This is a genomic window from Stenotrophomonas sp. NPDC077420 (assembly GCF_044543385.1).
In the GTDB taxonomy this organism is placed as follows: domain Bacteria; phylum Pseudomonadota; class Gammaproteobacteria; order Xanthomonadales; family Xanthomonadaceae; genus Stenotrophomonas.
Genome location: NZ_JBITVZ010000009.1, coordinates 1 through 162,362, shown reverse-complemented (window position 1 = coordinate 162,362; position 162,362 = coordinate 1). Strand labels below are relative to the sequence as shown.

Annotated in this window: 159 protein-coding genes, 13 tRNA genes, 1 other RNA gene and 1 pseudogene; 74 read left to right on the top strand and 100 right to left on the bottom strand. The window is 66.7% G+C overall.

Features of this window, described 5'->3' with window-relative positions:
• Positions 1-303 precede the first annotated feature (303 nt).
• The 8 genes from ACIGII_RS11195 to ACIGII_RS11160 all read right to left on the bottom strand — a co-directional run bounded on the left by ACIGII_RS11195 (position 304) and on the right by ACIGII_RS11160 (position 12,703).
• A complete protein-coding gene (locus ACIGII_RS11195; RefSeq protein ID WP_399638127.1) occupies positions 304-702 on the bottom strand; it encodes a hypothetical protein in 399 nt (132 codons plus the stop codon).
• A 1,106-nt stretch (positions 703-1,808) separates the two neighbouring features.
• A complete protein-coding gene (locus tag ACIGII_RS11190) occupies positions 1,809-2,684 on the bottom strand; it encodes an RHS repeat domain-containing protein (protein WP_399638125.1) in 876 nt (291 codons plus the stop codon).
• A gap of 949 nt (positions 2,685-3,633) precedes the next feature.
• A complete protein-coding gene (locus tag ACIGII_RS11185) occupies positions 3,634-4,107 on the bottom strand; it encodes a DUF4265 domain-containing protein (RefSeq protein ID WP_399638123.1) in 474 nt (157 codons plus the stop codon).
• Between the two features lie 16 nt (positions 4,108-4,123).
• The gene (locus tag ACIGII_RS11180) at positions 4,124-4,426 is read right to left on the bottom strand and encodes a hypothetical protein (protein WP_399638121.1); all 303 of its coding nucleotides are present in this window, start codon (positions 4,424-4,426) and stop codon (positions 4,124-4,126) included.
• Positions 4,426-4,836: a hypothetical protein gene (locus ACIGII_RS11175; RefSeq protein ID WP_399638119.1), complete on the bottom strand. Its 411-nt coding sequence runs from the start codon at positions 4,834-4,836 to the stop codon at positions 4,426-4,428. The genes ACIGII_RS11180 and ACIGII_RS11175 overlap by 1 nt, the downstream gene beginning before the upstream one ends.
• A gap of 1,103 nt (positions 4,837-5,939) precedes the next feature.
• Positions 5,940-6,881, bottom strand: a complete 942-nt coding sequence (locus ACIGII_RS11170) for an RHS repeat domain-containing protein (protein ID WP_399638117.1) — start codon at positions 6,879-6,881, stop codon at positions 5,940-5,942.
• A complete protein-coding gene (locus tag ACIGII_RS11165; protein ID WP_399638116.1) occupies positions 6,881-7,144 on the bottom strand; it encodes a hypothetical protein in 264 nt (87 codons plus the stop codon). Before ACIGII_RS11165 ends, ACIGII_RS11170 begins: the two co-directional genes overlap by 1 nt.
• Positions 7,145-7,372: 228 nt before the next feature.
• Positions 7,373-12,703 (bottom strand): wall-associated protein, encoded by a 5,331-nt coding sequence (locus tag ACIGII_RS11160; protein WP_399638114.1) that lies wholly within the window; start codon positions 12,701-12,703, stop codon positions 7,373-7,375.
• A 387-nt stretch (positions 12,704-13,090) separates the two neighbouring features.
• Between ACIGII_RS11160 and ACIGII_RS11155 the strand changes: the two genes are divergently transcribed.
• The 12 genes from ACIGII_RS11155 (at position 13,091) to ACIGII_RS11100 (ending at position 26,058) form a co-directional block, all read left to right on the top strand.
• Positions 13,091-13,627, top strand: a complete 537-nt coding sequence (locus tag ACIGII_RS11155) for a GNAT family N-acetyltransferase (RefSeq protein WP_399638112.1) — start codon at positions 13,091-13,093, stop codon at positions 13,625-13,627.
• Positions 13,624-13,956, top strand: coding sequence for a non-heme iron oxygenase ferredoxin subunit (locus ACIGII_RS11150; RefSeq protein WP_399638110.1), 333 nt, complete (start codon positions 13,624-13,626; stop codon positions 13,954-13,956). Before ACIGII_RS11155 ends, ACIGII_RS11150 begins: the two co-directional genes overlap by 4 nt.
• 137 nt (positions 13,957-14,093) lie before the next feature.
• Positions 14,094-14,480: a hypothetical protein gene (locus ACIGII_RS11145; RefSeq protein WP_399638108.1), complete on the top strand. Its 387-nt coding sequence runs from the start codon at positions 14,094-14,096 to the stop codon at positions 14,478-14,480.
• Between the two features lie 152 nt (positions 14,481-14,632).
• Positions 14,633-16,954, top strand: coding sequence for a catecholate siderophore receptor Fiu (locus ACIGII_RS11140; protein WP_399638106.1), 2,322 nt, complete (start codon positions 14,633-14,635; stop codon positions 16,952-16,954).
• Between the two features lie 18 nt (positions 16,955-16,972).
• On the top strand, positions 16,973-17,659 hold the full coding sequence (locus ACIGII_RS11135; protein ID WP_399638103.1) for a Fe2+-dependent dioxygenase: 687 nt from the start codon (positions 16,973-16,975) through the stop codon (positions 17,657-17,659).
• A 148-nt stretch (positions 17,660-17,807) separates the two neighbouring features.
• The gene (locus tag ACIGII_RS11130; protein WP_399638102.1) at positions 17,808-18,236 is read left to right on the top strand and encodes a hypothetical protein; all 429 of its coding nucleotides are present in this window, start codon (positions 17,808-17,810) and stop codon (positions 18,234-18,236) included.
• A 149-nt stretch (positions 18,237-18,385) separates the two neighbouring features.
• The gene (locus ACIGII_RS11125; RefSeq protein WP_399638100.1) at positions 18,386-20,812 is read left to right on the top strand and encodes a TonB-dependent receptor domain-containing protein; all 2,427 of its coding nucleotides are present in this window, start codon (positions 18,386-18,388) and stop codon (positions 20,810-20,812) included.
• A gap of 610 nt (positions 20,813-21,422) precedes the next feature.
• The gene (locus ACIGII_RS11120; RefSeq protein WP_399638141.1) at positions 21,423-22,037 is read left to right on the top strand and encodes a PepSY-associated TM helix domain-containing protein; all 615 of its coding nucleotides are present in this window, start codon (positions 21,423-21,425) and stop codon (positions 22,035-22,037) included.
• Between the two features lie 35 nt (positions 22,038-22,072).
• Positions 22,073-22,591 (top strand): DUF2271 domain-containing protein, encoded by a 519-nt coding sequence (locus ACIGII_RS11115; protein WP_399638098.1) that lies wholly within the window; start codon positions 22,073-22,075, stop codon positions 22,589-22,591.
• 54 nt (positions 22,592-22,645) lie between these two features.
• Positions 22,646-23,452, top strand: coding sequence for a DUF4198 domain-containing protein (locus ACIGII_RS11110; RefSeq protein ID WP_399638096.1), 807 nt, complete (start codon positions 22,646-22,648; stop codon positions 23,450-23,452).
• Positions 23,453-23,476: 24 nt separating this feature from the next.
• A complete protein-coding gene (locus tag ACIGII_RS11105) occupies positions 23,477-24,451 on the top strand; it encodes an FAD:protein FMN transferase (RefSeq protein WP_399638095.1) in 975 nt (324 codons plus the stop codon).
• Complete coding sequence (locus ACIGII_RS11100; RefSeq protein ID WP_399638093.1) at positions 24,448-26,058, top strand: sulfite reductase subunit alpha; 1,611 nt, start codon at positions 24,448-24,450, stop codon at positions 26,056-26,058. The genes ACIGII_RS11105 and ACIGII_RS11100 overlap by 4 nt, the downstream gene beginning before the upstream one ends.
• Before the next feature lie 77 nt (positions 26,059-26,135).
• On the opposite strand, the gene ACIGII_RS11095 is transcribed toward ACIGII_RS11100, so the two are convergent.
• From ACIGII_RS11095 to ACIGII_RS11080, 4 genes are all read right to left on the bottom strand, one after another.
• Complete coding sequence (locus tag ACIGII_RS11095) at positions 26,136-26,738, bottom strand: HutD family protein (protein WP_399638091.1); 603 nt, start codon at positions 26,736-26,738, stop codon at positions 26,136-26,138.
• 14 nt (positions 26,739-26,752) lie between these two features.
• A complete protein-coding gene (locus tag ACIGII_RS11090; RefSeq protein WP_399638140.1) occupies positions 26,753-27,475 on the bottom strand; it encodes a murein L,D-transpeptidase catalytic domain family protein in 723 nt (240 codons plus the stop codon).
• A 32-nt stretch (positions 27,476-27,507) separates the two neighbouring features.
• Positions 27,508-28,539: a L,D-transpeptidase gene (locus tag ACIGII_RS11085; RefSeq protein ID WP_399638089.1), complete on the bottom strand. Its 1,032-nt coding sequence runs from the start codon at positions 28,537-28,539 to the stop codon at positions 27,508-27,510.
• 500 nt (positions 28,540-29,039) lie between these two features.
• Entirely contained in the window at positions 29,040-29,324 is a 285-nt protein-coding gene (locus ACIGII_RS11080) for a ComEA family DNA-binding protein (RefSeq protein ID WP_399638086.1), read from the bottom strand.
• Positions 29,325-29,569: 245 nt separating this feature from the next.
• Here ACIGII_RS11080 and ACIGII_RS11075 point away from each other — a divergent pair, with 245 nt between their 5' ends.
• The 4 genes from ACIGII_RS11075 to murU all read left to right on the top strand — a co-directional run bounded on the left by ACIGII_RS11075 (position 29,570) and on the right by murU (position 33,205).
• Positions 29,570-31,063, top strand: coding sequence for a M20 family metallopeptidase (locus tag ACIGII_RS11075; RefSeq protein ID WP_399638083.1), 1,494 nt, complete (start codon positions 29,570-29,572; stop codon positions 31,061-31,063).
• 92 nt (positions 31,064-31,155) lie between these two features.
• On the top strand, positions 31,156-31,425 hold the full coding sequence (locus tag ACIGII_RS11070) for a GlsB/YeaQ/YmgE family stress response membrane protein (RefSeq protein ID WP_399638080.1): 270 nt from the start codon (positions 31,156-31,158) through the stop codon (positions 31,423-31,425).
• A 56-nt stretch (positions 31,426-31,481) separates the two neighbouring features.
• The gene (locus ACIGII_RS11065; protein WP_399638078.1) at positions 31,482-32,507 is read left to right on the top strand and encodes an aminoglycoside phosphotransferase family protein; all 1,026 of its coding nucleotides are present in this window, start codon (positions 31,482-31,484) and stop codon (positions 32,505-32,507) included.
• The gene (murU, locus tag ACIGII_RS11060; protein WP_399638075.1) at positions 32,504-33,205 is read left to right on the top strand and encodes an N-acetylmuramate alpha-1-phosphate uridylyltransferase MurU; all 702 of its coding nucleotides are present in this window, start codon (positions 32,504-32,506) and stop codon (positions 33,203-33,205) included. Before ACIGII_RS11065 ends, murU begins: the two co-directional genes overlap by 4 nt.
• Before the next feature lie 67 nt (positions 33,206-33,272).
• On the opposite strand, the gene hda is transcribed toward murU, so the two are convergent.
• From hda to ACIGII_RS11045, 3 genes are read right to left on the bottom strand one after another with little or no spacing between them, the layout of a single operon-like run.
• Positions 33,273-33,983: a DnaA regulatory inactivator Hda gene (gene hda / locus ACIGII_RS11055; protein ID WP_399638073.1), complete on the bottom strand. Its 711-nt coding sequence runs from the start codon at positions 33,981-33,983 to the stop codon at positions 33,273-33,275.
• Complete coding sequence (locus ACIGII_RS11050; RefSeq protein WP_399638071.1) at positions 33,980-35,149, bottom strand: AI-2E family transporter; 1,170 nt, start codon at positions 35,147-35,149, stop codon at positions 33,980-33,982. The genes hda and ACIGII_RS11050 overlap by 4 nt, the downstream gene beginning before the upstream one ends.
• Entirely contained in the window at positions 35,146-36,270 is a 1,125-nt protein-coding gene (locus ACIGII_RS11045) for a DUF2066 domain-containing protein (protein ID WP_399638069.1), read from the bottom strand. The genes ACIGII_RS11050 and ACIGII_RS11045 overlap by 4 nt, the downstream gene beginning before the upstream one ends.
• 138 nt (positions 36,271-36,408) lie before the next feature.
• On the opposite strand from ACIGII_RS11045, the gene purM reads away from it, so the two are divergent.
• From purM to ACIGII_RS11015, 6 genes are all read left to right on the top strand, one after another.
• Complete coding sequence (gene purM, locus ACIGII_RS11040) at positions 36,409-37,434, top strand: phosphoribosylformylglycinamidine cyclo-ligase (protein WP_399638139.1); 1,026 nt, start codon at positions 36,409-36,411, stop codon at positions 37,432-37,434.
• A gap of 18 nt (positions 37,435-37,452) precedes the next feature.
• On the top strand, positions 37,453-37,911 hold the full coding sequence (locus ACIGII_RS11035; RefSeq protein WP_399638067.1) for a hypothetical protein: 459 nt from the start codon (positions 37,453-37,455) through the stop codon (positions 37,909-37,911).
• 9 nt (positions 37,912-37,920) lie between these two features.
• A complete protein-coding gene (locus ACIGII_RS11030) occupies positions 37,921-38,358 on the top strand; it encodes a hypothetical protein (protein ID WP_399638066.1) in 438 nt (145 codons plus the stop codon).
• Entirely contained in the window at positions 38,355-39,047 is a 693-nt protein-coding gene (gene purN / locus ACIGII_RS11025) for a phosphoribosylglycinamide formyltransferase (RefSeq protein ID WP_399638063.1), read from the top strand. Before ACIGII_RS11030 ends, purN begins: the two co-directional genes overlap by 4 nt.
• 65 nt (positions 39,048-39,112) lie before the next feature.
• Positions 39,113-39,913 carry a DUF3108 domain-containing protein gene (locus tag ACIGII_RS11020; RefSeq protein ID WP_399638060.1) on the top strand — a complete coding sequence of 267 codons (801 nt, stop codon included), beginning with the start codon at positions 39,113-39,115 and terminating at the stop codon, positions 39,911-39,913.
• 2 nt (positions 39,914-39,915) lie between these two features.
• Positions 39,916-40,599 (top strand): DUF3108 domain-containing protein, encoded by a 684-nt coding sequence (locus ACIGII_RS11015; RefSeq protein ID WP_399638058.1) that lies wholly within the window; start codon positions 39,916-39,918, stop codon positions 40,597-40,599.
• 93 nt (positions 40,600-40,692) lie between these two features.
• On the opposite strand, the gene ACIGII_RS11010 is transcribed toward ACIGII_RS11015, so the two are convergent.
• From ACIGII_RS11010 to ACIGII_RS11000, 3 genes are all read right to left on the bottom strand, one after another.
• The gene (locus ACIGII_RS11010) at positions 40,693-41,004 is read right to left on the bottom strand and encodes an EF-hand domain-containing protein (protein ID WP_399638055.1); all 312 of its coding nucleotides are present in this window, start codon (positions 41,002-41,004) and stop codon (positions 40,693-40,695) included.
• The gene (murA, locus tag ACIGII_RS11005; protein WP_399638053.1) at positions 41,001-42,272 is read right to left on the bottom strand and encodes a UDP-N-acetylglucosamine 1-carboxyvinyltransferase; all 1,272 of its coding nucleotides are present in this window, start codon (positions 42,270-42,272) and stop codon (positions 41,001-41,003) included. The genes ACIGII_RS11010 and murA overlap by 4 nt, the downstream gene beginning before the upstream one ends.
• Before the next feature lie 73 nt (positions 42,273-42,345).
• On the bottom strand, positions 42,346-42,579 hold the full coding sequence (locus ACIGII_RS11000; RefSeq protein ID WP_399638050.1) for a BolA family protein: 234 nt from the start codon (positions 42,577-42,579) through the stop codon (positions 42,346-42,348).
• Positions 42,580-42,632: 53 nt separating this feature from the next.
• Here ACIGII_RS11000 and ACIGII_RS10995 point away from each other — a divergent pair, with 53 nt between their 5' ends.
• The 17 genes from ACIGII_RS10995 to ACIGII_RS10915 all read left to right on the top strand — a co-directional run bounded on the left by ACIGII_RS10995 (position 42,633) and on the right by ACIGII_RS10915 (position 56,528).
• Positions 42,633-43,634 carry a KpsF/GutQ family sugar-phosphate isomerase gene (locus ACIGII_RS10995; protein ID WP_399638049.1) on the top strand — a complete coding sequence of 334 codons (1,002 nt, stop codon included), beginning with the start codon at positions 42,633-42,635 and terminating at the stop codon, positions 43,632-43,634.
• 42 nt (positions 43,635-43,676) lie between these two features.
• Positions 43,677-44,225, top strand: coding sequence for a KdsC family phosphatase (locus tag ACIGII_RS10990; RefSeq protein WP_399638046.1), 549 nt, complete (start codon positions 43,677-43,679; stop codon positions 44,223-44,225).
• Entirely contained in the window at positions 44,222-44,782 is a 561-nt protein-coding gene (gene lptC / locus ACIGII_RS10985) for an LPS export ABC transporter periplasmic protein LptC (RefSeq protein WP_399638044.1), read from the top strand. The genes ACIGII_RS10990 and lptC overlap by 4 nt, the downstream gene beginning before the upstream one ends.
• A 65-nt stretch (positions 44,783-44,847) precedes the next feature.
• Complete coding sequence (gene lptA, locus ACIGII_RS10980) at positions 44,848-45,405, top strand: lipopolysaccharide transport periplasmic protein LptA (RefSeq protein ID WP_399638138.1); 558 nt, start codon at positions 44,848-44,850, stop codon at positions 45,403-45,405.
• On the top strand, positions 45,405-46,124 hold the full coding sequence (gene lptB / locus ACIGII_RS10975; protein WP_399638041.1) for an LPS export ABC transporter ATP-binding protein: 720 nt from the start codon (positions 45,405-45,407) through the stop codon (positions 46,122-46,124). Before lptA ends, lptB begins: the two co-directional genes overlap by 1 nt.
• A 42-nt stretch (positions 46,125-46,166) precedes the next feature.
• The gene (locus ACIGII_RS10970; RefSeq protein ID WP_399638039.1) at positions 46,167-47,606 is read left to right on the top strand and encodes an RNA polymerase factor sigma-54; all 1,440 of its coding nucleotides are present in this window, start codon (positions 46,167-46,169) and stop codon (positions 47,604-47,606) included.
• A 57-nt stretch (positions 47,607-47,663) separates the two neighbouring features.
• Positions 47,664-47,987: a ribosome hibernation-promoting factor, HPF/YfiA family gene (gene hpf / locus ACIGII_RS10965; RefSeq protein ID WP_399638037.1), complete on the top strand. Its 324-nt coding sequence runs from the start codon at positions 47,664-47,666 to the stop codon at positions 47,985-47,987.
• 21 nt (positions 47,988-48,008) lie between these two features.
• Complete coding sequence (locus ACIGII_RS10960) at positions 48,009-48,461, top strand: PTS sugar transporter subunit IIA (protein WP_399638034.1); 453 nt, start codon at positions 48,009-48,011, stop codon at positions 48,459-48,461.
• On the top strand, positions 48,458-49,408 hold the full coding sequence (gene hprK, locus ACIGII_RS10955; protein ID WP_068849794.1) for an HPr(Ser) kinase/phosphatase: 951 nt from the start codon (positions 48,458-48,460) through the stop codon (positions 49,406-49,408). The genes ACIGII_RS10960 and hprK overlap by 4 nt, the downstream gene beginning before the upstream one ends.
• Positions 49,405-50,277 carry an RNase adapter RapZ gene (gene rapZ / locus ACIGII_RS10950; protein WP_145478393.1) on the top strand — a complete coding sequence of 291 codons (873 nt, stop codon included), beginning with the start codon at positions 49,405-49,407 and terminating at the stop codon, positions 50,275-50,277. The genes hprK and rapZ overlap by 4 nt, the downstream gene beginning before the upstream one ends.
• A gap of 64 nt (positions 50,278-50,341) precedes the next feature.
• Positions 50,342-50,734 (top strand): PTS sugar transporter subunit IIA, encoded by a 393-nt coding sequence (locus tag ACIGII_RS10945; RefSeq protein WP_399638030.1) that lies wholly within the window; start codon positions 50,342-50,344, stop codon positions 50,732-50,734.
• Entirely contained in the window at positions 50,727-50,996 is a 270-nt protein-coding gene (locus ACIGII_RS10940; protein ID WP_399638027.1) for an HPr family phosphocarrier protein, read from the top strand. Before ACIGII_RS10945 ends, ACIGII_RS10940 begins: the two co-directional genes overlap by 8 nt.
• Positions 50,997-50,998: 2 nt before the next feature.
• Positions 50,999-52,780, top strand: a complete 1,782-nt coding sequence (gene ptsP / locus ACIGII_RS10935; RefSeq protein ID WP_399638026.1) for a phosphoenolpyruvate--protein phosphotransferase — start codon at positions 50,999-51,001, stop codon at positions 52,778-52,780.
• Between the two features lie 476 nt (positions 52,781-53,256).
• Positions 53,257-54,618: a magnesium transporter gene (mgtE, locus tag ACIGII_RS10930; RefSeq protein WP_399638023.1), complete on the top strand. Its 1,362-nt coding sequence runs from the start codon at positions 53,257-53,259 to the stop codon at positions 54,616-54,618.
• 15 nt (positions 54,619-54,633) lie between these two features.
• Positions 54,634-54,900, top strand: a complete 267-nt coding sequence (locus ACIGII_RS10925) for a hypothetical protein (protein ID WP_399638021.1) — start codon at positions 54,634-54,636, stop codon at positions 54,898-54,900.
• A 67-nt stretch (positions 54,901-54,967) separates the two neighbouring features.
• Positions 54,968-55,768, top strand: coding sequence for a prolyl oligopeptidase family serine peptidase (locus ACIGII_RS10920; RefSeq protein WP_399638019.1), 801 nt, complete (start codon positions 54,968-54,970; stop codon positions 55,766-55,768).
• Positions 55,769-56,063: 295 nt separating this feature from the next.
• On the top strand, positions 56,064-56,528 hold the full coding sequence (locus ACIGII_RS10915) for an REP-associated tyrosine transposase (protein WP_399638017.1): 465 nt from the start codon (positions 56,064-56,066) through the stop codon (positions 56,526-56,528).
• Positions 56,529-56,900: 372 nt separating this feature from the next.
• Here ACIGII_RS10915 and ACIGII_RS10910 read toward each other — a convergent pair whose 3' ends face one another.
• The 3 genes from ACIGII_RS10910 to ACIGII_RS10900 are packed head-to-tail and all read right to left on the bottom strand — an operon-like array spanning position 56,901 to position 58,894.
• Positions 56,901-57,851, bottom strand: coding sequence for an aspartate carbamoyltransferase catalytic subunit (locus tag ACIGII_RS10910; protein ID WP_399638014.1), 951 nt, complete (start codon positions 57,849-57,851; stop codon positions 56,901-56,903).
• Between the two features lie 16 nt (positions 57,852-57,867).
• A complete protein-coding gene (ruvX, locus tag ACIGII_RS10905) occupies positions 57,868-58,335 on the bottom strand; it encodes a Holliday junction resolvase RuvX (RefSeq protein ID WP_210131814.1) in 468 nt (155 codons plus the stop codon).
• On the bottom strand, positions 58,328-58,894 hold the full coding sequence (locus ACIGII_RS10900) for a YqgE/AlgH family protein (protein WP_399638012.1): 567 nt from the start codon (positions 58,892-58,894) through the stop codon (positions 58,328-58,330). The genes ruvX and ACIGII_RS10900 overlap by 8 nt, the downstream gene beginning before the upstream one ends.
• A 78-nt stretch (positions 58,895-58,972) precedes the next feature.
• Between ACIGII_RS10900 and ACIGII_RS10895 the strand changes: the two genes are divergently transcribed.
• Positions 58,973-60,763 (top strand): DUF4153 domain-containing protein, encoded by a 1,791-nt coding sequence (locus ACIGII_RS10895; RefSeq protein ID WP_399638009.1) that lies wholly within the window; start codon positions 58,973-58,975, stop codon positions 60,761-60,763.
• Positions 60,760-61,302 (top strand): DNA-3-methyladenine glycosylase I, encoded by a 543-nt coding sequence (locus ACIGII_RS10890; RefSeq protein WP_399638008.1) that lies wholly within the window; start codon positions 60,760-60,762, stop codon positions 61,300-61,302. Before ACIGII_RS10895 ends, ACIGII_RS10890 begins: the two co-directional genes overlap by 4 nt.
• An 81-nt stretch (positions 61,303-61,383) precedes the next feature.
• Here the strand turns inward: ACIGII_RS10890 and ACIGII_RS10885 are convergent, their stop codons facing one another.
• The 5 genes from ACIGII_RS10885 to ACIGII_RS10865 all read right to left on the bottom strand — a co-directional run bounded on the left by ACIGII_RS10885 (position 61,384) and on the right by ACIGII_RS10865 (position 65,597).
• Complete coding sequence (locus tag ACIGII_RS10885) at positions 61,384-62,091, bottom strand: YitT family protein (protein ID WP_399638005.1); 708 nt, start codon at positions 62,089-62,091, stop codon at positions 61,384-61,386.
• A gap of 228 nt (positions 62,092-62,319) precedes the next feature.
• Complete coding sequence (locus tag ACIGII_RS10880; RefSeq protein WP_399638003.1) at positions 62,320-62,529, bottom strand: DUF4287 domain-containing protein; 210 nt, start codon at positions 62,527-62,529, stop codon at positions 62,320-62,322.
• 94 nt (positions 62,530-62,623) lie between these two features.
• Positions 62,624-63,217, bottom strand: coding sequence for a hypothetical protein (locus ACIGII_RS10875; protein WP_399638000.1), 594 nt, complete (start codon positions 63,215-63,217; stop codon positions 62,624-62,626).
• A gap of 113 nt (positions 63,218-63,330) precedes the next feature.
• Positions 63,331-64,473, bottom strand: coding sequence for a PilT/PilU family type 4a pilus ATPase (locus ACIGII_RS10870; RefSeq protein WP_102944162.1), 1,143 nt, complete (start codon positions 64,471-64,473; stop codon positions 63,331-63,333).
• 86 nt (positions 64,474-64,559) lie between these two features.
• On the bottom strand, positions 64,560-65,597 hold the full coding sequence (locus ACIGII_RS10865; RefSeq protein WP_070208322.1) for a type IV pilus twitching motility protein PilT: 1,038 nt from the start codon (positions 65,595-65,597) through the stop codon (positions 64,560-64,562).
• 106 nt (positions 65,598-65,703) lie between these two features.
• Between ACIGII_RS10865 and ACIGII_RS10860 the strand changes: the two genes are divergently transcribed.
• Both ACIGII_RS10860 and proC read left to right on the top strand, forming a co-directional pair.
• A complete protein-coding gene (locus tag ACIGII_RS10860) occupies positions 65,704-66,375 on the top strand; it encodes a YggS family pyridoxal phosphate-dependent enzyme (protein ID WP_399637997.1) in 672 nt (223 codons plus the stop codon).
• A gap of 33 nt (positions 66,376-66,408) precedes the next feature.
• A complete protein-coding gene (proC, locus tag ACIGII_RS10855; RefSeq protein WP_399637996.1) occupies positions 66,409-67,227 on the top strand; it encodes a pyrroline-5-carboxylate reductase in 819 nt (272 codons plus the stop codon).
• Positions 67,228-67,233: 6 nt separating this feature from the next.
• Here the strand turns inward: proC and soxR are convergent, their stop codons facing one another.
• Positions 67,234-67,668, bottom strand: a complete 435-nt coding sequence (soxR, locus tag ACIGII_RS10850; protein ID WP_399637994.1) for a redox-sensitive transcriptional activator SoxR — start codon at positions 67,666-67,668, stop codon at positions 67,234-67,236.
• 89 nt (positions 67,669-67,757) lie between these two features.
• Between soxR and ACIGII_RS10845 the strand changes: the two genes are divergently transcribed.
• Positions 67,758-69,116, top strand: a complete 1,359-nt coding sequence (locus ACIGII_RS10845) for an MFS transporter (RefSeq protein WP_399637992.1) — start codon at positions 67,758-67,760, stop codon at positions 69,114-69,116.
• A 26-nt stretch (positions 69,117-69,142) separates the two neighbouring features.
• Here ACIGII_RS10845 and ACIGII_RS10840 read toward each other — a convergent pair whose 3' ends face one another.
• The 3 genes from ACIGII_RS10840 to ACIGII_RS10830 form a co-directional block, all read right to left on the bottom strand.
• Complete coding sequence (locus ACIGII_RS10840) at positions 69,143-71,074, bottom strand: esterase/lipase family protein (protein ID WP_399637990.1); 1,932 nt, start codon at positions 71,072-71,074, stop codon at positions 69,143-69,145.
• Positions 71,071-72,048 (bottom strand): DUF4105 domain-containing protein, encoded by a 978-nt coding sequence (locus ACIGII_RS10835; RefSeq protein ID WP_399638137.1) that lies wholly within the window; start codon positions 72,046-72,048, stop codon positions 71,071-71,073. Before ACIGII_RS10835 ends, ACIGII_RS10840 begins: the two co-directional genes overlap by 4 nt.
• 115 nt (positions 72,049-72,163) lie before the next feature.
• A complete protein-coding gene (locus tag ACIGII_RS10830) occupies positions 72,164-72,382 on the bottom strand; it encodes a hypothetical protein (protein WP_399637987.1) in 219 nt (72 codons plus the stop codon).
• Between the two features lie 180 nt (positions 72,383-72,562).
• Between ACIGII_RS10830 and ACIGII_RS10825 the strand changes: the two genes are divergently transcribed.
• The 3 genes from ACIGII_RS10825 to ACIGII_RS10815 all read left to right on the top strand — a co-directional run bounded on the left by ACIGII_RS10825 (position 72,563) and on the right by ACIGII_RS10815 (position 76,035).
• Complete coding sequence (locus ACIGII_RS10825; protein WP_399637984.1) at positions 72,563-74,653, top strand: TonB-dependent siderophore receptor; 2,091 nt, start codon at positions 72,563-72,565, stop codon at positions 74,651-74,653.
• 66 nt (positions 74,654-74,719) lie between these two features.
• Positions 74,720-75,856: a PepSY-associated TM helix domain-containing protein gene (locus ACIGII_RS10820; RefSeq protein ID WP_399637981.1), complete on the top strand. Its 1,137-nt coding sequence runs from the start codon at positions 74,720-74,722 to the stop codon at positions 75,854-75,856.
• Positions 75,853-76,035, top strand: a complete 183-nt coding sequence (locus ACIGII_RS10815) for a hypothetical protein (protein ID WP_399637979.1) — start codon at positions 75,853-75,855, stop codon at positions 76,033-76,035. The genes ACIGII_RS10820 and ACIGII_RS10815 overlap by 4 nt, the downstream gene beginning before the upstream one ends.
• Before the next feature lie 40 nt (positions 76,036-76,075).
• On the opposite strand, the gene ACIGII_RS10810 is transcribed toward ACIGII_RS10815, so the two are convergent.
• From ACIGII_RS10810 to ACIGII_RS10785, 6 genes are all read right to left on the bottom strand, one after another.
• Positions 76,076-76,978 carry a LysR family transcriptional regulator gene (locus ACIGII_RS10810; RefSeq protein WP_399637976.1) on the bottom strand — a complete coding sequence of 301 codons (903 nt, stop codon included), beginning with the start codon at positions 76,976-76,978 and terminating at the stop codon, positions 76,076-76,078.
• 46 nt (positions 76,979-77,024) lie between these two features.
• Complete coding sequence (locus ACIGII_RS10805) at positions 77,025-77,906, bottom strand: SDR family NAD(P)-dependent oxidoreductase (protein ID WP_399637975.1); 882 nt, start codon at positions 77,904-77,906, stop codon at positions 77,025-77,027.
• Between the two features lie 367 nt (positions 77,907-78,273).
• Positions 78,274-79,116 carry an alpha/beta fold hydrolase gene (locus tag ACIGII_RS10800; protein ID WP_399638135.1) on the bottom strand — a complete coding sequence of 281 codons (843 nt, stop codon included), beginning with the start codon at positions 79,114-79,116 and terminating at the stop codon, positions 78,274-78,276.
• 212 nt (positions 79,117-79,328) lie between these two features.
• Positions 79,329-82,352 (bottom strand): two-component regulator propeller domain-containing protein, encoded by a 3,024-nt coding sequence (locus ACIGII_RS10795; RefSeq protein ID WP_399637973.1) that lies wholly within the window; start codon positions 82,350-82,352, stop codon positions 79,329-79,331.
• Positions 82,353-82,431: 79 nt separating this feature from the next.
• A complete protein-coding gene (locus ACIGII_RS10790; RefSeq protein WP_399637971.1) occupies positions 82,432-82,770 on the bottom strand; it encodes a helix-turn-helix domain-containing protein in 339 nt (112 codons plus the stop codon).
• Between the two features lie 156 nt (positions 82,771-82,926).
• Positions 82,927-83,319 carry a hypothetical protein gene (locus tag ACIGII_RS10785; RefSeq protein ID WP_399637969.1) on the bottom strand — a complete coding sequence of 131 codons (393 nt, stop codon included), beginning with the start codon at positions 83,317-83,319 and terminating at the stop codon, positions 82,927-82,929.
• A gap of 149 nt (positions 83,320-83,468) precedes the next feature.
• On the opposite strand from ACIGII_RS10785, the gene ACIGII_RS10780 reads away from it, so the two are divergent.
• The 4 genes from ACIGII_RS10780 to ACIGII_RS10765 all read left to right on the top strand — a co-directional run bounded on the left by ACIGII_RS10780 (position 83,469) and on the right by ACIGII_RS10765 (position 86,438).
• Entirely contained in the window at positions 83,469-83,831 is a 363-nt protein-coding gene (locus ACIGII_RS10780; protein WP_399637967.1) for an H-NS family nucleoid-associated regulatory protein, read from the top strand.
• A gap of 8 nt (positions 83,832-83,839) precedes the next feature.
• Entirely contained in the window at positions 83,840-84,754 is a 915-nt protein-coding gene (locus ACIGII_RS10775) for a hypothetical protein (protein WP_399637964.1), read from the top strand.
• Positions 84,755-84,771: 17 nt separating this feature from the next.
• Entirely contained in the window at positions 84,772-86,001 is a 1,230-nt protein-coding gene (locus ACIGII_RS10770) for an FG-GAP repeat domain-containing protein (RefSeq protein WP_399637961.1), read from the top strand.
• A gap of 89 nt (positions 86,002-86,090) precedes the next feature.
• On the top strand, positions 86,091-86,438 hold the full coding sequence (locus ACIGII_RS10765; protein ID WP_399637959.1) for an RcnB family protein: 348 nt from the start codon (positions 86,091-86,093) through the stop codon (positions 86,436-86,438).
• An 81-nt stretch (positions 86,439-86,519) separates the two neighbouring features.
• Here the strand turns inward: ACIGII_RS10765 and ACIGII_RS10760 are convergent, their stop codons facing one another.
• Positions 86,520-88,205 (bottom strand): DUF4041 domain-containing protein, encoded by a 1,686-nt coding sequence (locus ACIGII_RS10760; RefSeq protein WP_399637957.1) that lies wholly within the window; start codon positions 88,203-88,205, stop codon positions 86,520-86,522.
• Positions 88,206-88,402: 197 nt separating this feature from the next.
• Between ACIGII_RS10760 and ACIGII_RS10755 the strand changes: the two are divergent.
• Positions 88,403-88,561 (top strand): annotated as a pseudogene (locus ACIGII_RS10755) (RcnB family protein); the annotation flags it as partial.
• 24 nt (positions 88,562-88,585) lie between these two features.
• On the opposite strand, the gene ACIGII_RS10750 reads toward ACIGII_RS10755, so the two are convergent.
• The 5 genes from ACIGII_RS10750 to ACIGII_RS10730 all read right to left on the bottom strand — a co-directional run bounded on the left by ACIGII_RS10750 (position 88,586) and on the right by ACIGII_RS10730 (position 91,487).
• Complete coding sequence (locus ACIGII_RS10750) at positions 88,586-88,981, bottom strand: hypothetical protein (RefSeq protein WP_399637954.1); 396 nt, start codon at positions 88,979-88,981, stop codon at positions 88,586-88,588.
• A complete protein-coding gene (locus tag ACIGII_RS10745) occupies positions 88,971-89,351 on the bottom strand; it encodes a tautomerase family protein (protein ID WP_399637951.1) in 381 nt (126 codons plus the stop codon). Before ACIGII_RS10745 ends, ACIGII_RS10750 begins: the two co-directional genes overlap by 11 nt.
• Positions 89,352-89,435: 84 nt before the next feature.
• Positions 89,436-89,705: a hypothetical protein gene (locus ACIGII_RS10740; RefSeq protein WP_399657517.1), complete on the bottom strand. Its 270-nt coding sequence runs from the start codon at positions 89,703-89,705 to the stop codon at positions 89,436-89,438.
• A 26-nt stretch (positions 89,706-89,731) separates the two neighbouring features.
• The gene (locus ACIGII_RS10735) at positions 89,732-90,055 is read right to left on the bottom strand and encodes a SymE family type I addiction module toxin (protein WP_399637946.1); all 324 of its coding nucleotides are present in this window, start codon (positions 90,053-90,055) and stop codon (positions 89,732-89,734) included.
• A 343-nt stretch (positions 90,056-90,398) separates the two neighbouring features.
• Entirely contained in the window at positions 90,399-91,487 is a 1,089-nt protein-coding gene (locus tag ACIGII_RS10730) for a DUF5694 domain-containing protein (RefSeq protein WP_399637944.1), read from the bottom strand.
• Positions 91,488-91,924: 437 nt separating this feature from the next.
• Here ACIGII_RS10730 and ACIGII_RS10725 point away from each other — a divergent pair, with 437 nt between their 5' ends.
• Complete coding sequence (locus ACIGII_RS10725) at positions 91,925-92,167, top strand: hypothetical protein (RefSeq protein ID WP_399637941.1); 243 nt, start codon at positions 91,925-91,927, stop codon at positions 92,165-92,167.
• A gap of 81 nt (positions 92,168-92,248) precedes the next feature.
• Here the strand turns inward: ACIGII_RS10725 and ACIGII_RS10720 are convergent.
• From ACIGII_RS10720 to ACIGII_RS10655, 14 genes are all read right to left on the bottom strand, one after another.
• Positions 92,249-92,323 (bottom strand) — tRNA-Val (locus tag ACIGII_RS10720).
• A 65-nt stretch (positions 92,324-92,388) separates the two neighbouring features.
• Positions 92,389-92,742 carry a PilZ domain-containing protein gene (locus tag ACIGII_RS10715; protein ID WP_068849648.1) on the bottom strand — a complete coding sequence of 118 codons (354 nt, stop codon included), beginning with the start codon at positions 92,740-92,742 and terminating at the stop codon, positions 92,389-92,391.
• The gene (locus ACIGII_RS10710; protein WP_399637938.1) at positions 92,739-93,698 is read right to left on the bottom strand and encodes a DNA polymerase III subunit delta'; all 960 of its coding nucleotides are present in this window, start codon (positions 93,696-93,698) and stop codon (positions 92,739-92,741) included. The genes ACIGII_RS10715 and ACIGII_RS10710 overlap by 4 nt, the downstream gene beginning before the upstream one ends.
• Entirely contained in the window at positions 93,691-94,359 is a 669-nt protein-coding gene (tmk, locus tag ACIGII_RS10705) for a dTMP kinase (RefSeq protein ID WP_399637935.1), read from the bottom strand. The genes ACIGII_RS10710 and tmk overlap by 8 nt, the downstream gene beginning before the upstream one ends.
• Positions 94,356-95,414, bottom strand: coding sequence for an endolytic transglycosylase MltG (mltG, locus tag ACIGII_RS10700; protein ID WP_399637933.1), 1,059 nt, complete (start codon positions 95,412-95,414; stop codon positions 94,356-94,358). Before mltG ends, tmk begins: the two co-directional genes overlap by 4 nt.
• 122 nt (positions 95,415-95,536) lie before the next feature.
• Positions 95,537-96,928 (bottom strand): aminodeoxychorismate synthase component I, encoded by a 1,392-nt coding sequence (locus tag ACIGII_RS10695; protein ID WP_399637930.1) that lies wholly within the window; start codon positions 96,926-96,928, stop codon positions 95,537-95,539.
• A 148-nt stretch (positions 96,929-97,076) separates the two neighbouring features.
• Positions 97,077-98,339, bottom strand: coding sequence for a beta-ketoacyl-ACP synthase II (gene fabF, locus ACIGII_RS10690; RefSeq protein ID WP_399637927.1), 1,263 nt, complete (start codon positions 98,337-98,339; stop codon positions 97,077-97,079).
• Between the two features lie 80 nt (positions 98,340-98,419).
• A complete protein-coding gene (gene acpP / locus ACIGII_RS10685) occupies positions 98,420-98,659 on the bottom strand; it encodes an acyl carrier protein (RefSeq protein WP_399637925.1) in 240 nt (79 codons plus the stop codon).
• A gap of 154 nt (positions 98,660-98,813) precedes the next feature.
• On the bottom strand, positions 98,814-99,557 hold the full coding sequence (gene fabG / locus ACIGII_RS10680; protein WP_399637923.1) for a 3-oxoacyl-ACP reductase FabG: 744 nt from the start codon (positions 99,555-99,557) through the stop codon (positions 98,814-98,816).
• Positions 99,558-99,633: 76 nt separating this feature from the next.
• Positions 99,634-100,578: an ACP S-malonyltransferase gene (fabD, locus tag ACIGII_RS10675; protein ID WP_399637921.1), complete on the bottom strand. Its 945-nt coding sequence runs from the start codon at positions 100,576-100,578 to the stop codon at positions 99,634-99,636.
• A 117-nt stretch (positions 100,579-100,695) separates the two neighbouring features.
• On the bottom strand, positions 100,696-101,478 hold the full coding sequence (locus ACIGII_RS10670) for a serine/threonine protein phosphatase (protein WP_399637918.1): 783 nt from the start codon (positions 101,476-101,478) through the stop codon (positions 100,696-100,698).
• A 63-nt stretch (positions 101,479-101,541) separates the two neighbouring features.
• The gene (locus ACIGII_RS10665) at positions 101,542-102,519 is read right to left on the bottom strand and encodes a beta-ketoacyl-ACP synthase III (RefSeq protein ID WP_399637917.1); all 978 of its coding nucleotides are present in this window, start codon (positions 102,517-102,519) and stop codon (positions 101,542-101,544) included.
• A gap of 55 nt (positions 102,520-102,574) precedes the next feature.
• The gene (gene rpmF, locus ACIGII_RS10660) at positions 102,575-102,772 is read right to left on the bottom strand and encodes a 50S ribosomal protein L32 (protein ID WP_070207941.1); all 198 of its coding nucleotides are present in this window, start codon (positions 102,770-102,772) and stop codon (positions 102,575-102,577) included.
• Between the two features lie 108 nt (positions 102,773-102,880).
• Positions 102,881-103,390: a YceD family protein gene (locus ACIGII_RS10655; RefSeq protein WP_399637914.1), complete on the bottom strand. Its 510-nt coding sequence runs from the start codon at positions 103,388-103,390 to the stop codon at positions 102,881-102,883.
• 109 nt (positions 103,391-103,499) lie between these two features.
• Between ACIGII_RS10655 and ACIGII_RS10650 the strand changes: the two genes are divergently transcribed.
• On the top strand, positions 103,500-104,072 hold the full coding sequence (locus ACIGII_RS10650) for a Maf family protein (RefSeq protein WP_399637911.1): 573 nt from the start codon (positions 103,500-103,502) through the stop codon (positions 104,070-104,072).
• 18 nt (positions 104,073-104,090) lie between these two features.
• Here ACIGII_RS10650 and ACIGII_RS10645 read toward each other — a convergent pair whose 3' ends face one another.
• Positions 104,091-105,932 carry a glycosyltransferase family 39 protein gene (locus ACIGII_RS10645; RefSeq protein WP_399637909.1) on the bottom strand — a complete coding sequence of 614 codons (1,842 nt, stop codon included), beginning with the start codon at positions 105,930-105,932 and terminating at the stop codon, positions 104,091-104,093.
• Between the two features lie 40 nt (positions 105,933-105,972).
• On the opposite strand from ACIGII_RS10645, the gene ACIGII_RS10640 reads away from it, so the two are divergent.
• The 4 genes from ACIGII_RS10640 to ACIGII_RS10625 are packed head-to-tail and all read left to right on the top strand — an operon-like array spanning position 105,973 to position 110,358.
• Entirely contained in the window at positions 105,973-106,926 is a 954-nt protein-coding gene (locus tag ACIGII_RS10640) for an AAA family ATPase (protein ID WP_399637907.1), read from the top strand.
• Between the two features lie 24 nt (positions 106,927-106,950).
• Positions 106,951-107,898 (top strand): DUF58 domain-containing protein, encoded by a 948-nt coding sequence (locus ACIGII_RS10635; protein WP_399638134.1) that lies wholly within the window; start codon positions 106,951-106,953, stop codon positions 107,896-107,898.
• Positions 107,891-109,837, top strand: a complete 1,947-nt coding sequence (locus ACIGII_RS10630) for a DUF3488 and DUF4129 domain-containing transglutaminase family protein (RefSeq protein ID WP_399637905.1) — start codon at positions 107,891-107,893, stop codon at positions 109,835-109,837. Before ACIGII_RS10635 ends, ACIGII_RS10630 begins: the two co-directional genes overlap by 8 nt.
• Entirely contained in the window at positions 109,834-110,358 is a 525-nt protein-coding gene (locus ACIGII_RS10625; protein ID WP_399637902.1) for a Slp family lipoprotein, read from the top strand. Before ACIGII_RS10630 ends, ACIGII_RS10625 begins: the two co-directional genes overlap by 4 nt.
• Before the next feature lie 82 nt (positions 110,359-110,440).
• On the opposite strand, the gene ACIGII_RS10620 is transcribed toward ACIGII_RS10625, so the two are convergent.
• The 4 genes from ACIGII_RS10620 to dnaX are packed head-to-tail and all read right to left on the bottom strand — an operon-like array spanning position 110,441 to position 113,678.
• Entirely contained in the window at positions 110,441-110,791 is a 351-nt protein-coding gene (locus tag ACIGII_RS10620) for a histidine triad nucleotide-binding protein (RefSeq protein ID WP_399637900.1), read from the bottom strand.
• Positions 110,792-110,838: 47 nt separating this feature from the next.
• Positions 110,839-111,435 carry a recombination mediator RecR gene (gene recR, locus ACIGII_RS10615; protein ID WP_399637899.1) on the bottom strand — a complete coding sequence of 199 codons (597 nt, stop codon included), beginning with the start codon at positions 111,433-111,435 and terminating at the stop codon, positions 110,839-110,841.
• A gap of 2 nt (positions 111,436-111,437) precedes the next feature.
• Positions 111,438-111,758 (bottom strand): YbaB/EbfC family nucleoid-associated protein, encoded by a 321-nt coding sequence (locus tag ACIGII_RS10610; RefSeq protein WP_145478448.1) that lies wholly within the window; start codon positions 111,756-111,758, stop codon positions 111,438-111,440.
• Between the two features lie 6 nt (positions 111,759-111,764).
• A complete protein-coding gene (gene dnaX, locus ACIGII_RS10605; RefSeq protein ID WP_399637896.1) occupies positions 111,765-113,678 on the bottom strand; it encodes a DNA polymerase III subunit gamma/tau in 1,914 nt (637 codons plus the stop codon).
• 133 nt (positions 113,679-113,811) lie between these two features.
• Here dnaX and ACIGII_RS10600 point away from each other — a divergent pair.
• Positions 113,812-113,904: transfer RNA gene (locus ACIGII_RS10600), tRNA-Ser, on the top strand.
• A gap of 143 nt (positions 113,905-114,047) precedes the next feature.
• Here the strand turns inward: ACIGII_RS10600 and ACIGII_RS10595 are convergent.
• The 6 genes from ACIGII_RS10595 to ACIGII_RS10570 form a co-directional block, all read right to left on the bottom strand.
• Positions 114,048-114,476: a hypothetical protein gene (locus ACIGII_RS10595; RefSeq protein ID WP_399637893.1), complete on the bottom strand. Its 429-nt coding sequence runs from the start codon at positions 114,474-114,476 to the stop codon at positions 114,048-114,050.
• Between the two features lie 1,851 nt (positions 114,477-116,327).
• Positions 116,328-116,747 carry a helix-turn-helix domain-containing protein gene (locus ACIGII_RS10590; RefSeq protein WP_399638133.1) on the bottom strand — a complete coding sequence of 140 codons (420 nt, stop codon included), beginning with the start codon at positions 116,745-116,747 and terminating at the stop codon, positions 116,328-116,330.
• Between the two features lie 68 nt (positions 116,748-116,815).
• Positions 116,816-116,992 carry a helix-turn-helix transcriptional regulator gene (locus ACIGII_RS10585; protein WP_399638132.1) on the bottom strand — a complete coding sequence of 59 codons (177 nt, stop codon included), beginning with the start codon at positions 116,990-116,992 and terminating at the stop codon, positions 116,816-116,818.
• Positions 116,993-117,928: 936 nt separating this feature from the next.
• A complete protein-coding gene (locus tag ACIGII_RS10580; protein WP_399657514.1) occupies positions 117,929-118,468 on the bottom strand; it encodes a tyrosine-type recombinase/integrase in 540 nt (179 codons plus the stop codon).
• Complete coding sequence (locus ACIGII_RS10575) at positions 118,441-119,169, bottom strand: tyrosine-type recombinase/integrase (protein ID WP_399657511.1); 729 nt, start codon at positions 119,167-119,169, stop codon at positions 118,441-118,443. The genes ACIGII_RS10580 and ACIGII_RS10575 overlap by 28 nt, the downstream gene beginning before the upstream one ends.
• A gap of 432 nt (positions 119,170-119,601) precedes the next feature.
• On the bottom strand, positions 119,602-119,919 hold the full coding sequence (locus ACIGII_RS10570; protein WP_399637887.1) for a DMT family transporter: 318 nt from the start codon (positions 119,917-119,919) through the stop codon (positions 119,602-119,604).
• A gap of 350 nt (positions 119,920-120,269) precedes the next feature.
• Here ACIGII_RS10570 and ffs point away from each other — a divergent pair.
• Positions 120,270-120,366, top strand: an RNA gene (gene ffs, locus ACIGII_RS10565) — signal recognition particle sRNA small type.
• 65 nt (positions 120,367-120,431) lie between these two features.
• Here the strand turns inward: ffs and ACIGII_RS10560 are convergent.
• Both ACIGII_RS10560 and ACIGII_RS10555 read right to left on the bottom strand, forming a co-directional pair.
• On the bottom strand, positions 120,432-121,181 hold the full coding sequence (locus ACIGII_RS10560) for an MBL fold metallo-hydrolase (RefSeq protein WP_399637884.1): 750 nt from the start codon (positions 121,179-121,181) through the stop codon (positions 120,432-120,434).
• Positions 121,181-121,930: a 3-deoxy-D-manno-octulosonic acid kinase gene (locus ACIGII_RS10555; protein WP_399637882.1), complete on the bottom strand. Its 750-nt coding sequence runs from the start codon at positions 121,928-121,930 to the stop codon at positions 121,181-121,183. The genes ACIGII_RS10560 and ACIGII_RS10555 overlap by 1 nt, the downstream gene beginning before the upstream one ends.
• A gap of 21 nt (positions 121,931-121,951) precedes the next feature.
• On the opposite strand from ACIGII_RS10555, the gene ACIGII_RS10550 reads away from it, so the two are divergent.
• Positions 121,952-122,995, top strand: a complete 1,044-nt coding sequence (locus tag ACIGII_RS10550) for a glycosyltransferase family 9 protein (RefSeq protein WP_399637879.1) — start codon at positions 121,952-121,954, stop codon at positions 122,993-122,995.
• 123 nt (positions 122,996-123,118) lie between these two features.
• Here the strand turns inward: ACIGII_RS10550 and ACIGII_RS10545 are convergent, their stop codons facing one another.
• Entirely contained in the window at positions 123,119-123,523 is a 405-nt protein-coding gene (locus ACIGII_RS10545) for a DUF6165 family protein (protein ID WP_399637877.1), read from the bottom strand.
• Between the two features lie 331 nt (positions 123,524-123,854).
• A tRNA-Ser gene (locus ACIGII_RS10540) sits at positions 123,855-123,945 on the bottom strand.
• Positions 123,946-124,116: 171 nt separating this feature from the next.
• On the opposite strand from ACIGII_RS10540, the gene ACIGII_RS10535 reads away from it, so the two are divergent.
• Positions 124,117-124,821 carry a PP2C family protein-serine/threonine phosphatase gene (locus ACIGII_RS10535; RefSeq protein WP_399638131.1) on the top strand — a complete coding sequence of 235 codons (705 nt, stop codon included), beginning with the start codon at positions 124,117-124,119 and terminating at the stop codon, positions 124,819-124,821.
• Positions 124,822-124,944: 123 nt separating this feature from the next.
• Here ACIGII_RS10535 and dnaQ read toward each other — a convergent pair whose 3' ends face one another.
• Genes dnaQ through ACIGII_RS10520 form a run of 3 tightly spaced genes read right to left on the bottom strand, consistent with a single transcriptional unit; the run spans position 124,945 to position 126,784 of the window.
• Positions 124,945-125,670: a DNA polymerase III subunit epsilon gene (dnaQ, locus tag ACIGII_RS10530; protein WP_399637875.1), complete on the bottom strand. Its 726-nt coding sequence runs from the start codon at positions 125,668-125,670 to the stop codon at positions 124,945-124,947.
• Positions 125,671-125,674: 4 nt separating this feature from the next.
• Positions 125,675-126,127: a ribonuclease HI gene (rnhA, locus tag ACIGII_RS10525; RefSeq protein WP_399637872.1), complete on the bottom strand. Its 453-nt coding sequence runs from the start codon at positions 126,125-126,127 to the stop codon at positions 125,675-125,677.
• Positions 126,128-126,139: 12 nt separating this feature from the next.
• The gene (locus ACIGII_RS10520; RefSeq protein ID WP_399637870.1) at positions 126,140-126,784 is read right to left on the bottom strand and encodes a methyltransferase domain-containing protein; all 645 of its coding nucleotides are present in this window, start codon (positions 126,782-126,784) and stop codon (positions 126,140-126,142) included.
• 11 nt (positions 126,785-126,795) lie between these two features.
• On the opposite strand from ACIGII_RS10520, the gene gloB reads away from it, so the two are divergent.
• Complete coding sequence (gloB, locus tag ACIGII_RS10515; protein ID WP_399637867.1) at positions 126,796-127,563, top strand: hydroxyacylglutathione hydrolase; 768 nt, start codon at positions 126,796-126,798, stop codon at positions 127,561-127,563.
• A complete protein-coding gene (locus ACIGII_RS10510; RefSeq protein ID WP_399637866.1) occupies positions 127,560-128,759 on the top strand; it encodes a transglycosylase SLT domain-containing protein in 1,200 nt (399 codons plus the stop codon). Before gloB ends, ACIGII_RS10510 begins: the two co-directional genes overlap by 4 nt.
• Positions 128,760-128,866: 107 nt before the next feature.
• Here the strand turns inward: ACIGII_RS10510 and ACIGII_RS10505 are convergent, their stop codons facing one another.
• From ACIGII_RS10505 to ACIGII_RS10430, 16 genes are all read right to left on the bottom strand, one after another.
• Positions 128,867-130,840, bottom strand: a complete 1,974-nt coding sequence (locus tag ACIGII_RS10505; protein WP_399637863.1) for a peptidyl-prolyl cis-trans isomerase — start codon at positions 130,838-130,840, stop codon at positions 128,867-128,869.
• Between the two features lie 121 nt (positions 130,841-130,961).
• Positions 130,962-131,038: transfer RNA gene (locus ACIGII_RS10500), tRNA-Asp, on the bottom strand.
• Between the two features lie 89 nt (positions 131,039-131,127).
• Positions 131,128-131,204 (bottom strand) — tRNA-Asp (locus tag ACIGII_RS10495).
• Positions 131,205-131,318: 114 nt separating this feature from the next.
• Positions 131,319-131,395: transfer RNA gene (locus ACIGII_RS10490), tRNA-Asp, on the bottom strand.
• A 27-nt stretch (positions 131,396-131,422) separates the two neighbouring features.
• A tRNA-Val gene (locus tag ACIGII_RS10485) sits at positions 131,423-131,497 on the bottom strand.
• 11 nt (positions 131,498-131,508) lie between these two features.
• Positions 131,509-131,781, bottom strand: coding sequence for an HU family DNA-binding protein (locus ACIGII_RS10480; RefSeq protein WP_399637860.1), 273 nt, complete (start codon positions 131,779-131,781; stop codon positions 131,509-131,511).
• A gap of 205 nt (positions 131,782-131,986) precedes the next feature.
• Positions 131,987-134,452 (bottom strand): endopeptidase La, encoded by a 2,466-nt coding sequence (lon, locus tag ACIGII_RS10475; protein ID WP_399637858.1) that lies wholly within the window; start codon positions 134,450-134,452, stop codon positions 131,987-131,989.
• Positions 134,453-134,593: 141 nt separating this feature from the next.
• Complete coding sequence (clpX, locus tag ACIGII_RS10470; protein WP_145478462.1) at positions 134,594-135,883, bottom strand: ATP-dependent Clp protease ATP-binding subunit ClpX; 1,290 nt, start codon at positions 135,881-135,883, stop codon at positions 134,594-134,596.
• A 126-nt stretch (positions 135,884-136,009) separates the two neighbouring features.
• Positions 136,010-136,636, bottom strand: coding sequence for an ATP-dependent Clp endopeptidase proteolytic subunit ClpP (gene clpP / locus ACIGII_RS10465; protein ID WP_102944205.1), 627 nt, complete (start codon positions 136,634-136,636; stop codon positions 136,010-136,012).
• A gap of 66 nt (positions 136,637-136,702) precedes the next feature.
• A complete protein-coding gene (tig, locus tag ACIGII_RS10460; RefSeq protein WP_399637855.1) occupies positions 136,703-137,998 on the bottom strand; it encodes a trigger factor in 1,296 nt (431 codons plus the stop codon).
• Positions 137,999-138,202: 204 nt separating this feature from the next.
• Positions 138,203-138,287 (bottom strand) — tRNA-Leu (locus ACIGII_RS10455).
• 245 nt (positions 138,288-138,532) lie between these two features.
• Positions 138,533-138,608: transfer RNA gene (locus tag ACIGII_RS10450), tRNA-Lys, on the bottom strand.
• Positions 138,609-138,777: 169 nt separating this feature from the next.
• Positions 138,778-138,853: transfer RNA gene (locus tag ACIGII_RS10445), tRNA-Lys, on the bottom strand.
• Between the two features lie 84 nt (positions 138,854-138,937).
• Positions 138,938-139,014: transfer RNA gene (locus ACIGII_RS10440), tRNA-His, on the bottom strand.
• Positions 139,015-139,060: 46 nt separating this feature from the next.
• Positions 139,061-139,137: transfer RNA gene (locus ACIGII_RS10435), tRNA-Arg, on the bottom strand.
• A gap of 46 nt (positions 139,138-139,183) precedes the next feature.
• Positions 139,184-139,260 (bottom strand) — tRNA-Pro (locus tag ACIGII_RS10430).
• Positions 139,261-139,413: 153 nt separating this feature from the next.
• Between ACIGII_RS10430 and ACIGII_RS10425 the strand changes: the two genes are divergently transcribed.
• A complete protein-coding gene (locus tag ACIGII_RS10425) occupies positions 139,414-140,172 on the top strand; it encodes a Bax inhibitor-1/YccA family protein (protein WP_399637852.1) in 759 nt (252 codons plus the stop codon).
• 134 nt (positions 140,173-140,306) lie between these two features.
• Here the strand turns inward: ACIGII_RS10425 and ACIGII_RS10420 are convergent, their stop codons facing one another.
• The 3 genes from ACIGII_RS10420 to grxC all read right to left on the bottom strand — a co-directional run bounded on the left by ACIGII_RS10420 (position 140,307) and on the right by grxC (position 142,275).
• A complete protein-coding gene (locus tag ACIGII_RS10420; protein ID WP_399637849.1) occupies positions 140,307-141,314 on the bottom strand; it encodes an isocitrate dehydrogenase in 1,008 nt (335 codons plus the stop codon).
• Positions 141,315-141,589: 275 nt separating this feature from the next.
• Positions 141,590-141,982, bottom strand: coding sequence for a carboxymuconolactone decarboxylase family protein (locus ACIGII_RS10415; RefSeq protein WP_019185812.1), 393 nt, complete (start codon positions 141,980-141,982; stop codon positions 141,590-141,592).
• Positions 141,979-142,275, bottom strand: a complete 297-nt coding sequence (gene grxC, locus ACIGII_RS10410; RefSeq protein WP_399637847.1) for a glutaredoxin 3 — start codon at positions 142,273-142,275, stop codon at positions 141,979-141,981. Before grxC ends, ACIGII_RS10415 begins: the two co-directional genes overlap by 4 nt.
• A 107-nt stretch (positions 142,276-142,382) precedes the next feature.
• On the opposite strand from grxC, the gene ACIGII_RS10405 reads away from it, so the two are divergent.
• From ACIGII_RS10405 to lpxH, 8 genes are all read left to right on the top strand, one after another.
• On the top strand, positions 142,383-144,023 hold the full coding sequence (locus tag ACIGII_RS10405) for a M48 family metalloprotease (RefSeq protein WP_399637845.1): 1,641 nt from the start codon (positions 142,383-142,385) through the stop codon (positions 144,021-144,023).
• A gap of 172 nt (positions 144,024-144,195) precedes the next feature.
• Positions 144,196-144,885, top strand: a complete 690-nt coding sequence (gene phoB, locus ACIGII_RS10400) for a phosphate regulon transcriptional regulator PhoB (protein ID WP_399637844.1) — start codon at positions 144,196-144,198, stop codon at positions 144,883-144,885.
• Positions 144,886-144,906: 21 nt separating this feature from the next.
• Entirely contained in the window at positions 144,907-146,247 is a 1,341-nt protein-coding gene (phoR, locus tag ACIGII_RS10395) for a phosphate regulon sensor histidine kinase PhoR (RefSeq protein ID WP_399637841.1), read from the top strand.
• Complete coding sequence (gene ppk1 / locus ACIGII_RS10390; RefSeq protein WP_399637839.1) at positions 146,244-148,325, top strand: polyphosphate kinase 1; 2,082 nt, start codon at positions 146,244-146,246, stop codon at positions 148,323-148,325. The genes phoR and ppk1 overlap by 4 nt, the downstream gene beginning before the upstream one ends.
• A gap of 127 nt (positions 148,326-148,452) precedes the next feature.
• Positions 148,453-149,979: an exopolyphosphatase gene (gene ppx / locus ACIGII_RS10385; protein ID WP_399637836.1), complete on the top strand. Its 1,527-nt coding sequence runs from the start codon at positions 148,453-148,455 to the stop codon at positions 149,977-149,979.
• 123 nt (positions 149,980-150,102) lie between these two features.
• The gene (locus tag ACIGII_RS10380; protein WP_399637834.1) at positions 150,103-151,239 is read left to right on the top strand and encodes a glycosyltransferase family 4 protein; all 1,137 of its coding nucleotides are present in this window, start codon (positions 150,103-150,105) and stop codon (positions 151,237-151,239) included.
• Entirely contained in the window at positions 151,220-151,759 is a 540-nt protein-coding gene (locus tag ACIGII_RS10375; protein ID WP_399637832.1) for a phosphatase PAP2 family protein, read from the top strand. Before ACIGII_RS10380 ends, ACIGII_RS10375 begins: the two co-directional genes overlap by 20 nt.
• Positions 151,760-151,828: 69 nt before the next feature.
• The gene (lpxH, locus tag ACIGII_RS10370; RefSeq protein WP_399637830.1) at positions 151,829-152,569 is read left to right on the top strand and encodes a UDP-2,3-diacylglucosamine diphosphatase; all 741 of its coding nucleotides are present in this window, start codon (positions 151,829-151,831) and stop codon (positions 152,567-152,569) included.
• Between the two features lie 203 nt (positions 152,570-152,772).
• Here the strand turns inward: lpxH and ACIGII_RS10365 are convergent, their stop codons facing one another.
• Positions 152,773-154,029 (bottom strand): M12 family metallo-peptidase, encoded by a 1,257-nt coding sequence (locus ACIGII_RS10365; RefSeq protein WP_399637828.1) that lies wholly within the window; start codon positions 154,027-154,029, stop codon positions 152,773-152,775.
• A 215-nt stretch (positions 154,030-154,244) separates the two neighbouring features.
• Between ACIGII_RS10365 and ACIGII_RS10360 the strand changes: the two genes are divergently transcribed.
• Positions 154,245-155,732, top strand: a complete 1,488-nt coding sequence (locus ACIGII_RS10360) for a phospholipase effector Tle1 domain-containing protein (protein ID WP_399637826.1) — start codon at positions 154,245-154,247, stop codon at positions 155,730-155,732.
• 46 nt (positions 155,733-155,778) lie between these two features.
• On the opposite strand, the gene ACIGII_RS10355 is transcribed toward ACIGII_RS10360, so the two are convergent.
• The 6 genes from ACIGII_RS10355 to ACIGII_RS10330 form a co-directional block, all read right to left on the bottom strand.
• Positions 155,779-156,567 carry a ferritin-like domain-containing protein gene (locus ACIGII_RS10355; protein ID WP_399638129.1) on the bottom strand — a complete coding sequence of 263 codons (789 nt, stop codon included), beginning with the start codon at positions 156,565-156,567 and terminating at the stop codon, positions 155,779-155,781.
• A 72-nt stretch (positions 156,568-156,639) separates the two neighbouring features.
• Complete coding sequence (purF, locus tag ACIGII_RS10350; RefSeq protein WP_399637824.1) at positions 156,640-158,106, bottom strand: amidophosphoribosyltransferase; 1,467 nt, start codon at positions 158,104-158,106, stop codon at positions 156,640-156,642.
• 29 nt (positions 158,107-158,135) lie between these two features.
• Positions 158,136-158,933: a CvpA family protein gene (locus ACIGII_RS10345; protein WP_399637822.1), complete on the bottom strand. Its 798-nt coding sequence runs from the start codon at positions 158,931-158,933 to the stop codon at positions 158,136-158,138.
• A 55-nt stretch (positions 158,934-158,988) separates the two neighbouring features.
• Positions 158,989-160,011 carry an SPOR domain-containing protein gene (locus ACIGII_RS10340; protein ID WP_399637819.1) on the bottom strand — a complete coding sequence of 341 codons (1,023 nt, stop codon included), beginning with the start codon at positions 160,009-160,011 and terminating at the stop codon, positions 158,989-158,991.
• A gap of 101 nt (positions 160,012-160,112) precedes the next feature.
• Positions 160,113-161,387, bottom strand: a complete 1,275-nt coding sequence (gene folC / locus ACIGII_RS10335; RefSeq protein ID WP_399637817.1) for a bifunctional tetrahydrofolate synthase/dihydrofolate synthase — start codon at positions 161,385-161,387, stop codon at positions 160,113-160,115.
• 59 nt (positions 161,388-161,446) lie between these two features.
• A complete protein-coding gene (locus ACIGII_RS10330) occupies positions 161,447-162,091 on the bottom strand; it encodes a histidine phosphatase family protein (protein ID WP_399637814.1) in 645 nt (214 codons plus the stop codon).
• Positions 162,092-162,362 lie beyond the last annotated feature (271 nt).

Here is a 162,362-nt window from a genome sequence, read left to right as displayed (position 1 = left end):
GCTGGGATATCTATCACCCAACGAATATGCCAAACGATTGAAAGCCGCCGGCTGACCACGTGTTTCTTGGCGTCCGATCTCAAGGGGCAGGTTCATCCATCGGGCAGATCCTTCGGTGAGAACCGGTCACCGCCCACAGGCCTCCCCGGATACACGACCAGGGAGCTGGCGGAATCCCTGAGCCTCAGCGCTTGCTAGAGTGAACAGCTTTCTGATATCAGCCAGCACACGACGCCTCGATCCCTATTCAAAGCCTGGAAGATTGAGCAGAGGAAAGGCTACTGCCCTTTGTAGTGAAACCGATCAGCACTGAATCCCCATGTCGGAACCAGGGGACAGCATGAGCGATGCGTATGGCGGAAGCTTCGGAAGCACCGTATAGACCTCCAGGCAAGAGAGACGGCCACCCCGCACGAACAGAATGAACTCTACTTCATCGCCCCCTGACCCCGTCGCCGATAGCCCCGCGATCTCAAAGTCCTGCTCGCCGACAGGCAACGGTACCTCCCCGTCGAGATCAAAATCGACATACACGCCCACGCTACTTTCCGATCGCAAGACAGTGCGGACGCTTTCAATCTGAGCCCTCAGCTCTTCCGGTACGCCGCCAGCCTCAATCAGACACTTGATCGCCTGCTGTTCCAGGTTGGGAATCTCCGAGAGCCTCATCAACCTTGTCCTCAGTTGCAGCGAAATTTTCATGGGCCTTGACGCTCGCGCACCGGACCATTCATTGAAGTCCGAATACACGCATCATGGCGAAGAGTGCGTAAGTAGCGAACAGCGCGCGCAATGCCCAGCGCTGCGGGGCGTCAGTCCGGCTCCACCCGAGATGAGTTCCAGCCTGGCGAATCTCCGGTAGCGCCGCAGCCCGAATTCAACCCGCCCTATCCCAACCGCCTGCAGCAGATCAGGACGATCCCGTTCGAGCACCCTCGCGGTGCGCCAGACCCAGATCGTACTGATGATCGCCATCAGGCAGACGATGGCGAAACACCTTGTGCGATTCCACGAACGCTTGATTCATTCACCCCTCCTGGGGCTGCAGCCCGCCCTCCCTTGAAACTCCCTGGCACAGGAAGTCCGCCGATGCCAGCATCACGAACCGCTTGTCGGGGGTGACTACGGCGACCTCGACAGTGCTCGGCCCGTCTAGTGCAAATGATAATCCGCTATCGTCATCCCACCCCCGCGCGTGATGCTTCCGGGACTGCCGGGGGGTCACACATCTCCAGTGCCGACCGGCCAACGCTGCCCAGGCAGGGTCCCACGAGCGGGTGCGGGATGCAGGTCCCGGCACCCAGCATCTTCTCCTGCGCGCCTGTCACTACATGGTAGATCTCATAGCTGGACGGCTGGCCTACCGTGGCGTCCCTCTGGACGAAATCGACCAGATGTATCCGGCACGCGCGTCCGTGCAGGCGGGGAATCACCTCTGTGGCGAACGTTCGCTCAAACGCCTGTGCATAGCCTTGCGCGATCGCGCGGCTTGGCTGATGGTTGGTGACGTACGGGCGCTTCGAGCGATCGCCAACGCATCCTCCCAGCAGCAACAGGCACAGAAGACCAGCCCAGCAGCGAATCCTAGCTCCTACTGCCTCGCCTCCAATTGCGCTTCGTGCACGTCAGCAGCCTGGCCATCTTCATACTCGATGGTGTATATCACGCCATCTGGAAAATCGGCAAAGTATGAGCCGCTAGGGCGCTTTTCAAATATTCCAACCACCCATGCGTCACTCCCTGGTCTCAAGTGAGCGTCAGCACTCTCAATCACACGTACTCGGTCGTCGTACTTATAGAGTGACATATCAGAAGCCTTCAAGCTTTGGTTTCGGTTCGTTCAGCGGAAGATGCGGATTTCCAACCTCATCCGTGACTCCGGGCCGATGGCCGTGAGGACCTTGAGCCTTGGGATCAGACTGCCCCTTGTGCCCTCCTTTGTCCAACCTAGTTCCTGTTGGATTGCCCTCCCGATCACGTACCTGCTGATAACGTCCATCCGGTGACGCTTTGATCTCTTCACCAGCTTGAACAGGAATAGCGTTCCCGTCGCCATCTACCACAGTTACGGGCTCGCTTACCGGTCCGTCATAGGGATTATTGTTCTCTGATTTCTGAACAAGCGCCCGCGCTCCTTCCGCGACCTTCTTTGCCACGACCCCCACCGCCGCGCGACTAATCCGACCAATTTCTGCTCGCTGCTCAGGTGTCGTCGAGGCATAGACCGCAGTCAACCCAATCATTAGCGGTATTCCTACCTCGAGCAGCATTGCATTCCGACCGTCGGGATCCGTGAACTTGTATGGATTGCCATTACCGTATCGATAGCGATTGAAACTGATCTCTGGTTGGCCATAAGCCACCACAGGATCTACCGATAGGAACAACCCGAGCTGAGGATCCATGTAGCGCTGCTGCATGTAACTGAGTCCGGTGGAAGAGTCGGTCACGTGTCCCGTGTAGCCCGGACGATCATTTGGTGGCCGATTGGCAAGTGAGCCATACGGCTCGTAGGTTGACCTCTCAATCACGTCCCCGCGTTCGTTGGTGCTCGCCACCGGTGAGCCGAGAGCATCGGTGTGAATGTACTCGACCGCCTCGATCGCAACAGCCTGCTGGCTCACCATCAGTGTTGCGAGTACGGCCAGGACACTTGCCCGGCATGCCTTTTTAAGTGCGTCCATGATTGTCATCCTCAGTCGTCGCTCAGCACGCCACGGGTCAGCAGATACGCGCCAGACCACCCCGAGCAGCCACCAGCGTTGCACGAGTGAGCGCGATAGCTGTTCTTGCAGTAGGTTACTCGATGAGATGTAGGTGTGCGCACCGTTGTAGAAAACAGCGGTTCCGTCCCCCGAATCCAGCTCATACCGTGCGGCATCGGCACACCTGCCCAGCCAACATCACATTGAATCCGGATGGGAGCCTTCTTTGTCGAGAGCTAGGTTGCCGTGTGGAATGCCGGTGTAGCGGGTGGCATGCCTGCACCCTGTACGCATAACTGCCGTTGCCTCGATTGGCGCCAAACGTGTTGCTCCCGCCGCCCTGGACCGTAGTCCAACCAGCGCCGTTGGCGCTTTCCTGAAGCACGAAGCTCTCTGTGTTGGCCGGCACGCTCCAGCTGATGCTGTACGTAGATACGTTCACCAGCCCTGGGGCTCTGATCACAGGTTCCAGGGAGGGCGCCGCAATGACGGGCACACTTGTCGTGCCAGACCAACCGCCACAACCGGCGCCGTTGCACGCAGCAACACGGTATGCGTAGGTGCCTACCCCGCGTGCGGAGGTAGCGTATGACGTAGAATTGCCGTCCAGCAGCGTGACCCACCCGGCACCATTGGCGCTTTCCTGCAGCGTGTAGCGGTCTGCCCCGCCGATGCCATTGCAGCCAATACCAATGCTGCCCGGCCCGAGCTGGCATTCAAGGTGAGGCCCGGCGCGGCGCCGGGCGAAACACCTACCGAATCGCTACAACTTCAGATTCAGCCAACGATGGTTCTCGGGCCTGAAGATGAGGCCCTAACAGCAATGAACAAACTCGTCGCGCAGACCCACTACCGGGAGGCCGATGTCGGGCCGTTAAGCAAATTGTGAAGCCGCAGCACTCTTATCGCCCCCCAAAATGCTGGGCAGTCACTCAACATCTACAGCCAAGACGTCCCCATTGTCATGCTGGATGGATGCCTCTTCATAGTCTAAGACGCCCTGCCCAGCAAAGCGCTCCAGGAAATTCACCACGTCAGACAAGTTGACGTCCGGCGGAACGTCGACGGAAAAGAAGGACGGAACATTACTCAGCTCCGTTGCACAACCCAAGCCAGACAGCTTGCTTCTAAGCTCAGCTACCCGATCAACCTCGTATACGATCACTCGGACTGTAGAGTGTCCGCCTGCGGCCAGAAATTTTTGGAATGTCAACTGTCCGTCCACATGCAACGCAGCAACAACATCACCCGAACTAATCAGCTTTACATAGAACGGAACGCTATCCACAAGATAGCTCCCATCACTGAGAGGGATTGCCCACAGACTCTCCCAATCCACCGGAGGATACCCGTCATCCCCACGGGGCAACTTGAATGCGATTTTCACGTACGGAGTAGGCATCGGAGGGTCGCCTCGACTACAACTGATCCATGCGCGAGAGCAGCTCATTGATCCTCTCACCACTTGGAATTCCGTTGATCTCAGGCGAAGACAGCTCAAACAAAACCTTTGAAATATCCTCGAACTCCAACTCAACATCCTCGTTTACGTCAAAGAATTCTGCCCACTGAGTTGCAGCATCCAGACTGATCCGACCGTCACGCAGCCCCCTCAGCACGCCAACCACGTGCAACCTCGTGAGTACATAGAGCTTTCCTGCGAGCTTGGCTTGTTCGACCTTAACCTCTAGGCTCTCAATATCCGGCAACATATCAACCATCACATCTTGTCCTTTATGTGAATGACTTTTCCAGCAGGATCGAGTGTTGTTTTCTGGGCAGAGAGTGTCCTTCCACTAGGATCGACAGAATTTTCATACACAGCCTTCGACCCAGGCACCCTACCTGGGACGTCGTTTTTGAAGTTAGCTGTACCGTTCTTCTGAAGACTCACTTCCACGTTCCTGTTGTCGCGGGAGAATTTCTTCTCAAACCTTGCCAAACTGCTCTTCTGGCCATTGGTTAGCTTGGGCGGCGCCCTTACCTTTGCTACCGCCAGCTTCACCAGTGCGGGAACGACTGCGACTGCAGCCCGACCGATGGCGACTATGGCAACCCCAGTGATTGCGCCTCCTGCGCGCGCTTGCGAGCGATCAAAGAACTTATCTTTTGACATATCGCCACGATTCATTGCGGCGACGTCTCTATCTATGGCGCAGGTCGATGGACCGTCGCAGCGTCCATCGGGATCAGTGTTGGAATATGGATTCCCCGAAACATACCGGTATCTTCCGAAGTTTATCCCGTCAACGGGACTGACACCAACAGGGTCTACGCTTAAAAATTGCCCCGCACTAGAGTCGTATTAGCGCTGCTGCATGTAGTTTAGGTCAGTTTTCGAGTCCTCCACGTGCCGGGTGAATCCAGGCCCAGATGGCCTGGACCAGAGCGGCGCCGTGGTGTAACCGCAGATGCGCACGCCCCTCCTCATCGGCCAGCAACAGTCTCCGCTTACGCACCTCATCCCAGCTTCTGCTCTCCACGCGTGGTGTCCTCGAATCAAGCTGTTGTCACATCAACGACATGGCATACACCGCCGCCGATCTCTACCTCAACACGGACGCAGATCGAGGACGACTCAGCTATCCGGATTCGCTGCCTTGATGATGGAATGACTGTGACCTGTAATAGTGACGTTTACTAGGACATTCACCGCATCAGGCCCAGCCGGATCCACGTAACCGCATAGATCTCGGTCTGCGTATGAATAGCGACGAGCACACAGACGGCATTTTCCAGGGCGCTCAACTGGGTCACGGAGAGGACCTGAGCTCTCTTCAGGTCATAGCGACGCTGCTCGATGTAGCTCGCGACCTGCACGCTAGTACAGGTCGATTCATTCGGCCCTTCAGAGATCCCCTTCTGGCTGAATGAGCAACCATCGCCGCCTGGAAAAGAAATATATCCTTCGTGCTGCCAAATATAGAGTATCCATTATGCCAATCCGAAAGAAGGTAAATCCAGAAGGTCTTCGGCCTTCATTATACAAATCCTCGGAAATCTCCCAGACATCGTGAATCCAGTAGTATGGGCAAAATAGAAGCCCACCAGCGCCACGAACGTCATGACTCGACATGCGCTCTTCGAGCAACCTTCCGAGCTTTCCTGCACCATCTCGCGTACTAAACGCAGTTAATCGGAACGTAGTGTGGAATCCCAACCGTTCCCTGCTCGCCCCTTGCCTGACGAACACACCCTCAATCATGAACTGATAGTACTTCACGTCCAACGCCCCTACTTTATGTCAAGTTCTTTAGTAAGGCGTTTTGCGTCAAGACGCCCATCAACCCTGAAGTAGCCTTTGAATTCACCGTTCACCCCCATACGCACCCCAGGGGTGGGCAGGCCAGTCATCTCGCTTATTTTTCCCATCACGTTGTTGTACCGAGAGATATCAGCCTGGGTCGCAAGCCTTGGCATTGGATCGGGCACATACTCCGAGGCTTCGGCCACTTGATCCATCGCGCCTGACGCGGCGGCTGCGGCAACACTCAGCTTACCCCAGAAGGTGTGCCCCCGCTTGCCCTCCGTTTGATAGTGGGGCAAGCCCTTTGAACCGTCTTCAAGGTCATGGGATTTGTGTTTCAGCTGTTCTGCACGCCCCCCTGTTGAAGCCGTTTCGATCTGACTTCCTACCTGACGGCGGTCAGCGACAATGTTCTGTTCTGCCCTCCTTGCGTTGATGGCTTGCTCTTTCGTTAGTCTCGATAGCTTCCGCATCCCATTTGAGGTCAGTTTGACGAGCCAAGCCACCTTACCCTCGTTGCCATCTGGGTCTAAGTACTTGTATGGATTATTGTTTCCATACCTATATCTCCCAAATGCCCCTACGGGCTGGCTATACGCAGATACTGCGTCAACCGAGATAAAGGTAGCAGTGTAGGGGTCCATGTAGCGCTGCTGCATGTAGCTGAGCCCAGTAGCTGAGTCGGCCACGTGCCCGGAGTAGCCGGGACCATCTTTGGCTGCACCATTGACTACCGCGCCGTATGGCTCATAAGCAGTTCGCTCGACCACAGTACCGCTAGTATCTGTCACCGCAACCGGTGACCCAAGTCCATCGGTATGAACGTATTCAACCGTCTCCTGGGCGGCAGCGGCGTGAAGCATCCCGGTCGCAAGCAACAACGTCAGCAAACCGCGCGTCACCACGTTCGTCATCTTGATCGTGTTCATCATTCAGTCTCGTACACGCCGCGCGCGGGGGTGAACAAAGGCGACCACGCGGAACACACGCCCGCGTTGAAGGCACGCACCCGGATCGGTGATCCGCAATACGCATTGCCTGCTGCGCTCACGTATGTCTTCGGCCCGGTGTACAGGTGTTTGCCACCGATATTCGTCTCCAACTGGTATTCGGTGGCAGTCGCCACCGGGGTCCAGTCGGCATCGCACCAGATACGGTAGAGAGCCGTCGTCGTGGAGAGCCAATTGGCCATGGTTATAGTGGGCATCGGCGGTGGCAGCGAGACCGTGACCGTGGCGATGCCAGACCAAGGCCCGCAGCCAACAAAGTTGCAGGGCTGCACCGGTAGGCGCATCGGCCGTTGCAGCGACGGGACTCCAGCGATGTTCGACCATCTGGCACGACGCTAGTCCCGCCCAGGCGGGCCACGCTGATCGCGGGCTTGAAGTTCGGTGAGCCGATAGTTGACACATTGGCGGCGTCATTCATAGCTCAGCACTCCATGCGTCACTGGATAGTCCGGCGTCCACGCCGAGCACCCACCGGCATTGCACGCGCGGACGCGATAGTCGTGCGCGCAATAGGCTCCGCCTGGAGAGGCTACGTAGCCTTTCGGACCGCTGTACAGGCGGATACCGCCGCCGCCAGTTTCGAGTTGATACTCGGTTGCCCCGGGAACCTCATGCCAGCCCACTTCGCATTCAACCTGATATGGCGGCCTCTTCGTGGTCAACCAACTGGCGATATAGAAAGACGTTGATGGCGGCGGCAGGACAACCGTGACTGTGGCAATGCCCGAAAACGGGCTGCAACCGACGAAATTGCACGCCTGCACCCGGTATGCGTAGCTGCCGTTGCCTCGAACAGCCCCAAAGTTGTTGGACCCGCCGCCCTGCACGGTGGTCCATCCGCCGCCGTTGGCACTCTCCTGTAGTACGAAGCTCTCCGTATTGACCGGCGCGCTCCAACTGATGCTGTAGCTGTTCACGTTGACCAGTCCCGGCGCACTGATCACTGGCTCGCCCCCGGGCGGCCCGATCACGCCAACGCTTGCCGCAGCGGACCAGCCCCCACAACCTGCGCCATTGCAGGCCGCCACCCTGTACGCATAGTTGCCCACGCCCCGCGCTGTAGTGGCATACGACGTGGCGTTCGCGTCCAACAGCGTGATCCAGCCCGCCCCATTCGCACTTTCCTGCAACATGTAGCGATCAGCGCCCCCGATGGCATTCCAACCGATGCCAATGCTGCCTGGCCCGGAGCGGCTGGGCACGCTGAGACCTGGAACTCCCGAAGGCGGATACACCACCGTTACCGATGCAGTGGTGCTGTAACCCGTGCACCCGACGGGGTTGCAAGCGCGCACCCGATAACCGTGTGTGCCTGCGGGCCTGCCAACAATATTGAGCGAGCGCAGTGCTGAATTATGAACAAGTGCCCAAGCGGCACCGTTCATGCTTTCCTGAAGCTCATAGGTGGTGGCACCGGCAGACACTGACCAGCCCACCGAATAGCTTCCGTTGTACGCAGCACCGGGCACGGTCAGGACCGGCGCGGAGGACGGCGGCAGATCCACCGCGACACTGGCGAGGTTGCTCCAGTCACCGCAGACCGTGCGACATCCCCTGACACGGTACTGGTAGGTGCCGGTCTGCAGGCCGGCAGCGGCGTATGCCTGCGCCCCCCCGCTGTAGAGCGTGGTCCAGCTCGCACTCGTTGCCTGCTGCAACTCGTAACGATTCGCACCGCCGGCCAGCGTCCAAGTCAATGTCACGCTACCTTGGGTGATGTAGCCCGGCGCGGTGAGCACAGGAACACGCGGTGCGGCGTCGCCACTCACCTGGGCAACCAGGCTGCCGGACAGATACAGATAATCCGTCTGTTTGCCGGTCCGCTCGTTGCGCTGGAACCGGAGCACTCCTGCATTGTCGTAGAACGAGTAGATGGCACCGCTAGACGTGGAAAGCGACCTCACGCGACGACCGTGAGCATCGTATTCATAGCTTTCCGCACCCGCCACGCTCCGCAGGCGATTTCCGTAGTCGAAGGAAAATGCCTGGCCATTGCGGACAGCAAGGTTGCCCTGCACGTCGTACCCCATGCCGGTAACCGTGGCGCCAGTAACAGTTTCCATGACGTTGGCCAGCCGATTCGCAGGATCGAAGTAGTGCGTACGGTCGCGGGCACCCACCCTCGCCCTGCGCAGATTGTCCAGCGCATCGTACTCGTACACGGCGTTGCCGAAGCTCGGCGCGGTGACGGTCCGCAGGCGATCCAGGCCGTCGTAGGCCATGTCGCGGTTGCCAGGCGCGCCCGGCAACCCGTCAGAGATGGCGACCACGTTACCGACGGCATCGTAATCATAGCTGTCATCGTGGACGGCGCCTGCCGCGTTGGCGTCTCGGCTGCGTTCGGGAAGTCCGCGGGCGTTCTGGACCATGGTGTGGGCAATGCCATTGCCGTAGATGAATCCAGCCAACGCACCATTGGCGTGATAGTTGGCCTGCTGCGCATAGGTACCGACCATGGTGGTACGGCCCAAGCCGTCGGGCGCATAGTCGATCCTGCGCCCGTTCGGATAGATCTGCCATGCAAGATTGCCGTTGGCGTCGTACCCGTTGTGGAGGGTCATTGTTCCCAGGCTGAAATGCTGCGCACTCTCCGCGACCAGCAGGCGCCTAAGGTTGTAATAGTACCGATTGATCACCGGTTGCTCGGCGGGATCGTTCCTGGTGTAAACCTCAACAGGGAGGCCGTCGGGTGAGTAATACCAGTTCTGGTTGCCACGGCCGTCAGGGAAAGTCAGGTCGGAAAGACGGTTGACGGCGTCGTAGCCTCGGGCTACTGCGCGTCCGCTGGCCAGCGCTTCGGCCCGATTGCAGTCAGCAGCACTGGTCAAACCGGTGCCCGCGGCGGACCACGCGAGATTGCCGGCGGCATCGTAGTCCTGCACGGTTGCCCCCGTCTCTGGCTCGATGGTCTTGCACAGCTGCTGGTAGCCGTCATAGACGTATCGACGGGTCAGGGTCTGGCTCCCATCCGCGTTACGCCGCGTGATCGCGAGTGGCTTGCCCAGCGAGTCACGCTGGATCTCTGTGACCACGCCTTCCGGATGCTGGATGGTCAGCGGCATCTCATAGGTCGGCTGGTCGTATGCCAGATGGCGGGTTACGGTGGCCACACCACGAGGGTTCGTGGCTTGCACCGAGAGATTTCCGATATGGTGGGTCGTGCTGACCAGGTCGCCGAGCTCAGATGACTGGCGAACCGTCTGCGGGCGCCCCAAGGCATCATATCCGGTGGTGCTGCCTGCCAGCGTTTGGCCGATGCCCGAGAACTGCCGGATGGGGTAGGAGGTAAACACAGCGCGGCCGCTGCTGTCGTATCGCGTGACCACCGCGCTGTCCAGGATGTTGTTTACATTCTGCGTCACCAGCACCGGACGGAACATTGCGTCCAAGTAGGTATCCGTTCGCTGCGCGCCCAGAGTTCTGGAGTGCTTCCACGCACCTGCGGGGACACCCAACTCTGCGGTCCCGAGTCGCTGCAGAGCCAAGCCAACCGCATTCCATGCCACGGTGTCGGCGGCGGGGTACTGCTGCGAAAGAAGTCGCCCCATACTGTCGTAGCCATAGCGCGTAGTGCTGCCAGCCTCGTTCGTGAGTGCGGTGATCCAGCCATTGTCATCCACCTCCACCGTCCTGGTCGCGCCGCTGGTCGCCTCCTGGGTAGGAGGAAAACGGAGGGATTGGGGCACGCCGCGTTTCCAGTTCGACAGGTGACTGACGTTGCCCCGGCCGTCGGCGACTGTGGCTACAGTGCCGTCTGCCGCGTAGCTGACGGTCTGCGCCAGACGACCAAAGGCGAAGGCACGAAGCGGCAGCCCGGTAGCACCGTCGAACTCGGTGCGTGACTGTTCAATGCCATTCAAGAGCGTGCGGGCGGACTGGCCCCGCAGCCATAGCTGCGGATTGTCGTAGTACTGTGTTGTGCTGCTGCGGCTGAATCCGGCGGAGTTGGATTCGGTCACGTCCACCTCACGTACCGATGAATCGAAGGTCTGCACCTGGCGTGTGAATTCCACGCCGTCCTGATGGATCGAGGTACTCTGGACCGGACGGTTCAAGTGTTCGCCCAGCTCTGTGGCGCCATACTTCAGGTTGCGGCCGGACTCGCGCGGGAATGGCGCCGACGCCAGCAAGGCATCGGGGTAATAGTTGTTGCGATCGATACGTACCACGCTCCCGCCACTGCTGGTGGTGGTGGCGAGCAGCAGACCGTCGTTGTAGGCGACTTCCTTTCCGAATTCGTAAGTGCGAGTGACACCATCCGGGTTTGTTTCGATCGTTATCTTGGGCTCGGACTGCCCCACCGGGTACATCGGCCAACCCGCTGCGTGTACATTGCGGTCGTACTGCCCAGCCAGATTGGTGTACTGGTACGTCCACTGCGCCGTCGGCATGCCGGGCCCGCTGATCGTCTTGCTGACCAACGACATGGCATCTCGGTAGATCGGCGTAAGGTTCCAGCCATCGGCGAGCAGTTGCTCATCCCCGGACGTCTGACAGTTGAATGGCACGTTCTTGCGCCCATGCCGGAATGGTCGGAACGCGAACGTCCCCACGGCGCCGGATGGATGGCTGATGGTCGCCACGGTCTCGGTCTGTACGATCTTGTTGGTTTTGGCGCACATGGCGGGGTTGTCCATGTACTGCGCTGGGTCCTGGCCCGTGTACTCAGAGTATTTCTTGGTCACATAGACCGGCGGCAAGTTGTAGCCCCAACTGGTTCCATCGGGCAGGACCACCGACTGCAGCGGCCCGGCAGGCGAGTACGTATAGGTCCAGGTCCGGTTGTTGGTACTGGCGGTGCTGATCCGTCCCTGGCCGTCGTACGCCAGAGTGATCATTCGTCCATCGTTGGCCGTGATCCGGTCCAACCGTCCTCCGGTCCACTCATACCGCACCCAGTTGCCAAAGCGGTCCACTACCTGCGAAGGGTAGAGGAACACCTTCTTCCGCTTCAGGGTGGCGTGGGTGATGGTGTCGTAGGGCTGAAGCGTGGCGGACTCGTTGTGGCGTGCAACCATCCAATCGAAGTAGTACTTCGTGCCATCCGGTGCGTGCCCCAGAAAACCCTCGCCGGGCTGGCCACTCTTGAGCGCAGGAAGGCAGGAAAAGAACCAGCCGCCTTTCGTGTTCCAGGGCGTGGAAGAACCCAGCTGGGGGGTAGGTTGGCGCGGGTCGCCACTACCGGCCAGCACGGTCTCCCCTTGTCCTCCGGGCAGGGTCAGACGTACGCCATCCCAATAGGTGTGCGGGTCGAAGTTGATGATCTGCGTCTGCTTGTAGTTCCAGACCTCCAACGTGGGCGGCGCGGTAACCGTCGAGCACCGGGCGCTGGGGGTCCAGTAACCGCCCACTTCGGTTTCAGGCTGATCGCCATACGTTCCAGAAAGAGAAGGCACATCCAGCGACCAGTTGCCGAACTCGTTGTCGTTCGAATTTCCGGCAAGATCACCGTAACTGCGGCTGATGCCGACTACCAGGCCGCTGTTGCCCGGCAGCGAGATATCCGTTGCGCTGAGGCTCATCGACCCGTCGTACAGGTTGACCTTTTCACCAAAGACCTCACCCTTGAGCGGTTCAACGAGATCACCATACTTGAGGCGCTTTTCGTATTCCTCTCTCCAGGTGGGCACGATCTGCGCGTGTCCCGCAAGCGGCACCAGCATGGCGACCGCAATGATCAGATGGGCCAGACGGCCAATGGGCCCACACGGGCAAGAATGGTCGTTCGCAGTCAATTGCATTCCCCGGTCCTAGTGTCGATACGCTGCCGCGCGACGCTGGTGAAGCTTGGGCAAAACTCAGGCATTCACTTCCGGCCCGCCCACTGGGGCAGGAAGCAATCTGGTTCCCGGAGTGTCTGCTCTTGAATCCCCGAAGCGTCGACTCGCCTTACCGGTCGAGTTTATGGGCGGCGCTGGAGACTTAGTCAAGAGGACACGCTCCGTTTTCGCGCACAGCTGATCCGATTCGGGCCGCATTTGCGTGACCATAATCACATTGAGGATTTCCCCTACAGATGTGCGGACCGCTCACGCCCACGATTCTTCCGTGGATACCATCTTCGACTAGCCAGACTAGCGCAGCCCCCATCGCTACCCGCCGCCGCCGCCGAGCCCTAGAATGGCGCCATGAGCACCCTGACCTACCGTGCGGCCACGCTGGCCGACATCCCCGCCCTGATCACCCTGGTCACCTCGGCCTACCGTGGCGACGCCAGCCGTGCCGGCTGGACCACCGAAGCGGACATCCTGGACGGCGCGCGCATTGACGCGATCGGCCTGAAAGCCGACATCGAGCGCGAGCGCAGCACCGTCCTGCTGGCCGAACGTGACGGCACGCTGGTCGCCTGCGCCCATGTGGCCGACGACCACGGCAAGGGCTACTTCGGCATGTTCTCGGTGGACCCGGTGCAGCAGGGTGGCGGCATCGGCAAGCAGGTGATGGAGGCGGCCGAAGCCCATGCCGCGCGCGAATGGGGCGTGCCGGTGATGCAGATGACGGTGATCGACGTCCGCGATGAACTGATTGCCTTCTACGAGCGTCGCGGCTACCAACGCACCGGCATCAAGAAGCCGTTCCCCTACGGCGATGAACGGTTCGGTATTCCCAAGCGCGACGATCTGCGCTTCGAGGTCCTCGAGAAGCCGCTGGCGGCGCAGGCATGAGCGAGACCTGGACCTTCGTCTGCGCCACCGCCGAGCTGCTGCCCGGCGAGATGAAGAGCACCTTCGACGAGGTCACCGGCACCCCTATTGTCGTGTTCAATCTCGATGGCGATCTGTACGCCCTCGAAGATCAGTGCACGCATGAAGAGTTCGAGCTGTCCTCGGGGACGTTCGATACCACAGAGGGCAGCATCGAATGCGTGCTGCACAGCGCGCGCTTCGACGTGCGCGACGGCCGCGCCCTGTGCGCGCCAGCGTACTCGCCGGTGCCGAAATTCCCGGTAAAGCTGGAACACGGCGGGGTCTGGACCCGCGACGATCGCGAGTGATCCGGGCAACGCGATAGGAAACCTGAATTGGGTAGCAGCAACTTCTGTGATGCCTGCCACAGGACGGTGGATACGAATCATTATCGTTTCTGTTAATTTAGCGTCATTCGCCGTCCCGGCCTGACCGACCCCGCCTCATGGCTTCCGCCCGCGTCGCCCATCCCGCCCGCTGGACCCCGCTGCTGCTGACCGCCGCCGCCATGATGTGCCTGCTTGTCGCCCTGCTGGGCGGCAAGGCTTCGGTGAACGCGGGCACGGCCCAGACGATACGCGCCGCGGTAGCCGGGTCCAGCCAATGCGGGGACCCGGCACCCAGCCGCCCCGAACCGGGCTTCCACGCCTGCGCGGCGACCGAAAAAGAAGCCGAACATGCCAGACCCGGCACGCCCGCGGCACCGGGCTGGCGCCAGACCCTGCTGTCGTCAAGAGGCAGCGTAGTAGCGACTGACGTCCCACTGCGGTCCAGCATTCCGACGCGGCCGCTGCGCTCGCACCTGTCCCAGGCGCCTCCCGTCCGCGCCTGACCACGCCGCGCTGGCCGACCGCTGCGCGCGCCGCTGACTGCTGTCCGCCCTACCCCGTTTCCGTATCGATCGCCCGTCCGTGCTCCTGCGTGCGCGACTCACCTGTGCGCGTGCGCGGTCCTTCCCTTTCCGTTTCCAGGTCTTCACCTCTCATGATCAAGAGCCGCAAACACTCCTTCCCGTCGCGCAGCGCTGCCAGCCTGGCCACCGCCAGCCTGGTCACCGGGCTGAGCCTTGCCGCGCTGCCGCTGGCCGCACAGGCCGAGTCCAGCGACAGCAACGCCCGCACGCTCGACCAGGTGCACGTGCTGGCCACGCGCGGGTTCAAGGTCGACAAGGTCGCCTCGCCGAAGTTCACCCAGTCGCTGCAGGACACCCCGCAGACCATCCAGGTGATCACCCGCGACCTGTTCACCCAGCAGGGCGCCACCACCCTCACCGATGCGCTGCGCAACAGCCCGGGCGTGGGCACCTTCTATGTCGGCGAGAATGGCAACACCAATACCGGCGACAGCATTTTCATGCGGGGTTTCGACACCTCGAGCAGCATCTTCGTGGACGGCGTGCGCGATGTCGGGTCGATCTCGCGCGATGTGTTCAACACCGAACAGGTGGAAGTTTCCAAGGGACCGGCCGGCACCGACAACGGCCGCTCGGCGCCGACCGGTTCGATCAACATGGTCAGCAAGCAGGCGCACCTGCATGACGAGGTCAGCGGTACCCTTGCAGCGGGCAGCGACAGCCAGCTGCGCGGCACCGCCGACTGGAACCAGGCCCTCGGGGCCACCAGCGCCCTGCGCCTCAACGCCATGTGGCAGGACAACGACCAGCCGGGCCGCGACCACGTGAACAATTCGCGCTGGGGCATCGCGCCGTCGCTCGCGTTCGGCCTGGGCACCAACACCCGCTACATCCTCAACCTGCTGTACGTGGACCAGGACAACGTGCCCGATGGCGGCGTGCCGACGCTGGGCCTGCCCGGCTGGACCCCGCAGCCGACGCTGGAGCAGCTGGCCGGGCATCCGGTGAACCCGGAAAACTTCTACGGCACCCGCGCCGACCATGACGATGTCACCGCGAAGATGGCGACCTTCCGCATCGAGCACGACTTCAACGACAGCGTGCGCCTGACCAATACCGCACGCTGGGGCCGCACCGAGCAGGACTACCTGCTGACCGCCTTCATGGGCACCGGCGCCCGTGCCGCCAACGGCGCGCCGACCGGCAACATCCGCTATACCGACCGCAACAACCTGGACACCTACACCATCGCGCGCAGCCTGCCGACCTTCAAAGACCAGCAGAACACCATCCTCACCGACCAGCTCAACCTGCGTGCCGACTTCGCCACCGGCGCGATCGAGCATAACCTGAGCACCGGGCTGGAGTTCACCCGCGAGGAGCTGCGGAGCTTCGGCCAGGCTGCGACCAACGGCACCACCTGGTCGCCCGCCAACCTGTACACCCCCGACTGGAACGCTACCGGCCTGACCTGGGCGCACAACGGCGCCGACAGCCGCGGCAAGACCACCACCTCGTCGGTGTACCTGTTCGACACCCTGCACTTCACCGACAGCTTCCTGGTCACCGCCGGCCTGCGTGCCGACCACTACACCACCGACTACGACAGCGCCGTGGTCTGCGGCGGGCGCGGCCCGGCCTGCGGCAGCAACCCGGTGGGCACGGTGATCGCCAATCCCTCGCTGTCCCATTCCGACACCCTGTTCAACTGGAAGCTGGGCGCGGTGTACAAGGTGGCTGACATCGTCAGCCTGTACGGCAACTACGCGCTGTCGCAGCAGCCGCCGGGCGGCAGCAACTTCCAGCTGAGCAGCTCGGTGAGCAGCGCCGACAACCCCAGCCTGGACCCGCAGAAGGCCAAGACCCTGGAAGTGGGCACCAAGTGGGCGTTCCTGGATGACGCGCTGGCGTTCAACGTGGCGCTGTTCAAGACAGAGGTCAGCAACGAGATCAACACCCAGGTGCTCGACGACGCCGGCAACCCCACCCAGACCGGCAAGAAGTCGGTGCAGGGCATCGAGGTGTCCACCGTGGGCCGCATCACCGAGAACTGGTCGGTGTCGGCCGGCTACAGCCATCTGGATACGGAAGTGGAGGAAGGCGCCAACGTGGCGGCCGACGGAACCCGCAACCTCACCTACACCCCGGGCGCGACCTTCACCAGCTGGACCAGCTACACCTTCCCGTTCGGCCTGACCGTGGGTGGCGGCGTGCGCTACGCCGGCCAGATGCACCGTGGCACCGACGGTGCGGTAGGCACGCCGGCGTTCACCAAGTCCTACACCGTCTACGACGCGGTGGCCTCGTATGCGATCAACGAGCACCTGGTGCTGCGCTTGAACGCCTACAACCTGTTCGACAAGGACTATGTGGCCGCGATCAACAAGAGCGGCTACCGTTACACCCCGGGCGCCCCGCGCAGCGTGCTGTTCAGCGCGGACTTCCGCTTCTGATCCACCAAGGACCCTGCCATGCTCCTGCACGTTCCCGATGTCCTCACCGCCGACGAACTGGCCCACCTGCAGCGCGCGCTTGCCGCGGCAGACTGGGCCGACGGCCGCGAGACCGTGGGCGTGCAGGGCGCGCAGGTCAAGCGCAACCAGCAGTTGCCTGACGCCTCACCGCTGAAGGCCGAGCTGGGCAGGATCGTGCTGGCGGCGCTGGAACGGCACCCGCTGTTCTTCGCCGCCGCACTGCCGCTGCGGATCCTGCCGCCGCGCTTCAACCGCTACCAGGGCGGTGGCGAATACGGGTTCCATGTGGATGGCGCGGTGATGATCACTACCGCCGACGGCCAGCGCAGCCACCTGCGTTCGGACGTGTCGTGCACGTTGTTCCTCAATGCACCGGAAGATTACGAGGGCGGTGAGCTGGTGATCAGCGACACCTACGGCGAGCATGAGGTGAAGCTGCCCGCAGGCGATCTGGTGCTGTATCCGTCCAGCAGCCTGCACAAGGTGAACCCGGTCACCGCCGGTACGCGGGTGGCCTCGTTCTTCTGGGTGCAGAGCATGGTGCGGGATGACGGCGCGCGGCGGATGCTGCTGGAAATGGACGGGGCGATCGAGAAACTGCGGGTGACCGGGGCCGATCCGGGCGCGGTGCTGCAGCTGACTGGCGTGTACCACAACCTCCTGCGGCGCTTCAGCGAGACCTGACCAATCGCGTAGACCCTGCGTGGTTGAACGAAGCCAGCGCCTATTCCTTCAGGACGATCTGTAAATCATTCCTATTTGCGTTTGACACAAACGCTATCTACAATTCCCGCCGCGCCGGACCCCCGGCGCATTCGACAGGGACTCCGTCTTGCGCCACCCCCATCGCCACCGCAGCTTTGCCCCCGCCATGCGCGGGCAGCGCCCTGCGTTGGGCACGGTGCTGGCGTGGCTGGCCCTGCTGTCGATGCTGCTGGGCAGCCTGCCGCTGGCGGAAACCCACCTGCCCGGCACCGCCGCGCTGGTGCTGCAGCTGCCCGCCGAAGAACGCCCCGCCGGTGAGCACCGGCTGCAGGAAGAATCGCCGGCCACGCCACGCCGCATGGGCAGCGCCCGCCCGGCTGCCGAACCGCTCCGCGAGCGGCCGGTAGTGCGGGTCGAATCGATTGACGCCTTCCTGGCCACGTTGGCCGACCTCCCGCCACAGACCGCACCGGCCGTGGATTCGGCGCCGGCCACGCCGCTACCTGCGGCCCCCGGCCTGCGCGTCCAGCGCGGCCAGGCCCCGCCACAGGGTTGATTGCGTCAGCGCCTGCGGCTTGATCGCGCATGGCCACCGCTGACCGCACTGCCCCAACCCGCGCTGCGGGTACCCCACGCATTTTCTGATCCTGCTGCGGCCCCGGCCACGGCATTTCCGCTTTCGCATCCATGTCGAGGAAACCCACCATGGCCCAGCGCCATCGTCGTTGCACGTCCCTGTCCCGCCGCACCCTCAGCATCGCCCTGCTCACCGCATTGAGCGCCCCCGTCTTGGCCGCAGGCGAGGCCGCCGGCGACCCCAGGACCCTGGACCAGGTGGTGGTCACCGCCTCCGGCTTCGAGCAGAAGATCACCGACGCCCCGGCCAGCATCAGCGTGGTCAGCCGCGAAGAACTCAGCAAGCGCCCCTATACCAGCCTGGTGGACGCGCTGCGCGACGTGGAAGGCATCGACGTGGGCATGGAAACCACCGACAAGAACGGCCGCGCCACCATTTCCATGCGCGGCATGCCGTCCGAGTACACCCTGGTGCTGATCGATGGACGTCGCCAGAGCAACGTGGGCCAGCTGTACCCGAACAACTTCGGCGGCGGCCAGTTCGCCTACCTGCCGCCGCTGGATGCCATCGAGCGCATCGAAGTGGTGCGCGGCCCGATGTCCACGCTGTACGGTTCGGATGCCATGGGCGGGGTGATCAACATCATCACCCGGCGCAACCAGGACAGCTGGCACGGCTCGGTGACCCAAGGCTTCACCGTGCAGCAGGACGACCAGTTTGGCGATGCGCGCACCACCGACGTGTACCTGACCGGCCCGCTGGTGAAGGAACGGTTGGACGTGGCCGTGCGCGGGAGTTATTACGATGCCAAGGCCTCCAACCCGGAATGGGAAGCACTGACCCTGCCCGACGGCACGCTGTGGGAACGCAGCATCGGCTTCGGCGGTGGTGGCAAGGCGGTGGCCAACACCAACTGGAACACCGGCGTGCGCCTGAGCTGGTCGATCAACGACGACCACGACCTGTCGCTGGACTACGACGTCTCGCGCCAGAAGTACGACAACAGCGAAGGCCAGACCGGCACCCTGGACAGCTTGGCCAGCCTGTGGCGAGTCGGCAATGCCACCATCCCCAACCCGAACGGCAACGGCACGGTCACCCGCCGCGTGGTGCAACCCCGCGTGGGCTATACCGCCTACCAGCGCTATGAGCGCGACCAGCTGGCGCTGACCCACCAGGGCCGTTACGCCTTCGGCACCTGGCAGACCACCTTGACCCAGACCAAAAGCAACAACCTGGGGCGCTCGCTGCCGTTGACCCTGGACGAACGCGCCAACCTGCAGACGCTGTGGAACGACGTGTGCCGCCGCACCGGCGCGGCCAACAACTGCGCGGCCGGCAGCCGCAACGGGCTGTCGGCGTTGAACCCGACCGAGCTTGCGCGGCTGCAAGCCTTCCTGCCGCGACCGCTCCGTACCATGGAGCTGGAAGGCTACGTGCTGGACACGATGCTGGACATGAGCTTCGACGCGCACAAGCTGACCTTGGGCGGCCAGTACACCGACACCGACATGATCGACGGCGTCTTCGGCATGGACGGCGCCGGCTACCGCGACAACGTGAAGCAGAAGCACCGCATGTGGTCGGTGTTCGCCGAGGACAACTGGGCACTCACCGACGCGCTCACCGCCACCTTGGGCGTGCGTTATGACGACCACAACATCTTCGGCAGCCACGTCAGTCCGCGCGCCTACCTGGTGTGGAACGCCAGCGATGCCTGGACCTTCAAGGGTGGCGTGAGCACCGGCTACAAGACCCCGCGCCCGGACCAGCTGTTCCCCGGCGTCACCGGGTTCGGTGGCCAGGGCGTGCTGCCGCTGGTGGGTTCGCCCAACCTGCAGCCGGAAACCAGCACCAACTATGAAATCGCGTCGTACTACGAGGGCGAGCGCTGGGGCATCAGCGTCACCGGTTTCCTCAACACGTTCGACGACAAGATCGCCAGCGGCGGCACCTTCCCGAACTGCGAAGTGGCACCGGTCGGCGGCGGCTACTGCGTGGACGTGGGCCCGGGCTGGGCGGCGCTGGGCTACAGCACCTTCAGCCAGAGCGTGAACATCGATACGGCTGAAACGCGGGGCATTGAAGCGGCGGCGCACGTGGACCTGCTGCAGAACCTGCAGCTGCGCGGCAACTACACGTATACGAAGTCCGAGCAGACCAGTGGCGCCGCGAACGGCCAACCGATCGCCGGCAATCCCGCCAAGCACATGGCCAATGCCAGCCTGAACTGGCAGGTCAGTGAGGCGGTGAGCCTGTCGTTGATCGGCGAAGGCCGCTACGACCGCTACCGCGACACGCTGGTGAGCAACGTGGGCGGGGTGAGTTCGTCGCAGGTGCGGTATTACGACGATTACACCATCTTCCACCTGGGCGGCAGCTGGGACATCAACGAGTGGCTGACGGTGAACGCGCGGGTCAACAACCTGTTCGACAAGGACTTCGTTTCGCAGTCGTGCATGCTGATCAGCGACAGCGAATTCAACTGCGTGGATGATTACGCGACGAAGGACCAGCGACGGAGTTACTGGATTTCGTTGAACGCGGCGTTCTGACGTCCCGGCGCTGCGCGCCGCCGCCCGACCAACGGTCGGGCGCTACCGGCTCCCACGCCCCCCGGTAGGTGCCGACCGTTGGTCGGCACACGCCACACCTCGACGGCATCGACCGTTGTTGACCGGCGCGCCACACCCCGGTAGGTGCCGACCGTTGGTCGGCACACCCACACCCCGGAACGTGCCCACCGTTGGTCGAACACGCCACACCCCGGCACGTGCCGATCGTTGGTCGGCACACGCCACACCTCGACGCCATCGACCGTTGTTGACCGGCGCGCCACACCCCGGTAGGTGCCGACCGTTGGTCGGCACACCCACACCCCGTAACGTGACCACCATTGGTCGAACGCGCCACACCCCGACATGTGCCGACCGTTGGTCGGCACACCCACACCCCGACGGCGGCGACCGTTGTTGACCGGCGCGCCACACCCGGATGGCACCAACCGTTTGGCCTGCGTACCCCCCGGTAGGTGCCGACCGTTGGTCGGCACACGCCGCAGACCGGCATCGCGCGACCAACAATTGCGAACCATTCTCATCAATGGTGTAATTGGCTATTCGTCTTCCTGCCGTGACCGTGGCCACCAGCGCTCCCCCTTCCGCCATGCAGCAACAACAGAACCGCGGCTTCTGGCTGCGTACCCTGCACCAGTGGCATTGGATCAGCTCGGCCGTCTGCCTGATCGGCATGCTGCTGTTCGCGGCCACCGGGATCACGCTCAACCACGCCACGAAAATCGAGGCCACCCCGCAGGTGGTCAACCGCCAGCTCGAACTGCCGGCCGACGTGCTCGGCCAGCTCGGCGACCGCGCCGACGGCCACGCCCCGGTGCCGCGCGCCGCGGCCCGCTGGCTGGACCGCGAACTGGGCATTGCCATCGGCCGCCGCCCCGCCGAGTGGTCGCCCGAAGAAATCTACCTGTCCATGCCCAGCCCCGGCGGCGATGCGTGGCTGAGCATCGACCGCGAAACCGGCGCGGTGGAATACGAGGCCACCTCGCGCGGCTGGGTGTCCTACTTCAACGACCTGCATAAAGGCCGCAACGCCGGCCCGGCCTGGGGCTGGTTCCTGGATGTGTTCGCCGTGGCCTGCCTGGTGTTCTGCATCACCGGCCTGTTCCTGCTGCACCTGCACGCCCGCCAGCGCCGCATGACCTGGCCGCTGGTCGGCCTGGGCCTGATGGTGCCGCTGCTGATCGCCCTGATCCTGATCCACTGACATCCCTCGCCCTTCCCTTTCCCGGAGCCGCACCCATGCGCGTCACCCTCACCATTGCCCTGAGCGGCCTGCTGGCCACCTCGCCGGCCTATGCCACCACCCTGGACATCAATGTCGAGGTGCCCAAGCTCAACGTGGCCGAGTACCACCGCCCGTACGTGGCGGTGTGGCTGGAAGGGGCAGACCAGAAGGTCGCCGCCAACCTGGCGGTCTGGTACCAGCAGACCGGCAACAGCGAGGGCCACGGCACCAAGTGGCTGCCCGACCTGCGCCAGTGGTGGCGCAAGAGCGGCCGCGAGCTGAAGGTGCCGGTGGACGGCGTGACCGGGCCGACCAAGCCGGCCGGTACCCACGCGCTGTCGTTCACCGACAGGCAGCCTGCACTGAAGACCCTCGCCCCGGGCAACTACACCCTGGTGGTGGAAGCCGCGCGCGAAGTCGGCGGCCGCGAGCTGCTCAAGATTCCCTTCACCTGGCCGGCCACCGCGCCGCAGACCGGCAAGGCCCAAGGCAGCACCGAACTGGGCCTGGTCACGCTGTCGGCCAAGCCCTGAGTTTTCCCGCCCTCCGCCCGGAGGGCGCCCCATTGCCCGCACCTGGAGTTGTTGATGAAGCGCTCGCTCGTCCTCGCCGCCGCCCTGGCCGCCGCACTTCCGTTCTCCGCCCTTGCCCACAAGGCGTGGCTGCAGCCGTCGCAGACCGTGATTGCCGGCGACAAGCCGTGGATCACCGTCGATGCCGCTGTGTCCAATGACCTGTTCTACTTCAACCACGTGCCGCTGCGCCTGGAGAGCCTGGTCATCACCGCACCGGACGGCAGCACCGTGCAGCCGCAGAACGCGGCCACCGGCAAGTTCCGCAGCGTGTTCGATGTAGAGCTGACCCAGCAGGGCACCTACCGCCTGGCCTCGGTCAACAACGGCCTGTCGGCCAGCTGGGAAGAAGACGGCAAGCCGAGGCGCTGGCGCGGCAACGCGGCCACCTTCGCCACCGAAGTGCCGAAGAAGGCCAAGAAGCTGCAGGTAAGCCAGTCGGTCAACCGCATCGAAACCTTCGTCACCAACGGTACCCCGAATGCCACCGCACTGGCGCCGACCGGCAGTGGCATCGAGCTGGTCGCGCTGGGCCACCCCAATGACCTGTTCGCCGGTGAAGCGGCCACGTTCCGCGTGCTGGTGGACGGCAAGCCGCGCGCCGGGCTGGTCTTCGAAATCACCCGCGGCGGCACCCGCTATCGCAACGCGCAGGACGAGATCAAGCTCACCAGCGACAAGAAGGGCGAGATCACCGTCACCTGGCCCGAAGCCGGCATGTACTGGCTGGAAACCAGCAGCGAAGACAGGAAGACCTCGATCAAGCAGGCCAAGACGCGCCGCCTGAACTACGTGGCCACGCTGGAAGTGCTGCCGCAGTAACGCAACGATTCCGCATTCGACCGCATGACCTCTCTGCTCGACATTGCCAGTCTCGGTGGCCACACCATGGGCACCACCTGGCAGGTGAAACTGGCTGTCGCCGCCGGGCGCGACCTGCACCCGCTGCATGCCGGCATCCAGGCAAAGCTGGATGCCGTCGTGGCGCAGATGAGCACCTGGGAAGCGGACAGCGCTATTTCGCGATTCAACCGCGCCGCTGCCGGCAGCGCGCTGCCGCTGCCGGCGTTGTTTGCCGAGGTGATGGACGGCGCACTCGACATCGCCCGGCGCAGCGACGGCGCGTTCGACCCTACCGTGGGTCCGCTGGTGGCACTGTGGGGCTTCGGTGCGCACGCACATGCACGGCGCGTACCCGACGCGGCCCTGCTTGCCGCCACCCGGACGCGCTGCGGATGGCAGCGGCTGCAGTGGCAGCACGGCACCCTGCTGCAACCGGGCGCGCTGGAACTGGATCTGTCGGCCATCGCCAAGGGCTTCGCGGTGGATCTGGTCAGCCGCTGGCTGCGTGCCGGAATGATCAGTGCCGCGCTGGTGGAAGTGGGCGGCGAACTGCACGGGTACGGCCGCAAACCCGACGGGCAGCCGTGGCGGGTGCTGGTGGAAGCCGGCCCGGAAGAAGAAGTCGCGCTGACAAACCCGCCGCGTGTGCTCGCGCTGGACGATCTGGCCGTGGCCACGTCCGGTGACCGCTTCCATCGGTTCGTCCAGGACGGCACGCAGTACAGCCACACCCTCGACCCGCGCGTGGGCACGCCGGTCACCCGCAGCGCCGCCGCGGTCACGGTGGTCGCTGCCGACGCCCTCCAAGCCGATGGCTGGGCCACCGCGCTCACGGTGATGGGGCGGGACGATGGGCTGGCATTCGCCAACGCGCATGGCCTGGCCGCACGGTTCATCACCCGCACTGCGCATGGCATCGACGAACATCTGAGCACGGCATTTGCCGCACTGCTGGCCGAACAGGAGGCCGCGACATGAAGCGCGGCCCCTCGCGCGCAACGCTGGGCACCCTCGCCATGTTGGCCCTGCTGGCCCTGCTGGCGGGGCTGCTGCTGCGTCTGCACCTGCAGGAAGACTGGTGGCCGGGTGCGCCGCTGGCGTCGCACTGGCGCTGGGCGACGGCCAGCCTGGCGGCCTACGCCGCGCTGTGTACGCTGCTGTGGTGGCGCGGTCGCCCGCGCGACGACGTCGCCCGCGAAGACGAACAGGCGCCGCTGCTGCTGGTCTGGGCCAGCCAGACCGGCTTTGCCCAACAGCTGTGCGAACGCAGCGCCGAGGTGCTGCGCGCGGCCGGGGTCAACGTGCGCGTGCGCGGCCTGCACCAGGTCGACGCCGCGCTGCTGCAGCAGACCACGCGCATGCTGCTGATCGCCAGCACCACCGGCGAAGGCGACGCACCGGACCATGCGCTGCCGTTCCTGCGCCGGGTGATGCCGCAGGCACTGGCGTTGCCGCACCTGCACTACGGCGTGCTGGCGCTGGGCGATCGCAGCTACGGCCACTTCTGCGCCTTCGGCCACCAGCTCGACGCCTGGCTGCGCCGGCACGGCGCGCATCCGCTGTTCGACACGGTGGACGTGGACAACGCCGACCCGGCCGCACTGCGCCACTGGCAGCAGCTGCTGGGCCAGCTGGGCGGCAACGTCACCGAGCTGCCCGACTGGACCCCGGCGCACTACCAGCCCTGGCGGCTGCAGTCGCGCCGCCAGGTCAACACCGGCAGCCCCGGTGCGGCCACCTGGACGGTGGCCCTGGCGCCGGCCGACGGTGTGCTTCCAGGGTGGCAGGCCGGCGATGTGGTGGAGATCGGACCGCAGCACAATCCCGACGAGGTCGATGCATGGCTGGCCCGGCACGCCCGCGACGGCTACGCGCAGGTCGAAGGGCGGTCGCTGCGCGACTGGCTGGCGCGTTCGCACCTGCCGGTGCTGACCGATTCGGTCCCCGCCGGGGACGCCGCGCTGGTCGCTGCGCTCAAGCCACTGCCGCACCGCGAATACTCCATCGCCAGCACGCCGGCCGAAGGCCAGGTGCTGCTTCTGCTGCGCCGCCTGCTGCGCCCCGACGGCACGCCGGGGCTGGGCAGCGGTTGGCTGTGCGACCACGCCGCGCTGGGCGGACGCATCGACCTGCGTTTCCGCAGCAATCCGAATTTCCATGCGCCAGCGCCCGAGGTGCCGTTGATCCTGATTGGCAACGGCACCGGCATTGCCGGGCTGCGCGCGCACCTGCGTGCACGGGTCGAACAGGGCGCCGCGCGCAACTGGCTGCTGTTCGGCGAGCGTACCGCCGCGCACGATTTCCATTTCGGCGACGACATCCTGGGCTGGCAGCGTGCCGGCATGATCGCGCGGCTGGACACGGTGTTCAGCCGCGACGGCGGCGCCCACCGTTACGTGCAGGACCGGCTGCTGGCCGAGCTGGACACGTTGCGCCAGTGGCTGCGCGACGGCGCCACGATCCTGGTCTGCGGCAGCCTGCAGGGCATGGCCCCGGCGGTGGACGCGGTGATCGAGCAGGCGTTGGGGCGCGAAGGAAAAGAAGCCTTGATCGTCGCCGGCCGCTACCGCCGCGACGTGTATTGACGCGCACCGCGCAAAGATCGCTGCGCAGAACCCATCGCATGCTCACCTCACCAGGTAGAGCGGACTGACAGTCCGCTCTACCTGCGGGAGGCTACGCGGATTGCCAGCAGTTCACCGCCACCGGTCAGCGCGTAACGCTTTCGCGCCCCCGCCGCCAGCCACGCGGTGTCGCCCTGCTGCAACGGCGGCAGGTCTGGCTCGCCTTCGAACTGCGCCTGCCCGGCCAGCAGATGGATCGCCCATGCCGTGCCCGGTTCGGTGAAGAAGAACATGCTGCCCACCAGCGGCCGATGCAGCAGCGCGGCGTCGATCCGGTCACGGCGCCACATCAGGTTGAAATCGTGGGTCAGCCCATCCACCAGCTCGCCGCTGACCGCCGCCTCGCCGGCAAAACGCAGGCGATCATGCGGTGGCAGCAGCGTGTGCACCGCGCCATCGGCGAAGCGCAGGCGCAGCCCCTCCCCGCGCAGCAGCACCAGCTCGCGCTCGACCCCTGGAAACGACGAGAACGCCGCGTCCTGCTCGATCTCGGCAATCGACAATCGCAGCTGCCACTCGTCGTTGTCGGGCACGCGCAGGATTTCGCGCGTCCACCCCAGGCCGTTGCGCCAGCGCTCGCGGCGGTATTCAAAGCTCGGGATGACGCGCGTGGCAGCGCTCAAGGCAGTAGCGGTCGACATGCCGCCATTGTGCCTCAGCCGCTGCTGCCGCCGCAGTCGGTGCTGAGCAGCTGTGAGTGTGCCAGCCACGCCTTGTCCGGGTAGTAGGCGAACACCATCGCCCCGCCGCGCAGGCTGTCGATCAACGGCCGCGCCACGGTCAGGCGCACGGCCGGGCAGCCCAGGCTGCGACCCAGCCGGCCCTGCAGGCGCGCGATGCCGGGGTTCACGTACGGCGCGCCGTGGACGACGATGGCGCGGTCGCGCGCCTTGTCGTTGAAGCCGGGCTCCAGGCCCTCCAGCCGCAGCGAATAGCCGTTGCCGCCCATGTAGGTTTCCTTGGCGGTGAAGGCGCCCAGGCTGGACATGAAACTGCCGTCGCGGTTGGAGAAGCGCTCGGTCGCATTGCCGCCGCTGTTGCGCCCGTGCGCGACCCATTCTTCGAACAGCAGTTTCTGCCGGGCAAGGTCGAACACCCACATGCGCTGCTCGGTGGACGGCCGCGAATAGTCGATTACGCCCAGGCGCGTCGGATCGACCCCCAGCTCGGGCCGCCGCAGCGCACAGCGCATGGCCTTCGCCGCCAGTTGCAGCACCTTGCGGTCCGCATTGGGCGCCGTACGCGCCATCATCTCGGCCATCTGCTCTGCCGGCAGCGCCGGCCGTTGGCCGGCTCCCGACCCCGCCTGGGCCGGCCGGCGGTCGGCGCCAGCGGCACCTGCATCGCCCCCTGAGAGGGCGAGCGCGGTGGTCCCCATCAGCAGGAAAAGCGCAATGCGGTAAGCCATCCTTACAAGGTGGCCCCGGCAGCGTCGGATTCCAAGACCGGCTGCAGGTTCTGTTCATCGGCCACCGGGCGAACCGCCGGCAGGCTGGTCACCAGCAGCGTGGTGCCGGGCACCAACGCCTTGTACAGCTGTGCGGCGAACGCCGGCGGCAAGGCCATCGGCAGGCTGGGCGTGGCCAGCAGGTCCGGGCTGGCATTGCCGGGGCTCTGGCCCAGCAGCGGGTAAGCGGTCCACGTGTGCAGCTTCTGGCTGGCGTCGAGCGGGCTGGCGGTGTCCGAATAGCCCTGCTGCATGACGAACAGGGTGGTGCCCTGGAACGCCGGCAGCGCCTTCGCTTCCAGCCGCGACTCGCCGATGAGCACGCCGTCGCGCAGGACGTACAGGCGCTGGTCGTGCAGGCTCACCAGGATGCCGACCTGCCCGGATGGCGCGGCGCTGTCGTTCCAGTAGTGATCCGGCGCGCTGGTGGTTTCCAGCAGGGCCTTGCCGGTGCTGTTCACCGGCGCCAGCACCGCCGGGTAGGCCAGCGTCATCGGCGCGCTTTTGGCGTCGGCCACCACCACGGTGTCGCCGCGCTGGGTTTCGCTGAACAGTTTCTGCGCGAAGGCCTGCGGCAACCGTACGCAGCCATGCGACGCGGGGTGCCCGGGCAGGTTGCCGCCGTGCAGGGCGATGCCGTCCCAGGTCAGCCGCTGCATGTAGGGCATCGGCGCGCTGTTGTAGAGGCTGGACTTGTGGTCCTTGTCCTTCTGCAGGATGGTGAACACCCCGGTCGGCGTTTCATGCCCGGGTTTGCCCGAACTGATCGTGCTCAGGCCGATGGCGATGCCGTTGCGGTACACGTAGGCACGCTGCTCATCCAGGCTGACCACCAGCACGATCGGCCCCGCTGGCGAGATTTCCGGGTGCCAGAGGAACTGGCCGGGCTTGAGATCGGTGGGGCTGGCAGGCTCGGGCGCGGACCACGCCGGGAGTGCCATGACGGCGATGAGCGAACCGGCGATGTGGGTCAACAGCGTGCGGCGTGTGAGCATGTGGCCTTCCCTCGGGTGGGTCGAGGACACGCATGGCGTGTCGCTACGCATGATGGCCAGCGCCATCGTCCTGCGCACGTAGAAGGTCGTCGCGACACGCCATGCGTGTCAACCGCGCGCAGCGCGGCCCAGCCCTCCAACACCGCAGAACATACGGTGACAGGGGTGGGCTCGCCGTTGAAACCCACCACAACCCCAAACAAAATTGCCCGGTCACACATCCCTGTGTGGACCGGGCAATCGTCACGTCCCTGTCGGCATCCCGCCTTCCCCCTGTGCGTCCTGCCCAGTATGGGTGCCGGCCATGCTCCCTGCACTCGGCCGAATTTCGTTCCGCCATCCCTCCCCGTCCCGGGATTGGATGCCACCGTCCTGGTGGATCCGCGCCATTCCTTCCGCGCTGCGTCCCTGCGTGCCGCCTCCCTGCGGCTGTCGTGGTGGCCGGCTCCTGCCTGGCCGCCGTGACCGGCGTCGTGCCGGTCGCGACCGATTCCCCTACGTCAGCGCCTTGGAACGGGTGCCGGCACGGCCCTCCTGGGCGGTGCCGCCGTGGGCGCCGCCATGGCCCCCACCGTCATCCGTCGTCGATTCCGTTCGACCGTTGCTGTCCCTATCCCCTTCACCCGTGCCAGTTCCTCGACCCGGATGAACGGTCCGTGTTGTCGCCGGTACGCGACGATCGCCTGGGCCTTCCTGGGCCCCACGTTCGTCAATCCCTGCTGCAGCGTCGACGCGTCGGCGGTGTTGATGTTGATCCGCTCCGCCGCCAGGGCAGTGCCGCTCAACAACAGTCCCAGCGCAAGCGCCTTCCACGAAAACCAAGGCCCCACCGTGCAGCTCCCTGTGACTTCGGACCGACTGCTGCCGGCATCCCGTCGGAGCAGTCAGTGTCCCTCGCCACATGCACACAGCCTATCGTCGACATCACCTTCACACAGCCAGCCAAATACCTGACGTGGTGTAGGAAAAACCCTACCCCGTGCACAGGCGTAGAATGGCGCGATCAGCCACATGCACTCGGAGTTACCTGATGGACAGCGCCAAGCTCGGCCAATTCGTCAATGAAAAGTGGGACAGCGAGATCGTTCCGCAACTGGTCGAATACATCCGCATTCCCAACAAATCGCCGATGTTCGATGCCAATTGGGTCGAAAACGGCTATATGGAGCAGGCGGTCACGCTGATGGAAAGCTGGGCCAAGGCCCAGAACCTGCCGGGCCTGCAGGTGGAAGTGGTGCGCCTGGAAGGCCGCACCCCGCTGCTGCTGCTGGAAATTCCCGCCACCGGCGCCGAAACCGGCGACGACACCGTGCTGCTGTACGGCCACCTGGACAAGCAGCCGGAAATGACCGGCTGGGACGACGACCTGGGCCCCTGGCTGCCGGTGCTGCGCGGCGACAAGCTGTACGGCCGTGGCGGCGCCGACGACGGTTACGCCATCTTCGGCTCGCTGGCCGCCGTGCTGGCGCTGCAGGCGCAGAACCTGCCGCACGCCCGCTGCGTGGTGCTGATCGAGGCCTGCGAGGAGTCGGGCAGCTACGACCTGCCGGCCTACGTGGACCACCTGGCCGACCGCATCGGCAAGCCGTCGCTGGTGGTGTGCCTGGACTCGGGCTGCGCCAACTATGACCAGCTGTGGTGCACCACTTCGCTGCGCGGCCTGACCGGCGGCAACTTCTCGGTGAAGGTGCTCAATGAAGGCGTGCACTCCGGCGACGCGTCCGGCGTGGTCCCGTCCAGCTTCCGCCTGCTGCGCCAGCTGCTGTCGCGGATCGAAGACGAGAACACCGGCCGCATCCTGATCGACGGCATGCACGTGGAGATTCCGGACGAGCGCCAGGCCCAGGCCAAGCGTGCCGCCGAGGTGGTGGATACCGAGATCTTCGAGAAATTCCCGATGGTCGACGGGCTGCGTCCGATGAACGAAGACCTGACCGAGCTGGTGCTCAACCGCACCTGGCGCCCGGCACTGTCGGTGACCGGCGTGGACGGCATGCCGCCGCTGGCCTCGGCCGGCAACGTACTGCGTCCGCATACGGCGGTGAAGCTGTCGCTGCGCCTGCCGCCGACCGCCGACGGCAAGGCCTGCGGCGAACTGCTGAAGGAGGCCCTGCTGCGCGATCCGCCGAACGGCGCGGAAGTGAAGCTGGACCTGGAAAAGGCCTCCTCGGGCTGGAACGCGCCGGCGATGGCGCCGTGGCTGACCCAGGCCATCGACGAGGCCAGCCAGACCTTCTTCGGCAAGCCGGCGATGTACATGGGCGAAGGCGGCTCGATTCCGTTCATGGGCATGCTGGGCGAAAAGTTCCCGGGTGCGCAGTTCATGATCACCGGCGTGCTGGGCCCGCATTCCAACGCGCACGGCCCGAACGAGTTCCTGCACATCCCGATGGGCAAGCGCGTGACCGCGTGCGTGTCGAAGGTGATCAGCGAGCACTACGCGGCCAGCCTGCGCGGTGAAACCAGCGGCTCGCCGGTGGCTGCCGACAGCGGCACCCGCCATGGTGGACACGGCTGCTGCTGACCCGTAGCGCCGGGCCCTGCCCGGCGCCATGATCGACGCGGAGGGACGCAGCCTTTTGCTAGGCTGCGTCCATCTCCTGCAGGAAACACGCGATGGACGGTCTGTTCGGCAGCACCAGCTGGCTCTATATCATCCTGGTCGGCTTCATCGTCGGCCTGTTCGGGCGCTTCTTCATGCCCGGCAACAACCGCATGGGCTGCCTGCTGACCATCGTGCTCGGCATCGTCGGCGCGCTGGTGGCCGGCTGGTTCGGCCAGTACATGGGCTGGTACTCGCGCGGTGAGCCGGCCGGTTTCATCGGCGCGATCCTTGGCGCCATCGCCGTGCTGGCGGTGCTGCGACTGTTCAGCGGCAGGCGCTGACGCTCCTCCCCTCATTCCCCCGCGCGCCGCCGCGCGCCGCATCGACGTACCCGTCCATGAACGATCCCGCTTCCGACCCACTGCGCGCCGAACTGCGCCGGCAGTGGACCTGCACCGCCCTGGCCGACCCCGACCTGCACCTGGACCGCGCGTCGGTGGATGCGGGCTTCCGCAGCTACTGGCGGGCCACCAGCGCGCACGGCAGCCACATCGTGATGGATTCGCCGCCGGGCCTGGAAGACGTGCGGCCATGGCTGCGCATGCACGACCTGCTCGAACCCAACGGCGTGCGCGTCCCGCGCGTGCTGGCGCGCGATGAAGCCCAGGGCTTCCTGCTGCTGGAAGACCTGGGCGGGCCAACCCTGGCGCGGCATATCGATGACGCCAACGCCGACGCCTGGTTCGATGCGGCGTTTGCGCAGTTGATCCGCCTGCAGTCGATCCCGGTGCCCGATGGCATGGGCACGTTCGGCGAGGCGCTGCTGCAGCGTGATGCGGGCCTGTTCGACGACTGGTTCCTGCAGCGCCACCTTGGCCTGCAGCTGGATTGCGGTGCGCTGGAGGAGCTGCAGCTGGCCCACCGCCGGTTGATGGACAACGCCTTGCAGCAGCCGCAGGTGCTGACCCACCGCGACTTCATGCCGCGCAACCTGATGCCGGTCGAGGGTGGCCCGGCGGTACTGGACTTCCAGGACCTGGTGCGCGGGCCGATTGCCTACGACCCGGTCAGCCTGTTCAAGGATGCCTTCCTGAGCTGGCCGCTGGAGCGCGTGGATGCCTGGCTGGCGCGCTACCACGCGCAGGCGCTGGCGGCCGGGCTGCCGGTGCGCCCATGGCCGCAGTTCCTGCGCGACGCCGACTGGATGGGCGTGCAGCGCCACCTGAAGATCCTCGGCCTGTTCGTGCGCCTGCGCGACCGCGATGGCAAGGGTCACTACTTCGCCGACGCGCCGCGTTTCATCCGTTACCTGGATGAAGTACTGCCCCGCCATCCGGAACTGGGCGGCTTGAATGCGCTGCTGCAGGAGCGGATCAAGCCGGCAATGGCGGCGCTGGCGCTGCCGGTGGCGAGCCGCGCATGAAGGCGATGATCTTCAGCGCCGGCAAGGGCGAGCGCATGCGTCCGCTCACGCTGACCACGCCCAAGCCGCTGCTGGTGGCGGGCGGCAAGCCGCTGATCGCGTGGCACCTGGAGCGGCTGGCGGCGGCGGGTTTCAGCGAGGTGGTGATCAATACCTCGTGGCTGGGCGACCAGTTCGAACCCGCGCTGGGCGATGGCAGCCGCTGGGGCCTGCGCCTGCATTTCATCGACGAAGGCGCGGTGCCGCTGGAAACCGGTGGCGGCATCCTCAACGCGCTGCCCGTGCTCGGCGATGCGCCGTTCCTGGTGGTCAACGGCGATGTCTGGACTGATGTGGATTTCCGCCCCCTGCCGCAGCAGCCCGACGGCGACGCGCACCTGGTGCTGGTCGACAACCCGGCGCAGCACCCGCGTGGGGATTTCATCCTGCGCGGCGATGGCAGCGTCAGCGATGCGGGCGATGCGCCGCGGCTGACCTATGCGGGGGTGGGCGTGTATCGTCCGTCGATCCTGCAAGGCTGGCGCGATGTGATTGGCGCCACCGAAGGCGCGGCAGCAACGCCGCCGCAGTTCGGATTGGCGCCGCTGATGCGCCATGCAATGGCGAAGGGCCGCGTCACCGGGCAGTACCACGCCGGACGATGGACGGACGTGGGCACGCCAGAACGCCTCGCACTGCTGGACGCAACCCTGGCGTAGGTTGGATGAACGCATCGCCATGCGCGCGGAACCTGCCGCCTTGACGGGGCATGATTCGGGTGTGGCTCTACAGCCGGTGCGACCCTTCTTCCACCACCTGCCGCAAAAACGGCACGGTGATGCGCCGCTGCGCGGCCAGCGATTCGCGGTCCAGCCAGTCCAGCAGGCTGACCAGGCTGCCCAGCTCGCGGCCGGTACGGGTCAGCAACCACTCGATCGCCGCTTCATCGATCGACAGCCCGCGCCGCGCCGCCCGCTCGCGCAGCACCGCCGCGCGACCTTCGTCGTCCAGCGGCTGCAGCACCACGCGCACGCACTGCTGCAGGCGCGAGCGCAGGTCCGGCAGCACCAGCCCCAGCCGGTGCGGCGCATGCTGCGCGGTGTACAGCAGGGTGACGCCCGCGTTGCGCGCGCGGTTGTGGAAGTCGAACAGCGCCACTTCATCTTCGCGCTGCCCGGCGATGGCATCCAGCCCGTCCAGGGTCACCAGGTCGCGGCCTTCCAGCGATTCCAGCGCGGCGCGCACCCGCCCCACCACCGCCTTCAGCGGGAGATAGGTCGCTTGCCGCCCGGCCTGCTGGGCCAGCGAACACATCGCCAGCGCCTGGTGGGTCTTGCCGGTGCCGGCCGCCCCTTCCAGGTAGACCCAGTGCGGGTCTTCGCCCACCGCAATCGCGCGCAGCTGCGCCAGCGCACCGTCCGGTGCGCCGATGAAGGTTTCCAGTCGCTCGTCCTGCGGGTAGCGCAGGGCAAGCGGCAGCTGCGGCACCACGCTCACTTCAGTTCCGGGCCCTTGGGTGCGTCGACGATCAGGGTCGGCTTGTCGATGTACGAGTCGAGCACGATCGCGGTCTTCTCGCCCGCGTACAGCTCGCTTTCGCGGTACCGCAGGTGGGCGTAGCGCAGCAGCACGTTGCTTACCGCCGCCACCGGCAGCGCCAGCAGCATGCCCAGGAAGCCGAACAGCTGGCCACCGGCCATCACCGCGAAGATCACCGCCACCGGGTGCAGGCCGATCTTGTCGCCGACGATGCGCGGGGTGAGCACGTAGCTTTCCAGCAGCTGGCCCACGGTGAACACCACGCCGACCAGGATCAGCAGCTTCAGGTCGAAGCCCTGCGCCTGCACCAGCGCGGCCAGCACCGCCATGACGATGCCGGTGGTGGCGCCCAGGTACGGGATGAAGCTGATCAGCCCGGCGATCAGGCCGATCAGCAGGCCCAGCTTCAGGCCCACCAGCGACAGGCCGATCGCATAGATCAGGCCCAGCGCCACCATCACCAGGAACTGGCCGCGGATGAACGCTCCCAGCACCTCGTTGGACTCCCGCGCCAACTTGGTGATCGTGCCCACGTGGTTGCGCGGGATGGTGGAGGCCACCCGCTCGACCAGCTTGTCCCAATCGCGCAGGAAGTAGAACGCCAGGATCGGCAGCAGCAGGATGTTGACCACCCAGGTCACCATCGCAAAGCCCGAGCGCGACACGTAGCCGAAGAAGGTCTTGGCGAACCCGCCGGCCTGCTCCCAATGGCTGCGCACCCAGTCGATCAGCCGGTCCGGTTCCAGCCACGGCATGATCTCCATGCCGGTCTTCTGCTCGAACCAGGGAATGCCCTTCTCCATCAGCCACTGCTGCGCCTGCGGGATGGCCGCGATCAGGGTGGAGATCTGGCGCTCGATCATCGGCACCAGGATCAGCAGCGCGGCGGTGATCACCAGCACCATCGCCACGAACACCAGCACCACGCCGGTGTTGCGCGAGCGGCCATTGGCTTCGATCCGGTCCACCAGCGGGTCGCCCAGCCAGGCCAGCGCCAGGGCCAGCACGAAGGGGGTCAGGATCGGGGCCAGCAGCCACACCACCCAGCCCACCGCCAGCGCGAACAGAACGTATTTGACGCGGCGCAGGAACTGCGCGATCTCGGCTTCCGGGGTCAGGATCATCGCAGGCGGTACTCGTTGCTGGCCGGCGGCGGCGGGGTGCCGGGCGCGGCGTCTTCGTCGATCGGCACCGGCAGCGGGGCCAGCGGCACGATCACGCCGTTGTCGCCCAGCATCCGGTTCAACCCGGCCAGGCCGGTGGTCATCTCCAGCGACAGCTCCAGGCGGTTGCCCGAGGCGCGCAGCGGGGTGATGTTGCGCACCACCGGGCTTTCGCGCAGGCCGGCGGCCAGGCGCAGGTAGTCTTCGGCGCTGTTCAGCCCGGTCACCACGATGGTGTAGCTGCCGGCCACGCCCGCGGCCGCGGCCGGCTTGGCGTAGCGGCGCACCAGCGCGTCGGCGGCACCGTCGGCGCCCCCGGCCATCGCACGGCGGGCATCGCTGTCATTGGTGGTCCACGCGTTCAGTTCCTTGCCGCCGTCCACGAACACCCAGTCGGCCACCCAGCCGCCGGTCTTGTCGCGGTAGAGCTTGCCGACCAGCTGCATCGGAGGGGCATAGCGCGAGGAGGCGCGCGCCACGGCTGCGGTGTCCTTGCGCCAGATCGCACCGACCAGGGCCTGCTCGGCCGCGCTGCCGGTGGGCAGGCCCAGCTTGTAGCCGCGCTCGATGGCGCGGTTCAGCAGCGGACGCGCCGCATTGGCCTGCTGCACGGTCACCAGGCGCGGGCCGCTGCCATCGTCGATGGCCAGCCAGACCACCGGCTTGGGCCGCGGCTGCGGCCACAGCGGCAGGCCCAGGGCCGAGATCAGGCCGTCCACGTCGTCCTGGCGGAACCGGGCCACCAGCATGGTGCGGAAGCTGGGCGCGCCGCTGGCCGAGGTGCTCTGGTCCTGGCGGTAGTCATAGCTGGCGACGTAGTTCTTCGCATCGCGCAGGGCCTGCATCACCCCCGGACGGGTAATCACGCTGCGGTCGCCCGACAGCTTGGCCAGCACGTTGCCCAGCGCGCGGGCCAGGGCCCCGTTGCGGTCGGCGTCGCCCTGGCTGTTGACCGGCACTTCGGCTTCATAGGCGCCACTGGCGCTGGCCACGTCGCCTTCGGTACGCAGGCCGCTCTGGGCCATCGTGGCCACCGGCAGGCATAGCGCGAGGAACATCATCACAAAGAGGCTGCGGCGCATCAGGACTTCCATTGGGCGTATCCGGGGGGAATTGTTGCCCGAATAGGGCCTGCGCGCCAACGTGGCCTGTTAAAATCCCGCTTTCACTCCAGCGCAGCGCCGACGCCCGTGACCAATTCCCCGTCCAACCCCTCCCCCCTGACCTACCGCGACGCCGGCGTCGACATCGACGCGGGCAATGAACTGGTCGAGCGCATCAAACCGCTGGTGAAGCGCAGCTTCCGGCCCGAGGTGATGGGTGGACTGGGCGGGTTCGGGGCGCTGTTCGACCTGTCCAGCAAGTACCGCGAGCCGGTGCTGGTGTCGGGTACGGATGGCGTTGGCACGAAGCTGAAGCTGGCACAACAGCTGGGCCGCCACGACACCATCGGCATCGACCTGGTCGCCATGTGCGTGAACGACGTGCTGGTGCAGGGCGCCGAGCCGCTGTTCTTCCTGGACTATTTCGCCACCGGCAAGCTGGACATCGACACCGCCGCGGCGGTCGTGGGCGGCATCGCCAACGGCTGCACCGAGGCCGGCTGTGCGCTGATCGGCGGCGAAACAGCGGAAATGCCCGACATGTATGCCCCGGGCGAGTACGACCTGGCCGGCTTCACCGTCGCCGGCGTGGAAAAGAGCGAACTCAAGGACGGCGCCAGCGTCGCCGAAGGCGACGTGCTGATCGGCATCGCCTCGTCCGGCCCGCACTCCAACGGCTACTCGCTGGTGCGCCGCATCTATGACCGTGCCGGCCAGCCGGCCGACCTGGAACTGGAAGGCGGGGTCAAGCTGGTCGACGCGTTGATGGCCCCGACCCGCCTGTACGTGAAGCCGATCCTGGCCCTGCTCAAGGCGCATGGCGCGGCCATCCACGGCATGGCCCACATCACCGGTGGCGGCCTGACCGAGAACATCATCCGCGTGGTGCCCGACGGCCTGGGCCTGGACATCGACGCCTCCTCCTGGACCCTGCCGCCGGTGTTCCAGTGGCTGCAGAAGGAAGGCGCGGTGGCCGACAGCGAAATGTGGCGCACCTTCAACTGCGGCATCGGCTTCGTGCTGATCGTCGCCCCGGACCAGGTGGCCAGCGTGACCGCCGCCGTCGAGGCCCAGGGCCTGGCGCAGTGGACCATCGGCAAGGTCACCACGGCCGACGGCGCCGAACGCGTGCGGATCGGCTGAGCGACCCCGGAGACCTGCATGGACGCCCCCCTCCCCGTCGCCCCCGCGCTGTCGATTGAAGACGCTTCGCAGCTGCGGCTGCTGTCGATCTTCCACTATGTGGTGGCGGGGCTGACCGCGCTGTTCTCTCTGTTTCCGCTGATCCACGTGGGCCTTGGCGTCGCCGCACTGACCGGCGCGATGCCGATTGAAAGCAACGGGGGCACCGCCTCGCCCGGGGAAACCCGGCTGTTTGGCTGGATGTTCATCGGGATCGGCTCGGTCCTGATCCTGTGCGGACTCACCCTGGCCGGCTTCATGGCCTACGCCGGGCGCTGCCTGGCGCGCCAGCAGCGGCATACGTTGTGCCTGGTCGTCGCCGCCCTGTCGTGCATGTTGATGCCGCTGGGCACGGTGCTGGGCGTGTTCACCCTGATCGTGCTGTTGCGGCCGACGGTCAAGGCCGCCTTCAACGCTTCCCCCACCGCCCACGCCTGAGGTTTCCCGATGTCTGCCACGCCCCCGCCGCTGAACGTCCCGCGCGGCTGGACACCGCATCAGGTCGCCTCGCACCTGCATACGTTGAAGATCCTGTTCTACATCCTCGGGGCGCTGGAGCTGGTGCTGGTGCCGATCCTGGTGCTGGGCGCCGCCGCCGGCTACATCAGTGAAAGCAACAGCGCCAACCCCGACGCCCAGCCGGCCCTGCTGGCGGCGATCCTGGTCGGCGCCGGCGCGATCTTCGCCGTTCTGGGTACCTTGAACATCCTCGGCGCGCGGCGCATGGCCGAGCGCCGTTCGCACAAGCTGTGCAAGATCGCGGCCGGCGCGGCCTGCTTTGCCGGCGCGCTCGGCATCGCGCTGGGCGTGTACGCGCTGATCGTGCTGATGCGCCCGGAAGTGGTCGCGAGCTTTGCTGCCACGGACGGCACGGTCGCGGCATGACCCCGGCCAGCAACACCGCGTCAGGGGGCGCGCGCAGCCGCATCGCCGTGCTGGCCTCCGGCCGTGGCAGCAACCTGCAGGCCATCATCGATGCCATCGCCGCCGGCACGCTCAATGCCGAGGTGGTGGCCGTGCTGTCCGACAAGCCGGAGGCGTCCGCCCTCCAGAAAGTCGCCCCGGAGCGACGCTGGGCGCGCTCGCCCAAGGACTTCGCCGACCGCGCCGCCTTCGATGCCGCGATGGGCGACGCGCTGGCAGCGTTCGCGCCCGACTGGGTGGTCTGCGCCGGTTACATGCGCATCCTCGGCGAAGCCTTCGTGCAGCGTTTTGCCGGCCGGCTGGTCAACATCCATCCGTCGCTGCTGCCGCTCTACAAAGGGCTGCACACGCATGCGCGCGCACTGGAGGCGGGCGATGCCGAAGCCGGCGCCAGCGTGCACTTCGTGGTGCCCGAACTGGACGCCGGCACCGTACTGGCGCAGGCGCGGGTGCCGGTGCTGCCCGGCGACACCGCCGAGCAGCTTGCCCAGCGGGTGCTGGCCGTGGAACACCCGCTGCTGATCGCCAGCCTGCGGTGGCTGGTGGGCGGGCGCGTAGCTGAACGCGACGGGCGGCTCCAGGTCGACGGCCACCCCCTGTTCAGTCCGCTGCGCCTAGATTGCGCCGGAGAGCTGAACGTCCCGGTCTAGCGCACACGCGCCGCTGACCTGGACACTGGCATTCTCCCCCTCCTCTTTCGTTTGTGCCCCTACGCATGAAAACGTCTCCGTCCCAGGTCGTGCTGCTGTTCGCGTCCCTGCTGTGCACCGTGGCCATCGCCGCGGCGCAGGAGCCGCCTGCGCAACCGCCCGCCGCGCCTGCCGTCCCCGCCCCGCCGGTGCTCGCGCCGATGGCGTGGGAAGCACCGCCGCTGGAGCCGTTCACGGCCACCTACCAGGCCCTCTACAAGGGCAAGGAGGCCGGCGATGCGATCATGCGGGTCACCCACACCGGCGGTGACCAGTGGCGGGTGGACATGCAGGTGGTCGGCCGGCGCGGTTTCGCCAGCGTGCTGGGCCTGAACCTGGAGCAGAGCACCGTGTTCGAGAAGCAGGGCACCACCTATGTGCCGCTCAGCCAGTCCACGGTGCGCAAGGGTCTGTTCCTGGGCAAGAAAGTCACCGGCACCTACAACTGGCAGGCCGGCACCGCCCAGTGGAACGGCGACCTGAAGAAGGAACGCACCCAACCCATTCCGCTGCAGGCCGGCGACCAGAGCGCACTGCTGATCAACCTGGCGATCATGCGCGACGCCCGACCCGGCGCGCAGATGCATTACCGCTATGTCGACGTCGGTCGCGTGCGCCAGCATGACTACCAGGCCGCTGCGGACACCGAGAATGTCCAGGTGGGCGATCTCTCATACAACGCGCTGCGGGTCCATCGGACCAACGGCGGCAACGATGAAACCATTCTCTGGGTCGCCAACGGGGTTCCGACCCCGGTGCGTATCCTGCAACGCGAAGACGGCGAAGATCGGATCGACCTGCGCCTGATCGAATATCAAGGAGTGTGAGCATGAGCATCTTCAACCGTCCCCTGTCGTGGGTCGCCGCCGGCGCGTTGGCGCTGACCAGCCTGCCGGCCATGGCGCTGCAGCCGTTCACGGCCGAGTACCAGGCGACCTACATGGGCCTTGCGGCCCCGGGTCAGATGACGCTGAGCAAGGTTGACGGCGACAAGTGGCAGTACAGCCTGAAGGTGCAGAACCAGCTTGGGCTGCTGACCCAGAACACCGTGTTCGACGAGGCCAATGGTCGCCTGCGCCCGCTCAGCAGCGAAGACCGCTCGGCGGTGTTCGTGAAAAAGAAGAACGTGCAGGCCAACTACGACTGGGGCAAGAAGCAGGCGACCTGGACCGGCGACATCAAACCCGAACGCGCTGGCCCGGTGACGCTGAAGGCCGGCGACATGGATGCGCTGCTGATCAACCTTGCGATCGCGCGCGATTTCGCCGACGGCAAGCCGCTGACCTATCGCATGGTCGACGAAGGCCGCATCAAGTCGCTGACCTACAAGACCGTGGGCAAGGAACAGGTCACCGTGGGCGGCAAGACCTACGACGCCACCAAGGTCTCGCGCGTGGACGGCAACAAGGAGCAGATCGCCTGGGTGACCAGGGAACTGCCGGTGCCGGTGCGGCTGCTGCAGCGCGAAGGCGGCAAGGACGCGCTGGACCTGACGATCAAATCGTTCAAATAGCGTATCGACCAACGGTCGATACCTGCCCGGTAGCTGCCGACCGTTGGTCGGCAGGCCAGCCCATGAAAACGCCCGCGTTCCGCGGGCGTTTTTTCATTTGGCGGGTTTGCCTTCCGCGAACACCGTCCTGCAGTCCACGCGGATCTGCTCGCCGGTCCGGCGCCAGTAGAACGCCTTGCAATGGCGGTTGCCGTCCTCGGTCGTGTTCACGCCCACGGCGTAGAACGACTGCAGCACTTCGGTGCGGCTGACCGTGCCGTCGCCATTCCAGTCCATGTCCTGCTGCTCCAGGCCCTGGGTGATGGCGATGCCGGCATACCAGGCGTAGCCCAGCCAGCCCAGCACCACCAGCACCAGGATCAGCAGCGCCTTGCGGCGTCGGGTGAACTGGCCGCGCAGGATCATGCGACGCGCCGGATCGTGGCGCCCAGCGACGAGAGCTTCTCTTCGATGTTCTCGTAGCCGCGGTCGAGGTGGTAGATGCGGTCGATGGTGGTATCGCCGTCGGCCATCAGGCCCGCCAGGATCAGCGACGCCGACGCGCGCAGGTCCGTGGCCATCACCGGCGCACCACTCAGCTGCTCGGCCCCGCGCACGATCGCGGTATGGCCCTCGACCTGGATGTCGGCGCCCAGGCGCAGCAGCTCGTTGACGTGCATGAAACGGTTTTCGAAGATCGTTTCATTGATCACGCCCACGCCGTCGGCCACGCAGTTGAGCGCCATGAACTGCGCCTGCATGTCGGTGGGGAACGCCGGGTACGGCGCGGTGGTCAGGTTGACCGCACGCGGACGCTTGCCCTGCATGTCCAGGGTGATGCTGTCCTCGGTGGTCTCGATCGTCGCCCCGGCCTCGACCAGCTTGGACAGCACCGCGTCCATGGTGTTCGGGCGCGCGCGGTTGACCGTGACCTTGCCACCGGTCATCGCCGCCGCGACCAGGAAGGTCCCGGTTTCAATGCGGTCGGGCAGCACTTCGTGGCGGCCGCCGGACAGGCGCTCGACGCCTTCGATCACCAGCCGCGCGGTGCCCAGGCCCTCGATCTTCGCGCCCAGCGCGATCAGGCAGTGGGCCAGGTCGGTCACTTCCGGTTCCATCGCCGCGTTGTCCAGCACCGTGGTGCCTTCGGCCAGCACCGCCGCCATCAACACGTTTTCGGTACCGGTCACGCTGACCATGTCGAAGGTGAAATGGGCGCCCTTCAGGCGCTTGGCCTGGGCCTTGATGAAGCCGTTCTCGACCACGATCTCCGCACCCAGCGCCTGCAGGCCCTTGATGTGCTGGTCGACCGGGCGCGAGCCGATCGCGCAGCCGCCCGGCAGCGACACTTCGGCTTCGCCAAAGCGCGCCAGCAGCGGGCCCAGCACCAGGATCGAGGCACGCATGGTGCGCACCAGCTCATACGGGGCCACATGCTGGTTGACCGGCCGCGGGTCGACCACGATCGCGCTGCCACGCGACAGCGTGCCCTGGTCGATGGTCACCTTGGCGCCCAGCTCGCCCAGCAGCTTCACCGTGGTGACCACGTCGTGCAGGTGCGGCACGTTGGTGATCTCCACCGGCGCATCGGCCAGCAGGGTGGCGCAGAGGATGGGGAGGACGGCGTTCTTGGCGCCGGAAATGTTCACTTCACCGTGCAGCGGCTTGCCGCCGGTCACTACGATCTTGGCCATGGAATCTACTTGGGGTGTGGTAGCGCCGACCGTTGGTCGGCTGGATGGTCGAAGGCAACGGGTACTTCGGCGATCAACCGGCCACTTCGGCCGGGGTCACCGTCTTCAGTGCCAGCGCGTGGATCGCCCCGCCCATCAGCTCGCCCAGCGTGGCGTAAACCATGCGGTGGCGCGCCAGCGGCAGTTTGCCGGCAAAGGCGTCGGAGACCACGGTGGCTTCGAAATGCACGCCGTCGTCGCCCTGCACATCCGCGCGGGCGCCCGGCAGGCCGTCTTCGATCAATTTACGGATGGTCTCGGCGTCCAACGGGCTTTCCTAATAAAATGAGCGCTCATTCTACTCCTCCGCGTGGCGCCCGCATGGCTGTATCGCCCCTGCCCCCCTCCTCCGCCGACCCGGCCGCGCTGGTTGCCAGCGGTCGCCGCGTGTTCGAGATCGAGCGCGACGCCCTGGCTGCGGTGGCCGAACGCCTGGGCGGGGACTTCGCCCGGGCCTGCCAGCTGGTGCTGGAAAGCCGCGGCCGGGTGGTGGCCACCGGCATGGGCAAATCCGGGCATGTGGCCCGCAAGATCGCCGCCACCCTGGCCTCCACCGGCACCCCGGCGTTCTATGTACACCCCGGCGAGGCCGGGCACGGCGACCTGGGCATGATCACCGAGGCCGACGTGGTCCTGGCGCTGTCCTACTCGGGTGAATCGGACGAGGTGCTGATGCTGCTGCCGGTGCTCAAGCGCCAGGGCAACCGCCTGATCGCGATGACCGGCCGGCCGGGCTCGTCGCTGGGCCTGGCGGCCGACGTGCACCTGGACGTCAGCGTACCGGCCGAGGCCTGCCCGCTGGCCCTGGCCCCGACCTCCAGCACTACCGCGTCGCTGGCCATGGGCGATGCGCTGGCGGTGGCGCTGCTGGACGCGCGCGGCTTCACCGCCGACGATTTCGCCCGTTCGCACCCGGCCGGCAGCCTGGGTCGCCGCCTGCTGCTGCACATCACCGATGTGATGCACAGCGGGGACGAGCTGCCCCAGGTCGGCGAAACCGCCAGCCTGAGCGAAGCCCTGGTGGAAATGAGCCGCAAGCGCCTGGGCATGACCGCCGTGGTCGATGCCGACCAGCGCCTGGTCGGGCTGTTCACCGACGGCGACCTGCGCCGCGCCCTGGACAGCGACCTGGACGTGCGCAGCGCGCGGATCGTCGATGTGATGACCCGCAGCCCGCGCACCATCGGCGCCGACCAGCTGGCGGTGGAAGCGGCACGGGTCATGGAAACCCAGCAGATCAACGGCCTGATCGTGGTCGACGGGCAGGGCCGCGCGGTCGGCGCGCTCAATATTCATGACCTGTTGCGGGCCCGGGTGGTTTAAACCACAGTGACACCCCTCCATTCAGCTGGACCTGCTTGCCTGATGCCCTACTCCCCGTTGCCCGGTTTCCCGTCCCACCTGCATGCCGCCGCCGGCCGTATCCGGCTGGCCTGCTTCGACGTGGACGGCACGCTCACCGATGGTCGGCTCTACTACGACCGTGACGGCAACGAGAGCAAGGCGTATTACGTGCAGGACGGACTCGGCCTGAAACTGCTGCAGCAGCACGGTATCCACCCCGTGCTGATTACTGCGCGCAACAGTCTTTCCGCGCTCAAGCGCGGCGCCGACCTGGGCATCGACACCCAGATCGCGGTGGGCGACAAGCTGGCCAGCGTGCGCGCGCTGTGCGAACAGCACGGCCTGGGCCTGGAGCAGGTGGCCTTCATGGGCGATGACCTGCCCGACCTGGCCCCGCTGTGCGCGGTCGGCCTGGCCGTGGCGCCAGCCAATGCCCACCCGTGGATCGCCGAGCGCGTGCACTGGCAGACCCGTGCCGATGGCGGCCGTGGCGCTGCGCGGGAACTGTGCGATGTGCTGCTGGCCGCCCAGGGGCATGTGGACGCGGTACTGGCGAGGTACGGCGCATGAACTGGCGCACCGCACTGGGTGGCCTGCTGCTGATCGCTGCGTTGTACAGCGGCTGGTCGCTGCTGCGCGACCGCAACAAGGCCGAGATCGTCCCCGGCGACGACGCCAGCAAGGATTACGTGCTGCACGATTTCCAGATCGTGGCGCTGGACGAACAGGGCCGCGAATCGACCACCCTGCGCGCACCGCTGCTGGAACGCTCCCGCAGCGATGAGACCATGACCCTGCAGACCCCGCTGTTCCTGCTGCCCGACCGCGACGGCCATCACTGGGAGCTGCGCAGCGACACCGGTTGGGTCAGTGCCACCGGCGACAAGCTGCGGCTGACCGGCAACGTCAGCGGTGACAGCCCGCGCGTGCCGACGGTGCCGCCAACCACCTTCCGCACCGAGCAGCTGGACGTGTTCCCGAAGGAAAACCGGGCCACCTCGGACGGACTGGTTACCCTGACCCGCCCCGGCATGACCCAGTCCGGGGTGGGGTTCGCGCTGAATTCCAACGACAAGACCTATCAGTTCCTGAGCCAGGTCAAGAGCCGTTACACGCCGCGTCAGTGATGCATATCGATACTCCAACGACGGCACTGGCCGTTTCCCCGACTCTGGCAGGAAAGCCCCACGTGATGAAGACCCTCTACGCCGCTGCATTCGCCCTCAGCCTGATGCTGCCCGCGGTGGGCGCGCAGGCCAAGACGTCCGACCGCAACCAGGAAATGACCATCGATGCCGGCGCGCAGGCAGGCACGCTTGGCGATGGCGTCACCACGCTGTCCGGCGGGGTCATCATCACCCAGGGCACGCTCGACATCCGTTCGTCCCAGGCCGACATCCACATGAAGGGTGGCGAAGCGGTGCGTGCGGTGTTCACCGGCAAGCAGGCCAAGATGAAGCAGCAGCTGGACGATGGCAGCTGGATGGAAGCGCAGGCCGACAAGATCGACTACGACATCAAGACGGAAATCATCGTGCTTACCGGCAACTACACGGTCAAGAGCGCGCAGGGCACCAACTCCGGCGGCACCATGACCTACAACACCGCCACCGGGCAGATGAACAGCGGCGGCGACGGCCAGCGCGTACGCACCGTCATCCCGCCCAAGAACAAGACCCCGGCCCCGGCCGCCAAGCCGGCCGCCGCGCCGACCAGGACCACCGTCCCCACTGCCGGGAGCAAGAAGTAATGCTCGTCGCCAAAGGCCTGCGCAAGCGCTACAAACAGCGCGAAGTGGTCAAGGAATTCGGCCTGACCCTGGAGGCCGGTGAAGTAGTGGGCCTGCTCGGCCCCAACGGCGCCGGCAAGACCACCTGCTTCTACATGATCGTGGGCCTGGTCGAGGCCGACGCGGGCAGCATCGTGCTCGACGGCAAGGACATCACCGCCGACCCGATGTACACCCGGGCCAAGCAGGGCGTGGGCTACCTGCCGCAGGAGCCGTCGGTGTTCCGCAAGCTGACCGTGGCCGACAACCTGCGCCTGGTGCTGGAACTGCGCGAGGACCTGGACAAGGACGGCCGCGAGAAAGAGCTGAACTCGCTGCTGGACGAGTTGCAGATCGGGCATGTGGCCGACCAGATGGGCGCCAGCCTGTCCGGCGGCGAGCGCCGCCGCTGTGAAATCGCCCGCGCGCTGGCCGCCAGGCCGCGGCTGATCCTGCTCGACGAACCGTTTGCCGGCGTGGACCCGATCTCGGTCGGCGAGATCCAGCGCATCGTCATCCACCTCAAGCAGCGTGGCATCGGGGTGCTGATCACCGACCACAATGTGCGTGAAACCTTGGGAATCTGCGACCGCGCGTATATCCTCAATGAAGGCAGCGTACTGGCGCAGGGGGCACCGGACGCGATCCTGGAAAACGCAGACGTCCGCCGCGTGTACCTTGGAGAGACCTTCAAGCTCTGACCGGCCGGCCGTTGCATCGCCTTCCCTCCGTTCGGCACAGGCATGAAAGCACGGCTGCAGACATCGATGGGGCAACACCTGGTCATGACGCCGCAGCTGCGTCAGGCGATCAAGCTGTTGCAGATGTCCAGCGCTGAACTGGAGCTGGAACTGGCCGAGGCGGTGGAAACCAATCCCCTGCTGGAGTGGGCCGAGAACGCCGAGCCCGTGCTCGAGGCCGCGCCGGGCAGCGACGAGCGCCCGGCCGAGGCCGCCGAACGCAGCGATGACCGCGACGACCCGCGCGAGGGGGCCGACGACTGGGCGCCCGGCGAGGGCGAGTGGGGCACGGGCGGCAGCGGCGGCTCCTTCGATGACGACGACAATGGCAGCGCCGCCGAGCGCGTGGCCGAAACCGAAACCCTGGCCGACCACCTGCTGTGGCAGCTGCACCTGTCGCACCTGTCGCAGCGTGACCGCAGCATCGGTGCAGCCCTGATCGATGCGCTTGACGATGACGGCTACCTGCGCGAGCCGCTGTCGACGATTGCCGAAACCCTGCTGCCGGCCATTCACGCCGATGAAGCCGAGATCCTCACCGTGCTGCACCAGATCCAGCGCTTCGACCCGATCGGGGTCGGTGCGCGCAGCTTGGGCGAATGCCTGCAGCTGCAACTGGACGTGCTGGACCCGCAGACCGCCGGCCTGGCCCTGGCCCGGCGCATCGCCGACGGCCCGCTGGAACGGTTGCCGCGCAGCGGGGTGGACGGTATTGCCCACGAGCTGCGCGAGCCGGTGGCGGCGGTAGAGGCGGCGGTGCAGCTGCTGCGCTCGCTGGACCCGCGCCCGGGCACCCAGATCGGCGAGCTGGACCACGACAACTACGTGGTGCCCGACTGCGTGGTCTGGCGCCAGAACGGCAGCTGGCGGGCGGCCCTGGCCGGCCACGCCGGGCCCAAGGTGGTCATTCACCGCGGCTATGAGCAGATGATCCGCCGCTGTGGCGAAAGCGACGCCGGTTACCTGCGCGCCCACCTGCAGGAGGCGCGCTGGCTGCTCAAGGGCCTGGAGGCCCGGGGCGAGACCCTGCTGCGGGTGATGCGCTGCCTGCTGCAGCAGCAGGCCGCCTTCCTCGAGTTTGGCGCCCAGGCGCTGCGCCCGCTGACCCTGCGCGAGGTAGCCGGGGAGCTGGGCCTGCATGAATCGACCATTTCCCGGGCCATCGCCCGTAAATACGTGCGCACCCCGCGCGGCACCCTGGCGCTGCGCGCCTTCTTCGCCTCGGGGATCGACACCGACAGCGGCGGCGAGGCCTCCAGCACCGCCATCCAGGCCATGATCCGGCGCCTGATCGACGACGAGAATCCGCGCAAGCCGCTTTCTGACGCCAAGCTGGCTGACCTGCTCAAGACCTCCGGGATACCGGTAGCGCGACGCACCGTGGCGAAGTATCGTGAGGCCATGAACATTTCCGCCTCGCACGAACGAGTACGCATCGCCTGACGCTCCACCGCGCCAGGCGGGAAGGTTCATTGGCACATCCGAAGAGGAGAAGCACCGATGGAAATCCAGACGTATGGCAACAACGTGGAAGTCACCCCCGCCCTGCAGAGCTATGTCAACGAGAAGGTCGGCCGCGTCGGCAAACACTTCGACCAGCACTGCCAGATCCGGGTGACGCTCAAGCTGGACAAGACCCAGCATCACGTGGACGCCGACGTGACCCTCGCCGGAAAAGCGCTGCATGCCAAGGCCGACGGCCAGACCATGTACGCCGCGATCGATATCCTGGCCGACAAGCTCGACCAGCTGGTCATCAAGCACAAGGAGAAAAAGCACCTGCATGCCCCGGTTCCGGCTCCCTTGGGCGACAATAGCGTCTGACGCCCCCCGCCTCCCCTTTCCATGCCTTTGACTGATCTACTGGCGGCCGTGCGCACCCAGGTGCTGCCGGCCGCCGATCGCGACAGTGCGCTCAAGGCCGCCGCCCGGCTGCTGGCCTGCCGCGAAGCCAATGCCGACCTGCTGTACCGGAACCTCTGCGAGCGCGAAACGCTGGGCAGCACCGCCATCGGCCACGGCATCGCCATTCCGCACGGCCGTGCGCCCCTGCTGGAACGCCCGCGCGGCGCCCTGCTGCGGCTGGAAACGCCGGTGGACTTCGGCGGCGACGAACCGGTGGACCTGGTGTTCGCCATCGCCGTGCCCAGCCACTACACCCATCAACACCTGATGCTGCTGTCCGAGCTGGCCGAGCTGTTTTCCGAGCCGGCCATCCGCCAGGCGCTGCGCGACGCGCGCGATGGGGCGGCGCTGCGCCAGGTGATCGAATTTCCCCCGCCGGCGAGCGCCGCATGAATACCAGCATCACCGCCCGTGAATTGTTCGAACAGCAGCGCGACCGCCTGAGCCTGCGCTGGGTGGCCGGGCAGAAGGGCGAGCGGCGTGAACTGGAAGCGGGCAACACCGTGTCGCGGCGCCCGTCGCTGGCCGGGTATCTCAACGCGATCTACCCCAACAAGGTGCAGATCCTGGGCACCGAAGAGCTGTCCTGGCTGGATTCGCTGGATTCGCGCCAGCGTTGGGAAACCATCGAGCGGATCATGCAGTCGCACCCGCTGGCGCTGGTGATCACCCGCAACCAGCCCTGCCCGGAAGACCTGCGCGCGGCCGCCGACGAGTCGCAGACCCCGTTGTGGATCTCGCCCAAGCGGGGCCATGAACTGCTCAACCACCTGTCCTACCACCTGGCCCGCACGCTGGCGCCCCGGGTGATCCTGCATGGCGTGTTCATGGAGATCTACTCGATCGGCGTGCTGATCACCGGCGAGGCCGGCTCCGGCAAGAGCGAACTGGCGCTGGAACTGCTCAGCCGTGGCCATCGGCTGGTGGCCGACGACGCGCCCGAGTTCACCCAGATCGCCCCCGACGTGCTCGACGGCACCTGCCCCGAACTGCTGCAGGACCTGCTGGAAGTGCGCGGCCTGGGCGTGCTCAACGTGCGCGAGATGTTCGGTGATACGGCGGTAAAGAAGAACAAGTACCTTCGGCTCATCGTGCACCTGACCAAGCCCATGACCGAACCTACCCCACACGGCTACGAACGCCTGACCGGCGATTCCGGCACCCGCCACGTGCTGGACCTGGACGTACCGCTGATCACCCTGCCGGTGATGCCCGGCCGCAACCTCTCGGTGCTGACCGAAGCCGCCACCCGCCTGCACATCCTGCGCACCAAGGGCATAGACCCGGCCGCGATGTTCATCGCCCGCCACAGCAATCTGCTGGAGCGGCGTACGCCATGAGCGCCACCGCCACGTTGATCATCGTCAGCGGGTTGTCCGGCTCGGGCAAGACGGTTGCACTGAAGACCTTCGAAGACCTGGACTACTACTGTTCGGACAACCTGCCGATCAACCTGCTGCCCGATTTCGTGCGCAGCCTGCTGGCCGGGCACGACGCCGCCGCGCCGCGCCGGCTGGCGGTCGGCATCGACGTGCGCGGCCAGAGCGACCTGAGCCAGCTCTCGCACTGGCGCGAAGACGCCAAGGCGGCCGGGCTCGACGCGCAGCTGCTGTTCTTCGACGCCACCGATGAGACCCTGCTCAAGCGCTACGCCGACACCCGCCGCCGCCACCCGCTGAGCCAGCTGGGGCTGTCGCTGCCCGAAGCGATCGCGCGCGAGCGCGAGCTGACCGCCCCGCTGCGGCGCGCGGCCGATGCGGTGATCGACACCACCAGCCTCAACGTGCACCAGCTGCGCCGCAAGGTGGTCACCGAGTTCGCCCTGAGCCACGGCAACAAGCTGTCGCTGCTCTTTGAATCGTTCGCCTACAAGCGCGGCGTCCCGGCCGAGGCCGACTTCGTCTTCGATGCCCGGGTGCTGCCCAATCCGCACTGGGACCCGCAGCTGCGCCCGATGTCGGGCCGCGAAGCGCCGGTGCGCGACTATCTGGAAGCGCAGGCGGATGTGCAGCGGTACGTGGCCCAGCTGGTCGACTTCCTCGACACCTGGCTGCCCCGGCTCGGCAACGACACCCGCAGCTACGTCACCGTGGCCTTCGGCTGCACCGGCGGCAAGCACCGGTCGGTGTACCTGGCCGAGCGTCTGGCACGGCACGCCCGCGAGCAGGGCTGGCCGGAAGTGGCCACGTTCCATCGGGAGCTCGATTAGGGCCAACGGTCCGTTGCAGCGGGCGGTGTATCCCCAATTCATGTTGGGATGTTAACGTTCGACAATGACCTGTGGCATTCTCCTCGTAACTCATCCCGGTGTAGGCGCGTCGCTGCTTGACGTGGCGACCCGGCTGCTGCGGCACCTGCCGCTGAAGACCGACGTTTTTGAAGTACCGTTCGACGCGGACCTGGACGCCCTCCTCCCGCTCGCCTCGGCCGCCTTGCGCCGGGTGGACAGCGGTGACGGCGTGCTGATCCTCACCGATCTGTACGGCGCCAGCCCGAGCAATCTGGCAGCGCAGCTGGCCCGCCTGGGCACCCCGGCACGCCGGGTCTCGGCGCTGAGCCTGCCGATGTTGTTGCGAGTGATGAATTATCCGGAACAGGGACTGGATCAACTGCCCGCCACTGCGGCGGCGGGCACTCGCAATGGAGCGATTGTCGACGATGCTTGAACGTGAACTCACCGTATCCAACCGCCTGGGCCTGCATGCCCGCGCCACTGCAAAGCTGGTGCAGGTGCTGGCCCCCTTCCGCTGCAACGTGACCATGGCGGCCAAGGGCCGCGAGATCAACGCCAAGAGCATCATGGGCGTGATGCTGCTGGCCGCCGGCCAGGGCACCCCGGTCACCGTGCGGATCGATGGCGAAGACGAGGTCGCTGCGATGGACGAAGTGGTGGCCCTGTTCGAGCGACGCTTCGACGAGGACAGCTGAGCATGCCGGGGCCACCGCGACCGGGTTCCAGCGTGCCGGCCCGGACCGCGTCCGGCGCGCTGCTGCTGACCGGCCACGGCGCCTCGCGCGGTAATGCCCTCGGCCGCGCCCGCGTGCGCCTGCCGCACGCGCTGGACGTGGCCGAACAGCGCATTGCCCCGGCCCAGGTGGAGGCCGAACTGGAGCGCCTGCACCAGGCCACGGACGCGGCCCGCGCCGAAATGCACGACCTGCGCCAGCGCCTGCAGGGCGCGCTGAACCAGGAAGTGGGCGAGTTCCTGGACCTGCATGCCCTGCTGCTGGACGACCCCGAACTGCTGTTCGGGCTGGACGAATTGATCCGCAGCGGCCCCTACAGCGCGGGCTACGCCCTTCGGGTGCAGCGCGACCGCCTGGCGAAGGTCTTCGACGGCATGGACGATGCCTACCTGAAGAGCCGCATGGACGACCTGGACCATGTGATCGGGCGCATCCATGCGTTCCTGCAGAAGCGCCCGCCGGACGTGAAGGGCCTGGCCGGGGAGATCCTGGTCTGCGACAACATCGCGCCCTCCGAACTGGCCCAGCTGCAGGCGCATGGCGTGGTCGGCATCGTCAGCGTCGCCGGCAGCGCGCTGTCGCACAGCGCCATCCTGGCGCGCAGCCTGCACCTGCCGCTGATCGTCAACGTTCCCAACCTGCTGCAGAAGATTTCCGACGGCGACGTGCTGGGCATCGACGGCAGTACCGGCCAGATCACCGTCAACCCGCTGCCACCGGACCTGCGCGATTACCGCGCGCGGCTGCGTGACCAGGCCCGCGAACAGCGCGAGCTGGGCCGCCTGCGCACCAAGCCCAGCCGCACCCGCGACAATGTCGACATCGCCCTGCTGGCCAACGCCGAATCGCGCGAGGACGTGACCGAGGCGCATGCGCTCGGCGCGCACGGGCTGGGGCTGTACCGCACCGAGTTCCTGTTCCTGCAGCGCGACGAGCTGCCCGATGAGCAGGAACAATTTGAAACCTACCGGGATGCCGCGCTCGGCATGAGCGGCCGGCCGGTGACCATCCGCACCCTGGACCTGGGGGCGGACAAGGCCGACCGCACCGGCCTGACCCTGAGCAACGAAGAGAATCCGGCACTGGGCCTGCGCGGCGTGCGCCTGTCGCTGGCGCGGCCGAAGGTCGCCGACACCCAGCTGCGCGCGATCCTGCGCGCGTCGGCTTACGGCAAGCTGCGCATCCTGCTGCCGATGGTCAGCACCCGCGAAGAGCTGCTCACGGTGCGACGCCGCTTGAACAAGCAGGCCGACCTGCTGCGCGCCGAGGGCCACGAAGTCGCCGAGCGCATCCCGTTCGGCGCGATGATCGAGGTGCCGGCCGCGGCGATCGCGCTGGAGAGCTTCATCGACCTGGTCGACTTCATCTCGATCGGCACCAACGACCTGGTGCAGTACCTGCTGGCCGCCGACCGCAACAACGAAGCCGTCGGCGAACTGTATTCGCCCCTGCACCCGGCCGTGCTGCGCCTGCTCGCGCATGTCCTTCGCACCGGTCGCGAGCACGGGGTGCCGGTAGCCGTGTGCGGCGAGATCGCCGGCGACCCGCGCATGACCCGTCTGCTGCTCGCGCTGGGCCTGACCGAGTTCAGCCTGCACCCGGGCACGCTGCTGGAGGTACGGCGCGCGGTGCGCGAGAGCACGCTGGCCGACCTGCAGGCAGCGGCCCCGAAGCTGCTCGCCGCACGCGACCGCCGCAGCATCGAACGCTGGATCGAAAAGGCCGGTCACGACCAACGGTCGTGACCTACCGACCGTGGCGCCACCCCATCCCGGTAGGTATCGACCGTTGGTCGATACGCCGATCAACCACGCCCCATCCCGGTAGGTATCGACCGTTGGTCGATACGCCGATCAACCACGCCCCATCCCGGTAGGTATCGACCGCTGGTCGATACGCCGATCAACCACGCCCCCATCCCGGCAGGTATCGACCGCTGGTCGATACGCCGATCAATCACCGCCCCATCCCGGTAGGTATCGACCGTTGGTCGATACGCCGATCAACCACCGCCCCCATCCCGGTAGGTATCGACCGTTGGTCGATACGCCGATCAACCACGCCCCATCCCGGTAGGTATCGACCGTTGGTCGATACGCCCCTCCAGCGACGACGTGGTCGCGCCGTAACATGAATCCAAGCGATAATGACGCGGTGACCACCCCCACTGCCGCATCCTCTCCGGGATAGCGGCCTTTTTCTTTTCCCGCGGGAGCTGTGCATGGCCGAAGCCGTACGCCACGACAAGACGGCGCGCCAGTTGCGACTGTTGTCCGATGCACTGGACAGCGGGCGGCTGGGTCCGGTGCGCCGGCTGGTCAACACGCTGGCGCCGGCCGAAATCGGCAACCTGCTCGAATCGCTGCCGCCCGGCAAGCGCGAAGTGGTGTGGGGACTGGTCGATCCCGAAGACGACGGCGAAGTGCTGGTCCACGTCGGCGAGGAAGTGCGCGAAAGCCTGCTGGCCGACATGGACCCGGACGAAATCATCGCCGCGGTCGAAGACCTGGACATCGATGACCTGGCCGACCTGGTCGAAGACCTGCCCGATACGGTCATCGACGAAGTGCTCAAGTCGATGGACCGCGAGAACCGCGAGCGGCTCGAGCAGGTCCTGTCCTACCCCGAGGACAGCGCCGGCCGCCTGATGAACCCGGACGTGGTGACCGTGCGCGCCGACGTCAACGTCGACGTGGTGCTGCGCTACCTGCGCCTGCGCGGCGAACTGCCCGACCATACCGACCACCTGTTCGTGGTCAGCCGGCGCCACCAGTACCTGGGCCGGCTGTCGCTGGCCGCGCTGGTGACCCACGAGGACAACACCCCGATCAACCGCCTGATCGACGACGAACAGCCGGCCATCGACGTGGGCGAAAGCGCCGACGAAGTCGCCCGGCAGTTCTCCGACCATGACTGGGTCTCGGCGCCGGTGGTGGACGACAACAACATCCTGCTCGGCCGCATCACCATCGATGACGTGGTCGACATCATCCGTTCGCAGGCCGAGCACCAGGCCTTGGGCGCGGCCGGCCTGGACGAGGAAGAAGACCTGTTCTCGCCGATCAAGCGCGCCGTGCGTGGCCGCGTGGTGTGGCTGGGCATCAACCTCTGCACGGCGTTCCTTGCGGCCAGCGTGATCGGCCAGTTCGAGCTGACCCTGCAGAAGGTGGTGGCACTGGCCGTGCTGATGCCGATCGTGGCCGGCGTCGGCGGCAATGCCGCAGTGCAGGTGCTCACCCTGATGGTGCGCGGCATCGCGCTGGGCCAGGTCGGCCAGAGCAACGCGCGCATCCTGTTGTGGAAGGAATCGCGGGTGGCGCTGATCAACGGCACGCTGATCGGCACCGTGGTGGGCATCATCGCCTACCTGTGGTTCCACAGCTTCCTGCTGTCGCTGGTGATCACCCTGGCGCTGATCATCAACTTCTGTGCCGCAGCGCTGGCTGGCGTGCTGCTGCCGCTGCTGCTCAAGCGCATGAACGTGGACCCGGCCGTGGCCGGCACCGTGGTGGTCACCGCCGTCACCGACGTCATGGGCTTCTTCAGCTTCTTGGGCCTGGCCACACTGATCCTGCTGCATTGACCCGGTAACGACCCCATGGCCCTGACGCTCGACAATTACTTCGTCCCCGGCTGGCGCGACCAGGTGCATACCTGCCCCGCCTGCGAATGGCAGGGCACCTCGCGCCAGATGAGCATGGAGCTGCATGAGGACGAGGCCGAATTCGACTGCCCGCAGTGCGAGAACCCGCTCCTGCTGGTAGTCCACCCCAGCCTGGCCCAGGTGCAGGCCGCTGCCGACGCCGGTCATCCCGAAGCGATGGAACAGCTGCAGATCCTGGCCTCGGTACCACGCACGGACTGATGCACTGCAAGATGCCTGCGGCTACGTCCCCGCCTAGACTGAAAACGATTTCAGCCGAGGGAAGACGATGGCACGACAGCGCGCGGGATGGTGGGTGTGGGGGGTGGTGGTGCTCGTGCTGAGCGGCTGCGCGACGCCCCGCGTAGCGGACAAGGGGCACTTCGTGGAGCGCAGCGTCACCGTGGACGGTCGCGTGTCGCGCTACCAGGTCTTCGTGCCGCGCGATGCCGCGGCGCGGCGCGGTGCGTTGCCCGTGGTGTTGTTCCTGCATGGGTCGGGCGAGCGAGGCAGTGACGGCGAGCGCCAGACCACCGCCGGGCTGGGCCCGCACCTGCGCGACCATGCGCGCGACTTCCCGGCGCTGGTGGTGCTGCCGCAGGCGCCGTCCGATCAGGAATGGGCCGGCGTGAACACCCGCATCGCGCTGGCGGCGCTGGATGCCACCCTGGTCGAGTTTGGCGCCGATCCTGCGCGGCAGTACCTGACCGGCATGTCGATGGGCGGCTACGGCAGCTGGAACATCGCCCTGGCCCACCCCACCCGTTTCGCCGCGATCGTGCCGGTGTGCGGCGCGGTGCTGGCGCCGCGCGCGGTGCGCGCCACCTTGTTCGTCGAAGCGGTGGCCGACGAGGCCGATCCCTATGCGGCGATGGCCGCACGCCTGAAGGCGACGCCGATCTGGATGTTCCATGGGGCGCTGGACGACGTGGTGCTGCCCGACGACGACCGCCGCCTGAAGGCCGCCTTCGACCGCGCCGGCGCGACCGATGTGCGCTACACCGAATACCCCCGGGGCAACCACAACGCGTGGGATGCGACGTATGCGGACGCCGCGATGTGGGAATGGTTGTTCGCGCAGAAGCGGTGATGGAAGAGCGCGACGACCAACGGTCGTCGCCTACCGGGCGTGCGGGTGCGTCGGGGCGACGACCAACGGTCGTCGCCTACCGGGCGTGCGGGTGCGTTGGGCGACGACCAACGGTCGTCGCCTGCCGGTAGGTATCGACCGTTGGTCGATACGGCGCGATGCGCGGATACCCCGCACCCTCCGACGCCCCTGGTAGGTATCGACCGTTGGTCGATACCTCGCCACACCGGTTCCTGACGGTGAAACGAGGTGGACGCCGATAACGCCTTTGCACCGCAGCGACAACAATCGTTGCATGAACAGCCCACGCCTCCGCATCGGCCGTGTCTCAATGGTCCACCATGCGTATGAGCTCACCATGGTCTGCGAACGCCGAACACCATGGTTCGATGATCCGGCGAACGCCCGCGTCGTCGCGGACCTGTTTCCAAAAATGGACGAACAACGTCTCACCGAATCCTTGGCGTGGGTGGTCATGCCCGATCACGTGCATTGGTTGTTCCAGTTGGGGGAGCGGCCGCTTTCCCATGTGGCGCAACGATTCAAATCACGGAGCGCCCTGCTGTTGAACCGCCTGCATCAGCGTCAAGGGCGGGTATGGCAGACCGGGTATCACGACCATTGCCTGCGCTCGGACGAATCATTTCGTCGCCACGCCTTTTACGTCATGGAAAACCCGGTACGGGCGGGCTTGGCGAGCCGGATCGGTGCATATCCGTTCGCGTGGTGCCGATGGCCGATGGATGAAGATTCCCGGTAGGTATCGACCGTTGGTCGATACTTGGGCATGGTCCGCGACGACCAACGGTCGTCGCCTACCGGCGTTGCGGCGGTCTGTTTCCCCGCGCGACGACCAACGGTCGTCGCCTACCGGCGTTGCGGCGGTCTGTTTCCCCCGCGCGACGACCAACGGTCGTCGCCTACCGGCGTTGCGGCGGTCTGTTTCCCCGTGCGACGACCAACGGTCGTCGCCTACCGGCGTTGCGGCGGTCTGTTTCCCCCGCGCGACGACCAACGGTCGTCGCCTACCGGCGTTGGGGCGGTCTGTTTTCCCCGCGCGACGACCAACGGTCGTCGCCTACCGACGGCGTCGCTGCCTGCGGTAGGTATCGACCGTTGGTCGATACCCCCATCACCCCAACAACGTCTCCAACACCGCCATGCGTACGGCTACGCCGTTGGCCACCTGGCGCAGCACCCACGACTGCGGGCCGTCGGCCACGTCGTCGGTGACTTCCACGCCGCGGTTGATCGGGCCCGGGTGCAGCACCGCCGCGTCCTGGCCGGCGCGCTTGAGGCGCCTGGCGTCCAGGCCGTACTGCGCGTGGTACTGCTCGAGCGACGGCACCAGGCCCTCTTCCATGCGCTCGCGCTGCAGGCGCAGCATCATCAGCGCGTCGGCGCCTTCCAGCATCTGGTCGAAATCCTGGCCCACGATGCATCCCTTCAGCGTATCGTCGTCCGGCAGCAGCGACTGCGGGCCGCACACGCGGATCTCGCCCACGCCCAGCGTGCGCAGCGCATGCAGGTCGGTGCGGGCCACGCGCGAGTGCTTCACGTCGCCAACGATCACCACCTTCATCTTCGAGAAATCGCCGCCCTTGGCCTGGCGCAGCGTCAGCATGTCCAGCAGGCCCTGGGTCGGGTGCGCGCTGCGGCCGTCGCCGGCGTTGATCAGCGCGGTGCCCTCGCCCGCCGCGGCGGCCAGTTCGGCCACGGCACCGTCATCCGGGTGGCGCACCACGAAGCCGCGCACGCCCATCGCTTCCAGGTTCTTCAGCGTGTCGCAGGCGGTTTCGCCCTTGCGCGTGGACGAGGTGGAGGCGTCGAAGTTGAGCACGTCCGCGCCCAGCCGCTGCGCGGCCAGCTGGAACGAGCTGCGGGTGCGGGTGGAGGGTTCGAAGAACAGCGTGCACACCGCAGAACCGCCCAGCACGTGGCGCTTGTTGCCGACCCGGCCGACCGCCGCATCGCGGATCTGGCCGGCGCGGTCGAGCAGCTGCAGCAGGGTTTCGCGGGGCAGACCTTCCAGGGTCAGCAGGTGGCGCAGGCGTCCGTCGGAATCGAGTTGCGAGGCGGTCATGGGCAGGGTCTGGGGGTCAGGAAACAGGGGTGGCGTCGTCGGGCGAGGACAGCCAGCGTTCGATGATCACGGCGGCGGCCACCGCGTCCAGCGTGGCCGCGTCGCGGCGACGCTTGCGGCCTTCGGCACGCTCGACGGCGAAGCGGCGGGCGGCTTCGACCGAGCTGGAACGCTCGTCGATCAGCACCACCGGCAGTTTGAAACGTTCGCGCAGCTGGCGGGCGAAACCCTGCGCGCGCTTGCGGTTGGGCTGGTCCTGGCCATCCAGGGTAAGCGGATCGCCCACCACCAGCCCGTCGGGCCGCCACTCCTTGATCAGCCGCTCCACGGCAGCCCAGTCCGGGCCATTGCCGTGCACGTCCACCACTGCGATGGCGCGGGCATGGGTGCCGAACGAACTGCCGATGGCCACGCCGATCCGACGCGAGCCGACGTCGAAGCCGAGCACGGTGCCATCGCGGCGGATGGTCGCCGGCTCAGACATTGCCGCTGTAATCAGTCAGCCGGAACAGGTCCACGCCGATGCGCGAGGCGGCACCCTGCCACCGCTGTTCCAGCGGCGTGTCGAACAGCAGGTCGGCATCGGCAGGCACGGTAAGCCAGCTGTTGTCGGCGATCTCCGCTTCCAGCTGGCCTTCGGCCCACCCGGCGCACCCGAGCGTGACCAGCGCATGGCGTGGGCCTTCGCCGCGGGCCATCGCTTCCAGGATGTCGCGCGAGGTCGTGAGGTAGACGCCCTGGCCAACCTGCAGGCTCGAGTCCCAGCCACTGGCATCGTCGTGGATGACAAAGCCGCGTTCGGGATGGACCGGGCCGCCATTGAGCACGACCTGGTCGCGCAGGACGCGGTCGTCGGTCTGGATGTCCATCTGTGCAAGCACATCGCCCAGCGTGTACTCGGACGGCTGGTTGACCAGCACGCCCATGGCACCGTTTTCGTCGTGCTGGCAGATCAGCGCCACCGTCCGCGCGAACGTGGGATCGGTCAGCGAGGGCAGCGCGACCAGCAGTTGATGGGCAAGAGTGGTAGGCAACCTGGACATGCGCCCATTCTACCCGCTGCGTCCGGACACGGGCGTGAGCCTGGGCTAGGATGCGTTCACTCACGCACGGACGCCACGATGAACCCGTCACCCCCACTTCCCCTGCCCACCCGCAGCGCCATCGTGCTGATCGCGCTGCTGCAGGGTCTGCTGCTGTTCGTGATACAGGATGCGTCGGACAGCTGGCCGTTCCAGGCCTTCGGGTCCCGCCTTCGCTGGTACACCTGGGTGCTCAGCATTCCCACGGCGATCGCCCTGACCGTGGTCGAGCTGCGCGACCGCAGGCTGTGGCTGCATGCGGCGCTGGCCTCCGCAGCGGTGGTGGCCCTCGCCAGCTGGATCGGATGGAACCTGGGGGGCGGCGCCGACGGCCTGCGCCAGGGACCGCTGCTGATGCCGTTCTCGATCTGCATGGCGATCGCCGTGTTCGTGGCGCTGCCGTGGTGGCAGTTCCGCCTGCAGCACGGTTCCTGGAAGGCAACCTATGCGGCGCTGTTCGAACGTGCCTGGCAGAACGGGCTGACGCTGGCGCTGGCGGTGGGGTTCACCGGACTCACCTGGATGCTGCTGTGGCTGTGGGCGGCCCTGTTCGACCTGGTCGACATCCACGTTTTCCGCGATCTGTTCCGCGAAGAAGCGTTCATCGCGCTCGCCACCGGCATGCTGTTCGGCTTCGGCGTGCTGATCGGGCGCACCCAGGACCGTGCCATCCAGGTGATCCGGCAGGTCCTGTTCGCGGTGGCACGTGGCCTGCTGCCGCTGCTGGCGTTCATTGCGGTGATCTTCGTGGTCTGCCTGCCGTTCACCGGGCTGGAGCCGCTGTGGCGCACCCGGTCGGCCGCCACGGTGTTGCTGACCGTGGTGATGTTGCTGGTGGTCTTCTGCAACGCGGTGTACCAGCATGAAAGCGACAGCCCCGCGTACCCGGCGTGGCTGCGCCGCCTGGTCGACGCCAGCCTGGTCGCACTGCCGGTCTATGCTGCGTTGGCGCTGTATGCGATGGCCCTGCGCATCCACCAGTACGGCTTCACCCAGGAGCGCGTCTGGGGCCTGCTGGCCGCGCTGCTGCTCAGCGGCTATGCGCTCGGCTATGCCGTGGCGGCCGTCCGCCGGCAGGGGCGCTGGCTGCAGCGGATCGAGCCGGTCAACCGCTGGATGTGCTGGACGGTGCTGGGCGCGGCGGTGCTGGCCAACACGCCGCTGCTGGATCCGATCCGGATCAGCCTGGGCAGCCAGACCGCGCGCCTGCAGGCCGCCGCGCCGGAGATCCAGCGCAGCGACGCGATCAACCTGCGCTTCGACTACGGCCGGCGCGGCGTGGAGGTGCTGCACACCCTGCAGGCCGACCCGCGCTTCAGCGCCGACCTGCGCGCACGTACCCTGCTCGCCAACGTGTTGAGCGAGGACCCGCTGGGCCGCGCGCAGGGCCAGCGCCAGGGCAGCATCCGTGACCTCGCCATGCTGCAGCAGCAGGTGCAGCTGGCCAAGGGCGGCATCGCCCCCGACCCCGATTGGTGGCAGGCCGTGCTGGCCGGGACCGTCGACAACGCCCGCTGCCTGAAACTGGACGAACGGTGCATCGCGCTGCGCCGCGACCTGGATGGGGACGGCCTGGACGAGATGCTGCTGTGCCGGGAACCCGAGTGGGGCGGCGCGCTCTGCCAGCTGCATGTGCGGGACGGGGGGACATGGCGCGATGGCGGCGGAGTGGAGCTTCCGCTCTCGGCGGAGGCGCGCGACAACCCGGCGCAGGACCCCCTGCTGCAGGGTGAACTGCAGGTGCACCACCCGCGCTGGCCGCAGCTGTCGCTGGGTGGGAGCCGTAGAATCGCGATTGACGAGCTGCCTGCCGAAGACGACCAGCCATGAGCGGATACTGCCAGATCGCCCCGGGCCATCCGGTCCACGGGCATTACCACGACCACGAATACGGCTTCCCGCAGCGCGACGAGCGCGAGTTGTTCGAGCGCCTGCTGCTGGAGATCAACCAGGCCGGGCTGAGCTGGGAAACCATCCTGAAGAAGCGCGAAGGCTTCCGCGCCGCGTATGACCAGTTCGACGTGGATACCGTGGCCGCGTACGGGGAGCGCGAGGTGGAGCGGCTGCTCAACGACCCCGGCATCATCCGCAACCGGCTCAAGGTGCATGCGGCCATCCACAACGCGCAGGTGATCCAGCAGCTGCGGGCCAGCCATGGCAGTTTCGCGGCCTGGCTGGACGCACACCATCCGCGCGACAAGGCCGAGTGGGTGAAGCTGTTCAAGAAGACCTTCCGGTTCACCGGTGGCGAGATCACCGGCGAGTTCCTGATGAGCCTGGGCTATCTGCCGGGGGCGCACGCGAAGGACTGCCCGGTGTACAAGCGGCTGGCGAAGATTCCACCGCCGTGGGCCGCTGCATCGCGATGAGCCCGGCATCGCGTGGGCCGGCCAACGGCCGGCGCTACCGGTGTGGGGCGCCCAGGGTCGATTGCGTCGGCGACGCCCCCGTCAAACGCCCATGTACCTGCCGGGGCGGTGGTTGAACATCAGTACCAGGCTCAGCACCACCGCGCCGATCGCCGAATACAGCACCTTGTCCGGCGACAGCACGAAGAACGCCACGCCCATCAACAGGGTGTCGAACGACATCTGCACCTTGCCCGCGCTCCAGCCGCGGGTGCGCTGCAGGTACACCGCCAGGATGCCGATGCCGCCCAGGCTGGCGCGGTGGCGGATGTAGAACAGGATGCCCAGCCCGGCCAGCGCCCCGCCCACCAGCGCCGAGTACAACGAGCTCATGTGCGCGAAATCGGCCCAGCGCGGCAGCAGGTCGGTCAGCACCCCGCAGGCGGTCACTGCGGCAAAGGTCTTCAGGGTGAATTCCCAGCCCATGCGCCGCACCGCCACCCAGTAGAACGGCAGGTTGACCAGCACGAACACCAGGCCGAAGTTCCAGCCGAAGGCGTAGTGGGCCAGGAACGCCAGCCCGGCCATGCCGCCGATCATCAGCCCGCCCTTGGCGAAGATGGCCAACCCCAGCGACGCCACCAGGGTGGCCAGGATCATGCCCTGTACGTCTTCGGCGACCGAGTGGCGCAGCGCCTTCTCATCGGCCACGGTGCCGGCGCTGTCCGGTGGCGGGGTCAGCGGGCCGGCGGTGACCAGATGGCCGTCGGCGTCGTCGCACGGCGCGGGGCCATGGGATTCAAGGGACATGGAGGGTGGGGCCAGACACGTGGGGAGCGGTATTAGACACGATCAGCGTGACAGTTGCAGGTGAAATCGATTCATCCCCCCCGCCGCCCCGCCGGCGCACGCCCGTTGGCCGCCCCGGCAACGCACGACCGTCGGCCACCCCGGCAACGCACGACCGTCGGCAACCCTGGCAACGCACGACCGTCGGCCACCCCGGTAGCGCACGACCGTTGGTCGTGCGCCTCAACCCTACCGGGCCTTCAGGTGATGGGCCACCAGCGCATTGGCATGCCCGTGGCCCAGGCCCTGCTGTTCCTTCAGGAACCCCACCAGCGCCATATGCTTCAAACCGCCCTGGGTAGCCAACAGGGCCAGCCAATGGCCAACAGGCTGGCCATAGGTTCTCTCAATGGATGGGAAGTACGACGCAGGGCCGTTGACCGGGGCGGTGTCGCGCATGACCGTTTCCTCGCAGGTGGGTTCAACCAGTACGACGTCCCTGCAGCTTCGGAATCGACATGCGGGGCCACCGCCCCGGCGTGATGGCCGCCGGTTACCTGCCGCCGTTGGTCAGGAACATGCCGGCGAACAGGAGCAGCAGGAACAGCCCCCCGACGACAACGACCAGGATATGCAGGGCGCCGAAGCGGTCCATGCGCTCGGTATCCACCCGTTCGTCCTGGTGGTAGCGCCGCAGCAGGCTGTTGACCGGCAGCAGCGGGACGAACACGAACAGGGCCAGCAGCCAGCCGACGTTGGGCAGGCGGGAGGCCACGTTGAGCAGGAAGTAGACCACTGCCAGCAGCCCCGGCGCGAACGCCAGATCGCGCCGGCGGTTGCTGGCGGCGTCGCGCAGCTCGCTGAAACACGAATACGCCCAGAGCGGCGAGAACAGCGCCCGGGCCCACGGCCACTGCCTTCCCCCGGTTTCGCGCTGGATCGCCTGCCAGTTGCGCCAGAACCAGTACACCACGTACAGCCCCAGCGTGGTCAGCGACAGCAGCACCAGCTTCATCGACGACGGCGCGTAATACTCCGCCGCGTCGCTGATCGGCTGGGCGCGGGCACCTGCCTCGGGCAGTGCGCGCGGCAGGGCGGGTGGCACCGGGAACGTGGCCGGTGCGCGATACGGATCATGCAATTCCATGTGCAATCTCTAAGTGACAGTGCTACCGGCACGGTGCCGGCCCCTTGAAGCACCACGTACAACAAAGGCGCGCCGGCAGCATGCCGCGCGCGCCCGTTTTCCCCGTCCCCGGCTCAGCGGACTTCGGAAATCTCCACCCCGTCCAGGCCCTGCGACAGGGTGCGTGCGTCGCCCCCCTGCGACAGCTTGATGCGCAGGCGCACTTCATTCTGCGAATCGGCATAGCGCAGCGCGTCTTCGTAGCTGATCTCGCCGGCCTGGTAGAGCTCGAACAGGCTCTGGTCGAAGGTGCGCATGCCCAGCTGCACCGACTCCTTCATCACTTCCTTCAGCTTGTGGATCTCACCGTCGCGGATGTAATCCTGCACCAGCGGCGTGCCGAGCATGATTTCCATGGCGACCTTGCGCGACTTGCCGTCCGGCGAGGGCACCAGCTGCTGCGCGACCACGCCCTTGAGGTTCAGCGACAGGTCCATCAGCAGCTGGTTGCGGCGGTCTTCCGGGAAGAAGTTGATGATGCGGTCCATCGCCTGGTTGGCGTTGTTGGCATGCAGGGTGCACAGCACCAGGTGACCGGTTTCAGCGAACGCGATGGCGTGGTCCATGCCCTCGCGGGTACGCACCTCGCCGATCATGATCACGTCCGGCGCCTGGCGCAGCGTGTTCTTCAGGGCTGCTTCCCAGCTGTCGGTGTCGATGCCGACTTCGCGCTGGGTGATGATGCAGCCTTCGTGCTTGTGCACGAATTCGATCGGGTCTTCGATGGTGATGATGTGCCCGGTGGAATTCAGGTTGCGGTAGCCGATCATCGCCGCCAGCGAGGTCGACTTGCCGGTCCCGGTGGCACCCACGAAGAGGATGATGCCGCGCTTGGTCATCGCCAGGGTCTTGATGATCGGCGGCAGGCTCAGCTCTTCCACGGTGGGAATGCGCGTTTCGATCCGGCGCAGCACCATGCCGACCTGGTTGCGCTGGTAGAAGCAGCTCACGCGGAAGCGGCCGACACCGGACAGGCCGATGGCGAAGTTGCACTCGTGGGTCTTTTCGAATTCTTCGCGCTGCGCCGGCGTCATCACGTTCAGCACCAGGTCGCGGCTCTGCTGCGGCGTGAGCGGGGTCTGGGTGATGGGCGAGATCTTGCCGTTGACCTTGATCGCCGGCGGCATGCCCGCGGTGATGAACAGGTCCGACGCCTTCTGGTGCGCCATCAGCTTGAGGAACGAGGTGAAGTCGATGGTGGTGCTGGTGGTGTTCATGGCGATGTGCTCCGGAAACCTTGCCGAACGCCGGGCATGGCCCGGCGCTGCCGAATCTGTCGCGCCGGGAAGGCCCGGCGCCACCATCATTCGAAGATGCGCTTGTCCTTGGCGTATTCCTTGGCCTGGTTGCGCGTGATCAGGCTGCGCTTGACCAGGTCCTGCAGGTGCTGGTCCAGCGTCATCATGCCCATCTGCTGGCCGGTCTGGATCGCCGAGTACATCTGCGCCACCTTGTCCTCGCGGATCAGGTTGCGGATGGCCGGGGTGCCGACCATGATTTCCCACGCGGCGGTACGGCCACCGCCGACCTTCTTCAGCAGCGCCTGCGAGATCACCGCGCGCAGCGACTCGGACAGCATCGAGCGCACCATCGGCTTTTCGCCGGCGGGGAACACGTCGATGATGCGGTCGATGGTCTTGGCCGCCGAACTGGTATGCAGGGTGCCGAACACCAGGTGGCCGGTTTCGGCCGCGGTCAGGGCCAGGCGGATGGTTTCCAGGTCGCGGAGCTCGCCCACCAGGATGATGTCGGGGTCTTCACGCAGTGCCGAACGCAGCGCTTCGTTGAAGCCGTGCGTGTCGCGGTGTACTTCGCGCTGGTTGATCAGGCACTTCTGCGAGGTGTGCACGAATTCGATCGGATCCTCGACGGTGAGGATGTGGCCGTATTCGTTCTTGTTGATGTGGTCGATCATCGCCGCCAGCGTGGTCGACTTGCCCGAACCGGTCGGGCCGGTGACCAGGATCAGGCCCTGCGGCTGGTCGATCAGCTCACGGAAGATCGGCGGCACGGCCAGGTCTTCCAGGGTGAGCACTTCGGACGGAATGGTACGGAACACCGCACCGGCGCCACGGTTCTGGTTGAACGCGTTGACGCGGAAACGCGCCAGGCTGGGAATCTCGAACGAGAAGTCGACTTCGAGGAATTCCTCGTAATCGCGGCGCTGTTTGTCCGACATGATGTCGTAAACGAGCGCATGGACCTGCTTGTGGTCCAGGGCCGGAATATTGATGCGACGGACATCGCCGTCCACGCGGATCATCGGCGGCAGGCCTGCCGACAGATGAAGGTCCGACGCTTTGTTCTTCACGGAAAACGCCAACAGTTCGGCGATATCCATACGCTGCTACTCCCCATAGACTGCTGCGACTGGAAGGATCTTTCCCCGGTCGGCAGTATAGCCTCCCTGATCGACCGGGTAATGCCCGCCCCCTGAGACCGTGCCCGTGACTGCCCAGCCCCTGCCTGCCCTGCTGCTGAACCTGCACAACGCGGCCACCGCCGCCGGACGGCCAGTGCCGCGCCTGCTGGCGGTTTCCAAGACCCAGCCGGCCGAGGCCGTCGCCCAGTTGGCCGCGCAGGGCCAGCAGGCGTTCGGCGAGAACTACGTGCAGGAAGCAGTGGCCAAGATCGACGCGCTGGCCGCCCTGGGGCTGGAGTGGCACCTCATCGGGCACCTGCAGTCCAACAAGGCCGAGCTGGCCGCGCAACGCTTCGACTGGGTGCAGAGCGTGGATCGGCCCAAACTGGTAACGGCCCTGGCCGCGCATCGCCCGGTGGCCCTGCCGCCGCTGAACGTGCTGGTGCAGGTCAATATCGATGACGAAGACAGCAAACATGGCTGCAGCCCCGACGCCGTCCCGGCGCTGGCCGCCGCCATCGCCGCCGAACCGCGCCTGTGCCTGCGCGGGCTGATGGCCATCCCCGCCCCCTGGCCCGACGCCGCGCGCCGCGCGCAGGCCTTCGAACGCATGCACATGCTGTTTGAAGGCCTCGCCGCCCTGCACCCGCAGGTCGACACGCTCTCGATGGGCATGAGCGGGGATTACCCGGAGGCCATCGCCCACGGCGCGACCATGGTCCGCGTCGGCACCGCCCTGTTCGGCGCACGCCACTGACCCGATCCCCCGCTGCCTTACCGAGGACACCCCATGACCCCCACTTCGATCACCTTCATCGGCGGCGGCAACATGGCCCGCAGCCTGATTGCCGGCCTCGTCCGCCAGGGCACCGTGCCGGGCCACATCCACGTGGCCGAACCGGTTGCCGAACTGCGCAGCCAGCTCACCGCCGACTTCGGCGTGAAAACCTACGCCAGCGCCACCGAGGCGGCCGCGCAGGGCACGCTCTGGGTGCTGGCGGTGAAGCCGCAGGTGCTGGGCGATGTCTGCGCCGGCCTGGCCGATATCGCCCAGGCCAAGGCGCCGCTGGTGGTGTCCATCGCCGCCGGCATCACCAGCGCGCAGCTGCAGCGCTGGCTGGGCGGCGGCGCGGTGGTGCGCGCCATGCCCAACACCCCGGCCCTGCTGGGCGCCGGCGTCACCGGTCTGTTTGCCACCGCGGACGTGAGCGCGGACCAGCGCACGCAGGCCGACGCGGTGCTGGCCAGCGCCGGGCGTACCGTGTGGATCGATGACGAGGCGCGGATGGACGCGGTCACTGCCGTCTCCGGCAGCGGGCCGGCCTACGTGTTCCTGCTGGCCGAAGCCATGGAAGCTGCCGCCCTCGCACAGGGCTTGCCCGCCGACGCCGCGCGCACCCTGGTGGTACAGACCCTGCTCGGCGCCAGCCGCATGCTGGACGAATCCGGGGAAGCGCCGGCCGAGCTGCGTCGGCGCGTCACCTCGCCGAACGGCACCACGCAGGCCGCCATCGAAAGCTTCCAGGGCGAGGACTTCGAGGCCATCGTGGCACGGGCGATCGACGCGGCGACGCGACGCGGACAGGCGTTGTCGGCGGCCAACGACTGATCCGGTTCAACCCCAGCGCTGCGCGCCGTCGCCCTGCTCGGCCAGGGCGTCGCCCGGGTTGGCCAGGCGGCAGCGCTTCAGCGACAGGCACCCGCACCCGATGCAGTCGGTGAGCTGGTCGCGCAGCAGCAGCAGCTCTTCTATGCGCTGGTCCAGTTCACCACGCCACAGCGCCGACATCTTCGCCCATTCGGCGCGGGTCGGCGTCTTGTTTTCCGGCAGTGCCGCAAAGGCGTTGGCCACCGCCTCCAGCGGCAGGCCCACCCGCTGCGCCACGCGGATCACCGCCAGCCGGCGCAGCACCTCGCGACCGAACCGACGCTGGTTGCCGGCGGTGCGCAGGCTGCGGATCAACCCCTTGCGCTCGTAGAAGTGCAGCGCCGATACCGCCACGCCGCTGCGCCGTGCCACCTCCCCTACACTCAACTCCTGTGCGATCACCGCTTGACCTCAACCATGGTTAAGGTGTCATCGTGCGGCACCTCGCGGCGCGCGGCAAGCGCCGCGCTTCTTCGTTGCCGGGAATCCGCATGTCTTCCGATGTCGCTGTACCTTCCTCCGTCGCGCCCGCGTCGATCCTGTCGGCGCAGTACCGCGCCACCACCATCGGCATGGTCGCGCTGGTGTCGCTGCATGCCTTCGAAGCGCTGGCCGTAGCGGCGGCCATGCCCACCGTCGCGCATGCACTGGACGGCCTGCGCCTGTACGCGCTGGCGTTCGGCGGCACCCTGGCCACCAGCGTGATCGGCATGACGCTGGCGGGGCGCTGGAGCGACCGTCTGGGCCCGGCGCGGCCGCTGTGGCTGGGCCTGGGTTGTTTCGTCGCCGGCCTGCTGGTGGCCGGGCTGGCGCAGCACATGCCGGTGCTGGTGATGGGCCGGTTGTTGCAGGGGCTGGGCGCCGGCGCGATTTCAGTGGCGCTGTACGTGCTGGTGGGGCGCACCTTCCCGGAATCGCTCAGGCCGCGCGTGTTCGCCGCGTTTTCCGCCGGGTGGGTGGTGCCTTCGCTGATCGGCCCCGCCATCAGCGGCCTGATCGTGCAGCACGCCGGATGGCGCTGGGTGTTTCTCGCGGTGCCGCTGCTGGCCGTTCCCGCCGCGCTGTTGCTGCGTCCGGCGCTGCGGGCGATGCCGCCGTTGGCCGCGGCGTCCGCGTCGGAGGGCAGCGTGGTGCGCTGGGCCGTGGGGGCATCGGTGGGCGCGCTGCTGTTGTATGTCGGTGGCCAGCAGGCCGGCGGGTCGGCGCTGGCGGTGCTGGTGCCTGCGGTGGCGGTGCTGGCGCTGTGCAGCTGGAAGCTGCTGCCCCGCGGCACCCTGCGCCTGCGCCGCGGCCTGCCCAGCGTGATCGCGCTGCGCGGCATCGCCGCTTCGGCCTTCTTCGGCTGCGAAGCCTTTTTGCCGCTGCTGCTGCAGCGCGAACGCGGACTGAGCCCGCTGCTGGCCGGGGTGGCGTTGAGCCTGGGCGCGCTGGGCTGGTTCAGCGGTTCGTGGTTCCAGGGCCACGGCGCGCAGCGCCTGTCGCGCCGCCACCTGCTCACCGCCGGTGCGCTGCTGATGTGCGGCGGCATCATCGGCACCGCACTGGCGATCCAGCCCGGCGTGCCGTTGGGGCTGGCGCTGGTGGGCTGGACCTTGACCGGGCTGGGGATGGGATTGATCTATCCCAGCCTGTCGGTGTTGACGCTGTCGATGTCGCCGCCGGCGCAGCAGGGCGCCAACACCTCGGCGTTGCAGCTGAGCGAGGCGCTGGCCGTGGCGACCACGCTGGCCATCTCCGGCTCGCTGTTCGCGCTGATGCTGTCGGTGGACGTCACCCTGGGCTACCTGCAGACGTTCGCGATCATGCTGCTGCTGGCCGCCGCGAGCGTGGTGGTGGCACGACGGGTTTGACTGTCGTTGGTTGATCCGGCGGAAAATCAGGGCGTCACGTCCTCAAGATCCTCCCTGAGGATCCGCCGGATCTCCAGCACCGCCTGCGGGGTCTCCTGCACGCTGTGGCCGGAGATGATCACCTTCTCCGACACCGCGCCGGGCAGGTGCGCGCTCCAGTACGGGACCAGGCCATCATCGGACTGTTCGAGCGGCACACCCGGTTTGCGCTGGGCGATGATGGAGTGGTACTTCAGGCCCGGCATGATCGGCAGTGCCGACGACGCCTTCACGAACGGGTCGCTGGCCTTGAGGTTGTCGATGCTGTTGGGAATCTGCAGCTTGGTCGCCTGCGCCGACTGCACCTCGGACTGCTGCAGGGTCTGGAACACGTCCTCGAACTTGCCCAGGATCGTGATCGGCAGGCGCACAAGCCGGCCGATGAAACGGCCTACCCGGTTGCCCGCGATGTCGGTGCCCTTGTGCGGGGCCGCGATGAAGATCGCGCGCTCCACGTGGGGTTCGGCATCGAAATGCAGCAGCGGGCCCAGCTTGGCCTGCACCCGCTTGAGGCGCTCTCCCTTCAGGTCATAGTTGGCCAGCAGCTGGTCCCACAGGGTCTCCCCGGAGCTGGTGACCAGCAGGCGCGCCAGCACGCCGCCCATGCTGTGGCCGATGAACACCATGTCGCGCGAGGCCGGCGACGTGCCCTTCGGGTCGAAGTGCTTCAGGGTGTTGTCGAAGGCCTGGTCGATCGCGTAGCGGTTCAGGGCGATCGGCGCGTTGGTCGGGTAATACACCTGCCAGACCTGGAAATGCCTGCGCAGCTCCGGGTCGCCCAGGATCTCGTTGGCCACGTTCACCCATGCCTCCGGGCTGCTGCCCAGGCCATGCAGCATGAAGATGATGCGGCGGTTCGGATCCCAGGGCTGCATCAGGTACATGTGCGGCTCGGCAATGCCCTGGCTCAACCCGAACAGCGTGCGCAGCGACTGCGTGGCAAATCCGGACTGCGCCAGCCACATCCCGTACGCCGCGGTGAAGTTGCCGGCCAGCGGCACCTTTTCACCGTGCAGGTCCACGCTTTCGGTGGATTCGGGCGAGTACACGTCGAACAGCACCTGGGTCGTGTCCAGCACCTGCTCCAGCGTATCGCCCTTGAAGCGCAGCAGCGCCGTCGCATTGATCGCCGACATCTCGCTGTACTGCGGGATCTCCGCCTTTTCACCGTCGACCGGCGCGATGAGTCTGGGGGGGTCCATCACCACCACCAGTTCGGCACCGAACCCATCGCGGCGATACGTGCTGCGCAGCCCGGCGAAACTGACCGACGACGCCGCCACCATGGTGGTGGGAATGCTGGTCAGGCGAAGCTCGTCGAAGTCCGAAGTCAGCGTCCAGCGCTCGCCGGCCACGGCGGCGTTGTAGTCCTCGCCTTCCAGCGCGCTCTCGCGGCTGCGCTTGAACACCACCGTGGCGGTCTGCTCGGCGGCGTAGTTGTAGTAGTCGCGCACCTGGGTCTGGCGGTCTTCGAAGGCGCGATCGGACGGCGTGCGCCCGCTGAAGAACAGGTAGGCATATGCGTACCGCGCGGCTTCCAGCCACGCGTCCAGCGCCGCGTCGGACATCGGGGTCTTGTCGCGGTCCCTGGGTTTGGGCGTGAGCGCCAGTGCGTTCTTCACCCACAGCTCGGACAACGCCGACAAACGCTGCTCCTCGGGCACGTCGCGCGTGTCCTTCAGGGTCTTTTCGCAGGTGACGACATCCTTCTCGCACAGCGACACGTCGAGGCCGATCACGCTCAGCGTTTCCTGCGAGGCCATGCTGAACCTGCCGGAGGTCAGCACGTCGCCGCGCTTGTTGGCCAGGTAGTCGGTCGGCGAGACCTGTTTCATGGTCACCATCGCACAGCCGCTGGACAGCAGCAGCGCGAGCACCACCGCCAGCTGTGGCAGCGTGCGTTGCAGCCAGCGGGTCATGGCTGGACCTCCATGTCCACGCCCGGCACGCCCTGGCGGATCAACTGCGGGAAGCGCGGGTCATCACCGGCGGCGCGCGCACGCTCGGTGATGCGCCCGCGCGCCTTCAGGGTGGCGAAGTCCACGCCCGGCGTCAGCACGCCGAGGTCGCGGGCGTATTCGGCGAAGTAGCCGGAGGCGAGCAGGCGGTAGTCCAGCGGCAGCCCCGGCGCGATCTGCCTGGCCAGTTCGTACACGATGGTGGTGCAGTTGCTGGTAAGCGTGTTGTAGAACGCCGGTGCGGCATCCAGCCTGCGCGCCTCGCCGAGGTAGGAGACGAACAGCCCCTTGAGCTGCTCGCGGGTCATGCCTTCAAGGCGGTAAAGATATACATCCTCGCCGCGCACATTGCTGCGTACGCGCACGATGTCGGTTTCTTCCGCCGCCACCAGGGTCATCTCGAACTTGCGGAAGAAGCCTCCCAGCGCGGAGAACGATTCGCCGCGCTCCTTGCGGATCTCCAGCGAGAACACCAGCTGGCGTCCGTCGGCGAATCCGAATGACACCAGGGTGTGCGCGATCATCGGGCCCATCCAGTACGACAGGACCAGATCGGCCGAACGCAGCTGGTCAAGCTCGTACTCGCGGCGTTCCCAGCGCGCTTCGTGGTCGTCCTCGGTGCGCCAGGTGAAGTTGCGCACGTTGTCGAGCACCACCCGGTTGCCGTCGAAGGACACCACCTTCAAGCGCTGCGCGACATCATCGGCCCATACCCGGTCCTGGCGCGGGCTGAGCATCAGCCACCAGAGCCCACAGGCCACCAGCACGACCCCGAATACAGGACCGGGCCAGCGTGCGCCGCCGGCGCGCGCGACCGCGACGACCGCGCTCAGCGCGACTGCGCCCCACGCCACGACCACCAAGCCCCTCAACCACCCCGGCCCGGGAAGCTGGTACGCCAGCAGCCCGGCCACCCACAGCGCGGCCACCAGCATGCCTGCGGCCAGCGCCCATCGTCCTGCTTTCTTCACACGTCGTTCCGTCGGTTGGTCGGGGCGCTAGTTAGCCATATCCCACGGCCAGGGGACATGTTTGCCTGTTCAGGTCCGCTCAGCGGCGCGCCGCGCCCACCTTCTGCCAGGGGGCCATGCCTTTCCGGGCGCGGGGCAGCGCGCGGCGGAGCGGCAGCCGACGCGGCATGGGAATACCCACGCCGGGAGCCGCCGCGGTGTCGCGACGCAGGTCGTCAGCGCGCTCGCCCACCAGCAGGGCCGCCATTTCTTCGAGGCCGTTGCGCATGGCGCGCGCGGCGGTCTGCAGGGTATTCATGGCGTGTCTCCAGGAGCGGCGTGGGGACGACCTACGTTAAGGGCGCTGCCGCGCAGGGACCGTGCAGGCGATGTGGCAGCGGGATGAAAGACGACGGGCCACCGCGCGCGGGTGATATTCATTTGCGTTCGCATCCTCACCTCCCGATAATCCGGGCCCTCAGTCCCTTGGATCCGTGCCATGTCCGCCCCCGCGCGCCGTTCGGCCTTGCTGCTGCTCGTTCCCACGCTGCTGGCGTCGGCCCTCGCCCAGGCCCAGGACACCGGCACCGCCCGTACCCTGGACGCGGTCAGCGTGGTGGCCGACCGTGCCAGCACCGCCACCAAGACCGACACCCCGCTCACCCAGACGCCGCAGGCGATCAGCGTGGTCACCCAGCAGCTGTTCACCGACCGCGGTGCCCGCAATCTGCAGGAAACCCTGCGCTACAGCGCGGGCGTCACCGCCGATGCCTACGGCCTGGATACCCGCAGCGACGGCAGCACCGTGCGCGGCCTGGACCCGGTGCAGTACCTGGACGGCCTGCGCCGCAGCTATGGGTTCAACCCGCTTGCGCGCACCGAGGTGTATGGGCTGGAGCGGGTGGAAGTGCTGCGCGGCCCGTCGTCGGTGCTGTACGGCGCCGGCGCCACCGGCGGCATCATCAATGCCATCACCAAGCGCCCGACCTTCGGCGAGCCGGGCGGCGAAGTGGCCGTGCAGCTGGGCAACTTCGACCGCAGGCAGTTCCAGGGCGGCGTGGCCGGCACCCTGAACGACGCCGGCACCGTTGCCGGTCGCCTGGTCGGGCTGGCGCGCGATTCGGGCATGCAGACCGACTACATCGACGATGACCGCGTGTACCTGGCGCCGTCGATCAGCTGGCAGGGCGAGCGCAGCACCCTGACCGTGCTGGCCAGCTACCAGCATGACAAGACCGCGTCCAGCCAGCAGTTCCTGCCGGTGGTGGCCACCTTGAACGCACCGGCGGGCACCCCGCGGCTGGATCCGTCGACCTTCCTGGGCGACCGCGATTTCGACATGCTCGACTCGCGCGTGTACAGCATCACCGCGCTGTTCGATCACCGCTTCACCGACGCCATCAGCCTGCGCTCGGCCGTGCGCTACCTCGACGGCAAGACCGAATTCCGCGAACTGTATCCGGATTCCTACAGCAATCCGCTGGACCCCTTCATCGACGCCGACAAGCGCGTGGTCAACCGCAACGCCTACGGCGTTCGCCCGGACGTGCGCTCGCTGACCAGCGACAACGCGGTGCAGTTCGATTTCGCCACCGGCGCGTTCCAGCACCTGCTGCTGGCCGGCGTGGATTACAGCGATTACCGCGAGAAGTCCTGGAACCTGGATGCCACCCCGACCCCGATCGACATCTACGCGCCGGTCTCCAGCGGCGTGACCATCAATGGCTGGGACCGCCTGCCCGACCAGCAGACCACCCAGCTGGGCGTGTACCTGCAGGACCAGATCCGCTGGGCCGACCGCGTGTCGCTGGTGCTCGGCGCACGCCGCGACCATGCGCGCAGCAAGACCGAAGGCCTGCCCAGCCAGACCGACAATGCCACCACCTGGCGGGCCGGGCTGATCGGCGAGATCGGCGCCGGTGTTTCTCCGTACATCAGCTACAGCGAGTCGTTCCTGCCGGTGACCGGCCAGGATCTGTACGGCCGTGCGTTCAAGCCGATGCAGGGCGACCAGTGGGAAGGCGGCATCAAGTGGCAGCCGGCGTCGAACATGATGGTGACCCTGGCGGCCTACCGCATTACCGAAACCAACCGCCAGACCAATGACCCGGAGAACCCGCTCAACGTGGTCCAGACCGGCGAGATCGAGTCCAAGGGCGTGGAGCTGGAGGGCCAGTTCCAGTTCGCGCATGAGGTCACCCTCACCGCGGCGTATTCGCGCAACAAGGCCGAGGTAACCCGGAGCAACTTCGCCATGGAAGTAAACCAGCGCCTCAACGATACCCCGCAGGAACTGGCGTCGGTATGGTTGGGCAAGGGCTTCCAGCTGGACGACGTCTCGCGCCTGCGCGTTGGCGTGGGTGGCCGCTACGTCGGCAACACCCAGTCGCTGGGCTTCGGCGGCTTCATCCGCACCCCGAGCTACACCCTGGTCGACGCGTTGGCCGAAATCCAGGTGACCGATTGGACGATGGCGCTGAACATCACCAACCTGTCGGACAAGAAGTACTTCGCGCCCTGCCGCAACTTCGGTGACTGCTTCACCGGCAACCCGCGCACGGTGACCGGCACCATCAGCTACCGCTTCTAAACGGTAGCGCCGACCGTTGGTCGGCAACCGGGCCACCTTCATCTCCAGCTGCCGCCAGAGACCCCCATGCAACGTTCCACCATCAAAGCCTGGTTCCTGGTCCACAAATGGACCAGCCTGATCTGCACGCTGTTCCTGCTGCTGTTGTGCATGACCGGCCTGCCACTGGTCTTCGGCGAGGAAATCGCCCACCTCAGCGAACCGCACGTGGACAACCCGCAGCCACAGGCCCCGCACCGCGACCTGGACGCGCAGGTGCGCACCGCCCTCGCCCAGTACCCCGGCAACGTGCCGCTGTTCGCCGGTTGGGACTGGGAAGGCAACACCGTCTACGTCAACACCGGCACCGAGCCGGCGACGCCGCCGCCGCAGATGAAAACCGCGCTGCTCGATGCGGCCAGCGGTGAGGTCCTGCCGGCGCCGCAGTTCAACGAAGGGGTGATGTACTTCCTGTACCGGCTGCACACCGACCTGTTCCTGGGCCTGCCCGGCATGCTGTTCATGGGCGCGATGGGGCTGCTGTTCGCCGTGGCGATCATCTCCGGGCTGGTGCTGTATGGGCCGTTCATGCGCCGCCAGCGCTTCGGCACCCTGCGCACCGGGCGCAGCCGCCGCCTGGCCTGGCTGGACCTGCACAACGTGATCGGCGTGGTCACGCTCGGCTGGGCGCTGGTGGTGGGCATCACCGGGGCCATCAACACGATTGCGAAGCCACTGGAAACCGCCTGGCAGAGCCAGCAGCTGGGCGAGTTCGCCGCGCGTTACGCCGGCCAGCCGCGCCCGACCACGCTGGCCTCGCTGCAGGCCGCCGTAGACACCGCACGCGCTGCCGAGCCCGGCATGCGCCCGGCGTTCGTCAGCTTCCCGGGCACCGGCTACAGCGGCGACCACCACTATGGTGTGTTCATGCAGGGCAACACCCCGCTCACCGAACGCCTGTACCGCCCGGTGCTGATCGATGCGGCCACCGGCGAACTCACCGCCCAGCCGCAGCTGCCCACCTACATGAGCGTGCTGCTGCTCAGCCAGCCGCTGCACTTCGGCGATTACGGCAAGCTGCCGCTGAAGATCCTGTGGGCATTGCTGGACCTGCTGACCATCGCGGTGCTGGTCAGTGGCCTGTACCTGTGGTTCAAGCGCGGCAATACCGAGGCGCGGGTGACCGAGATCGAGCGCGCTGAAAAAACCGGGGGTGCGGCATGAGCCGGACGCCTGCGCCCAATGGCAGCCCGTTCACGGCGCCAGCGTGGATCGCCGCGGCAAGCCTGCTGGGTCTGGTCAGCGCACTGATCGGCGATGGCCTGTTCGATGTGGTGTCATGGGTGGTCTTCGCGGCGCTGATCGGACTGGTGGTGCGGGCCTGGGTGAAGCGGACGCGGTGACGGGGTGCTCCGGGTTCGCGGTGCCGACCAACGGTCGGCACTACCGGTCGGCATTGCTTGGTCGGCCCCCGGCCCCGTGGCGGGCGAAGTTGAGTGCCGCCGGCGATGCTTCATCCGCGCGCAGGCACAGCTGCAGCTCGAACGTGGCCTCGCTCCCCGCCAACGGGTGATAGGCCACTTCCGCACTGCGGAACCCGGCCATGCTGGCCGGCACCACTGAAATGCCCGCTTCCACCGCCACCAGCGACAACACCGCATGCATGCCGTGCGCTTCCTGCACCACGCGCGGGGTGAAGCCGGCCGCTGCGCACAGCCGCACCACCTGCGAATGGAAGCCCCTGCCCTCCCGCGCCGGCCACAGCACGAACGGCTCATCGGCCAGCGCCGCCACGTTGACCGCGTCCCGCTGCGCAAGCCGATGCGGGCGCGGCAGCGCGATCGCCAGGCGGTCGCTGTCGAACGCCTGCAGCTGCATGTCCTCGGCGTCGAACACCGGCGGGATCACCACGCCCACGTCGATGCGCTGCTCGCGCAGCATCTGGACCTGCCGCGCCGAGGTGGCTTCTATCAGCTCCAGCCGGACCTCCGGGCTGGCCTGGCGAAAGCGTCGGATGACGCCAGGCAGCCGCCCATACAAGGCACTGCCCACGTAGCCCAGGCGCACGGTACCGGTGCGGCCGGCCGCCGCATCGCGGGTGGCCACCAGCGCATGATCGGCCTGTTGCAGCAGTCGTCGCGCTTCGGCCAGCAGTACCGCACCCGCCGCGGTAAGCCCAAGCGTGCGGTTGCCGCGCTGGATCAACTCGCTGCCGATCTCGTCTTCCAGCTTGCGGATGGCGGCGGTCAGCGGCGGCTGCGACATGTGCAACCGGGCCGCGGCACGATGGAAATGCAGTTCTTCGGCAACGGCGACGAACTGGCGAAGCAGGCGGAGGTCGACCATGAAGACCGTGCGGGAATCAGGAGCCGCCAGTATGCCGTGCCGGTGGCTACCTGCGCGGTTCAACGGTCGGCTGCGCGATGTGCGCCCACTGCGCGGCGATGTCTTCAACGCTGTCGGCCGAGGTCGCACGCAGGTCGCGCGGGTAGGCAACATCGTCGGCTTCCACGCTGCGGGTCGCATGGAACTGCCCATTGCTGGCGCGCAGGATCCAGCCCCCGTCGCGACAGGCCGTAGACGCCAGGAACGCCACGCCCGGCGCTACCGCGTCCGGGTGCAGCTCATCCGGTTCGCCCTCCACGCCCCACATGCGGGTCTTGGCCACCGGCGATATTGCATTGACCATGATGTTGTGCGGCGCACCTTCGGCGGCGAGCACGTTGACGATCCCCACCGCCGCCATCTTCGCTGCCGCGTACGCGGCCAACCCCTTCTGCACGTACTGCGGGTACAGCGCACGGTCGGAGGTGGTCAGCACGATGCGGCCATGATGCCGCGCCTGCATCGACGGCCACGCCGCTTCGGCCAGCCAGAGTGGCGCCTTCGCCGCGATGGTCATCATGTGGTCGAAGCGGTCTTCCTGCAGCGCGTCGATCTGCTGGTACTCGACCCAGCCGGCGTTGTGGATGATGAAGTCGATATGCCCGTGCCGCGTCACGATGTCGGTCATCAGCGCGCGGCACCCGTCGCGCTGGTCGATGGCCGCATGCGCGGCGTGCACGTCCAGTCCGAGGCCGCGCAGCAGCGCCACGGTCGCCGCGATCCGCTGCGGGTCTGCGCCGTGTCCGTCCAGCCCGGCCCCCACATCGTGCATCACCACCCGCGCGCCACGCGTGGCGAGCAGGCGGCTGTAGGCCAGGCCCAACCCACTCGCCGCGCCCGTGACCAGCCCAACCTGCCCCTCGAACGAAATTGCCTTGTGCGTCTGCATCCACACAGGATCGTGCGACAGCCCCACCGGGCGCCAATACCCCCTTGATGGGTCCACGATACAAACGGCGTATCGTGTTGACCGGGGCGGTCTGCCCGGAGGGTGGGAAGGTCAATGCGCCTGTGTTCGTCGCGGCCTGAGGATCCAGAGGAGGCATGTCTGCACCAATACCGCCAACCAAAGTGCGCAATACACCGCCACCATGGTGCCCTTGGACCGGTCGCGCGCTGCGGGGCCGCAGTGCGCTCCGTGCTGATCTGCCTGGTGCAGTGGCAGCATAAGCAACGCGGTCGGTGCCGACAAGAACCGCAGCCCTACAGGGCGTGGCATGGCGCCACGCCCTGTAGGAGGGCACGCCGGGGTGGCCTCAGGACTTGATGAAGGCCAGCAGGTCCGGGTTGATCACATCGGCATGCGTGGTCAGCATGCCGTGCGGGTAGCCCTTGTACACCTTGAGCGTGCCGTTCTTCAGCAGCTTCACCGACAGCTCGGCCGAGTCGGCGATCGGCACCACCTGGTCGTCGTCACCGTGCAGCACCAGGGTGGGCACGGTGATGGCCTTGAGGTCGTCGGTCTGGTCGGTTTCCGAGAACGCCTTGATGCCTTCGTAATGGGCCTTGGCACTGCCCATCATGCCCTGCCGCCACCAGTTCTGGATCACCCCCGGATACACCTTGGCGCCCGGGCGGTTGAAGCCATAGAACGGGCCGGTGGGGAAGTCCACGAACAGCTGCGCGCGGTTGGCGGCAACGCCGGCGCGGATGCCGTCGAACACCTCGATCGGCAGGCCACCCGGGTTGGCGGCGGTCTTCAGCATCAACGGCGGCACCGCGCTCACCAGCACGGCCTTGGCAACGCGGCCCTGCGGCTGGCCGTACTTCGCCACGTACCGCGCGACTTCGCCGCCACCGGTGGAGTGCCCGATATGCACGGCGTTGCGCAGGTCCAGGTGCTCGGCCACGGCCGACGCATCGGCGGCGTAATGGTCCATGTCGTGGCCATCGCTGACCTGCGCCGAACGGCCATGGCCGCGGCGGTCATGTGCGATCACCCGATAGCCATGCTGGACGAAGAACAGCATCTGGGCGTCCCAATCGTCCGACGACAGCGGCCAACCGTGGTGGAACACGATGGGCTGCGCATCGCGCGGACCCCAGTCCTTGTAGAAGATGCGGACCCCGTCTGGGGTGGTGACGTAATTTTCGGACATCTGCGTGGTTTCCGGTGTGGGGGAACGGGTGGGTGCGGCCGCAAACCCCGGCAGCGCCATCACGGCGAGCGCCGAGGCGCCCACCTGGAGCACCTGGCGGCGGGTAAGCGTCAGCGTGTCCGGCTGGCGTGGGGGCATGGAGGCATCCTTCTCAGGGAGGGCAGCCCCATGGAAACAGACACCGGCCGCACCGGCTTGTACGCCGGTGCGCTTTACCCGCCCACGGTGCGCCGCAGCCACCGGAGCGCTGCCCGTGTGCGGTCACGCAGCCCGGCCAGGCCTGGCCGGTACGGCGACTGCCACGCGAACGCGGCGGGAATCTGCAGGTCGATCTCGGTGCCCCGCCCGGGCCGGCCGGAGCGGATCGCGAGGCTGCCACCGGCGCGCGCCGCGCGTTCGTGCATGCCGGCCAGGCCCCAATGCCCCTCCAGCAGGCCCGCGTCCTGGTTGAAGCCCACGCCGTCATCGTGGACGCGAAGCCGGAAGGCGTGCCGCCCGTACCCCAACGACACCTGCACGGTGCCCGCGTTGGCGTGCCGGAACGCATTGAGCATTGCTTCGCGTCCGATCATGTAAGCCTCCTCACCCGCACAGCGCTGCATCGGCCGTGGCGTTCCTTCCACCACCAGCCGCACCGCCGGCGTGGCCAGGCCGTGTGCGTCCTCGCGCACGGCCATCAGCGCCGCGCCCAGGTCGCGTGCGTGGTCCACGTCGCCGCGCAGCCCGCGCACGCGCTCGCGCCCGTCGGCGCCGACGCGCTCGGCCATGTGCATCGCCGCTTCCAGTTCCTGCCGCACCGGATCGTCCGCCGCCAGCTTGCGGCTCGATGCGTGCAGGCGCAGGATCAGGCCCTGGGTGCTCTGCAGCAGGGTGTCGTGAAGCTCGCGCGCGATGCGCTCGCGTTCGCGGTGACGCTCGTCCAGCCGGGTGCGGATGCGCGCGGCCAGCTGGCGCAGCCGGGCCAGGTACAGCAGCCACAGCAGTGCCGCCGCGGCCAGCACGCACAGTGCGCGGAACCAGCCGGTTTCCCAGTAGTGCGGCGCGACCGTGACCACCAGCTGCGCGCCACGTCCGTTCCACACGCCGTCGTTGTTGCTGGCCGTTACCCGGAAGACGTAGCGGCCAGAACCAGGCGCGTTGTACAGCGCCGAGCGCGCCGCCCCCTCCACCCACGCCGAATCGAAGCCGTCCAGCTGGTAGCGGAAGCGCACCCGTTCGGGCATCGACAGACTCAGCGCGGTGTAGCGGATGCGCAGGTTGCGCGCCCCGGCGGGAAGCGCCACGGCGCCGTCGTGGATGGGCACGACCGCGCCATCTACCGTGGCCGACAGGATTTCCACCGGCGGCGCCACCGGGTTGCGCAGGATCCGGCGCGGGTCGATCGACACCAACCCACTGGTGGTGGCGAACCACAGGCGTCCATCCTGCGTGCGCGCCGCGGTCGGCAGCGGGCGGAACTGGGCGGCAATGCCCGGCAACCCGTCCAGCGCGGTGAACCGTTCGTAGCGCGGGCTGCCGCGACCACCGAACAGGCCATCGACATCGGCGGCACGCACACGCACCACGCCACGCGCACCGTTGAACCACACATCGCCGGACGCATCGGCCACGATCCCGCTGATACCGCGCAGATCCTCGCGCACGCCCGGCACCCCATTACGCAGGCGACCTGCGGCGACCAGGGCCAGGCCGCGTTCGCCCCCGATCCACATCCCATGCCGGTCTTCGTACAGGGCGGTGACGTTGCCCACGTCCAAGGCCTGGCCGGTCCACGGCGTGGTCGCTTTTTCCTGGTCGAGCACCACCGCGATGTTGCGCGCGAACCCCAGCCACAGGCGTCCGCGCGCGTCCACCTGCATGCTCAGGGGCGAACCGTTCGACGGCAGGTCGGGCAGGTCCTGCAGGTGTTTCCACCTGCCCTGCCGCAACCGGTGCAGACCGGGCGTGTTCAACGACAGCCAGACCGTGCCGTCCGGCAGGGTGGCGATGGCCTGGACGCCGGAACGCACCGACACGGGCAGATCGGACACTGCCTCGAACCGGCCACCGCGCATCCGCCACAGACCGTCGGGGCCGCCAAGCCACAGGTCGCCCCCGGCGCTGCGATGCATCGCGGTAATCGCAGAGCGCAGCGCCAGCGGCTGGCGCGACACGCTGTCCACCCGCTGCAGGGCATGGTTGCGCGTGCCCACCAGCAATCCATCGCCGTCGGCGACCATGGCGAAGTCCTGCGCGCCGTCGGGCATCGCCACCTGCACCAGGTTGGCGTGGCGGAAGCGGTCCAGGCCACGGCTGCTGCCTACCCAGAGGTTGCCTTCGCGGTCCTCGAGCAACGGCTGCAGGTAGTCCGAACTGAGCCCGTCGCTGCGCCGGAACAGTTCAAACGCCTCTCCGGGGCGTGTGGGCGAACGCCGCACCAGCCCGGTGCCCAGCGTGGTTGCCCAGAGCACGCCGTCGCGATCGAACAACAGGCCGGCCGATGCGCCTGGCCCGGTCGGATCCGGCGCCGACGACGCATCCCCCTTCCCTGCCAGCGGGCGTACGCCGCCGTCCGCCTCGGCCACCCAGATCGTGCCGTCCGGCGCCTGCGCGATCTGGCTGACCCGTCCGACCGTGGACGCCACGGGGGTGAAGGCAGGTGCGCCCCGGCGCAGCACCACCATGCCGTTTTCGGTGGCGACCCAGAGCGTGCCGGCGCGGTCGGTGAACAAGGTGCGTGCCTGCCGCCCCGGATAGCCCATGCCCGCAGGCGGACGCTGCCAGCGCTGATCGTGCAGCGCGACCGGCCCGGTGAACGTGGCGGCCCACAAACGGCCCTCGCCATCCTCGGCAAAGCGGAACACGGTGCTGGTCGGCAGGCCGTCGGCCTGACCGTAGTGACGCACCCGGTCACCGTCGATACGGCTGACGCCGCCGTAGCGGAACCCCATCCACAGGCCGCCGTCGGGGGACGCGTACAGCGTGGACACGCTGGTGGCAGGAAAGGCGTCGCCGCCGGTGGGCGCAAAACGGGTAAAACGCACCCCGTCGAACCGGTACAGCCCGATTTCGGTGCCCAGCCACAGATAGCCATCGGCGGTCTGGGCCAGCGCGGTCACCTGCCCTGGCGCGCCCTGGTTGACGGTCCATGCGGTGTGGTGGAACTGGCCGATCGCGCGGGCCGGATCGAGCGCGACCGCCGTGCCGGCAACCAGCAACAGCAGGGCACAGGCCAGACCTCGTAATCCGTACGCCATGCTCGGTCCCCTGCCCGCGCGGCGCTGCGCCAGCGCCCGCGCCATCATACAAAAACGGTTCGGCAGCAGCAGGCCAATACTACGGGCAGGCGCCGCCCGCGCGTACGTCCTGCAGGTAGGCCGACGGCGTACAGCCCAGGCTGCGCCGGAACCAGCGCACGAAGTGGCTCTGGTCATAGAAGCCCAGCTCGCTGGCCACCTGGCCGATGCGCTGGCCGTCTACGCGCAGCAGTTGCCGGGCGCGCTCGAGTCGCCGCATGCGCAGGTACTCCATCGGACTGAGCCCGGTCTGTTCGCGGAACCTGCGTGCGAAGTGGAACCGGCTCATGCACGCCGCCTGCGCGATCGCACTCAGCTGCAGCGGTTCGGACAGATGGGCTTCGATGTAGTGCACGCCGCGCTCGACAGCGCCGCTCACCCCGCTGCGCCCGCATGGGCGCGCCGATGACGCATGCAGTGATACCAGAAGGGATGCCGCGGGGCTGGCGTGCACGGGAATAAGCCTCGCCGAAGGTAGCGTGTAGGCTGCGCCTGCAACGTGCCTGGCCCAAGCCCCGATCGGCGGAGTACCCACCTACTCTTTCGGGTGATCGTGCTGCGGGGGCGCGCTGCGACGCCTGGACTGCGACGCCGGCAGCTCCACCACCCGGCGCCCGAACAGCACCGCATCCACCGAGTACGCCCCCGGGCCGAGCAGCAGCAGGGCGATCAACAGGCCCGCCGCCGGCCACCCCTGCAGCCCGGGATCCAGGCAGGCCACGAACAGCGAGGCCAGGATGCCCAGCGGCAGCAGGCTGCCCAGCGCCAGCAGCACCGCCGCCATCCATGCCCAGCCGATCAGATCGCCCTGCGGCGGCAGCGATCGCAGCGCCCAGGGGCCCACCAGCATGGACGACAGCAGCAGGCGCAGCAGCAGCAGGCCGACGCCGGGGGTACGGTCAGGAAAGGTTGCGTAGAGCAGCTGCACCGGTCGCCTCCAGCGTTCGATCAGGCTGTGCCCATTGGGGACCTGTTGCGGCCCCGGCGCATGACCCGAAAGAGTAGTTGCCACCGTGTCCGGAGCGATCACCCCGCATTTGCTATCGTGCGCGGGTCTGTCCTTTGTCCTGGAGTCCCATGTCCCGCACGCCATCCGCCTCCCCCTCCCCGCAGGCCCTGCTGCGGGCCGCCACCAGGGAGGCGTACGAGCGCGTCACCGTGCTGCTCAACGCAAGCTACGCCGATTTCAGCCCCGAACAGCAGCAGCGGATCCGCGCCCTGGTGGCCGGCGATGCAGCGGCCCGCCCGGCAAGCCGTGTCAAACCCGCCAAAGCGCCACGCGAACCGCTGCCGCCGCGTTACTGGCTGCCGCACACGCAGGAAACCTGGTCCGGTCGCGGCCGCGTGCCGCAAACCTTCCTTGCCTGGGAAGGCACCGTGGCCCACACCGAATGGAAGAAGCACCATCCCGACGAGCGCTTCCCGGCGTATCCGGGCTGAGCAGTGAGATGAACCGCTCCATCAAGCTGCGCAGAGCGGTGGGAACGCACGGCACCGTGCATCGCGTTGCAGACCTCCAGCAGCGCCATGACACGAAGCAGACGCTGCCCACCCTGCTCTGCGACAGCCCTGGCTGCGGCGCCCTGCTGAAGTTCGTGCCCGCGCGCAGCAGCCGCCATGCCGACCAGCCCGCGCCCGTCCAGATGCCGGCCTACCTCACCCTGGACAAAGGTGCCGAACACCAGTCCGGGTGCCGGTATGACGCGCCCGGCCATCTCCAGGCGCTGCTCGCCGCCGGCGCCGATCCTGACGTCCTGCCCGTGCTCGCAGACGGCAGGCACGAGCTTCGCCTGCTGGTCCTGCAACAGGCACTGAAGCGCGGCAGCGCTGATCGCCAGGCCGTCGACTCCGCCACGGACCGCTACCTGCACACCCTCGCCGACCTGCTGGTGCTGCGTGCGCTGTGCGAAAGCGATGCCCTGTTCGCCGAGCACCTGACCCTGCGCCTGGGCAAGAAGAAAGTGGACTGGGCGAATTTCTTCTACACGCCGGAGCGCTACGACGAGGCTGGGGAGCGCCTGGCTGCAGCGTCCACGGAACTGCCCATGGCGTTGCTGGGCACGGTCCGCTCGCACCGCGTGCAGCCCGATGCGGTATACCTCAACTGCGCCCCGAAGTACCAGCGCACCGGCATTACCGACCGGCGCGACTTCCATGAAGTCAGCGTTGGCCACGGCGACGCCGCGTGGCTGCAGTCGTTCCCGGTAGGCGCCGAGATCGTGATGTTCGGGCTGTGGCGCCAAGGCCGGACCACCACCTCCACGCGGCCCCACCCCACCGACCCGCGACGCACCATCACCAACGTCACCCACAAGCTGGCGCTATGGCCAAGCTTCAAGCGGCAGCTGGCCGTGGTTGACTGACCCGGAGAACGTACCGCATGACCCGAACGACGCCGCGCTTCCTGCTGCTCACTGCATTGGCCGCCACACCGCTTGCGGCGTGCGCCGCGCCGGCCTCCTCGCCAGGCACGGTGTTTGTCGACGTCACCGCGACCCACGTTCCCACAGAACCCGACCTGCATGCGCTTGATGCCGCCCTGCTGGATGCCGACGGCGACGGCGACCTGGACGTTGCGGTGGCGGTGGAGAACGGCGCCAACCGGCTTTATCTCAATGATGGGAGCGGCAAGCTCACGCACGCCACCGGTGCGTTCGGGCCGCTCAGCGGCGACAACGAACACGTCCGCATTGCCGACTTCAACCGCGACGGCCATCCGGATGTGCTGTTCATCGCCGAAGACACTGAACAACACAACCTGTTCCTGGGCGATGGCAAAGGTGGATTCGCGCGGGTGAGCGCGCGCCTGCCGGCGAAAAGCCAGGCCAATGGCGTGGCGGTCGGCGATCTCAACGGCGACGGCCTGCCCGACATCGTCGTCGGCAACACCACCGAAGGCAAGAAGGGCCAGGCACAGCCGTTCCTGTGGCTCAACGACCCTGCGCGCCCGGGCCGGTTCGTCGACGCCACGGCCACCCACCTGCCCAACATCGACGTGCAGGCGCAGGGCATCGCGCTGGTTGACGTGGACGGCGATGGCGATCTGGACATCGCCATCGCCAGCCAGGATCCGCTGAACCGGCTGCTGCTCAACGACGGCAGCGGACGCTTCGTCGACGCGACCGATCGGCTGGGCCCACAGGTGCCGACCGAAACGCGCGAAGTGCACGCGCTTGACGCCAACGGCGACGGTCGACTGGACCTGGTGTTCTTCAACCTCACCAGCAACAACCGCGAGTGGGACAAGGATCCACAGACCCGGCTGCTGATCAACCAGGGCGATGCGCGCTTCAAGGATGAAACCGCAGCACGCCTGCCCCGCCACCGCTTCTCGAGCTGGGGCGGTACCGTGGTGGACTTCAACCACGATGGTCATCCCGACCTGGTAGTGAGCGCCATCGACGTGCCGGGCTTCGTCCCGCTGCAGGTACGTGCGTGGCAGAACGATGGGAAAGGAAACTTCAGTGACGTCACCGCTGCGGTGATTCCTGCCACCACCGTCGGCCGGAGCTGGAGCATGGCGCAGGGCGATCTGGACGGTGACGGCAAGCCGGACCTGTTCATCGGTGGCTGGCAGTCGCAGGCGCGGCTGCTGCTCAGCCGCCCATAAGCCGCGGCATTCCATCGCTTTTCTTCACAGATCCTGCTCTGTATTCCGGACCACGCCGCCGCACGCCGCGGCGGGGATGGGAGGTCGATATGAACGCCGCACGTCTGATTAGCATTGCCGCACTTGCCGTGGCCGCCCTGACCGCAGCCCCTGCCTGGGCCGACCCGCCGCACCACGCGCGCGGCAATGGTCCGCCGCCGCATGCCGGCGGCCCGGACAAGCGCCACGCTCCGCCGCCGGGATGGCAGAAGAAGGCCTGGCACCGCGGCGACCGGCTCAGCTGGTCGGAGGTGGACCGCCGTTACTGGGTTGACGACTACTCACGTTACGACCTGCGTGAACCGGGCCGCGGCCATCGCTGGGTCCGCCAGTCCGACACCGAGTACCTGCTCGTTGAGATCGCCACCGGCGTGATCATCGACGCCCTGCGCCGCTGACGCGGCGCGCTGGGAGCCCGAGCGTCGCGCCATGCCGGCGATCCAGGCACCGACTCACGAGCCTTTGGTTCGGGAACAATGTTAACCAGTGACTTGCTCGGATGATGTTTCCTCACGCTCGTCGCTGCTTCCCGATATCTGCTCGTCAGGAACTTCAAGCTGGGCGCGAATCCAGCGCTGCGCGTCATCCGTTTTCATGGACAGCTGCGCCTCGATGGCTTGGGATTCGCGGAACTGAGCAGCCTCAGCCGCCATTGTCCATGCGGCTTGGAGGCCCAACTCTTCAATTGCACCACGAAGTTCACCAAGCTGAAGTCTGAAAAACTCTTTCCTTGGATTCACCTTGTTGACCTGCGATGTTACGAACTTACGATGCAGGGCACCCTCGAGTGCAGGAGCGTCATCGGACCAAATCATTGCGTGAACATCGAACGGGAAGGGGACACTAGCATCGCCCAGCTCTTTCACCCGGTCATGGGGCTGCAATCGCCTCGTCATTCCAACCTTGAATACACGATCACCAAATGACCCAATGTTCGAGATGACATAGACGTGCCCAGCCTTGGTCTGCTGAGCCATCGAGAGCGCACGTTGATTCTTGGCCTCTGCCTCGGCAAGTTTGGCTTCAAGGGCGAACATCTGCGCCTCGAACATAGAACGCTGCTCCTCGCTTGCCTTTTCCAGCTGCACCCGCGCCTTGGATAGGGCCCTTTGCAACATATCCTCTTCTTTGGCGGCCTCTTTCAATGCCCTATCAATCTCGCGCTGCGCTCGCTCTTCCTCGCGAATCTGCTCCCTGATTCGGCGCTGCTCTTCCCTGTCCCTCTCACGCAAAGCGATCGAAGAAGCTCCCCACCGCAGCTCTTCGAGGCGACTGTCGAGATACTCCCTGGTAATCCTGGCCGATCGGAATGAACTACCGTTGTGGTTGACCAATGAAAACGCGTCACGCACCTGCTGTTCCAATATCCCGAAGTTGTCCGACTTCAGCCTTCCCAAGATCGTATCCACTTTGCCATTAAAGGCGTCAATCACGAACCTTATAGCCGTCTCCCGCCGATTCTTCTCGACGTAGTCACATTCCGCAGCCCTGCCAGACGTAACCAGAGATATGGAATTCGCCCTCGCGAGCTTAAGCTCTTGAGCCGCCGACTCAAATTCATACTCCTGCGCCAGCTGATCTAACAAGCTGTAAGTCGGCTTGAGGTATAGATCACCGTAACCTTCGATAACATTGCGCATGGCGACAGCGCTCTGCTGGATGGTTTCAGCCTCCTGCAGGGCACGGTACGCATCGCCAGCAATGCTCTCGGCGCGAATCTCTGCCTGCTTGACCAGCACCGCAGCACGTCTATTCGCGTCCTCAATCGTGCGCTCTGCCTTCTGACGAGCATCTGCATTGGCGCGGCGCCCGTCAGCGATCAGACCGCTGACCTGCTGCTGGGCTTCGAGACGCAGGGCTTCCAGTGTGGTCTCTGTTGCCGTACGAAGCGCATCCATCTCTATACGAGCAGACATCGAAGCCGCCTCAGCTTCTGCAAGCATTCGTCGAGCCTCAGCATCCGCGTCGCGCACCGCCTTAAACTCGGAAAGCGCCTCGTTTTCGGTGGAAATCCGAGTAATCTGTGACCGCAGGGATTCCAATTGACGTGCGGCATCCAGCTCCACTTGAGCTAGTTGACTCTGGAATGCCTGTGAGGCTAGCCGTCGAAGCACCAACAGCACGCCAATGGTGACGGCCAGTGCAAATGAGAGAATCCAGCTCATGAGCTCCCCCTAAGAGTCCCAAGCATTGATGATAGTCCATGACTATGGACTAGCATCAAACCGACAGAGCAGTCTGTCTATAGGACTTTTCCTACGCCAGGCTAGGACGCTCACTAACCACTCGCCCGCAGCGTCCACGCCACTCCATCCCATGTGCCGCTGAATGACCAGAGCATCAGGGCGCAGGCAACCGGCTCGCTATGCGTGAAGTGGACCGTCGTTACTGGGTTGATGACTACTTAAGTTACAACCCGTGTGAATCCGGCCGCGGGCATCGCTGGCTCGGGCAGTCGGACACCGAGTACCTGCTCGTTGAGATCGCCACCGGTGTGATCATCGACGCCCTGCGCCGCTGACGCAGTGCGATCGGTGCTCGCGATTTACGGCTTGCGGGCGAACCACCACAGGACGATGAATACCGGCAGGGGCGAGAGCATCATGACGATACCCAGCCCGATGTTGGCACCCCCACCGGTGTTCATCAGCCCGTCGGCGTAGTACCAGCCCCACAGCGCGATCGAGATTGCCACGCCGGCGATGTAACCCCTGCGCGTGCGAGGTGGCCGACGCAGGCTCACCCATAGCGAGAACAGAGCGAACGGCGCCAACGCCAGTGCCGTGCGCACCCAGCGTGGCTGCAGCTCGGGCCCCATGCCGAAACTGCGCGAGCGCAGATGGTCGAGCAGCCACTCCACGCCCCATACGATGGCGAACGCGTAGATCACCGAAACCACCAGCACCTTCGTCCCTGCGTTACGCACGACCTCAGACCGCATACTGCGCCACACCATTCCCGAACGACCAGTTCTCCCGCTTCACTTCCACCAGATTGATGAACACATCCTCCCGGCGAATGCCTACGGCGGCATGCAGTCCATCGGCAATGGCAAGGTAGAACGCCTTTTTCTGCTCCAGCGTACGGCCCTCATTCCAGCTGACCTGGATGCAGATGAAGTCGTCCGTGCGGGCGATGCCCAGATAACCTGGGTCGTACACCAGACCATCAGCGTCGTGTTCCTGGATGACCTGGAAACGGTCGTCCGGCGGGACGCCCACGCTCAGCATGGCATCATATATCACTTGCCCTACGCGACGCCGGTAGTCGGCGGGCTTGCCTTTACGAAGATCGATGCGGGCCAACGGCATGGCGGCTCTCTCCGGACGCATGCAGGTACATGCGGTACCAATGAGATCACAGGCGCCCTTCCCTCGCCACCCGTCCGCTCGCGTTCAGTGGCCGGTGCTGTTCTTCCACCTGCACTGTCGTTGGAAGAGCGCTTCGGCATCACGGTCATCGCCCTGCAGGCGGGGCGGCGGCGTCAGCCGTGCCACGGCAGCGGCGGCGACCGGCACTGCATTGCCAGGCCGCCTTGCCAACGAGCCGGACGGGGCGTTCTGCACCGCCACATAAGCCTGCATGAGCTGGCGAAGCACGGTGGCGGCCGGCGTGAAGTCGCGCGCCGCGGCGGCCTGGAAATTGGCCCGCAGCGTGTCTTCCATCTTCGCCCGTATGAGTACACGCCTGTTCATGGCATCCCCCCGACGCGGGCCAGCTCCTGCTGCGCCTTTCGGGAAACCTTCGGCATGATCGGCGCAGGGGTTTCGATAACGGTGAGGGTGATGGACCCTTCCTTGATCTCAACCGCTACCCTGGCACCAATCACGAAGCCGGCGTCCCGCAACCAGCGGCCGCTCAGCTTGAGACACGGGACCTGCTCGTAACGCCCCATCCCGTCCTGCAGTTCGTACAAATGCCCGCACATCCGGTAGGTGCGTGGCGGGCGGGAATAGGGTTTGCGCTTGGGGCGCGCTTCGTACTCATGGGGCGTACTCGCCTGCGCATTGAACATGTTGGACCTCCGGCACGAATGGCTCTCGTCGGGATGACAAGAGCGTCGGGAGGCTAGAAACCGTAAAGCCACACAAAAACGGCGGGCGTATTTCCACGAGGGTCTTATATTAGCCGCCCTCCCGACAACGAAACGTCCATCACTGTGTGGCTTGTAGAGTTTCTAGGCTCTGCAGAACACCATGCAGGATGATGCGGAGGGAGGGAAATCGTTTGTTCCTGTTGATCCAGCGAGCTTAGTTGACCGTGCCTAATGGATGACGCAACTGACAAGTAATACCGCCAGATATGCGCAAGCAGGTCACACTTCAGCCCGCTCCTCTACGCCGGGTTCCATCGACGCGTCAGCGCAACACGGCGGCAGCATCCACCAGCTGCACATCGTGCATCTGGTACAGGTAAGCCTCGTAGTAGGCCTTGTGCGATGCGCCGACGACGGCCAGCAGACGCTGGCCCGGTGCAAGCCCCAGCACGTCGCGGATGTTGGCCACCATGCGCAGGTTGCGGGTTTCCCAGTAACCGACATAACCGCGTCCGAAGCCCTGCGGCGATGGCTCGGTCAGCGCGGCGCCGAAGTCGCTGCGATACGCCTGCAACGCCATGCCCGGCACGTTGTAGCTGCGATACAGGGCCAGCATTGCGCCGGGCTTGCCGAGGTTGGCCTCCAATGCGGCGTTCGCGTCCGCGCGCGCCTTGGTATACGGGTTGTCCCACGCTTTCATGATGGCTTCGCCCGCCGCCTTTTCCAGCGCTTTGGGCGTGGACGAATCGGCGGTGTGGTCATCCACCGCCCACACCCGTTCCAGGCCGAGCCGGGCAGCCAGCGTTGCCGCGACCAGCACCGACTCATCGCGCCCCTGCAGCCGCTTGTCCAGGTACGCCACCAGGGCCGGGCTCAACCCATCGGCAGCGATGCGTTCCGGCGCGGGCAGGCGCAGCCACTGCACGACCGCGGAATTGCGCTCGCCCGCGGCCAGCCACACGGCCGCCAGCCGACGTCGGTCGGCGGCGCTCGGCGCGGCTTGCCATGACGCCAACAGGCGGTCCGCTTCGGCGTTGGCTGCGGGCACATCCAGCCCGGTCGCCGCCTCCGCCGGCGCGGTGTCCGGGCAGTACATGCTGACGCTTTCCGCATAACGGGCAGGATTGCGCCGCATGAAATCGCACTGCAGCCCGGATACCGCCTCCACCGCAATGGCCTCGGGCTTCCACGCCTCAAGTCGCGACAACAGCGGCTCGAGCTGATCTGGGGTGAAGGTCTTCGGCAAGGCGGACAGGTGCGCCGAACCCAGCACCAGCACTTCGTTGGGGCGCCCTGCGGGCGGGCCCTTGAACTGCTCGGGATGGAAGTCGGGGACATAGGCCGGTGCGGCCGCCCACGCGCTTGCGCTGCACAACCCCAGGATCAACAGACTGCCGATGCGTTCGATCACGGTGCGTCCTTTCAATGGTCGATGATGTGCCTGACCGGATAGTCGCCCAGCCAGCATCAGGGCAGAACCCCCGTTGGTCATTGCAACCTTTTGGACGCTCGGTGCATCGGCCTGGATGGGCAGAATGCAGCGCCATTCGGGGCGCCCCCGTCACTCAGGCGCGCGAGGCAGGATGTGCGCGATGGACTGGGCCAACTCGCGACTGGCGATCTCCAGATCGTGTTCGTCTGCAGGTTCAACCAGACCTGGGCGCTGGTCGGATTTTCCCACCACCTACTGACGTGCCGAGATGGACCTTTCGACGATGGCGCCGAACATGCCGAATACATGCCTGTTCTTGCCGATTCTGAACAGTTGGGGCGGGGCTTCCATATCAAGATCAAATCGAATCGGATTGAGTCGACACCGGTACGAAACGGGTACCAAGGAGAAGCGAAATGGCACTAGAAGACCAGCTCCGCAGATACGCCATCGGAGAACATCTGACGGTCGCAATAACACCTGGCCCCTCCATCAACTCGACGAAAGAGAAAGGCACACTGAAGAGCATTGACTGGAAGGCCCGCTCGTTTGTCCTGCACAACACGGTATACGACCACGACGTGACAATACCCTTCGACAAGATGGGTGAGGTGGTCTCTGACAAGGACGAGGCGGACGCGTTGCTGAGGGGATACTAGCGATGGTCCGGGACGTCGTTCAGCAAGGCCGACCAAAGAACAAAAAAGCCTCCGTTTCCGGAGGCTTTTTTGACTGAATCGTGGTGGGCGGTGCAGGGTTCGAACCTGCGACCCTTGCCGTGTGAAGGCAATGCTCTACCGCTGAGCTAACCGCCCGATGCTGCTGAGCCGCTCATTATAGGGCGGCAAAATTTCGCGTCAACGGGTTTCCGTAAATTTCTTCACATCGTGTGCGTGGGCTTGTCCGAGTTCAGGGTACCGGCCAGCGCGGTCTCGATCTTGTTGCGCACGTTCTCGCCTTCCTGGCCGTCGGCCAGCTGCACGCCGATGCCCGCCGCGCGGTTGCCCTGGGCGCCGGCCGGGGTGACCCAGACCACCTTGCCGGCCACCGGCAGGCGCTCGCTGGAGTCCGGCAGGGTCAGCAGCAGGAACACTTCGTCGCCCAGGAAGTAGCGCTTGGGCGTGGGCACGAAGATGCCACCGTTCTTCACGAACGGCATGTACGCGCTGTACAGCGACGCTTTGTCCTTGACGGCCAGCGACAGGATGCCCTGGCGGGCGTTGGTGGCGCTCATGCTCTATTCCCCTTTGCGTGCCGCTCGTTGACCCTGTTCCAGGCCAACAACAATTCCACCACCGCCAGGTCGGCGCGCACGGTGGTGCGCAACAGATCGCGGGTACGGTTGGCGGCGTCGAACCAGGCGCCCAGCTTGTGCAATCGGTCCGGATCGGTCAAGCCACCCCCGGTGGCCTGGGCCAGCGCCAGGTCGGCGGCATGGCGCAGGCGCAGGGCGGCGTGGTCGTCGGCGGTCCAGCGCTGGGCCAGCTCCACTGCGCCGGAGCGCCCGGCCACCAGCGCTTCGAGGTCGCTGGCGACCTGCCGGCGCAGGGCCAGGCCGTCGTGGCGCAGCCAGTCGTCGGCCAGGCCGGGGTGGCCCCGCGCGGCGTCCAGGGCTTCGCGGGCGCTGGCTTCGCTGTGACCCTGGGCCTGCAGCCAGGCCAGGCTTTCCTCGCGCGGCGGCAGCTTGAATTCCAGGCGCTGGCAGCGGCTGCGCACGGTGGCCGGCAGGCGCGCCGGGTCGCTGCTGATCAGCCACAGGTAGCGGCCGGGCTGCGGCTCTTCCAGGGTCTTGAGCAGGGCGTTGCAGGCGGCGCGGTTGATGGCGTCGGCCGGGTCCACCACCACCACCTGGGCCACGCCGTACTGCGGGGTGAGCGAAAGCTTCTGGGAGATCTCGCGCACCTGTTCGATGACGATCTCGGTGCGCAGCTTGTCGCCGGACTTGTTCGGGATGAACGACACCAGCTGCAGGTCCGGATGGGTGCCGGCGGCGATGAGCTGGGCGGCGCGCTGGGCGGCAGCCGGCTCGCCGCGGGTCAGCACGTGGGTGGCCATGCGCAATGCCACCTCGCGCTTGCCCAGCCCGGCCGGGCCGCAGATCAGCAGGCCGTGGCCCAGGCGGTCGGCGTCGAGCGCGGCGATGGTCTGGTCATAGGCGCGCTGCTGCCAGGGGGAGAACGTGTCAGTCATTGCCCTGCTCCTGCGCCAGCCAGGCATCGATGGCGGCCACGACCTGGGCGGCCACGCCGGCCTGGTCCTGGCTGGCGTCGATGAGGCGGAAACGCGTGGGGTCCTGCGCGGCGCGCTCGCGGAATACCGCGCGTACGCGCTGGAAGAAATCGTCCTGCTCGCTTTCGATGCGGTCCGGCCACAGGTCGCGGCCGTTGGCGCGGGCACGGCCTACCGCCACGTCCACGTCCAGCAGCAGGGTCAGGCCCGGCAGCAGGCCCACGGCGCGGCGCTCGAGCTCGGCGATCCACGCCGGCTCCAGGCCGCGGCCACCGCCCTGGTAGGCGTAGCTGGAATCGGTGAAGCGGTCGCTGAGCACGTAGCAGCCCCGGCGCAGCGCGGGCTCGATCACCTGGCGCACGTGCTGGGCGCGGGCAGCGAACACCAGCAGCAGTTCGGCGTCGGCACTGAGCGGCTCGTTGGCGATCTCCGCATCCGGGGTGAGGATCAGCGCGCGGATGCGCTCGGCCAGCGCGGTGCCGCCGGGTTCGCGGGTGAGCACGACCTCGTGGCCCTGTGCCTGCAGCGCGGCGCGGATGGCGTTGAGGGCGGTGGTCTTGCCCGCGCCCTCACCACCTTCCAGGCTGATGAAACGCGGGTGGCGGCGCAGTGCCGGGCTCACTTCGGCGCCGCCTGGCTGCGCTGCGCGCGCAGCTGCTGAAGGTACCGCGCCACGGCGGCGTTGTGGTCGGTGTAGGTGGCCGAGAACACGTGCGCGCCGCTGCCGTCGCCCACGGCCACGAAGTACAGCGCGTCGCCCGGTGCGGGGCGCGCGGCGGCGTGCAGGGCGTCGCGGCCCGGCATGGCGATCGGGGTGGGGGTGAGGCCGGCGCGGGTGTAGGTGTTGTACGGCGTGTCGGTGGTGAGGTCGCGCTTGCGGATGTTGCCGTCGTAGCTGCTGCCGATGCCGTAGATGACGGTGGGGTCGGTCTGCAGGCGCATGCCCATCTTCAGGCGGCGCGCGAACACACCGGCAATCTGTGGGCGTTCGCTGGGCAGCGCGGTTTCTTTTTCGATGATCGAGGCGAGGATCAGCAGCTCATACGGGGAACTGAGCGGGAGGTCGTCGGCGCGACTTTCCCAGGCGGCCGTGAGTTCCTTTTCCATGGCGGCGTGGGCGCGCTTGAGCACGTCCAGGTCGGTGTCGCCACGCTGGTAGACGTAGGTCTCGGGCAGGTAGCGGCCTTCCGGATGCTGGCCGGGGAAACCGAGCGTTTTCATCAGCGCGGCATCGTCCAGCTCATCGGTGGTGTGGACCAGCGGGTCGGCACGCTTGAGCGCGGCACGCAGCTGGCGGATGTTCCAGCCTTCGACGATAGTGACCCGGTGCTGCAGGGTGCGGCCCTGGCGCATGCGGGTGAGCAGTTCGCGCGGGGTGAGCTTCGCGTCCAGGGCGTACTCGCCGACCTTCAGCTTGCCGGCGGCGTCGAGCTGGCGTGCCAGCAGCTGCCATTGGGTGTCGTTGCCTTCGTCCACGCCGGCGTCGCGCAGCTTGCGCAGCACCGTCTGCAGGCCATCGCCCGGGGCGATGACCACGCTTTCCTGGTCGGGGGTGATCGGCGCATCAGCGAAGCCACTCTGGCTGTGCCAGAACCATGCGCCGGCGGCGGCCAGCAGCAGTGCGCCGAGCAGCATTACCGTCAGTATGGCCAGACAACCCCGTTTAGCACCCGCCATGGTCACCTCTGTTGTTGGTCGTTGTGGGCCGGCACCACCGCCGCACGACCAACGGTCGTGCGCTACCGGTGCGGGCGTCACCTGCTACAGGATACCGTGCGGGTGACGCACTCACACTTGGGTCAGTCACGGCGACCCAGCGCGCGCATCAGGCCACGCGCCTTGGCGCGGGTTTCGTCGAGTTCCTTGGCCGGATCCGAGTCGACCACGATGCCGGCGCCGGTGCGGAATGCCGCGGTGGTGCCCGCGACCTCGGCAGTGCGAATGAGGATGTTCAGGTCCAGGTCGCCGTCGCGGTTCAGCCAGCCGAAGGCGCCGGTATAGGCGCCGCGTGCGGTCTGCTCGAGCTCGGCGATGATCTGCATGCAACGCACTTTGGGGCAACCGGTGATGGTGCCACCAGGGAAGGTGGCGGCGATCACCTGGCCGGGGCTGACGCCCGGACGCAGGCGGCCGCGCACGTTGCTCACGATGTGGTGCACGTGGGCGTAGCTCTCCACGCTCATCAATTCGTCCACTTCCACGCTGCCGGCGGTGCAGATGCGGCCCAGGTCGTTGCGCTCCAGGTCGATCAGCATCACGTGCTCGGCGCGTTCCTTGGGGTGGCCCACCAGTTCACGGATGCGTTCGGCATCGTCGTCGCCGGCGAAGCGCGGGCGCGTACCGGCAATCGGGCGGGTCTGCACCTCGTCGCCATGCACCGATACCAGCCGCTCCGGCGACGAACTCACCACCGCCCTGCCCTGCGCGATGAACAGCCCGGCGAACGGCGCCGGGTTGGCCACGCGCAGCTGCGCGTACAGCGCCTGCGGCGAAAGCGCATCGTCGAAGTGCGCGACCCAGCGGCGCGACAGGTTCACCTGGAACACGTCGCCGGCTCGCAGGTAGTCGATCACCCGGCCCACGCCCTCGGTGAAGCGCGTGGGCGCGTCCTCTTCCACGTCGGCAGGGGGTTGCCACGTCGGCAGCGGCGGCAGCGCGGCGGCGGTGTGCAGGTCCTGCAGGATCGTGTCCAGCAGCGCCGTGTGGTCGGTTTCGCATACGGCGTGGAACTGGCCGAGCACGCGGTCGTGCAGCACGGCGGCCGGGCAGCGCAGCGCCAGCGCGCTGGGCAGGCCATCGGCGCGTGCGGGCAGGTCGAGCACGGCTTCGATCTGCCCGGCCAGTTCGTAATCCAGCATCAACGCCCAGCCGCCGCGGAACGGCAGGCCGGACCCTGCGCCGGGAACGGGCGAAGGCGAACCAGGCGTGCCCGCGCGCGGCAGGCGCAGGGCCTGCCAGTGGGCGTCGAGTACGTCGAGGAAGGTGCCGGCATGCACCGTGCCGTCATGATCGCGCACGTTGCCGTCGGCATGCAGCGCCAGGGACTCCCCGTTGCCCATCAGCAGCAGGTCCCAGCGGCCCTGGGCGGTGCCCGAGGCGGTGGATTCCATCAGCAGCGGGTAACGCAGCGGTGCCAGACGCTGTAGCGCGAGCAGGTCGGTGGTGTCGGGCAGCGGGCGGGTCTGGAACATGGGAATACCGGCGGTGGTGTTGGGGCCGGCGCGCGCCGGTCTGGCATTGTGAGGGCCGGCCAACGGCCGGCGCTACCGGGCGTGATGCCCATATATGCCAAGGCCGCCCGGTGGGCGGCCTTGGTGTGTCGCGATCACGGCGAGCCGGTCAGACGCGCTTGAACACCAGCGTGCCGTTGGTGCCGCCGAAGCCGAAGCCATTGGACATCACCACGTCGACCTTCGCTTCGCGTGCGGTGTTGGGCACGTAATCCAGGTCGCAGCCCTCGCCCGCTTCATGCAGGTTGATGGTGGGCGGAATGATGTTGTCACGCAGCGCCAGCACCGAGAAGATGGCTTCCACGCCACCGGCCGCGCCGAGCAGGTGACCGGTCATCGACTTGGTGGAGCTGACCATCATCTTGTAGGCGTGGTCGCCAAAGGCGGTCTTCATGGCCATCGTTTCGCCCAGGTCACCCAGCGGCGTGGAAGTGCCGTGCGCGTTGAGGTAGCCGACCTGGTCCGGGCTGACGCCCGCGTCCTTGAGCGCCATGGTCATGCAACGGGCCGCGCCTTCGCCGTTCTCGCTGGGGGCGGTCATGTGGTACGCGTCCGAGCTGGCGCCGAAACCGGCAAGCTCGGCGTAGATCCGCGCGCCACGCGCCTTGGCGTGTTCGTATTCTTCCAGGATCAGGATGCCGGCGCCGTCGCCGAGCACGAAGCCGTCGCGTTCCTTGTCCCAGGGGCGCGAGGCCTCCGCCGGGGCATCGTTGCGGGTGCTCATGGCTTTCATGGCGCAGAAGCCGCCCAGCGCGGTCGGCGAGGAGCCACGTTCGGCACCGCCCACCACCATCACGTCCGCATCGCCGTACTGGATCATGCGCATGGCGGTGCCGATGGAATGGTTGGAGGTGGCGCAGGCCGACACCGCCGAGAACGACGGCCCCTTCAACCCGGTGATGATGCTCAGCTGGCCGGGCAGCATGTTGATGATGGTCTTGGGCACGTAGAAGGGCGAGATCTTCTTGCCCTCGTGGAACTCGATGGTCTGTTCCTCGATGCCCAGCAGGCCGCCGATGCCCGCGCCCACGATGGCGCCGATGCGCTCGGCATTGTCCGCGGTGATGTCCAGGCCCGAATCGTTCAAGGCCATGAAGGCGGCACCGAGGCCGTAATGGATGAACGGGTCCATCTTCTTGGCATCCTTGCCACTGACCCGGAATTTGCCGAACTGTTCGTTGTCGGCGGTGATGTCGAAGTCCCTGACCTCACCTGCGATCTTGGTGGTGAAACGGTCCAGGTAGGCCTGCGAAACGTTGGTCAACGGGCCGATGCCGGAACGACCTTCGGTGATGCCCTTCCAACTGGTGGCCAGATCATTGCCCAACGGCGAGACCATGCCCATGCCGGTAACGACGACGCGACGCTTCATTGCAGATTCTCCTGACTCAAAAACACAGGGCCGCTAGCGCGGCCCCATGGGATTGCTGCACGCGATGAGCGTGCCAGACATCACGCCTTGACGTGAGCCTCGACATAGGTGATCGCAGCCTGGACGGTGCTGATCTTCTCGGCTTCCTCGTCCGGGATTTCGCACTCGAATTCTTCTTCCAGCGCCATCACCAGCTCAACAGTGTCCAGGGAGTCGGCGCCCAGGTCATCGACGAACGATGCGCTGTTGGTGACTTCTTCTTCCTTGACGCCAAGCTGTTCGACGACGATTTTCTTGACGCGTTCTTCGATGGTGCTCATTGGATATCGCTCCAGATGGAGTAGTGGTTCAAAAAGTGACGCCATCAAAATGGCGATGGCCGTGGGATAGTGTAGTGGAAACCGCAGGCCCCTTGCATTTCTGCAAAAAGCCATTCAGATCAACCACTTGCGGTGCAATCCCTGCACCACATGCTTACGGCATGTACATGCCGCCGTTCACATGAAGGGTTTCGCCGGTGATGTAGCTGGCCGAAGGACCGGCCAGGAAGGCCACGGCATTGGCGATGTCGGACGGTTCGCCCAGGCGCTCCAGGGCGATCGACTTGACCAGGCCGGTGCGCTGTTCTTCCGGCAACGCCTTGGTCATGTCGGTGTCGATGAAGCCCGGGGCCACCACGTTGACGGTGATCCCGCGCGAGCCGATTTCCTTGGCCAGCGACTTGGAGAAGGCGATGATGCCCGCCTTGGCCGCAGCGTAGTTGGCCTGGCCGGCGTTGCCGGTCACGCCGATCACCGAGGCGATGTTGATGATGCGGCCCTTGCGCGCCTTCATCATGCCGCGGATCACTGCCTTTGAGGTGCGGAACACGCTGGTCAGGTTGGTGTCGAGAATGGCCTGCCAGTCCTCGTCCTTCATGCGCAGCAACAGGTTGTCGCGGGTGATGCCGGCGTTGTTGACCAGGATGGTGATCGCACCGAACTCCTTGGCGATGCCGTCCAGCACGGCGTCCAGGGCGGCGGGGTCGGTCACGTTCAGCGCGCGGCCATGGCCGCCCACGGCAGCCAGGCGCTCGCCGATGGCGGCGGCACCGGATTCGGTGGTGGCGGTACCGATGACGGTCGCGCCCTGCGCGGCCAGTGCGTCGGCGATCGCCGCACCGATGCCCCGGCTGGCGCCGGTGACCAGTGCGATTTCACCCTGAAGGGGCTTGCTCATGCTCAGTTTCCTCGAACGGGACCGGTCCGCGGCGCCCGCCTGGAGGCTGGCACGTGGCGGGCACGGTCGAAAGTCATCAGGCGGCCCAGGTCTCGCGGGCGGTCTCGAAGTCGGCGGGCGTGGACAGGGTGCGCGCATCCAGCGACTTGTCGATGCGCTTGATCAGGCCGCTCAGCACCTTGCCGGGCCCGCATTCGGCCACGCGGGTGACCCCGCGGGCGGCCAGGGCTTCCACGCACCCGGTCCACTGCACCGGCAGGTACAGCTGCTGCACCAAGGCGCTGCGGATGGCATCGATGCCGTCATGGATGCGCGCATCGACGTTCTGCACCACCGGCAGGCTCGGCACGCGCCAGTCCAGCCCCGCCATGGTTTCGGCAAGGCGGTTGGCGGCTTCGCGCATCAGCGGGGTATGCGACGGCACGCTGACGGCAAGCTTGACCGCCTTGCGCACGCCCTTTTCGGCGAGCAGGGCCAGCGCGCGGTCGACCGCCTCGGCGTCGCCGCCGATCACGATCTGGCCCGGCGAGTTGTAATTGGCCGGCACCACCACCTGGCTGCCCGAGGCCTGTTCACAGACCTCCTTGACCAGCGCATCTTCGGCGCCGAGCACGGCGGCCATGGCGCCGACACCGGCCGGGGCGGCTTCCTGCATCAGCTGGCCGCGCAGGCGCACCAGGTGGGCGCCGTCGCGCAGCGACAGCGCGCCGGCCGCCACCAACGCGGTGTACTCCCCCAGGCTGTGACCGGCCAGCACGGCCGGCTGCGGGCCATGCACGGCCTTCCAGGCGCGCCACACGCCAATGCTGGCGGCCAGCAGCGCCGGCTGGGTGTATTCGGTGCGGTTGAGCATCTCTTCCGGGCCGCCCTGCGACAGCGCCCACAGGTCCACGCCGGCGCCGTCGGAGGCTTCGGTGAAGGCCTCGCGCACCTGCGGGTGCAGTTCGGCCAGTTCAGCCAGCATGCCCAGCGACTGCGAGCCCTGGCCGGGGAACACGAAAGCGAGATTGGAATCGGTCACGCGGAATTCCGCCTGCAAAAATCGAACGGCGAATGATAAGGGGGAAAACCGCGCTTCGTCTGTACTGGCGCGTATTGACCAGCCCCCGGCAGGTGCCGACCGTGGGCCGGCACGCCCTCAAACAAACAGCTGCAGGATGTCCAGATCGCCATCACTGAAGAAGTCGAAACAGATGGCCACCAGCATCAACATGCCCAGCGTCGTCGCCCCGTGCACGATCAGGATCGCGTGGGCCAGCGCCCGCGCCGAACGCCCCATCTTCATGCTGTAGCGGGCCAGGCGCTGCAAGCGACCCGAGACGTCGTGGGCGTGCGCCAGCACCGGGGCCTGTTCGCCGTCCATCGCCGCCGCCATCAACGCCTGCAGCCGCTCCGGGCGGTGTTCGTAGTACCTGGCCACGCCGTAGCCGAACATCAGCCAGTCGCGTGCCTGGGCCTGGGCCAGGTCCATCACTTCCAGCGGGTCTTCCTCGAAATCGATGAAGCCGATGACCTGGCCATCCCAGGTCAGGTTGCGCGGTAGCGGCTGGCCGAAATAGGCCCCCTTGGCGTGGGCGGCCACGATGGCCTGCATGGCCGCCGACACCAGCGCATCGCGGCCGGCATCGTCGGCCTGGCGCAGGCAGGTGTTGAAGGAGCTGCCGTTGTCGCCCAGGACCAGCGAGGCGTGGCCGCTGCCAATCACGTGCGGCACGTTCACCCCTTGGGCCTGCAGTTCGGCCAGGCGACGGGCTTCGGTTTCGCGGGCGGCATCACCGCCACGGTGCGGCGGTGGGCGCAGGGCGTCGAGCTGGAAGCGGTTGGCCACGAAGTTGAGCAGGCCCAGGGCGAGGACCCGGCTGCTCTCGCCGTACTGCTTCAGCCAGGCGCGCTGGCCCTCGATGACGATGGGTTCGACCATGACACACCTCCAGAAATGCAGAACGGCCCCATCGGGGCCGTTTCGCGTGAACCGATTAACGTATTAATAACGGAGCAGCGCCGAACCCCAGGTGAAGCCACCGCCGAAGGCCTCCAGCAGCAGCAACTGGCCGCGCTGCACCCTGCCCGAGCGGACCGCCACGTCCAGCGCCATCGGCACCGACGCGGAGGAGGTGTTGCCGTGCTTGTCCACGGTAACCACGACCTGGTCCATCGACATGTCCAGCCGCTTGGCGGTGGCTTCGATGATGCGCAGGTTGGCCTGGTGCGGGATCAGCCAGTCGAGGTCGGCCTTGCTCAGGCCGTTGGCATCCAGGGTTTCATCGACGACCGAGTCCAGCGCCTTGACGGCGTACTTGAACACGTCGTTGCCCTTCATCAGGATCGCGCCGCGGGCCTGCTCGCCTTCGCCGAAACCGGCCGAGACGCCCACCGGGTTCCACAGCAGTTCCTTCTTGCTGCCGTCCGAATGCAGGTGGGTGCTCAGGATGCCGGTGTCTTCATCGGCCTTGAGCACCACCGCGCCCGCGCCATCACCGAACAGCACGCAGGTGGTGCGGTCGTTCCAGTCGACGATGCGGGTCAGGGTTTCCGCACCGATCACCAGCACATGGCGGGCGTCACCGGAACGGATGAATTTGTCGGCCACGCCCAGCGCGAACACGAAGCCCGAACAGGCGGCGTTGACGTCGAAGGCAGGGCAGCCGGTCGCACCGAGCTTGGCCTGGATCAGGCACGCGGTGGACGGGAAGATCAGATCGGGGGTGGTGGTGCCCACCACGATCATGTCGAGCTGGGACGCGTCGATACCGGCCGCTTCCAACGCACGTACCGCGGCGTGGTAGCCGAGGTCGCTGGTGGTCTCCGTTTCCGCGGCAATGTGCCGCTCACGGATACCGGTGCGCGTCTGGATCCACTCATCGCTGGTGTCGACCATTTTCTCCAGATCCTGGTTGGTCAACACTTTTTCGGGCAAATAACTACCAGTGCCCGCGATCCTCGAGTAGATCCGCTTGCTCATTGCAATTCCTGTAAAAGGTAAAGGCCGCTGTCCGGCGGACAGCGGCCCTCACGAATCAATCTTCTTCGACGGCCGAGTTCGACTTGGTCGCGATCACCTTCTTGCCGCGGTAGAAACCATCGGCGGTGATGTGGTGACGCAGATGCACTTCACCGGTGGTCGGGTCGGTGGACAGCTGCTTGGCGCTCAGGGCGTCATGCGAACGGCGCTGGCCGCGGCGGGACGGGGTAACACGGGATTTCTGCACAGCCATGGGATTGCTCCAAACTCGGTTCGATTTGCTTCGTCGTATCGTCGCGCAGGACGCCAGCGCCCAGCACATTCTTCGCTTTCGCCGCAGCCGCCGACGACAATCCGGCTGCTATTGTTTCTTCAACGCCGCCAATGCCGCGAACGGATTGGCCTTGCTCTGTTCTTCTTCGGTCGGCGCCCAGTCCCGGTTCACTGCCTCGCCCTCGGGCGACAGCGGTACCACGGGGACGGCCAGGACCAGTTCGTCCTCGACCAGGTCCAGCGGACGCAGGTTGCCATCCTCCGGCACCAGCATCGCCTCGTACTCCTCCGGCAGGGAAGACTCTTCGTCTTCGCTGCGGATCAGGCCGAGCCGCTGCTTCACCGACACCGGCAGCAGGAAACGCTGCAGGCTGCGCTGACAGATCAGCGGCAGCTCGGTGTCGATGGACAGGTCCACATAGGATACCTTCAAGACGTCGTCGTGGCCGAATTCAAGCGCAAACGTGCACTTTCCCTCGGTATCGGCAACGAGGCCTTGCAGGCGGGTCATTTCTGCCAGTTCTACCTGACCGTCGAAGCACCTTCGTGCTGCGACCATCCGCCAGGCATCCAGCAATTCGGGCACGTTCGCGGACATAAGCCGCAGAATGTTAAGGACGCCATCGACTGTTGTCAAATGCCGCCGCGCCCCAGCTGCGCCGGGGTACGGTAGAGTGCGCCCCACTCCCGCTGCCCGGTATTGTCGCATGCTTCCCCTGCTGCTGGCTTCCACCTCCCGCTACCGCCGTGAACTGCTGGAACGGCTTGGCCTGCCCCTGGAGACGGCACGGCCGGACGTGGACGAAACCCCCGCCCCCGGCGAGGCCCCACAGGCCCTGGCGGTGCGGCTGGCACGGGCCAAGGCCGCCGAGGTGGCCGCGCGCCATCCCGGCCGGTGGGTGATCGGCTCGGACCAGGTGGCGGACCTGAATGGGACCCCGCTGGGCAAGCCGGGCGATGTCGCCGGCGCCCAGGCGCAGCTGGCCGCCATGTCCGGCCAGACCGTGGCCTTCCATACCGCGCTCTGCCTGGTCCGCGACCAGCAGGTGCTGGAGGCCTGCGACCTGACCCAGGTGCGGTTCCGGACCCTGGACGCGGGCGAAATCACCCGCTACGTCGACACCGAGCTGCCGCTGGACTGCGCCGGCAGCTTCAAGTGCGAGGGATTGGGGATCACCCTGTTCGACGCGATCGACAACCGCGACCCCACCGCCCTGGTCGGCTTGCCGCTGATCGCGCTGGCCGGGCTGCTGCGCCGCTGCGGGTACGCACTGCCCTGAGCCGGGGCGGGTGCCGCTCTAGCGTGCCGGCACGGTGAAGGCCTGCTCCTGCCACTGCTCCACGCTGCCGTCATGGCCGTACAGGGTCATGCCCAACCAGTGCGTGCCGGGCGCGAGCCCGCGCGTGTCCAGCGTGGCATCGAATGCCACGTGCGGATGCTGCGGATCGGTGGAGATCTTCCAGGCCGGGGTGATGTCGTAGGCACGGCCGTAGACCGCATCGCCCATCGGCGTGCCATCGATCAGCAGTTCAACACGCGACACCCCCACCCCATCCTTGAATGCCCAGCCGCGCACCTGCATGTCCTCGCCGACGCGGGCGCCCTGCATGGGCGCGTCGATCCAGGCCATCGCCGGGGTCACGCAGGGGCCATCGACGCGCCGTGCAGGCAGCTTGAACAACAGGAATCGCTGGTAACCGTGGTCCTGGCTGACCACCCGCGGCGGCGGCAACGGGCCTACCTGCGCACAGACATCGTGGTAACGCTCCAGCAGGTCGCGGTAGCGCTGGTCGCTGGGCGAGAGCACCAGCAGCATCGGCGCATCGCGCTGGCCATCGTGCAGCAGGCCCCACAGGCCCAGCTGCGCGGTGCGGCCATGCTTGTCGTTGAGCGGGTGGCGCAGCACTTCAATGCGCGGGTCGCGCAACTGGAAGCCCAGCTCCGCACCCACCTTGAAGTTGCCGGCCAGCACCCGCGTGCCGGGCGGCATGCCGGCCAGTTCCGCGCGCACCGCGTCGGCCAGCGGCGCCCAGCCGGCGAAGTTGCGCGGGTAGTATTTGTCGCCTGCCAGCTGCGCGCGCAGGCTCGGCGTTGACGCCATCAGGTAATAGCCGAAGGCCAGCGCCAGCCCCGACCCGGCCAGCCACCAGCCGGTACGACGCAGCCAGCGGGGCCAGCCGTTGAGCACCACCGGCACCGCCACCAGCAGGGCCAGGTAGCCAGGCAGCGGCCAGTGGAAACTGATCCGTTCCACGTCGGTGAAGAACCCCAGCGCGAAGATCGCCAGCGTGGACACCGCCCCCACCAGGCCAAAGTAGCGCCACTGCGCGCGGGCACCGCCGCCCGGGCGCGTACCGGCCAACGCGACCTTCCACATCGCCACGCACAGGATCGGCGTGACCAGCATCGGCTGGATCACCAGGAACCACAGGCCACTCCACTGGAAGGCCCAGGGATGCCGCTCCACTACCTGGAATTTCAGGCCGGCGTCCTGGTTGTCGGCGTTCCAGGCCAGCAGCGGCAACCATGCCATCACGCCCACCGCCAGCGCGACCCATACACGCGGGTCGCGCAGGCTGCGCCGCCCCTGCGGCAGCAACAACAGGGCGATGAAGCCAACCACGATCACGCCGATGAAGCGGTAGTGGCTGAGCGCGCCGATCACCAGACCCAGCGACAACTTGACTGCCGCGGCCGCGTCGACATTGCGCAGCAGGCGCGCCCCGGCATCCAGGCACAGCACCGCGGCCAACGCCATCGGCACATCGGGCACGGCGAGCATGCCCAGCGTGGCCGACAGCGGCATCAACACGGTCAGGCTGCCGGCCTGCCAACCGGCCACCGCGCCGAACCAGCGCGTGGCGATGCGCGAGACCAGCCACGGCAAGGCAGCCCCGATCGCCAGGAACGGCAGGCGCAACGCCAGCACATGGTTGCCGCCCAGCTCCACGCCGAGCCGCGCCAGCCAGGCGGTCAGCCCGGGAAGATCCGAATAGGCCGCCGCCAGGTGCTGGCCTTCCTGCCAATAGAACGCTTCGTCCACGAACAGGGGCAGACGCGCAGCCACCACCAGCTTCACTGCGGTGATGAGCGTCCACAACACCAGAAAAATTGTGCGCGCGCGTTGTTCGCCCTGCATTGCTCTATAGAATCGAAGGAATCATCGAGACGAGACGGACATGGATAATCAGCCCCGCGTGCCCGCCATGCTACCCGAAGAACTGCGACAGGCTTTGCGCAGGGCCCAGGACCAGGTCAATGGCCTGGTGCTCGGCAAAGCCCATGAAGTCCGCCTGGCATTCGTTGCGCTGCTCTCCGGCGGCCACCTGCTGATCGAAGACCTGCCCGGCCTGGGCAAGACCACGCTTGCCCATGCGCTGGCCTCCAGCCTGGGGCTGGGCTTCCAGCGCGTGCAGTTCACTTCGGATCTGTTGCCGGCAGATGTGCTCGGCGTCTCGGTGTACGAGGCCAGCACACGCCAGTTCCAGTTCCACCCGGGCCCGGTCTTCACCCATGTGCTGCTGGCCGATGAGATCAACCGCGCACCGCCACGCACGCAGAGCGCACTGCTGGAAGCCATGGCCGAACAGCAGGTCACCCTGGACGGGGTGACCCATCCCCTGCCGGACCCGTTCTTCGTGATTGCCACGCAGAACCCGGTGGACCTGTCGGGCACCTTCCCCCTGCCCGATTCGCAGCTGGACCGTTTCCTGCTGCGGTTGGCGCTGGGCTACCCCAATCCCGAATCCGAACGCGAACTGCTGCGCGGCACCGACCGCCGCCACCTGATCGCGCAGGCCACCGCCTGCCTGGACGACAACCAGGTGCGTGCATTGCGCGACGCCGTGAACCAGGTGCATGCCAGCGAGGCACTGATCCAGTACGTGCAGTCGCTGCTGGCACGCAGCCGCCAGCATGCCGGGGTGCGGGTGGGGCTGTCGCCGCGCGCCGGGCTGGCGCTGCTGCGCGCGGCCAAGGCGCACGCCCTGCTGCTGGGGCGCGGGCATGTGGTGCCCGAAGACGTGCAGACCCTGTTCGTGGCGGTGGCCGGCCATCGCCTGGTCCCGGAGGCCGAGGCCAGCAGCGGACCGGCACTGGCCCGCGCCATCCTGCAGACGGTTCCGGTGGACTGAGTGCGCAGCGGCTGGGGAGACCGCCTGAACCACCTGCGTGCGGCCAGCGGTCGGGCACTTACACGCCCCCGCGTGCCCGAGAGCCTGCCGCAACGGCTGGGACGGCGACGCATCTATGTCCTGCCAACCCGCTTCGGCCTGTTCGTCGCCGTGCTGCTGGGCGCGATGCTGCTGGGTGCGCTGAACTACAACAACAACCCGGCCCTGCTGCTGGCGTTGCTGCTGGCCACGGTGGCCATCGCCAGTACCGTCACCGCGCACCTGCAGCTGTCCGGCCTGCAGATCGACGCGGTCTCCGCCGAGCCGGTGGTGGCCGGCGCGGTGCTGCGGCTGCGCATCAACCTCTCGCGTGCCGATACGCGGGTGCGGCGCGGTCTGGTCGTGTCGCTCGGCGATGCAGTGGCCTATGGGCACCTTGTCGATACCGACCAGATCGAAGTGGACCTGCCGCTGCCGACCCACCGGCGTGGCTGGCTGGACCTGGAACGCATCCGGCTGTCGACAACGCAGCCACTGGGACTGGTACGTGCCTGGTCGTGGGTATGGCCGGACGCACCGCTGCTGGTCTATGCCACGCCGGAAACGCACGCACCGCCGCTGCCCGGCGGCGACGGCGATCCACTGCACACCCGGGTGCACGCCAGCGGCGACGAGCTGCACCAGCTGCGGCCCTACCGCGCCGGCGATGCGCCACGCAGCATTGCCTGGAAGCATTCGGCGCGACGCGACACCCTGCTGGTGCGCGAGTATGAAAAGCCGGTCGGCGTGGACATCCTGCTGGACTGGCGCCAGCTGGCGCCGCTGCCGGGCGAAGCGCGCATCGCGCGGCTGGCGCGCTGGGTCGACCTGGCCGAGCGCGAGGGCCGCCGCTACACCCTGCAGCTGCCCGGACACCCGGTGCTGGGCCCGGCCCAGGGCAGCAGCCACCATCACCTCTGCCAACGCGCCCTGGCGCTGATGCCGCATGGCTGACCTGCCCATTTCCCTGCTGTCCCCCCCGGCCCGGCGCTGGACGCTGGCCAGCTGCGCGCTGGCCCTGGTGCCGTTGCTGCTGCAGCTGCCCTCCGTGCTGGCGGGCGTTTTCGCGGCGGTCGCGGTGATCACCGCACTGGCGTCCGGGCAACGCGTGCTGCCAGCGCCGGTGCGCGTGTTGCTGGTGCTGTGCATGTTGGCGGCGGTTTACTGGCAACTGGGCGCGCGGCCTGGACGCGACACCGGCTGCGCCCTGCTGGCGGCCATGCTGGCGCTCAAATCCAGCGAGCTGCGCAGCCTGCGCGATGCGCGCAGCCTGCTGGGCTTCGCCCTGTTCGCGCCGTTCGCCGCGTTCCTGCTCGACCAGGGCCCGTTGACCATGGGCCTGGCGATGCTGGCCGCGCTGGCCATCCTGCTTACCCTGCAACGCCTGGCGCACGCCGAAGGCGACGCGCCCAATGCGGCGCTGGGGGGCCAGCTCCGCGGGGTCGGTCGCTTGCTGGCACTGGGGCTGCCGTTGGCGCTGGCCGGGTTCTGGCTGTTTCCGCGCCTGAGCGAGCCCCTGTGGGGCCTGCCGGAGCGCGCGGTCGGCAAGCCCGGGCTGTCCGACAGCATGGACCCGTCCGAGTGGCTGGACCTGATGGCCGACGATGCCACCGCGCTGCGGGTGACCTTCTTCGGCGACGTGCCTGCACCCGAGCAGCGCTACTGGCGCGGGCCGGTGATGACCCAGTTCGACGGACGGCGCTGGGAACGCGACGCCAGCAGCGACGGTCGCACGCCCGCTGCGGTAACCCGCGCCGCGCCGCAGTGGGACTACCAGATCGATTACGAGCCCACCGACCGACGCCAGCTGGTGGCGCTGGACCTGCCGCTGCAGGCGCCTGCCGGCGCCAGCCTGGGTGGCGACTACAGCCTGCGCAGCACCCAGAGCCTGTCCTCGTTGACCCGTTGGCGACTGCAATCGGCACCGCCGGCGGCCTATGCAGAGCCGCTCACGCCCTTCCAGCGCCGCGAAGCATTGCAGTTGCCGGCGGGGTTCAACCCGCGCACCGCAGCGCTGGGCCGGCAATGGCGGCAGGAGGCCGGGCAGGACGATGCCGCGATCGTGTCGCGCGCGCTGCAGTGGGTGCGTTCGCGCTTCGCCTATACCCTGTCCACGCCGGCGCCGGGGCGCGACAGCGTGGATGAGTTCCTGTTCGACCAGCAGGCCGGGTTCTGCCAGCATTTCAGCTCGTCGTTCGTGGTGTTGATGCGCAACGCCGGTATCCCGGCCCGGGTGGTGACCGGCTTCGCCGGTGGCCAGCGCAACCCGTATGGCAACTACTACGTGGTGCGCAGGATGGATGCGCATGCCTGGGCGGAAGTGTGGCTGCCGCAGCGCGGCTGGGTACGCGTGGACCCGACCGCCGCAGTGGCACCGGAACGCATCTACGACACGCTGGAAAGCCGCCTGGGCGACGGTGACGGCGCGACGCTGGAAGGCGGCTGGCTGCAGGTGGGCCAGGTCGGTGATTTCCTGCGCCGCAGCTGGAACGACCTGGTGCTGTCCTTCGATGCCACCCGCCAGCAGAAACTGCTGCAGCCATTCGGTATCGACCGCCTGCAGCCGACGCAGCTGATCGGCATTTTCATTGCCTTCGCAGGCGGCGCGCTAGGCTGGATGGCATGGCTGCTGGCCCGCGGGGAACGCGAGCGCGATCCGCTGTTGCGGGCCTGGCACCGGCTGGGGCGGCGTTACGCGCGGCATGGCCTGGCCAGGGAGGCTGCAGAAACCGCCACGGACTGGGCGCAGCGCGTCCACCGGCAGCGCCCCGACCCGGCGCTGATGTCGCTCAGCCACCGTTTCGTTCAGGCGCGGTACGCTGGCGACGAGCTAGACCCTTCACTCGTGCGTGACCTGCACAGGCATCGCCCGTCCACCGGAGCAACCTCATGAACGTCAAGATCCTGCTTCCCCTTGCCGCGTCGCTGGCGCTGGCTGCCTGTGCCACCGCACCCAAACCGCTGCAGGGACAGTTCAGCGTGGTCAGTCCGCGCGATTCGGTCGCCACCCAGCAGGTGGGCACCCCGGTCCGCTGGGGCGGACGCATCATCGAAACCACCCCCGGCCAGGGCCAGACCTGCTTCCAGCTGTTGTCGCGCCCGCTCAATGGCAGCGGCCGCCCGAACACCTCCTCCAACGACGCCAGCGATGGCCGCTTCGTTGCCTGCCGCGCCGGTTTCTACGACCCGGCGGTGTTCGAAGCCGGTCGCGACGTGACCTTCATCGGCAAGATCGCCGGGTATGAGAACACCCGCATTGGCGAGTACGACTACCGCCTGCCCAAGCTGGAGGCGGACGTGGTCTACCTGTGGCCGGAACAGCGCGAAGTCGATGTGGTGCCGGTGTACCCATACGGCCCGTGGGGCCCGGGCTGGGGTCCGGGCTGGGGCTACCGCGGCTGGGGCTGGTGGTAAACCGCTGGTCGGCAAGAGGCCCGGTAGGTGCCGACCGTTGGTCGGCACGCAATTAAAAAAGCCGCCCCAAGGGCGGCTTTTTTCATGCCCCGAAATGCCCCAGCGGCGCACCGGCCAACAGGTGCATATGGATATGGAACACGGTCTGCCCGGCGTGCTCGCGGCAGTTCATCACGATGCGGTAGCCGTCCTGCGCGAAACCTTCGCGCCGCGCGTATTCCGCCGCAGCCAACGCCAGCTTGCCGATCAGGTGCGCCTGCCCCGGCTGCACATCGTCCAGCGTGGGAATGGCCTCGTTCTTCGGAATGAACAGCACGTGCACCGGCGCCTGCGGCGCGATGTCCTTGAACCCCAGCACCTCGTCGTCTTCGTAGACGATGGTGGCGGGAATCTCGCGGCGGATGATCTTTCCGAACAGGGTGTCCTGGGTCATTGCGTCACCTGATGTCTGGGTGGGCCGGCCATGGCCGGCGCTACCGGTTAGGTTGCTTCGGTTCGGGTGCCGAACGCGTGCGACAGGGTGCCGCGATCGACGTATTCCAGCTCGCCGCCCAGCGGCAGGCCCTGCGCCAGGCGGCTGGGGCGCACCTTGTGTGCGCGGGCCAGCTGCGCCAGGTAATGCGCGGTCGCTTCGCCTTCGACCGTGGCGCTGGTGGCGATGATCAGCTCCTGCACCTCGCCCTGACCCAGCCGCGCTTCCAGCTGGTCCAGGCCGAGTTCGCGCGGGCCCGCGCCGTCCAGCGGCGACAGCCGGCCCTGCAGCACGAAGTACACGCCACGGAAGCCGGTGGCCGATTCGATCGCCAGCCGGTCGGCGGGCGATTCCACCGCGCACAGCTGCTGCCGTTCGCGGCTGCCATTGGCGCACACCGCGCAGACCTCGGTCTCACTGAAGTCGCGGCACTGCGCGCAGTGGCCAATGCGTTCGATCGCCTTGGCCAGCACCTCGGCCAGCTTCTGGCCACCGGCGCGCTCGCGTTCGAGCACGTGGTAGGCCATGCGCTGGGCGGTCTTCTGGCCCACCCCCGGCAACACCCGGAAGGCCTCGATCAGCTGTTCGAGCAGGGGCAGGCTCACGCTTAGAACGGCAGCTTCATGCCGGGCGGCAGCTGCATGCCGGCGGTGGCCGAACCCATGCGGTTCTTCGACTCGGCGTCGATCTTGTTGGACGCGTCGTTGAACGCAGCCGCCACCAGGTCTTCGGTCATTTCCGCATCGGACAGGATCGACGGGTCGATGCGCACCTTGCGGCACTCCTTGGCGCCGGTCAGGGTCACGCTGACCATGCCGCCGCCGGCACTGCCGGTGACTTCCAGCTTGGCGAGTTCTTCCTGGGCCTTCTGCAGGTTTTCCTGCATCTTCTGGGCCTGCTGCATCAGTTGGGCGATGTTGCCGCGCATGTCGTATTACTCTTCAAAAGGACGGATGGAATCGGTCACGACCCGGGCGCCATGCTGCTGGATCAGCAGCTGCACCGACGGGTCGGCCATGAAAGCAGCTTCGGCCGCCTGCTGTCGTTCGCCACGCTGGCGGTCGGACCGCTGGTGCAGCGTTTCGGCCTCGGCGTTGCCGTGTTCGATCACGATCCGCGGGGTCATCCCCAGCGGGCCGGACAGCGCCTCGGTCAGCGCCCCCAGCGAACGGTCCGAACACAGGTACTCAAATCCGGGCGATACGGCCAGTTTCAAGACACCGTGCTGGAATCCGACGAACGCCGCATGCGCGGCCAGCTGCCGCGATGGACCGTTCAGCTGGCTCTGCGCGACCAGTTCCAGCCAGGTTTCGGCGGACTGCAACGTGACCGTGCCGGTCGCCGCAGCGGCCACCGCCGGCGGCGGCGTCACCGCGAAGCCCTGCGGGCGCTGCACGGGCGCTGGCGCGGGGCGCACCGGCGGGGCTTCCCACGGTGCGGCCATGGCCGCGTCCGGGCTGGCCAGTTCCACCGCCAGCGCTTCGTCACGGTCATCGGCGCCGGCCTGGTGCCAGGGCGGCAGGTCGTCGTCGGGCGCCGGTGCGGCGATCGGCGCCGGGGTCGGTGCCGGCGTGGCGGGTGCGGCCGGGGCCGCCGGGGCGACCGGTGCTATGGCGGCGCGGACCGGCGTTACCGTGGCGGTCGCCGCGGCCACGGGGGCGGCCACGGCCGCCGGTGCAGCGGCGGCCATGCCGCCCTGCCCGGCCCCGTGCGGTTCGGTGCCCCGCTCGGTGCCGGTACCCGGGTCGCGCGGCACCGGCGGTACGGCTGCGGCGGGACGGAACGCCAGCATGCGCAGCACGGCCATTTCGAAGCCGGCCCGCGGACTGGGCGCCAGATGCAGGTCGCGGCGGCCACTGAGCGCCATCTGGTACCAGAGCTGCACCACTTCCGGGCGCAGGCGCTGGGCAAATGCGGCGGCATCGATACCGTCGCCATCGGCCTGGGCGCCGGGCACCAGCTGCTGCACCTGGATCCGGTGCAGGGCGTCGGCCAGCGCTTCCAGCACGCCGCTCCAGTCCGGTGAGAACTCGGCCAGCGCGGCCACCACCTGCAGCAGGCGCACGCCATCGCCATCGGCCAGGGCCTCCAGCATGGCCGCCACCTGGGTGCGGTCCACGGTGCCCAGCATGGTCCGCACCACGTCGTCGCGGAGCGCGCCACCGGCATAGGCGATGGCCTGGTCCAGCAGCGACAGGCCATCACGCAGGCTGCCGTCGGCGGCCTTGGCCAGCTGCACGATCGCGGTCGGGTCCGATTCGATTTCTTCGGCGGCCAGGATCCGGGTCATCTGGCCCTGGATCTGGTCCTCGTCAAGCCGCTTGAGGTTGAACTGCAGGCAGCGCGACAGCACCGTGACCGGCAGCTTCTGCGGGTCAGTGGTGGCCAGCAGGAACTTCACGTGTTCCGGCGGTTCTTCCAGCGTCTTCAGCAGCGCATTGAACGCCGCCTTGGACAGCATGTGCACTTCGTCGATCAGGTAGACCTTGTACTTGCCACGCGAGGGCATGTACTGGGCGTTTTCGATCACCTCGCGGACATCGTCCACGCCGGTATTGGAGGCGGCATCGATCTCCAGCAGGTCGATGTAACGCCCGGAGTCGATATCCAGGCAGGCCGGGCACTGGCCGCACGGGTCGGCGCTGGTGCCCTGCTCGCAGTTCAGCGACTTGGCGAAAATACGCGCGATGGTGGTCTTGCCGACCCCGCGGGTGCCGGTAAACAGGAACGCATGGTGCACCCGGCCGCTGTCCAGCGCATTGCTGAGCGCGCGGACCACGTGTTCCTGGCCCACCAGCTCGGCAAAACGCTTCGGACGCCACTTGCGGGCAAGGACGAGATAGGACATCAGGCCACCGTCTTCATCGGGACGTCCATTGTGCCACGCCTGTCCAGCCCCCCCGCCCCTGCGTGAAGGCGCTTGTGCATGCCGCGTTCCCCAGCTAGAATCTGCGCCCCTGCAGCGGGTTCGCAGCAGGTCCGGAGAGGTGTCCGAGTGGTTGAAGGAGCACGCCTGGAAAGTGTGTAAGCGTCTAAACCGCGCTTCGGGGGTTCGAATCCCCCTCTCTCCGCCATATAAAAGATTAAGCCCCTGATTTCAGGGGCTTTTTCTTTTCCATCGCGCAGCATCCCAACATCTATCCCAACACTGGCAGAAGCGCGCTACGGGTAGCCTCTGCTTTAGGGACTGCAAAATCTACCGGCGTTACGAGCTCACTTAAAGCCCGGCATCCACGATGAAAACGGCCTTCGCCCTGCTCAGCCCAGCCTGAGCATTCCCATTGTCTAGGTCAGACCTCGAAGAGGCATTGCGGATAGCGTCAGCGTAAGCCAGTGACGCGATATAGACCTCTTTAGCAGCGGCTTTCTCATCTTCTTTCGGTTGCGACGCTACGTAAGCATCGTAGGCAACTTTGACCCGCTCACTACCTGTCGAAGCACAATCAAGAACTCGGTCTGTACTACTTGGTGCAAACGAGCCATACATCTGATTGTTCATCTCACCCTCTCCAATCAGTCGCGAACAGCTATAGAAGGCACCATTGACCTCCTGCAAAAACGCCAGGGCCGGGGGCCTATCATCCGCCAGAGCTAGAGATGGCAGCGAAAACACTACAATTGCGACTGCTAGATTTTTAATACCCATATATTTCCTCGAAGCCTTTCGTTACATGTTGTCCCCTGAGACCGAATGGCCCAAGTTCCATGTCTTGAGCCCTTCTAGCCCCTCCCTTGGAGAAGGCTCATGGTTTGCAATGATCGAAGCAAATAGAAGACCCGAAGATGTGATGCGCCGCCCGCCCTGCTCAGGAGCGACTAGGCGTGTCAGGGGAGAACGGGGTCAGCACGCTGAATGTCTAGCTTTCCGTTCATGTCTATCGACAGTCTAAAGAACTTTTTCTCACCGTTCCGGAAGGTGGTTTCGCGCTGGGTCCAATGCTCTTTGCTCAGCGCACACAAGCCGCGACCGCTCGGGTCGCCCCCCACACGAAGCACCAGCTCACCGGCAGGGACAGTGAATGTTGCAGTTTCAGAGTTATCAATCCGGGCGGCAAGCTCTTCGTTTACGAAGAAGCCGGCGTAACAGCCGGAACCAAGATAGCCCTTGTCTCGGGTCAGTACCAAAGTTCCACTTGGCCCATCTACAAGGGACTGAAAGCCCAATAGCCTATCCGCTGGGACGGGGCGAGCCTTAGAGTGGTCAGCCGGAGTGGTTGCGCATCCAGCCAGCGTAAGTGAAACAAAGAGCATTCCTGCGCGCGCCTTCATATGATTTCCCTGTCCCTATTAGCTCGGCCCGGTTGGCTTAGAAGGCACTCTAGTCACAGGGCCATGGGCCTTACAACCCCCCCCCCTTTTTCTTCGCCAGAGCCCAAGCTACGGCCTGTAACCTAGTGATGCAGGTACAATCCGGCTAATTGCTAGGAGGATGCAAGGATGGCCTTAGTAGCTTGTCACGAATGTGGGCACAACGTCAGCACTACTGCAAAGGCATGCCCTTCATGTGGCGCAGCCCCTCCGCCGACGCCCGTGCCGCATGTGCGGCCTCCTTTGCTCACTGGCGCGGGGTGGGTAATCCTAATTTTTGGTTTGGGCGCGGGCTTGTTGGTTTTACTTCTCCTGATTGCAGCAATGCGGGGGCCGTCACCCAAGGCTAAAGAAAAGGGTCAGGAGCGCGCCGCAATCGATCTGTGTTGGAAAGACTACGAGCGGAGGTCTCTTGATCCATCCACCAAGAGATTCGTAGCTAGCGCATGTGAGCTTATGGAAAAGCGATTCCGGGAGAAGCATGGGGTGGAGCCCTAAGAGAGGGGGGATTCGGTTTTGATTTGTACTCGTTGACTGCGACCCTTTAGGGGCTGAACAAATTAAGCGTCCGTCTAGTTTTATGGTTGCGCGAAATAGTCGCAGCGCCCCGCTGCTGAGCGCTGACTCAGCCCTGTGAGTAGCGCATGGAATGGCAGCAGTATCTGTGTAGCTGTGATGGCTACGCAAAGCTCATTTGAACCACCCTTTCCGTAGTCGGATTGGCTACCTAAAGGGCGATTAGTTCTCACTAAGCCTCATCACTGTAGCGAACACAACTACAGAGCCTATGCACAATGATTACCGGTGTTTTTTAGATCGGCAGGTGCAGGCGTCCAGCGAAGATACGCCTTATTTGGGTTGGCCCCAGGTGCACAGGTAGCTTCATTTGCTAGGCGATAGCTTGTGGCGTGGCGCGTCTTTTGTTGGAAGCCGCCCGGGGTTTCCACAGCAATCCAGCCACGTTCGATAAGATCGGAGAATGCGCGTTGTGCGCGTCTCTGCCCAATATTCAGGCGAGCCATTGCTTCTCTAATAGAAAGAAATACAACGTTCCCGTTCGAGGGTCTATACAGACCTCTGAGCGCAACGAGCAATGCGCGAGCGTCGGGAGACATTGTCGTCCAAGCGAGGCATCGCTCCTCGTACCAGTAGATTCGTACATGCGCATCTGCTTTCCTGGATCTTCTTTTCATCGTTCAAGAGCCCCCTTGGGCGAGGGGAGGTGGTACTGGACGACGCGGGCCATCGTTTGACGACGCGTAGTTACATTTATCCACGTTGAGAGGATGGGCCATCCCATCCGTCGGAGCTCGTGAACATCTGCGGCAAGTCGTGACGATCCAAATTCGCGCCAAGCGTCGGCACTTGTGAGGTTTCTGCCAAGCATTAGTGCGTTCAGAACCTTGGCTCTCGCCGAGCCGGTTGCTGGGTAGGTAGCAATTGAATTATCATTCGATTTCTCGCTAAAGCTGTAACCTCTTGCGAAACCCGGTCCGCCAGCCGGGTTTCGTTTTTTTTGACCTCCAGAGAGCGCTTCTGCCTTAGGCAACGTTCGCGGGAGTTGGTCGGTCGAATAGGTGCTCAGATTGGACTCGGCTCCGCTTGGCACCTCAACGCCTGTCTCCTTCTGAATTGACGTAATCTTGTCGTGCCAGAGGTTTGGGTCATCGAAATTAATCACTTTAGACCTCCCTGCGTCTGCGCATCCAGCCAGCTACGGACGTCCCCCCAACGCCAGCACGTAATTCGGCCGGGAAGGCGATGGGGGCGCGGGAATTGCCCCTCTTTTATCCGTCGCCAGCACGTCGCCTGGGAATAGGGGATGACGGGAAGTAGGTCCCGAATTCGCAACATCGCGTCATCGGGCAGCGAGGGGAAATGAATAGCTGATTTCATATGTGCCCTTAGGCGAGGAGATGAGGCTATTAAAGCCAATCACCGTCCGCGCAACTGGACACAAAATGTGCGATTTTCTAGAGACTTGGGTAAATGGGGTGCAGGCCGTCGAGTACGCCTGAACGTCCATTCGCGATTACTTGGTCAAAGACAAACCAGTACTTGGGGTAGGTTTTTGCCCAGACGCGCCTTAACGTCCTTTCATCTCTATTGCCTTGAGCCTTACCCAGCCGGTGCAACCTCTCGAGAACCAAGCGACAAGCCTTGCCTGGCCGGTTGATATCGCCGTTCAGCGCCCCTAGCTGATCCGCGACCAAGATGCATATGCGGTAATCTTGATCGTCTAAGAACTGCGAAGTTATAACTCCTCGGCGGGGCCGCTTAGCTCTCTCTGCAAAGCTGATGAGAAGCGCCTTAGCCACCTCAGTACCCAGCCCATAGTCAATGAAGTGATCCAGGAGCGGGTCCAATAGGCGGTGATTCCGGTAGACGCTCACAAGGTAGTGCTCAGCAACCTCCCGCCCGCAGTGACTCTGTCCGGACGAGCATCGCCAGCAAGGCCGACCGTCTGATCCAGTCCCGTTGTGGCGATATGCTCTCTGGCTAGCGAGGACGCCCTCGATGCCGGCCATGTCATCCTTGTTGATGCGAGTTCGCGGTCGTCCCTTTCCCTCCCTGCGCGCTCTCTTTGCTAAGGTGGCAACCAGCTCTCGGGCCTCCTTGGTGGCTAAGCCGTAAGCTCTCATCTGATTTAGCAATGGCCCTGACTCTCCGTACGCTTCGTACACAAAGCGAACACGGATCTCCTGCGCGCCACGGCCAGCCACACTTTCACATTGTGAGCATACAAACGACGACGATCCGCGACCTCCCCCTGCGGCGAGTTTGTCTACCTCACTCACCCGCCCGTGCTCCACGCCGAGTGCTGGGGAACCTAAGCACAGTGCTTTCAGACTTAGCGGAGTCTATAAAATTGGCCCAGTCTTCCATTAATCCCGTCCGTTTTACGAATAGATCCCCCCGGCGGTATGCTGCCTCAACCTTGTTGCTGATTGCATGGGCCAGTGCCATCTCTGCTACGTCGCGAGGATAGTTGGTTCGTTCGCTGCACCAGTCGCGGAATGTAGAGCGAAAGCCATGCGGCACAGCGTCAACCTGCATTCGGCGCATTACGGCGGAGATGGTCATATCCGACAACCTGCCCCCCCTTGGGGCGGGAAAGACAAGCTCAGTGCCACCCATGCGCGGCAACCCCTTGAGAATCGCTACTGCGCGCGCGCTGAGCGGGGCGCGATGTTCTTTGCCAGCTTTCATGCGCTCCGCTGGAACGGTCCACACAGCGGCATCTAGGTCAACTTCCTGCCATGTAGCCCCGCGAACCTCACCGGACCGAGTGGCGGTCAAAATCAGGAACTCCAGCGCGCGCGCCGCCATGCCTTGCTGCAAGCGGAGCGTGCCACAAAGGAGTGCATCTCATCAATTGGTAGCGCCTTGTAATGGCTCACCTTTGCAATCTTGCTGGGCTTCGCCAGGACAGCGTCTAGGTTCCCCTTCCAACGCGCGGGGTTGTCGCCTTTGCGGTAGCCCGAGGCGGTCGCCCAAGCGAGCACCGCTTCCAGCCGGGCGCGTAGGCGTGTCGCCGACTCGCATTTAACCGTCCAGATAGGGACCAGCACTTCCAGCAAATGAGAAAGCTCGATTTGGTCTACAGGAGTCTTCCCGATGACGGGATAGGCGTCGGCGGCAAGGGTGCTGGTCCACTGGGCGGCATGCTTGGCAGACTTCCATTCCGGACGCTTCGCAGCAATGGTTTGCTCGGCACACCATTGGAAGGTCGGAATGGCCTTGTACGCCATTCTGCGCGCTTGCTTGTCCGCTACAGGGTCAGAGCCACTTGCTACAGCCTCGCGGACCTTGCGGGCCGCTTTGCGTACGTCTGCGAGGGTTACGGCAGGGTAGCCGCCCAAACCCATGTCACGGCGGTGGCCGTTGATCACGATGCGCAGAATCCAGCTCTTTGCTCCCTTGGGAGTTGCGCGCAAATAAAGCCCGGTAACAGTGCCCTCCGGATGGAAGCCCGGCTCTAGCTCAGGAATCTGAATGGCTGTCAGCCCCTCGGCAGCTTTCTTTGGCATAGCAGTCCCAACATCTGTCCCAACATCAGATGATGCCATAGGATGCTACCCAGTGACGTCTTATGATGCGACGAAAGCCCTATTGTACTGGGCCACAATGCTCGTTTGAGTCGATGTGATGCAATGTGAATCATGGCGGAGGCTGCCCCTCTCTCCGCCAGACAAACGCAAAAGGCCGCCCAATGGGCGGCCTTTTGCGTTTGTCTGGCGGAGAGTCGGTGGACGAGACGCGCGGACGGGGGTTCGACGGATTCGCCCGGAGCGAATCCGGACAGCCGAATGGCTGGCCCCAACGCGCGCCGAGCGCGCGTTGGGGCGGGGCCCATGGATGGGCCCCGCAATCCCCGACAATGAAGCGGCCACCATTCCGCCGCGTTCGACGAACCCGCCGGTCAAACAGTGCCGCCCGAAGGGCGACATTTTTAACTGCTGCTACGCGCTGGACACCTTCATCAACACCAGCCCGCTCACGATCAGCACCGCCGCGCCAATCCGCATCGCGCTCACCTGTTCCCCAAGGAACACGATGCCGACGATGAACGCACCGACCGCGCCAATGCCGGTCCAGATCGTGTAGGCGGTGCCCAGCGGCAGCGTGCGCATGGCCAGGGCGAGCAGCCAGAAGCTGGCAGCCATGGCGGCGAAGGTGATGAGCGACGGGCTGAGCCGGGTGAAGCCCTCGGATTGCTTCATCGAGAACGCCCAGACGATTTCCAGAACACCAGCAACAAGCAGATAGATCCAGGCCATGTGGCCCTCCTTATGGGGCCAGGTCGTCCTGGTCATTGTTGCCCGGTATGGGGGAGGCCGTTCCTCCTGGGGTGCGTGCAGCGGGGAAGAGCCCCGCTCTACGGTGAGGGCGATTCTAGGGGATGGGGCGCAGGATGGGGGCCGAAGGCGTGTTGGGGGTTACGAGGTGGTCAGGGTGGGTCGGGGACACGCGTGGCGTGTCGCCACGGGTGCGTGCATCGGGCGGCTGCCAGGCGGATTCGGGGTTTGCGCCAAGGGCCGAATCCGACTGACAGTCGGATCTACCGCGCTGGGCTGCGCCTGCGCTATACTGAGTGACTGCACTTCGGTGCAACGTCTCTATGGCGGCCCCGTCGGCCCCTCGCGACGCTAGGTCGAAAATCCCGCCAGGGCCGGAAGGCAGCAACGGTATCGATCGACGCGGGCGCCGAGGTCAGCCGGCGGGGCCGTCACCCGTTTGGGGGTCTGCGAAACGGTTTCGGAGATTCCGCGCAGCCGCGCAGAGCGCGGCTCTACGTCGGCATTGCCGTTGGCGCTGACAGGGGTACGCACTCACCCGGCGTCGCCACGCGGTGACCGCGTTGGCGCAAGGCGTCGCCATCGGCTTCGCTGGCGTAGTGATACAGCATCATGCGCGCCTGCAGTTCGGCCGAATACTCCCGCTCGAGATCGTCCACGCCGGTGTGCGACGGGTTGCCGTGCAGGCCGCAGTCGTGGGCGATCAATTCGTTGTCGGCGGCGTAGCGGGCCAGCATTTCCGGAATCGGGCGGGTGTCGCCACTCCACACCAGGGCGCCCTGCAGGCGCAGGCCGTACGCGGTTTCCGGCCAGTGGTGGCGGACCGGGAACACTTCCAGGCGTACGCCGTCGTGCCAGAACGCATCGCCGACCACGATCAGCTGGAACGCATCCCAGAAGTTGGCACCGCCTTCGGCCAGCACGTTCGGGTAATCGGCCACGCGGCGATGCAGCAGCGGCACCACGGTCGCCGGAACATACACGCGGATGCGGCCACGTCGCTGCGGCGAGAAATAAGCGTCCACGAACAGCCGCTCGAACCCAGCCACATGGTCCAGGTGCACATGGGTGACGAACAGCGCCTCGGGCATGCGCCCGTACTGGGCCAGGTACGCGGTAAGGCCTTCGCCGCCGCAGTCGATGGTCAACCAGGGATGGCCATCGCGCTCGATCACCGCCATCGGCGAACCCAGCTGCACGGCCGACGCATTGCCGACCCCCATGAAACGCAGCGACCAGTCCATCAGTATCCCCGGTTCCAGGCCAGGTCGTAGGCCCGGCGCAGCCGCGCGAAGTCCTTCTCGACCTCCTCGTGGGTGCGCTCGCCGCGCAGCTTGACCAGCGAACGGTGCAGCCGCTTGAGGTTGCGCTCGCGCCAGGCCGTGGCCGGGATGCGCTGCACGCCGCGGTCGAAATCGATCAGCCAGCCATGCCCGTTGGCGTCGAACAGGATGTTGTGGGCGTTGAGGTCGGCATGGTCCAGCCCGGCGCGGTGGAAACGGGCGATCAGGCGGCCGGTCTCTTCCCACGGCGCTCCGCGCCCGGCGACCAGCGCGCGGTCGGCCAGCGAACGCACGCCTTCCAGGCGCTCCATCAGCAGCGCGGCCCGGTAGCGCAGGCCGTCGCGCATGTAGAACGCGGCGATCGGGCGCGGCACCGGCAGCTTCAGCGCGCGCAGCGCACGCATCAGGCGGAATTCGGCAAAACTGCGGGTGCGGTTGGCGCCACGCCACAGGTACTGGTCGTGGCTGAGCTTGGCCGCCATGCCGCCGCGCAGGTACTGGCGCAGCACGCAATGCCCGAACGGGGCGTCGACGAACCAGGCCCCGCCGCGGCCGCCCTCGCCCACCGGCCGTGCCCGCTCGCCCCAGTGGGCCGGGGAGAACAGGCTCATCTCGGCTTGCCGCAGCCGTTCGCGGTCGAACAGAATGGCACCCATGCCGCGTCCATCGCGGCAGGGCGTCAGCGCTTCAGTGGCGTCGAATGCGACCATTCCTTCGAGTCTAACAACACCATGGCATCAGCGTCCTCTTCCTTGTGTCTTTTGCGTTTGTCCGCGCTGGGCGACGTCACCCACGTGGTGCCGCTGGTGCGGACCCTGCAGCAGGCACGCCCGGGCACTGCACTGCACTGGATCATCGACAAGGCCGGACACAAGCTGCTGGACGGGCTGCCCGGCGTGGTCTTCCACGCCTACGACAAGAAGACCGGCCTGGCCGGCATGCGCGCCCTGCGCGCGGCATTGCCGCCGGGCCGTTTCGAGGCGCTGCTGCAGATGCAGGTCGCGTTCCGCGCCAACGTGCTGTCGGCATTCGTGCCGGCGCAGCGGCGGATCGGGTACGACAAGGCGCGTTCGAAGGACCTGCACGGGCTTTTCATCAACGAGCGCATTCCCGACCGCCCCGGCATCCACGTGCTGGACGCGATCGGCAGCTTCGGCGAACCGCTGGGCATCCGCCAGACCGAGGTCAGCTGGGACCTGGCGGTACCGCCGGCGGCGGTGGCGTGGGCGCAGGCGCAGTGGCAGGACGACGGCCGGCCGGTGCTGATGATCTCGCCCTGCTCCAGCCATGTCCGGCGCAACTGGTATGCCGACCGCTACGCGGCGGTGGCCAACCATGCTGTCGCGCGCGGCTGGCGCGTGGTGCTCTGCGGTGGCCGCAGTGAACTGGAGCGCGGCATGGCCGACGCCATCCAGGCCCAACTGGCGACGCCGGCACTGGACCTGGTGGGCAAGGACACCCTGAAACAGCTGCCGGCCCTGCTGGCGCGTGCCGCGCTGGTGATGACCCCGGACTCCGGGCCGATGCACATCGCCAACGCGATGGGCACCAAGGTGCTGGGCCTGCACGCGGCCAGCAACCCGCACCGCAGCGGCCCCTATTCGGACCGCCGCTACTGCGTGGACCGCTATGACGATGCGGCGCGCAGGTTCCTGGGCAAACCGGCCAGCGAACTGAAGTGGGGCACCAAGATCGAGTTCGACGACGTGATGCAGCTGATCACGGTCGAGGACGGCATCGCCGCGTTCGAGCGGTATGTGGCCGATCAGGCCTGAGCGCCGCTGCGATAGCCCCGATGGGTAGCGCCGGCTGTCAGCCGGCTGCCTGCCCCGACCAGCCGACCAACGGTCGGCGCTACCGGTCGGCAATACCGGTACCGCCGTTCGCCGCTGGCGCGCTCAGCCGCGGCCGGTGTAGTCCTTGTACGACTTCTCTTCGACGTAGACCGAGCCGAGCGCGAGGTTGATGTCCTTCTTGATCCGCGCGCGCTGGTCGTTGTTCTGGTAGACGCTGCGGGCCAGCGCGACGAAGTCGTCATCGAACGCGTTGGCCTTGTCCTTGAGGCGGATGTTGTCTTCGATATCCCACAGCACTTCGTTGATCGCCTTGAGCTCGGCGCGCAGCTTGGCGATGTCCGTGCCGCCGGCCGGGTGCGCCATCCAGGTCTTTTCCAGCGCGCTCAGCTCGGCGCGGATGTTGGCCAGCTTGGCCGGATCGCTGATGCGCTCGGACTTGATCTGCAGGATGGAGATCTTGTCCAGCAGCTCGCCAAACGAGACGGGAACGGAGATTTCTGCGGTCATGGAAGGCACCCGTGATGGAGGCAGACAGTTTAAGCGTAGCGACACGCCCTGCGTGTCCCAGGGAAGCCGTGGTTCAGACAGCAGAGCCACGCGCGGTGCCCCGCGAAGAGCAGCGACGCAGGGCGCGGCTCTACACGGCGTCCGACGCCTTGGCAGATGTCTTCGTTCGCTGATCACATCGAAGAGGCAAGCCCCTCTGTTGAGGGGCTGCCCCGACAGGGGCGGGGAGAGGAAGCATCGCGGGGCAACGGCGCGCAGCGCCGTTGCAATCCCCCCCTCTCCGCCAGACACGCAAAAAAGGCCACCCGAAGGGCAGCCTTTTTTGCGTGTCTGGCGGAGAGGGGGGGATTCGAACCCCCGAGGCGCTATAAACGCCTGCCTGATTTCGAGTCAGGTACATTCAACCGCTCTGCCACCTCTCCAGATGGTCCCCGGCGAACCGGGGAGCGAATAATACGGTGAGGCGGGGCTGACGGCAAGCCATTCCGTGGCTGCCGATGAATTTCTTCTGTATCGATGCCTTGCCGGATGTCCGCAGGGCCGCGATCATGCCGTTATCCCTCAGCAACACACTCCCCGGCCTGCGCGCGACCATGATCGAATTCGGACACCTGACCCACCCTGGCCTGCGCCGTGACCTCAACGAGGACACCTACTACGGGGACGGCGAACTGGCACTGTGGCTGGTGGCCGACGGCATGGGCGGACACGCCTGTGGCGAGGTCGCCAGCGCGCTCGCGCGCGAAACCATCGTGCGCGAGATCCGCCAGGGCGCGTCGCTGGCCCATGCGATCCGCATTGCGGACGAGGAGATCATCCGCACCTCGCGTCGCCGCAACGACAGCCTGCCGATGGGCACCACCGTGGTCGCCGCCCGCGTCCAGGGCAACCGCTATGAGGTGGCCTGGGTGGGCGACAGCCGCGCCTACCTGTGGCGCGACGGCGCATTGGCGCAGCTGAGCCAGGACCACAGCGTGGTCCAGGAACTGGTGGCGCAGGGCAACCTGACCGCTGAACAGGCGCGCGCGCATCCGCATCGCAACGTGGTGACCCAGGCGCTGGGGGTGACCGATCCGGCGCACCTGAACGTGGCGACCACCACCGGGGAGCTGCGGCCGGGCATGCAGCTGCTGCTGTGCAGCGATGGGTTGACCGAAGAGGTGGAAGACACCGGGATCGCGCGGACGCTGGCCTACGACGATGCGAGTGCGCAGGAGTGCGTGGATACGTTGGTGGCCGCGGCGCTGGATGGGGGTGGGTCGGACAACATCACGGTGATTCTGGTGCGTTGCCATTGATGGCAGCCGTCACGACCAACGGTCGTGACCTACCGCGATGTCCGTCACGACCAACGGTCGTGACCTACCCGCATTCGATCGACCGCGCCGGGCGGTAGATCACGACCGTTGGTCGTGATGCTTCTACGCCACCGTCTCCTCCACCTTCGGGCCGTCCCAGATCGCATGGCCGGCCTTCTTGCGCAGCTTGGCCAGGCGCGCTTCGTGGGCTTCCCGCTCCGAGGCGGTGGCCACCACGCGCGGGCGCGGCAGCAGGCGGCTGGTGTCGAAGGCCTGGACCTGGGCGGTGCCGGGACGGGCCGCGTCGGCTGAACCAAAGCCGATTTCCTCCTGGCCCGAGGTCAGCGCGATGTACACATCGCCCAGGATCTGGGCATCGAGCAGGCCACCGTGCAACTGGCGGTGTGCGTTGTCCACGCCCAACCGCTTGCACAGCGCGTCCAGCGAATTGCGCTGCCCGGGATAACGCTCGCGCGCCATCTTCAGGGTGTCGATGACCGTGCAGCGGTCGGTGATCGTTCCGTACTGGTCCCCCAGCAGCGACAGTTCGTAGTCCAGGAAGCCCAGGTCGAACGCGGCGTTGTGGATGATCAGCTCGGCGCCGTCGATGTAGGCCAGGAACTCCTCGGCGACCTGCGCGAAGCTCGGCTTGTCGGCCAGGAATTCCAGGGTCAGGCCGGTGACTTCCTGCGCGCCCTGCTCGAACTCGCAGTCGGGCTTCAGGTACTGGTGGTAGTTGTTGCCGCTCGGGCGGCGCTCAAGCAGTTCCACACAGCCGATTTCGACGATGCGGTTGCCCTTGCGCCATTCCAGGCCGGTGGTTTCGGTGTCGAGGATGATCTGACGCATGCGCTCAGTGTACCGGGCTGCCGGCGCGGATACGGATCGCGGCGTCGCGCGCCAGCGTATCCACGCGCTCGTTGTCGGGGTCGCCGGAATGGCCCTTCACCCAGCGCCAGTCGATCTGGTGCTTCTGCGTCGCCGCGTGCAGGCGCTCCCACAGGTCACGGTTCTTGACCGGGTCGCCGCCGGCGGTCTTCCAGTTCTTGCGGATCCATCCGGGCAGCCACTGGGTCAGGCCCTGGCGCACGTACTGGGAATCGGTGAACAGCACGATCTCACACGGTTCGGTCAACGCTTCCAGCCCGGAGATGGCCGCCATCAGCTCCATGCGGTTGTTGGTGGTATGCGCCTCGCCGCCGCTGAGCTCGCGCTCGTGGCCCTTGTAACGCATCAACGCGGCCCAGCCGCCCGGTCCGGGGTTGCCCAGGCAGGAACCGTCGGTGTGGATTTCAATGGTTTTCACTACAACTCCAGATCAGGTCGCCACGGTGCCGTGCCAGCGTCGGACCGGTAAGGGCGTGGGTCCTGGCAGCGCCAGGGTGCGTTTTTCAGCGGAGAACAGGCAGGCCGCGCGCAGTGCGGCCACGCTGCGCGGCCCCGGCGCGCGATCGCGCCACATCGGGCCCAGCCAGGCCAGGTCGTCGCAGGCCAGCCCGGCGCGCTCCAGCGTGTGGCGCAGGCGCTGCGGGGTGCGTACCACCAACCCGTGGTGACGCCATTGGCGGCGGAACGGACTGAACGGGTTGAGCGTGGACAGCCACAGGCGCCCACCGGGCATCAGGACGCGTTCGCACTCGGCAATCAGCAGCTCGGCGTCGCGCGCGGTGACATGCTGGAGCACGATCGCGTTGACGCTCTCGTTGGGAAAGGGCAACGGCAGCGCGCAGGTGACATCCCCGGTGTAGCCGTGCGCGGTCCGGTACAGGCGCAGCCCCTGGCCCGGCAGGGTCGCCGCGTCCAGCCAGCTGGCCGTCGGCGCGATCCACAGCGAGGGGTTGACCGGATGGGAGGCCAGGACCGGGTCCAGGGCCTGCCGCTCCAGTTCGCACAGCAGCTGCGCCGGTTCAGTATCAAACCAGGATGCGACTGACGCTTGACGGCGGCTCGGCTCGGCGGGCATGGTCCAATTCTATGCGACTGACTGCCCTACCCGCATTCGCGGACAACTACATCTGGGCGCTGGTCGCCGACGACGGTCACGCCATCGTCGTGGACCCCGGCCAGGCCTCCCCGGTGCTGGCTGCGGCAGCGCAGCAGAACTGGCGCCCGCACACGATCCTGCTGACCCACCACCATGACGACCACATCGGCGGCGTGGCCGCGCTGCAGGCCCGGTACCCCGGGCTTGAGGTCGTGGCACCGGAGGATGCGCGCATCCCCATGGCGACCCGGCGGGTGGCCGGGGGTGAACGCGTTCAGGCACTGGGGCTGGAGATCGACGTAGTATCCGTGCCCGGACACACCCGGTCGCATGTCGCGTTTCACACTGCTGAACATCTCTTCAGTGGGGACGCGCTGTTCAGCCTGGGCTGTGGCCGCATGTTCGAAGGTACGCCACCCCAGCTCCTGGCATCCCTGCACAGGCTGGCGTCCCTGCCGCCGCACCTGCTGTTGTGCTGCGGGCATGAGTACACCGTGTCAAATGCCGTCTTCGCGCGGCATGTCGACCCCGCCAACGTTGCGCTTGCGCAACGCCAAGAGGAGGCCCTGGCCATGCGCCGCGATGAACGCCCCACGCTGCCGGTTGCACTGGCCAGCGAGCTGGAATGCAATCCGTTCCTGCGTACCACTACCCCCGCCGTGCGGGCTGCTGTAAGCCAGCACCTCGGCCGCCCCGTCACCGATGAAGTCGATGTGCTGGCGGGTCTGCGGCGCTGGAAAGACGGATTCCGAACATGAGGCGGCGATTGCTGCCGCTCGCGGCGGGCCTGGCGATCGCCTTGGCCGGCACCGCGGGCGCCCAGTCGTTGAGTGCAGGCATGTCGCAGAACGTGGCCGGGCTTTCACAGCTGCCGCTGGATGCCGCCGCCCTGCCCCCCGCCTCGGTCCGCAACGGCCAGGACATCTTCGCCAGCTTCCGCGACGGCCTGGCCGAACCCACCTGCGACGCCGAGGCCACCAGCCCGCGCTGGCAGAAGCAGTTCGCGCATGCACCCTCGCGGCTGGCCAACCAGGATGACGACGCACTGGTGCTGTTCGGCTACGTGGTCGAAGAGCTCCGCAAGGCCAACCTGCCGACCGAATTTGCGTTGATCCCGTTCGTGGAAAGCGGCTACCGGCCCAATGCCCGCAACGGCAGCGGCCCTGCCGGCCTGTGGCAGTTCATCGCCAGCACCGCCCGGAACCACCGCGTGCAGATGACCGCCGGCTACGACGGCCGGCTGTCGGCCGCCGACTCGACCCAGGCGGCGGTGCGCTACCTCAAGACCCTGCACGGCATGTTTGGCGGCGACTGGCGCCTGGCCACCATGGCCTACAACGCCGGCGAGTACCGGGTCCTGCAGGCGCTGCGCAAGGCCGGCATGAACGCGCAGAACGCACGCCCGGCCGCGCTGCCGGGGCTGTCGCCGGTGACCTACTCCTATGTCGAGAAGCTGCATGCCCTGGCATGCGTGCTGGAAGACGCCGAAACCTCGCCCGGGGTGATGGCCTCGCTGGATCGCAGCGTCCCGGTCCTCAAGACCCACACCCTGCCGGCGGGCACCAGCGTGCAGCAGTGGGCCGCGCAGCGCGCCCTGGACCCGGCCCGCATCGCCCGGCTCAATCCGGCCCTGGCTGGCGGCAAGGGCCGTCCCAGTGGCCAGGTGGCCCTGCTGGCGCCGGCCAGCCATGCGCCGGTCGACGCTACCCTGCTGGCCAAGGCCGAGCCGCCGACCCCCGCAGCCGCCGCGCCGGCCGCGGAGGCCCCTGCGGCCAGCCGCGCCGTGGCCAGCGCCGATCGTCCGCGCGCGCGCCGGCATACGGTCCGCAATGGCGAATCGGCCTGGACCATCGCCAAACGCTACGGCATGCCATTGAAGGCGCTGCTGTCGCTGAACAACATGACCGGCAGCAGCGTGCTCAAGCCCGGCGCGGTACTGCGGGTAGAAGACTGACGTAGTACCGGGCCCTGCCCGGCACAGCCCCACAAACGAAAGGGCCCGGCATTGCCGGGCCCTTTTTCGTACAGGCCGCCGGGCAGAGCCCGGCGCCATGCGACGGCTTACAGGTTCGCTTCTTCCACCTGCACCCGGTAAGACTTGCGCAGGGACTGCACGAAGTCTTTGGCCGCGCTCATGCCGTCCACCTGGTCCAGCTGCTGGCGGAACTGCTTCTGCTGCTCGGCCGGCACTTCCGCCAGGTTCGGCGGGCTCACCTTGTTGACCGCGAACACCACGTAGCGGTCCTGCACGGCGACCTTGCCGTAGCTCGGCTTACCTTCGGACGGCGCCGGCGCAGCGAACACCGCGCGGTTGATTTCCGGGGTCGGCACCGGCTGGGTGCGCGGCAGGCCCGGCAGCGGGCTGAGCTGCAGCTTTTCTTCCGCGGCAAGCGCCTGCAGGGTCTGGCCGGCCTTGAGCTTGGCGAGCAGGGCGTCGGCGGCCTTCTCGGACGCCTGGCGGGTGCGGTCGGCGCGGATCGCGGCGATCACCTGGTCACGGGCCTTGTCCAACGGCAGCGCCTGTTCCGGGCTGTGGTCGGCGACGCGGATCAGCACGCTGTGGTCCGGCGCCAGCGTGATCGGATCGCTCACGGTGCCATCCTGGACCAGCACATCGGAGAACGCGGCGCGCTGCACCGCCGGGTTGGCGGCAATGCCGCTGGCGGTGGCACGGCTGAACGGACCGAGGGTCTGCATCGGCAGCTTCACGGCGTCGGCCGCGCTCTTCAGCGAGGTCGGGTTCTTGTACACCTCATCGACCAGGCGGCCGCTCAGTTCCGAGAACGCGCTTTCGGTGTCGGCCTTGAGCTGTTCGGCGGCAAGCTGGTCGCGCACCTCTTCGAACGGGCGCTGCTGGCCACCCTTGACCTCGCGCAGCTGCAGCACGTGGTAACCGAACTCGGTCTTGACCGGTGCGCTGACCTCGCCTGCCTTCATCGCAAACAGCGCATCTTCGAACGGCTTGACCATGGAACCCCGCTCGACCCAACCGAGGTCGCCCCCGTTGCCCTTGGAACCGGTGTCGTCCGAATTGGCCTTGGCCAGTGCGGCGAAATCGGCACCCGGCGCCTTGGCCTGCGCGGCCAGGGCGGCGGCCTTCTGCTCGGCCGCCTTCAGTGCGGCCGGATCGCTGCCGTCGGCCGCAATCAGGATGTGCGCGGCCAGGCGCGCTTCGGGCGTGGCGAAGCGTGCCTTCTCGTCGGCATAGCGCTTGCGCAGCGCCGCTTCATCGGCCGCCGCCGCCGGCGGCAGGTTCGCCGCGTTGATTTCCACGTACTCCAGCGACACCGTCTCGGGCTGGCGGAAATCCTTGGCATGGCTGTCGTACCACTGCTTGATCTGCGCGTCGGTGACCTCGGCGCTGTCCACCGGCAGTTCCGGCAACGCGGCAATCTCCACGTCGCGGGTTTCACCCAGCAGGTTCATCATGCGCGTCGCTTCAGCACTGGTGACGAAGCCGGAGTTCTGCAGCGCGGTGGGAATGACCGACTGCTGGAGGCTGTCGCGCACCAGGGTCTCGAACTGCGCCGGGGTCCGCGGCGGATTGCCGGTGCTCAGCGCCAGCCGGTACTGGTCCTGGCTGAACTTGCCATCGGCGCCGATGAAGGCCGGGATCGAGGCAATGGTTTCGCGCACCAGCCCGTCGCCAATGACGATGCCGGACTGTTCGCCGGCCAGGCGCACGACCTGTTCGTCGATCATCTGGTCGAGCACGGCGCGCTTGTTTTCGGTGCTTTCGAACTGGCGCGGATCGAAGTCCTCACCCTGCTGCTGGCGGGCCTGCTGGCGCGCCTGTTCGAAGCGGGTACGGAAGTCCTGTGCGCTGATCTCGTGGTGCTGCCACAGGAACGACATCGGCCACCAGGACGGCGCCGAGCGCCACCAGGTCGGCGGCGCCGCCACCTTGGCCACGTTCTGCGCACCGACCCCGCCCAGGTAGCTGGAGTCGATCACGAACAGGAACGGAATCATCAGCAGGCCCAGGATCACGGTAACGATCCAGCCCGAGGTCTTGTCGCGAAGTTTCTGCAGCATGGGAAAAATCAAGGCCCGATTGGCGAATCCGGCAGTGTACCCCGCTTCGCGCCGCTCCCCAACAGGGGCCGACGACAGGCAAAAGAAAAGCCCCTGGTTTGCACCAGGGGCCTTCAAGAATTGGCGGAGCGGACGGGACTCGAACCCGCGACCTCCGGCGTGACAGGCCAGCATTCTAACCAGCTGAACTACCGCTCCGCGCTTGAAACTTTGCAGGCGCTCATCATATCCGAAGATACCCAGAAAACCCACCTCGAATTACTGCTTTTCGAGGATTTTTTTGTAACTGGCGGAGCGGACGGGACTCGAACCCGCGACCTCCGGCGTGACAGGCCAGCATTCTAACCAGCTGAACTACCGCTCCGCGTTTATTTTTTCAAAGCCGGGTAGCAGTCGACTAACAGTCGACTCTACAAACGACTCTACAACTTTGTTACAGAAAACAAGGCCCCCGATCGCTCAGGGGCCTCGTTGAAACTGGCGGAGCGGACGGGACTCGAACCCGCGACCTCCGGCGTGACAGGCCAGCATTCTAACCAGCTGAACTACCGCTCCACATTTCAAACTTTTACTGGCAGTGCCTGGTGGGTGCTGAGGGTTTCGAACCCCCGACCCTCTCCGTGTAAAGGAGACGCTCTACCGCTGAGCTAAGCACCCCAGCAAGCCGCTTAGTTTACGGCATCCTTCAGGGCTTTGCCAGCCTTGAACGACGGATTCTTCGACGCAGCGATCTTGATGGTGTCGCCGGTCTTCGGGTTGCGGCCGGTACGGGCGGCGCGGTCACGCACCTGGAACGTACCGAAGCCCACCAGGGTCACAGCGTCGCCGGCCTTCAGGGCCTTGGTGATGGAAGCAACGACGGCATCGACGGCGCGAGCCGAATCGGCCTTGGTCAGGTCGGCGACTTCGGCAACGGCGTCGATCAATTCGGTCTTGTTCATTCTGTACAGCTCCTTTGGCGGGTATTCCGCATGTTCGACAGTAAAGCATCCGACCCGCAACGTGGCCGGACGCCAGTGAGTTCTCGATTCGCACCGATCAACGTACGGCTGACCTGCGAGTGGTGCTTTTATACCAGCGCACCCCTACCCACGCAAGCTGAAAAGCCAATAACGACGCGGGTTTCGGGCAATTCCACGCAGCGCGTCAGTGCTTGACGCGCGTCGTGGATGCTGTCTTGCTCTTGCCCCGCACTGTGACGCGCTGCCCATCCTTCTTCGGCTTGGACTGCGTCAACGGCGTTTCCAGCGCCAGGTCCAGCACCTCTTCGATCCACTTCACCGGAACGATCTTCAGGTCGCGGGTGACGTTGGCCGGAATGTCGGCCAGGTCCTTGCGGTTCTCTTCGGGGATGATCACGGTGGTGATGCCACCGCGCAACGCGGCCAGCAGCTTTTCCTTCAGCCCACCGATCGCCGTGACCCGCCCACGCAGGGTGATCTCGCCGGTCATCGCCACCTCGGCGCGGATCGGCACCTTGGTCAGCGTCGACACCAGCGAGGTCACCATCGCGATGCCGGCACTGGGACCGTCCTTCGGCGTGGCACCATCGGGCACGTGCACATGCACGTCGTGCTTGGCCAGGAACTCGCTGTCGATGCCGAAGCCGACCGCGCGCGAACGCACCACCGACAGCGCCGCCGACGCAGATTCCTTCATCACGTTGCCGAGCTGGCCGGTAAGGATCAGCTGGCCCTTGCCCGGCACCAGGGTGGATTCGATCTGCAGCAGGTCGCCGCCCACTTCGGTCCAGGCCAGGCCGGTCACCAGGCCCACTTCGTTCTGCTCTTCGGCGCGGCCGAAGTCGACCCGCCGCACGCCCAGGTACTTGTCCAGGTTCTTGCCGTTGACGGTGACCAGCGCCTTCTTCTTCGCCGCCGCCTTCCTGCCGGCCTTGGCCGGCTTGGCCAGGCCCGACGGGCCGGCCAGCGCGATTTCCTTGACCACCTTGCGGCAGATCTTGGCGATCTCGCGCTCCAGGTTGCGCACGCCCGATTCGCGCGTGTAGTAGCGCACGATGTCCTGGATGGCGTCGGGCTCGATCTCCAGCTCCTCCGGCTTCAAGCCGTTGGCCTTGATCTGCTTGGGCACCAGGTAGCGCATGGCGATGTTGAGCTTTTCATCCTCGGTGTAGCCGGGAATCCGGATCACTTCCATGCGGTCCAGCAGCGGACCGGGGATGTTGAGCGAATTGGAGGTCGCCACGAACATCACTTCGGACAGGTCCAGGTCCACTTCCAGGTAGTGGTCGTTGAACGCGTTGTTCTGCTCGGGATCGAGCACTTCCAGCAGCGCCGAGGACGGGTCGCCGCGGAAGTCCATCGACATCTTGTCGATCTCGTCGAGCACGAACAGCGCGTTCCTGCTGCCGACCTTGTTGAGGTTCTGCACGATGCGGCCCGGCATGGAACCGACGTAGGTGCGGCGGTGACCGCGGATTTCGGCCTCGTCGCGCACGCCACCCAGGCTCATGCGCACGAACTTGCGGTTGGTGGCCTTGGCGATGGACTGGCCGAGCGAGGTCTTGCCCACGCCCGGCGGCCCGACCAGGCACAGGATCGGGCCCTTCATCTGCTTCACGCGCGACTGCACCGCCAGGTATTCCAGGATGCGATCCTTGACCTTGTCCAGGCCGAAGTGGTCGGCATCCAGCGTGTCCTGCGCCACCTTGAGGTCCTTGCGGACCTTGGTGCGCTTCTTCCACGGCACGCCCAGCAGCCAATCCAGGTAGTTGCGCACCACCGCGGCTTCGGCCGACATCGGCGACATCTGCTTGAGCTTGTTCAGTTCAGCCTTGGCCTTGGCTTCCACCGCCTTGGGCATGCCGGCGTCGGCGATCTTGCGGGCCAGTTCTTCCAGTTCGCCGGGCGCGTCGTCGAGGTCGCCCAGTTCCTTCTGGATCGCCTTCATCTGCTCGTTGAGGTAGTACTCGCGCTGGCTCTTCTCCATCTGCGACTTGACCCGGCCGCGGATGCGCTTTTCCATCTGCTGCACGTCGATCTCGCCGTCGACCAGGCCGACCAGCATTTCCAGGCGTTCGCCGATCTGCAGGGTTTCCAGCAGGCGCTGCTTGTCGGCCAGGCGCACGCTGATGTGCGCGGCGATGGTGTCGGCCAGGCGCGCCGGTTCATCGATCCCGGCCAGGGTCTGCAGCAGCTCCGGCGGCAGCTTGCGGTTGGTCTTGACGTACTGCTCGAACAGCGACATGAGCGAACGCGCGATCGCCTCGATCTCGCGCGGCTCGCGCGACTCGTCCGATTCGATTTCCGAGGCCACGCCCTGCAGCGCACCGTCGCGTTCGACCACCTCGGTGACGTTGACCCGCGACAGGCCTTCGACCAGCACCTTGATGGTGCCGTCGGGCAGCTTCAGCAGCTGCAGGACCTGGGCCAGGGTGCCGACCTGGTAGAGGTCGGCGGCAGTGGGGTCGTCGGTCTCCGCCGACTTCTGCGCGAGCAGCAGGATGCGCTTGTCCGCCTCCATCGCCTGCTCCAGCGCGTGCATGGATTTGTCGCGGCCGACGAACAGCGGAATGACCATGTGCGGGAACACCACCACGTCGCGCAGCGGCAGTACCGGCAGGTCGAGAGTCTCAGTTGGGGAACGGGCCATGTGGGCTCCAGTTGAGCAGTGGGGATGGCCTCCGGGCAGCGTCGCCCGGATACAAAAAAGCCGATGGCCCCGTTATGGGGCCATCGGCGTCCAGATGCAAGATGCTCTGAAAAAACTCCATCAATTCAACTGCTTGATGGATTATTCAGCGCCAGCCGCCTTCTGTTCAGGGGCCGGCGGGGTCTGGTAGATCAGGTACGGTTCGGACTTGTGTTCGATCACCGATTCGTCCACCACCACCTTGCTGACGTTTTCTGCCGATGGCAGGTCGTACATGGTGTCCAGCAGGACCGATTCGACGATGGTACGCAGGCCACGCGCGCCGGTCTTGCGCTTGAGCGCCTTGCGGGCGATCGCCGACAGGGCGTCCGGGCGGAACTCCAGCTCCACGTGCTCCATCTCGAACAGCTTCTTGAACTGCTTGGTGATGGCGTTCTTGGGCTCGGTCAGGATCCGCACCAGGGCGGCCTCGTCCAGCTCTTCCAGGGTCGCCACCACCGGCAGGCGGCCGACGAATTCCGGGATCAGGCCGAACTTGATCAGGTCCTCCGGCTCGACTTCGGCCAGCACCTTGCCCACTTCCTGCTTGCGCTCGGCGCTCTTCACCTTGGCGCCGAAGCCGATGCCGCCGGCGTCGTTGGAACGGGCCTGGATCACCTTGTCCAGCCCGGCGAACGCGCCGCCGCAGATGAACAGGATGTTCTTGGTGTCCACCTGCAGGAATTCCTGCTGCGGGTGCTTGCGACCGCCCTGCGGCGGCACGCTGGCCACGGTGCCTTCGATCAGCTTCAGCAGCGCCTGCTGTACGCCTTCGCCGGACACGTCGCGGGTGATCGACGGGTTCTCGCTCTTGCGCGAGATCTTGTCGATTTCATCGATGTAGACGATGCCCTGCTGCGCCTTTTCGACGTCGTAATCGCACTTCTGCAGCAGCTTCTGGATGATGTTCTCCACGTCCTCGCCCACGTAACCGGCTTCGGTCAGCGTGGTGGCGTCGGCCATGGTGAACGGCACGTTGAGCAGGCGGGCCAGGGTTTCGGCCAGCAGGGTCTTGCCCGAACCGGTCGGACCGACCAGCAGGATGTTCGACTTCGCCAGTTCGACTTCGTCGTTCTTCTGGCGGCTCTCGATGCGCTTGTAATGGTTGTACACAGCCACGGCCAGCGTGCGCTTGGCCCGGTTCTGGCCGATCACGTACTGGTCCAGGACTTCGAGGATTTCCTTCGGCTTGGGCAGCGAACTACGCGCCGACTGGGCCTTTTCCTCGAGCTCTTCACGGATGATGTCGTTGCACAGCTCCACGCATTCATCGCAGATGAATACGCTCGGCCCAGCAATCAGCTTGCGCACCTCATGCTGGCTCTTTCCGCAGAAAGAACAGTAGAGGATCTTGCCGGTGTCCGTGGAACGACCTTGGCGGTCTTCGCTCATGCTTCGCTTACCCAGTTACCCCACCCGCTGAACGGGGGTTCGATTCGAGAATAACACAGGGCCGGAAGGACGCCAGTCCAGTCCGACCCTGCGGAAACAGGCCGGTTTCCCGGCCTGGCGGCACCATCAGGCCGGGGTGATCGACTCTTCCGGACGGCGCTCGAGGACCTGGTCGACCAGACCATAGGCCACGGCGTCGGCCGCGCTCTTGAAGTTGTCGCGCTCGGTATCGCGCGCGATGGTCTCCAGCGACTGCCCGGTGTGCTTGGCCAGCACCTCGTTCAGGCGCGCACGCAGGGTGAGGATCTCACGCGCGTGGATGTCGATATCGGTGGCCTGGCCCTGGAAGCCGCCCAGCGGCTGGTGGATCATCACGCGCGAATTGGGCAGCGCGTAACGCTTGCCAGCCGCGCCGGAGGCGAGCAGCAGCGCCCCCATGGAGGCGGCCTGGCCAACGCAGATGGTGCTCACGTCCGGCTTGATGTACTGCATGGTGTCGTAAATCGCCATGCCGGCGGTGACCACGCCACCGGGCGAGTTGATGTAGATGCTGATGTCCTTTTCCGGGTTGTCCGCTTCCAGGAACAGCAGCTGCGCCACCACCACGTTGGCCATGTGATCGTCGATCGGGCCCACGAGGAAGATCAGGCGCTCCTTCAACAGGCGCGAATAGATGTCATAGGCGCGCTCGCCGCGGCTGGTCTGTTCGACCACCATCGGAACCATGTTCAGGGCTTTGGTTTGGTTGTCCATTTCTGAGGCACCTATTTGGGGGAAACCACCCCGCGCCAGCGGCGCGGGGCATGAAACGCCGCCCGCTTACTGGCGGATGGCGTCCTGGAACGACAGCTGTTCTTCCGTGTGCTGGGCGCGCTCGGCGATCCAGTCGATCACCTGCTCTTCCATCACGCGGTTCTGCAGCCCACTCATCAGCTGGGGGTCATTGCGGTACATCTCAATGACCTGCTCCGGCTCTTCATAGGTCGAGGCGATCAGACGCATGGTTTCGTTCAGGCGCTTGGGGTCCAGGCGCAGGTCGTTGCGGCGGGCGACTTCGCCGACCAGCAGGCCGACCAGCACGCGCTTGGCCGCGGCGTCCTTGAAGCCTTCATGCGCATCGGCCGGAATCTCGCCCGGGTTGCGGCCGCTGCGGCGGATCTGCTCGACCTGCTGGGCCAGCATGGCGCGGGCTTCGTTGTCGACCAGGCGCGGCGGCATTTCCACCGAGGCGTAGGCGGCAATGAGCTGTTCGCCGACTTCGCGGCGCAGGCGGTTCATCAGCGCACCCTTGAGTTCACGCTCCAGGTTGGCGCGGATGTCCGTGCGGAACTGTTCCACGTCGCCGCCCTTCACGCCGAAGCTCTTGATGAAGTCGGCATCGACCTCCGGCAGCACCGGCTCGGACACGTCCACCGCCTTCACGGTGACCTTGACCTGCTTGCCGGCCAGCGCCGGCACGCGCCAGTCGGCCGGGAATTCAACGTCCAGGGTCTTTTCCTCACCCTTGGACAGGCCGACCAGGCCCTGTTCGATCTGCTCGAACATCATGCCCTGGCCCACCACCACGCTGCCCTTCTCGGTGCCTTCGGCCGGCAGGCGCTCTTCGCCGGCCTGCGACCAGGTTTCCAGGGCGACCAGGTCGCCCTGCTGGGCGCCACGGGTCACCGGGCTCCAGCTGCGGCGCTGTTCGCGCAGGTTGGTGATCATCTGGTCGATGTCGGCGTCGTTGATCTCGGCGGTGTGGCGCACCACGGTCAGCTTGCTGACGTCGACGTCGCCGAAGTCCGGCACCAGCTCGACGGTGGCCACGAAGGAGAACTCGCCTTCATCGCCCTTGTCGATGCGCGGCGCGCCGGCAATGCGCAGCTCGTGTTCGCGGACGGCGGCATCGAAGGTTTCGCGCAGCAGGCCATCGACGGCTTCGCTGCGGACCTGCTGGCCGAAACGCTGTTCGATCACCTTGGCCGGCACCTTGCCCGGGCGGAAGCCCTTGATGCGCGCGGTGCGGGCGATTTCGCCCAGGCGGCCGCTGATGTGGGTCTGCAGGCGGTCTTCCGGCAGCGAGAAGGTCAGGCGGCGTTCCAGATTGCCGGTGGATTCGATCGAAGCTTGCATGTTGACTCCTGCCCGCCGGTGGCACTGCCCCCGGCTCGAATGTGTGATGGATGAAACGGGTGGTGGACGCGTCGGTCGTGGACCCACATCCCCGCCGCAGCCCTGTAGTTTCGCCGATAACGGCGGGCGCCGCCAGCACGGGGCCGGGAACGTCATCCGGTGCCCCGTTCAGGAGGGCACTGCCCGGGGCGCGCGCCCGGTGCATGGTGCGAAAGGGGGGACTCGAACCCCCACGCCTTGCGGCACTGGAACCTAAATCCAGGGCGTCTACCAATTCCGCCACTTTCGCGCTGCGGCATTATGGCGGCGGGCGGCGGCCGCGTCGACCGCTGATGGGCGCGGGCGCGCTTGGTTTTGGGGTCATGGACGCGTGATCGGTGGCTTCGGCCGGGCCTCAACGCCGGTTGCATGGCCGCGTCGGAGGGTGATCGGCGTTGGACGCATGGGCCGCGCAGGGACACGCCATGCGTGTCCGCGCCATGCCGGAGTGCACGCAAGAAAAAAGCCGCCTGGTGAACCAGGCGGCTTCTGTCTTGGTGGGCTGTCAAGGATTCGAACCTTGGACCTATTGATTAAGAGTCAACTGCTCTACCAACTGAGCTAACAGCCCGAAAATCGGGAGGCGAATTATGACGCAACGCCGCACGGACGTGCAAGTAGTTTCTGCAACCGTCGTTCAGGCGCTACGTGCCACGTGTAGGGACACGCCATGCGTGTCCACGCCACGCCGGAGCGCAGGCAAGAAAAAAGCCACCCGGCGGACCGGATGGCTTCTGTCTTGGTGGGCTGTCAAGGATTCGAACCTTGGACCTATTGATTAAGAGTCAACTGCTCTACCAACTGAGCTAACAGCCCTGAAAATCCAGGCGCACAGTGTATCGTCTGCGCCTTTTTTTGCAACCCCGTTCCGCTTTCGGCGAACCGGGTTCCTTCAATCAGTGGGGTGGCTGAGGGGATTCGAACCCCCGACCACCGGAATCACAATCCGGTACTCTAACCAACTGAGCTACAGCCACCACTGAAACCTTGAATTTCCTGAATCCCCCTGGCGTTTGCGCCAAGTGGCGCGCCCGACAGGAATCGAACCTGTAACCGCCGGCTTAGAAGGCCGGTGCTCTATCCAGTTGAGCTACGGGCGCTCTGACCGGATTGTCGCATTCCCGTCCCGTTTTGAGCAGCGGGACGTGGTCGGGGTAGAGGGATTCGAACCCCCGACATCCTGCTCCCAAAGCAGGCGCGCTACCAGACTGCGCTATACCCCGGTGGTTTTTCTTCCCTCGAGGTTCCCCCCGAAAGAGTCGGCTATTGTGGGAAGTGACGAGGGATCTGTCAACGGTTTTCACACGCTTTTTAACATCCGCTATGCTCGGTGCATTGCCGGACGGACCGGAACCCCCCTTTCAAGGAGATTGGCAATGCGCAGCGGCAACCCCGCACTTTCGGAGTCGACCTTCCTCGACCTGGCCAGCGGCTCGGTCGTGACCTCGCCCGACCAGGTGATGACCATCAACGGCACGGTCAACAAGACCGGCATCCTGCTGTTGCTGACCGTCCTGACCGCCGCGTTCGCCTGGAGCCAGGCCATCGGCGCCGATGGCCAGATCGCCCCGGGCGCGATGATCTACGCCATCGGCGGCGCGATCGGCGGCCTGGTACTGGCGCTGGTCACGGTGTTCAAGAAGGAATGGTCGCCGGTGACCGCGCCGATGTACGCGCTGGTGGAAGGCTTCTTCCTCGGCGCGATCTCGGCGGTGTTCGAAGCGCGCTTCCCGGGCATCGTGTTCCAGGCCGTGCTGCTCACCTTCGGCACCCTGTTCGCGCTGCTGGCGGCGTATCGCAGCGGGCTGATCAAGGTCACCGAGAACTTCAAGCTCGGCGTGGTCGCCGCGACCGGCGGCATCGCGCTGCTGTACCTGGCCTCGTTCGTGCTCGGCTTCTTCAACATCAACGTGCCGGTGATCCATGAAGCCAGCTGGCTGGGCATCGCCTTCAGCCTGTTCGTGGTCGTGGTCGCCGCGCTGAACCTGGTGCTGGACTTCGACTTCATCGAAACCGGTGCCGCCGCGCGTGCGCCGAAGTACATGGAGTGGTACGGGGCGTTTGGCCTGATGGTCACCCTGGTATGGCTGTACGTGGAGTTCCTGCGGTTGCTGTCGAAGATCCAGCAGCGTTGAGGCGACGTTGCGGGTAGAGCCGACTGTCAGTCGGCTGCTCCACAAAAAAGGGCACCCACCGGGGTGCCCTTTTTCGTTGGGTCTGCGAGCAGCCGACTAACAGTCGGCTCTACCGTCGGCTCTACAGCGCGCGGTTACAGGCGGCTGGCGATGGCCTGGGCGAAGCCCATGGTGTTGCCGGTGCCGCCGAGGTCGCCGGTCAGCGAGTCCTTGGCCTCCAGCGTCGCCACGATGGCCTTGCGCAGGCGCTCGGCGTTCTCGGTCTGGCCGACGTGGTCCAGCATCTGCGCGGCCGCCAGCAGCAGCGCGCACGGATTGGCCTTGCCCTGGCCGGCGATGTCCGGCGCGGTGCCGTGCACGGCTTCGAAGATCGCCGCGTTCTCACCGATGTTGGCGCCCGGGGCGAGGCCCAGGCCGCCGACCAGGCCGGCGCACAGGTCGGAGATGATGTCGCCGAACAGGTTGGTGGTCACGATCACGTCGAACTGTTCCGGACGCATCACCAGCTGCATGCAGCAGTTGTCGACGATCATTTCCTGGAACTCGATGTCCGGGTACTTGGCCGCCACTTCGCGCGCCACGGCCAGGAACAGGCCCGAGGTCGACTTGATGATGTTGGCCTTGTGCACGGCGGTGACCTTCTTGCGGCCGGTGCTGCGCGCCAGCTCGAAGGCGTAGCGCACGATGCGCTCGGAGCCCTTGCGGGTGATGCGGGTGCCGGAGAAGGCGGTTTCGCCGTCGGCCGAGACTTCCTGGCCTTCGGCCAGGTACGCGCCTTCGGTGTTCTCACGGACGGTGATCAGGTCCACGCCGTCGCCGAAGCGCGACTTGGTGTTCGGGAACGACACCGCCGGACGCACGTTGGCGTACAGGTCGAAGTGGCGGCGCAGGCTGACATTGATCGAGGTGAAGCCACCGCCGACCGGCGTGGTCAGCGGGCTCTTCAGGGCGATCTTGTTGCGCGCGATCGATTCCAGGGTGGACGCCGGCATCAGGTCGCCGTGCTTTTCCAGCGCGACCAGGCCCGCGTCGGCGTCTTCGTATTCAAAGCCGGTGTCCAGCTTGCCGAGCACGAACAGGGTAGCGTCCATGATCTCCGGGCCGATGCCGTCACCGCGGATGACCGTGATTTTCTGCGTCATTTGATCTGTTTCCGAACCGAGGGGGAGCGCCGTGGGTCCGGGGTGCGGAGCGTCGGCGCAAGGGAAGTTTCACCCGCAATTATGCCCCAGCCGGCCCCCGGACCCCAAATAGACCAAGGTAGCGCCGGCCGTTGGCCGGCCCCCGGAGCGCCTGGGGACGTACCGACCAACGGTCGGTACCTACCGGCGCAGGGGCCGCCGGGCATTCATGCCGACCTACCGGCGCCGTGGCGCGCCCGGGTAGCGCCCGACCGTTGGTCGGGCGGCGCCATCCATCAGTGTTCGTGCACAGCCGGGGCTTCCGCGCCGCCTTCCAGCTGGTCCAGGAAGTCCACCGCGCGGCGCAGGTGCGGGATCACGATCGAACCGCCCACCACCAGGCCCACCGAGAAGGTCTCGAAGAACTCTTCACGGGTCACCCCGGCGTCCTTGCACTGGGCCACGTGGTAGCTGATGCAGTCGTCGCAGCGCAGCACCATCGAGGCCACCAGGCCCAGCAGCTCCTTGGTCTTCACGTCCAGGGCGCCGGCCTGGTAGGTCTGGGTGTCCAGCGCGAAGAAGCGCCGCACCACCTGGTTCGGCTCGCCCAGGATGCGCTGGTTCATGCGTTGGCGGAATTCGGTGAATTCGGCGATCCGGTCCTTGCTGCCGTCGTCGGCGGCGCTCATGCGCCCTCCCCCTTCAGCAGCGGTTCCAGCTTGCCGGCCTGGTGCAGGGCCATCATGTCGTCGAACCCGCCCACGTGGACGTCGCCAACGAAGATCTGCGGCACGCTGGTGCGCCTGGTCCTGGCCATCATCTTCTCCCGCTCATTCGGGTCCAGGTCGATGCGGACCTCGGTCCAGCTCTCGCCCTTGCTCTTCAGGAAGTTCTTGGCCGCCACGCAGTACGGGCACACGGCAGTCGAATAGATGGTGATGGGCGGCTTCCCGCCCGGGTTGGCAGCAACATCTTGGCTCACGGGAAACTCCACAGCGGAACGAGTGTCTGTATATGGTAGCCCTGCGCTGGAATTTCCATGTCATCACCGCAACACTGTGGGTCACCCGCAGCCCCAAGGAGTCCCGTTTGCGCCCTCTGCTGCTCTCTGCCGCACTGACCCTGGCTTTGGCCGCGCCGCTGGCGTCGGCCCAGGACAGCAAGCTGCCCGACATCGGGTCGTCGGCGGGCGAACTGCTGACCCCGGCACGCCAGGCCGAGTACGGCGGCATGATGCTGCGCGAGCTGCGCAACTACGGCTACCTGCTGGACGATCCGCTGGTGGACGACTGGCTGCAGACCATGGGCGCGCGGCTGGGTTCCAACAGCGCGCAGCCCCGCCAGTCCTACACGTTCTTCATGCTGCGCGACCGGCAGATCAACGCTTTCGCCACCCTCGGCGGGTACGTGGGGGTGAACGCCGGGCTGGTCCTGACCGCCGAACGCGAGGACGAAGTGGCCGCGGTGCTGTCCCACGAAATCGCCCACGTCACCCAGCAGCATGTGCTGCGCGGGGTGGAACGGGCCCAGCGCGACCAGATCCCGATCCTGCTGGGCATGCTGGCCGCCGTGGTGGCCGCGCAGCAGGCCGGCGGCAATTCGTCCGGCGATGCGACCATGGCCGCGATCACCTCGGGCATGGGGCTGATGCAGCAGCGCCAGATCAACTACACGCGCAGCAACGAATCCGAAGCCGACCGCCTGGGCATCCGCACCCTGGCGCGCAGTGGCTACGACGTGGATGCGATGGCCGGTTTCTTCGAGCGCATGTCCGCCTCCATGCGGGGCAATGCCGGCGGCTATTCGGTGCCGGACTTCCTGCAGACCCACCCGGTCAACACCACCCGCATCAGCGAAGCCAAGGCCCGCGCCGAGCAGATGAAAAAGGACACGGTGCTGCTGACCACCGCCGTGCCCGGGGGCGTGCGGCAGGAACGGGTGAACCCGGCCGACCCGGCGATGTCCGAACCGATGGTCCAGCGCAACAACCCCCTGCTGCCGGCAGCGATGCAGTTTTCGGTCAACGCGCTCAGCCGCGGCGCCAGTGGGCAGTTCGACTGGGCCCGCGAGCGCCTGCGGGTGCTCAGCGCCGACACCCCCGGCGAGCTGGCCACCGAGTACCAGAACCTGCAGCGCGCGCAGAAGAACGGCCTGACCGATGCACAACGCTATGGCCTGGCGCTGGCGCGGCTGCGCAACAGCGGCGCGGCCGAGGCGCGGCGCGACCTGGCGGCCTTGCTGCAGGAGCATCCGGACAACCTGTGGGTAGCCCTGGCGCTGGGGGAGGCCGAATCGCGCTCCGGCCAGCGCGCCGAGGCCAACGCCCGCTTCGACACCCTGCTGCGCCAGCACCCGGGCAGCCGCCCGGTGGCGCTGACGTACGCGGAGATCCTCAACGAACAGGGCGGCCGCGAGGCCGGCCAGCGTGCGCAGGCCATGCTGCGGCCGTTGATGGCCCAGAGCGGCAACGACCCGGTGTTCCAGCAGCGCTTTGCCCGGGCCAGCGAGCTGGCCGGCGATACCGTCCGGGCCAGCGAGGCCTATGCCGAAGCGGCGTTCCTGAACGGCCGGCCGGAGCAGGCGCTGATCCAGTTGCAGGCACTGAAGAAGCAGCCGGCGCTGGACTACGTGGGTCGCGCGCGGGTGGATGCCCGGATCGAGACCATCACCCCGCTGGTGCTGGAGATGCGCCGACAGGGCATCGACGATCCCGAGCTGGAGCGACGGTAAGGGTGCGTGCGGCCCGGCAGCAGGGGGGCCGGCCGTTGGTCGGCGCGCCGACCGCGTGAAGATGACATGAAGGCGACACCGGCATGTACCGGCCGGGACCATGTCACAAACGTGTCACGAAACCGTAGTCTACTGGGGTCACTCCCGGTCCGATGAGCATTACGGTAGCCACGTGCAGAAACGCATCCTGATCGTCGATGACGAACCCGCGATCCGCGAAATGGTCGCCTTCGCCCTGCGCAAGGGCGACTACGACCCCATCCACGCCGGTGACGCCCGCGAGGCGCAGACCGCCATCGCCGACCGCGTACCGGACCTGATCCTGCTCGACTGGATGCTGCCCGGCACCAGCGGCCTGGACCTGGCCCGGCGCTGGCGCAAGGAGGCCCTGACCCGCGAGGTGCCGATCATCATGCTGACCGCGCGCGGCGAAGAGAACGACCGGGTCGGTGGCCTGGAAGCCGGCGTGGACGACTACGTGGTGAAGCCGTTCTCGGCGCGCGAGCTGCTGGCGCGGATCCGCGCGGTGATGCGTCGGGCCCGTGACGACGACGAAGATGGCAGCGTGGCGGTGGGCACCATCCGCATCGACGGCGCGGCGCATCGCGTTTTCGCCGGTGACCAGCCGGTGCCGATCGGTCCGACCGAATACCGGCTGCTGCACTTCTTCATGACCCATCCCGAGCGCGTCTATACCCGCGCGCAGCTGCTGGATCATGTCTGGGGCGGCAGCGTCTACGTGGAGGAGCGCACCATCGACGTGCACATCCGCCGCCTGCGCAAGACGCTGGAGCCGTTCGGCGCGGAGAACATGGTGCAGACCGTGCGCGGCGCGGGGTATCGTTTCTCCACGTCCCTGTGACGCATCTTCATTGAGACCGCAATGCCGCGCCACATCCGTTCCGCCTGGTTGAAAACCCTCGCCTCGCTTGCCGTACTGCTGCTGGTCGCGGTGGGGCTGGGCGTTGCCAGCGGCCATGTCTGGATGTGCATCGCACTGGCGTCCATCGCGGCCCTGGCCTGGCACTACTGGCGCCTGCGCAAGGTGCTGCGACGGTTGACCGCACGACAGCGGTGGGACATGAGCGGCGGCGATGGCGTGTGGAACGAGCTGGACCGCCTGCTCTACCGCAACCAGCTGGAAATGCGCATGCGCAAGCGGCGTCTGCTGGACATGCTGCGCAGCTACCGCGCCGCCGCGGCGGCCCTGCCCGATGCGGTGGTGGTGGTGGACCGCAACAGCCAGCGCGTGCAGTGGTTCAACGAGTCGGCGACCACGCTGCTTGGCCTGCACCACCCCGGCGATCTGGGCGAGGCGCTGGTCGAACGCCTGCAGCCGATGCCGCTGGCGCACTGGCTGGCCGGTGGCCGCAATGCCGAACCGATCCTCGACGTACCCTCGCCGGTCGATCCGGCGATCCGCCTGAACCTGCGCCTGATCCCCTATTCGCCCGACTACTGGCTGCTGATCGCCCGCGACGTCAGCAAGCTGCTGCGCCTGGAGCAGGTCCGCCGCGATTTCGTGGCCAATGTCTCGCACGAACTGCGTACGCCGCTGACCGTGGTGCACGGCTACCTGGACATGATGGAGCCGGAGGATTTCCCCGGTACCGGGCCGATGCTGGAAGAGATGCGCAGGCAGTCCCAGCGCATGGCGCAGCTGGTCGAAGACCTGCTGACCCTGTCGCGGCTGGAATCGCAGGAACATACCGAAGAGGAAACCGTGGCGATGGCACCGATGCTGGCCACGCTGCGCCGCGAAGCCGAAGCGCACAGCCAGGGCCGCCATCAGATCAGCGTGCTCGATACCGCCGGGGTCGACCTGCAGGGCTCCAACAAGGAACTGCACAGCGCCTTCTCCAACCTGGTCACCAACGCGGTGCGCTACACCCCGGCCGGCGGCCGGGTCGAGGTGGAACTGGCGCGCGAAGGCCAGGGCGTGGTGCTGGCCGTGCGCGATACCGGCTACGGCATTCCCGCCACCCACCTGCCCCGCCTGACCGAACGCTTCTACCGCGTTTCCAGCAGCCGTTCGCGCGAAAGCGGCGGCACCGGGCTGGGGCTGTCGATCGTCAAACACATCCTGGGCCTGCACCATGCCCGCCTGGAGATCCAGAGCGAAGTCGGCAAGGGCAGCGTGTTCTCGTGCCACTTCGATGCCGACCACGTGCGCGCGCGCGGCGACGCGACCCTCCTTCCTTCCGCAGAAGATTCCTCCGCATGAGCACCCTTGTTCCCCTCGCCGTGCCGGCGGACACCGACCCGCTGCGTGACCCGGCGCTGTACATCAACCGCGAACTGTCGCAGCTGGATTTCAATTTCCGCGTGCTGGCCCAGGCCATGGACCCGCAGGTGCCGGTGCTGGAGCGGCTGCGCTTCATGTGCATTTCCTGCACCAACCTGGACGAGTTCTTCGAGATCCGCGCCGCCGCCGTGCGCCACGCCCAGGAGTTCGGGCTGCCGCCCGCGCCGGACGGCATGGCGCCGCAGGCCATCCTCAACGCCATCCATGACCGTGCCGCCGAGCTGGTGGACCAGCAGTACCGCTGCTGGAACGAAACGCTGCGCCCGGCGCTGCATGAGGCCGGGATCGACGTGCTTGGCCGGCACTCCTGGAACCACCGCCAGAAGCGCTGGCTGCGCGCCTATTTCCGCAACGAGATCATGCCGGTGCTGTCGCCGCTCGGCCTGGATCCGTCGCACCCGTTCCCCAAGATCCTCAACAAGTCCCTGAACATCGTGGTGGTGCTCAAGGGCACCGACGCGTTCGGCCGTGCCGGGCACCTGGCCATCGTGCGCGCGCCGCGCTCGCTGCCACGCATCATCCAGCTGCCCGAGTCGCTCGGCGGCGCGCAGACCTTCGTATTCCTGTCCTCGGTGCTGTCCACCTTCGTGGGCGAAATGTTCCCCGGCATGGAAGTCCAGGGCGCGTACCAGTTCCGCGTGACCCGCAATTCCGAGCTGGTGGTGGACGAGGAAGAAGTGGAGAACCTTGCGCTGGCCCTGCGCGATGAGCTGGTCGACCGCGGCTACCGGCCGGCGGTGCGCCTGGAGATCGCGTACGACTGCCCGGCCGACATCACCCGCACCCTGCTGCAGAATTTCGGGCTGACCGAGAATGCGGTGTATCGCATCGATGGACCGGTCAACCTCAACCGCGTGATCCAGCTGTACGACCTGCTGTCGCGCCCGGAGCTGAAGTATCCGCCGATGAGTCCGCGCACCCTGCGCGACAGCGACGGCATCGTGGAAATGGTCAAGCGCAGGGATCTGCTGCTGCACCACCCCTTCGATGCGTTCACCGCCGTGCTCGACCTGATCAAGCAGGCGGCGGTCGACCCGAACGTGCTGGCGATCAAGCAGACCCTGTACCGCACCGGCAAGGATTCGCAGATCGTCGATGCGCTGATCCTGGCCGCGCGCAACGGCAAGGACGTCACCGTGGTGGTGGAACTGCGCGCGCGGTTCGACGAGGAAGCCAACCTCGGCCTGGCCGACCGCCTGCAGGAAGCTGGCGTGCAGGTGGTGTACGGCGTGGTGGGCTACAAGACCCACGCCAAGATGCTGCTGATCGTGCGCCGCGAGGGCCGCAAGCTGCGCCGCTATGTGCACCTGGGCACCGGCAACTATCACAGCGGCACCGCCCGTGCGTACACCGACCTGAGCCTGATCACCGCCGATCCGGATATCGGCAACGACGTGCACCTGCTGTTCCAGCAGCTGTCCGGGCTGGCCCCGCGGACCCGCCTCAAGCGCCTGCTGCAGTCACCGTTCACCCTGCACGATGGGCTGCTGCAGCGGATCGAGCGCGAAATGCACCTGGCCGGCAAGGGTCGCCCCGGACGGATCATCGCCAAGATGAACGCCCTGAACGAACCGCAGGTGGTGCGTGCGCTGTATGCCGCCTCGCAGGCCGGCGTGCAGATCGACCTGATCGTGCGCGGCGCGTGCACGCTGCGCCCGGGCGTGCCCGGGGTGTCGGAGAACATCCGGGTACGCTCGATCGTCGGGCGTTTCCTGGAGCACAGCCGGGTCTACTGGTTCGGCAACGACGGCGCCTCCGAGCTGTACTGCGCCAGCGCCGACTGGCTGGAGCGCAACCTGCTGCGCCGGGTCGAAACCTGCTTCCCGATCCTGGACCCGGACCTGGCCCGCAAGGTCTACCGCGATGTGCTGCAGAACTACCTGGACGACAACCTCAACGCCTGGGAACTGCAGGCCGACGGCGAGTACCGCAAGTGCGTGCCCGGCCACGACGAGCCCCCGCATTCGGCGCAGATGGCGTTGATGCAGGGCCTGTAGGGCCCTGCAACAACGCCATCGGTAGATCCCGACCGTTGGTCGGGATTCATTTCGGTGCGGCCTCCGGTCGCATCATGTGAAGGCGGTGCGGTGACGCCGCGACCCGGCCATCGGCTACCATTCGCCCATGCCGCATACCTCCACGACTCCGCCCGCCCTGCAGGATGGCGACCTGCTCGCCGCCATCGACCTGGGCTCCAACAGTTTCCACATGGTGATCGCGCGCTACACGCTCGGCCAGCTGCGCGTGGTCGACCGGCTGCGCGAAACCGTGCGCATGGCCGATGGCCTGGATGGCAAGGGCGGGCTGTCGGCCGAGGCGCGGCAGCGCGCGCTCGAATGCCTGGCCCGGTTCGGCCAGCGCATCCGCGGCATTCCGGCCGTGCGCGTGCGCGCGCTGGCCACCAACACGGTGCGCCAGCTGCGCTCGCCACAGGCCTTCCTGATGCCGGCCGAAACCGCGCTGGGGCATGCCATCGAGGTGGTCAGCGGGCGCGAAGAGGCCCGCCTGATCTACCTGGGCGTGGCCCACGCGCAGCCGCCCAAGCCGGACCAGCGCCGGCTGGTGATCGACATCGGCGGCGGCTCCACCGAATTCATCATCGGCCAGGGCATGCAGACCCTGGAGCGCGAAAGCCTTCAGGCCGGTTGCATCGCCAGCACCCGCCGCTTCTTCCCCGGCGGCAAGCTGAGCAAGCGGCGCTGGAAGGATGCCCTGACCGAGATCGGCGCCGAATTCCAGCAGTTCGCCACCAAGTACCGCGCGCTGGGCTGGGATGAGGCGCTGGGCTCGTCGGGCACGCACAAGGCGATCAGCGAAATCTGCGCCACGATGAAGCTCAGCAAGGGCGCGATCACCGCCGAAGCGCTGCCGCAGCTCCGCGATGAGCTGCTCAAGGCCAAGCGCATCGACGACATCGACCTGCCCGGCCTGTCGCCCGACCGCCGCCCGATCATCGCCGGCGGCATCCTGGTGCTGGAAGCGGCCTTCCAGGCACTGGGCCTGCAGAAGCTGCTGGTGAGCAAGGCGGCCATGCGCGAAGGCATCCTCTACGACATCCTCGGCCGTGCCAGCGAGAACGACCTGCGCGACGAGTCGGTGGATGCGCTGACCCTGCGCTATGGCATCGATACCGTCCAGGCCGGGCGCGTGCAGCGCACCGCGCTGGACCTGTTCGCCCAGGTCGAAGAGAGCTGGGCGCTGGACCCGGATGACGCGCGCATGCTCGGCTGGGCGGCACGCCTGCATGAGCTCGGGCTGATGATCGCCCACAGCGGCTACCACGTGCATGGCAGCTACGTGCTGGAAAACTCGGACATCGCCGGTTTCTCGCGCCAGGAGCAGCAGCTGCTGGCCGCGCTGGTGCGCAGCCACCGCCGCAACATTTCCAAGTCCGCGTTCGATGCCCTGCCCGAGCGCCTGCTGCTGCCGGCCCGGCGCATGACCGCCCTGCTGCGCCTGGCGGTACTGCTCAACCGGGCCCATGAAGAGACGCCGGTGCCCCCGCTGGAGCTCAGTGCCGACGACAGCCGGCTGTCGCTGATCCTGCCCCAGGCCTACATCGACGCCCGCCCCCTGCTGCGCGCCGACTTGATCGGTGAAACCGACGGCATGGCCGGGCTCGGCGTGCAGTTCCGTCCGTTCGTGGCCTGAGCGGCCCACACACCGGTCGCGGCCGTGGCGTTGTATGCCCGGCACGCCGTCATGCGCCGGTCATGGCGGCGTCATGTCCGCTACATCGCCCGCCCCGAGCATGGCCGAAACCGGAGGCCCGCCATGCGCTATGCCATCGTCACTGAAACCTACCCGCCGGAAGTCAACGGCGTCGCCCTGACCGTGCAGGGGCTGGAGCAGGGGCTGCGCGCGGCCGGGCACGAGGTCGACCTGGTCCGTCCCCGCCAAGGCGACGAGATCGACGCCGCCGGCGCGCTGCTGGTACAGGGTGCCGGCCTGCCCCGCTATCCCGGCCTGCGCTTCGGACTGCCCGCGCCGAAGCGGCTGGCCCGGCAGTGGCAGCAGCAGCGACCGGACGCGATCTACATTGCCACCGAGGGCCCGCTCGGCTGGTCGGCCCTGCGCACGGCGCGGCGCCTGGGCATTCCGGTCGCCACCGGCTTCCACACCCGCTTCGACGAATACCTGCCCGATTACGGCGTGGCCTGGCTGCAGGCCGCGGCGCTGCGCTGGATGCGGCGCTTCCACAACCAGGCCGATGCGACCCTGGTGCCGACCCAGGAGCTGCAGCAGTTCCTGGCCGGCCAGGGATTCGACCGCGTGCGGCTGCTGGCGCGCGCGGTGGACAGCAGCCAGTTCGAACCCGGACGACGCGACCCGGCGCTGCGTGAGGAATGGGGCATCGACGGCACCGGTTTCGCGGCGATCTACGTGGGCCGCATTGCCGCCGAGAAGAACCTGGCGCTGGCGGTGAAGGCGTTCCGGCGCCTGCAGCAGGTGCGCCCCAAGGCCCGCTTTGTCTGGGTGGGTGACGGCCCGGCACGCGAGAAGCTGGCGCATGAGAACCCGGACTTCATCTTCTGTGGCGTGCAGCGCGGTGACGCGCTCGCGCGTCACTTCGCCAGTGGCGACCTGTTCCTGTTCCCCAGCCGCAGCGAGACCTTCGGCAATGTCACCCTTGAAGCGATGGCCAGCGGCGTGACCACGGTCGCCTTTGATTACGGCGCGGCGCGCGAACACCTGCGCAGCGGGGAAAGCGGAGTGGCCGTGGACGATGACAGCCGCTTCATCGAGGCGGCCGTGCACCTGGCCGCCGACGATGCCGAACGCGAACGGCTGGGCCGCAACGCGGCCGCGGCGATGCAGCGCCTGCACCCGCAGCAGGTCGTGGCGGAATTCGACGCCCTGCTGGCGGAGCTGGCACACGCGCGGAGGCCCCATGCGCACCACGCCGCTTGATGCCCTGCGCGGGCGCGAAACCCGCTGGTGCCGCCGCGCCAACCATTGTTGCCGGCACCGCCGCGTGCGCCGTGCATTCTCGGTGGTGAGCCGGCTGGGCGATGGCCTGTTCTGGTATGCGCTGATGGGCGCGCTGGTGCTGGTGGATGGCAGTGACGGCCTGCGCGCGTCGCTGCACATGGCCGCGACCGGACTGATCGCGCTGCTGCTGTACAAGGGCCTCAAACGGTGGACCCGGCGCCCGCGCCCGTATGCGGCGGACCTGCGCATCCGCGCCTGGGTGGCGCCGCTGGACGAGTTCAGTTTCCCGTCGGGGCACACCCTGCACGCGGTGTCGTTCACCATCGTGGCGCTGGCCTACTACCCCTGGCTGGCGCCGATCCTGGTGCCGTTCGCGGCGGCGGTGGGGGTTTCGCGGGTGGTGCTGGGGCTGCACTACCCCAGCGACGTGCTGGCGGGGACGGCGATTGCCACGGCGTTGGCCGGCGCAAGCCTGCAATGGTGGCCGTTGCCGGTTTGATTGCGGGTTCATGTGCGCAGGGCCATGGGTGTCTGCGCGGTGCCGGGCCAACCTAATACAATGGACGGCATGACCACGCTGTTCATCTCCGATCTGCACCTGGACCCGAGCCGTCCAGCCATCACCGACCTGTTCCTGGCGTTCCTGCAGCGCGAGGCGATGCAGGCCGATGCCCTGTACATCCTGGGCGATCTGTTCGAGGCCTGGATCGGCGATGACACGCCCTCCCCGGCCGCCGACGCGGTGGCCGATGCGCTCAAGGCGGTGGCCGACGCCGGGGTGCCGGTGTACTTCATCCGCGGCAACCGCGATTTCCTGGTGGGTGATGCGTACGCGCGGCGTGCCGGCTTCCGCATCCTGCCGGATCCGAGCGTGATCGACCTGTACGGGCAGCCGGTGCTGCTGCAGCATGGCGACCTGCTGTGCACCGATGACGTGGCGTACCAGCAGTTCCGCGCCCAGACCCGCGATCCGGTGTTCCAGGCGCAGTTCCTGGCGCAACCGCTGGCCGCACGCATCGCCTTCGCGCAGAAGGCGCGCGATGCCAGCCAGGCACGCCAGTCGGAAATGAAGCAGGGCGACCGCGCCAGCTTTGAAACCGTCACCGATGTGGCCCCCGACGAGGTCACCGCCACCTTCGTGCGCTACGGCGTGGACACCCTGATCCACGGCCACACCCACCGGCCGGCCATCCACAGCCTGCAGGCCGGGGGTCGCGCCTGCACGCGCATCGTGCTCGGCGACTGGTACGAGCAGGGCTCGGTGCTGCGGGTGACCCCGCAGGGATGGACGCTGGATTCGCTGGCGTGACAGCGTAGCGACCAACGGTCGCTACCTACCCTCTGTGGTGCGCTGGTCGGTGGAGCGGGTAGCGACCAACGGTCGCTACCTACCCTCTGTCGTCGGTAGCACACGCAAGGAAGGGCGTAGCCCTTCCTAACGTCGCTTGCCGACGGCCCGAAGGGTGCCCGCCGTTCGGCGGGCATACCGTTGGTCGTGTGCCCCGGGCGCCCTCAGCGGAATGCGGCAATGGTGGCCTTGGTGTTCACCAGCACGCGCTGGTTGTCGGCGCTGGCGGCAATGCCCATCGGGACCCCGTTGTAGCTGATGTTGGGGTTGGACCAGAAGTTCAGGCGCGGGCAGCCCTGCGTGCAGTCGTAGGCCATGATCGTGCGCCAGCGCGAACCGGTGGCTGGCTGATACCGGTAGCCGTGCCCATACGCGTACGGCGACGTGCTGGGATCGGTGGCGCTGTCGTGGCGGGCGCTCTGCAGGTGGCCGATCTCATGCGCGAACGAGTAGTAGCCGGTGGCGCAGTCCCAGTACACCGCCGCGAACGCGGTGGACGCCGAGGACCCGATTCCCGAAGCCAGGCCGCAATAGCTGCTGTTGTTGATCAACAGCACCGCCACGTCGGCGGCCGTGCTGTTGCGGGTGGTGTGGATGGCATCCATGTAACCGTCGTTGGTGGAACGGAAACGTGCCAGGTCGGTGCTGAAGTTCCCCGACTCGGTATACGACACCGCCTGGTAGCCGGCCAGCTGCATGGTGATGCCCACGTTGCTGTTGACGTAGCCCTGGTTGGATTCTGCCACCGCCAGCTGCACCAGCGATTGCATGTTGCCGCCATAGGCGGTCACCGCCGCATTGGTGGCCGCCACCAGCACCCGGATGGTGGCCGGCGAACCCGACGAGGCCTGCGCGATGCCGATCCGCTCGCTGACCGGGATGTCGATCCGCGGCAGCGTGTTGTAGTCGGCCGGATGATCGGCCGGCATGCGTGACTCGTCGACCTGGACCAGCACGTGACGACCGTCGCTGAGCGGACGCAGCCGGTACAGCGTGCCATTGCGGCGGATCGAGCCGGTCACCGTGGCCCCGGAGCGGACCAGGATCACCGAGTTCCCCGGGTCGTTCGCGGCGGCCTGGCGGGTCAGGCGCGAGCCGGCATCCTGCACGCTGCCATACCAGATGCTGCCACCATCGGGCAGGCTTTCCACGCGCTGCTGCAGCGCCGTGACCGGGCTGCCCAGCAGCTCGAACTCCAGCTGACGCTGGCTGGCCGCGACGGCGCCGGCATCGACCTGGACCTCCTGTACCGCGGCGCTGGACGGCGCGGCCAGTACTGCCTGCGCCGCGGGCTGGGTGGCCGCACTGGCACGGCTCAACACCGTCACCGGTGCGAACAGGGGTGCGGCGGCCGCCGTGCCGACGGTGGCAAGGAACAACGTGATCGCAGCTGCGGTCTTTCTCATCGGACTGGACATCATGTCGCCTCTCTATGAGTGATCTTCAGGAGTGAACGTGTTCGCACTGCCGCCCCTTCAGCAGGCCGGACCATCTGGCGCCAAGTGATCGCGTGAATTCAATAGTGGCTTTCGATGAAATGTCGGAAGTGTGACCGCCACCCAAAGCGGTTCAGTTACGTCGCGCGCGTGTCGTTTTCGCGCTACCTTGGACCTGCATCGACTGGGGAACCGAGGCCATGGCGGGGCAGCCCGATCCGACCACCATCATGCCGGTCACGCTGCAGATCGGCCTGTTCTTCGACGGCACCCGCAACAATGCGGACAACCTGCGGCGCGCCTCGCACCCGCCCGGGAGCACGTCCCCGGCACCCAGGATGCCGGCGCCAGCGGTACTGGCCGACGATGCCTCTCCGTACCAGAGCCGGCTGACCAGCAGTTTCAGCAACGGGCTGACCAACATCGCCCGGCTGCATGCGTTGTACCCCGACCACCGCCACGCCGCGCCCCCTACGCCAGGCCCGCTGTCGCTCGCGATCTACATCGAAGGCGCCGGGACCCGCAGTGGCAAGGACGACGACCTGATGGGGCTGGCCTTCGGCATCGGCCCCAGCGGGGCGAAGGCCAAGGTGCGCCGCGCGCTCGACGTCCTGCTGCCGGACGCGCTGCGCGACCTGTCGCGGACCTTGCCGGCGCATGCACTGACCGCGGTGCGGCTGGACCTGTTCGGCTTCTCGCGCGGCGCAGCGTCCGCGCGCGATGCGGTCAACCGGCTCACGCGTGCGGACGGCCGGTCCTGGCTGCAGGAGCAGCTGCGCCGCACCGGATGGACGCTGGGGCCGTCGCCGGTGTTGCGGCCGGTACGCTTTGTCGGGTTGTTCGACACGGTGGTGGCCATCGATGCGCGGCAACGCGATGAACTGCCGCACGTCGCGCTCGCGCCGGACTGCGCCGACACCGTCGTACAGATCGTCGCGCGCGATGAACACCGGCATTACTTCGCCCTGACCTCGGTGGCACCGGAACATGAGGAAATCGCCCTGCCCGGCGCGCACGCCAACATCGGCGGCGGCTACGACCAGCGCACCGAGGGCCCGAAGCTGCTGACCCGCCCGCAGGGCCAGCGCGTGCGCCGGCACTCCGTGCCTGATACCACGCCGCCGCCGCTGGCGCTGTTGCGTGACACCGAGGTCTACCGCCGCGCGCAGCTCGCCTGCCGTCAGTGGCAGGACGCACTGGGGCTGGGCGACGACAGCATCTGGGTGGACGTGTGGCACCGTTGGCAGCCACTGCGCGTGGCCGGCAGCGACAGCGTGCTGCCGACGTGGGTCCTGTTCGCGCACGCGGCGGTGGTGCTGAAGCGCGACATCGACTGGCGCTACCAGCTGGTGGCGTTGCGGGTAATGCACCAGCGCGCGGCGGCAGCGGGCGTCCTCTGGGCGCGGGTGCCGGATGCCGATCCGACGATGGCATTGCCCGCCGAGCTGCAGCCGATCGCGGCCCGCCTGGTCGCCGGCCAGGCGCTGGATGCCTCGCAGGAGGCGTTGCTGCGACAGCGCTACCTGATGCAGTCGGCGCATTGGAATTTCGATGCGCTGGGCGACACCGCGCTGCTGTACGCCGCCGATGAGGCGACGCACGCGTTACCGTACCGGCCGGGCCCAGGGTTGTTCTACATCAACCGGCCCACGGAAGACGGAACCCGTGTGGTGTTGCGGAACGTCTGACGCGACGGGATTCCCCGCATGAACCCACCGCAATCACGTAGCGGCGCTACGATCCTGACGGCGTACGACCCGCCTGCTCGACAAGGTCCGCCAGCTCGTCCTGGTCGAACCCGGCCAGCAGCCGCGCTTCCAGGTTGAACGGACCATTGAGGTAGCCACTGGCATATTCGCGCAGCAGCGCGATGAAGCGCGCGCGCGGTTCCACCCCGGCGCGCTCGCAGTACCAGCGATACCAGCGCGTGCCCGCCGCGACGTGCGCCACTTCTTCGCGCAGGATGATCTCCAGCACGTCGGCGGTCGCATGGTCGTTGGCCGAGCGCAGCTTGGTGATCATGCCGGGGGTGACGTCCAGCCCGCGCGCCTCCAGCACCCGCGGCACCAGCGCCATGCGCGACAGGCCGTCGTGCGCGGTCTTCTCGCACATCTCCCACAGCCCGTTGTGCGCGGCGAAATCGCCGTAGTCGAACCCATACGCCTGCAGCCGCGCGCGCAGCAGCAGGAAGTGGCGCGACTCGTCGTCGGCCACGCTTACCCAGTCGGCATGGAAGGACGCCGGCAACCCGCGGAAGCGATACACCGCGTCCCAGGCCAGATCGATCGCGTTGAGTTCGATATGCGCGATGGCGTGGATGAAGGCCGCCCGACCTTCGGCATTGCCCAGTCCACGCCGCGGTACATCGCGCGGGTGCACCAGCTGCAGCTGCGGTGGCCGCCCGGGCATGCGGATCGGTTCGGGCGCGGGCGCGTCCGCGCGACGCGTCAACTGCCCATCGCGATACAGCGCAGCGTAGTGCCGGGTCAGCGCGACCTTGCGCAGTGGGTCCGCCTCGGCCATGCACTGCTGCGCTGCGCGCAGCAGGTCACCGGCCGCCGCGTCCTGCGGCAAGGTCGTGCTCACCGACAGGCCTCAGGCGCGGCGCTTGTGCTTGGCGTCGTCCGAACGCAGCTGCTGGATGCGCTCGAAGTAGCCCGGCTCGATACCGGTCGGGTAGACGCCGTTGAAGCACGAGGAATCGAACGACTTCAGCTCCGGGTTGCCTTCGCGCACCGCTGCTTCCATGTCTTCGATGTCCTGGTAGATCAGCCAGTCGCAGCCCAGGTGCGCTTCGATCTCGTCCACGCTGCGGTTGTGCGCCACCAGCTCTTCGGCCGCCGGCATGTCGATGCCGTAGATGTTGGGGTAACGCACCGGCGGTGCCGCGCTGGCCAGGTACACCTTGCGCGCGCCAGCGTCGCGCGCCATCTGCACGATCTGCTGGCTGGTGGTGCCGCGCACGATGGAATCGTCGACCAGCAGCACCACCCGGTTGCGGAACTCCAGGTGGATCGGGTTGAGCTTGCGGCGCACCGATTTCACCCGCTCACCCTGCCCCGGCATGATGAAGGTGCGGCCGATGTAACGGTTCTTGATGAAGCCTTCGCGGTACTTCACCCCGAGCACGTTGGAGATTTCCAGCGCGGCGTCGCGCGAGGTGTCCGGGATCGGGATGATGGTGTCGATGTCGTGGTCCGGGCGCAGGCGCAGGATCTTCTCGCCCAGCTTGATGCCCATGCGCATGCGCGCCTTGTGCACCGAGACGTTGTCGATCATCGAATCGGGGCGCGCGAAGTACACATACTCGAAGATGCACGGGCTGTGCTCGACCGGCTCGGCGCACACTTCGGAGAACAGCTCGCCGCGCGCGGTGATCACCAGGGCCTCGCCCGGGCGCACGTCGCGCACGCGCTGGAAGCCCAGCACGTCCAGCGCCGACGATTCGGAGGCCACGATGTACTCATCGCCTTCCGCATGCGCGCGCTTGCCCAGCACCAGCGGGCGGATCCCGTGCGGGTCGCGGAAGGCGACCAGGCCCAGGCCCAGCACCACGCTGATCACCGCATAGCCGCCCTTGCAGCGGCGGTGCACGCCGGCCACGGCACGGATCGCCGCTTCCGGGGTCAGCTGGCGCTGTGCGTCCAGTTCGAAGGCGAACACGTTCAACAGCACTTCGCTGTCCGAATCGGTGTTGACGTTGCGGCGGTCCTGCTCGAACACCTGCTGGCGCAGCGCCTCGGTGTTGATCAGGTTGCCGTTGTGGGCCAGCGCGATGCCGTACGGCGAATTGACGTAGAACGGCTGCGCCTCGTCCATGCCTTCCGAACCGGCGGTCGGGTAGCGCACGTGTGCGATGCCGACGCGGCCTTCCAGGGTGGACATGCGCTTGGCGTCGAATACGTCGCGGACCAGGCCGTTGGCCTTCTGCACGCGCAGGCGGGTGCCGTCGGCGGTGGCGATGCCCGCCGCGTCCTGGCCGCGATGCTGGAGGACGGTCAGGCCGTCATACAACTGCCCGGCGACGTTCTGGTTGCCGACAATACCGACGATGCCACACATGGTGCGAATCTCCGCTGGGCTGGGCCCATCTACTGTGAAGGTGGCCGTGCCTGGCCGGGGGAACCGTTCCGTGCCGGAACGGTGTCGTCCGGGCGCACGCGCGCCGGGTCGATGTTCTGGGGGGAGCCTGGCCGTGCCTGGTTGGCCCACACATCGGCGGGGTCCACCGCCTGCTGCGGGGTTTCATCCAGTGGTCGCGGCCATCCGCGCCCACCCAGCAACTGGCCAAGGACGCCATTATCGCCTGTCGTGCCCGGCTTGCCCAACTCCCCGATCGGCAGTTGCGCCATGTTCACCTCCGGCAGCGCGGCCGGAAGGCCCTGGAGGCCGTTGACCGCATCCAGGTCGGGCAGCTTCGGCAGTTCGGGCATGCGCGGCAGCTTGGACTGCATCCAGCCCACCCCGGGATCGAGCGCGGCGCGCAGGTGCGAGCTGCGCCAGCTGGCTTCACCGGTCAATGGGGTGTACGAGCCGAGCAGCAGCAGCACGCAGGTGATCAGGCCACCGCGGGCCAGGCCGAGCCCCGCGCCCAGCATGCGGTCGGCGCCGTTCAGCTGGGTCGAACGCACGGCCTGGCGCACCACCAGGCCGACCGCCCAGACCGACACCATGACCAGCAGGAACACGGTGAGGTAGCCGGCAACGTAATGCCCGCTGCCGGGCGCGGCCGGGGCCGACCACCAGGCAGCGGCGCTGCGCCCGAACAACAGGGCCGCCCAGCCGCCCAGCAGCCACGACAGCGTGCTGATGACGATGCTGACAAAGCCGCGCATCACCCCGAGCAGGGTGGAAATGCCGATCACCGCCAGCAGCACCAGGTCGATCATGCGCTGCGGCTCCCGTCACGGGCGCCGGCCCACCGGCTTGGGCGCGGCAGCCGCATCAGGGATGCGGCCGGACCATGCCGGCCACGCCGACCTTGGACGCAACCTGGGCCTTGAGGTTCTCCGCCTCGGCACGGTTGGCGACCGGGCCGACGCGCACGCGGTTCAGCGTGCCCTTGTCGGTGCGTACCTGCTCGACGAAGGCGCTGAAGCCGGCGGCGCGGACCTTGTCGCGCAGCGCATTGGCTTCGGTGGCCTGGCCGAACGCGCCCAGCTGCACGGCAAAGCCCACGCTGCTGGCCGCCGGTGCGGTCGGCGCCGCCACGGGCGTGGCCGGTTCCGGCTTGGCCGGCGCGGCGGCCGGCTTGGGTTCGGGCTTGGCCGGCTCCGGCTTCGGCGTGGGCTTGCTGGCGGCGACCGGCTCCGGCGGCAGCGCTTCGGTCTTCACCGCGGCGGCAGCCGGTGCAGCGGCCGCACTGGAGGCGGCCGGGGTCGACGCTGCGGGCGCCGGCGCCGGTGCGGCGGCCACGGCGCTGTCGGCGCGGGCGTCCAGGGTCACCACTTCGGCCTTGACGTCGTTGCGCACCTTGACCGCTTCCAGGCGTGCCGCTTCGGCCTGGGCGCGATCGGCGTACGGCCCCACGCGCACGCGCCAAGCCTGGCGTCCGTTGATGGTGGCCGGTTCGCTGAAGCCTGGCAGCTGCGCCTTCTTCAGGAAGGCGATCACCGCGTTGGCGTCGGCCTGGCTGCCATAGGCGCCGAAGCTGACGGCGTAGTTGCCCGCAGCCACGGCCGGCGAGGTATCCGCAGCGGCCGGGTCGGTCGGCGCGGCGGCGTCCTGCTGCAGCGGCTGGGTGGTCGACACCCCGCTCTGCAGGCCGGTGGCCCCGCCGGTGGGCGCGACCAGCGGCAGCTCACGGGTCTGGAACTGGCCGTCGGCCGGGGCGTCCGGCGCGGTGATCGGGACGGTGGCCACGCCGCTGTCGGGCGCGGGACCCTTGACCAGCATGGGCAGGAAAATCACGGCCAACGCCACCAGGACGATGGCACCAATCAGTCGCTGTTTCAGAGGAGTATCCACGGAAGGCAGGCAGGGCGGCGCGGCGGAATGCCACGGCGATTATACGGGCGCACGCGGGCGCGGGGTCGAAGACGGCTGAACGTTGTCGCTTGCCACGCGGCTCAGCGGGCGTTTTCCAGCCACCGCAGGGCCTGCGCGGCGGTGTGGAAGGAACCGAAGACCAGTACGCGGTCACCGACGGTGGCGGCGGCCAGGGCCGCCTGCAATGCGGTGTCGATATCGGCATGGGGGGTTGCACCGGCTGCCGCGGTGCCGGCGAGACGCGCCTGCAATGCCGACGCCGTCTGCGCGCGGGCGCCGGCGAGCCCGGCCAGGTGCCAGGCATCGATGCGCCCGGCCAGCGCGTCGACCACGCCGGCGGCGTCCTTGTCCTGCAATGCGGCGAACACGGCCACCGTGCGCCCGCTGATGGGCGCGGCCTTCAGGGCAGCCGCCAGCTCGCGCGCGGCCTGCGGGTTGTGGCCGACATCCACCAGCACCTCCACGCCGTCTCGCGCGAACGCCTGCAGTCGACCGCGGATGCGGGCCTGGGCCACGCCTTCGGCGATGGCCGCACGCGGCAGGGGTTTGCCCAGCGCGCGCAGCGCGGCGATGGCCGAGGCGGCATTGCGCAGCTGGATCGGGCCGCGCAGCGTCGGCATCGGCAGTTCGATGCGGACGCCGACGTCGCGCCAGGACCAGCGCTGGGCATCGATGGCATCGGCGAAGAAATCGCTGCCGCCGCGGATCGCGTTGGCACCCAGCAGGTAGGCACGCGCCAGCACGCTGGACGGCGGATCGGTCTCGCCCAGGATCACCGGCTTCCAGCCGCGGATGATGCCGGCCTTCTCTGCGCCGATGGCTTCGCGGTCTTCGCCCAGCCAGTCGGCATGGTCGATGTCCACGGTGGTGATCACCGCCACGTCGGCATCGACGATGTTGACCGCGTCCAGGCGTCCGCCCAGTCCCACTTCCAGCACGGCCAGGTCGAGCCCGGCCTGCGCGAACAGCTGCAGGGCCGCAAGCGTGCCGTATTCGAAGTAGGTCAGCGTGGTGCTGCCGCGCGCATCCTCGATGGCGTTGAAGGCCGCGATCAGCGCCGCGTCGTCAGCCTCCTCACCGTCGATGCGTACGCGCTCGTTGTAGCGCAGCAGGTGGGGCGAGGTGTACGCCCCGACCTTCCAGCCGGCCGCACGCGCGATCGCCTCGATGAAGGCGACCGTGGACCCCTTGCCGTTGGTACCGCCCACCACGATGGTGTGCGGCGCGGGCTGGCCCAGGCCCAGCGCGGTGGCCACCGCGCGCACGCGCTCCAGCCCCATGTCGATGGTGGCCGGGTGCTGCTGCTCGATGTAGGCGAGCCAGTCGGCAAGGGAGTGCGGGCGGGTCTTGGTCATGACAGGAAAAGTGCTGATCGCGGAAAAAGCCGGGGAATCGGTCGGCAACCTCAAAAAACTCACAACGCCCGATGCTTCGCTTCACCAAAAAACGGCGTGTGATGCGCGCAGTCGTTCAGCCGCACCACTTCCAGGCTGTCCAGGTCGGCGCCTTCCAGCAGGTTGAGCGTGGTGGGGGCCTGGCGGAAGGTCCACAGGCGCGACAGCGGCAGGCCAAGGATGCGGCACAGGATCACCCGGTTGACCGCATCGTGGGCAACCACCAGCAGCGTGTCGTGCTCGCCCAGGCCCTCGGCGGCGCGGGCCAGGCCGCGCCAGCTGCGGTCCAGCACCAGGCGCAGCGATTCGCCGCCCGGCATCAGCACGGTGTCGGGCTCGTCGCGCCAGGCCTGCAGGCGCGAGGGGTCCTTTTCATGGATTTCACTGGCCAGCAGGCCTTCCCACTCGCCGTGGGCGATTTCCTGCAGGTCCGGTTCGGTCAGCAGCGTGCCGGCGCGGTCGGCGCCGAGCGCCAGCTGCGCGGTGCGCTGTGCGCGCGACAGCGGCGAGGCGACGGCACGGGTGATGTCCACCGACTTGAGGCGTTCGCCCAGCGCCTTGGCCTGGGCTTCGCCGATCGGCGACAACGGGATATCGATCTGGCCCTGGTAACGGCCTTCGGCATTCCAGGGGGTTTCGCCGTGGCGGGCAAGCAGGATGCGCATGCGAACTAGAGGTCCTTGGGGGAGAGGAGAACAGTCGCAATCGTTCAGGTGATGTGAACGATCGTGGGGGAAGGGCCATCATACCTTGCCAACCAAGCTCGTCTCCGGTCGACGTTTCAGCGTCTCATTTCGGGGAGCTTGGTGCGGGTCTTCGATCAGGTCGTCGCGAGCGTTCGGGGCCCCGCCGCGGCCGGCAGGCCCCTATGCAAATGTCCCCCGGCGGCGGCCTGCGGCCGCCACCTCCTCCTTTACTTTGCCAGGGACCTACCGG

Coding starts and splice junctions, on each gene's coding strand:
- ACIGII_RS11195 (WP_399638127.1), bottom strand. CDS start 702: ATGAAAATTTCGCTGCAACTGAGGACAAGGTTGATGAGGCTCTCGGAG.
- ACIGII_RS11190 (WP_399638125.1), bottom strand. CDS start 2,684: ATGGACGCACTTAAAAAGGCATGCCGGGCAAGTGTCCTGGCCGTACTC.
- ACIGII_RS11185 (WP_399638123.1), bottom strand. CDS start 4,107: ATGCCTACTCCGTACGTGAAAATCGCATTCAAGTTGCCCCGTGGGGAT.
- ACIGII_RS11180 (WP_399638121.1), bottom strand. CDS start 4,426: ATGGTTGATATGTTGCCGGATATTGAGAGCCTAGAGGTTAAGGTCGAA.
- ACIGII_RS11175 (WP_399638119.1), bottom strand. CDS start 4,836: ATGAATCGTGGCGATATGTCAAAAGATAAGTTCTTTGATCGCTCGCAA.
- ACIGII_RS11170 (WP_399638117.1), bottom strand. CDS start 6,881: ATGAACACGATCAAGATGACGAACGTGGTGACGCGCGGTTTGCTGACG.
- ACIGII_RS11165 (WP_399638116.1), bottom strand. CDS start 7,144: ATGGCCAATTGGCTCTCCACGACGACGGCTCTCTACCGTATCTGGTGC.
- ACIGII_RS11160 (WP_399638114.1), bottom strand. CDS start 12,703: ATGCAATTGACTGCGAACGACCATTCTTGCCCGTGTGGGCCCATTGGC.
- ACIGII_RS11155 (WP_399638112.1), top strand. CDS start 13,091: ATGAGCACCCTGACCTACCGTGCGGCCACGCTGGCCGACATCCCCGCC.
- ACIGII_RS11150 (WP_399638110.1), top strand. CDS start 13,624: ATGAGCGAGACCTGGACCTTCGTCTGCGCCACCGCCGAGCTGCTGCCC.
- ACIGII_RS11145 (WP_399638108.1), top strand. CDS start 14,094: ATGGCTTCCGCCCGCGTCGCCCATCCCGCCCGCTGGACCCCGCTGCTG.
- ACIGII_RS11140 (WP_399638106.1), top strand. CDS start 14,633: ATGATCAAGAGCCGCAAACACTCCTTCCCGTCGCGCAGCGCTGCCAGC.
- ACIGII_RS11135 (WP_399638103.1), top strand. CDS start 16,973: ATGCTCCTGCACGTTCCCGATGTCCTCACCGCCGACGAACTGGCCCAC.
- ACIGII_RS11125 (WP_399638100.1), top strand. CDS start 18,386: ATGGCCCAGCGCCATCGTCGTTGCACGTCCCTGTCCCGCCGCACCCTC.
- ACIGII_RS11120 (WP_399638141.1), top strand. CDS start 21,423: ATGCAGCAACAACAGAACCGCGGCTTCTGGCTGCGTACCCTGCACCAG.
- ACIGII_RS11115 (WP_399638098.1), top strand. CDS start 22,073: ATGCGCGTCACCCTCACCATTGCCCTGAGCGGCCTGCTGGCCACCTCG.
- ACIGII_RS11110 (WP_399638096.1), top strand. CDS start 22,646: ATGAAGCGCTCGCTCGTCCTCGCCGCCGCCCTGGCCGCCGCACTTCCG.
- ACIGII_RS11105 (WP_399638095.1), top strand. CDS start 23,477: ATGACCTCTCTGCTCGACATTGCCAGTCTCGGTGGCCACACCATGGGC.
- ACIGII_RS11100 (WP_399638093.1), top strand. CDS start 24,448: ATGAAGCGCGGCCCCTCGCGCGCAACGCTGGGCACCCTCGCCATGTTG.
- ACIGII_RS11095 (WP_399638091.1), bottom strand. CDS start 26,738: ATGTCGACCGCTACTGCCTTGAGCGCTGCCACGCGCGTCATCCCGAGC.
- ACIGII_RS11090 (WP_399638140.1), bottom strand. CDS start 27,475: ATGGGGACCACCGCGCTCGCCCTCTCAGGGGGCGATGCAGGTGCCGCT.
- ACIGII_RS11085 (WP_399638089.1), bottom strand. CDS start 28,539: ATGCTCACACGCCGCACGCTGTTGACCCACATCGCCGGTTCGCTCATC.
- ACIGII_RS11075 (WP_399638083.1), top strand. CDS start 29,570: ATGGACAGCGCCAAGCTCGGCCAATTCGTCAATGAAAAGTGGGACAGC.
- ACIGII_RS11070 (WP_399638080.1), top strand. CDS start 31,156: ATGGACGGTCTGTTCGGCAGCACCAGCTGGCTCTATATCATCCTGGTC.
- ACIGII_RS11065 (WP_399638078.1), top strand. CDS start 31,482: ATGAACGATCCCGCTTCCGACCCACTGCGCGCCGAACTGCGCCGGCAG.
- murU (WP_399638075.1), top strand. CDS start 32,504: ATGAAGGCGATGATCTTCAGCGCCGGCAAGGGCGAGCGCATGCGTCCG.
- ACIGII_RS11050 (WP_399638071.1), bottom strand. CDS start 35,149: ATGATCCTGACCCCGGAAGCCGAGATCGCGCAGTTCCTGCGCCGCGTC.
- ACIGII_RS11045 (WP_399638069.1), bottom strand. CDS start 36,270: ATGCGCCGCAGCCTCTTTGTGATGATGTTCCTCGCGCTATGCCTGCCG.
- ACIGII_RS11035 (WP_399638067.1), top strand. CDS start 37,453: ATGGACGCCCCCCTCCCCGTCGCCCCCGCGCTGTCGATTGAAGACGCT.
- ACIGII_RS11030 (WP_399638066.1), top strand. CDS start 37,921: ATGTCTGCCACGCCCCCGCCGCTGAACGTCCCGCGCGGCTGGACACCG.
- purN (WP_399638063.1), top strand. CDS start 38,355: ATGACCCCGGCCAGCAACACCGCGTCAGGGGGCGCGCGCAGCCGCATC.
- ACIGII_RS11020 (WP_399638060.1), top strand. CDS start 39,113: ATGAAAACGTCTCCGTCCCAGGTCGTGCTGCTGTTCGCGTCCCTGCTG.
- ACIGII_RS11015 (WP_399638058.1), top strand. CDS start 39,916: ATGAGCATCTTCAACCGTCCCCTGTCGTGGGTCGCCGCCGGCGCGTTG.
- ACIGII_RS11010 (WP_399638055.1), bottom strand. CDS start 41,004: ATGATCCTGCGCGGCCAGTTCACCCGACGCCGCAAGGCGCTGCTGATC.
- murA (WP_399638053.1), bottom strand. CDS start 42,272: ATGGCCAAGATCGTAGTGACCGGCGGCAAGCCGCTGCACGGTGAAGTG.
- ACIGII_RS10995 (WP_399638049.1), top strand. CDS start 42,633: ATGGCTGTATCGCCCCTGCCCCCCTCCTCCGCCGACCCGGCCGCGCTG.
- ACIGII_RS10990 (WP_399638046.1), top strand. CDS start 43,677: ATGCCCTACTCCCCGTTGCCCGGTTTCCCGTCCCACCTGCATGCCGCC.
- lptC (WP_399638044.1), top strand. CDS start 44,222: ATGAACTGGCGCACCGCACTGGGTGGCCTGCTGCTGATCGCTGCGTTG.
- lptA (WP_399638138.1), top strand. CDS start 44,848: ATGAAGACCCTCTACGCCGCTGCATTCGCCCTCAGCCTGATGCTGCCC.
- lptB (WP_399638041.1), top strand. CDS start 45,405: ATGCTCGTCGCCAAAGGCCTGCGCAAGCGCTACAAACAGCGCGAAGTG.
- ACIGII_RS10970 (WP_399638039.1), top strand. CDS start 46,167: ATGAAAGCACGGCTGCAGACATCGATGGGGCAACACCTGGTCATGACG.
- hpf (WP_399638037.1), top strand. CDS start 47,664: ATGGAAATCCAGACGTATGGCAACAACGTGGAAGTCACCCCCGCCCTG.
- ACIGII_RS10960 (WP_399638034.1), top strand. CDS start 48,009: ATGCCTTTGACTGATCTACTGGCGGCCGTGCGCACCCAGGTGCTGCCG.
- hprK (WP_068849794.1), top strand. CDS start 48,458: ATGAATACCAGCATCACCGCCCGTGAATTGTTCGAACAGCAGCGCGAC.
- rapZ (WP_145478393.1), top strand. CDS start 49,405: ATGAGCGCCACCGCCACGTTGATCATCGTCAGCGGGTTGTCCGGCTCG.
- ACIGII_RS10945 (WP_399638030.1), top strand. CDS start 50,342: ATGACCTGTGGCATTCTCCTCGTAACTCATCCCGGTGTAGGCGCGTCG.
- ACIGII_RS10940 (WP_399638027.1), top strand. CDS start 50,727: ATGCTTGAACGTGAACTCACCGTATCCAACCGCCTGGGCCTGCATGCC.
- ptsP (WP_399638026.1), top strand. CDS start 50,999: ATGCCGGGGCCACCGCGACCGGGTTCCAGCGTGCCGGCCCGGACCGCG.
- mgtE (WP_399638023.1), top strand. CDS start 53,257: ATGGCCGAAGCCGTACGCCACGACAAGACGGCGCGCCAGTTGCGACTG.
- ACIGII_RS10925 (WP_399638021.1), top strand. CDS start 54,634: ATGGCCCTGACGCTCGACAATTACTTCGTCCCCGGCTGGCGCGACCAG.
- ACIGII_RS10920 (WP_399638019.1), top strand. CDS start 54,968: ATGGCACGACAGCGCGCGGGATGGTGGGTGTGGGGGGTGGTGGTGCTC.
- ACIGII_RS10915 (WP_399638017.1), top strand. CDS start 56,064: ATGAACAGCCCACGCCTCCGCATCGGCCGTGTCTCAATGGTCCACCAT.
- ACIGII_RS10910 (WP_399638014.1), bottom strand. CDS start 57,851: ATGACCGCCTCGCAACTCGATTCCGACGGACGCCTGCGCCACCTGCTG.
- ruvX (WP_210131814.1), bottom strand. CDS start 58,335: ATGTCTGAGCCGGCGACCATCCGCCGCGATGGCACCGTGCTCGGCTTC.
- ACIGII_RS10900 (WP_399638012.1), bottom strand. CDS start 58,894: ATGTCCAGGTTGCCTACCACTCTTGCCCATCAACTGCTGGTCGCGCTG.
- ACIGII_RS10895 (WP_399638009.1), top strand. CDS start 58,973: ATGAACCCGTCACCCCCACTTCCCCTGCCCACCCGCAGCGCCATCGTG.
- ACIGII_RS10890 (WP_399638008.1), top strand. CDS start 60,760: ATGAGCGGATACTGCCAGATCGCCCCGGGCCATCCGGTCCACGGGCAT.
- ACIGII_RS10885 (WP_399638005.1), bottom strand. CDS start 62,091: ATGTCCCTTGAATCCCATGGCCCCGCGCCGTGCGACGACGCCGACGGC.
- ACIGII_RS10880 (WP_399638003.1), bottom strand. CDS start 62,529: ATGCGCGACACCGCCCCGGTCAACGGCCCTGCGTCGTACTTCCCATCC.
- ACIGII_RS10875 (WP_399638000.1), bottom strand. CDS start 63,217: ATGGAATTGCATGATCCGTATCGCGCACCGGCCACGTTCCCGGTGCCA.
- ACIGII_RS10870 (WP_102944162.1), bottom strand. CDS start 64,473: ATGAACACCACCAGCACCACCATCGACTTCACCTCGTTCCTCAAGCTG.
- ACIGII_RS10865 (WP_070208322.1), bottom strand. CDS start 65,597: ATGGATATCGCCGAACTGTTGGCGTTTTCCGTGAAGAACAAAGCGTCG.
- proC (WP_399637996.1), top strand. CDS start 66,409: ATGACCCCCACTTCGATCACCTTCATCGGCGGCGGCAACATGGCCCGC.
- ACIGII_RS10845 (WP_399637992.1), top strand. CDS start 67,758: ATGTCTTCCGATGTCGCTGTACCTTCCTCCGTCGCGCCCGCGTCGATC.
- ACIGII_RS10840 (WP_399637990.1), bottom strand. CDS start 71,074: ATGACCCGCTGGCTGCAACGCACGCTGCCACAGCTGGCGGTGGTGCTC.
- ACIGII_RS10835 (WP_399638137.1), bottom strand. CDS start 72,048: ATGCTGGTGGCCGCGCTGTGGGTGGCCGGGCTGCTGGCGTACCAGCTT.
- ACIGII_RS10830 (WP_399637987.1), bottom strand. CDS start 72,382: ATGAATACCCTGCAGACCGCCGCGCGCGCCATGCGCAACGGCCTCGAA.
- ACIGII_RS10825 (WP_399637984.1), top strand. CDS start 72,563: ATGTCCGCCCCCGCGCGCCGTTCGGCCTTGCTGCTGCTCGTTCCCACG.
- ACIGII_RS10820 (WP_399637981.1), top strand. CDS start 74,720: ATGCAACGTTCCACCATCAAAGCCTGGTTCCTGGTCCACAAATGGACC.
- ACIGII_RS10815 (WP_399637979.1), top strand. CDS start 75,853: ATGAGCCGGACGCCTGCGCCCAATGGCAGCCCGTTCACGGCGCCAGCG.
- ACIGII_RS10810 (WP_399637976.1), bottom strand. CDS start 76,978: ATGGTCGACCTCCGCCTGCTTCGCCAGTTCGTCGCCGTTGCCGAAGAA.
- ACIGII_RS10805 (WP_399637975.1), bottom strand. CDS start 77,906: ATGCAGACGCACAAGGCAATTTCGTTCGAGGGGCAGGTTGGGCTGGTC.
- ACIGII_RS10800 (WP_399638135.1), bottom strand. CDS start 79,116: ATGTCCGAAAATTACGTCACCACCCCAGACGGGGTCCGCATCTTCTAC.
- ACIGII_RS10795 (WP_399637973.1), bottom strand. CDS start 82,352: ATGGCGTACGGATTACGAGGTCTGGCCTGTGCCCTGCTGTTGCTGGTT.
- ACIGII_RS10780 (WP_399637967.1), top strand. CDS start 83,469: ATGTCCCGCACGCCATCCGCCTCCCCCTCCCCGCAGGCCCTGCTGCGG.
- ACIGII_RS10775 (WP_399637964.1), top strand. CDS start 83,840: ATGAACCGCTCCATCAAGCTGCGCAGAGCGGTGGGAACGCACGGCACC.
- ACIGII_RS10770 (WP_399637961.1), top strand. CDS start 84,772: ATGACCCGAACGACGCCGCGCTTCCTGCTGCTCACTGCATTGGCCGCC.
- ACIGII_RS10765 (WP_399637959.1), top strand. CDS start 86,091: ATGAACGCCGCACGTCTGATTAGCATTGCCGCACTTGCCGTGGCCGCC.
- ACIGII_RS10760 (WP_399637957.1), bottom strand. CDS start 88,205: ATGAGCTGGATTCTCTCATTTGCACTGGCCGTCACCATTGGCGTGCTG.
- ACIGII_RS10750 (WP_399637954.1), bottom strand. CDS start 88,981: ATGCGGTCTGAGGTCGTGCGTAACGCAGGGACGAAGGTGCTGGTGGTT.
- ACIGII_RS10745 (WP_399637951.1), bottom strand. CDS start 89,351: ATGCCGTTGGCCCGCATCGATCTTCGTAAAGGCAAGCCCGCCGACTAC.
- ACIGII_RS10740 (WP_399657517.1), bottom strand. CDS start 89,705: ATGGAAGACACGCTGCGGGCCAATTTCCAGGCCGCCGCGGCGCGCGAC.
- ACIGII_RS10735 (WP_399637946.1), bottom strand. CDS start 90,055: ATGTTCAATGCGCAGGCGAGTACGCCCCATGAGTACGAAGCGCGCCCC.
- ACIGII_RS10725 (WP_399637941.1), top strand. CDS start 91,925: ATGGCACTAGAAGACCAGCTCCGCAGATACGCCATCGGAGAACATCTG.
- ACIGII_RS10715 (WP_068849648.1), bottom strand. CDS start 92,742: ATGAGCGCCACCAACGCCCGCCAGGGCATCCTGTCGCTGGCCGTCAAG.
- ACIGII_RS10710 (WP_399637938.1), bottom strand. CDS start 93,698: ATGACTGACACGTTCTCCCCCTGGCAGCAGCGCGCCTATGACCAGACC.
- mltG (WP_399637933.1), bottom strand. CDS start 95,414: ATGGCGGGTGCTAAACGGGGTTGTCTGGCCATACTGACGGTAATGCTG.
- ACIGII_RS10695 (WP_399637930.1), bottom strand. CDS start 96,928: ATGTTCCAGACCCGCCCGCTGCCCGACACCACCGACCTGCTCGCGCTA.
- fabF (WP_399637927.1), bottom strand. CDS start 98,339: ATGAAGCGTCGCGTCGTCGTTACCGGCATGGGCATGGTCTCGCCGTTG.
- acpP (WP_399637925.1), bottom strand. CDS start 98,659: ATGAGCACCATCGAAGAACGCGTCAAGAAAATCGTCGTCGAACAGCTT.
- fabG (WP_399637923.1), bottom strand. CDS start 99,557: ATGAGCAAGCCCCTTCAGGGTGAAATCGCACTGGTCACCGGCGCCAGC.
- ACIGII_RS10670 (WP_399637918.1), bottom strand. CDS start 101,478: ATGGTCGAACCCATCGTCATCGAGGGCCAGCGCGCCTGGCTGAAGCAG.
- ACIGII_RS10665 (WP_399637917.1), bottom strand. CDS start 102,519: ATGAGCAAGCGGATCTACTCGAGGATCGCGGGCACTGGTAGTTATTTG.
- rpmF (WP_070207941.1), bottom strand. CDS start 102,772: ATGGCTGTGCAGAAATCCCGTGTTACCCCGTCCCGCCGCGGCCAGCGC.
- ACIGII_RS10655 (WP_399637914.1), bottom strand. CDS start 103,390: ATGTCCGCGAACGTGCCCGAATTGCTGGATGCCTGGCGGATGGTCGCA.
- ACIGII_RS10650 (WP_399637911.1), top strand. CDS start 103,500: ATGCTTCCCCTGCTGCTGGCTTCCACCTCCCGCTACCGCCGTGAACTG.
- ACIGII_RS10645 (WP_399637909.1), bottom strand. CDS start 105,932: ATGCAGGGCGAACAACGCGCGCGCACAATTTTTCTGGTGTTGTGGACG.
- ACIGII_RS10640 (WP_399637907.1), top strand. CDS start 105,973: ATGGATAATCAGCCCCGCGTGCCCGCCATGCTACCCGAAGAACTGCGA.
- ACIGII_RS10630 (WP_399637905.1), top strand. CDS start 107,891: ATGGCTGACCTGCCCATTTCCCTGCTGTCCCCCCCGGCCCGGCGCTGG.
- ACIGII_RS10625 (WP_399637902.1), top strand. CDS start 109,834: ATGAACGTCAAGATCCTGCTTCCCCTTGCCGCGTCGCTGGCGCTGGCT.
- ACIGII_RS10620 (WP_399637900.1), bottom strand. CDS start 110,791: ATGACCCAGGACACCCTGTTCGGAAAGATCATCCGCCGCGAGATTCCC.
- ACIGII_RS10610 (WP_145478448.1), bottom strand. CDS start 111,758: ATGCGCGGCAACATCGCCCAACTGATGCAGCAGGCCCAGAAGATGCAG.
- dnaX (WP_399637896.1), bottom strand. CDS start 113,678: ATGTCCTATCTCGTCCTTGCCCGCAAGTGGCGTCCGAAGCGTTTTGCC.
- ACIGII_RS10595 (WP_399637893.1), bottom strand. CDS start 114,476: ATGGGTATTAAAAATCTAGCAGTCGCAATTGTAGTGTTTTCGCTGCCA.
- ACIGII_RS10585 (WP_399638132.1), bottom strand. CDS start 116,992: ATGTTGCGAATTCGGGACCTACTTCCCGTCATCCCCTATTCCCAGGCG.
- ACIGII_RS10580 (WP_399657514.1), bottom strand. CDS start 118,468: ATGGCGGCGCGCGCGCTGGAGTTCCTGATTTTGACCGCCACTCGGTCC.
- ACIGII_RS10575 (WP_399657511.1), bottom strand. CDS start 119,169: ATGCCAAAGAAAGCTGCCGAGGGGCTGACAGCCATTCAGATTCCTGAG.
- ACIGII_RS10570 (WP_399637887.1), bottom strand. CDS start 119,919: ATGGCCTGGATCTATCTGCTTGTTGCTGGTGTTCTGGAAATCGTCTGG.
- ACIGII_RS10560 (WP_399637884.1), bottom strand. CDS start 121,181: ATGGACTGGTCGCTGCGTTTCATGGGGGTCGGCAATGCGTCGGCCGTG.
- ACIGII_RS10555 (WP_399637882.1), bottom strand. CDS start 121,930: ATGGTCGCATTCGACGCCACTGAAGCGCTGACGCCCTGCCGCGATGGA.
- ACIGII_RS10550 (WP_399637879.1), top strand. CDS start 121,952: ATGGCATCAGCGTCCTCTTCCTTGTGTCTTTTGCGTTTGTCCGCGCTG.
- ACIGII_RS10545 (WP_399637877.1), bottom strand. CDS start 123,523: ATGACCGCAGAAATCTCCGTTCCCGTCTCGTTTGGCGAGCTGCTGGAC.
- ACIGII_RS10535 (WP_399638131.1), top strand. CDS start 124,117: ATGATCGAATTCGGACACCTGACCCACCCTGGCCTGCGCCGTGACCTC.
- dnaQ (WP_399637875.1), bottom strand. CDS start 125,670: ATGCGTCAGATCATCCTCGACACCGAAACCACCGGCCTGGAATGGCGC.
- ACIGII_RS10520 (WP_399637870.1), bottom strand. CDS start 126,784: ATGCCCGCCGAGCCGAGCCGCCGTCAAGCGTCAGTCGCATCCTGGTTT.
- gloB (WP_399637867.1), top strand. CDS start 126,796: ATGCGACTGACTGCCCTACCCGCATTCGCGGACAACTACATCTGGGCG.
- ACIGII_RS10510 (WP_399637866.1), top strand. CDS start 127,560: ATGAGGCGGCGATTGCTGCCGCTCGCGGCGGGCCTGGCGATCGCCTTG.
- ACIGII_RS10505 (WP_399637863.1), bottom strand. CDS start 130,840: ATGCTGCAGAAACTTCGCGACAAGACCTCGGGCTGGATCGTTACCGTG.
- ACIGII_RS10480 (WP_399637860.1), bottom strand. CDS start 131,781: ATGAACAAGACCGAATTGATCGACGCCGTTGCCGAAGTCGCCGACCTG.
- lon (WP_399637858.1), bottom strand. CDS start 134,452: ATGGCCCGTTCCCCAACTGAGACTCTCGACCTGCCGGTACTGCCGCTG.
- clpX (WP_145478462.1), bottom strand. CDS start 135,883: ATGAGCGAAGACCGCCAAGGTCGTTCCACGGACACCGGCAAGATCCTC.
- clpP (WP_102944205.1), bottom strand. CDS start 136,636: ATGGACAACCAAACCAAAGCCCTGAACATGGTTCCGATGGTGGTCGAA.
- tig (WP_399637855.1), bottom strand. CDS start 137,998: ATGCAAGCTTCGATCGAATCCACCGGCAATCTGGAACGCCGCCTGACC.
- ACIGII_RS10425 (WP_399637852.1), top strand. CDS start 139,414: ATGCGCAGCGGCAACCCCGCACTTTCGGAGTCGACCTTCCTCGACCTG.
- ACIGII_RS10420 (WP_399637849.1), bottom strand. CDS start 141,314: ATGACGCAGAAAATCACGGTCATCCGCGGTGACGGCATCGGCCCGGAG.
- ACIGII_RS10415 (WP_019185812.1), bottom strand. CDS start 141,982: ATGAGCGCCGCCGACGACGGCAGCAAGGACCGGATCGCCGAATTCACC.
- phoR (WP_399637841.1), top strand. CDS start 144,907: ATGCCGCGCCACATCCGTTCCGCCTGGTTGAAAACCCTCGCCTCGCTT.
- ppk1 (WP_399637839.1), top strand. CDS start 146,244: ATGAGCACCCTTGTTCCCCTCGCCGTGCCGGCGGACACCGACCCGCTG.
- ppx (WP_399637836.1), top strand. CDS start 148,453: ATGCCGCATACCTCCACGACTCCGCCCGCCCTGCAGGATGGCGACCTG.
- ACIGII_RS10380 (WP_399637834.1), top strand. CDS start 150,103: ATGCGCTATGCCATCGTCACTGAAACCTACCCGCCGGAAGTCAACGGC.
- ACIGII_RS10375 (WP_399637832.1), top strand. CDS start 151,220: ATGCGCACCACGCCGCTTGATGCCCTGCGCGGGCGCGAAACCCGCTGG.
- lpxH (WP_399637830.1), top strand. CDS start 151,829: ATGACCACGCTGTTCATCTCCGATCTGCACCTGGACCCGAGCCGTCCA.
- ACIGII_RS10365 (WP_399637828.1), bottom strand. CDS start 154,029: ATGATGTCCAGTCCGATGAGAAAGACCGCAGCTGCGATCACGTTGTTC.
- ACIGII_RS10360 (WP_399637826.1), top strand. CDS start 154,245: ATGGCGGGGCAGCCCGATCCGACCACCATCATGCCGGTCACGCTGCAG.
- ACIGII_RS10355 (WP_399638129.1), bottom strand. CDS start 156,567: ATGGCCGAGGCGGACCCACTGCGCAAGGTCGCGCTGACCCGGCACTAC.
- purF (WP_399637824.1), bottom strand. CDS start 158,106: ATGTGTGGCATCGTCGGTATTGTCGGCAACCAGAACGTCGCCGGGCAG.
- ACIGII_RS10345 (WP_399637822.1), bottom strand. CDS start 158,933: ATGATCGACCTGGTGCTGCTGGCGGTGATCGGCATTTCCACCCTGCTC.
- folC (WP_399637817.1), bottom strand. CDS start 161,387: ATGACCAAGACCCGCCCGCACTCCCTTGCCGACTGGCTCGCCTACATC.
- ACIGII_RS10330 (WP_399637814.1), bottom strand. CDS start 162,091: ATGCGCATCCTGCTTGCCCGCCACGGCGAAACCCCCTGGAATGCCGAA.